The 230,686-nt window shown below is 63.3% G+C and carries 195 protein-coding genes, 1 tRNA gene and 1 pseudogene (2 of these 197 cut by a window edge); 67 read left to right on the plus strand and 130 right to left on the minus strand.

The window, feature by feature from the left end:
• Nucleotides 1–996, minus strand: partial view of a LacI family DNA-binding transcriptional regulator gene (locus C2L66_RS27695; RefSeq protein WP_225033071.1) — the 5' portion only. Its footprint begins 12 nt before the window's first position; the window shows 996 of its 1,008 coding nt (coding positions 1–996); it begins with the start codon at nucleotides 994–996; the stop codon falls past the left edge of the window.
• A 140-nt stretch (nucleotides 997–1,136) separates the two neighbouring features.
• Between C2L66_RS27695 and C2L66_RS27700 the strand changes: the two genes are divergently transcribed.
• Nucleotides 1,137–1,964 carry an SDR family oxidoreductase gene (locus C2L66_RS27700; protein WP_060605126.1) on the plus strand — a complete coding sequence of 276 codons (828 nt, stop codon included), beginning with the start codon at nucleotides 1,137–1,139 and terminating at the stop codon, nucleotides 1,962–1,964.
• A gap of 50 nt (nucleotides 1,965–2,014) precedes the next feature.
• On the opposite strand, the gene C2L66_RS27705 is transcribed toward C2L66_RS27700, so the two are convergent.
• Together C2L66_RS27705 and C2L66_RS41480 are read right to left on the minus strand one after the other, a co-directional pair.
• On the minus strand, nucleotides 2,015–2,932 hold the full coding sequence (locus tag C2L66_RS27705) for a LysR family transcriptional regulator (RefSeq protein WP_054933551.1): 918 nt from the start codon (nucleotides 2,930–2,932) through the stop codon (nucleotides 2,015–2,017).
• Between the two features lie 576 nt (nucleotides 2,933–3,508).
• Nucleotides 3,509–4,012 (minus strand): hypothetical protein, encoded by a 504-nt coding sequence (locus tag C2L66_RS41480; protein WP_176056876.1) that lies wholly within the window; start codon nucleotides 4,010–4,012, stop codon nucleotides 3,509–3,511.
• On the opposite strand from C2L66_RS41480, the gene C2L66_RS27715 reads away from it, so the two are divergent.
• Nucleotides 4,005–4,523 carry a phasin family protein gene (locus C2L66_RS27715; protein WP_054933529.1) on the plus strand — a complete coding sequence of 173 codons (519 nt, stop codon included), beginning with the start codon at nucleotides 4,005–4,007 and terminating at the stop codon, nucleotides 4,521–4,523. The genes C2L66_RS41480 and C2L66_RS27715 overlap by 8 nt on opposite strands.
• A gap of 114 nt (nucleotides 4,524–4,637) precedes the next feature.
• Here the strand turns inward: C2L66_RS27715 and C2L66_RS27720 are convergent, their stop codons facing one another.
• On the minus strand, nucleotides 4,638–4,826 hold the full coding sequence (locus C2L66_RS27720) for a hypothetical protein (RefSeq protein ID WP_060605123.1): 189 nt from the start codon (nucleotides 4,824–4,826) through the stop codon (nucleotides 4,638–4,640).
• A gap of 41 nt (nucleotides 4,827–4,867) precedes the next feature.
• A complete protein-coding gene (locus tag C2L66_RS27725; RefSeq protein WP_060605120.1) occupies nucleotides 4,868–5,104 on the minus strand; it encodes a hypothetical protein in 237 nt (78 codons plus the stop codon).
• 187 nt (nucleotides 5,105–5,291) lie between these two features.
• Here C2L66_RS27725 and C2L66_RS27730 point away from each other — a divergent pair, with 187 nt between their 5' ends.
• Nucleotides 5,292–6,359 (plus strand): hypothetical protein, encoded by a 1,068-nt coding sequence (locus C2L66_RS27730; protein ID WP_060605117.1) that lies wholly within the window; start codon nucleotides 5,292–5,294, stop codon nucleotides 6,357–6,359.
• Between the two features lie 72 nt (nucleotides 6,360–6,431).
• Here the strand turns inward: C2L66_RS27730 and C2L66_RS27735 are convergent, their stop codons facing one another.
• The gene (locus tag C2L66_RS27735) at nucleotides 6,432–6,770 is read right to left on the minus strand and encodes a DUF4148 domain-containing protein (RefSeq protein WP_063787016.1); all 339 of its coding nucleotides are present in this window, start codon (nucleotides 6,768–6,770) and stop codon (nucleotides 6,432–6,434) included.
• A gap of 94 nt (nucleotides 6,771–6,864) precedes the next feature.
• Nucleotides 6,865–7,428 (minus strand): TetR family transcriptional regulator C-terminal domain-containing protein, encoded by a 564-nt coding sequence (locus C2L66_RS27740; RefSeq protein ID WP_060605114.1) that lies wholly within the window; start codon nucleotides 7,426–7,428, stop codon nucleotides 6,865–6,867.
• Nucleotides 7,429–7,598: 170 nt separating this feature from the next.
• On the opposite strand from C2L66_RS27740, the gene C2L66_RS27750 reads away from it, so the two are divergent.
• Both C2L66_RS27750 and C2L66_RS27755 read left to right on the plus strand, forming a co-directional pair.
• On the plus strand, nucleotides 7,599–7,982 hold the full coding sequence (locus tag C2L66_RS27750) for a VOC family protein (RefSeq protein ID WP_060605113.1): 384 nt from the start codon (nucleotides 7,599–7,601) through the stop codon (nucleotides 7,980–7,982).
• 102 nt (nucleotides 7,983–8,084) lie between these two features.
• Complete coding sequence (locus tag C2L66_RS27755; protein WP_054933523.1) at nucleotides 8,085–8,840, plus strand: acetoacetate decarboxylase; 756 nt, start codon at nucleotides 8,085–8,087, stop codon at nucleotides 8,838–8,840.
• Between the two features lie 28 nt (nucleotides 8,841–8,868).
• Here C2L66_RS27755 and C2L66_RS27760 read toward each other — a convergent pair whose 3' ends face one another.
• Complete coding sequence (locus C2L66_RS27760) at nucleotides 8,869–9,756, minus strand: ketopantoate reductase family protein (protein ID WP_060605110.1); 888 nt, start codon at nucleotides 9,754–9,756, stop codon at nucleotides 8,869–8,871.
• A gap of 93 nt (nucleotides 9,757–9,849) precedes the next feature.
• Entirely contained in the window at nucleotides 9,850–10,740 is an 891-nt protein-coding gene (locus C2L66_RS27765; RefSeq protein WP_060607090.1) for an alpha/beta fold hydrolase, read from the minus strand.
• 243 nt (nucleotides 10,741–10,983) lie between these two features.
• Between C2L66_RS27765 and C2L66_RS27770 the strand changes: the two genes are divergently transcribed.
• Complete coding sequence (locus tag C2L66_RS27770; RefSeq protein WP_060605107.1) at nucleotides 10,984–12,318, plus strand: MFS transporter; 1,335 nt, start codon at nucleotides 10,984–10,986, stop codon at nucleotides 12,316–12,318.
• 17 nt (nucleotides 12,319–12,335) lie between these two features.
• Here C2L66_RS27770 and C2L66_RS27775 read toward each other — a convergent pair whose 3' ends face one another.
• From C2L66_RS27775 to C2L66_RS27810, 7 genes are all read right to left on the minus strand, one after another.
• On the minus strand, nucleotides 12,336–13,409 hold the full coding sequence (locus C2L66_RS27775; RefSeq protein WP_060605104.1) for a glycosyltransferase family 4 protein: 1,074 nt from the start codon (nucleotides 13,407–13,409) through the stop codon (nucleotides 12,336–12,338).
• A gap of 72 nt (nucleotides 13,410–13,481) precedes the next feature.
• Nucleotides 13,482–14,399, minus strand: a complete 918-nt coding sequence (locus tag C2L66_RS27780) for a glycosyltransferase family 9 protein (RefSeq protein WP_060605101.1) — start codon at nucleotides 14,397–14,399, stop codon at nucleotides 13,482–13,484.
• A 1-nt stretch (nucleotide 14,400) separates the two neighbouring features.
• On the minus strand, nucleotides 14,401–15,303 hold the full coding sequence (locus C2L66_RS27785) for a glycosyltransferase family 9 protein (protein WP_060605098.1): 903 nt from the start codon (nucleotides 15,301–15,303) through the stop codon (nucleotides 14,401–14,403).
• 240 nt (nucleotides 15,304–15,543) lie between these two features.
• Nucleotides 15,544–16,398, minus strand: coding sequence for a hypothetical protein (locus C2L66_RS27795; RefSeq protein WP_060605094.1), 855 nt, complete (start codon nucleotides 16,396–16,398; stop codon nucleotides 15,544–15,546).
• A gap of 108 nt (nucleotides 16,399–16,506) precedes the next feature.
• A complete protein-coding gene (locus tag C2L66_RS27800) occupies nucleotides 16,507–18,786 on the minus strand; it encodes an LPS-assembly protein LptD (RefSeq protein ID WP_060605091.1) in 2,280 nt (759 codons plus the stop codon).
• A gap of 116 nt (nucleotides 18,787–18,902) precedes the next feature.
• Nucleotides 18,903–19,307: a hypothetical protein gene (locus C2L66_RS27805; protein WP_060605088.1), complete on the minus strand. Its 405-nt coding sequence runs from the start codon at nucleotides 19,305–19,307 to the stop codon at nucleotides 18,903–18,905.
• Complete coding sequence (locus tag C2L66_RS27810) at nucleotides 19,300–19,503, minus strand: hypothetical protein (protein ID WP_054933513.1); 204 nt, start codon at nucleotides 19,501–19,503, stop codon at nucleotides 19,300–19,302. Before C2L66_RS27810 ends, C2L66_RS27805 begins: the two co-directional genes overlap by 8 nt.
• 311 nt (nucleotides 19,504–19,814) lie before the next feature.
• Here C2L66_RS27810 and bamA point away from each other — a divergent pair, with 311 nt between their 5' ends.
• Nucleotides 19,815–22,079 (plus strand): outer membrane protein assembly factor BamA, encoded by a 2,265-nt coding sequence (gene bamA, locus C2L66_RS27815; protein WP_060605085.1) that lies wholly within the window; start codon nucleotides 19,815–19,817, stop codon nucleotides 22,077–22,079.
• 184 nt (nucleotides 22,080–22,263) lie between these two features.
• Here bamA and C2L66_RS27820 read toward each other — a convergent pair whose 3' ends face one another.
• The 5 genes from C2L66_RS27820 to C2L66_RS27835 form a co-directional block, all read right to left on the minus strand.
• Nucleotides 22,264–22,542 carry a PAAR domain-containing protein gene (locus C2L66_RS27820; protein ID WP_082670420.1) on the minus strand — a complete coding sequence of 93 codons (279 nt, stop codon included), beginning with the start codon at nucleotides 22,540–22,542 and terminating at the stop codon, nucleotides 22,264–22,266.
• A 365-nt stretch (nucleotides 22,543–22,907) separates the two neighbouring features.
• Nucleotides 22,908–23,456, minus strand: coding sequence for a hypothetical protein (locus C2L66_RS40835; protein WP_148654610.1), 549 nt, complete (start codon nucleotides 23,454–23,456; stop codon nucleotides 22,908–22,910).
• Nucleotides 23,450–26,263: a glycoside hydrolase family 19 protein gene (locus tag C2L66_RS27825; protein WP_148654609.1), complete on the minus strand. Its 2,814-nt coding sequence runs from the start codon at nucleotides 26,261–26,263 to the stop codon at nucleotides 23,450–23,452. The genes C2L66_RS40835 and C2L66_RS27825 overlap by 7 nt, the downstream gene beginning before the upstream one ends.
• A gap of 22 nt (nucleotides 26,264–26,285) precedes the next feature.
• Complete coding sequence (locus C2L66_RS27830) at nucleotides 26,286–28,601, minus strand: type VI secretion system Vgr family protein (protein WP_060605082.1); 2,316 nt, start codon at nucleotides 28,599–28,601, stop codon at nucleotides 26,286–26,288.
• 179 nt (nucleotides 28,602–28,780) lie between these two features.
• Nucleotides 28,781–29,602 carry a response regulator gene (locus tag C2L66_RS27835; protein ID WP_060605079.1) on the minus strand — a complete coding sequence of 274 codons (822 nt, stop codon included), beginning with the start codon at nucleotides 29,600–29,602 and terminating at the stop codon, nucleotides 28,781–28,783.
• A 257-nt stretch (nucleotides 29,603–29,859) separates the two neighbouring features.
• Here C2L66_RS27835 and C2L66_RS27840 point away from each other — a divergent pair, with 257 nt between their 5' ends.
• Nucleotides 29,860–31,377, plus strand: coding sequence for an ATP-binding protein (locus C2L66_RS27840; protein ID WP_060607087.1), 1,518 nt, complete (start codon nucleotides 29,860–29,862; stop codon nucleotides 31,375–31,377).
• Nucleotides 31,370–32,119, plus strand: coding sequence for a response regulator (locus C2L66_RS27845; protein WP_060605077.1), 750 nt, complete (start codon nucleotides 31,370–31,372; stop codon nucleotides 32,117–32,119). The genes C2L66_RS27840 and C2L66_RS27845 overlap by 8 nt, the downstream gene beginning before the upstream one ends.
• Before the next feature lie 4 nt (nucleotides 32,120–32,123).
• Here the strand turns inward: C2L66_RS27845 and C2L66_RS27850 are convergent, their stop codons facing one another.
• From C2L66_RS27850 to C2L66_RS27860, 3 genes are all read right to left on the minus strand, one after another.
• Nucleotides 32,124–32,390 carry an H-NS family nucleoid-associated regulatory protein gene (locus C2L66_RS27850; protein ID WP_035997854.1) on the minus strand — a complete coding sequence of 89 codons (267 nt, stop codon included), beginning with the start codon at nucleotides 32,388–32,390 and terminating at the stop codon, nucleotides 32,124–32,126.
• An 81-nt stretch (nucleotides 32,391–32,471) separates the two neighbouring features.
• Complete coding sequence (locus C2L66_RS27855; RefSeq protein WP_007732479.1) at nucleotides 32,472–32,702, minus strand: hypothetical protein; 231 nt, start codon at nucleotides 32,700–32,702, stop codon at nucleotides 32,472–32,474.
• 258 nt (nucleotides 32,703–32,960) lie between these two features.
• Nucleotides 32,961–33,758, minus strand: coding sequence for a hypothetical protein (locus tag C2L66_RS27860; RefSeq protein ID WP_054933548.1), 798 nt, complete (start codon nucleotides 33,756–33,758; stop codon nucleotides 32,961–32,963).
• A gap of 99 nt (nucleotides 33,759–33,857) precedes the next feature.
• On the opposite strand from C2L66_RS27860, the gene C2L66_RS27865 reads away from it, so the two are divergent.
• Nucleotides 33,858–34,199: a helix-turn-helix domain-containing protein gene (locus C2L66_RS27865; protein WP_054933508.1), complete on the plus strand. Its 342-nt coding sequence runs from the start codon at nucleotides 33,858–33,860 to the stop codon at nucleotides 34,197–34,199.
• A 106-nt stretch (nucleotides 34,200–34,305) separates the two neighbouring features.
• Here the strand turns inward: C2L66_RS27865 and C2L66_RS27870 are convergent, their stop codons facing one another.
• From C2L66_RS27870 to rpoD, 5 genes are all read right to left on the minus strand, one after another.
• The gene (locus C2L66_RS27870; protein WP_060605074.1) at nucleotides 34,306–36,096 is read right to left on the minus strand and encodes an acyl-CoA dehydrogenase; all 1,791 of its coding nucleotides are present in this window, start codon (nucleotides 36,094–36,096) and stop codon (nucleotides 34,306–34,308) included.
• Nucleotides 36,097–36,278: 182 nt separating this feature from the next.
• Nucleotides 36,279–37,292: an AraC family transcriptional regulator gene (locus C2L66_RS27875; protein ID WP_060605071.1), complete on the minus strand. Its 1,014-nt coding sequence runs from the start codon at nucleotides 37,290–37,292 to the stop codon at nucleotides 36,279–36,281.
• A gap of 25 nt (nucleotides 37,293–37,317) precedes the next feature.
• Nucleotides 37,318–39,090, minus strand: coding sequence for an SWIM zinc finger family protein (locus tag C2L66_RS27880; protein ID WP_060605070.1), 1,773 nt, complete (start codon nucleotides 39,088–39,090; stop codon nucleotides 37,318–37,320).
• 186 nt (nucleotides 39,091–39,276) lie between these two features.
• Nucleotides 39,277–39,364: transfer RNA gene (locus C2L66_RS27885), tRNA-Ile, on the minus strand.
• 182 nt (nucleotides 39,365–39,546) lie between these two features.
• On the minus strand, nucleotides 39,547–41,592 hold the full coding sequence (gene rpoD / locus C2L66_RS27890) for an RNA polymerase sigma factor RpoD (RefSeq protein ID WP_060607084.1): 2,046 nt from the start codon (nucleotides 41,590–41,592) through the stop codon (nucleotides 39,547–39,549).
• 61 nt (nucleotides 41,593–41,653) lie between these two features.
• Here rpoD and C2L66_RS41855 point away from each other — a divergent pair, with 61 nt between their 5' ends.
• Entirely contained in the window at nucleotides 41,654–42,001 is a 348-nt protein-coding gene (locus C2L66_RS41855) for a hypothetical protein (protein ID WP_035997870.1), read from the plus strand.
• Between the two features lie 31 nt (nucleotides 42,002–42,032).
• Here the strand turns inward: C2L66_RS41855 and dnaG are convergent, their stop codons facing one another.
• From dnaG to C2L66_RS27910, 4 genes are all read right to left on the minus strand, one after another.
• Entirely contained in the window at nucleotides 42,033–43,919 is a 1,887-nt protein-coding gene (gene dnaG / locus C2L66_RS27895) for a DNA primase (protein ID WP_060605067.1), read from the minus strand.
• 104 nt (nucleotides 43,920–44,023) lie between these two features.
• Nucleotides 44,024–44,470 carry a GatB/YqeY domain-containing protein gene (locus C2L66_RS27900; protein ID WP_035997874.1) on the minus strand — a complete coding sequence of 149 codons (447 nt, stop codon included), beginning with the start codon at nucleotides 44,468–44,470 and terminating at the stop codon, nucleotides 44,024–44,026.
• 291 nt (nucleotides 44,471–44,761) lie between these two features.
• Nucleotides 44,762–44,974, minus strand: coding sequence for a 30S ribosomal protein S21 (rpsU, locus tag C2L66_RS27905; RefSeq protein ID WP_035997875.1), 213 nt, complete (start codon nucleotides 44,972–44,974; stop codon nucleotides 44,762–44,764).
• Between the two features lie 110 nt (nucleotides 44,975–45,084).
• Nucleotides 45,085–46,302: a BaiN/RdsA family NAD(P)/FAD-dependent oxidoreductase gene (locus C2L66_RS27910; protein ID WP_060605064.1), complete on the minus strand. Its 1,218-nt coding sequence runs from the start codon at nucleotides 46,300–46,302 to the stop codon at nucleotides 45,085–45,087.
• A gap of 123 nt (nucleotides 46,303–46,425) precedes the next feature.
• Here C2L66_RS27910 and tsaD point away from each other — a divergent pair, with 123 nt between their 5' ends.
• Nucleotides 46,426–47,451: a tRNA (adenosine(37)-N6)-threonylcarbamoyltransferase complex transferase subunit TsaD gene (gene tsaD / locus C2L66_RS27915; protein WP_054933502.1), complete on the plus strand. Its 1,026-nt coding sequence runs from the start codon at nucleotides 46,426–46,428 to the stop codon at nucleotides 47,449–47,451.
• A gap of 978 nt (nucleotides 47,452–48,429) precedes the next feature.
• Here the strand turns inward: tsaD and folE2 are convergent.
• The 4 genes from folE2 to C2L66_RS27935 form a co-directional block, all read right to left on the minus strand.
• The gene (folE2, locus tag C2L66_RS27920; protein ID WP_054933501.1) at nucleotides 48,430–49,227 is read right to left on the minus strand and encodes a GTP cyclohydrolase FolE2; all 798 of its coding nucleotides are present in this window, start codon (nucleotides 49,225–49,227) and stop codon (nucleotides 48,430–48,432) included.
• 145 nt (nucleotides 49,228–49,372) lie between these two features.
• Nucleotides 49,373–51,271: a 1-deoxy-D-xylulose-5-phosphate synthase gene (dxs, locus tag C2L66_RS27925; protein WP_035997888.1), complete on the minus strand. Its 1,899-nt coding sequence runs from the start codon at nucleotides 51,269–51,271 to the stop codon at nucleotides 49,373–49,375.
• A gap of 96 nt (nucleotides 51,272–51,367) precedes the next feature.
• Nucleotides 51,368–52,249 carry a polyprenyl synthetase family protein gene (locus tag C2L66_RS27930; RefSeq protein WP_060605061.1) on the minus strand — a complete coding sequence of 294 codons (882 nt, stop codon included), beginning with the start codon at nucleotides 52,247–52,249 and terminating at the stop codon, nucleotides 51,368–51,370.
• Nucleotides 52,246–52,563 (minus strand): exodeoxyribonuclease VII small subunit, encoded by a 318-nt coding sequence (locus C2L66_RS27935; protein ID WP_054933499.1) that lies wholly within the window; start codon nucleotides 52,561–52,563, stop codon nucleotides 52,246–52,248. Before C2L66_RS27935 ends, C2L66_RS27930 begins: the two co-directional genes overlap by 4 nt.
• 286 nt (nucleotides 52,564–52,849) lie before the next feature.
• Between C2L66_RS27935 and C2L66_RS27940 the strand changes: the two genes are divergently transcribed.
• Both C2L66_RS27940 and C2L66_RS27945 read left to right on the plus strand, forming a co-directional pair.
• Nucleotides 52,850–53,956: an aromatic ring-hydroxylating oxygenase subunit alpha gene (locus tag C2L66_RS27940; RefSeq protein WP_054933498.1), complete on the plus strand. Its 1,107-nt coding sequence runs from the start codon at nucleotides 52,850–52,852 to the stop codon at nucleotides 53,954–53,956.
• A gap of 120 nt (nucleotides 53,957–54,076) precedes the next feature.
• Complete coding sequence (locus C2L66_RS27945; RefSeq protein ID WP_060605059.1) at nucleotides 54,077–54,949, plus strand: sulfurtransferase; 873 nt, start codon at nucleotides 54,077–54,079, stop codon at nucleotides 54,947–54,949.
• Between the two features lie 64 nt (nucleotides 54,950–55,013).
• Here the strand turns inward: C2L66_RS27945 and C2L66_RS27950 are convergent, their stop codons facing one another.
• The 3 genes from C2L66_RS27950 to polA form a co-directional block, all read right to left on the minus strand.
• Nucleotides 55,014–55,886, minus strand: coding sequence for a dienelactone hydrolase family protein (locus C2L66_RS27950; RefSeq protein WP_054933496.1), 873 nt, complete (start codon nucleotides 55,884–55,886; stop codon nucleotides 55,014–55,016).
• 121 nt (nucleotides 55,887–56,007) lie between these two features.
• A complete protein-coding gene (locus C2L66_RS27955) occupies nucleotides 56,008–57,354 on the minus strand; it encodes an NAD(P)/FAD-dependent oxidoreductase (protein ID WP_054933495.1) in 1,347 nt (448 codons plus the stop codon).
• Between the two features lie 240 nt (nucleotides 57,355–57,594).
• On the minus strand, nucleotides 57,595–60,336 hold the full coding sequence (gene polA, locus C2L66_RS27960) for a DNA polymerase I (RefSeq protein WP_060605056.1): 2,742 nt from the start codon (nucleotides 60,334–60,336) through the stop codon (nucleotides 57,595–57,597).
• A gap of 1 nt (nucleotide 60,337) precedes the next feature.
• Between polA and C2L66_RS27965 the strand changes: the two genes are divergently transcribed.
• Nucleotides 60,338–61,081 (plus strand): LOG family protein, encoded by a 744-nt coding sequence (locus C2L66_RS27965; RefSeq protein ID WP_007733054.1) that lies wholly within the window; start codon nucleotides 60,338–60,340, stop codon nucleotides 61,079–61,081.
• An 81-nt stretch (nucleotides 61,082–61,162) separates the two neighbouring features.
• Here C2L66_RS27965 and C2L66_RS27970 read toward each other — a convergent pair whose 3' ends face one another.
• Nucleotides 61,163–62,080 carry a transcriptional regulator GcvA gene (locus C2L66_RS27970; protein WP_054933493.1) on the minus strand — a complete coding sequence of 306 codons (918 nt, stop codon included), beginning with the start codon at nucleotides 62,078–62,080 and terminating at the stop codon, nucleotides 61,163–61,165.
• Between the two features lie 98 nt (nucleotides 62,081–62,178).
• Between C2L66_RS27970 and C2L66_RS27975 the strand changes: the two genes are divergently transcribed.
• Nucleotides 62,179–62,787, plus strand: coding sequence for a chromate transporter (locus tag C2L66_RS27975; protein WP_060605053.1), 609 nt, complete (start codon nucleotides 62,179–62,181; stop codon nucleotides 62,785–62,787).
• Nucleotides 62,784–63,314, plus strand: a complete 531-nt coding sequence (locus tag C2L66_RS27980) for a chromate transporter (RefSeq protein WP_060605050.1) — start codon at nucleotides 62,784–62,786, stop codon at nucleotides 63,312–63,314. Before C2L66_RS27975 ends, C2L66_RS27980 begins: the two co-directional genes overlap by 4 nt.
• A gap of 806 nt (nucleotides 63,315–64,120) precedes the next feature.
• Here the strand turns inward: C2L66_RS27980 and C2L66_RS27985 are convergent.
• Nucleotides 64,121–65,647 carry an AMP nucleosidase gene (locus C2L66_RS27985; RefSeq protein WP_054933485.1) on the minus strand — a complete coding sequence of 509 codons (1,527 nt, stop codon included), beginning with the start codon at nucleotides 65,645–65,647 and terminating at the stop codon, nucleotides 64,121–64,123.
• A gap of 220 nt (nucleotides 65,648–65,867) precedes the next feature.
• On the opposite strand from C2L66_RS27985, the gene C2L66_RS27990 reads away from it, so the two are divergent.
• The 6 genes from C2L66_RS27990 to C2L66_RS28015 all read left to right on the plus strand — a co-directional run bounded on the left by C2L66_RS27990 (nucleotide 65,868) and on the right by C2L66_RS28015 (nucleotide 71,142).
• Nucleotides 65,868–66,275 carry a hypothetical protein gene (locus C2L66_RS27990; protein ID WP_035999458.1) on the plus strand — a complete coding sequence of 136 codons (408 nt, stop codon included), beginning with the start codon at nucleotides 65,868–65,870 and terminating at the stop codon, nucleotides 66,273–66,275.
• Between the two features lie 169 nt (nucleotides 66,276–66,444).
• Nucleotides 66,445–67,416 carry a homoserine kinase gene (locus tag C2L66_RS27995; RefSeq protein ID WP_060605047.1) on the plus strand — a complete coding sequence of 324 codons (972 nt, stop codon included), beginning with the start codon at nucleotides 66,445–66,447 and terminating at the stop codon, nucleotides 67,414–67,416.
• Between the two features lie 20 nt (nucleotides 67,417–67,436).
• A complete protein-coding gene (locus tag C2L66_RS28000; RefSeq protein WP_035999453.1) occupies nucleotides 67,437–68,252 on the plus strand; it encodes a BPSS1780 family membrane protein in 816 nt (271 codons plus the stop codon).
• Between the two features lie 157 nt (nucleotides 68,253–68,409).
• Entirely contained in the window at nucleotides 68,410–68,865 is a 456-nt protein-coding gene (locus tag C2L66_RS28005) for a MarR family winged helix-turn-helix transcriptional regulator (RefSeq protein WP_054933483.1), read from the plus strand.
• Nucleotides 68,866–69,019: 154 nt separating this feature from the next.
• Entirely contained in the window at nucleotides 69,020–69,439 is a 420-nt protein-coding gene (locus C2L66_RS28010; protein WP_007582650.1) for an organic hydroperoxide resistance protein, read from the plus strand.
• Nucleotides 69,440–69,627: 188 nt separating this feature from the next.
• Nucleotides 69,628–71,142 carry a cryptochrome/photolyase family protein gene (locus tag C2L66_RS28015; protein WP_060607081.1) on the plus strand — a complete coding sequence of 505 codons (1,515 nt, stop codon included), beginning with the start codon at nucleotides 69,628–69,630 and terminating at the stop codon, nucleotides 71,140–71,142.
• A gap of 51 nt (nucleotides 71,143–71,193) precedes the next feature.
• Here the strand turns inward: C2L66_RS28015 and C2L66_RS28020 are convergent, their stop codons facing one another.
• On the minus strand, nucleotides 71,194–71,370 hold the full coding sequence (locus C2L66_RS28020) for a DUF3563 family protein (protein ID WP_082433988.1): 177 nt from the start codon (nucleotides 71,368–71,370) through the stop codon (nucleotides 71,194–71,196).
• A gap of 107 nt (nucleotides 71,371–71,477) precedes the next feature.
• Entirely contained in the window at nucleotides 71,478–72,671 is a 1,194-nt protein-coding gene (locus C2L66_RS28025; protein WP_054933481.1) for an extracellular catalytic domain type 1 short-chain-length polyhydroxyalkanoate depolymerase, read from the minus strand.
• A 336-nt stretch (nucleotides 72,672–73,007) separates the two neighbouring features.
• Between C2L66_RS28025 and C2L66_RS28030 the strand changes: the two genes are divergently transcribed.
• From C2L66_RS28030 to C2L66_RS28045, 4 genes are all read left to right on the plus strand, one after another.
• The gene (locus C2L66_RS28030; RefSeq protein WP_060605044.1) at nucleotides 73,008–73,748 is read left to right on the plus strand and encodes a phosphatase PAP2 family protein; all 741 of its coding nucleotides are present in this window, start codon (nucleotides 73,008–73,010) and stop codon (nucleotides 73,746–73,748) included.
• Nucleotides 73,749–73,864: 116 nt separating this feature from the next.
• Complete coding sequence (modA, locus tag C2L66_RS28035; RefSeq protein WP_060605041.1) at nucleotides 73,865–74,644, plus strand: molybdate ABC transporter substrate-binding protein; 780 nt, start codon at nucleotides 73,865–73,867, stop codon at nucleotides 74,642–74,644.
• A gap of 36 nt (nucleotides 74,645–74,680) precedes the next feature.
• On the plus strand, nucleotides 74,681–75,355 hold the full coding sequence (gene modB / locus C2L66_RS28040) for a molybdate ABC transporter permease subunit (protein WP_060605038.1): 675 nt from the start codon (nucleotides 74,681–74,683) through the stop codon (nucleotides 75,353–75,355).
• A gap of 1 nt (nucleotide 75,356) precedes the next feature.
• Complete coding sequence (locus C2L66_RS28045; RefSeq protein WP_060605035.1) at nucleotides 75,357–76,058, plus strand: ATP-binding cassette domain-containing protein; 702 nt, start codon at nucleotides 75,357–75,359, stop codon at nucleotides 76,056–76,058.
• A gap of 31 nt (nucleotides 76,059–76,089) precedes the next feature.
• Here the strand turns inward: C2L66_RS28045 and C2L66_RS28050 are convergent, their stop codons facing one another.
• Together C2L66_RS28050 and C2L66_RS28055 are read right to left on the minus strand one after the other, a co-directional pair.
• The gene (locus C2L66_RS28050; RefSeq protein WP_060605033.1) at nucleotides 76,090–76,926 is read right to left on the minus strand and encodes a TOBE domain-containing protein; all 837 of its coding nucleotides are present in this window, start codon (nucleotides 76,924–76,926) and stop codon (nucleotides 76,090–76,092) included.
• A gap of 103 nt (nucleotides 76,927–77,029) precedes the next feature.
• On the minus strand, nucleotides 77,030–77,413 hold the full coding sequence (locus C2L66_RS28055; protein WP_060605030.1) for a tautomerase family protein: 384 nt from the start codon (nucleotides 77,411–77,413) through the stop codon (nucleotides 77,030–77,032).
• Between the two features lie 98 nt (nucleotides 77,414–77,511).
• Between C2L66_RS28055 and C2L66_RS28060 the strand changes: the two genes are divergently transcribed.
• Nucleotides 77,512–78,363, plus strand: coding sequence for a LysR family transcriptional regulator (locus C2L66_RS28060; protein ID WP_060605028.1), 852 nt, complete (start codon nucleotides 77,512–77,514; stop codon nucleotides 78,361–78,363).
• Nucleotides 78,364–78,377: 14 nt separating this feature from the next.
• Here the strand turns inward: C2L66_RS28060 and C2L66_RS28065 are convergent, their stop codons facing one another.
• The gene (locus tag C2L66_RS28065) at nucleotides 78,378–78,776 is read right to left on the minus strand and encodes a hypothetical protein (RefSeq protein ID WP_060607078.1); all 399 of its coding nucleotides are present in this window, start codon (nucleotides 78,774–78,776) and stop codon (nucleotides 78,378–78,380) included.
• A gap of 103 nt (nucleotides 78,777–78,879) precedes the next feature.
• On the opposite strand from C2L66_RS28065, the gene C2L66_RS28070 reads away from it, so the two are divergent.
• Both C2L66_RS28070 and C2L66_RS28075 read left to right on the plus strand, forming a co-directional pair.
• On the plus strand, nucleotides 78,880–79,317 hold the full coding sequence (locus C2L66_RS28070) for an MbcA/ParS/Xre antitoxin family protein (RefSeq protein WP_007582627.1): 438 nt from the start codon (nucleotides 78,880–78,882) through the stop codon (nucleotides 79,315–79,317).
• Nucleotides 79,314–80,015, plus strand: coding sequence for an RES family NAD+ phosphorylase (locus C2L66_RS28075; RefSeq protein WP_060605026.1), 702 nt, complete (start codon nucleotides 79,314–79,316; stop codon nucleotides 80,013–80,015). The genes C2L66_RS28070 and C2L66_RS28075 overlap by 4 nt, the downstream gene beginning before the upstream one ends.
• Before the next feature lie 33 nt (nucleotides 80,016–80,048).
• Here C2L66_RS28075 and C2L66_RS28080 read toward each other — a convergent pair whose 3' ends face one another.
• Both C2L66_RS28080 and C2L66_RS42180 read right to left on the minus strand, forming a co-directional pair.
• Nucleotides 80,049–80,786 carry a metallophosphoesterase gene (locus C2L66_RS28080; RefSeq protein WP_054933472.1) on the minus strand — a complete coding sequence of 246 codons (738 nt, stop codon included), beginning with the start codon at nucleotides 80,784–80,786 and terminating at the stop codon, nucleotides 80,049–80,051.
• A 170-nt stretch (nucleotides 80,787–80,956) separates the two neighbouring features.
• Nucleotides 80,957–81,085 carry a hypothetical protein gene (locus C2L66_RS42180; RefSeq protein ID WP_257722140.1) on the minus strand — a complete coding sequence of 43 codons (129 nt, stop codon included), beginning with the start codon at nucleotides 81,083–81,085 and terminating at the stop codon, nucleotides 80,957–80,959.
• A gap of 311 nt (nucleotides 81,086–81,396) precedes the next feature.
• On the opposite strand from C2L66_RS42180, the gene C2L66_RS28085 reads away from it, so the two are divergent.
• From C2L66_RS28085 to treY, 8 genes are all read left to right on the plus strand, one after another.
• Nucleotides 81,397–82,047, plus strand: a complete 651-nt coding sequence (locus C2L66_RS28085; protein ID WP_060605016.1) for a DUF1345 domain-containing protein — start codon at nucleotides 81,397–81,399, stop codon at nucleotides 82,045–82,047.
• Between the two features lie 483 nt (nucleotides 82,048–82,530).
• A complete protein-coding gene (locus tag C2L66_RS28090) occupies nucleotides 82,531–85,974 on the plus strand; it encodes a maltotransferase domain-containing protein (protein ID WP_082670468.1) in 3,444 nt (1,147 codons plus the stop codon).
• Nucleotides 85,971–89,429 carry a maltose alpha-D-glucosyltransferase gene (gene treS, locus C2L66_RS28095; RefSeq protein ID WP_060605013.1) on the plus strand — a complete coding sequence of 1,153 codons (3,459 nt, stop codon included), beginning with the start codon at nucleotides 85,971–85,973 and terminating at the stop codon, nucleotides 89,427–89,429. Before C2L66_RS28090 ends, treS begins: the two co-directional genes overlap by 4 nt.
• The gene (glgB, locus tag C2L66_RS28100; protein ID WP_060605010.1) at nucleotides 89,422–91,647 is read left to right on the plus strand and encodes a 1,4-alpha-glucan branching protein GlgB; all 2,226 of its coding nucleotides are present in this window, start codon (nucleotides 89,422–89,424) and stop codon (nucleotides 91,645–91,647) included. Before treS ends, glgB begins: the two co-directional genes overlap by 8 nt.
• A gap of 822 nt (nucleotides 91,648–92,469) precedes the next feature.
• Nucleotides 92,470–94,683, plus strand: coding sequence for a glycogen debranching protein GlgX (gene glgX / locus C2L66_RS28105; RefSeq protein ID WP_060607076.1), 2,214 nt, complete (start codon nucleotides 92,470–92,472; stop codon nucleotides 94,681–94,683).
• Between the two features lie 90 nt (nucleotides 94,684–94,773).
• Nucleotides 94,774–96,675: a malto-oligosyltrehalose trehalohydrolase gene (gene treZ / locus C2L66_RS28110; protein ID WP_060607074.1), complete on the plus strand. Its 1,902-nt coding sequence runs from the start codon at nucleotides 94,774–94,776 to the stop codon at nucleotides 96,673–96,675.
• Nucleotides 96,676–96,687: 12 nt separating this feature from the next.
• Nucleotides 96,688–98,868 carry a 4-alpha-glucanotransferase gene (gene malQ / locus C2L66_RS28115; protein WP_060605007.1) on the plus strand — a complete coding sequence of 727 codons (2,181 nt, stop codon included), beginning with the start codon at nucleotides 96,688–96,690 and terminating at the stop codon, nucleotides 98,866–98,868.
• The gene (gene treY / locus C2L66_RS28120) at nucleotides 98,865–101,702 is read left to right on the plus strand and encodes a malto-oligosyltrehalose synthase (protein WP_060605005.1); all 2,838 of its coding nucleotides are present in this window, start codon (nucleotides 98,865–98,867) and stop codon (nucleotides 101,700–101,702) included. The genes malQ and treY overlap by 4 nt, the downstream gene beginning before the upstream one ends.
• Nucleotides 101,703–101,705: 3 nt before the next feature.
• Here treY and C2L66_RS28125 read toward each other — a convergent pair whose 3' ends face one another.
• The gene (locus C2L66_RS28125; protein WP_054933487.1) at nucleotides 101,706–103,049 is read right to left on the minus strand and encodes a hemolysin family protein; all 1,344 of its coding nucleotides are present in this window, start codon (nucleotides 103,047–103,049) and stop codon (nucleotides 101,706–101,708) included.
• 124 nt (nucleotides 103,050–103,173) lie between these two features.
• Nucleotides 103,174–103,974, minus strand: coding sequence for a sensor histidine kinase (locus tag C2L66_RS28130; protein WP_060605002.1), 801 nt, complete (start codon nucleotides 103,972–103,974; stop codon nucleotides 103,174–103,176).
• A gap of 124 nt (nucleotides 103,975–104,098) precedes the next feature.
• Here C2L66_RS28130 and C2L66_RS28135 point away from each other — a divergent pair, with 124 nt between their 5' ends.
• A complete protein-coding gene (locus C2L66_RS28135; RefSeq protein ID WP_054933466.1) occupies nucleotides 104,099–104,440 on the plus strand; it encodes an FKBP-type peptidyl-prolyl cis-trans isomerase in 342 nt (113 codons plus the stop codon).
• A gap of 31 nt (nucleotides 104,441–104,471) precedes the next feature.
• A complete protein-coding gene (locus C2L66_RS28140; protein ID WP_054933465.1) occupies nucleotides 104,472–105,242 on the plus strand; it encodes an AraC family transcriptional regulator in 771 nt (256 codons plus the stop codon).
• 69 nt (nucleotides 105,243–105,311) lie between these two features.
• On the opposite strand, the gene C2L66_RS28145 is transcribed toward C2L66_RS28140, so the two are convergent.
• The 17 genes from C2L66_RS28145 to leuC form a co-directional block, all read right to left on the minus strand.
• On the minus strand, nucleotides 105,312–106,502 hold the full coding sequence (locus C2L66_RS28145; protein WP_035999358.1) for an O-succinylhomoserine sulfhydrylase: 1,191 nt from the start codon (nucleotides 106,500–106,502) through the stop codon (nucleotides 105,312–105,314).
• 305 nt (nucleotides 106,503–106,807) lie between these two features.
• Nucleotides 106,808–108,358, minus strand: a complete 1,551-nt coding sequence (gene purF, locus C2L66_RS28150; RefSeq protein WP_054933464.1) for an amidophosphoribosyltransferase — start codon at nucleotides 108,356–108,358, stop codon at nucleotides 106,808–106,810.
• Between the two features lie 135 nt (nucleotides 108,359–108,493).
• Nucleotides 108,494–108,988 (minus strand): CvpA family protein, encoded by a 495-nt coding sequence (locus C2L66_RS28155; RefSeq protein ID WP_007579610.1) that lies wholly within the window; start codon nucleotides 108,986–108,988, stop codon nucleotides 108,494–108,496.
• Between the two features lie 7 nt (nucleotides 108,989–108,995).
• Nucleotides 108,996–109,922 (minus strand): SPOR domain-containing protein, encoded by a 927-nt coding sequence (locus C2L66_RS28160; protein ID WP_054933463.1) that lies wholly within the window; start codon nucleotides 109,920–109,922, stop codon nucleotides 108,996–108,998.
• A 27-nt stretch (nucleotides 109,923–109,949) separates the two neighbouring features.
• Nucleotides 109,950–111,260 (minus strand): bifunctional tetrahydrofolate synthase/dihydrofolate synthase, encoded by a 1,311-nt coding sequence (folC, locus tag C2L66_RS28165; RefSeq protein ID WP_060604997.1) that lies wholly within the window; start codon nucleotides 111,258–111,260, stop codon nucleotides 109,950–109,952.
• Between the two features lie 121 nt (nucleotides 111,261–111,381).
• Complete coding sequence (accD, locus tag C2L66_RS28170) at nucleotides 111,382–112,254, minus strand: acetyl-CoA carboxylase, carboxyltransferase subunit beta (protein WP_035999347.1); 873 nt, start codon at nucleotides 112,252–112,254, stop codon at nucleotides 111,382–111,384.
• Nucleotides 112,255–112,336: 82 nt separating this feature from the next.
• Nucleotides 112,337–113,152 carry a tryptophan synthase subunit alpha gene (gene trpA / locus C2L66_RS28175; protein WP_035999344.1) on the minus strand — a complete coding sequence of 272 codons (816 nt, stop codon included), beginning with the start codon at nucleotides 113,150–113,152 and terminating at the stop codon, nucleotides 112,337–112,339.
• A gap of 37 nt (nucleotides 113,153–113,189) precedes the next feature.
• The gene (locus C2L66_RS28180) at nucleotides 113,190–114,104 is read right to left on the minus strand and encodes a DNA-methyltransferase (protein ID WP_060604994.1); all 915 of its coding nucleotides are present in this window, start codon (nucleotides 114,102–114,104) and stop codon (nucleotides 113,190–113,192) included.
• Nucleotides 114,105–114,115: 11 nt separating this feature from the next.
• Complete coding sequence (trpB, locus tag C2L66_RS28185; RefSeq protein WP_060607071.1) at nucleotides 114,116–115,309, minus strand: tryptophan synthase subunit beta; 1,194 nt, start codon at nucleotides 115,307–115,309, stop codon at nucleotides 114,116–114,118.
• Nucleotides 115,310–115,369: 60 nt separating this feature from the next.
• Nucleotides 115,370–116,077 carry a phosphoribosylanthranilate isomerase gene (locus C2L66_RS28190; protein WP_054933460.1) on the minus strand — a complete coding sequence of 236 codons (708 nt, stop codon included), beginning with the start codon at nucleotides 116,075–116,077 and terminating at the stop codon, nucleotides 115,370–115,372.
• Nucleotides 116,074–116,877, minus strand: coding sequence for a tRNA pseudouridine(38-40) synthase TruA (gene truA / locus C2L66_RS28195; protein WP_054933459.1), 804 nt, complete (start codon nucleotides 116,875–116,877; stop codon nucleotides 116,074–116,076). The genes C2L66_RS28190 and truA overlap by 4 nt, the downstream gene beginning before the upstream one ends.
• The gene (locus C2L66_RS28200; protein WP_060604992.1) at nucleotides 116,877–119,189 is read right to left on the minus strand and encodes a FimV/HubP family polar landmark protein; all 2,313 of its coding nucleotides are present in this window, start codon (nucleotides 119,187–119,189) and stop codon (nucleotides 116,877–116,879) included. Before C2L66_RS28200 ends, truA begins: the two co-directional genes overlap by 1 nt.
• A 144-nt stretch (nucleotides 119,190–119,333) precedes the next feature.
• Entirely contained in the window at nucleotides 119,334–120,455 is a 1,122-nt protein-coding gene (asd, locus tag C2L66_RS28205) for an aspartate-semialdehyde dehydrogenase (RefSeq protein ID WP_054933457.1), read from the minus strand.
• 300 nt (nucleotides 120,456–120,755) lie between these two features.
• The gene (gene leuB / locus C2L66_RS28210; protein ID WP_060604989.1) at nucleotides 120,756–121,823 is read right to left on the minus strand and encodes a 3-isopropylmalate dehydrogenase; all 1,068 of its coding nucleotides are present in this window, start codon (nucleotides 121,821–121,823) and stop codon (nucleotides 120,756–120,758) included.
• A 56-nt stretch (nucleotides 121,824–121,879) separates the two neighbouring features.
• Nucleotides 121,880–122,533 (minus strand): 3-isopropylmalate dehydratase small subunit, encoded by a 654-nt coding sequence (gene leuD / locus C2L66_RS28215; protein ID WP_060604986.1) that lies wholly within the window; start codon nucleotides 122,531–122,533, stop codon nucleotides 121,880–121,882.
• A 76-nt stretch (nucleotides 122,534–122,609) separates the two neighbouring features.
• A complete protein-coding gene (locus C2L66_RS28220; RefSeq protein WP_054933454.1) occupies nucleotides 122,610–122,762 on the minus strand; it encodes an entericidin A/B family lipoprotein in 153 nt (50 codons plus the stop codon).
• 7 nt (nucleotides 122,763–122,769) lie between these two features.
• Nucleotides 122,770–124,179, minus strand: coding sequence for a 3-isopropylmalate dehydratase large subunit (leuC, locus tag C2L66_RS28225; RefSeq protein ID WP_054933453.1), 1,410 nt, complete (start codon nucleotides 124,177–124,179; stop codon nucleotides 122,770–122,772).
• Nucleotides 124,180–124,531: 352 nt separating this feature from the next.
• Between leuC and C2L66_RS28230 the strand changes: the two genes are divergently transcribed.
• Nucleotides 124,532–125,119 carry a hypothetical protein gene (locus C2L66_RS28230; RefSeq protein WP_060604984.1) on the plus strand — a complete coding sequence of 196 codons (588 nt, stop codon included), beginning with the start codon at nucleotides 124,532–124,534 and terminating at the stop codon, nucleotides 125,117–125,119.
• Between the two features lie 293 nt (nucleotides 125,120–125,412).
• Here the strand turns inward: C2L66_RS28230 and gltA are convergent, their stop codons facing one another.
• From gltA to C2L66_RS28265, 7 genes are all read right to left on the minus strand, one after another.
• On the minus strand, nucleotides 125,413–126,714 hold the full coding sequence (gene gltA / locus C2L66_RS28235) for a citrate synthase (protein WP_054933451.1): 1,302 nt from the start codon (nucleotides 126,712–126,714) through the stop codon (nucleotides 125,413–125,415).
• A 92-nt stretch (nucleotides 126,715–126,806) separates the two neighbouring features.
• Nucleotides 126,807–127,076: an FAD assembly factor SdhE gene (locus tag C2L66_RS28240; protein WP_060604981.1), complete on the minus strand. Its 270-nt coding sequence runs from the start codon at nucleotides 127,074–127,076 to the stop codon at nucleotides 126,807–126,809.
• A gap of 1 nt (nucleotide 127,077) precedes the next feature.
• Complete coding sequence (locus C2L66_RS28245) at nucleotides 127,078–127,782, minus strand: succinate dehydrogenase iron-sulfur subunit (RefSeq protein ID WP_054935253.1); 705 nt, start codon at nucleotides 127,780–127,782, stop codon at nucleotides 127,078–127,080.
• A 31-nt stretch (nucleotides 127,783–127,813) separates the two neighbouring features.
• The gene (sdhA, locus tag C2L66_RS28250; protein ID WP_060604978.1) at nucleotides 127,814–129,589 is read right to left on the minus strand and encodes a succinate dehydrogenase flavoprotein subunit; all 1,776 of its coding nucleotides are present in this window, start codon (nucleotides 129,587–129,589) and stop codon (nucleotides 127,814–127,816) included.
• A gap of 3 nt (nucleotides 129,590–129,592) precedes the next feature.
• Nucleotides 129,593–129,961: a succinate dehydrogenase, hydrophobic membrane anchor protein gene (gene sdhD / locus C2L66_RS28255; RefSeq protein ID WP_054935251.1), complete on the minus strand. Its 369-nt coding sequence runs from the start codon at nucleotides 129,959–129,961 to the stop codon at nucleotides 129,593–129,595.
• Between the two features lie 4 nt (nucleotides 129,962–129,965).
• Nucleotides 129,966–130,382, minus strand: coding sequence for a succinate dehydrogenase, cytochrome b556 subunit (gene sdhC, locus C2L66_RS28260; protein ID WP_060604976.1), 417 nt, complete (start codon nucleotides 130,380–130,382; stop codon nucleotides 129,966–129,968).
• Between the two features lie 151 nt (nucleotides 130,383–130,533).
• A complete protein-coding gene (locus C2L66_RS28265) occupies nucleotides 130,534–131,328 on the minus strand; it encodes a GntR family transcriptional regulator (protein ID WP_054933450.1) in 795 nt (264 codons plus the stop codon).
• Nucleotides 131,329–131,863: 535 nt separating this feature from the next.
• Between C2L66_RS28265 and C2L66_RS28270 the strand changes: the two genes are divergently transcribed.
• The 7 genes from C2L66_RS28270 (at nucleotide 131,864) to acnA (ending at nucleotide 141,009) form a co-directional block, all read left to right on the plus strand.
• The gene (locus C2L66_RS28270; RefSeq protein ID WP_054933449.1) at nucleotides 131,864–132,847 is read left to right on the plus strand and encodes a malate dehydrogenase; all 984 of its coding nucleotides are present in this window, start codon (nucleotides 131,864–131,866) and stop codon (nucleotides 132,845–132,847) included.
• A gap of 214 nt (nucleotides 132,848–133,061) precedes the next feature.
• Nucleotides 133,062–134,069: an HpcH/HpaI aldolase/citrate lyase family protein gene (locus tag C2L66_RS28275; protein ID WP_054933448.1), complete on the plus strand. Its 1,008-nt coding sequence runs from the start codon at nucleotides 133,062–133,064 to the stop codon at nucleotides 134,067–134,069.
• Nucleotides 134,066–134,977, plus strand: coding sequence for a methylisocitrate lyase (prpB, locus tag C2L66_RS28280; RefSeq protein WP_060604973.1), 912 nt, complete (start codon nucleotides 134,066–134,068; stop codon nucleotides 134,975–134,977). Before C2L66_RS28275 ends, prpB begins: the two co-directional genes overlap by 4 nt.
• A 24-nt stretch (nucleotides 134,978–135,001) precedes the next feature.
• Complete coding sequence (gene prpC / locus C2L66_RS28285) at nucleotides 135,002–136,177, plus strand: bifunctional 2-methylcitrate synthase/citrate synthase (protein ID WP_060604969.1); 1,176 nt, start codon at nucleotides 135,002–135,004, stop codon at nucleotides 136,175–136,177.
• Nucleotides 136,178–136,279: 102 nt separating this feature from the next.
• Nucleotides 136,280–136,765 carry a hypothetical protein gene (locus C2L66_RS28290; RefSeq protein ID WP_054933442.1) on the plus strand — a complete coding sequence of 162 codons (486 nt, stop codon included), beginning with the start codon at nucleotides 136,280–136,282 and terminating at the stop codon, nucleotides 136,763–136,765.
• A 24-nt stretch (nucleotides 136,766–136,789) separates the two neighbouring features.
• Complete coding sequence (locus tag C2L66_RS28295) at nucleotides 136,790–138,241, plus strand: bifunctional 2-methylcitrate dehydratase/aconitate hydratase (protein WP_054933441.1); 1,452 nt, start codon at nucleotides 136,790–136,792, stop codon at nucleotides 138,239–138,241.
• Nucleotides 138,242–138,291: 50 nt separating this feature from the next.
• On the plus strand, nucleotides 138,292–141,009 hold the full coding sequence (gene acnA, locus C2L66_RS28300) for an aconitate hydratase AcnA (protein ID WP_054933440.1): 2,718 nt from the start codon (nucleotides 138,292–138,294) through the stop codon (nucleotides 141,007–141,009).
• 176 nt (nucleotides 141,010–141,185) lie between these two features.
• Here the strand turns inward: acnA and C2L66_RS28305 are convergent, their stop codons facing one another.
• The 10 genes and pseudogenes from C2L66_RS28305 to C2L66_RS28350 all read right to left on the minus strand — a co-directional run bounded on the left by C2L66_RS28305 (nucleotide 141,186) and on the right by C2L66_RS28350 (nucleotide 152,269).
• Nucleotides 141,186–142,118, minus strand: a complete 933-nt coding sequence (locus tag C2L66_RS28305) for an amidohydrolase family protein (protein WP_060604967.1) — start codon at nucleotides 142,116–142,118, stop codon at nucleotides 141,186–141,188.
• A gap of 2 nt (nucleotides 142,119–142,120) precedes the next feature.
• The gene (locus tag C2L66_RS28310; protein ID WP_060604964.1) at nucleotides 142,121–143,443 is read right to left on the minus strand and encodes an MFS transporter; all 1,323 of its coding nucleotides are present in this window, start codon (nucleotides 143,441–143,443) and stop codon (nucleotides 142,121–142,123) included.
• Between the two features lie 12 nt (nucleotides 143,444–143,455).
• Nucleotides 143,456–144,689 (minus strand): annotated as a pseudogene (locus tag C2L66_RS28315) (MFS transporter).
• A 2-nt stretch (nucleotides 144,690–144,691) separates the two neighbouring features.
• Nucleotides 144,692–145,972 carry an MFS transporter gene (locus tag C2L66_RS28320; RefSeq protein ID WP_054933436.1) on the minus strand — a complete coding sequence of 427 codons (1,281 nt, stop codon included), beginning with the start codon at nucleotides 145,970–145,972 and terminating at the stop codon, nucleotides 144,692–144,694.
• Nucleotides 145,969–147,015, minus strand: a complete 1,047-nt coding sequence (locus C2L66_RS28325) for an amidohydrolase family protein (RefSeq protein WP_060604961.1) — start codon at nucleotides 147,013–147,015, stop codon at nucleotides 145,969–145,971. Before C2L66_RS28325 ends, C2L66_RS28320 begins: the two co-directional genes overlap by 4 nt.
• 9 nt (nucleotides 147,016–147,024) lie before the next feature.
• Nucleotides 147,025–148,176 carry a porin gene (locus tag C2L66_RS28330; RefSeq protein WP_060604958.1) on the minus strand — a complete coding sequence of 384 codons (1,152 nt, stop codon included), beginning with the start codon at nucleotides 148,174–148,176 and terminating at the stop codon, nucleotides 147,025–147,027.
• A gap of 44 nt (nucleotides 148,177–148,220) precedes the next feature.
• Nucleotides 148,221–149,600, minus strand: coding sequence for an MFS transporter (locus C2L66_RS28335; RefSeq protein ID WP_060604954.1), 1,380 nt, complete (start codon nucleotides 149,598–149,600; stop codon nucleotides 148,221–148,223).
• A gap of 71 nt (nucleotides 149,601–149,671) precedes the next feature.
• Complete coding sequence (locus tag C2L66_RS28340; protein ID WP_060604951.1) at nucleotides 149,672–150,601, minus strand: SMP-30/gluconolactonase/LRE family protein; 930 nt, start codon at nucleotides 150,599–150,601, stop codon at nucleotides 149,672–149,674.
• A 22-nt stretch (nucleotides 150,602–150,623) separates the two neighbouring features.
• On the minus strand, nucleotides 150,624–151,571 hold the full coding sequence (locus C2L66_RS28345; RefSeq protein ID WP_054933446.1) for an NAD(P)-dependent oxidoreductase: 948 nt from the start codon (nucleotides 151,569–151,571) through the stop codon (nucleotides 150,624–150,626).
• A complete protein-coding gene (locus tag C2L66_RS28350; protein ID WP_054933431.1) occupies nucleotides 151,571–152,269 on the minus strand; it encodes an RraA family protein in 699 nt (232 codons plus the stop codon). The genes C2L66_RS28345 and C2L66_RS28350 overlap by 1 nt, the downstream gene beginning before the upstream one ends.
• 165 nt (nucleotides 152,270–152,434) lie before the next feature.
• Here C2L66_RS28350 and C2L66_RS28355 point away from each other — a divergent pair, with 165 nt between their 5' ends.
• A complete protein-coding gene (locus C2L66_RS28355; RefSeq protein ID WP_060607068.1) occupies nucleotides 152,435–153,160 on the plus strand; it encodes an IclR family transcriptional regulator in 726 nt (241 codons plus the stop codon).
• Nucleotides 153,161–153,326: 166 nt separating this feature from the next.
• Here C2L66_RS28355 and C2L66_RS28360 read toward each other — a convergent pair whose 3' ends face one another.
• From C2L66_RS28360 to C2L66_RS28370, 3 genes are read right to left on the minus strand one after another with little or no spacing between them, the layout of a single operon-like run.
• Nucleotides 153,327–153,902: a lytic transglycosylase domain-containing protein gene (locus tag C2L66_RS28360; protein WP_225032790.1), complete on the minus strand. Its 576-nt coding sequence runs from the start codon at nucleotides 153,900–153,902 to the stop codon at nucleotides 153,327–153,329.
• On the minus strand, nucleotides 153,902–154,699 hold the full coding sequence (locus tag C2L66_RS28365) for a TadE family protein (RefSeq protein ID WP_060604948.1): 798 nt from the start codon (nucleotides 154,697–154,699) through the stop codon (nucleotides 153,902–153,904). The genes C2L66_RS28360 and C2L66_RS28365 overlap by 1 nt, the downstream gene beginning before the upstream one ends.
• Nucleotides 154,681–155,031, minus strand: a complete 351-nt coding sequence (locus C2L66_RS28370) for a DUF192 domain-containing protein (protein ID WP_060604945.1) — start codon at nucleotides 155,029–155,031, stop codon at nucleotides 154,681–154,683. The genes C2L66_RS28365 and C2L66_RS28370 overlap by 19 nt, the downstream gene beginning before the upstream one ends.
• Nucleotides 155,032–155,046: 15 nt before the next feature.
• Here C2L66_RS28370 and C2L66_RS28375 point away from each other — a divergent pair, with 15 nt between their 5' ends.
• Both C2L66_RS28375 and C2L66_RS28380 read left to right on the plus strand, forming a co-directional pair.
• A complete protein-coding gene (locus C2L66_RS28375; RefSeq protein ID WP_233444987.1) occupies nucleotides 155,047–155,427 on the plus strand; it encodes a response regulator transcription factor in 381 nt (126 codons plus the stop codon).
• A gap of 9 nt (nucleotides 155,428–155,436) precedes the next feature.
• Nucleotides 155,437–157,614, plus strand: a complete 2,178-nt coding sequence (locus C2L66_RS28380; protein WP_082670416.1) for a response regulator — start codon at nucleotides 155,437–155,439, stop codon at nucleotides 157,612–157,614.
• A 168-nt stretch (nucleotides 157,615–157,782) separates the two neighbouring features.
• Here C2L66_RS28380 and C2L66_RS28385 read toward each other — a convergent pair whose 3' ends face one another.
• On the minus strand, nucleotides 157,783–158,160 hold the full coding sequence (locus tag C2L66_RS28385) for an Hpt domain-containing protein (RefSeq protein ID WP_060604944.1): 378 nt from the start codon (nucleotides 158,158–158,160) through the stop codon (nucleotides 157,783–157,785).
• Nucleotides 158,157–158,798: a response regulator transcription factor gene (locus tag C2L66_RS28390; RefSeq protein WP_054933414.1), complete on the minus strand. Its 642-nt coding sequence runs from the start codon at nucleotides 158,796–158,798 to the stop codon at nucleotides 158,157–158,159. Before C2L66_RS28390 ends, C2L66_RS28385 begins: the two co-directional genes overlap by 4 nt.
• 361 nt (nucleotides 158,799–159,159) lie before the next feature.
• Between C2L66_RS28390 and C2L66_RS28395 the strand changes: the two genes are divergently transcribed.
• From C2L66_RS28395 to C2L66_RS28415, 5 genes are read left to right on the plus strand one after another with little or no spacing between them, the layout of a single operon-like run.
• Complete coding sequence (locus tag C2L66_RS28395) at nucleotides 159,160–159,891, plus strand: TetR/AcrR family transcriptional regulator (RefSeq protein WP_060604941.1); 732 nt, start codon at nucleotides 159,160–159,162, stop codon at nucleotides 159,889–159,891.
• Nucleotides 159,888–160,862, plus strand: coding sequence for an HlyD family secretion protein (locus tag C2L66_RS28400; RefSeq protein WP_060604938.1), 975 nt, complete (start codon nucleotides 159,888–159,890; stop codon nucleotides 160,860–160,862). The genes C2L66_RS28395 and C2L66_RS28400 overlap by 4 nt, the downstream gene beginning before the upstream one ends.
• Nucleotides 160,859–161,824: an ABC transporter ATP-binding protein gene (locus C2L66_RS28405; RefSeq protein ID WP_060604935.1), complete on the plus strand. Its 966-nt coding sequence runs from the start codon at nucleotides 160,859–160,861 to the stop codon at nucleotides 161,822–161,824. The genes C2L66_RS28400 and C2L66_RS28405 overlap by 4 nt, the downstream gene beginning before the upstream one ends.
• Nucleotides 161,821–162,957: an ABC transporter permease gene (locus tag C2L66_RS28410; RefSeq protein WP_060604932.1), complete on the plus strand. Its 1,137-nt coding sequence runs from the start codon at nucleotides 161,821–161,823 to the stop codon at nucleotides 162,955–162,957. The genes C2L66_RS28405 and C2L66_RS28410 overlap by 4 nt, the downstream gene beginning before the upstream one ends.
• Nucleotides 162,958–162,968: 11 nt before the next feature.
• Nucleotides 162,969–164,423 (plus strand): efflux transporter outer membrane subunit, encoded by a 1,455-nt coding sequence (locus C2L66_RS28415; protein ID WP_060604930.1) that lies wholly within the window; start codon nucleotides 162,969–162,971, stop codon nucleotides 164,421–164,423.
• 57 nt (nucleotides 164,424–164,480) lie between these two features.
• Here C2L66_RS28415 and C2L66_RS28420 read toward each other — a convergent pair whose 3' ends face one another.
• The 6 genes from C2L66_RS28420 to C2L66_RS28445 form a co-directional block, all read right to left on the minus strand.
• Complete coding sequence (locus tag C2L66_RS28420; RefSeq protein WP_060604927.1) at nucleotides 164,481–164,732, minus strand: GlsB/YeaQ/YmgE family stress response membrane protein; 252 nt, start codon at nucleotides 164,730–164,732, stop codon at nucleotides 164,481–164,483.
• Between the two features lie 106 nt (nucleotides 164,733–164,838).
• A complete protein-coding gene (locus C2L66_RS28425; RefSeq protein ID WP_409372616.1) occupies nucleotides 164,839–165,321 on the minus strand; it encodes a GNAT family N-acetyltransferase in 483 nt (160 codons plus the stop codon).
• A 221-nt stretch (nucleotides 165,322–165,542) separates the two neighbouring features.
• A complete protein-coding gene (locus C2L66_RS28430) occupies nucleotides 165,543–166,382 on the minus strand; it encodes an ABC transporter permease (RefSeq protein ID WP_060604920.1) in 840 nt (279 codons plus the stop codon).
• An 11-nt stretch (nucleotides 166,383–166,393) separates the two neighbouring features.
• The gene (locus C2L66_RS28435) at nucleotides 166,394–167,665 is read right to left on the minus strand and encodes an ABC transporter permease (protein WP_054933413.1); all 1,272 of its coding nucleotides are present in this window, start codon (nucleotides 167,663–167,665) and stop codon (nucleotides 166,394–166,396) included.
• 80 nt (nucleotides 167,666–167,745) lie between these two features.
• Complete coding sequence (locus C2L66_RS28440; protein ID WP_035999232.1) at nucleotides 167,746–168,798, minus strand: ABC transporter substrate-binding protein; 1,053 nt, start codon at nucleotides 168,796–168,798, stop codon at nucleotides 167,746–167,748.
• A 58-nt stretch (nucleotides 168,799–168,856) separates the two neighbouring features.
• Entirely contained in the window at nucleotides 168,857–169,957 is a 1,101-nt protein-coding gene (locus C2L66_RS28445; RefSeq protein ID WP_054933405.1) for an ABC transporter ATP-binding protein, read from the minus strand.
• Nucleotides 169,958–170,109: 152 nt separating this feature from the next.
• Between C2L66_RS28445 and pdxR the strand changes: the two genes are divergently transcribed.
• Nucleotides 170,110–171,678 carry a MocR-like pyridoxine biosynthesis transcription factor PdxR gene (pdxR, locus tag C2L66_RS28450; protein ID WP_060604917.1) on the plus strand — a complete coding sequence of 523 codons (1,569 nt, stop codon included), beginning with the start codon at nucleotides 170,110–170,112 and terminating at the stop codon, nucleotides 171,676–171,678.
• 33 nt (nucleotides 171,679–171,711) lie between these two features.
• Here the strand turns inward: pdxR and C2L66_RS28455 are convergent, their stop codons facing one another.
• The 4 genes from C2L66_RS28455 to C2L66_RS28470 form a co-directional block, all read right to left on the minus strand.
• Nucleotides 171,712–172,380, minus strand: a complete 669-nt coding sequence (locus C2L66_RS28455) for a septal ring lytic transglycosylase RlpA family protein (protein ID WP_060607066.1) — start codon at nucleotides 172,378–172,380, stop codon at nucleotides 171,712–171,714.
• Nucleotides 172,381–172,490: 110 nt separating this feature from the next.
• Nucleotides 172,491–173,258, minus strand: a complete 768-nt coding sequence (locus tag C2L66_RS28460) for a peptidoglycan DD-metalloendopeptidase family protein (RefSeq protein WP_060604914.1) — start codon at nucleotides 173,256–173,258, stop codon at nucleotides 172,491–172,493.
• A 193-nt stretch (nucleotides 173,259–173,451) separates the two neighbouring features.
• Nucleotides 173,452–177,234 (minus strand): DUF748 domain-containing protein, encoded by a 3,783-nt coding sequence (locus C2L66_RS28465; protein WP_060604912.1) that lies wholly within the window; start codon nucleotides 177,232–177,234, stop codon nucleotides 173,452–173,454.
• A 204-nt stretch (nucleotides 177,235–177,438) separates the two neighbouring features.
• Complete coding sequence (locus tag C2L66_RS28470) at nucleotides 177,439–178,854, minus strand: DUF1254 domain-containing protein (protein WP_060604909.1); 1,416 nt, start codon at nucleotides 178,852–178,854, stop codon at nucleotides 177,439–177,441.
• Nucleotides 178,855–180,037: 1,183 nt separating this feature from the next.
• Between C2L66_RS28470 and C2L66_RS28475 the strand changes: the two genes are divergently transcribed.
• Both C2L66_RS28475 and C2L66_RS28480 read left to right on the plus strand, forming a co-directional pair.
• On the plus strand, nucleotides 180,038–182,575 hold the full coding sequence (locus C2L66_RS28475) for a heavy metal translocating P-type ATPase (RefSeq protein ID WP_060604906.1): 2,538 nt from the start codon (nucleotides 180,038–180,040) through the stop codon (nucleotides 182,573–182,575).
• A 141-nt stretch (nucleotides 182,576–182,716) separates the two neighbouring features.
• Nucleotides 182,717–184,687: a methyl-accepting chemotaxis protein gene (locus C2L66_RS28480; protein WP_054933399.1), complete on the plus strand. Its 1,971-nt coding sequence runs from the start codon at nucleotides 182,717–182,719 to the stop codon at nucleotides 184,685–184,687.
• A gap of 854 nt (nucleotides 184,688–185,541) precedes the next feature.
• Here C2L66_RS28480 and C2L66_RS28485 read toward each other — a convergent pair.
• Nucleotides 185,542–186,219, minus strand: coding sequence for a glutathione S-transferase family protein (locus C2L66_RS28485; RefSeq protein ID WP_054933397.1), 678 nt, complete (start codon nucleotides 186,217–186,219; stop codon nucleotides 185,542–185,544).
• Between the two features lie 224 nt (nucleotides 186,220–186,443).
• Between C2L66_RS28485 and C2L66_RS28490 the strand changes: the two genes are divergently transcribed.
• Nucleotides 186,444–187,826, plus strand: a complete 1,383-nt coding sequence (locus C2L66_RS28490; RefSeq protein WP_060604903.1) for a polyhydroxyalkanoate depolymerase — start codon at nucleotides 186,444–186,446, stop codon at nucleotides 187,824–187,826.
• Between the two features lie 27 nt (nucleotides 187,827–187,853).
• On the opposite strand, the gene C2L66_RS28495 is transcribed toward C2L66_RS28490, so the two are convergent.
• The 6 genes from C2L66_RS28495 to C2L66_RS28515 all read right to left on the minus strand — a co-directional run bounded on the left by C2L66_RS28495 (nucleotide 187,854) and on the right by C2L66_RS28515 (nucleotide 192,986).
• The gene (locus C2L66_RS28495; protein WP_060604900.1) at nucleotides 187,854–188,468 is read right to left on the minus strand and encodes a flavin reductase family protein; all 615 of its coding nucleotides are present in this window, start codon (nucleotides 188,466–188,468) and stop codon (nucleotides 187,854–187,856) included.
• A gap of 41 nt (nucleotides 188,469–188,509) precedes the next feature.
• Nucleotides 188,510–189,439, minus strand: a complete 930-nt coding sequence (locus tag C2L66_RS28500) for a 3-hydroxyacyl-CoA dehydrogenase family protein (RefSeq protein WP_176056939.1) — start codon at nucleotides 189,437–189,439, stop codon at nucleotides 188,510–188,512.
• A 171-nt stretch (nucleotides 189,440–189,610) separates the two neighbouring features.
• A complete protein-coding gene (locus C2L66_RS28505) occupies nucleotides 189,611–189,901 on the minus strand; it encodes a hypothetical protein (RefSeq protein ID WP_060604897.1) in 291 nt (96 codons plus the stop codon).
• A gap of 441 nt (nucleotides 189,902–190,342) precedes the next feature.
• Complete coding sequence (locus C2L66_RS41355; RefSeq protein ID WP_007587493.1) at nucleotides 190,343–190,501, minus strand: hypothetical protein; 159 nt, start codon at nucleotides 190,499–190,501, stop codon at nucleotides 190,343–190,345.
• A gap of 358 nt (nucleotides 190,502–190,859) precedes the next feature.
• Nucleotides 190,860–192,125, minus strand: coding sequence for a hypothetical protein (locus C2L66_RS28510; RefSeq protein ID WP_060604895.1), 1,266 nt, complete (start codon nucleotides 192,123–192,125; stop codon nucleotides 190,860–190,862).
• 174 nt (nucleotides 192,126–192,299) lie between these two features.
• The gene (locus C2L66_RS28515) at nucleotides 192,300–192,986 is read right to left on the minus strand and encodes an MgtC/SapB family protein (protein ID WP_035999190.1); all 687 of its coding nucleotides are present in this window, start codon (nucleotides 192,984–192,986) and stop codon (nucleotides 192,300–192,302) included.
• 169 nt (nucleotides 192,987–193,155) lie between these two features.
• Between C2L66_RS28515 and C2L66_RS28520 the strand changes: the two genes are divergently transcribed.
• On the plus strand, nucleotides 193,156–194,256 hold the full coding sequence (locus C2L66_RS28520) for an AGE family epimerase/isomerase (protein WP_060604893.1): 1,101 nt from the start codon (nucleotides 193,156–193,158) through the stop codon (nucleotides 194,254–194,256).
• 1,000 nt (nucleotides 194,257–195,256) lie between these two features.
• Here C2L66_RS28520 and C2L66_RS28525 read toward each other — a convergent pair.
• Nucleotides 195,257–196,864, minus strand: a complete 1,608-nt coding sequence (locus tag C2L66_RS28525) for a methyl-accepting chemotaxis protein (protein ID WP_060604889.1) — start codon at nucleotides 196,862–196,864, stop codon at nucleotides 195,257–195,259.
• Nucleotides 196,865–197,105: 241 nt separating this feature from the next.
• Here C2L66_RS28525 and C2L66_RS28530 point away from each other — a divergent pair, with 241 nt between their 5' ends.
• The gene (locus C2L66_RS28530) at nucleotides 197,106–197,564 is read left to right on the plus strand and encodes a PaaI family thioesterase (protein ID WP_054933393.1); all 459 of its coding nucleotides are present in this window, start codon (nucleotides 197,106–197,108) and stop codon (nucleotides 197,562–197,564) included.
• A gap of 973 nt (nucleotides 197,565–198,537) precedes the next feature.
• Here the strand turns inward: C2L66_RS28530 and C2L66_RS28535 are convergent.
• The 9 genes from C2L66_RS28535 to C2L66_RS28575 form a co-directional block, all read right to left on the minus strand.
• Nucleotides 198,538–199,386: an ureidoglycolate lyase gene (locus C2L66_RS28535; RefSeq protein WP_054933389.1), complete on the minus strand. Its 849-nt coding sequence runs from the start codon at nucleotides 199,384–199,386 to the stop codon at nucleotides 198,538–198,540.
• A 74-nt stretch (nucleotides 199,387–199,460) separates the two neighbouring features.
• Complete coding sequence (locus tag C2L66_RS28540) at nucleotides 199,461–200,204, minus strand: SDR family oxidoreductase (RefSeq protein ID WP_054933388.1); 744 nt, start codon at nucleotides 200,202–200,204, stop codon at nucleotides 199,461–199,463.
• A gap of 88 nt (nucleotides 200,205–200,292) precedes the next feature.
• Complete coding sequence (locus tag C2L66_RS28545; RefSeq protein WP_060604886.1) at nucleotides 200,293–201,123, minus strand: amidohydrolase family protein; 831 nt, start codon at nucleotides 201,121–201,123, stop codon at nucleotides 200,293–200,295.
• Between the two features lie 16 nt (nucleotides 201,124–201,139).
• A complete protein-coding gene (locus C2L66_RS28550; RefSeq protein WP_060607059.1) occupies nucleotides 201,140–202,180 on the minus strand; it encodes an aldo/keto reductase in 1,041 nt (346 codons plus the stop codon).
• Nucleotides 202,181–202,221: 41 nt separating this feature from the next.
• Nucleotides 202,222–203,541: a UxaA family hydrolase gene (locus C2L66_RS28555; protein ID WP_176056940.1), complete on the minus strand. Its 1,320-nt coding sequence runs from the start codon at nucleotides 203,539–203,541 to the stop codon at nucleotides 202,222–202,224.
• A 16-nt stretch (nucleotides 203,542–203,557) separates the two neighbouring features.
• Nucleotides 203,558–203,866, minus strand: coding sequence for a UxaA family hydrolase (locus C2L66_RS28560; protein WP_054933386.1), 309 nt, complete (start codon nucleotides 203,864–203,866; stop codon nucleotides 203,558–203,560).
• A gap of 1 nt (nucleotide 203,867) precedes the next feature.
• A complete protein-coding gene (locus C2L66_RS28565; protein WP_060604883.1) occupies nucleotides 203,868–204,902 on the minus strand; it encodes an ABC transporter permease in 1,035 nt (344 codons plus the stop codon).
• Nucleotides 204,892–206,418, minus strand: a complete 1,527-nt coding sequence (locus C2L66_RS28570) for a sugar ABC transporter ATP-binding protein (protein ID WP_060604880.1) — start codon at nucleotides 206,416–206,418, stop codon at nucleotides 204,892–204,894. Before C2L66_RS28570 ends, C2L66_RS28565 begins: the two co-directional genes overlap by 11 nt.
• A gap of 20 nt (nucleotides 206,419–206,438) precedes the next feature.
• Nucleotides 206,439–207,485, minus strand: coding sequence for a sugar ABC transporter substrate-binding protein (locus tag C2L66_RS28575; protein WP_060604877.1), 1,047 nt, complete (start codon nucleotides 207,483–207,485; stop codon nucleotides 206,439–206,441).
• Nucleotides 207,486–207,754: 269 nt separating this feature from the next.
• Here C2L66_RS28575 and C2L66_RS28580 point away from each other — a divergent pair, with 269 nt between their 5' ends.
• From C2L66_RS28580 to C2L66_RS28590, 3 genes are all read left to right on the plus strand, one after another.
• A complete protein-coding gene (locus tag C2L66_RS28580) occupies nucleotides 207,755–208,546 on the plus strand; it encodes an IclR family transcriptional regulator (RefSeq protein ID WP_054933382.1) in 792 nt (263 codons plus the stop codon).
• Nucleotides 208,547–209,421: 875 nt separating this feature from the next.
• On the plus strand, nucleotides 209,422–210,693 hold the full coding sequence (locus C2L66_RS28585; RefSeq protein ID WP_409372571.1) for an IS256 family transposase: 1,272 nt from the start codon (nucleotides 209,422–209,424) through the stop codon (nucleotides 210,691–210,693).
• 221 nt (nucleotides 210,694–210,914) lie between these two features.
• The gene (locus tag C2L66_RS28590; RefSeq protein ID WP_054933375.1) at nucleotides 210,915–211,457 is read left to right on the plus strand and encodes a hypothetical protein; all 543 of its coding nucleotides are present in this window, start codon (nucleotides 210,915–210,917) and stop codon (nucleotides 211,455–211,457) included.
• Nucleotides 211,458–211,465: 8 nt separating this feature from the next.
• Here the strand turns inward: C2L66_RS28590 and C2L66_RS28595 are convergent, their stop codons facing one another.
• Nucleotides 211,466–213,910, minus strand: a complete 2,445-nt coding sequence (locus C2L66_RS28595; protein ID WP_060604874.1) for a bifunctional acetate--CoA ligase family protein/GNAT family N-acetyltransferase — start codon at nucleotides 213,908–213,910, stop codon at nucleotides 211,466–211,468.
• A 322-nt stretch (nucleotides 213,911–214,232) separates the two neighbouring features.
• Here C2L66_RS28595 and C2L66_RS28600 point away from each other — a divergent pair, with 322 nt between their 5' ends.
• Both C2L66_RS28600 and C2L66_RS28605 read left to right on the plus strand, forming a co-directional pair.
• Nucleotides 214,233–215,102, plus strand: coding sequence for a LysR family transcriptional regulator (locus tag C2L66_RS28600; protein WP_060604872.1), 870 nt, complete (start codon nucleotides 214,233–214,235; stop codon nucleotides 215,100–215,102).
• Nucleotides 215,103–215,343: 241 nt separating this feature from the next.
• Complete coding sequence (locus C2L66_RS28605) at nucleotides 215,344–216,351, plus strand: fimbrial protein (protein WP_060604869.1); 1,008 nt, start codon at nucleotides 215,344–215,346, stop codon at nucleotides 216,349–216,351.
• A 71-nt stretch (nucleotides 216,352–216,422) separates the two neighbouring features.
• Here C2L66_RS28605 and C2L66_RS28610 read toward each other — a convergent pair whose 3' ends face one another.
• The 12 genes from C2L66_RS28610 to C2L66_RS28655 all read right to left on the minus strand — a co-directional run.
• Nucleotides 216,423–218,024, minus strand: a complete 1,602-nt coding sequence (locus tag C2L66_RS28610; protein ID WP_054933371.1) for a peptide chain release factor 3 — start codon at nucleotides 218,022–218,024, stop codon at nucleotides 216,423–216,425.
• A 303-nt stretch (nucleotides 218,025–218,327) separates the two neighbouring features.
• Entirely contained in the window at nucleotides 218,328–219,389 is a 1,062-nt protein-coding gene (locus C2L66_RS28615) for a fimbrial protein (RefSeq protein ID WP_158512175.1), read from the minus strand.
• A 95-nt stretch (nucleotides 219,390–219,484) separates the two neighbouring features.
• Nucleotides 219,485–222,118, minus strand: coding sequence for a fimbria/pilus outer membrane usher protein (locus tag C2L66_RS28620; RefSeq protein ID WP_060604865.1), 2,634 nt, complete (start codon nucleotides 222,116–222,118; stop codon nucleotides 219,485–219,487).
• Nucleotides 222,119–222,350: 232 nt separating this feature from the next.
• Nucleotides 222,351–223,091 carry a fimbria/pilus periplasmic chaperone gene (locus C2L66_RS28625; RefSeq protein WP_060604862.1) on the minus strand — a complete coding sequence of 247 codons (741 nt, stop codon included), beginning with the start codon at nucleotides 223,089–223,091 and terminating at the stop codon, nucleotides 222,351–222,353.
• Nucleotides 223,092–223,173: 82 nt separating this feature from the next.
• Nucleotides 223,174–223,743, minus strand: coding sequence for a fimbrial protein (locus C2L66_RS28630; protein WP_060604859.1), 570 nt, complete (start codon nucleotides 223,741–223,743; stop codon nucleotides 223,174–223,176).
• A 30-nt stretch (nucleotides 223,744–223,773) separates the two neighbouring features.
• Nucleotides 223,774–223,983 carry a hypothetical protein gene (locus tag C2L66_RS40840; protein WP_146174445.1) on the minus strand — a complete coding sequence of 70 codons (210 nt, stop codon included), beginning with the start codon at nucleotides 223,981–223,983 and terminating at the stop codon, nucleotides 223,774–223,776.
• A gap of 205 nt (nucleotides 223,984–224,188) precedes the next feature.
• Nucleotides 224,189–225,286 carry a fimbrial protein gene (locus tag C2L66_RS40845; protein ID WP_060604857.1) on the minus strand — a complete coding sequence of 366 codons (1,098 nt, stop codon included), beginning with the start codon at nucleotides 225,284–225,286 and terminating at the stop codon, nucleotides 224,189–224,191.
• A complete protein-coding gene (locus tag C2L66_RS40850; protein WP_158512174.1) occupies nucleotides 225,279–225,425 on the minus strand; it encodes a hypothetical protein in 147 nt (48 codons plus the stop codon). Before C2L66_RS40850 ends, C2L66_RS40845 begins: the two co-directional genes overlap by 8 nt.
• A gap of 38 nt (nucleotides 225,426–225,463) precedes the next feature.
• The gene (locus tag C2L66_RS28640) at nucleotides 225,464–228,046 is read right to left on the minus strand and encodes a fimbria/pilus outer membrane usher protein (protein WP_409372618.1); all 2,583 of its coding nucleotides are present in this window, start codon (nucleotides 228,044–228,046) and stop codon (nucleotides 225,464–225,466) included.
• A 253-nt stretch (nucleotides 228,047–228,299) separates the two neighbouring features.
• Nucleotides 228,300–229,049, minus strand: coding sequence for a fimbria/pilus periplasmic chaperone (locus C2L66_RS28645; protein WP_060604851.1), 750 nt, complete (start codon nucleotides 229,047–229,049; stop codon nucleotides 228,300–228,302).
• A 69-nt stretch (nucleotides 229,050–229,118) separates the two neighbouring features.
• Nucleotides 229,119–229,679, minus strand: coding sequence for a fimbrial protein (locus C2L66_RS28650; protein WP_054933363.1), 561 nt, complete (start codon nucleotides 229,677–229,679; stop codon nucleotides 229,119–229,121).
• A gap of 561 nt (nucleotides 229,680–230,240) precedes the next feature.
• On the minus strand, nucleotides 230,241–230,686 hold the 3' end of the coding sequence (locus C2L66_RS28655; protein ID WP_060604849.1) for an MFS transporter. 967 nt of this gene lie beyond the right edge of the window; the window shows 446 of its 1,413 coding nt (coding positions 968–1,413); its start codon lies off the right edge, out of view; its stop codon occupies nucleotides 230,241–230,243.

The raw sequence follows: 230,686 nt of genomic DNA on the forward strand, positions 1-230,686 counted from the left end.
CGGCAGGTTCTCGCGCAGCAGCACCGTCACGGGTATCTGCTGCGCCAACGTCACGCCGGGATCGCGATGATAGTGACGCAGAATTACTTCGATCGAATGCAGCGCTTCGCCTATGGGGTTCTGGTCGAGCACCGCATCGAGCACGCCTTCGATCAGCAAACGCCGCGACGTGTCGTTCAGTTCATGGCCGATCAGCACGGTCTTGTGCACGCGGTCGAGCTTGCGCAACACGTTGCCAATGCCTTCGTCGCCAACCGAGATGTTGTAGATGCCGCGCAGATCCGGATAGCGGCGAAACGCGTCGCGCGTGAGACTTTCGGTGAGCGACGTTTGCTCGCGGCTCTCCACCGTCTCGACGATATCGCAACTCGGAAACCGGCGCCGCAGCACGGAACGAAACCCGCTTTCGCGTTCTTCATGGCCGAGAAAGTCATGCATGCCCGTCATCACGAGCACCTTGCCGCCCGCATCGCCGAGAAAGCGGCCCATCAGTTCGCCGGCGACGCGCCCCGCGCAGCGATTGTCGATGCCGACGTAAGCGAGCCTGCCCGTGCCGGGCAGATCGCTCGCGAGCGTCACAACGGGCATTCTGTGGCTCACGTGCCGCAGCGCCGCCGTGATATCCGGGTGCTCATACGCGACGATCACAAGCGCATCGGCCTTGCGCGTCGCGCGCTCGATCGTCTCGACGACAGCCTGCGGCTCGAGGCTGTCGAAGTACGTGACGGCGCAGATCACACGCTGCGCCTCGAAGGTCTTTTGCGCGAGGTCGAAGCCCTGCTTCAGATGCACGTAATACTGCGCGACAGGCTGCTGCAACAGGATCGCGATGCGCAGCCAGCGCACCGACACAGCTTCGAGCGCGCGATCGATCTTCAGCTTGCGCGCCCATTCGAGCACACGCGTTTCCTTGTCGCGCGAGACGCCGCCGCGCCCGTTCAATACCCGATCGACTGTCGCCTCACTGACACCCGCTGCGCGGGCAATGTCAGTCATGCTCGTCTTGCGGCGGCGCGTATCGGACATGGCTGGCTTGGTTGTAGTCGGCAGATGCGCCATGATCGCATCGACGCCGCGCGGGCAGCAAGCCGAGATATCCACTATCCATCGCAGTACATCGTTGAAGGAGAGAGTGCATGGCGCAATTCGATTCGAAGGTCGCGATCGTCACGGGCGGATCGCAAGGCCTGGGCGCGGCGATTGCCGCTTTGTTCGTCGAACGCGGCGCGCGCGGCGTCGTCATTTGCGGACGCGCGAAAGAAAAAGGCGAAGCCAAAGCGCGCGAGTTGAGCCGCATGGGCGAGACCCATGGTGCAAAGGTCGTGTTCGTGCAGGCGGATCTGGCGAATGTCGATGACTGCCGCAAAGTCGTCGCCGCCGCCGATCAGCACTTCGGCCGCGTCGATGTGCTCGTCAACGCAGCGGCGCTCACCGATCGCGGCACGATACTCGATACCGATCCCGCGCTGTTCGACCGGATGTTCGCGACCAATGTGCGCGCGCCGTTCTTTCTGATGCAGGACACGATACGCGTAATGCTGCGCGAGCGGATCGAAGGCGCGATCGTCAACATCGGCTCGATGTCGGCGATGGCCGGGCAGCCCTTCATCTCCGCGTATTGCGCATCGAAAGCCGCGCTCGCGGCGCTCACGCAAAACACCGCGTATGCGCTGTTGCGCAATCGCATCCGCGTGAACGGGTTGAATCTGGGCTGGATGGCGTCGGACGGCGAAGACCGCATTCAACGCGAGTTTCATGGCGCCGCCGACGACTGGTTAGCACGGGCCGCCGCCGCGCAACCATTCGGCCGTCTGATCGACCCAGCCGAAGCGGCGCGCGCCGTCGCATTTCTGGCCAGCAGCGAATCGGGCTTGATGACGGGCTCGATCGTCAACTTCGATCAGTCGATCTGGGGCGCGTATGAAGATGCGCCGCATCCCGCCGAGCCCATGAAGAACGTTTGAAACGGACCGCCCGCTGTGCTCACGGTGAACGCAGCAGGCAAACGTCCAGGTCAGTCCTGCTTGCTGCGCAGATCGGGATTCTGGTGCGCGATTTCCGATACCCAATCGACAAATGCACGCAGCCGCGAACTGAGATTGCGGCGATGCGGGTAGACCACGGATAGCGGCGTCGACGGGCTCTCGTAGTCGGTGAGAATTTCCGTCAACGCGCCCTGCCGGATCAACTCGGACACCATGAAGCGCGACGGCTGGATGATGCCGTGGCCCAATGCGCCCGCGTTGATATAGACGGAGCCGTCGTTCACGGCGAGCACGCTCTTCATCTGGACTTTCACGACCTCGCCGCCCACGCTGTACTCGAACGGAAAGGTTCTGCCCGAGCGCGCCGATACGTAGTTCACAGCCTGATGCTCGCTGAGTTCCTCGAGCGTCTTCGGCGTGCCGTGCCGTTCCAGATAAGCAGGCGACGCACACGTGACGATGCGCGCGCTGCCGATGCGCTTGGCAACCAGGCTCGATTCTTCGAGCATGCCCATGCGGATCACGCAATCCACGCCGTCCTGGATCAGATCGATATTGCGATCCGCGAGACCGAGGCGCACGTCGATTTCCGGAAAGCGTTGATAGAAGTCGTCGAGCGAAGGCAGCAACAGCGCGCGCGCAAGCGTGCCCGACGTATCGACGCGTATCGTGCCCGCCGGACTTTCCCGCTTGTTCGACAGCGACGATTCGGCATCCGCGACTTCGGCGAGGATGCGCACGCACCGCTCATAAAACAGTGCGCCATCTTCCGTCACGCTCACCTGCCGCGTCGAACGGTTCAACAGGCGCACCCCGACATGCTCTTCGAGCGCCTGAATTGTTCTGCTCACCTTTGCGCGCGGCAAATCGAGCATTTCCGATACCTTCGAAAAGCTGTTCGCGTCCACCACGCGAGTGAAGATCTCCATTGCCTCAAAGCGGTCCATTTCCTGTGCCCTGTCATTGTTTGGCGGCAACACCTGCTGCTGCGGCAGACATTGCCCAATCGAACGGAACGGCGTCAGCACGTTCCGACTGCCGGCTGCGTCTCGCGCGCAGCCTGACGGGTAGAAAAATAGCACGGAGAAAATCGGCACGTGCGAGTAAGGGCGCGAACGGCGGGGCTTTTAGGGGACGCTACGCAGTGTTTCGCGGCTCGCTCCAGTAAAAATCCGGACGCCGGAACGCGGCTCGACAAACGCTGGTGATTAACCAGTTCGATCAATCAGCAAGGCGCCACGTATGATTAATATTATTTATTTCAAACGACCCGAGCGTCATTCATCTTTAAAGCCAGTTTTTATCTATGATTCGCATTCGCGAATTGGACGCGTGGAAAACGTTTTAAAGCATGATCGTGCGTATCAATGCACCCCAAACATCCCGCGCCCGTTGTCCCAAAAGGGTTAGCGGGCAACGGCCAACGTCACGCGGGAAGGTCAGCAGTATTTCCCTGGCCACCTGAATTACACACGCAATACTTGCCGCATATCCGCCGGAACGGTGTACTTTGCCACGTACGGTTAATTCCGATTGAAATTTAAAAAGCAGAGCATTACGATGAGAACCCCGTCGATGCCATAAGCATTGCTCGGACCAAAAAACCTCCAAAACATATTTGCTGGCTGCAAAGGCATTTGCAGATCATTAATGTCAGCAAGCGCAGGCGCTGCGCCTTTCAGGAGATACCCGTGCTGAGCCCACACGAATTTTCGACGCTCATGCTGATCAAGAACGCGACCTCCCAGTCCGATTTTGATCAGGCCGATCTGCTCGCGCTGGCCGACCGCGAGTTCATCACCATTGACCTGCCCGAAGCCAGCGTGACGCCTCGTCTCACGGACCGTGGACACGCGTTGCTCGCGCGCCTGGGTGGCGCGCCCCTGTGAGGCTGCCGGGTCACACTCGGAGAAGCGCCAGGCAACCAGCGGCAACTCCCCTTTGACCAGCGGGCGTCGATCTACGATCACATCGGCGCCAGCCGGATTTTTTGTGCATACAACCTTGCGAGGCCATTCGATGCTCACGACCATCGACGAATTGACTGCTGCACAGAAAGCCGGAGTTCAGACGTTCTTCAACATGACGAACGAGGCGGTCAGCGGCTTTGAGAAACTCGTTCAACTGAACTTGCGCTTCTTGCGCGACAACACGCAGCGCGCGATGAATGCACTCGCCAATGGCGAGGCGCCGGCCATGGCTGCCCTCAGCCGCGGCGACGTGTCGGCGATCGAACGTGCGGCGCTCTATAACCGCCAGGTGTTCGAGATTTTCGCTGGCACGCAGGCCGCGATCGTCCGGCATGCGACGGCGCAATACGAAAAGCAGATCAGCACGGTGCAAGCCGAACTCGGCGACGCTGCGCAGCGCGCGCCGGCAGGCGCCGAGGTCGCGGTGACGGCGATGAATTCGGCCATCACGGCAGCAAACACATTCTATGAAAGTGTCTGGAAAACGGTTCAGCAGGCGGTCCATACGGCCGAGAGCAATGTGAACGTGATGACACGCAGCGCGACGAGTGGCTCGCACGCCGCCTGAACGGGCGACGCGCGACATGCAGTTGTAGGAAACCGGACGCGATCCCCGCGTCAGGCGCATTTTCAGCCCGCTTTCGAGCGGGCTTTTTTTTGTCGTGTGCAGCGCAGGTCTACCTTATTTGAAGCTCGCTTCGCCGTCGCCGGGCGCGGGGCGGCCGTCGGCTTCTTCATCCGGTGATGGCTCGGGCGCGAGCGGGTCCATGTCGGGCGGAATGCCGGGCGCCGGGCGCGGCTGGTCGCCCGGTTCGTCCAGCGGCTGATTGGCGGGATCCGCGAACGGATCAATAGTCGGGTCGGTTTGCATGGCTTGCTCCCTGCTTGGTCCCTTGCTGCTGGTAGGTGGCGCTAGTTGCGTTGCGCGCCCTTCGGCGGTGCGCCCTTCGGCGGTGCGCCCTTCGACTCGCGCGGTACGACGGGCGGTTCGAAATCCGCGTCGGTCGGCGCACCGTGTGCGGCCTTGTCCTTTCGTGTGCTTCCGGCACCTCCCTTCTCATTTGCGTCCCTGTTGCGCGCAGGCATTGGCGCTTCCGGTCCACCCGGTTCGTCCATCGTGTTCGGCTGCTCTGTGGTCGTCGTTTGCATATCGCGCTCCCTGTGATGCGCTGTTCGCCGCGTCATCGCTCTCTGAACAGCAACTAAGCAGCAACGCGTATTCCCATGCAGCGCCGTTGCGTGACTTCGAACGAGGCATGCCACGTGCTCATCGCCACGGACGTCTTTACCTGGGCGCCTCATCCGGCCACGTCACCCTGCATATTTTTCTACTCCGATGAAAAGACTTCATGGCCTCGTCACCTGTTGCGCGCTCACCTTGTTCGCGGGATGCACCAGCATCGGCCCCACGCGTCTGAAAGCGGATCAGGTCGACTATGCGCGCGCGCTCGGCGACGCAAAAAAGCGGGAGATACTCGCGGCCGTCGTCGGGTTGCGTTATGCCGACGCGCCCTCGTTTCTGACCGTCAGCCAGATCATCGCGGCCTACAACGTCGACGCATCCGCGTCATCGACGCTCAACGCAGGCTCGGGCAGCGTGCCGAACTATGCGTCGGCCACGGGGACGTTGTCGTATTCGAACCATCCAACGTTCACCTTCACGCCGACCACGGGCGAAGCGTATGCGCAGGCGTATATCCGTCCACTCGCGCCGTCGCTGGTGCTGCCGCTCGCGGAGGGCGGCATCCCGATCGATCTGCTGTTGCGCATTTCCGCTCAGTCGATAGGCGGATTGCAGAATGGGACCGCCTTAGGCGGCGAAGACAGCGCGGGCTCGCCGCAGTTCTTCCAGCTGATACAGGCGCTGCGGCAGCTGCAGCTGGCGGGCGAACTGAATGTCGAATCGCGCAACGTGAACAATGAGCAGCATGTCTATCTCGTGCTCGGCACGGCCACGACGACGGGCGAGGCCAATGCCGTGCCCGACCTGATGCTGGTGCGCAAGCTTCTGCATCTGAAGGGCAACGCCGGTAACTTTGAGATCGTGTATGGACAGTCGTCGCGCGGCGGCGATCAGATTGCGATCCTGACGCGCTCGGTGCTCGGCATTCTCACCGACCTCGGCGCTCAGGTTCGGGTGCCTCACGACACGATCGATGACGGCTCGACCAAGCCGACCGTCGCGCTCGTCGGCGGCGAAACACGGCCCACGGTCGTCGTGCAAAACGGCGACAAGCCGCCCGCCGATGCTTACGTCGCAGTCCGCTACGGTGCGACAACCTATTGGGTCGAGCGCAACGACTTCGACTCGAAGTACGCCTTCACGGTCGTGCAGAATCTGATGGCGCTTGCTGAAGCCGACACGGCCAGCAAGGCGCCCGTCGTGACGATACCTGCCAACTGACATGCGTTGTAAAACAGGCGGGATGCATAATCATGCGACCCGCCTGACCTCACGTCCTCACACACCCCTGGACTACTGACCGAAGTACACACCCTTCGTGCCGTCGCTGGAACGCGAGCCCATTGGCTGTGATGTGCGGCCGGATGCCGCCGTACCGTTCACCACGCCGCCGTAGCTTTCGCCCTGCCCTTGTTGCTCTGACAAACGGCGCTCGGCGGCTTGCGCGTTAGCGGGATAGTGCGTGCGGTCGCCGTCGCCCGGACGATACCCTTGGCTCTCGACGTTCATCAGGTCCTGCCTCACTTCACCGCGCGTTGCGGGCTGGTTCGGCTGGACAGTCGTTTGTGCAAAAGCCGTAGCGGAAACACCCATGACGGCGGCAAGAATGGCAGCGTGCTTAAGCAGTTTCATGACTTCCTCCATGAAGTAGGTAGTACACCTTCAATGGTGCAAGCGCTGTACCCGCCAACTCTGTGTGAAGTAACCCTCATGCAAGCCGTGTCGATTATTTCTCGAACCGTTTTCGCGTACCCGTCATTGATGCGGCTTTTGGTGCGGTGTGGTTGCGTGCACCACAAATCAGCGCCACACCTTCCGCAGCCGTCGCCCGCAACGAGGCGCGTGAATCGCCCGCGCGCGAACGCAATGCAAGACTATGCAAGATCGCCCATGCGACGCGTGCGAGCACGGCAGCATCCGCGTCGGCTGAAAGCTCGCCGTCTGTCTGGGCGCGCCGGATGCGCTTTTCGAATGCGCGATCGAATAATTTCAGGCCTTGCGCCAATCTGGTGCGCACGCCTTCGTCGACTTTCGATTCGACCACGGCCGTGCCGATCAGAAAACATCCGCGCGGCTCGCCGCCAGCGGGCAGACAAAGCGCATGCTTGTCGCCGAACGCGGCATACAGGCTGGGGCGATTCATACCCGTCGCATCGCTCAGCGTATCGAGCGACGTGCCCGAATAGCCGCCTAGCCAGAATGCATCGGTGGCGTTGCTGAGCGCATCGTCCGCATCGTACGCACGCGGCCGTCCGCGTGCACGCTTCTCACTTTTTGTACTGTCTCGCATACAAATATTGGCACCCCTGATTTTTGTCCACCATGGTACAAAAACCCGCTGTCGATGCGTATTACCATCGCCACATGCAGCGTCCGCATGTGGCCAAAGCATTGGCCGAAGAAACGGCGTTGTATCGTAAAGAACAGGCGCTTCAATAACGAACCACGCGAGGTTTAACGATGCAGGTCAAACGGATCGTCTCGAATGTCCACGCGCAGGACGCGGCGCGCGCGCAGCGCTTCTATCACGAGATTCTCGGCCTCGATCTGCTGATGGATCACGGCTGGATCCGCACCTACGGATCGAACCAGCCGATGACAGTGCAGATCAGCTTCGCGCAGCAAGGCGGCTCGGACACGCCCGTGCCCGACCTGTCGATCGAAGTCGACGACGTGGACGCCGCCTGTAAAGCGATGCAGACAGCCGGCTTTGCGATCGAATACGGCCCCGTCGACGAACCGTGGGGCGTGCGGCGCTTTTATGTGCGCGACCCGTTCGGCAAGCTCGTCAACATTCTCGCGCACCGCGAGGACGCGGGCGCTTACACGGCCCCACCAGATTGACGGGCATTAACGGAAAATTGCCATCGAACGGACACACCGCTGCGCACGCAATCGCTTTACTATTGACGCGCGCAGTGTGCGCTGCCTACCGGGAGAACATCCATGGACCTGGAGTCGATCCGCAAGAACGCGTTTGCAATGCCCGTACACAATCCCGCCTTTCCGCGTCCGCCGTTTCGTTTTGTGAATCGCGAGTACTTCATTATTTCGTACGAATCCGATCCTGATGCGATCGCTGCCGCCGTGCCCGCGCCGCTCAAGCCGGAGAACACGCTGGTGCATTACGAATTTATTCGCATGCCCGATTCGTCCGGATTCGGCGACTACACCGAAAGCGGCCAGGTCATTTCGGTGCGCGACGCGGACGGCCGGCTTGGCAACTACACGCATTCCATGTATCTGGACGACGAAGGCCCGATTGCGGCAGGCCGCGAAATCTGGGGCTTTCCGAAGAAACTCGCGCGTCCGCATATCAGCGTGGACGGCAACGACACGCTGCTCGGCACGCTCGATTACGGCACGCAACGCATCGCGACAGGCACCATGGGTTACAAGCACTGGACGCTCGACATGGAAACCGAGCGCGCGAAACTCGCCGACACGCCGAACTATCTGTTGAAGGTGATCCCGCATGTCGACGGGACGGCGCGCGTGTGCGAGCTGGTGCGCTTCTTTCTGCGCGACGTGACGGTGCTCGGCGCGTGGGCGGGACCGGCCGCGCTCGAATTGCGGCCCCATGCGCTCGCGCCCGTCGCGGATCTGCCCGTACGGCGCGTGGTCGGCGCGCGCCAGGTCGTCGCCAATCTCACGCTCGATATCGGCGAAGTCGCGTTCGACTATCTGGCGAACGCCGGATAGCGAATAGCAAGGCGGCACGCACCGTTCGCTACTTGCCTTCGATCAGCTTGACGAGCGTATGCAGCAGGCGGTTCGACGGCGTGGCAACGCCGAGCGCGTCGCCACGCCGCACGATCAGTCCGTTCAGGTGATCGATCTCGCTGCGCTTGCCGCGCGACAAATCCTGCGCCGTCGATGAATACTGCCCAGGCATTGTCTCGGCAATCATCCGTACGGCCTTGTCGATGTCGCCGGGAATCGTGACGCCATCGGCCTTCGCGACAGCGAGACACTCGCCGACGATGTCGCGCATCACGGTTGCCACGCCCTCGCCTTTCACGAGCCGGCCATAAGGCAGCTGCGTGATCGCCGACAACGCGTTGTAAGCGCAGTTGAGGATCAGCTTTGCCCACAGAGCGCCGCGCACGTTGTCGGAGATTTCGGTGGGCACGCCTGCCGCGATCAGCGCCTGCGCAACCTCGGCGCTCGCGCTGGACGGCTCGATCACCAGTTCGCCGCGTCCATGATGCCGCACGTGCCCCGGCCCGGCCATTTCCGTCGCGACATAGACGACGGCGGCCGCCACTGGCTGCGCAATCACCTTGCGCACTTCGTCGGCGTTTTCGACGCCGTTCTGCAGCGACAGCACGAGCGTATCGGCGGCGAGAAACGGCTTGATTTCCAGCGCCGCGCTGTGCGTGTCCGTCGATTTCACGCAGAACAGCACGAGCTTCGCGCCCTGCACCGCACTTGCCTGGGTGCTTGCGGCGAGGGGAATGTGCTCGTCGAACGATTGTGCCTGCAGACGCAGGCCGCTCGTTTCGATCGCCTCGACGTGTTGCGGGCGTCCGATCAATACCACTTCATGTCCCGCGCGCGCCAGCATGCCGCCGTAGTAGCAGCCCACCGCGCCCGCGCCCATCACGGCGACTTTCATATCAACGCTCTTGTGTACGGAATCGAAGCTTCAAAACTTACCACACGCTGCGTGCCGGAGGGCCGAACACGGTCATGACGACATGCGCTTTCATCAGGCGCGCGTTCGCACGGCGAGCAATGCGTCGGCGAATGCGGCGGGCGCCTCTTGCGGCAGATTGTGGCCTGCGCCGTCGATCACGCGGTACTCGTACGGCCCCGTGAAATGCGCCGCATGATGCGCGGTCCCGCCGATTCCCATCACGCCGTCGGTGCTGCCGTCGAGCGCGATCGTCGGCACGGGGATGGACGGCTGCGCGGCGAGCAGCCGTTCCATCGCGTCGTAGCGCGGATCGCCCGCCACCAATGCAAAGCGATGCCGGTACGAATGAATCACGACGTCGACGAAATCCGGATGATCGAACGATGCTGCCGTGCGCGCGTAGCACGCGTCGTCGAAACGCCAGGTGGGCGACCAGAGCGTCCATAGCAGACGGCACAGCGCGCGGCGGTTTTCAGTGAGGCCAGCACGGCCGCGCTCGCCGTGAAAATAGTATTGATACCAGTGACGCAGTTCGTTTTCCGGCAGCGCAGGCCTGCCTGACGCCGCGATGTCCTGGATGTTGTAGCCGTTGACCGTCACGAGCCCCTGCACGCGCTCTGGATAAAGCGCCGCGACGATACACGCGGCGCGCCCGCCCCAGTCGTAGCCGCCGAGCAACGCGCGTTCGATCTGCAATGCGTCGAGCAGCGCGAGCAGATCGGCGCCGAGCGCCGCCTGCTGGCCGGAGCGCGGCGTGGTGGAGGCAAGGAAGCGCGTCGGCCCGTAGCCGCGCAGGTACGGCACGATCACGCGCGCGCCTTGCGCGGCAAGCAGTGGCGCGACTTCATCGTAGGCGTGAACGTCGTACGGAAAACCGTGCAGCAGCACGACGGGCCAGCCTTCGGGCTGACCGGATTCCTCATAGGCGATGTCCAGCAGTTCGGTGCTCACGTGCTTCGGCATGATCGGCGGCTCCTTTTCAGGCGACCTACAGACGACGTTCGGGGCGCAGCGAGCGTTCATGGTAGCGCCGTCGCACGAATCGCGCTGCGCGCTTGCCGCGCGCAAAAGAAGGTCGCTTTACAGCAAACCAATGTCGTATTCTTGCCATGCCAGCCGTCCAGCCGCCCGCTACATTCGATCAGACGAAGCCCCGCAAACCGTCGCAATCCGGGTGCCGCGCGAGACGAACCACACCGAGCAAGAATGAAACAGGCACACGATCCGGCGACCCAGCCGTGCGGCGCATTCCCTCTGCACAACACGCCACCCGTCGCCGATTTCGTCGACAGCGGCCCCGCCCTCGGTACGCCTGTCACGCCCGTGCCCGCGCCGCCTTCCGTCGGCAGCCTGCGCGCCACTGCCATCCTGCTGCTCGGCTACGCGATCCTCATCACGGGCAACGGCCTGCTCGGCACGCTGATCTCGCTGCGGCTCATCCAGCAGCAGGCGCCGTCGATCGTCGTCGGCGTCGTGCAGTCCGCGTATTACGTCGGCTTCATGCTGGGCGCCGTGTATGGCGGCTCATTGATCGGGCGCGTCGGCCATCACCGCGCGTTCGTCACCTTCGCGGCGGCGTCCGCCTGTTGCGCGCTCGGCTACGCAGTGTGGGACGCGGACGCGGTCTGGGTGGCGCTGCGCTTCATCACGGGCTTTTGTCTCGTCGGCATTTTCACCGTGGTCGAAAGCTGGTTGCATCAGGTCGCGAGCAACGCGCAGCGCGGGCGCGTGTTCTCCGCCTATCTGATCACGAACTATCTCGGCGTCGGCATTGGCCAGTTTCTGATTGGCCTCGCGGACCCGGCGGGCTTCGAACTGTTCAGCGCGGTCGCCGCGCTGTTCACCGCGTCGCTGATTCCCGTTGCGCTGGCGGGCACGGCACCCGGCCTGATCGCCGCGCACGACACTCATGCGGGTGCTTCCTGCGGCGCGCGGCTCGCGCGCGGCCTGTCGGGCTTGCAGACCATCTACCGATGGGCGCCGCTCGGCGTCGTCGCATGCCTCGCGGCGGGCCTGCTCAACAGCGCGTTCTACACGATGCAGCCGGTGTTCATGTGGCGCGTCGGCTATTCGGTGCCGGACGTGTCGCATTTCATGGGCTTCGCGCTGCTCGCCGCGCTCGTGCCGCAGTGGCCCGTCGCGCGGCTCGCCGATCTGTTCGACCGGCGCAAGGTGCTGCTGTGCCTCGCGGCGCTCGCCGGGTCGCTGAGCGTCGTGCTGTTCATGCTGCGCGACGGCGTGCTGATCGAAGCATTCGGTTATCTGTATGTCGCCGTGGCGTTCTCGATGTATGGCGTCGTCACGTCGTATGTGAACGACTGCGTTCCCGCCGACGAGCGGATCGCCGTCAGCGCGGGCCTGCTGCTGATCTTCTCGCTCGGCGCGAGCGGCGGGCCAACGCTCGCGTCGGCGATGATGGCGGTCGCCGGGCCCGCCGGTCTCTATCTCTTCACGGCTCTCGTGATGGGCCTGCTCGCGCTGCTGACGCTGCGCGACCTGTGCACGAAGACGCCGGCGCGGCGCGTCGCCGACGCGCATTAGGCTTTCCTTCCTGCCGTCTACACGTGGTCCGATCCCACCTGATCCGCCAGCGCAAGCAGATCCGACACATGCCGCGCGATGCACGGGTCGTACAGCACCGCATCGCCTGAGAACGTCGACCGCGCGTGCCGTGCTTCCCGCGCGCTGCGCACCGCGTCCGTCAGCACACGGCGCAAGCTGTCGACGTCGTTCGGCGCGAACACGAGCTTGGCCTGCGGCGCGATCACATCGTGGCAACCGATATTCGACGACAGGATCACGGGCGTGCCGCACATCGCCGATTCGACGCCGACGAGACCGAACGGCTCGTAGCTCGACGCGAGAATCGTATAGTCGGCTGCACGGTAGCCGTCTTCGATCGCGTTCACGTAGCCGATATAGCGCAGCCGCTGCGACGTGCGTTCGGGCGGACGCCCTGCCACCGCGACCACGACGGGCAGATCGAGATCGCGCAATGCGGCTTCGATCAACGGCAGTCCCTTGCGCTCGTGACTGCTCGACGGAAACAGCAGCACGATTTCGCCGTCGGCAAAACCGAGACGCTTGCGCAATGCGCGCCGCTCGTCGTCGGTGACGGGCGAGAAGCGGCCGTTGTCGACGGGCGGATACAGCACGCGGATCTTCGCGTCGTCGACGCCGTACAGCAACCGCAATTCGTCGCGCATCTGCGGCGAATGCGCGACGACAAAGCGTGCGCGCCGATATTGACGGCGCTCCAGCGCAATCTGGCGGCGATCGAAGAACGACGGCGCGCGCCTCGTCGCGCTGAGAAAGCCCAGATGCGTGCCGCCGCAAATCGCGATCTCCGATGCTTCGACGCGATTGCAGCCGATCAGCACGTCCACTTTTGCGTCACGCCGCATCGCGCTCAGGCGCCGCGAAAACCATTCGTCCCGCCACTTCCCGGGCAGGAACGACACGTTGATCCGATGCGGTTCGACGAGGCGGCTTTCCGGCAACTTCGGATCGAACGCGCGGCCGAACACGGCCAGCTTGATCCCGGCCGCGACGAGTCCCCGTGTCACCTCGATCGCATAGCGTTCGAGGCCCCCGCTGTACTTCAGTGCATTGCACGACAATCCGATTTTCATGCTTTTTGTTCGATCACCAAACGGCACTGGCAAGTCATCGCGCTTCCGATGTCAGGACACATCGCGCGTTCTTTAGCCCTGCTCCGCCAATTGCCTGAACACAGCGACAACGCGTCGACACGTCAGCGCCTCGCGCCAGAACTTTTCCTTCAGCCGCGCCGTCGGCAGCCATTGCCACGGCAACACGACGCGCACGGTGCCCCACGCCGGACGCCAGCGCTCCGCCACGGCCCGGCGGCGGAACAGGCTGATGGTCGGAACGGACAGATTCGATGCCAGATGGCCGATACCCGAATCGTTGCCGATGAACCAGCCCGACTCATACAGCCAGCACGCGAGCGCATGCAGATCGTCGAATGCGGGCGCGGCGATGCCGAGCCTTTCCAGGTCGCTCCAGCGTGCCCGCTCGTTGGGTGCGATCACGAAGCACACTTCGTAACCGAGCGCCTGCAGGCGCCTCGCCAGCGTAATGAAACGCGCGCGCGTCCAGCGCTTGTCGTCGGTGCTGGCCTCGGGATGAATCACGACACGATGCCGATACCGCCGGTGCTTCAGCGTCGCGGGCGCCGTGATGCCGTTCTCAGTCGTGCCCGTGACGATACCGAAGCGTGTACGGCAAAAATGCGCGAAGCGCTCCGCCATGCAGCCGGGCGCATCGGCGTACTCGATATCGTGCAGATCGATCACATGGGGATGCGCGCCCGCAAGATGCGCAAACGGCTGATGCCGATGCATTTGCAGAACGGCATCGAATGTTTCGAGGCGTGTTGCGCAGTCCGCCTCGCGTGGCAGCGGATGAATCTCGACATGCGGAAACCAGTGCCGCAGCGCGAAAATCGGCGTGCCGAACACGCAGACGTCGATACCGCTTGCGCGCAGGTTCTGCACGATCACCATCGAAACCAGCGAATCGCCGATTGCATTCGACATCACAAACGCGACTCGCCTGATCGACGCGAGGCGCACGCTGTCCGGCATTGTCACGTCCACGTCAGGCGGCCTCGTGTTGCAATTGCTGGAATGCGCGCAGCACCTGATTCACCGACAGCGCGTACTTCCAGCCGCGTTCCTTGAGCCGTCCCGTCGGCAGCCACGCGCCGCCAACCAGCACCTTGCCCGCGCCCCAGCCCGGACGCCACGTGCGCGCGATGCCGCGGCGCATGAAGAGCGACAGCGTCGGCACCCGAAGGCACGACGCAAGATGACCAATGCCCGAATCGTTGCCGATGAACCAGCCGCTTTCCACGAGCCACGCGGCGACGTTATCGAGCGTGCCGAGGCGCGGCAAGCCAATACCGTGCTGTTGCACGTGTTCCCAGTCGGCACGCTCTTCGTCGGTCACGATGAAATGCGGCTCGAAGCCCTTTGCTTTCAGCGCCAGCGCAAGGCGCACGAAACGCGGCGCGAGCCAGCGCTTGTCGGGCGTGCTGGCCGTCGGATGAATTGCCACGCGCAATGGGTGCTTGCGATGAACCAGCCCTGCCGGAACCGCGAGGCCATTGCCAGGCTCCGCGTGCTGCAGACGCAGCGACTCGCGGCAGAACTGCGCGAGGCGGGCCGCCATCGGTTCCGTCGAAGGCGCGCGGCACAAATGCTCCAGCACCAGCACGTCCGGATGGCGCTGCTCGAGGCGCGGCACCGGGCGGTTGGCGTGAAGCTGGATGATGGTATGGAATGGGCGCAGCCGCGCGTCGACCTCGTCGTCGCGCAGGGCAGGCTGGATATCGATGCCGGGAAACCAGTCGCGCAACGCCTGCATGTGCTGACTGAACACGGTGACTGTCTTGCCGCTCAATTGCAGATTGCGCGCGACGGTCATCAGCAGCAGCGAATCACCCAACGCCGGCGACGTCGTCACCGCTACGTTCAAAGCCGAATCGTTGGCGTGCTGCATGGTTGTTGCTCTCGGTGAATGACGTGGACCTGGCGTCGCGCGTCGACGTATGCGATCGCAGCGCATTATAGGTTTGGGCCTGTCACGCAGGATTTGTGTAATCTTTCCGACTATTACGCCGCAAGCGCCGCATGCCGCAACAGCCCGTGCGGCGCGCCGCCGAATCGCGCCGGCCACGCCCATGTCTTACGCGGCAAAGAATCTGAAAGCATGATCGACGTGTGAGAGCGGCAGTCATGTTCAGCCCGTCCGCTTTGCGTCACCGTTGTAGTAGCCCAGGTCCGTTTCCGACAGAAGACGCTTCATGTGCGGCCCGTGCGTGTGCAGCCCGGCGGCTTGCAGCCATTCCTTCTTGCCGCGCAAGCGGTCGAATGCGTCGTGACGGGGCGCGTCGGCCGCACTCGGCCAGTGATGACAGACGAGACTCAACGACTCGCAAACATCCCTGAAATCCGGGTGCACGGGCTCGCGTTCGTCCATGCCGAGCACGGCGCGTCGCCCGAAGCGTCGAATCACGCCTTCGTACAGCCGCTTTTCGAGGACGTCCTGGTCGCCGGGTTGCAATGAACGGATGACGTCGAGCATCGCGGGCGTGCTCTTCGCGATGAAGAACTGGGTGGACAGGGATTTGCGGTCGCGTATGCCGTAACGCGAGCCGCACCGTCGCAACCACCGCGCGAGGCGCGCGCGCAGCCTTCTACCGATGTCATCCGAACGGCGCCATTCCGGCACGCGGTCGGTGCTCCACGACGATGCCGCGACCAGCGCGTGCGGCGATTTTTCGAGCCGCTCCAGATAACGCACGATCACGTTCTGGTCAAAGATCCACGTGTCGGCTTCGAGGTGGATGACGTAATCCGCATTCAGCTTCGTGACGGCTGTTTCGATCGACGCAACGAGCAGATCGTGCGCGCCGCGCGTCAGCGGCTTCGGCTCGCGCATGACCAGAATGTCTTCGATGTAGCGCGTATAGCTCGAATCCGCGCACGCATGCACGATGGGCCACTTGCGCGGCCAGTTCAGCTTGATGATCTCCATCGAAATGCGCGCGCAATCGGTGCGATTGAACGAGGTCAGGCAAACGGCGACTTGCATGTTCGAATAGCGTCTTCAAGAAGCGTCACATACTGCATCAGATTCGCACGGGAATTCGCACCCGCTCCTCGCGCGTGTCTTACATAATATTTCCGCCGCCGCGCACGGTCATTGATATTCGCTAAAGCGCGAAACAGGTGCCGCTTCGGCAGGCGCCGACGAATAGCCGGGCACGTCCGCCTTGAACTGATCGAGCAGACCGCGGTCGGTGCGCGACAAGCCCTTCAACTGAAGTTGCATCAGCACCCGCGTACCCGTGCTCGGCGAAGTGCTGCCCGTCGCGTTCGTGTACTTTTCCAGCGCGAGCGCGAGCGACCAGCATTGCGCGTCGTATTGCAGCCCCAGCAGGCCCGCGATCAGACGGTGTGTGCTCATGTCGTAATTGACGCGCGCGACGCTCGCCAGGTTCTTTGCGAGCGGCCATTGCCCCGACACGATGAACTGGTTCACGGGTTGAAAGTCCAGCGTCGTGTTGGCGCGCGTGTACCGGTAGGCGATATTGAGCACATGTGCCGTCGCCGGCGACCACGCAAGGCCGATCGATCCTTGCGTCAGATAGTTGTTCGCCTGGCTGTACTGCAACGCGTTCTCTACATTGATACCCGCGCCGACCTTGATTGAACTGCCGGCGATCAAGCTGGTCCGCGCGACATTCGCCGTGTCTTCCGTGTCGTAGAGCGTCACGCGTGGTTGCCTGAAATCGTAACGCTGCGCGATCACGAAGCGCGCGCGTTCGTCGCCCGTTGCCGCGTCGATCAGGCGCGACGTCAGCGCGGCCGTCAGGCGGCTTTCGTCGGACACGCGGTCGTTGCCGGCAAATGCGTTGTCGCTGAAAAGTTCGCCCAGACCGAAGTCCGCTTCCGTGGTGTCGAAGAGTGGCGCATAAGTCTGGTTGCGATAAGGCGTATACACGTAAAAGAGCCGGGGCTCCAGCGTCTGGATGTACGAGCTTCCCCAGATGCGCACCGCGCGCTCGAACGTCATGCCCGAGTCCAGACTCAAGGTCGGGATGTTCACGTTCACGTTGCGTGGCTGTCCTGCGGGCGCGTCGGACGCGATCGAAGTCAGATTGTACGAAGCGAAGTGCCATTTGATCTTTGGCGTGAAGAACCAGCCTGGCCGGACGATCGGATAGCTGACGAAAGGATTGAACACGAAGCGCGTGCCTTGCGTTGCATCGTCCGATGAAAGCGTGAAGCGCGTTGCGTCCGCCTCGAATCCATAATCGAAGCCACCGGCGTCGTATCGGTTGTAGCGCACGTTGAGCTGCGGCTCGCGGTTATAGGTCGTATCGCTGGAAAAGGACTGCCAGTGCTGCTCGCGCGCGAGCACGGTCCAGGGTCCGCTGTTGTATGTGAGACCCGCTTCCTGCTGATACAGCGTAGTCGAAGTGGTCGGAAACGCGCTGCCCGAGCCGAGATCGGTCGACACGTTGGCATCCGAGACACGGTTGTAATTGACGTACGCACCGAAGCCGGAGCCGATATTCCACACGTGATCCAGATCGATCGAATAGCGGCGCTCGTGAGTCGTGATGTCGTTGGGCAAGTAGGCAATCGACAGCGAACCGGACGACGCGCTCGTCAGATACCGGTAGTCCGCGCTCAGCATTGCGCCGCGCTTCGACATGTAGCGCGGCGCAATGGTCAGGTCGTAGTTCGGCGCGATGTTGAAGTAGTAAGGAACGGTGATGTCCACGCCGTTCTTCGAACTCATCGACCATGTCGGCGACAGCAGGCCGCTGCGGCGCGCGCCGTCTAGCGGGAACGATAGCCACGGACTCGCGAGCAATGGAATGTTCTGAAAGAACAGCACGCCATTGCGCGCGACGCCTTCATCGGCGCCACGGTCCATCGTGAATTGAGACGCGCGGATATACCACGCCGGATTCGTCTCGCACGCACAGGTGCTGTACGTGCCGTCTTCGATCTTCGAACGCTCGTTGTCGAGCAGGTCGGCACGCTTGCCGCTGCCCCATCCGCCGTTCAGGTAGAAGTGGTATCTGGGTTGTGCAATGAAACCTGCGCTCGCGTTCACGCGCAACTGGCTGAACGGTCCGTCGAACACGTCGCCCTTCGAAACAATGCGCACGCTGCCATATGCATCGGCGACGTCGTAGTCGGGATCGTAGTGCAGCGCATCGCCTTGCACGACGAAACCATAGCGGCGCAGCTCGGCTGCGCCCTTGAGCGACAGGTCGCTATCGACGGTGCCGGTGACGGACTCGCCCAATGCGATCGTTGCCGGATTTGCATCGGGCGGGTTGGGTGTTTCGGTGAGCTGCGGTGCGATGCGCAAGCTCCATGCATCGGAGAGACGTTCGGCATCGGCCGCGTCGCCGGCGAGTTGCGCGTTAACCTGCAGCGGCGCCAGCAGGCTGAGCACCAATGCGGCAATGGGCCTGATAGCGAGGCCCTGGACTTCTCGACGGAATATCAAAGCGGAATCGTGGCGTCTGATTGACGGGCGGACGCCGGCCCGAATGAAGATGCGTCCAGAGCGTCTTACTGCAACGTCACGGCGTCGCTGTTGACCTGAGCGACGGCAGCGCCTGCCGACGCAGCGACACCGCTCAGCGCCTCGATCAACGGCGCAATCTGCTCGCACGGCAAGGAAAACGAAATGCCCATGTTGCCCGCGAGCCTGAAGCGAATGACGGCTGTCTGCGTGCCGTTCAGGCGCCCGATCTCCCAGCCGTAACTCTGAAACGCAAAAGCCATGTGCCCGTTCTGGTTGATGATCCGGTCCGAATGCTCGATCGCATTCGGCAAGGCGACCAGCAACTGGTCGAGCACGGAACGGTGGATTGCCGTGGTCGCATGATTGCCGTGAATCAGCAGGTGTAGACCGTCTTCCGTCATCTGCAGATCGCCAATCGAATCGACAACATGCGTCTCGCGCTCAGCCATGGAGCACCTCGCTCGCGCCTGTTTGCATGCCTGATTGCATGCCTGATTGCACGTCGGCTGTGCGCTCGCGATGTGTGCGCGTGGCTTCGACCCACGGTTCATAAGACGAGGCCCGCGCCATCCAGGCGGAGAAAAGCGGCGTGGAGCTGACGCGTAACACAGCAACCAGTACGACGGGATCGATATGTTCGAGCATGGCGAAGAACCAGAGGTGGGTGGAGTCGGCACGATAACGCCACCTTCGCTCTCATCGCGTTACCACGATCCTACCGATTCTTAGCTGCATCTTTCCGCCTTTGCACGACGTCGCCAGTGCAACAGGCGTCGCTGTTCATCGCCGCCCTATTCCTTACCCGAGGCAACAAATATTCAGAAAGTTTGGCGTAACCCTGCGCAAGAAGCCCATTCCTATACTCGCGGCTTTCCATAGTGAGTCGCGTCCCGCTCTCAACAAGACCTTCGATGAAACAAAGAGCATCAACTATCTGTCTCGCCAGTGCGATCACGATGTGCGCCACGACACTGACGCCATCGATCGCGCTTGCCGGCGACTCCGTGGTCGTCACTGACATCCGGCTCGACGGCTTGAAGCGCATTGAAGCGGGAACGCTGCTCGCCAACCTGCCCATCAAACGCGGCGAGGTTTTCACGGAGGACAAGGCCTCGCAGGCCGTGCGCGCAATCTATGACACGGGCCTCTTCAGCGACGTCAACGTGTCGCTCGAAGGCGATGTCGTGGTGGTTCACGTCGTCGAGCGCCCTGCCATTGCGGAGATCGATTTCGCCGGCATTCACGAGTTCGAGAAGGACAATCTGACGAAGGCGCTGCGTGCCGTGGGCCTGTCGCGCGGCCGCCCTTTCGACAAGGCGCTCATCGACAAGGCGGAACAGGAACTGAAACGCCAATACCTCACGCGCGGCTACTATGCCGCGGAAGTGGAAACCACGACGACGCCCGTCGATAGCGGACGCGTGTCGGTTCTGTTCTCCGTCATCGAAGGTCCGAATGCGAAGATCAGGCAGATCAATTTCATCGGTAACCAGGTGTTTTCGGAAAGCACGCTGCGCGACGAAATGGAACTGTCGACGCCGAACTGGTTTTCCTGGTACACGAAGAACGATCTCTATTCGAAAGAGAAGCTCGGCGCCGATCTGGATCGACTGCGCTCGTATTACCTGAATCGCGGCTATCTGGAGTTCAGGATCGACTCGACTCAGGTTTCGCTGACGCCCGACAAGAAGGAGATGTATCTGACGCTCAACCTGCACGAAGGCGAGCCCTATACGATCACAGGCATCCGGCTCGCGGGCAATCTGCTCGATCGCGAAGCGGAATTGAAGCCGCTCATCGGCATCGAGCCCGGTGAAACGTTCTCCGAAGAGAAGCTCAAGGCAACGACGAAAGCCCTCGTGGACCGGCTCGGCGAATACGGCTACGCGTTTGCTGCTGTCAATGCGGTGCCGCAGATCGATCAGGACAAGCACACTGTCGATCTCACGCTGCAAATCGATCCGGGACGACGCGTGTACGTGCGCCAGGTGAATGTGGAAGGCAACACCCGTACGCGCGACGAAGTGATACGGCGAGAAATGCGCCAACTCGAAAGCGCGTGGTTCGATTCGAACCGGCTTGCGCTTTCGAAGGAACGTGTGAATCGCCTCGGCTATTTCACCGACGTCGACGTGACGACCGTGCCCGTTCCCGGTTCGAACGATCAGGTCGATGTCGACGTCAAGGTGTCGGAAAAGCCGACGGGCGCGATCACGCTCGGCGCAGGCTTTTCTTCGTCGGACAAGGTGGTTCTGTCGGCGGGCGTCACGCAGGACAATGTGTTCGGCTCGGGCACGAGTCTTGGCGTCAATGTGAATACGGCGAAGACGTATCGCACGTTGTCGGTCACGCAGACCGATCCGTATTTCACCGTCGACGGCATCAAGCGCATTTCAGATGTCTACTATCGCACCAGCTATCCGCTGTACTACAGCAACGACGAGAGCTTTCGTATCGTCTCGCTTGGTGCAGACCTGAAGTTCGGCATTCCGTTCTCGGAAGTCGATACCGTCTACATCGGCCTCGGCATCGAGCAGGACCGCTTCAACACCGACTCGTCGACGCCGCAAGCCTATCTCGACTATGTGAAAGAATTCGGCCGCGTGGTCAACAACGTGCCGCTGACGGCAGCCTGGTCGCGCGATGCGCGCGATAGTGCGCTCGTGCCGAGCCGCGGCTATATGCTGCAGATCAACGGCGAGGTCGGCACGCCCGCGGGCGAAACCGAGTACTACAAGACGGACGTGCAGAGCCAGTATTACTACTCGTTCGCGCGCGGCTTCATTCTGGGCATGAATTTCCAGGCGGGCTATGGCAATGGCTTCGCGGGCAAGGCGTATCCGATCTTCAAGAACTACTACGCGGGCGGTATCGGCTCGGTGCGTGGGTATGAATCGAGTTCGCTTGGGCCGCGTGATTCGTCGACGGGCGATTCGATCGGCGGCTCGAAGATGGTGGTCGCGAACATTGAGATGACATTCCCGCTTCCGGGCAGCGGATGGGATCGCACGTTGCGCGTCTTTACCTTCGTCGACGCGGGTAACGTGTGGGGCAACGAAGGCAACAGCACGGGCGCGAACGGCTTGAGATACAGCTATGGCGCGGGCCTCGAGTGGATTTCGCCGATTGGCCCGCTGAAGCTCTCGGTCGGATTTCCTATCGTCAGGCATGCCGACGATAAGTACCAGGTGTTTCAGTTTCAGATCGGGACTTCGTTCTGAATGCGCTGGGAAAAAAGCATGCTTTGCTTCACTGCGGTCTTTTTATGGTCCGGTCACTTGCTCTCTCTCGCGATGTGACGCACCCCCACGCGTGGGCGTATGGTTACGCTGCAACCAGACCTTCTGGAATCTTGCGAGGCACATGCCAAACGGACATAGCGGCGAGAGGCAACCTGCGTGCCGGTCAACACCCGCTATCGTGTTGCGAGGCGATCAGCGTGGGCGAAGGATCACACTTGCACACACACCAGTCGCCACTTAGCGCTACCTGCTTACCATTCGGACCTGTATCGTTCTGACTGTCGGTGCACATGATCCGACCTGTCGAGTTGCACTTTGGACACCACACGGAATCGCCTTCATAGGCTACGGCGCGACCATGAATAGTTTCTCGGCGTTCAGGCGCAATTACGCGACCTCCTGCTGTTGTGGTGTCGCCGTTGCATACGTCATAACGTCTCATAAAGCTCCCGATTTTTTAATGCCAGAGGTCCGCAAACGCGAGGAAGTACTACTGCCAGAACTTGGGGTTGAGCAGCACTGCCTTCTTACAATCCTTTTAGTCCGCAACCCTGGTTTAAGGCATTCCGGACTTCGTACTGCTTTCCTCGATATGACCAGTACGTCGCTTCGATCAACGTGTGAAGCGGAAATAGCAAACAAGACACCACCGGTGCGCGTTTATCACGCTCGCGGCTATCTTGAACTGGTCACTATCAGGTTCTGCCAGCACATACGCAGCGATTTTGGAGAAAGAGTGCATCGCTCTACCTTTTAAAATACTCCGGTCTGGTTGGAAAAGTAGCGAATCATTGATATGAGCCGGCGTTACTGACCAAGTTGAATTGCGCGAAGCCTCTTTCTTATCGAAGCGGCATCTTTAAACGCGTACATCACCGGAGTGCCATCTCTCTTAACGCCGTCCCAGCCCTCAGGAAAGGCCTTCATAGCCGTGCTATCACGGACGATATTTGCCCCCTTCGATGAGCGAACATATTTGTATATAAATACTTGGTAGTAGTCTCCTACATAATCCGCTGCTTCCGAATTTACACTCCATCTGACCAGCGTTACGATCTCCCGGTTTTGCCAATAAAAAACCGTCACGACCTTTGGGCTGGATCCGTTTACTTCATAGCTGTCAATTGACAATATTTCTCCATCACGACAATGCCAAGTAGCTTTCACATTGAAAAGCGGCCCACTCGATGGATTGTGCAAGTCCTGCAGAGGCTCTTCAAAAAATGATACGGAACAACCTGCACGAACTGCGTCTGCGGCAATCTTATCTGGTGATTTGTTAGCAGCGTGCGCCCACCCAGCCAAACTCGATATGCCCAATAGCAAAGCCAAAGAGGCAAGTTTCTTTATCACCATCCGTTTTCTCCCGTAAGAGTTGATTCCCAATCGTGCTTGCAGGGTTGCTGGCCTTTGTTCAAATGTTCGAAAGCGCGCTTTGTCGCGTCTTTACGGAGAGCAAAGTCTTTCATTGCTGGATTTATCACCTTGGTCACACCTCGGACGTTGTTTGCGTCGGCTGATGTACTGATAGCGTGGCTATTCCAGAACCACGCAGACGAATCGGCCGCGACAAATGAATCATTTTCAACTTTACTTGGGTCATCCGCGACGTCAATCCCACTGGCCATTTTGTATTGCTTGTATGTGCCCAGCCACGTCATGTGGAGAAGCCCTCGCCCACGGTAGTCGCGCCCTGGATATTCCTCGTCGCCGAACAACACTTCGCCCAGCTCTGCATCGTTACGAATCAAGTTTCGCTTTGAATAGTCTTCGATTTGCGGAAGGGACCATGTCGAATGCAGTCTGTGAAGACCGGCCTTCAATGCAGTTGGGTAGGTCGCCCATAAACGATCGCCATTCGTGTAATACAAGCTTTCCCGAAAAGCAGTGAACCCACCGCACTCAACTGCACATTGACCGAGAAAGTGCGAAGCACGGTTACATGTATTGATGCCGTACTTCACGAAAGCGTCTGTTACTGTCACGGAGTAGTGCTCCGCATCGTCGCCGCTTATATTCAGAAATATGGACTTAAGTGTGCTCGCCGTGAGCGTAAGATCGCTACCGCAGTGCGGACATGTCAGTCGTTCGCTAGTCGAGAAATTGCCAACAAGCGCTATTGGATGTATATGATTCACGACCGGACTAGCTGGGAAGCCTTCGACCGCACCCTTAACGTCATCCCACCATTGCAACTTCTTGATCCGCTGCAACTCGCACTGCCAGTTCTCACGCGCATTTCGCATCAAGGGCGTCAGTGCCTCCCACCGGCTCATCCCGCCACCCCATTCGCTCTCATAGCGCAGGATCACATGTGCCAGTTCGCTGGCAAGCCAGGACGTGTTCATGGCCCGCTGGAGTTTTCTCGCTGTGACCACTTCCTGGCCGTCCTTGCCGCTCTTCTTTTCACCGTATTGCAAAGGGATTCGGCTCACGGTCCGCTCAAGCCGCTGAAGCAACACACTCCCGTTTATCGCCGCCGTGGATGGCTCGAATTCCGTCTGCTCCCTCCAGTCGGCTGAGCCAGTCACAGAAAGGTTACGGCGAAACGCATCGGTCAGCGCGACGCCAGTCGCGTCGACGATCTCGAAACCAGGCCAAGCCCACGGGCTTTCCCAAGTCGTGCCCGGATGCGCTTTTTCGCAGACCCAGCCCCGCTGATCCGTGCCGTCTGCGGCAACAAGGCTGATTCGCCACCAACGTATGTTCTCGTCATCAACGGCAACGTTACCGTCGCCCAGACCATCAAGCTGCGCGCGCGGGAACGCAAACGTCTGTGCGTTCGCCGGATCGGCAACAGCCCGACCCTGCAACGGAAAACGCATCCAGGCCGACAGGCCGTTCGGCCCACGGTTCAGATCATCCCGTCGGATCCACACGGGTCCGCCATCCAGAGCGGCGATACTGCCGATGGTCAGGTATCTCGGCTGCACCTGCACCCACGGTCCGGATTTCGGGCTGCGAGCGGTCTCCTTCGCGTCGTATAGCGGGTGACGTGTGCCCAACTTGTGGTCCGGCTCAGCCGGGTGTATGACCAGCTTTGCGCCCGCCTGAACGACCAGAACGGTGCGATCGCTTGCAGGCAGTTGCGCCGCCCGCGCGCGACACTTCCCGATGAACTCTTTCAGTTCGTCGCCGGCAAACACTTCAAGATGCAACAACTGACGTGCGGGGACGGGAGGTAGTGGTGTCGAGCGCTCATAGTCATGGTATTCGCCGACCTGTCCCATCAGCGTGCCAGCCTTGACGGGAATCGGCTGCGGCGGAACGACCACGCTTCCCACTCCCCGCGGCTCTCTTACGGGCTGCTGGTCGTGTAGATACAGCCAACCCCAATCGCCCTCGGACGTTACGGATGCCGTTCCCGACTCGTCGCCGTCAGGTTGCACCCACGGCACGTCTTTATCCTCCCAACCGAAATAGCCGCCGCTCTTTGCACTGACCAAATGCCCGGCTGAAATGGAACGAATGTGCCCCCATTCGCCGCGTCTCTCGCCGATGATTACCTCGCTTCCTTCCGGCAAGAACGCAACGTGATGGCCCGCGATGAACTGGTTTCTCTTCTTTCCGGGTTTCGGCTCCGACCAGACGAATGCGCCCGCTGCCTCACCACCGTTCTCCTGTCTATTCTTGTTGCCGATGCGGTAGGCGTCCACGCCGGGCCACCAGCCAGGACGCACCATGCTTCCATCAGCAAGGTAGGTGGACCAGTCGGCCACGTGCATATAGAGGCTAAAGAACGTCAGCGTTTCGTCGGCAGGTTGCCCGTTGGCGGTATTGCCTGGCGCAGGTGGCATCGTCATATGATGGCGCACCAGCACGAACCCGGTTGAGTACATCGCCCAGCGACGGTCCTGTGTGAAGTGAAGTTGCGGGTACGCGTCATCGAGCCTGAACGCAACAACCTCGCCATTGGCGATGACCCGCACGCCGCCAGTCTGGTCAGCGCGGCTGGATGAGCCTTTGCCAAAATGCACACCGCCGTGCGGGAACCCGTTTACGCCGAGCGGAAAGAAGCCATCTTCCATACCCGCGAGTGCGTGATAGAAGATATCCGGGTCGGTTATTTCCTTGTGATCCCTTCCAGGAAACGGATAGCGCCACGTCTGGGGCGAGGACACTGCCGGCGCTGCGGCCCGTTGATTATTCTGTTGTGCACTCATGTCGTGAAGTCGTTTAACACTGTTAGCCTGAAAACTTCGAGCCGTGACGCGCGAGGTCAGCAATATCGTTTGCATACGGCAACGCCGTTTTCTGCATCGTCCCGTCCGGGCTCTTTTTCTGCCACGTGATGGCTTTTTCGATGTAGTCGCCGTTGGTGGCATTGGTGATGTTTTCCGGCGTCATGCGGAAATACGAGTTACCGCATTTGAGCAGGATCTCTCTTTTCGCCTCGATGATCACAGACCCGTCAACACTGCGAATAGCAGTATCGTGCAGCGATGCAAGGTCGATAGCGTCGCTTTGTGCCTGAATCCGAACCGGGCCTTTCGCCGCATAAATCGTTATGCCGAGCTTCTGCACGAACAGCGAAATCTTCTCGCCCGCAGCAACTGTGAATCGCTTCAGCACGCTCCAGTCAGCACTGTTCCCGGCGGTCGTCTGGACGCTATCGTTTGCCACGAACTGCATCGATTTGCCGGACACCATGCCCACCGTGCCAGGTGCGCCCGCCAGAATGCCCGGCTGCTTCAGTTGGTCCAGTTCATCATTGGCCGCTTTCTGTGCATCCGTGTCAGCAGGGTCGGCCTTCGACGCGCTAGCCAAGTCCGCGAGTGAACGCGCGAGCACCAAAGCCCGCTCCAGTTCCGCGACGGTCTCCTGCATGTCCAACTGCTGGCCGCTCGCGCCGGGCCTGTCGTAGGCACTCAGATACAGGCCACTGCCGCCACGTAGCGCGTTATATCCCGATGTGCGCAGTTCGACGCCTTCGCCACGCTTTTGCTTCTTCGAGTCGACCAGGAAGCCGAGATTCAGCTGCGTCTTGCCCGAATGATCAGTCGAGAGCTTGATGCCTTCCTGACCTTCCCAGTCCTCCATACGCAGCTTGTTATTGCTCTGCGTGCGAATGACATTGCGCGAGAGCCAGCGGTTGTCGCTGGTGATGTGATCGACGGCCTGGCTGTTGTGCATCGCGTGCGCGATGTATGGGCGGTTCGGATTGCCGTCGTGGAAGGCGATGGCGACCTCGGTGCCGTCGAGCAACGGGAAGTGAAACCCCGTTTGCAACGCACCCGCAAACGGCTTTGCAAGACGTAGCGGCACACTCTCGCCGCCCGGATTCCACTCATCGAAATCCAGATCGAAGCGCACGACGTAGTATCCGGCTGCCGTCAAATACGCATACTTGTACTGGTCGGGCGACGTCACGCGGGCACTGAGTGTGCCCGCAATCCTCGGCCACGCCGCCTCCTCCAGCGCCAGCCGGAAACGCCGGTCAGACGGAATCGCCTTGTACGTGTTCGAGTAGGCATCGTCCCGCGCGCCACGATGGACCACTTCGACAACGACCTGGCCGTTTGGCGCGTCGGGCAGCGCTTTATCAATGTGGAGGATGCGCGCGGGCATCAATGCAAGAATATTGCTCTCGCCTTCATACACGACCTGCGACGCAACTGCCGCCTCGTGCCTAAGTTGTGCTTCCCACTTCGCGGCCTGGGCGTCAGAGTGATGCGTGCCCCACACATAGGGCTGGCCGTAGGTGGTCTTGTCTTCGGCTGCTACGTTGGCGTCGTCCCTGTACCGCTCCCATGCGCTGTCGTGGTTATAGTCGGCGACCAGGAACGATTGCGCTACGGTCTGCGTCCGCGTAACGAGCGAACTGACCGCCTCGTTACCCGACTCCAGACCAGCCTGCTCGCGATACGGCACATCTAGCGACGGCTGATAGACGTAATGGTCGATGTCGTCGCAGACGTTCAGAACATCGCCATGCTCACCCGCTGCGATATAGCTGTAGAGCCCTTCCTGCTTCATCAGAAGCTGGACCCACGCAAGGTCATCCATCTGGTACTGCATGCGGAACGCGTGCTGCGGATACGTGCGGCGCAGCCGGAATCTGTACTGGTAGCCCCGCAAGCCATGTCGTTTCAGCACCTGCTCGATGATTTCCGGCGCTGTGAGGTGCTGGTAGATACGACTGGCATGTGCGCGCGCCAGCTTCGAATAATGTGCTTCCAGCACAAGCTCATAGCTGGTGAAATCGCGCGTTGTCTTCAGTTCGGTAAGGCTGGTAATCCAGCCCGCAAATCGACGCCCGCCGCGGTCTACGGGGACAATCGAAAACGTCGCATCCTTGCCGAGACAGTCGGCACGCGCGAGTCGATGCGGGTGCGTGAGCTGAATTGTGACGCGGTAGGGTTCGCCGAGTCTTTCGGTCGCGACAAATGAGACTACGGATAGACCGCTTGCGCTCACACTGCCGGGTACTTCAAGAAAGTACGACTGTCCGCCGCTCAGTTCGTTGATACACAGATTATCGCCTTCAAAACCTTCAGACATATTTTGATATCCGAATTATCCCGATGCCTGGGCGACATCATGGGCCGAGGACGATTCGAACGCGCAACTGCATGCCGCACCATGAGATATGTCTGAAAGTGGCGCGCGCGAGGAACTCTATGCGTACTGAGTGATGAAATCAGAAAATTGGATCCTTCAAATACCGCACACCACATGCGCTACTGAATTCTCCGCGCTGCATCATCAAAACGCATGCGCTCCTCCGCCACGATGGGCGCCGCAAGGTCGAGCACGGGCACCCGCGCACCGCCTCGATCCCCCGCCGCGCCGTGGCGCGGCAGCGCGTCGTCGGGGGCGAACATATAGCCTTCGCCGCGCATGGTCTTGATGTATTGTCGGCCCGTCGGCGACAGCTTCAACGCGGCGCGTAGCCTGAATACGACGACGTCGAGCCCGCGCTCCGTCACGCTGCAATGCCGCCGCAGCATGTTGAGAATACGCACGCGCGACAGCACCTTCATCGGGTTCGACGCAAGCACCGCGAGCAGCGCGAATTCCGTGCTGCGCAACGGCACTTCCGCGCCGCCACGCGTCAGCACGCGGTCGGCGACGTCGACTTCGAAATCGTCGAATGCGATCGGCGCACGCTCGATATGCATCGGCACGTGCGACGGCGGCCCAGAACGCAACGCGTTGCGCACCCTTGCGATCATCTCGCGTGGATCGTGTGGATCGACGACATAGTCGTTCGCTCCGAGCTCGAATGCGAGCACCTTGTCGACGACGTCGTCGGACCGGCTAACGATGATCACCGGCAGGTCGTAGCCGAGCGAACGGATACGCCGCAACGCCGTCAGGCCGTCCACTTCCGGCAAGCCGTGACGCATCACGATCAGCGACGGCACTTCGACTTCCAGGCGCCGTTCCAGCGAGTCGGTGTTGTACAGGACGGACATCTCGATCTTGTGCTGCTGCACATGTGCCCGAAGCGTGTCGCGGCTGGCCTGATCAGGCTCGACGACGAGCAGATGGATGGTCATGAACTTTCCGTCCTTCTCCCATTTGAATGGAGGTCCATGATAGTGAGCAACTGTGCAGGCAAGACGGAGAAAATTAAGGAGATTGTGTGGAGATTGCCGAACGGTCATCCGGCGCCGCGCACGTCGCGTCAAAATAGCGCCGTGGCGGCATATCGATAGCAACTGGCATGCATGCGGCGCTCGAGCGCCCGCCAAAGCACGCCGACAGGGAAACACAGGGTGGCAAGCATGAAAAGTGGCGGCCGTGGGGTCTCGCCATGAGAATCGGCATTACGTCGAAGCTCTTCGTCGCGATTTCGGCGGCGTGCATACTCGTGGCCGTCACGATGGGCGTTGCCGTGCGCTGGAGTTTCGAACAGGGCTTTCTCGGCTATCTGCAGCGCCAGTCACAATCGCATTCCTCGCGCCTGCAGCAGGAAATCGAAGCCGCCTGGGCGACGCATCGAAGCTGGGATTTCCTCAAAGATCCGGTGGCGGCGGCCGCCGCCATTCCCGAGGCGATCGACGCGGGCGTGCCGCCTCCCGGTCCGTCCGGCCCTCCCGACATGAACGCGCCGCACGACGACCCGCCGCCTGACGGCGCGCCGGGCGGCAACGGCGCCGAGCCGGGGCCCCCGCCCGGCGACGCGGGCGCGCCTCCCGAGAGGCGCGACATGCAAAGCCCGGGGCCGCAGGGCAACCGCCACCCGCCGTTCCGCGTCTACGACACGGACATGCACAGCGTGCTGCAAAAGGGACCGCCGCCGCCACCCGATGCGCCGCGCCTGCCGCTGACCGTCGACGGCAAGGTGATCGGCTGGCTGGTCGTCGCCGGGCCCGAAGTGATGTTTCGTTCCGCGGACCGTCAATTTCAGGCTCAGCAGGTTCGCACGACATGGATCATCGCCGGATTCGCCGCCTTGCTGGCCGCGTGCGTCGCCGTCGTGCTCGCGCGTTTGCTGCTCGCGCCCGTGCGCCGCCTCGTGCTGGCGACGCACCGGCTCGCGAGCGGCGACTATTCGATTCGCGTGCCCGACGCGGGCAGCGACGAACTTCACGATCTGGCCGCCGACTTCAACCGGCTCGCAATCTCGCTCGGCAATGCCGAACGTTCGCGCCGCAATCTGATCGCGGATATTTCGCACGAGTTGCGCACACCGCTTGCCGTGCTGCGCGGCGAACTCGAAGCGATCGAAGATGGCGTGCGCAAGCCCGACCGCGCGACGCTCGCGTCACTGCAGGCGGAAGTCGCGCTGCTGAGCCAGTTGATCGACGACCTGTACGAGCTGTCGCTCGCGGACATCGGCGAACTGTCTTTCGAGAAGGTGCGGCTCGACATCGCGCCCATCGTCGAAGCCGCCGCCGAGTCGTTCAGAGACCGGCTCGCCGACAAGAAAATCGCACTGGAAACCGATATCGACGCCGCGAGCATCATCATGCTCGGCGACCCGTACAGGCTGACGCAGTTGATGAAGAACCTGCTGGAAAACGCGTTGCGCTATACCGATTCCGGCGGCAAGGTCCGCGTGGCCGTCGCGAGGCACCAGCACGAGATTCGAATCGACGTGCAGGATACGCACCCCGCCGTGCCCGAGCCTTTGCTGCCGCATCTGTTCGACCGGCTGTTTCGCGTCGATGCGTCACGCAGCCGTCAAAGCGGCGGCGCGGGCCTGGGGCTCGCGCTGTGCAAACATATCGTCGGCCAGCATGGCGGCACCATCGACGCATTGCGCTCGCCGCTGGGAGGACTGTGGATCGCGGTCCGGTTCGCTACGTTAGAAGCCAAAGATGACTGACTCTTCTCTTGCCCGCTCGCCTGCTTCAGTGCTGATCGTCGAAGACGAGCCGAAGCTGTCGGCGCTGCTCACGGACTATCTGCGCGCGGAGAACTTCGACACCAAGGTGATCGAAGATGGCCGCGACGTGATCGCTTCCGTACGCGCGCATCCGCCTTCGCTGATTCTGCTCGATCTGATGCTGCCGGGACGCGGCGGGCTCGAAATCTGCCGCGAATTGCGCACGTTTTCGGATGTGCCCGTGATCATCCTGACCGCGCGCGTCGATGAGATCGACCGCTTGCTGGGCCTCGAACTGGGTGCCGACGATTACGTCTGCAAGCCGTTCAGTCCGCGCGAAGTCGTAGCGCGCGTGAAGGCGATCCTGCGCCGCATCGAGTCGCTATCGGGTGCGGCGCGCACCGGCGCGGAGCCGGTTTCAGGCGGACTGGCGATCGATCTCGACAGGCATGTCGCGTCGCTCGATGGAAAAGACCTCAATCTCACGCCGATCGAAATCAGGCTGCTCGCGCTGCTGCACTCCACGCCCGGCCGCATCTATTCGCGCGACCACCTGCTGCGGCAACTGTATGACGATCATCGGGTCGTGGCCGACCGGACGGTCGACTCGCATGTGAAGAACCTGCGCCGCAAGCTTCAGAATGTGCGGCCGGATCACGACATGATCCGCTCGATTTATGGCGTCGGGTATCGCCTGGACGTCGTGCCGCCCGAAAGCCGCGACGATGGCGATCCGGGCTGAAGGATCAGTTTGCCTGGCCTTCGCAGCGGAAGAAATCGATGTTCTGCCCAGACGCGACGGCGCGGCGCAGCCACTCAGGCAAATCGCCCCGGCCGTCCCAGACGTGGCCTGACGCATCCTGATAGCGGATGGCGCGAGCATTGCGTTCGTCTTCGGCGAACGAGCGTTCAAGCGCGTCGAACGTGATGCCGAATTCGTTCATTCGATTCTGAATCCACGCGATCAGACGCTCCCGCGCCTGGCCGTCGAGTTTTGCGATTGAAGTAGACATTGCTCGTGCGATTCGAAGTGCGATTCGTAGTGTGGAAAGATCAGCAATCCATTCGTACGGGCGAAATCATGATTGACTGACTCAATTGCGCCGCCGCGCGTCGATGCGAACCACCGAGTCGAATAGCGCCTGGGCTCGCGCCAGTTCGTCGAGCGCGCGGTCCAGTTGCGCAACGGCAGCGGCATGCCCGGCCGTCGACGCAGCATCTTCCGGGTCGGCGCGCACGGCGCGAAAAGCCAGATCGACATTGCGTGTCGCTTCGACAAAACGCTGTGCGGCCTGAGCCTGCCTTGATTGCATCATTGCCGACATAAGCATTCCTCCATCTGGATTCGGTTCGGATATTCAGCTTGCGATGCGTGGGGCTCGCCCATTTGCGGTTCACGCCGGCGGCTTTGGGTGCGAGCCGGCGCTACAAAATGGATTGACTGCGGCATGCTGCCGATTTTCTCTCCGCTCGGTGCGAAGCGCCAGGTCTGATTTGCAACAGCGTGCGTTTTAATACACAAGCACCCGACATTCAGGTTTCCCAGGTTTTATACGCCAGACACCTGTTTCAATCCCCGTCTGTCATAACGCGAAACTGGCCTGCGCTTGCGCCGCGTTGAAGGCCGCCATGGCCTCGACGGGCGGCATGTCGAACAGATCGCGCGTGAAGCCGCGCACGCGCTCCTGCGGCGGCCGGGTGCGCAAACGCCCGACCAGTTCGATGAAGGCCGCAAAGTCGCCGTCGCGCGTGGCCTTGTTGACCTCCGCGAAGTCGCGCGCCTTGAGCACGACGGGCTGCGCGAGCCGCACGAAATACGGCGCTTCCAGCTCCACGGCAAGTGCGACGGGATAGCGCTTGCCGCTCAGTTCGCCCGAGCGCGACGTGCAGTCGACGACGGCCGTGCCTTGCGCGGGACCCAGCACCTTGCCCGTGCTGACGCTGCGCAGGTGCTCCGGGTAGATGTGCAGCCGCGTGCCCATGCTCAGTTCAGTGGGCGACGAACACACCAGCGCGTAGTGCTGCTCCCTGCGCCGCCCCGAGGGCAACACGGTGCGGCTGACGACGAACGCATGCGGCGGCAGCTGCCGCACCTGACCCGTGCTGTCGATCCACGCATTCCACAGCAGCATGTCTTCGCGCTTGCGCCCGCCTTGCCGCGGCTTGCTCGACGCCGGCGAAAAGAGCGCGAGCAGCGAGCCGGTGCGATGTGCCGCGATTTGCGCGCTATTGCCGAGCGACTGACCGACGCCCCACAGAAAACGCCCGCCGCCCAGCCTCCGCTCCCATTCTTTCTGGAGAACGATGTTGGGGAGTTCCTCGCTGGACTCGGTGCCTGTCTTGGTCCAGCAGAACGTGGGCGGTAGGTGCTTCAGTGTCATCAACTTCCTCGGGACTGCCGTTCGGCTCGCCGACTTGCGAGCCATTGGCGAAATGGTCAGCCATTCAACAAGCGTTAATGTATAGATATAATGCATGGAATGGAAGCCCTGAAGAGCGATTTTCCCGTGCAGGACCTGTTGCGCCGGTTGATGGCAGACGTGCGCTCGTCCAGCGAAATCGCGCGGCTTTCCGGGGTTAGCCAGCCTACGGTGTCGCGGCTCCGGCTGTCGAAGGGGCGCCGCGTACGCAAGAGCGCGTCATTCAATAAACTATGCAGTTTCTATGGTGTGGAAGCGCGCCATGTGGGCGGGCGGGCGACGGGCTACAACGAGTTGCTGCGCAACGCGATCGTCGACGCGTGGGACGGCTCGGAAGAGCACGGCCGCGCGTTGCTCGTCGTGATCAAGGGCTTGAAGGGATTGAGCGCGAAGGTGGAGTGAGCGGCGCGCGCTCGCGGGGGTATGCGGAGGGTTTGGGACAGGTTTGAAGCAGACGGGCTTCGTGTTCAGTCGAAGCCCGTCGTTGGATTACGGATGGTTTGCGCGTTCAGAACTGATCTTCGGACAACGCGAGCACGCCCTCGCCGCCCTTCGTGCTGGTGATCGACGCTTCTAACGCCACCGCCTGCGGCAGCACATGTTCCGCGAAGAACTGCGCGGTCGCGATCTTCGCACTATAAAACGACGCGTCCTGCGCGTGCTTCTCGTGCGCCGCCAGCATCGCGCGCGCCATCTGCCAGCCGCCCAGCACGATGCCCGCAAGCTTCAGATACGGCACGCTGCCCGCGAATACCGCATTCGGATCGCGCTTCGCATTCGCGACGACATACGCCACGGCCGATTGCAGCGCATCGTGTCCGAGTGACAGATGTGTCTGCATCGAATCGAACGCTGCGCCCTTGTGCTGCTTGAGCGCTTCGACCGTCTGCGCAATCTGCGCCAGCAGTGCTTTTGCGACCGCGCCGCCGTCACGCACCGTCTTGCGGCCGACGAGATCGTTCGCCTGGATGGCCGTCGTGCCTTCGTAGATCGGCAGGATGCGCGCGTCGCGATAGTACTGCGCCGCCCCCGTTTCCTCGATGAAGCCCATGCCGCCATGCACCTGCACGCCGAGGCTCGTCACATCCACCGACAGCTCCGTGCTCCAGCCCTTCACGATCGGCACCAGGTATTCGTAGATCGCCTGATGCTCCGCACGCTTTGCCTCGTCGGGATGGCGGTGCGCGAGATCGCTGTGCGAGGCCGCGACGTAGGCCAGCGCGCGCGAGCCTTCCGTGAGTGCGCGCATCGTCGACAGCATGCGGCGCACGTCGGGATGATGAATGATCGACACGGCCTGCTTCGCGGAGCCGTCAACCGGCCGGCTCTGCACGCGCTCTTTCGCGTACGCGACCGCCTTCTGGTACGCACGATCCGATATCGCCACGCCCTGCATGCCGACCGCAAACCGCGCCGCGTTCATCATGATGAACATGTATTCGAGGCCGCGATTCTCTTCACCGATCAGGTGACCGATTGCGCCACCGTGATCGCCGAACTGAAGCACGGCCGTCGGGCTCGCCTTGATCCCGAGCTTGTGCTCGATCGACACGCAATGCACGTCGTTGCGCTCGCCCAGCGAGCCGTCCTCGTTGACGAGAAACTTCGGCACGACGAACAGCGAAATGCCCTTCACGCCCTCGGGCGCATCCGGCGTACGCGCGAGCACGAGGTGGACGATGTTGTCCGCCATGTCGTGCTCGCCCCACGTGATGAAAATCTTCGTGCCGAACAGCTTGAACGAACCGTCGCCCTGCGGCTCGGCGCGCGTGCGCACCAGCGCGAGATCGGAGCCCGCCTGCGGCTCGGTGAGGTTCATCGTGCCCGTCCATTCGCCGGAAATCAGCTTCGGCACGTAGGTCTTTTTCTGCGCGTCGCTGCCCGCCGTGAGCAGCGCCTCGATCGCGCCATCCGTCAGCAGCGGGCACAGCGCGAACGACAGGTTCGACGCGTTCAGCATCTCGATACAGGCCGTCGCGATCAGCTTCGGCAGGCCCTGGCCTTCGTATTCGACGGGATGCTGCACGCCCTGCCAGCCGCCTGCGGCGAACTGGCGGAATGCATCGGCGAAACCGGGCGTCGCCGTGACGTGGCCGTCTTTCCAGCTGCTCGGGTTCCTGTCGCCTTCGACGTTCAGCGGCGCCAGCACTTCGCCGCACAGCTTCGCGGATTCTTCGAGCACGGCTTGCGCCGTCTCCAGACCCGCTTCCTCGAAGCCGGGCAGTTTCGCGATATCGTCGATGCCGCTCAATGCGTCGAGCACGAAAAGCATGTCTTTCACGGGGGCGATGTAACTCATGGTCGATCTTCCAATCAGGCGTTCAATGGATCACTGCCACGGCGCCCGATAGAAGCGAAGGCCAAGCGGTGACGATACCTGTCGATCGTAACGGCATCTCCGGCGACCCGACTGTCCAAACCGGCCCACGTACTGACAAATCTGGCCACATCGAATGGGGGTGTAGCCCACCCACCCGCGGGTTAACCCACGTGAAAGGGCCGCCGGTACGTGCCCGGCGTGCTGCCCGTCCAGTGGCGGAACGCACGATGGAAGGCGCTCGGATCGTCGAAGCCGATATCGCCCGCGATCACGGCGATCGTGTCCTGCGTGTCCGTGAGGCGCTGGATCGCGATATCGCGCCGCAGCTCGTCCTTGAGCAACTGAAACGTCGTCTCCTCGGACGACAGACGCCGGCATAGCGTGCGCACCGAGCAATGCAGGCTTTTGGCGGCCTGGTCGATAGTCGGCAGGTCCGGCAGTTCTCCTGCGAGAAACTGCCGCACGCGATGGCTGACTCGCTGCTCGCTGAACGTTTCGAAGATCCATTCGCCGGGTGAGCGGGCGAGGAATTTGCGCAGATTGCGTTTGCTCTGGCGGATCGGCATGTCGAGAAACGCCGCGCTGAAGCGCATCAGCGTCGCGTCGCAGCCGAAACGCACGGGACCGGAGAAAAAGTAGCGGTGATCGAACGCGTGCGGCGGTTGCGGACACGCGAAATCGACCTGTAGCAGCGGGATCTTCTGACCAATCAGCCATGACGACACACCGTGCGCGAGCTTGAGCATCAGTTCCTGGCCGAGCGGGCCGATGCTGCCATACGCAGGGTTTGGACGCAGTTCGACCTGCGCCATCAGGTCGTCGCGGCGCGATGCGATGTGAAAGTCGTCGAGCACGATATGAAAGAACTGGCCGAAGCGATGCAGCGCGGTCTCGAGGTTGGGCGCGTCGAGCAGGCTGAGGCAAAGAAACTTCAACGTGCCGCTGCGAAACGGACGACTGAAGATGCCGGGCATTTCGTCGTCGAGTTCGATCGCGAGTGTGCGGTAGAGCGTGGAGAACTGTTCTTCCGTCACCCGCGCGCCGGCCGCGCCGCGCAGTTCGGGCGTGATGCCGGCTTGCTCGATATAGCGCTGCATGACGTCGGGCTGCGCGTCGGCGGCGGCGAGAAAGCCGTTGACGAGGGAGATAGGAACGGTGGCGCTGGGCGCTTGCATTCGTGATCCGGTCTGCGTGGCCTCGTCAGGACAGCGTGTTCAGCAAAACGATGAAGTTGCGCTTCGCACGATAGGTCTGACGCATCTCAGCCAGTTCAGCGGCAAACTGCGCGTGCTCGCCGAGTTTGGCCCGCAACGCGCCGATGGCCTGCACGATTTCGAATGCTTCTCCATATTTTGCCGACACCGTACCTCTTTCAACAGTGCCATGTAGCAGATTCTGATAAACAACCAGAGCATCGCGCGGATGCGTCACGGCGCGCACGGCCGCCATCGGTTGAAAGATCTGGGTTGCGACGGGACCGCCTGTAAACGCATTCCATGCAGCCTCGTTGTCGCGCTCCTCAAGATGCATCTTGACCAGTTCGGTACGCGTCGTCGTGTCCCATACACTGCGCTTCGCTTTTCCCGACTCTTCTTTCTGGACGCAATCCCACATGTGTTCGAGCGCCCGTCGGCGCGTTTCGTCATGCGTGCCGGTTGTGCTCGCAACGTCCATCAGATCATGGAATGCGCGGGCGCTGATATGTGACACGAAACACCGCCACGCGTAAGCATCTGCCTTGTCGAACTCACCGCGACTCAGATACGCGTCGACGCAGAAGCTCAGCAGCGATCGATCGGGATTCTTTTTCGATGCTTCGATGCCTCGCTCTGCCCATGCGATGCCTTCATCCAGGCGGCCATGTTCCCGGCAGAGTCGGGCGATCGTCAAGAATCGATACGGGGTCGACAGGTCCTTTGATTCGATACGAATCAGCGCGTCGATGTCGCCGTCGAACACTGCCAGGGCGGACATTGCGTGACTGACCTTCGAGCGGCGTCGGTCGGAGCCGTAGGCGTTGTCGCTGGAATCAGGCGCCGCAAGCGCGCTCCATTGCTCGTTGAGCAAGTCGCGATAGATCGGCAACCCCACATCGCCTAGCACATCGGCATAAGCCGGAAGCGCATCGCGAAACGTGCCCCACTTGCCCTCCGTCTGAAGGCGGAAAAGCCGCTCCGCGAGCTTGTCCGGATCGGGGCGGGTCCGTTCGCACGCTTCGAGGTGGATGCTCGCGAGTTCCTGGATGGCGGGCATCACATGGCCGTTCGAATCGTCCATTCGCTCCAGGCTGTTTTCAGACTCGACGATCGCGAGTTCGGCGAGTTCGACGACGTCAGCCGCATGGGGTCCGTTGAGCCGCGCCCTCAGTACGTCGCACAACGAATACAGACCATCTGCATACTCGGCGACCTCCCGCCAGTCGTGCACCACGCGCCTGACGCGCGTCGCCTGCCGCACGGCGGATCTCATGCCCGGCAAATCGCTCGCATGGCTTGCACGCGCGGCCAGCAGCAGCTTGTCGCGAAGCGCCACGTCACGCTCGACCGCTTCCATTAACCAGGTTCTAAGCGCTTCCGCATCCAGCGACGACACATATTCTTGAACCTGTTCCGCGTAGGTCTTTCGCTTCTTGCGCGGCTTTTTCGGTTGTGGCTCTTCTTCGGGCGGGAACACCTCCGCGCCGGAATTTTCCAGCCACGACAGCGCGACGGCGACCGCGTGCTTGCAAAATGCCGCCGCCCGGCTGACGGGACAATCACAGTGGCACGTCAGTGCGCCGTATCGAGTGGTCAGCTCGACGTTGTACGGTTCGGTGCCGCGCACGATAGCGCGCACGCTGCCGTCGCTCGCCTCGAGGCGCGATACCTTGCCGCCATGGAAATAGGCTTTGCCGCGTGCGAAGGTTTTCTCGTCGCTGCGCGACAGCACCTCGGCCAAAGTGAGGACGTCTGCGAGGTTCGCGGATTGAGACATTGGAAAGCTCTTGAGCAAGGGCGAATTCAGGTAGGCGGACCCGTGATGCAAACCGTCAAGGGGATGACGGGAACCATGCCAGTCATGTTGCAATTCTGGTGGCAGCAGCATGAAGACGCAAGCTCGCGCCCGGCTTCCTGTCACGCAGGCGCATGCCGCGACGAGCTTGAAAGGCTTAAGGAGATTTGGTGGGCCGGGTGGGAGTCGAACCCACGGTGTCCTTTCGGAGGCGGATTATGAGTCCGCTGCCTGCAACCAGCACGGCGTCCGGCCCAACGATGCTTCGCAATGGAAGCTGGAGAAGACCAACAAAAAGACCCGGTCTGAAGGCCGGGCCTGTCCGTCGATTGGCCGACATACTACACGAAAACAGGGCTTCCGGGATCGCTTCGCTGAACAAAACGATCGGGAAGCCCTGACTGTCTACTGCGTATAAAGGCCAGCAAGCCGGCTCGATCAATTGCCTTCGAGGAACGACTTCAGCTTGTCCGACCGGCTCGGGTGACGCAGCTTGCGCAGCGCCTTCGCCTCGATCTGACGGATACGCTCTCGCGTCACGTCGAACTGCTTGCCGACTTCTTCCAGCGTGTGGTCCGTGCTCATTTCGATACCGAAACGCATGCGCAACACTTTCGCCTCGCGCGGCGTCAGCGAATCGAGCACGTCCTTCACGACATCGCGCATGCTGGCGTGCAATGCGGCGTCGGCCGGCGCAACCGTGTTGTTGTCCTCGATGAAGTCGCCCAGATGCGAATCGTCGTCGTCGCCGATCGGCGTTTCCATCGAGATCGGCTCCTTCGCGATCTTCATGATCTTGCGGATCTTGTCTTCCGGCATCTCCATCTTCTCGGCCAGCGTTGCCGGATCCGGCTCGAGGCCGGTTTCCTGCAGAATCTGACGCGAGATACGGTTCATCTTGTTGATCGTCTCGATCATGTGAACCGGAATACGAATGGTGCGCGCCTGGTCCGCGATCGAACGCGTGATGGCCTGACGGATCCACCACGTCGCGTACGTCGAGAACTTGTAGCCGCGGCGATATTCGAACTTGTCCACGGCCTTCATCAGGCCGATGTTGCCTTCCTGAATCAGATCCAGGAACTGCAGGCCCCGGTTCGTGTACTTCTTCGCAATCGAAATCACGAGACGCAGATTCGCCTCGGTCATTTCGCGCTTCGCCTGACGCGCCTTCAGTTCGCCCGCCGCCATCTGGCGGTTGGTTTCCTTCAGGTCCTTCAGCGGCAGCACGACGCGCGCCTGCAAGTCGAGCAGACGCTGCTGCTGCTCGCGGATAGCCGGCACGTTACGCGACAGGATCGCGCTATACGCGTGATTCTCGGTGACGATCTTGTCGGCCCATTCGAGGTCCGTTTCATTGCCCGGAAAACGCGCGATGAACTCCGCACGCGGCATGCCGCACTTGTCGACGACCGTGTGCAGGATCTGACGCTCGACCTGACGCACTTCGTCCACCTGCGCGCGCAGCGTGTCGCACAGACGCTCGACGGTACGCGCGGTGAAGCGGATCATCATCAGCTCTTCCTGAATGGTTTCCTGCGCCTTCAGGTAGGACTTCGACTTGTAGCCTTCCTTTTCGAACGCGCGGCGCATCTTGTCGAACCATTCGCTGATCAGCGCGAACTTTTCGAGCGACATGCGTTTCAGTTCTTCGAGCTGGGCGGCGTTGGCCGTCGCCTGCGCGGCGCCGTCGTCGTCTTCCTCTTCTTCCTCGTCCGCCTCTTCCTGTTCTTCTTCCTCGTTCTCGATCGCTTCGGCTTCCTGTTCGGAGAAGCCGTCGGTATCTTCGGCGTTCGCGTCGATCAGGCCGTCGACGAGTTCGTCGATGCGGATCTCTTCATTCGCGACGCGCTCGGCCATGGCCAGAATGTCGGCGATCGTGGTCGGGCAGGCGGAGATGGCCATCACCATGTGCTTCAGGCCGTCTTCGATGCGCTTGGCGATTTCGATTTCGCCTTCGCGCGTAAGCAGCTCGACCGTGCCCATCTCGCGCATGTACATACGCACCGGGTCGGTCGTGCGGCCGAACTCGGAATCGACGGTAGAGAGCGCGACTTCCGCTTCCTCTTCCACTTCGTCGTCCGACGAAGCGTTGGGCGCGTTGTCGTTCAGCAGCAGGGTTTCGGCATCGGGCGCCTGTTCGTAGACCGCGACACCCATGTCGTTGAACGTGCTGATGATGCCTTCGATCGCCTCGGTTTCCGTGAAGTTGTCCGGGAGGTGGTCGTTGATCTCGCCGTAGGTCAGGAAGCCCCGCTCCTTGCCGAGCTTGATCAGCGCGCGCAGCTTCGAGCGGCGCTCTTCGAGCTCCTCGACGGTGCCGGGCTGCGAAGACGCGAACGCGTCCTTGAGCAGCGCCTTCTCCTTTGCGCGACGGTCGCGTGCCTTGACCTTTTCGACCTTGCCCGTAGCGGGAGTTGCGGCTGCTTCTTCGCTCGGGGATGCGTCGTCATCGACGGATACTTCGTTCAGCTTTTTCGTCATGGAGTTCGCCATACCGGCTGTAGTCTCGACTGCCGGCTGCTGGACGACAGCCGGTTGAACCGTGGATACCAAAGACTCGCGGGGAGCCGCATCGTCCTGCGCGACATCCGCTTCCCTTTCGCTGCTGACTCCCTGCCGCTTCGCCACCGATGTCACCGACTTCGATGTCACCGATGCCGCTCGCGCGGCCGATGCGGTCGAGGCTCTTTTCCGGGCAACCGGCGTAGCAGCGGTTTCGGCAGACTTTTTCGGTGTGGAAGGAGCCGACCTGGCTGCACTGACCCTGGTGGTCGTTTTCGGCTCGTCCGAGCCGCTGCCTGTCGCCTTTTTTCCGCCTGTAGTCTTTACCATTGCAATCGCCTTATATCGCCTTTGCCTGGAGAAAAACAAAACCGCTGAAATCTTTTAATTATAGCATTCGGCCTTTCAGCGCTTCCCTTTCACTGCCCGCGCTGACGCTTCATGTCAGCGCACGTCCTGCTTAATTCCTGATACTCCAGCAACTCCTCCGGGGTGTGCCTCGACTGACGCGACAATTCATCCAGCCGCTCGCTATAAGCGTCGTAACGCATTTTCAGAATGGCCGCTTTCAATTCTTCCCCGGCGAGGCGCTCGTGTTCACGGCGCTCCTCGGCCACCGTCGCGTCTTCGGGATTCTTCAACAGCAGATCCCGAACGTTTTCATCATAGTCCAGAATTTCCCGGAAGATTTCCTCGAAGGTGGGGGCGTTAGCCCCGTTTCGCAACAGGTCCGACAGCAACTGGAACTCGGCCGTGTCGCCCAACCCGCGGGCATGCGTCGTCACCTCCTCGAACAGTTCGCCGTGCCGCGTGACTGTGAGCAGCGCCTGCTCTTCCTCCTCACCGAGCACCGCGACGATACGCGGGTGCATCACCAGATTGCGCAGCGCCCGCTGCTCGATCCCCGTCACGCTGCGCCGGTCCTTGCGGGCAGGCGCGCTGCGTGCTACTGCGGCGATCCGCGCGTCGACCTCGCATAACGCGGCCACTTCCTCGAACGGCACGTCGAGACGGTCGGCGAACATATGCATGATCTGCGCGCGCAACGCGTTGGCGGGCAGCATCTGCAATAGCGGCTTGGCGTCGAACAGCGCCCGCGCGCGCCCTTCCGGCTGGTCCAGCTCCTTGCCCGCCAGCACTTCATTCAACAGGAACTGCGACAGCGGCATCGCGCGGCGCACCTGCTCCGCGAAGGCTTCCGTGCCGAATTCGCGGACGTAGCTGTCGGGATCGTGCTCGGCCGGCAGAAACAGGAAGCGGATGGTGCGGTTGTCGGCGGCATGCGGCAGGCAGGCGTCGAGCGCGCGGCGGGCCGCGCGCCGTCCGGCCGAGTCGCCGTCGAAGCTGAACACCACGGTATCCGTCTGCCGCATCAGTTTCTGCACATGAATCGGCGTGCAGGCGGTGCCGAGCGTCGCAACCGCGTTCTCGAAACCCCACTGGGCCAGCGCAACCACGTCCATATACCCTTCGACGACCAGCACGTACCCCTGCTCGCGGATCGCAAGCCGCGCCTCGAACAGGCCGTACAGTTCGCTGCCTTTGTTAAATAAAGGCGTTTCGGGCGAATTCAAATACTTGGGCTCGCCGCCGTCCAGCACGCGTCCGCCAAAACCGATTACCTGGCCTTTCACGTTGCGGATCGGGAACATCACGCGTTCGCGGAAACGGTCGTAGCGGCGGTTCTGACCCTGCGCGTCGGACTTCTCGCTGACGATCACGAGACCCGCCTCGACGAGCGCGTCGTCCCGATAGTTGGGGAATGCCGTTTCGAGGTTCTGCCAGCCATCGGGCGCGTAGCCGAGGCCGAAGCGCTTGGCGATCTCGCCCGTCAGTCCGCGCTTTTTCAGGTACTGGATGGCGTTAGGCGCGCCGCGCAGTTGCGCCTTGTAGAAGTCGCTGGCCGTCGACATGAGGTCGGACAGCGCTGTCGTCACGGCCTTAGAGACGGCGGGCGCATAGCCTTCACCGCCTGGACCGCCGGCTCCCGCGCCGCCGCCACGCATCGGCGAAGGCTCTTGCGGCACGGTGAGCCCGACGGATTGGGCCAGTTCGTTGACGGCTTCCGGGAAGGAAAGCGCCGCATGCTCCATCAAAAACCCGATGGCCGTGCCGTGCGCGCCACAGCCGAAACAATGATAGAACTGCTTAGTCGGACTAACGGTGAACGAAGGGCTCTTCTCGTTATGGAACGGGCAGAGTCCCATGAAGTTCGCGCCGCCTTTTTTCAGCTGCACATACCGGCCCACCACGTCGACGATATCGACGCGGTTCAGCAGGTCTTGCAGAAAGGAATGCGGGATCACAATGCAGACGCGGCCTTAAAAAGAATGAGGCAAGGGTGCGCAACGCACCCGGCCATGCGCGCCGCGCCGGAACGGGGCGCACATGGCGGAAAACGACACCGGGCTTACTTCGACAGCGCGGCCTTGACCTGCGCGGACACGGCCGTCATGTCGGCCTTGCCGGCGAGCTTCGGCTTGAGCACGCCCATCACCTTGCCCATGTCCTGCGGGCCGGTGGCGCCGACCTGCGCGACGGCCGCCTGCACTTCGGCTGCCACTTCCGCGTCCGACAGCTGCGCGGGCATGTAGGCGCTCAACACGTCCAGCTCGGCCTTTTCCTTGTCGACGAGATCGGTGCGGCCGGCCGTTTCGAACTGGGCGATCGAGTCCTTGCGCTGCTTGATCATCTTGTCGACGACGGCTGTCACGGCGGCGTCATCCAGTTCCACGCGATCGTCGACCTCACGCTGCTTGATGGCAGCAAGCAGCAGACGGATCGTGCCGAGACGCTCGGTTTCGCGCGCGCGCATCGCTGCTTTCATGTCGTCGTTGATTCGGACTTTGAGACTCATCGTTCACCTGAATGCGTGGAGGGTTTGAAATACGGGTGAAGACGCGGCGTAGAGCGCAAAAACCCGCTTGGGATCGTTCCTCAAGCGGGTTAGTGCCAAATACGCGGTGAACCGTGCACCTGGATACGGCCTTGCGGAGCGTGGACCGAAGTGGCCTTTCGCGCCTTGCGGCGTGAGCGGCCTCTTTCGCGGCCAGTTACCGCAAGCGCCGGCATGCTCCCGCGCCGTCACCTCATGTGAGCCGCCGCTTTCGCTCAAGAGACCGGGCGAGCACCGCGACTTCACTTTGAATCAGTAAAACTTCTTGGGCAGTTGCTGGCTGCGCAGGCGCTTGAAATGGCGCTTCACTGCAGCTGCTTTCTTTCGCTTGCGCTCGGATGTCGGCTTCTCGTAAAACTCGCGCGCACGAAGTTCGGTCAACAGCCCGTTCTTTTCTATCGTGCGCTTGAAGCGGCGCATCGCGACTTCAAAAGGCTCGTTTTCTTTTAAGCGGATCGTCGTCATTTTTCAATAACGGAGCTTGGCCAAGATTGGAAAGTATAGCAGTTGTTTCCCACAATCACATAAGGGTGTCAAGCCCTTATGTGACGGGCGTTTGCGCCCGTTTTCACGGGCTACCGGGCAGCCGCGAATTCCGCCGCTGCCTGCCCGGCCGCCACACCCGACGCCCACGCCCACTGGAAGTTGTAGCCGCCTAGCCAGCCCGTCACATCGACGGCCTCGCCGATGAAATACAGCCCCGGCACGCGCGCGCTCATCATCGTCGCCGACGACAGCTCGCGCGTATCGACGCCGCCGCGCGTCACCTCGGCCTTCTTGTAGCCTTCCGTGCCGTTCGGCGTGAGCGTCCAGCGCGACAGCGCCTCGCCGACCCGGCGCAGCGACTTGTCGGGCAGATCGGCGAGCCGCGCGTCGGCGGGTACGCCGTGGGTCTGCAGCCAGACATGCGCGAGGCGCGCGGGCACCCATTCGGCGAGCAGAGTGCCGATCTGGCGCTTCGTCGCGGTTTTGGCCTCCAGCAACGCGGCGATGGCATCCTGCTCGGGCAGCAGATTGACGTGCACCGGCTCGCCAGGCTGCCAGTAGCTGGAGATCTGCAGCACGCCCGGGCCCGACAACCCGCGATGCGTCAGCAGCAGATCTTCGACGAACTCGCCGCCCGTTTTCTTCGCGCCCGTCGCCAGATGCACTTCCAGCGACACGCCCGACAGCTCCGAAAACGGCTGCCAGTCGGCGGGAGCGAACGTCAGCGGGACGAGCGCCGGGCGCGTGTCGATCAGCTTGTGTCCGAACTGCTTCGCGATCCGGTAGCCGAAATCGGTTGCGCCGATTTTCGGAATCGACAGACCGCCCGTCGCGATCACCAGCGCGCGGGCGCGAATCGGGCCGGAGCGCGTGTCGAGCGTGAAGCCGTCGGAATCGGCGTGGCGCACCTGCTCGACGGCGAGCGGCCGGCGCCACGCGATATTGCCCGCGTCGCATTCGCTCTTGAGCACGTCGATGACGGCGTCGCTCGACTGGTCGCAGAAGAGTTGCCCTTTGTGCTTCTCGTGCCACGTTACCCGGTACTGCTTGAGCAGCGCCATGAAATCGCGCGGCGTGTAGCGCGCCAGCGCCGAACGGCAGAAATGCGGATTCGCCGACAGATAATTGTTCGGACCGGCGTACAGATTCGTGAAGTTGCAGCGGCCGCCGCCCGAGATGCGGATTTTCTCGGCGAGCCGCGCCGCGTGGTCGATCAGCACCACGCGCCGGCCGAGCTGCCCCGCCACCGATGCGCACATCATGCCCGCCGCGCCCGCGCCGATTACGGCGATATCGAAGGATTCCATGGGGCTGCATTGTAACCGCCACGCCGGGCGCGCCCGGCGGCGCGGTGCCTGCGCTGCTATACTTTCAGGTTCCTTTTTTGATGTTTCGGGCGGTACTTCAGGCGCCCGATCGACGGTCGAATCATGCTCGTTCTCGGCATAGAAAGCTCCTGCGACGAAACTGGTCTCGCGCTCTACGACACGGAGCGCGGGCTGCTCGCGCATGCGCTCCATTCGCAGATCGCGATGCATCGCGAATATGGCGGCGTGGTGCCGGAACTGGCTTCGCGCGACCATATCCGGCGGGCGCTGCCGCTGCTCGAAGAGGTGCTTGAGCGCTCGGGTGCCGCGCGCGGCGACATCGACGCGATCGCCTACACGCAGGGCCCGGGGCTCGCGGGCGCGCTGCTGGTCGGCGCGAGTATCGCCAATTCGCTGGCGATGGCGTGGAACAAGCCGACTATCGGCATTCATCATCTGGAAGGCCATTTGCTGTCGCCGTTGCTCGTCGACGAGCCGCCGCCGTTTCCGTTCGTCGCGTTGCTGGTGTCGGGCGGACATACGCAACTGATGCGGGTGACGGACGTGGGCGTCTATGAGACTCTGGGCGAGACCCTCGACGATGCAGCCGGTGAAGCCTTCGACAAGACCGCGAAGCTGTTGGGGCTCGGGTATCCTGGCGGGCCGGAGGTGTCGCGGCTGGCGGAGTTCGGCACGCCCGGGGCTGTCGTGCTGCCGCGTCCGATGCTGCATTCCGGCGATCTGGATTTCAGTTTCAGCGGGCTGAAGACGGCTGTGCTGACGCATGTGAAGAAGCTTGGCAGCAACGTGTGCGAGCAGGCCAAGGCTGATCTGGCGCGTGGTTTTGTCGACGCGGCCGTCGATGTGCTGGCTGCCAAATCGCTCGCGGCGCTGAAGAAGACCAGGCTAAAACGGCTTGTCGTGGCGGGGGGTGTCGGTGCGAACCGGCAGTTGCGTGAGGCGCTCTCGGCAGCCGCGAAGATGCGCGGGTTTCATGTGCATTATCCGGATCTTTCGCTGTGCACTGATAACGGCGCGATGATTGCGCTTGCCGGCGCGCTGCGGTTGGAGCGCTGGCCCGCGCAGGCTGGGAATGACTATGCTTTTACCGTGAAGCCACGGTGGGATCTGGATTCTCTGGCGAGGTGAGGTTTTTTTGTCTGCCAGGGGCATTCGGTGGGACCCTCGCGGGGGGCGTTGCCGTTCGGTGTTGTTGGCTTTTGCGCTGGCATCCGTGCTTTGTTATCGCGCTTCACGCGTTGCCGTTCGGTGTTTTTGGGCTCTGCGCTGGCATCCGCGATTCGTTAGCTTGCTTCACGCGTTGCCGCTCGGTGTTTTTGGCCTTTGCGCTGGCATCCGCAATTCGTTAGCGTGCTTCAAGCGTCGCCCCTGTGCGGGGCGGCACCTACTTTTCTTTGCCGCCGCAAAGAAAAGTAGGCAAAAGAAAGCGGCTCACACCGCCAGCCCGTGTTCTTATCCACGGGCCCCCAACGTCCCCACGCCTCACACGGCAGCGCCCTTGTTCGTGCGCGTTGCCAGCGCGCTAAATGAGCGCCTCACCCACTTCAAATACTCGTGCACAGGCTAACGGCAGCGAATGGTATCAGCCGCCCAGGTGGCAAACTGTGTGCAGGTTGTCGCGTCGTAAAGCTCGGCGCTCCTACATTTAGGTATGCGCGTGCTGTCGGTCCGAAGTGAGGCGTGTGAAGCACCGAGGGCCTACACACAGTTTGCCACCTGGGCGACCGTGGACTGCCTGGCGCGGCGTGCTGAAATGCGGGTGCGTGAGGCGGGTGAGGCGCTCATTCAGAGCGTTGGCAACGAGTGTGGGTCACGTGGTTGCCGTGTGAAGCGTAAGAACCTGTGGGGGCCCTCAGGCAAGAATTAGCGCTGGCGGTGTGAGCCGCTTTCTTTTGCCTACTTTTCTTTGCGGCGGCAAAGAAAAGTAGGTGCCGCCCCGCACAGGGGCAACGCGTGAAGCGCGCTAACAATTCGCGGATGCCAGCGAAAAGGCAAATCACGGATGCCAGCGAAAGCAAAAGCAAATCGCGGATGCCAGCGCAGAGCCCAAAAACACCGAACGGCAACGCGTGAAGCGCGATAACAAAGCACGGATGCCAGCGAACCTCATGCCCTCTTCTCAATCACCGCATAAGCCGAATGATTATGAATAGACTCGAAGTTCTCCGCTTCGAGCACATAGGCAACAATCCGCTTATCAGCATTCAACCGCTGCGCGACATCGCGCACCAGGTCTTCGACGAACTTCGGATTCTCATAAGCGCGCTCGGTGACGAACTTCTCATCCGGCCGCTTGAGCAGGCCCCACAACTCACACGAAGCCTCTTCTTCCGCAATACGGATCAAATCCTCGACGGGAACGTCATCGACCAGCTCAGCGTCAATCGTCACATGCGAGCGCTGATTATGCGCACCATACTGCGAAATCTTCTTCGAACACGGGCACAGGCTGGTAACCGGCACCAGAACCTTAAGAAACAACCGCGTGGCGCCATCGCGCGAATCGCCCGTCAACGTCACTTCGTAGTCCAGCAGACTTTGCACGCCCGACACCGGCGCCGTCTTGTTCACGAAGTACGGAAACGACACCTCGATACGGCCCGCAGGCGCCTCCAGCTTCTCCAGCATCGAAGCGAGCATCGCGCGAAACGCAGCAGAATCCAGCGGCGTCTTGTTCTCTTCAAGCAACGCGACGAACCGCGACATATGCGTGCCCTTCACCTCGGCAGGCAAATGAACATCGAGATTCCACGTGCCAATGGTCGGCTGCACGCTGCCGTCCGGCGTACGAACCGTCAACGGATGACGCACCGCCTTCACACCCACCCGCTGAATCGGAATCTGGCGGGTGTCGACCGTGCTCTGCACGTCAGGCATCACGAAAGCGGGGTTCATCTGGTTCATGTTCTTGTCCTCAACTTGCAGCGCGAATCGACGCGCAAAATGACAACCGCCGGCTTGCGCCGGCGGAGCCCGGCGGTATGTAACCCGCCGATTCATATTCGAGTAGATGCAACGAGCCGCTTTCCTGTTCCCGCGGCCCGCTATGTTAAGCGACGCGTTTGACCGACTTGCCGCTCGCGTGCTCCACAAATCGCTCGCGGATGGACTTCGCGATGCCTGCAGCATCCAGCCCACACGACGCCAGCAGCTTCGCCGGATCCCCGTGATCGATGAAGCGATCGGGAAGGCCCAATTGTAGTACGGGTCGGATAACCCCACTCTCCATCATGGCTTCCACGCATGCCGAGCCCGCGCCGCCCATCACGCAGCCTTCTTCGACCGTGACGATGGCGTCGTGCGTTTCAGCCAGCTCGCGCACGAGATCGGCGTCGATCGGCTTCACGAAGCGCATGTTGGCGACCGTCGCGTCCAGTTGCTCCGCTGCCGCAAGCGACGGCGCGACCATCGTGCCGAACGCGAGAATCGCAATGCGCTTGCCGGCCGGCTGCGTCGATTGACGACGGACTTCACCCTTGCCGAGCGGCAGCGCAGCCATCTGCTTGACCGTTGCGACACCCGTGCCCGCGCCGCGCGGATAGCGCACGGCCGTCGGGTTCGGCTGCTGCAGCGCCGTGTATAGCATCTGGCGGCACTCGTTTTCATCCGACGCCGCCATCACCGTCATGTTCGGGATGCAGCGCAGGAACGCGAGATCGTACGCGCCCGCGTGCGTCGCGCCGTCCGCGCCGACGAGGCCCGCACGATCGATTGCAAACACAACAGGCAGGTTCTGCAGCGCGACGTCGTGAATCAGCTGGTCATACCCGCGTTGCAGGAACGTCGAGTAGATCGCGACGACCGGCTTGAGCCCTTCCGTTGCGAGGCCGCCCGCGAACGTAACGGCATGCTGCTCGGCAATGCCGACGTCGTAGTAGCGATCCGGGAAACGCTTTTCGAATTCGACCATGCCCGAGCCTTCGCGCATCGCAGGCGTGATGCCGACCACGCGCGAATCCAGTTCGGCCGCGTCGCACAGCCATTCGCCGAACACCTGAGTGTAGGTCTTCTTGGCGGGCGTCGTCGACGGCTTGATGCCTTCGGCCGGGTTGAACTTGCCGGGGCCGTGGTACAGCACGGGATCAGCCTCGGCGAGCTTGTAGCCCTGGCCCTTCTTCGTCACGACGTGCAGGAATTGCGGACCGCGCAGCTCGCGGATGTTCTGCAGCGTCGGGATCAGCGAGTCCAGATCGTGACCGTCGATCGGTCCGATGTAGTTGAAGCCGAACTCTTCGAACAGCGTGGCCGGGACGATCATGCCCTTCGCGTGCTCTTCGAGCTTGCGCGCCAGGTCCAGCACGGGCGGCGCGTGGCGCAGCACCCGTTCGACGCCGGCGCGCGCGGCCGCATAGAAGCGGCCCGACATCAAACGCGCGAGATGGCGATTCAGCGCGCCGACGGGCGGCGAAATCGACATGTCGTTGTCGTTGAGGATGACGAGCAGCGGCACGTCGTCTTCGACACCCGCATTGTTCATCGCCTCGAAGGCCATGCCCGCCGTCATCGCGCCGTCGCCGATCACGGCGATCGCGAAGCGGTCTTCGCCGCGCAGCTTGCTGCCGATCGCCATGCCGAGCGCCGCCGAGATCGACGTGCTCGAATGCGCGGTGCCGAACGTGTCGTACGGCGACTCGTCGCGCTTCGGAAAGCCCGAGATGCCGCCCAACTGGCGTAGCGAGTGCATCTGGTCGCGGCGGCCCGTCAGAATCTTGTGGGGATAGGTCTGATGACCCACGTCCCAGACGATGCGGTCGCGCGGCGTGTCGAACACGTAGTGCAGCGCGATCGTCAGTTCGACCGTGCCGAGGTTGGACGACAGGTGGCCGCCCGTCTGCGACACGCTGTCGAGCACGAAGGCTCGCAACTCGTCGGCAAGCGGTTGCAACTGGCGGCGATCGAGGCGGCGCAGGTCCGCGGGGTCGTCAATGGTTTTCAGCAAGTCGTACATCGTCGTTCCATTGTAGGAAAACTTACGCGCCCGCACTTCATTCGCGCACACCCGAAAAGTCTTGTGCGGGCGGCGGGCTTTCGCGTTACAGCTACATCAGCGGACCCGGTTCACCACGAGGTCAGCCAGCTCGGCGAGCCGCTGCGCGCGGGCGCCAAAAGGTGCAAGCGCCTGGTGCGCGTCGCTGCGCAGTTGCGCAGCCAGCGCGCGCGAAGCGTCGAGCCCGATGATCGACACGTAGGTCGGCTTGCCGTCCTTCGCGTCCTTTCCAGCCGTCTTGCCGAGCGTCGCGGAATCGGTCGTGACGTCGAGAATGTCGTCGACGACCTGAAACGCGAGGCCCACAGCAGCCGAATAGGCATCCAGCGACTTCAGCATCGCCGCGTCGTGCGCTTCGCCTGCCAGCGCGCCCATGCGCACGGCTGCGCGCAGCAGCGCGCCCGTCTTCAGGCGGTGCATCGTTTCGAGTTGCGAGCGCGTCAGCGTGTGGCCGACGCTCGCCAGATCGATCGCCTGGCCGCCCGCCATGCCGATCGAACCGCTCGCGAGCGCCAGTTCGCGCACCAGCGCGGCCTGCTGCGCCGGCGCGAGCACATCCGATGTCAGCGCAACGAAAGCTTGCGACTGCAGCGCATCGCCGACCAGCAGTGCCGTCGCTTCGTCATATTTGACATGTACCGTGGGCTTGCCGCGGCGCAGTTCGTCGTCATCCATGCAGGGCATGTCATCGTGCACGAGCGAATAGACGTGGATCATCTCCAGCGCCGCCGACGCCGCGTCGAGGCACTCGGCCTTCGCGCCCGTCAGCTCGCCCGCCGCGTGGCACAGCAGCGGGCGCACCCGCTTGCCGCCGCCCAGCACGGCGTAGCGCATTGCTTCATGCAGCCGGGCGGGCTCGATCGAGTCCGCCGGCAAGTATTGTTCGAGTGCGCCCTCTACCCGGTCCAGCACCGAGCGCATCCATTGTTCGAAGGTCATAGATCGTCTCCGCTGTCGGCAGCGGTTGTACCTGCTGTGTTCACGGGAAGCGGCTTGAGCGTTTCGCCATCGAGGACGCGCACCTGCTGCTCCACCTTTTCGAGTTGTTGCTGACAGAACGCCACGAGCACGGCGCCGCGCCGGTAAGCCGCCAGCGACTCTTCCAGATTGAGGCTGCCGCCCTCCATGCGCCCGACGAGCCCCTCCAGTTCCGCCAGCGCCGCCTCGTAGCTCTCGGGCAGCGGTGAATTGTCGGAACCTTCGGTCCCGGTGGGGGACAAACCAGCCGTATCGGTGGAAGCCGTCTTCGCCATGAATCGTCGCAAAATTAAAACAAGTCGGACATTCTACGGCAAAAGCGAGATTTTCGACCTGCGAGCCCACCAATGGGTGTCGGCACGGCCATTGCGCAACACTTTGGACGATAGAAATAAATCCAACGTTTGCGCGGCGAAATCGCGAGCTTCCCCGACATTTTTAACCCAAATCAGGTACTTAAGCGCCCCAAGGAGGGGGAAACAGGTATAATCGCGGGCTCCCTAAATCGAATCTTCGATGGTTGGGTTGTTCACTGCTTTCACGTCTTCATCGGGAGTGGGAATGTCCAATCTGAGCAATGCATTGCAGCTCAAGGCTATCCACAGCCAGCTGCCAGTCACGGCTTACTTTGACCAGGCGCTCCACGAGCGCGAACTCGAAACCCTTTTCAAGAAAGGTCCTCGCTACGTCGGGCACGAACTCATGGTTCCCGAAGCGGGTAACTATTTCGCCTTGCCCAGCGAACGCGAGGGGCGCGTGCTCGTCCGCAACCAGCAGTCGCAGATCGAACTGCTGTCGAACGTGTGCCGCCACCGTCAGGCGATCATGCTGAACGGCCGCGGGCAGACGGAGAACATCGTCTGTCCCCTGCACCGCTGGACCTACGACCTGAACGGTCAGTTGCTCGGCGCGCCGCATTTCGCCGACAACCCCTGCCTGAATCTCGGCGCCACTCCGCTGCAAAGCTGGAACGGCCTGCTGTTCGAAACGCAGGGCCGCGACGTCGCGAAAGACCTCGCGCGCCTCGGCACGGCAAAGCACTTCGACTTCACGGACTACATGTTCGATCACGTCGAAGTGCACGAGTGCAACTACAACTGGAAGACCTTCATCGAGGTCTATCTCGAGGACTATCACGTCGTGCCGTTCCATCCGGGCCTCGGCAGCTTCGTCAACTGCGACGATCTGAAGTGGGAGTTCGGCGACTGGTACAGCGTGCAGACGGTCGGCGTGCACAACGAGCTCGCGCGTCCGGGCAGCCCGACGTATCGCAAGTGGCACGACGAAGTGCTGCGCTACCGCGACGGCAAGATGCCCGAGTTCGGTGCGATCTGGATGGTGTACTACCCGGGCATCATGGTCGAGTGGTATCCGCATGTGCTCGTCGTGTCGTGGCTGATCCCGCGCGGTCCGCAGAAAACGACCAACGTCGTCGAGTTCTATTACCCTGAGGAAATCGCGCTGTTCGAGCGCGACTTCGTCGAAGCGGAGCGCGCCGCGTACATGGAAACGGCGCGCGAAGACGACGAAATCGCCGAACGCATGGACGCCGGCCGCCGCGCGCTGCTGGAGCGAGGCGAATCGCAGGTCGGTCCGTATCAGAGCCCGATGGAAGACGGCATGCAGCACTTCCACGAGTTCCTGCGCCGCGAACTCGGCACGGTCTGAGCGCGCGCCGCGAGCGGCATCCACGGCTTCATACAAGGAATGACGGGCTTCGGCCCGTCATTTTTGTTTAGACTAGAGATATCGTTCGGCGCTGCCGAAATCAGTCTCTCAGGAGCCGTCATGCCACACACTCACTACACCACGCTGATCTCCGCAAGCAATCTCGCCGAACGTCTGGCCGCCGCGCCGGGCAGCGTGTTCATCGTCGATTGCCGTTTCGACCTCGCCGATACCGACTCTGGCGAAAAAGCCTACGCGGCGGGTCATCTGCCGCAAGCGCACTACCTGCATCTCGACCGCGATCTGTCCGGGCCGAAGACGGGCAGCAACGGACGTCATCCGTTGCCGGACCGTCAGAAGCTGGTCGACCGGCTCGCCGCGCTCGGCCTCAAACAAGGCCAGCAAGTGGTCGCGTACGACGCGCAAGGCGGCATGTACGCCGCGCGTCTGTGGTGGCTGCTGCGCTGGCTGGGTCACGATTCCGCCGCGCTGCTCGACGGCGGGCTGCAGGCGTGGGAAGCCGCCGGCCACCCGCTGACACAGGACGCGCCGCCGCAGACGAGCGGCGACTTCAAGGCGGGCGCACCGCTGGCCGTGACCGTGGATGCGCAAGCCGTGGAACGCAACATCGGCACGAAGGAACGCGTGGTGATCGACGCGCGCGCGGCTGACCGTTATCGCGGCGAGAACGAAACGCTGGATCGCGTGGGCGGCCACATTCCGGGCGCGCGCAACCGCTTCTTCAAGGACAACCTGACGGCAGACGGGCGCTTCAAGTCCGCACACACGCTGCGCGACGACTTCAACGCGGTGATTCCCGCGGGCGTGTCCGCCGAGCATGTGGTGCTGCAATGCGGCTCGGGCGTCACCGCTTGCCACAACGCGCTGGCGATGGAAATCGCCGGGCTGCATGGCGCGGCGCTGTACCCCGGATCGTGGAGCGAATGGAGTTCGGATACGTCGCGGCCTGTGGCGACGGGACCGAATCCGTAACCTCTTTGTTGACAGCGGCGCCGGCGACCGCGGACGATCGCCGGCACCGCACACGCAGGAAAACTCAACCCACTCCGTGCGCCTTGAACCATGCAAGCGTGCGGCGCCAACCGTCTTCGGCGTCGGCTTGCTTGTAGCTCGGCCGATAATCCGCAAAGAACGCATGCCCCGCGTCGTCATAGACGACAAACTCCGAGCCGCGCCCCGCCTGCGGCCCCTGCGCGATCGCCTGCTTCATCTTGTCGAGCGACTCCTGCGGGATGCTCTGGTCCTGCCGGCCGTACAACCCCAGCACGGGCACCTGCAGATCGGACACGCGGTCGATCGGGTTGGCTGGCGTCATCGGCGTCTGGTTGCCGGCCACACGCCCATACCACGCAACCGCCGCCTTCAGCCGCGGATTGTGCTCCGCATACAACCACGCAATGCGCCCGCCCCAGCAGAAGCCGTTGATCCCCACCTTGTTCACATCGCCGCCATGCTCGCCTGCCCATTTGAAGGTCGCGTCGAGATCGGCGAGCACCTGCGAGTCGGGCACCTTGCTGACGAGTTGCTCGTTGAGCTGCTGCATCGACGGGTATTGGGTCGGATCGCCCTGGCGCTTATAAAGATCAGGCGCGATGGCCAGATAGCCCTGCTTCGCGAAGCGCCGGCAGACGTCGGCGATATGCTCGTGCACGCCGAAAATCTCATGAACCACGATGATCACGGGCAAATGCGTCTTGCCCTTGGGCTGTGCGCGATAGGCGGGCACCATCGTATCGCCCGATTTGATGCTGACTTCGCCCGCCTCCAGACCCTCACTGTCCGTATGGATAGTCTGCGCGGACACGGGCAGCACGCATGCCGCGAAGCCCGTGCCGAGCGCCGCCTTGATGAAGGTGCGCCGGTCGAAGGGAACATGCGGAACGAGACTGTCGACTTCTGGCTTCAACATGCTGTGCTCCTCGTTTGGAATGGGTGGACGGCAAGGAGCCAACAGGATACGCGCAAAGCACATCCTGTTGCAGAAGCATCGATATCGATCAGTAGCGGTTCAATGAAGCGTCAAGGAAGACTCAGTGCAGCTTGACGCGCGGCAGCGTCGTGCGCCGCAGCCAGTGCGCGAAGGTATCCAGCACCATGCGCGCATAGCCGTGCAGCGCGGCGATATGCAGCCGGTACAACGACATATACATGAAGCGCGCGAACAGCCCTTCGATCAGCATGTTGCCGCCGATCACGCCGCCCATCAGATTGCCCACGGCGCTGAAGTGCCCGAGCGACACCAGCGAGCCGAAGTCGCGATACGTGAACTCCGGCAGCGGCCGGCCTTCGAGCCGGTTGCCGAGCGCCCGCAGCAGGAAGCTTGCCTGCTGGTGCGCGGCCTGCGCGCGCGGCGGCACGTTGCGTTCGTTGCCCGGCCACGCACACGCGGCACAATCGCCTAACGCGAACACGTTGTCGTCGATCATGGTCTGCAGCGTGGGACGCACTTCGAGCTGACCGAGCCTGTTCACGGGCAGGCCGTCGAGCTGGCTCAGCACGGGCGGCGCCTTGATGCCCGCCGCCCACACGGTCAGATCGGCGCGCACTGTCTTGCCGCTCGCGGTGCGCACGACGCCCGGCGCGACTTCCGCGACCGTCTCGCCGACCATCAGCTTCACGCCGAGCTTTTGCAGCAGCTCGGACGTGGCCGTCGATACGCGTTCCTGAAGCGCCGGCAGAATGCGCGGCCCGGCCTCGATCAGCACAATGCCGACATCGTGGCGTGGATCGAGCTTGTGCAGCCCATAGGCCGACAGCACCTGCGCCGTATTGCGCAGTTCCGCCGACAATTCGACACCCGTCGCGCCGCCGCCGACAATCGCGACCTGGATGCGCGGTTCCGTCGACGTCGTGCCGGGATTCGTTTCAACAGGTTCGTGCGCCTGATGCTCGGCCCGCATGCAGGCGGCGATCAGACGCTTGCGGAACCGCTCGGCCTGCTGAACGGTATCGAGTGCGAGTGAATATTCGGGCGCGCCCTGCACGCCGAAGAAGTGCGTCGTACTGCCGATCGCGATGACGAGCGTGTCGTATTCCAGAACCCGTTCGGGGAGCAGTTCGGCGCCGTCGTCGTCGAGCACGCGGCCAAGCCGGATGGACTTCGCCGTGCGGTCGAGGCCCACCAGTTCACCCTGTTGAAATTCGAAGCCGTGCCAGCGCGCCTGCGCGGCGTACTCCAGCTCTTGCGTGAACGGGTCCATGCTGCCCGCCGCCACCTCGTGCAGCAGTGGCTTCCAGATATGGGTCGGATAACGATCGACCAGCGTAACCTGCGCGCGCGGCTCACCGCCGCTCTTTCTGCGCGCATAGCGATCGCCGAGCCGCGTCGCCAGCTCCAGGCCTCCCGCGCCTCCACCTACGACGACAAAACGATGCATCAGAACTCTCCGTATTGACCGATAAAGCTGTGCGTCGATGCGGCGCGCGTGCGTCCGCTGTGTAATCGCGTAGTGTCGATTGTCGGCGAGCAACGGGACAAGTCACAAGCCTGTCAAAACATAACTGTGACATGCGAGCGACGTTATCCCATTGACCTGAAGAAGCAACAATGCTGTGTCAGTGTGGCATGAAAAGCATGACTGACATGTCAGCGCGCGATTCCAGGCCTCGATATGCGCTCAGTGCGCCTCCTCCCAGTTCGCGCCCGCGCCCACTTCGGCGACCAGCGGCACCTTCAGTTGCGCGACGCCGCACATCAGTTCCGGCAAGCGCTTACGTACGTCGGATAGTTCGTCGTCCGGCACTTCGAGGATCAGTTCGTCGTGCACCTGCATGATCATGCGCGTGCGGATGCCCGATGTCTCGATCCAGTTCTGCACCGCGATCATCGACATCTTGATCAGGTCGGCGGCCGTGCCCTGCATCGGCGCATTGATCGCGGCGCGCTCCGCCGCCTGACGGCGCGGGCCGTTGCCGCCGTTGATCTCGGGCAGCCACAGACGGCGGCCGAACACGGTTTCGACGTAGCCCTTCATCTTCGCGCTCGTCCGCGTGTTCTCCATGTAGGCGGCGACCCCCGGATAACGCGCGAAATAGCGGTCGATATAAAGCTTCGCTGCATCGCGTGTGATGCCGAGATTCGACGCGAGGCCGAAGGAGCTCATGCCGTAGATCAGGCCGAAGTTGATGACCTTCGCGATACGCCGCTGATCGTTCGACACTTCGAGCGGCGTCACGCTGAATACTTCGGCGGCCGTGGCCCGGTGAATGTCCTCGCCCTGTTTGAACGCGCGCAGCAGCGCTTCGTCGCCTGAGATATGCGCCATGATGCGCAGTTCGATCTGCGAGTAGTCCGCCGACACCAGCTTGTGTCCCGGCGGCGCAATGAAGGCTTCGCGGATGCGGCGGCCTTCACCCGTGCGCACGGGAATGTTCTGCAGATTGGGATCGTTCGATGCAAGGCGGCCCGTTACGGCAACCGCCTGCGCATAGTTCGTGTGCACGCGGCCCGTGGTGGCGTTGACCATGCGCGGCAGCTTGTCGGTGTACGTCGACTTGAGCTTCGACAGCCCGCGATGTTCGAGCAAGACCTTCGGCAGCGGATAGTCTTCCGCGAGCTTTTGCAGTACTTCTTCGTCGGTGGACGGCGCGCCGCTCGGCGTCTTCTTGATGACGGGCAATTCGAGCTTCTCGAAGAAGATCTGGCCGATCTGCTTCGGCGAGCCGAGATTGAATTCGCCGCCAGCGAATTCGTACGCCTGTTTTTCGAGTTCGACCAGACGCGTGGCGATCTCGTTGCTTTGCACGCGCAGCTTTTCCGCATCGATCAACACGCCGTTGCGCTCCATCTTGCGCAGCACGCGAGACGTCGGCACTTCGATGTCGCGGTACACATGATCGAGTTGCGCTTCCGCGGCGACCTGCGGATACAGCGTCTGATGCAGACGCAACGTGATGTCGGCATCTTCGGCCGCGTATTCGGCGGCCTTGTCGAGCGCGACCTCGTCGAAGCCGATCTGCGATGCACCCTTGCCCGCGACGTCTTCATACTTGATCGTCTTCAGTCCGAGGTGACGCAGCGCGAGGTTGTCCATGTCATGCGGACGATGCGATTCGAGCACGTACGACTGCAGCAGCGTGTCATGCTCGATGCCGTCCATGACGATGCCGTAGTTCGCGAGCACCTGCTCGTCGTACTTCAGATGCTGGCCAACCTTCTTCTTGTCCTTACTTTCGAGCCAGGGCTTGAGCTTTGCGAGCACTTCGTCGCGCGGCAACTGGACGGGCGCGTCGGGCCCGCGATGCGCGAGCGGAATGTACGCCGCCTTGCCTGCTTCGACCGCGATCGAGATGCCGACGATCTGCGCCGTCATCGGATCGAGCGACGTGGTTTCGGTATCGAACGAAGTAATGTCAGCCGCGTCGATCTTGGCGAGCCACGCGTCGAACTGCTCCCACGTCTGCACGGTGTCGTACTCATGCTCGCCGTCGACGGTCGGCGCGGGCGGCACATCCGTCTCGGGCCCTTCGACGGCATCGGCAATTTCCACTTCGCGCAGCCACGTCTTGAAGCCGCTGCGCGTGAACACGTCGCGCAGTTCTTCGCGCGACTCGGGGCGCGTAGCGAGTGTTTCTTCGAACGAGGTAATCTGTTTCGTCAGATCGCAATCCGTCTCGACGGTGACGAGCTTTCGTGCCATCGGCAGGAAATCGAGCGCGCGTCGCAGATTGTCTCCTACCGCACCTTTGATTTCATCCGCGTGTGCGACGATGCCATCAAGGGTTTCAAATTGCGTGAGCCATTTGATCGCGGTTTTCGGGCCGCATTTCTCGACGCCCGGTACGTTGTCGACGGTATCGCCGATCAGCGACAGGTAGTCGACGATGCGCTCGGGCGGTACGCCGAACTTGCCCACGACGCCTTCGCGGTCGAGCTTCTCGTTCGTCATCGTATTGATGAGGGTGACATGATCCGTCACGAGCTGCGCCAGATCCTTGTCCCCAGTGGATACGATCACGTTCATGCCGCGCGCCTCGGCGCGCTTCGCAAGCGTGCCGATCACGTCGTCGGCCTCGACACCTTCGATCATCAGGAGCGGCCAGCCGAGCGAGCGCACGGCGACGTGAATCGGTTCGATCTGCTTCGACAGATCTTCCGGCATCGACGGACGGTTGGCCTTGTATTGCGGATACCAGTCGTCGCGAAACGTCTTGCCTTTGGCATCGAACACGCACGCGCTATACTCTGCCGTAACCTCCTTGCGCATACGGCGCAGCATGTTGATCATCCCGTAGAGCGCACCTGTCGGTGCGCCGTCGGGACCGCGCAAATCAGGCATCGCATGGTAGGCCCGGTATAGATAACTCGAACCGTCAACCAATAGCAGGGTCTTACCTTCCAGGTTCTGTTCTTCAGGCATTATGACTAAGAGAAAAGTGATTCCGAGTCTGCGATCGCTCGCAGATCAAGAGCGCGCAACAGCCAAGAAGGCCCGCGCATCGTGGCAGATGTTCACGATTATGGCAGAGTTTATCGAGGCGACCGAGTACCTCTCGGAGATCCGCCCGGCCGTGAGCATCTATGGTTCGGCGCGTCTGAAACCGAACTCGCCGTACTACAAACTGGCCACGCAGATCGCGCGCAAACTGTCCGATGCGGGCTTCGCCGTCATCTCCGGGGGCGGCCCGGGCATCATGGAAGCGGCCAACAAGGGCGCGCATGCGGGCAAGGCGCCGTCCGTCGGCCTGAACATCGAGTTGCCGCATGAGCAGTCGGGCAACCAGTGGCAGGACATCTCGCTGCGCTTCCGTCACTTCTTCACGCGCAAGGTCACGTTCGTGAAGAACTCGGATGCCGTCATCGTGATGCCGGGCGGCTTCGGCACGCTCGACGAACTGGCCGAAGTGCTCACGCTGATTCAAACCAAGAAGTCGCGGCACGTGCCCATCATTCTGGTCGGCGCGGAGTTCTGGAAGGGACTGCTGGGCTGGTTCGAATCGCAACTGGTGCCGATGGGCCTCATCAATCCTGGCGACATGAACCTGATGCAGGTGATCGACGATCCCGACCAGGTGCTCGAAGCGGTGCTCGCGTTCTACGAAGAGCGTGAAGAACAGCCCGAACAGCAGCCGAAGTCGGACGAAGACCGGATGTTCTATCTGTGATCTTCTGAAGCAATCGCCTCGCGGATACGTGCTGGTTAGAAGCCGCGTCCGCGATACGCGCCATCGCGTCGCGACGCGCGGCTACTTGCCGCGCGTTTTTTCTTGTGCGTCGTCTTGCTTCGTTTCCTTCGCCTGCGCTTCGAGCCACCGGCAGAACTGCTCGACGAGCGGCGCGTTCGCCACCTCGCGCCGCGCGACCCACCAGTAGCCGCGCGCATCGATGCGCGGCGCTTCCAGCGGCGTCACCAGCCGGCCTGACGCGAGTTCGTCGTCGAGCAGCGGCAGCGGTCCGAGCGCGACGCCCAGTCCATCGACAGCCGCCTGCAAGGCCAGATAGAAATGGTCGAATGACTGTTTCTTGCGGCACTTCGCCTTGACGCCCGCCGCCTGCAGCCAGTGATGCCACGCGTCCGGCCGCGTATCCGAATGCAGCAGCACGTGACGTGCGAGGTCGTCGGCGGTATGGATGGGCAGGCGTTTCAGCAGCGCGGGACTGCACACGGGAATTTCACTTTCGTCGAGAAACTGGCCGCTCGCGCAATTCGGCCAGTGCGCGGGCCCGCGCCGCACGGCGACGTCGAAACTGTCGAGCGTCTCAACGGGTTGGTTCGATGTCGCGAGCCGCAACTCGACGTTCGGCGCCATCCGCTGAAACTGCGACAGACGCGGCAACAGCCACTTCATTGCGAAGGTGGGCAGCGCGTTCACGCGCAGCACATGCACGACGCCCGTGTCGCGCAACTGGTCGGTCGCGGCGGCAATGCTGTCGAACGCATCCTGCACCTTCGACAGATAGCGCCGGCCGTCTTCCGTCAGCCGCACGCGCTTGCCGTTACGATGAAAGACCTGCACGCCGACCCACGCCTCGAGCGCGGCCACCTGGCGGCTGATTGCACCGTGCGTCACATGGAGTTCGTCGGCGGCTGCCGTGAAGCTGTTGCGCCGGGCAGCGGCCTCGAAGGCGCGCAGCGCCGGAAAAGGGGGAAGCTTGCGGTTCATCCTTGTGATTCTAGATCACAAGAGCTTGCCCTAGAAATCGTTTTGAGCGATCGGCAAACGGCGTTAACCTTCACGGCTTGTACTGGATAGTGAACGTCATGGATCAGCACCCCGACGCGCCGGAGCACGCGCCCGCTCCGACCACGCGCGAAATCTTCATGGGCTTTCTGGGCCTCGGCCTGACGTCGTTCGGCGGCGCGCTGCCGCTCGCGCGGCGGACCATCGTCGACCAGCACCGCTGGCTGACGGCCGCCGAATTCACCGATCTGCTGGGCCTGTGCCAGTTCCTGCCGGGTGGCAACGTGATCAATCTGTCGGTGGCGCTCGGCATGCGCTTTCGGGGCTTGCGCGGCGCGCTGGCGGGCATTCTCGGTCTGATCGCCGGGCCGTCGCTGGTGGTGATCGCGCTGGGCGTGCTTTACGAGCACACGCAGAACGATCCGCGCATCAAGCATCTGTTCGCCGGGCTGGCGGCTGCCGCCGCGGGATTGCTGGTCGCGATGGCCGTCAAGATCCTGATGCCGCTGCGGCACGACTTGCGCGCCGCGGCGATCGCCGCGCTCGGCTTCGTCGCGATTGCGCTGCTGCGCTTCCCGCTGCTGCCGACGATGCTCGTGCTGACGCCGCTCAGCATTTTCCTCGCGTCGCGCGTGGCGAAAGCCGAAGCGGCTGCCGGGTCCTCACAGCCGAACGAGGTGTCGAAATGATGGAAACGCTGATCGCCCTTGCCGTCATCTTCAGCCAGCTATCGCTGCTCGCTTTCGGCGGCGGCAACACGATCCTGCCGGAGATGCAGCGGCAGGTCGTCGAAGTGCATCACTGGATGCCCGCCAGCGAGTTCAGCGCGCTGTTCGCGCTTGCGCAGGCCGCGCCTGGTCCCAACATGATGGTCGTGACGCTGGTCGGCTGGCATGTGGCGGGCTGGGCGGGAATGTTGGTGACATCGCTGGCGAAGTTCGGACCGTCGTCCATCGTGACGATTCTCGCGATGCACGCGTGGAATCGCTTCAAGGACCGGCCGTGGCGGCGCGTCGCGCAGAAAGGGCTGGTGCCCGTGACGGCGGGGCTGGTCGCGGCGAGTGCGCTGCTGATCGCGAAGTCGTCGGATACGTCGTGGCTTGCATGGGGTATCACGGGCGCGTGCGCGGTGCTTGCGTTTAAGACGCGCATTCACCCGTTGTGGTTGCTCGGAGGCGGGGCGGTTGTGGGGCTTGTCGGGTTGGCGTACGTGTGAGGTGAATGTGGGCTGCACCTGCTTTGGGTTGCTTTGGGTTGCTTTGGGTTGCTTTGGGTTGTCTGCGACGCGGGGTGGTTTGCTTTGGCTTTTCGCTCGCATCCGCGATTCGTTAGCTCGCTTCAAGCGTCGCCCCTGTGCGGGGCGGCACCTACTTTTCTTTGCCGCCGCAAAGAAAAGTAGGCAAAAGAAAGCGGCTCACACCGCCAGCGCTTGACCTTTGTCCACGGGCCCCCAACGTCCCCACACTTCACACGGCAATCACGTCATTCGTGTTCGTTGCCAGCGCTCTGAATGAGCGCCTCACCCACTTCAAGCACCCCGCGTTTCGGCATGCCGCGCCAGCCAGTCCACCGCCGCCCAGGTGGCAAACTGTGTGTCGGCCCTCGGTGCTCCACACGCTTCACTCCAGACCGATTGCGCACGCGCCCCACCCGGTAAGAGCGCCAGGCTATACGACGCGACAACCTACACACAGTTTGCCACCTGGGCGGCACATACCGTTCGCCGCCGTTTGCCCGAGTACGGGTAATCGAAGCGGGTGAGGCGCCTGTTCGAAGCGTTGGCAACGGACACCAACCAGGGCCACTGGTGTGTGAAGTGTGGGGACGTTGGGGGCCCGTGGGTAAACGTCAAGAATTGGCGGTGTGAGCCGCTTTCTTTTGCCTACTTTTCTTTGCGGCGGCAAAGAAAAGTAGGTGCCGCCCCGCACAGGGGCGACGCCTGAAGCTAGATAACGTAACGCGGATGCCAGCAGTAAAACAAGCAAACCAAACCAAACCAAAGCGTCGCAGACAAAAAAAACACTACTGAAACGCCACTTCCGCAAAACTCCGCAACTTCCGGCTATGCAGCTTATGCAGCCCATTAGTGCGCAGAATCTCCATCGCCTTCACCCCGATCTGCAAATGCTGATCAACCTGCGCGCGATAGAACTGATCAGCCATACCAGGCAGCTTCAGCTCCCCATGCAAGGGCTTATCCGAAACACACAGCAACGTGCCGTAAGGCACCCGAAACCGAAACCCATTCGCGGCGATAGTCGCACTTTCCATATCGAGCGCAATAGCCCGGCTTTGCGAAAGCCGCAACACCGGCTCCCGATGATCCCGCAATTCCCAGTTCCGGTTATCGACGCTCGCCACCGTGCCCGTACGCATCACGCGCTTGAGTTCGGCGCCGTCCAGCTGCGTGACCTGCGCCACCGCTCGTTCGAGCGCGACCTGCACTTCGGCCAACGCCGGAATCGGCACCCACAGCGGCAGATCGTCGTCGAGCACGTGATCCTCCCGCACATAACCGTGCGCAAGCACATAGTCGCCAAGCCGCTGCGTATTGCGTAGCCCCGCGCAGTGCCCGAGCATGATCCACGCATGCGGACGCAGCACCGCGATGTGATCGGTAATCGTCTTCGCGTTCGACGGCCCGACACCGATATTGATCATCGTGATGCCACTGCCGTCCGCGCGCTTCAGGTGATAAGCAGGCATCTGCGGCAGGCGCGGCGGCGCATGGCCCTCGTCTTCCTGCTCGCCGAGATTCGCGTTGTACGTGACCACGTCGCCCGGTTCGACAAACGACGTGTACTCGCTGCGGTACGCCCGCAGATCGGCGTCGTCGGTCTTCGCCATCATCGTGCGGCCGAGCTTCACGAACTCGTCGATATAGAACTGATAGTTCGTGTACAGCACGTAGTTCTGGCAATGCGTCGGTGAAGTCGCCGTGTAGTGCTTGAGCCGGTGCAGCGAAAAATCGACCCGCGCCGCCGTGAAGAGGGCGAGCGGATGCGGCTCGCCCGGCAGCGGCTCGTACGTGCCGTTGACGATGCGGTCGTCGAGCAACGCGAGGTCGGGCGAATCGAACACGTCGCGCATCGCGAGCAGTCGTTCACGGTCCAGATCGCCCTCGAGGTGAATGCCTTCGGCGAACGCGAAGTGGATGGGAATAGGCTGGTCGGACACGCCCACTTCGACCGAAACATGATGGTTCTTCACCAGCAGCCGCAATTGCTCGCGATAGTAATTGCCGAACAGATCGGGCCGCGTCACCGTCGTTTCGAACACGCCGGGACCCGCGACAAAGCCATACGAGCGGCGCGAGTCGACATGCGTGTTGGTCTCCGTGCGCACGCGCACGAACGGGTAGCACGCGCGCACGCGCCGGTCGAACGGTTCGTTGCGGCGATAGCGCGCGAACGCATCGCGCAGGAACGACGTGTTCGCTTCATAGATGGCGGAGAGGCGCGTGACGGCGTCGGCTGCATCGCCGAAGGCCTCGGTCGGGAACGCGTTTGCGGGCATATGCACCGCGCGTTGATTGGTCTCGTAGTTCATCTTCGTTCGCCTCGATTGATGCAATGACATTACCACGGAACCCACCGCTTTTCGATGTGCCCGCGCCCGCGCATCGCGGGTTAGCGTGTTGCCGCGCACGCAGGGCGGCCCTTTCTGCAGCTCGCGCGGGAAGCGCGCAAAATAAGGCTATCGCCCGTTGTTCATGCCCGTGGGCAGCAGTGGATTTGCTAGAATTGGGCCACCTAATCGGAGAAACACCATGAAGCCGCTCTTCCCCGTCGCCGTTGCGCTGATGCTCGCCGTCAGCGGCGTCGCGATGGCTGCCCAGCCTGCCCCGTCCGCGCAAGAGGCGCAGGCAGCCGCAGACGCCCAAGCCGCCGCCAACGAACGGGCCGGCCTGCCGGATCTGAGAGCGATCAACCGCCCCGCGGCCGAAGTCAGCTCGAAAGTCGAGATCAACCAGCCGCGCACGCCGAGCTTCCACGAACGCAGCGGCAACGGTACCGAAATCACCGAGTACCGCGACAAGGGCAAGCCCGTCGAAATCGACGTGCGCTCGAACTTCGGCACGCGCTACCAGATGAGCGCGCCGACCGACACGTCGCCGCGCGTGTACGAATCCGGCAAGCCGCCCGCGCGCCTGCCGTCCGTGAACCTGCATTACTGATTGCCCCGAGAGCCGGCGCGCTGCCTTTTGGCGTGCGCGCCGGCTTGCTTCAAGCCGATCCGCCGGCCCAAATCAGCCCGGCGCGAATCGCAACAACGCTTTCAGCCCGCTTTCCCCAACCTCGCACTGGCTCAACGCCAGCCGACCAACCTGATCCGACGCCCCACGCATGGCCGTATTCACCGCTGTCACCGAAGCCCAACTCGCAGACTGGATGCGCCACTACGATCTCGGCGATGTCGTCGAGTTTCGCGGCATTACATCCGGTATCGAGAACAGCAATTTCTTTCTGACGACCACCCGCGGCGAGTACGTCCTCACCATCTTCGAAAAGCTCACGACGCAGCAACTGCCGTTCTATCTCGATCTGATGCGCCATCTGGCGTCGCACCGCGTGCCCGTGCCGGACCCGATGCCGCGCGACGACGGCGCGCTGTTTGGCATGCTCAACGGCAAGCCCGCAACCATCGTCACGAAGCTCGACGGCGCGCCGGAACTCACGCCCGGCGTCGCACACTGCGTCGAAGTGGGGCAGATGCTCGCGCGTCTGCACCTGGCGGGCCGCGACTTCGCGCATCATCAGCCGAATCTGCGCAGCCTGCCGTGGTGGCAGGAGACCGTGCCTGGCGTCGTACCGTTCTTGACGGACGCACAGCGGGCGCTCATCACGGAAGAACTCGCGCATCAACAGACCTTCTTCGCGTCGGCGGACTATGCGTCGCTGCCCGAAGGCCCGTGCCATTGCGATCTGTTCCGCGACAATGTGCTGTTCGCGCATGCGGCGCCCGGCACGCATCATGACGTGGAGCTCGGCGGCTTCTTCGACTTTTATTTCGCCGGCTGCGACAAGTGGCTCTTCGACGTCGCCGTGACCGTCAACGACTGGTGCGTCGACCTCGCGACCGGCAAGCTCGACGACGCACGCGTCGACGCGCTGCTGCGCTCGTATCAGACCGTGCGCCCGTTCACTCCGGCCGAAAACCGGCACTGGGGCGACATGTTGCGCGCGGGCGCGTACCGTTTCTGGGTCTCGCGCCTGTATGATTTCCATATGCCGCGCGCCGCCGAACTGCTCAAGCCGCACGATCCGGGTCATTTCGAGCGCATCCTGCGCGAGCGCCTCGCGGGCGCCGCACTCTAGACCCTGGGCATCCATACCTCATGCAACTCATCGAAGTTCCGGCGAAAACCGGCTATGTGTGGTTCCGGCAAGGCATCTGGCTGTTTCGCAGGAACCCGCTCGCATTTCTGACGCTGTTCTTCGCGTACCTGCTCGCGATGACGGCGATCTCGCTGATTCCCATCATCGGCGGCGTGCTGCCGCTCATGCTGATTCCAGGCGTCGCCGTCGGCTTCATGGCGGCGTGTCGCGACACCATCGCGGGCAAGCCTGTGCTGCCCACTATTCTTGTCGACGGGTTCCGCTCGTATGGCGGCCAGGTGTCGAAGCGCCTGCTGCTGCTCGGCGTGCTGTACATCATCGCGATGGCGATCGTGCTGATGGGTTCCGCGCTCGCGGACGGCGGCATGTTGCTGCATCTGATGATCAGCGGCGAATCAATGCAGCCGGAAGCCGTCGCCAATAGCGACATACCGCTCGCCGTGCTGACGGCGCTTGCGTTCTACGTGCCCGTCGCGATGCTGTTCTGGTTCGCGCCCGTGCTCGCCGCGTGGCACGATGTGCCGACCATCAAGGCGATGTTCTTCAGCATCGTCAGTTGCTGGCGCAATCGCGGCGCGTTCATCGTGTATGGCGCGCTGTGGTTCGCGGTCGCGACCACCGTGTCGTTCGGACTGTCCGCGCTGCTGCAGGCGCTAGGCGCGGGCGAACTCGCGCTGGTGATCCTGATGCCCGCGTCGATCATCGTCACAACGATGCTCTACTGCTCGTTCTACGCGACGTATCGCGGCTGCTTCGGCGTGCAATCGCCCGGCCAGCCGTTGCCGCCCGCCCCCTCCTCTTCGTCGTCTTCCTGAACGACTCCCCGTTACGGGTCCGCTTTCCGGGTCCGCGCTGCGCATGCGGCGTGGATTTTCCGCGCCCGCGTGTGAAGCAGCGGCGCCTCGCGCCGCGTTTTTGCGGCACAATGCTTTGCACGCAATCCATTTGCACGCTTCGCTTCAGGGGACGTCCATGACCCAGCGCACCGCCTTTCCCGTTACGCTCGACGAGCAACTCTGCTTCGCGCTCTATTCGACCTCCCTCGCGATGACGAAAGCCTACAAGCCGATTCTCGACCGGCTCGGCCTCACGTATCCGCAGTATCTGACCATGCTGATCCTCTGGGAAAGCGACGACGTTACCGTGAAAGACATCGCCGCGCGCCTGAACCTCGATTCGGCGACAGTCACGCCGCTGCTGAAGCGGCTCGAATCGCAAGGGTTTATCGAGCGCGTGCGCGGCACTGAAGATGAACGGCTCGTCTTCATCCGGCTGACCAGGTCTGGCGTCGCGCTCAAGCGCAGCGCTCGCGAAGTGCCGGGAGAAATCTTCTGCGCGACCCAGCAAACGCCCGAATTCCTGATGCGACTGCGCAGTGATCTGCAGCAGTTGCGCGGCACGCTGAACGACTATCTCGAACGCTACTGACTCGCGTGCGCGCGTGCCTATCGCATCGATAGGCAATTTAGTTTGCACACTAATGATTTGCGCGATATATTTTGTCCATGCCAGTTCGATAGCGATGACGCGAAACACTGGCAAGCACTGAACCAATCATTGGACCCGATCAAGGAGCGTCAACATGAACGTACTGTACAAGGCAACGGCAACGAGCAATGGCGGTCGCGATGGCCGCGCAGTTTCGTCGGATAACGCGCTCGACGTGAAGCTGGCGGCACCGCGCGAACTCGGCGGCAACGGCGCGCAAGGCACGAACCCGGAACAACTGTTCGCTGCCGGCTACTCGGCGTGTTTCCTGAGCGCGATGAAATTCGTCGCCGGCCAGCGCAAGCAGGCCGTGCCGGCTGAAACGACTGTGACGGCCGACGTCGGCGTCGGTCCGAACGACAAGGGCGGTTTCGCGCTGGATATCGAACTGCGCGTCTCGCTGCCGGGCCTCGACGCAGCGGCGGCGCAAGAGTTGGTGAACGCGGCGCATCAGGTTTGCCCGTATTCGAACGCGACGCGCGGTAATGTCGATGTGCGCGTGAACGTGGTTTGAGTCGATCTGGATTGATCGTCGCTTCGCAAGCAGCGCCCGCCTTTCGTGCGAAAGGCGGGCGCTGCTTCATTTTTGCGTCGATTTTCGATCCCACGGACATTGGGTTTGCAGCGGGCGGACACTATCATCGGCGGTGGCTTTTTCGGCCCGACGTCCGCATCCGCCGACGCGCAACAACTCAATCGATCATGACCCGCGCCTATCAGCTCGACGCACACTTTCAGAACGGACTCGTATGGTTTCGCCGCGACTTGCGCACGGGGGACAACGCGGCGCTGTATTACGCGCTCAAGCATTGCGAGCGGGTCTGGTGTGTGTTCGTATTCGATACGACCATTCTTCAGCCATTGATCGATTGGGCGCATCAACACGATGACCACAAGGGCAAGGTGCAGGACCGGCGGATCGAATTCATTCTTGCTTCACTGGAAGAGCTGGAGAAGTCGCTGAAGCAAGGCGGCGGCGGACTGATCGTGGTGCATGGCGATCCGCATCAAGAGATTCCCAGGCTCGCCGCGCAACTCGAAACCGAAGCCGTTTTCACCAATCACGACTACGAGCCCGTCGCGATCGAGCGCGATGAAAACGTCGCAGAAAAGCTGCGCGATGACGGACGTCAGTTGCTGACGTTCAAGGACCAGGTGATTTTCGAGCGCGACGAACTGCTCAACGGACAAGGCAAGCCCTTCGCAGTGTTCACGCCGTACAAGAACGCGTGGCTCAAGAAGTTGACGCCGTTCGATCTGAAGCCCTATCCCGTCGAACGGTACGCACAGAGTCTCGCGCGGCCGCCGCGCAAGCTCGATCACGCATGGCCGACGCTCGCCCAAATGGGCTTCGCGCCCGGCAAGCTGGCGGAAACGGAGCTGCTGTCGGGCATGAGCGGCGCGCAAACGCTGCTTGAAGATTTTCGGACCCGCATCGACAGCTACGCCGACCGGCGCGACTTTCCCGCCGCGCGCGGGACGAGCCATCTGTCGGTGCACCTGCGCTTCGGTACGGTTTCGATCCGCACGCTCGCGCGGCTCGCGCACGGGATGTCGCTGCAACCCGACGGCCAGGGCGCTGCCACATGGCTATCGGAACTGATCTGGCGGGACTTCTACTTCATGATCCTCGCGCATCATCCGCATATCGCGAAGCGCGCGTCGTTCAAGCCGGAATTCGACACGCTGCGCTGGGAAACGGGCAGGCACGCCGACACGCTATTCGCGGCCTGGTGCGAAGGGCGCACAGGCTATCCGCTCGTCGACGCCGCGATGCTGCAACTGAACCAGACGGGCTTCATGCACAACCGGCTACGGATGGTGACGGCGAGTTTTCTGGCAAAGGATCTGGGTATCGACTGGCGACGTGGCGAGCGCTACTTCGAGGAGAAGCTCAACGACTTCGACTTCTCCGCGAACAATGGCGGCTGGCAATGGGCGGCGTCGACGGGCTGCGACGCGCAGCCGTGGTTCCGGATTTTCAACCCGGTGACGCAATCGGAGAAGTTCGATCCGCAAGGGCTCTTTATCAAGCGCTTCTTGCCTGAACTGGAGAACGTGCCCGCGAGGTGGATTCACGCGCCCTGGCAGGCGAATCCCGACGATCTGAAGGACTGGGGCGTGGTGCTGGGGAAAGACTATCCGCAGCCTGTCGTCGATCATGCAAAAGCGCGCGAGCAAACACTGGCGCGCTATGGCGTGCTGCGCTCGCGTTGAGCGCTTTTCATGGCACGGCCGGCTCGCATGCCGGCCCGTGCTTGCCGCTGCTTAGTGCTGGCTCATCCACGACGGATGACGCAGTTGCGCTTCGCGGTCGATCTTGCGCATGCGGAACTCGAGGTCGTACAGATCCGTGGCTTCGGCCAGATACGCGTCGTTTTGCTCTTTGACACGCACGTCGTAGGACTTGGTCAGGAACAGGAAAAGGCGGCTGATCAGATACATGGTGAACCTCGAATTTGGCGTTAGGTGGCTGACACCTAGGGATAACCCCTATTATAGGGAAAACCCTAGGATTGCACCAGCACCAAAATTCGAAGTGTGGCAATTTGTCAACTCGCGCGCTGCCGGGGGCTGTCGGCGGTACTTCTGGCGGACCGCGTCGACTCGGTACGACGCTGATGCCGGAAAAAGTCCCACAACAGACTGGACGCATCCGGACCTTTCGATGAATGGAACGGCACGGCATCGTCACCGCCGCTCCACGCGTGGCCGAGGCCCTGCACGCGGCACAGGCGCACGACGCGCCGCCCGCCACGCGTGTAATCGCGCGTCGTGACGGTCGCCTTGCGGTCCTCCTTGATGTCGCCGACCTTGCGCACGCCCCGCGCATCGACGATGCCGTTCAGCCGCAAAAACTGCTCGGTCAGTTGCTCGGCGTTGACAGGCGCGACGACGCGGTCGGCTTCACCCTGCAGGATGATCGCGGGCATGCCCGGATACGTCGTCACGTCCGCGACGGCGTCGACGAGCGCAACGGGGTCCTGCCGCGTGCCGCGCCGCATCACGTCCATCGCGGCGATGCCGGAATGCGCATCGCCGAATGCGGGCCCCGAATGCAGCCCAACGGCGGCGAAATGCTCGGGAAAGTGCAGCGCCAGCAACGACGTCAGCCCCGCGCCCGCCGATATTCCGGCGACATACACGCGCTCGCGGTCGAGCCCATGCGCTTCCACCAGCGCCTCCACGAGCGACACCACGGCACGCGCCTCCGCCCGGCCCGCGCGGTCGGTATCGTCGTACCAATGCCAGCAGCGATGCGCATGGGCATGCTTCGACTGCTCCGGGTACACGACGGCGAAGCCGTAGCGGTCGGCGAGCAGGTTCATGCGCGTGCCTTCGGCGAATTCGTCGATGGACTGCGTGCAGCCGTGCAGCATCACGAGGAGCGGCGCGTGCTTGAGAGGCTTGCCGGCGGGCAGATACAGCCCGTACTGCAAATGGTTGACCAGGCTGCCGGGCGCGGCGGGCGCGGAGTGGAACGAGCGCGTCCACGAACCGCTCGCCCAGGCAGCGGCGCGTGGCCGTACGCGGGATTCGCGCGCGCCGCGCTGCGGCACGTCGCGCGTGGCGGTCTGCCGGACTTTCGACGACGGTTTCGCGACGCCAGGCGTGGCCGGTCGCGTGGCGGTCCGGGTTGACGACCGTTTTGGCTTGCGCTTGGTAGTCGCGCGTGCGTGCTCCGTCTGGATCGCAAACAGACGTTTCAGGCCGCCTAGCCAGATTTTGGTCAAGCTTTTCGGCATAGGATTTTCTCGCTAATAGGGACTCATGCTCCCTGCCTTGCGGCAGACTTGTGCAATGCACAATAACATCAATCTCCATGCGATGCTGACACTGGCCGAGGCCGATTTGGGAAAATGCGCGTCGCGCCGACCTTCGACCAAGACAATTTCGGAATTGTCCTAACATCTGGCAGTTTTCGCGCTTTTCCTTCCATCTGTCGCGTAACGGGTGCCTCTATACTTATAGAATGCGCGCGAGCGGGGAATGTCCTTCTCGATCGGGCACCATCGCCGGCTGCCTGGAAGCCTTTGGCCGTTGGCAGGTTCGCGCCCCGTACATGTCGTTAAGGATTGTCCATGCTTCACCTGTCACCACAATTCTGGCTTCTGGTTACCAATTTCGGCGGCGCCGGTCTGACCTTGCCGCTCGCCTTCGCCATCGCGCTGTGGCTCACCGTCGGTTATTCGTGGCGGCTCGCGGCCGCGTGGCTGTTTCTGCTCGGCGTCGCCATCGCGCTGGTTACGGCGACGAAGATCGCGTTCCTCGGCTGGGGGGTCGGCGTGCAAGTATGGGACTTCACCGGCCTGAGCGGGCACGCGATGTTCGCCACCGCCGTGTTCCCCGTTGCCGTCTTGCTCGTTCTGCTGCCAGCGCCGCCCGCCGTGCGCGTCGTGGGCGTGGCGCTCGCGCTGTTCGGCGGCGCGCTGGTCGGGTTTTCGCGCGTCGTCGTCGAGGCCCATTCGCCTTCGGAGGCGATCACGGGCTGCATCGTCGGCGCGCTGACGGCGCTCGTGTTCGTCCGCATCGCGTGGAACGCCACGCCGCCGGGGCGCCTGCCCGTCGTGCCCGTGGTGTTGAGCCTGACGATCATCACACTCGCTCTGCACGCCGTGCATCTGCCGACCCAGCGCTGGGTCACGCATATCGCGCTGAAAATTTCCGGCCATGACCGGCCGTTCGTCCGCGCCCGCTGGAAAGCGTTGCGCGACGCTTACGCGCCCGCTGCGCCAACCGCTCCCGCGGCGCCCGTCGCACCCCTCGCGCCGTTGCAAAAAACACGCAACGTCGCTATGCCTTTGCCTGATTCCGACGCATAAATCGCACGAAACCGGCTATCTTGCGCGCCACATGTTCAATATGCCGACCGCTATAACCCCACATATATTACGATGGCGTTTTCAACCCGCCCCGGTCGAACCGGCGCCATCTGCCCATGTCCTTGCCGCGCATGATCCGCTTTCTGAAACCTGCCCTGCTCGCCGCGAGCGCGATTTCGTTTGCCTTCGCCGCGCAGGCCCGCGCTGACGAACTCGTCGTGTCCGCGGCCGCGAGCCTGACGAATGCCTTCAAGGCCGTCGGCGACGCGTATGAGAAGGCGCATCCCGGCACGAAGCTGCTGTTCAATTTCGGCGCCTCCGACGTGCTGATGCAGCAGATCGTGAAGGGCGCGCCCGCCGACGTGTTCGCGTCCGCCGACCAGAAAGCGATGGACAAGGCCGCCGGGCAAAAAGCGATCGTGTCGTCGACGCGCAAGGATTTCGCCGCGAACTCGCTCGTGCTGATCGTGCCGACGGACAGCAAGCTCGCGCCGTCGAACCTGAACGAGCTGACGACGGCGAGCGTGAAACGCGTTTCATACGGCGATCCGGCATCCGTGCCTGTCGGCCGCTACACGGAAGGCGCGCTGAGGGCGGCGGGCGTGTGGGACGCCGTCAGCGCGAAGGGCGTGCTGGCGTCGAACGTGCGGCAAAGCCTCGATTACGTGTCGCGCGGCGAAGTCGACGCCGGCTTCGTGTTCGGCACAGACGCCGCCGTCATGCCCGACAAGGTGAAGGTCGCGCTGACCGTGCCGACCACGACGCCGATTACCTATCCGATCGCGCAGGTCGAAGGCAGCAAGCACGCCGCCGACGCGCAGTCGTTCATCACCTTCGTGCTGTCGCCGGCAGGTCAGGCCGTGCTCGCGAAGTACGGCTTCAAGCCGGCGCACTAAGCCGCGCCGCCAGAGACCAGGCACGACGCTGACATCATGGAACAGGCCTGGATTCCACTGCTGCTGTCGCTGAAAGTCGCGGGCTGGGCGACGGCGCTGAACATCGTATTCGGCGTCGCGGCCGGCTTCGGCCTGGCGCGCTGGCACTCGGGCGCGCGCGATCTGATCGATTCGCTGCTGACGCTGCCGCTCGTCATGCCGCCGACGGTGCTCGGCTACTACCTGCTCGTGCTGCTCGGCCGGCGCGGCGTGTTCGGCGCGTGGCTCGACCGCTTCGATATCCAGCTGGTGTTCACATGGCAAGGCGCGGTGATCGCGTCGATGGTGGTCGCGTTTCCGCTCGTGCTGAAGTCGGCGCGAGCCGCGTTCGAATCCGTCGATCCGCAACTGGAACGCGCCGCGCGCACGCTCGGCATCAGCGAAACGGCGATCTTCTTCCGCGTGACGCTGCCGCTCGCGTCGCGCGGCATTCTCGCGGGCGCCCTGCTCGCGTTCGCGCGCGCGCTCGGCGAGTTCGGCGCGACGCTGATGATCGCGGGCAATCTGCCGGGCCGCACGCAGACGCTGTCGGTTGCCGTCTACGCCGCCGTACAGGCGGGCGACGACAGCACGGCCAATTTCCTCGTGCTCGTGACCTCGGTCACCTGCGTCCTGATTCTCGTGCTTGCGGGCAGGCTCGTGCCGCAACACTCGCTGATGACGTCCCGCTGATATGCCGCTCACCGTCGATATCCGCAAAACGCTGCGCACGGCCGAACGCCAGTTCAAGCTCGATGTGTCGTTCACGGCGAGCGCGCAGCGCATGGTGCTGTTCGGCCCGTCGGGCGCGGGCAAGAGCCTGACGCTGCAGGCGATCGCCGGCCTGCTGCGTCCCGACGAAGGCCAGATCGTGCTGCACGGCGACCCGCTCTTCGACAGCACGCGCGGCATCGACCAGAAGCCGCAGGCGCGCCGTCTCGCGTATCTCTTTCAGGACTACGCGCTGTTCCCGCATCTGAACGTGCGGCAGAACATCGGTTTCGGGATGCACACAGGCTGGCTGAATCCGGGACGGCGTTTTTCGCATCCGCAGATCGACTACTGGCTCGACGCGCTCGATCTGAAAACGGTGGCCGGCCATCATCCCGCACAGCTTTCGGGCGGGCAAAGACAGCGCGTGGCGCTGGCACGTGCGCTCGTTGCGAAGCCGCGCCTGCTGTTGCTCGACGAACCGTTTTCCGCGCTCGATCACGCGCTGCGCGCGCGCATGCGGCGCGAACTCTCCGATCTGCAAACGCGGCTCGACATTCCAATGCTACTGATCACGCACGATCCCGACGATGTCGCCGCATTCGGCGATCAGGTCGTGCAGGTTTATGACGGCAGCGTGCGCGAGAATGCGCCTTTCGCGGGCTATCCCCGCACGGTGTCCTAGCAGACGGCGCTGCGCGGTTAAGCCTCGGCGGTTAAGCCTCGGCTGTCACGCCCAGAATCACGCTCGACGCCTTGAACGCGGCCACGAGCGCCTGCCCTTCGGCGATTGCCAGCTCCTCGACGCTCTCATTCGTGACGACGGCCGTCACGACCGCGCCGCCTTCGAGCGTCAGCGACACCTCGGCATTCACCGCGCCGCGCCGCACCGCCGACACCGTGCCGCGCAGGCGGTTGCGGGTCGACAGCCGGTCCGACGTGCCGTCGTCGGCAACCAGCAGCACCGACGACGCCTTGACCAGCGCCACCGCTTCGCCGTCTACAGCAAGCCCCAGCGTCTCCGTGCTTTCGTGCGTGACGACGGCGACGACGGACTGGCCGCCGGGCAATGCCAATGCAACTTCGTCGTTGACCGTGCCGCGCTGGATCGCACTGACCTTGCCGTACCACTGGTTGCGCGCGCTCGTCTTCATGCCGATGCGGCCGATCAGCCGCCAGTCGTCGGAGAATCCGGCGATCGCCGCGCCCGCGCGTTCGAGAAACAGCCGGTGCTCGCGTTCGACCGCGCGAAACGTATCGATCAGACTCAGCGCGCGCGGCGTGAGCGTCGTGCCGCCGCCGCCCTTGCCGCCCGTCGAGCGGATCACGAGCGTTTCGCCCGCGAGGTTGTTCATCGCGTCGACGGCGTCCCACGCGGCCTTGTAGCTCATGCCGACCGCCTTGGCCGCGCCCGTGATCGAGCCCGTTTCGCCGATCGCCGCCAGCAGTGCAATGCGCTGCGTGCCGCCGAGCGCCTGCTCGCCCGAGCGGAACCAGACGGAGCCGCCAAATTGCAAGGCATCGTGGGAAGCGTTGTTGTTATCGGATGTCATGGCTCGCGTGCGTGTCGGCTGAAGGACGGAAGGACGGGTGAAGGTGCGATCCATTATAGCGACGCCCCTTTCGCCAGCCGCACGCAAGCCGTGGCGCAAACGCTCAGAGCGCGTACTGCGCGATCCCGTTGCCGAACGACCAGTTTTCCTTCAGCACTTCGACGAGATTGATGAACACGTCCTCGCGCCGCACGCCCGGATGCTCGGCGAGGTTGTCGGCGATGCGTTTGAAGAGCGCCTTTTTCTGCTCCTGCGTCCGGCTGTTGGTCACGGTGAGCTGGATCAGCACGAGATCGTCGCTGCGCGCGATGCCTAGATAGTTGCGGTCATAGACGATGTTGCTGTCGTCGTGCTCGGTGATGACCATGAAGATGTCGTCTTCGGGGACGTTGAACTCGGCAATCAGCGCGCGCTGGATGCCTTGCGTGAGCGCCTCGCGGTAAGCAGCAGGCTTGCCGGCACGAAGTGCGATTCGGGTGAAAGGCATGTCGAACTCCTATGAATGAACAGAACGTGCACTCAGGTTAGTTCGGCATTATCATAATGAACAGATATAGCTGGATATTTCATCTATTTTAAATTGAAATGAAAGTACTCGATCTCGATGCTGTGCGCGCCTTCGTGCTGGTCGCGGATCTGCGCAGCTTCACCCGCGCCGCCGATGCCCTCGACACCACGCAGTCCGCCGTCAGCCTCAAGCTGAAACGGCTCGAAGCGCATCTGGGCAAGCCTTTGCTGGAACGCACGCCGCGCGTCGTGCGGCTGTCGGAGCACGGCCAGGCATTTCTCGACGGCGCGCGCGACCTGCTGGGCGCGCACGATCGCGCACTCGGCGCGCTATCCGCCGACAGACGGCGGCTCTCGCTGGGCTTGAGCGAGCATGTGGCGGGCACCGACCTCGCGGCGCTGCTCGCGCGCGTCAATGCGCATGATCCAGTGCTGGTGCTGGAGTTGCATATGGGGTTGTCGTCCGCGCTGTTGCAGCAGTTCGACGAACGGCGGCTCGATGCCGTGATCGTGCGTTCGGAGCCCGACGACGCACCGCGTGAAGACGGCCAGTTGCTCTTCACCGAGCCGCTGTCCTGGCTCGCGACGCCCGAATGGCAGCCGCGCGCGGGCGAGCCGCTGCCGCTGGCGCTGCTGGCCGCACCCTGCAACGTGCGCTCGGTCGCGCTGCGCACGCTGGACGGCGCGGGGATCGCGTGGCGCGAGGCGTTTGTCGGCGGCGGCGTGCAGGCTGTCGGCGCCGCGGCGGCGGCCGGGCTCGCCGTGTCGCCGCTGGCAAGGCGTGTCGCGCCAGGCGGATTGGTCGATTCAGGCACGCGGCTCGGCTTGCCGGCCCTGCCGGAATCGCGTGTGACGCTCCATTCGCGCGTGCGCGACGCGCGTTCAGTCGAGTCGTTGCGGCTCGTGACGAACGGGTTGATCGCGCAGTGAGGCGCTGGCGGGCGCTAGTGGAGGATCGGCGGAAGTTCGCGCGGCGGTTGAGCGCTGGCTTGCGGCGCACTGCTCTGCGCGGCCTGGCGAGGCTTGGCCGCAGCCACGACTGGCTTTGCAGGCGCAGGCTTTTGCGATGAATCGCGCGGCGCAGGCGCGTGAGCCGTTTTGACGGCGGCGCTAGTCGCTTTTGTTTTCCCGGACGGGACGGCAGCCTTTCCCGCCACTTTCGCATGTGGCGCGGACTTGCCCCGATGCGCGCCCTTCGATGCACCCGCACCGGCAACGTGCTTCGAGTGCCTCGCGTGCTGCGCGGCCTCAGGCGGATTCCACACTTCCTTGTACTCGGCGCGCGCCGCCACCGACACGCACAGCAAACCAACCGACACCCACACCTTCGAACGCAGCGACACCGCAGTCTCCGTGCAAAAACTGGAGGGCGGATTATACAGCCGCGCTTGCATTAATCCGCATATAGACTAATATGCATAAAAAGTTCAACTCAGGACTCCGATCATGTCTTCCGCTGCCCATTATTCGAGCGCCGAACGCCCGTTGCGACGACCGCCCGCCGAACCCTCCATGGCGGACATGTCCGCCGCCGGTCTGCGCGCGTTCTTCAACATCGCGCGCGACTGGGAATTGAGCGCCGAAGAGCAGATCATCCTGCTCGGCTCGCCGGGCCGCTCCACCTTCTTCAAATGGAAGAACGCGCCGCAAACGGCCCGCCTCGGCCGCGACACGCTGGAGCGGCTGTCGCTTCTGCTCGGCATCTACAAGGCATTGCAAATCCTGCTGCCGCAACCTGCCGCCGCCGACACGTGGATCAAGCGCCCCAACAGTGCGCCGCCGTTCGGCGGCCGCCGCGCGCTGGACCGCATGCTGGCGGGCAACATCAGCGACCTCGTGGCCGTGCGCCAGTATCTCGACGCAATGCGAGGCGGCTGGGCGTGACTGAACTGCAATGGCAAGACCAATGGCGTGTGGCCTCGCTCGCCTGGACACCTGCGTTCCGCGTGATCCCCACGCGCTTTCCCGCCGTCAACCTGTTCGACCGCGTCGCGTCGCCTGAAGACTTCGATGCGCTTTACGCGCTCGAAGCCATGACCAATGACCGCGTACGCACCGAAGTCGGCGATCTCGATCTCGTGCCGCGCGAGGAGCGGCGCTTCGGTCCCGGCTACGGGCCGATCATGGCCGCGCTCACGCATCTGAATCCGCAAGGCAGCCGCTTCTCCGACGGCACCTACGGCGTGTTCTACTGCGCGCGCTCGCGCGAAACCGCGATCGCCGAAACGCGTTATCACTCGGGCCTCTTCCTCGCCGCCACGCAGGAGCCGCCGATGCGTCAGCAAATGCGCCTCTACACGGTGATGGCGCAGGGCGACGTGGTGGACTTGCGTGATGCCGGATCGGTCGATGTTTCAGTGCTGTCGCCGAACGACTACACGCCCGGCCAGGCGCTCGGCCGCGCGGCGCGCGCAGCGGGCGCGCCGGGCATCGTCTATCCGTCGGTGCGGGATGCGGGCGGGGAATGCCTCGCCGCGTTCAAAACGACGCTGCTGCGCGACTGCCATCACGCGGCGTATCTGGAATACAACTGGAACGGCAGCGCCGTCGATATCGTCTTCGAACTGAATCAGGTGGGCTAAACGCTACGGCGCCGGACGCGTCAGAACGCAAGCTCAAGGCAATGCCAGCGCCGAAGCGCCGACCGAACGAGCCCGTTCGACCGTCACCGACCAGCGCTTCGTCGTGCGCGCCTCGACGATGGTCAGCTTGCCGCCCGGACCGAATGCGCCCGTATCGATGAACATCTGCGCGCCGATCTGCTGCACTTCGCGCACGGGCGTATGGCCGCAATAGGTGAGCGACAGCCCAAGCTGGCGCATCGGATCGCCCGCGCCCATCGCCAGGCTGCGGCCCCACAGCAGTTGCTGGCGAACTTCTTCGGAAAGGTTGTCGGCGTCGAGTTCGGCGTCCGAGCCGAGAAATTCCGCATGCAGCACGTTGAAGCGCTCGCTGCCCGAGCCGATCACGCGCACCAGCGGCAGCGTGCGCAGACGCTGCGCATAGACGCGCAGCCTTTCGATGGGTACCTGCACGCTCCACAGCCCGCCGATTCCATACCACCACTGCTTCTTCAGCTTGCCTTCAGCGACCGCGCAGAGCGCGTCCTCGTGATTGCCGAGCACGGCATGGAACCAGGGCTTGTCGAGCAGCGCCAGCGCCTCTTCCGACTGCGAGCCGCGATCGACGAGATCGCCGACGGAGAACAGCCGGTCGCGCGACGGATCGAAATCGACCTCGCGCAACAGGAAGCGCAGCGCGTCGACGCAACCGTGCAGATCGCCGACGACGAAATCGCGTCCGGTCCGGTTGACGGGATGATGTTGGACGACGGTGACAAGTGTGGAATCCATAACACCATGATAGTGCGAGCGTGCAAGCGTCGTATGCGCGGCATCTCGCGTTCGCACGCCTTTCGTGAGCCGGATTCGTGCGTAGTGCATGACCGTTTGCGAGCTATACGCATTCCCGCCGCCAACATGCAGGCTCCCGTCGCCACGCTCATGGTTCGATCACGGTTCGTTCACTGCGGCACGGCGCGCAGCCTGCCGACCTGCTCCGCGCTCAGCGTCGAGCGGGGATTGCCGAACTGTTTCGTCACATAGTTCGCGACGGCGGCCATCTGCGCGTCGCTCGGTTCGCGCCGGACCATGCGCGCATGCCGGGCGTCCGCCCGAAAACCGGTCTTGCACCGCTGTCTCGCGGTCTCTGATGGCCGGGTGCGGCAGCGATGTTGCCGCCCTTGCATGCTCGCCGTTCGCTGCGCGCGAGAACGAAACAACGGATGAAAGCCGCATGCAAGCCCAGTGAGCAAAACTGCGGAAACCTATAACGTCCCCACAACTTTTTCGACAAATCATCCACCATCATGCCCCCGGTAGAATCGCCGCAACCTTCACCACCACTTTCGAACATGCATCGAGACATACGGATGTCACGCTCCGCTGCCCGGAGCACCCGCCCATGAGCGTCTATCCACAGGTATTGCGCAACCGCCCGCGCATGATGACGGGCCTCGTGCTCGGCGTGCTGGTCGGCGTGCTGCTCGCGGGCGTGCACATACGCCCGATGATCCGCGTGCTGGTCTCGTGGGACGTCGCCGTGTGGGCCTATCTCGCGCTGATGTGGCTGGAGATGGCACGCGCCGATCACGATCGCGTGCGCGACATTGCGCAGCGCGAAGACGAGAACGCGGGGGTCGTGCTCGCCGTCGTCTGTCTCGCGACGGTCGCGAGCGTGGCCGCCATCGTGCTGGAGCTGGCGTCGTCGAAAGGCAGCACGGGCGTGTCGCATTACATCGTGACGGGCATCACGCTGATCGGCGCGTGGTTCCTGATACCCACCATCTTCACGCTGCACTACGCGCGCCTGCACTTCGCAACCGACACCCAGGAAACCGCGCTGAAGTTTCCCGACCGCAAGCTCGATCCGAACTATTGGGACTTCCTGTACTTCTCCTTTACGATCGCCGTCGCATCGCAGACGTCGGACGTCGTGCTGCGCTCGCGCGAGGTGCGCCGCGCGGCGCTCGCGCAGTCGGTGCTGTCGTTCTATTTCAACGTAGCCGTGCTCGGGCTGTGCATCAACATGGCGGCCGGTTTGCTCGGATCGTAGCGGGCCGCGCGCAGAAACCATCGCGCGCGCAGTCCTTCGGCAGCCCCGCGCCCGCGGCTATGGCAACATGCCATGTAACAGCCGCCGGACGACGCGCCCGAATTACACGTCTTCCTTCGGTTGCGCGGCATCATTCGTATGAACGACGCCGCGCCCGCATCTTTTTCGCCGTGCCGTACCAGGCTGCACCAGCCGTCCTTGCACGCATCTCGCCGCTTCAGTCCTGACCCTGCTGTATCGCTTTCTGGCATACCGCTTGCTCTACCACCGCCTGTTGATTGAACCCGGACAGACGACTTGCGGCGCCGTCGCAGACTCTTTGAACTGACGCGCCGCCTGTCGATCAATGAATGCACTACATTGAGCAGTACGCGCCGTCGCAGGACGCATCGCGCGGCATCCGGCTCTGAAGCCTAATAGGCGGTCGTGATCGCACCCATGTGCATCCACGCCGCACAGCAGGACGAAATCTGGAAACGACCGATGGAAGCTCCTCACGCCTATGCGCCGCGGATTTACTTTGTGCATTCTCCCCTGGTCGGACAGCTGGATGCGTGGCCCGCGCAGTTCGAGCATGCCGCGGCGCTCGGTTTCGATCATGTGCTGATCGGCGGACTGTTCCAGCCGGGACAGGCCGGCCACGCGCAGATCGTCAGCGATCATGCGCGGCTGCATCCCGCGTTCGCCGGCACCGGGAGCGCGCATGAAGTGCTGCAGCGTCTGGCCGAAACCGCGAGCCAGCACGGCCTGACGCTGCTGGTCGATCTCGTGATCGATCGCGCTGCCGCCGACGGCAATCTGTTTCGTGAACACCGCGACTGGTTTCATCCGTTCGAACCGGAAGAAGCGCGGCTCGATCCGCGCCATGCACGCCACGAAGACAACGTCGCGTATGCGAACTTCAACGACGAGCACGCGGCTGCGCCGCTGCTCGACTGGTGGGCGCAGACGCTCGACGCGCTCGCGGATGCGGGCATCGGCGGATTCCGTTTCGATTCGCCGCACCGCGTGCCCGCCTTCGCATGGCGGCGCCTGCTCGAGGCCGTGCGCGCATCGCGCCATCCGTCCACGCGCTTTCTCGCCGCGACGCCCGGCCTCGAGCGCGCGGACGTCGCCGCGCTCGAAGGCGTGGGCTTCGACGCCGTGTTTTCGTCGTCGCGCTGGTGGGACTTCCGCGCGCCGTGGATGCTCGACGAGCACGCGCTGCTGATGCGCATCGGCTCGCCCGTCGCCTTTCCGGAAGCGCCTTACGGCACGCGGCTCGCGGCCGACCTCGAACATGTGCACGATGCCGCGATCGTCGAGCGCGCGTATCGCCGCGCATTGTTGACAGCCGTTTCGACGGGCACCGGCTGGATGATGCCGATGGGCTTCGAATATGGCATTGCCGAGCCGATCTCGCATACGCTCGGCGACGCCGCCCACTACGCGAGCCTGCGCGGCGCGGCGCGCTTCGATCTCTCCGAGCGCGTGCGTCACGCGAACGCGATCGCGCGCGACACCTGGCCGTTGCAAACCAATGGCGAGCTGCGTTCGCTGTCCGGCCCCGACACGCACGCCGCGATCCTGTTGCGCGGCGATCAGCGCGATTTGCGCGACGCGGGCGAAGCCGTGATGGTGGCGATCAACCCGGAGTTGGGCACGCCCGTGCGCGTCGATCCCGCGCGCTTTCTCGACGGCGTGCCGGGCGACTTCACGCGCTTCGTGCCACTCGGCACCGAATCGCGCGGCGCGCCGCAGCCGCTCGCCCCATTCACGCTCGCGCCGGGCGCGTGCCGTCTGTTCCGCGCGGTCGCCGAAAAGCCCGTCGTGCTTGCACCGCCCATCGACAAGAAAAACACGAAGACCTCGGGACACAAGAGCGTGCTCGATGCGATCGCGGGCTCGCGCGTCGCGATCGAAAGCGTGTCGCCCGCCGTCGATCACGGACGCTTCCCCGCCAAGCGCATCGTCGGCGAACGCGTGCACATCACGGCCGCCGTGTTCGCCGAAGGCCACGACAAGATCGCGGCCGCCGTGATCTGGCGCGCCGCCGACGAAACCGCCTGGCACGAAGCACCGATGACGCCCGCGCAGCCCGCCGGCAACGACATCTGGGAAGCGCGCGTTGCGCTGGAGCGTGTCGGGCGTCACGAATACACGGTGATTGCGTGGCGCGACGATTTCGCGTCGCTCGTCGATCACATGCAGAAGAAGCTGAAGGCCGATCAGTCCGTCGATCTCGAACTCGAAGAGGCGAAGCATCTGTTCGCGCTCGCGCTGGCGGAAACGGAGACGGTCGAAGGCTCGCAGCGGCAGCAGCTCGAAGCGATCGTCAAGGAGTTCATGAAGGCCGACACGGGCGAGCGCCTCGCGATCGTGCTCGCGCCGACCACGGCCGACGCGTTCGCCGCCGCACGTCACCGGCCTGGGCTGTCGCGCGATCCTGTCGTCTATCGCATCGATGCCGAACGCGCGGGTGCGCGCTTTGGCAGCTGGTACGAGATCTTTCCGCGCTCGATGAGCGACGACGAGCATCGTCACGGCAACTTCGACGACGTGATCGGCAAACTGCCGCGCATCCGCGACATGGGCTTCGACGTGCTGTACTTTCCGCCTATTCACCCCATCGGCGTCGCCAACCGCAAGGGCCGCAACAACACGCTGACGCCTGGCCCGGACGACGTGGGCAGCCCGTATGCAATCGGCGGCGAAGCGGGGGGCCACGATGCCGTGCATCCGCAGCTCGGCACGCTCGACGATTTCAGGCGCATGCTCGCCGCCGCGCACGATCACGGCCTGGAAATCGCGCTCGACTTCGCGATCCAATGCTCGCCCGATCACCCGTGGCTCAAGCAGCATCCCACATGGTTCGCGTGGCGTCCCGACGGCACGCTGCGTTACGCGGAGAACCCGCCGAAGAAGTATCAGGACATCGTGAATCCGGACTTCTACGCGCGCGATGCAAAGCCCGATTTGTGGATTTCGCTACGCGACGTGATCCTGTTCTGGATCGATGCAGGCGTGCGCATCTTCCGCGTCGACAATCCGCACACGAAACCTTTCCCGTTCTGGGAATGGATGATCAACGACGTCCGCGCGCGGCATCCCGACGTGATCTTCCTCGCCGAAGCGTTCACGCGTCCGCGCGTGATGGCGCGGCTCGCGAAGCTCGGCTTCTCGCAGTCGTACACGTACTTCACATGGCGCGAATCGAAGCGCGATTTCACCGAATATCTGACGCAACTGACGCAAACCGATCTGCGCGAATTCTTCCGGCCTAACTTCTTCGTCAACACGCCGGACATCAACCCGCGTCATCTGCAGGCGCAGGGGCGTCCGGGCTTTCTGATTCGCGCCGCGCTCGCGACGATGCTGTCGGGACTGTGGGGCGTGTATAGCGGCTTCGAACTGTGCGAAGCCGCCGCGCTGCCGAACAGCGAAGAGTATCTGGACTCGGAGAAGTATCAGATCCGCGCATGGGACTGGAACCGGCCCGGCAACATCGTGCGCGAAATCACGGAGCTGAACCGCATTCGCCGCACGAACCCGGCGCTGCACTCGCATCTGAATCTGACGTTCCTGCCCGCGCACAACGAGAGCATCCTGTTCTTCGAAAAGGCCACGCCGGCGCGCGACAACGTGATCGTCGTCGCGATCAATCTCGATCCGTACAACGAACAGGGCGCGGATATCGAGTTGTCGTGGGGCACGTTCAACGCCTGGGGCCTGCACGATCACGGCGCCATCGACGTGATCGACCAGATGACGGGCGAGCAGTTTCAATGGCATGGCAGATGGCAACACGTGCGGCTCGATCCCGGCGCACGGCCGTTCGCGATCTGGCGCATCGCGCCCGCGGCCGGCCTGCCGCGCGACGCTGTTCCCGATGAGAGCGACACGCATCGGGCCGCTCACGACACGACATTCAATGAAGGTGCGATATGAAACGTGACGATCCCGCCGAAAGCACGTCGCAGCATTTCACCGACCCGACGGCCGAGGCCGCTCCAGCGAAGCCGCGCCCATCGCGCCGCGCCAAGGTGTCGACGCTCGCCGACGATCCGCTCTGGTACAAGGACGCGATCATCTACCAGGTGCACATCAAGTCGTTCTTCGATGCGAACAACGACGGCGTCGGCGATTTCCCGGGCCTGATCGCGAAGCTGGACTATATCGCGGAACTCGGCGTGAGCGCGATCTGGCTGCTGCCGTTCTATCCGTCGCCGCGCCGCGACGACGGCTACGACATCGCCGATTACAAGAACGTGCATCCCGACTACGGCACGATTGGCGACGTCAAGCGCTTCATCCAGGAAGCGCACGCGCGCGGCCTGCATGTGATCACCGAGCTGGTCATCAACCACACGTCGGACCAGCACCCGTGGTTCCAGCGCGCGCGCCGCGCGAAGCCCGGCTCGAACCATCGCAACTACTACGTGTGGTCCGACACGGACAAGAAGTACGAGCAGACGCGCATCATTTTCATTGACAGCGAACCGTCGAACTGGACCCATGACCCCGTTGCGGGCCAGTACTACTGGCACCGCTTCTACTCGCACCAGCCCGACCTGAACTTCGACAATCCCTCGGTGATGCGCGAAGTGCTGCAGGTGATGCGCTTCTGGCTCGATCTGGGGATCGACGGGTTGCGGCTGGATGCCGTGCCGTATCTCGTCGAACGCGAAGGCACGAACAACGAGAATCTGCCCGAAACACACGCGATCCTGAAGAAGATTCGCGCGACCATCGACGCCGAATATCCGAACCGGATGCTGCTCGCCGAAGCGAACCAGTGGCCGGAAGACGTGCAGGAATACTTCGGCAACGAAGACGAATGCCACATGGCATTCCACTTCCCGCTGATGCCGCGCATCTACATGTCGATTGCGAGCGAGGACCGCTTTCCGATCACCGACATCATGAAGCAGACGCCGGATCTCCCCGAGACCAACCAATGGGCGATCTTCCTGCGCAATCACGATGAACTCACGCTCGAAATGGTCACGGACTCCGAGCGCGATTATTTGTGGAATACCTATGCGAGCGACCGGCGCGCACGCCTGAATCTCGGCATCCGGCGGCGCCTCGCGCCACTGATGGAGCGCGACCGCCGCCGCATCGAGCTGATCAATTCGCTGCTGCTGTCGATGCCGGGCACGCCCGTCATCTATTACGGCGACGAACTCGGCATGGGCGACAACATTCACCTCGGCGACCGCGACGGCGTGCGCACGCCGATGCAATGGTCGTCCGACCGGAACGGCGGGTTCTCGCGCGCCGATCCCGAGCAACTGGTGCTGCCGCCCGTCATGGGCTCGCTGTATGGCTTCGACGCCGTCAACGTCGAAGCGCAGAGCCGCGATCCGCATTCGCTGCTCAACTGGACGCGGCGCATGCTCGCGACGCGCCGCTCGAAGCACACGTTCGGGCGCGGCACGATCCGCTTCCTGAAGCCGAGCAACCGCAAGATTCTCGCGTATCTGCGCGAACTGCCGGGCGAGCCGCCCATTCTGTGCGTCGCGAATCTGTCGCGTGCGCCGCAGGCGGTCGAACTCGATCTGTCCGAATTCAACGGCGCGGTGCCCATCGAAATGACGGCGGACTCGGTGTTTCCGCGCATCGGGCAACTGACGTATCTGCTGACCTTCCCGCCGTACGGCTTCCTGTGGTTCCTGCTTTGCGAAGGCGGCGGCCGTCCGACATGGAGCCAGGCGCCGTCCGAGCCGCTGCCCGATTTCGTCACCATCGTGATCCGCGAAGGCCAGGCGGGTCCGACACCCGAGAACGTGCGGCTGCTCGAATCGGAAGTGCTGCCGTCGTGGCTGGGACGCCGCAGATGGTTTGCGTCGAAGGATCAGAAGATGCATGCCGTGCGCCTCGCCGCGCTCACGACGATCCCCGAAGCGGGCTTCGCGTTCACGGAGATCGAAGCGGATGTCGGCGACCACACCGAGCGTTACGTGCTGCCGCTCGCCATCACATGGGGCGCGGACACGACCACGCCGCTCTTCATGCAACTGGCGCTGGCGCGCGTGCGCCGCGGGCGCAACGTCGGCCATCTGACGGACGCGTTCTCGTTGCCGCAGTTCGCATACGGCACGCTGCGCAAGCTGCGCGAGCGCGCCGGCGTGCCGACCGTGCAAAAGAGCACGATCCATTTCATTCCGACCGACCGTTTCGACGAACTCGATCTTGGCGACCAGCCCGAAATCCGCTGGCTCGCCGCCGAGCAGAGCAACAGTTCGCTCGTGATCGCCGACAAGGTGGTGCTGAAGCTCGTGCGGCGTCTGCTGAAGGGCGTGCACCCCGAAGCGGAAATGAGCCGCTATCTGACGCAGCTCGGCTACGCGAACACCGCGCCGCTGTATGGCGAAGTGGTGCGCGTCGATCCCGAGAACGTGCCGCATACGCTGTGTATCCTGCAAGGCTTCGTCGACAACCAGGGCGACGCGTGGAACTGGGCGCTCGACACGCTGCGCCGTTCGGTCGACGAACTGGCGCTCGCCGTCGACGGCGCCAGCAACGAGAACCAGGCGAACCAGGACCGCGTGAACGAGGAAGAAGCGACGGGAGGCTACGCGTCGTACATGGGGATCATCGGCAAGCGGCTCGGCGAGCTGCACGTCGCGCTCGCGTCGCCATCGGACAACCCGGCATTCGATCCCGAACCCGCTGACAGCAAACAGGTGCAGGCGTGGATCGACGGTACGCAGAAACTGCTTGCCACCGCGCTCGACCTGCTCGAGAAGAACGTCGATCAGTTGGGCGAAGATGCCGCACTGCTCGGCCGCAGCATTCTCGACCGCAAGGACAAGCTGGTCGAAGCGGTGTCGAAGCTCGTGACGCCCGACGCGCATGCGCTGCGCACGCGCATTCACGGCGACTTCCATCTGGGCCAGGTGCTCGTGGCGCAGGGCGACGCCTTCCTGATCGACTTCGAAGGCGAGCCGGCGCGCGAACTGGAGGAGCGGCGCGCGAAGTCGAGCCCGTTGCGCGACGTTGCGGGGCTGCTGCGTTCGCTGTCGTACGCGAGCGCCGCCGCGCAATCGACAATGGAAGCCGCGCCGCAGATGACGGCCGACCGCAAGCGCGCGCTGTTCGAGCGCTTCCGCGCCGCCGCTGCCGAGGCGTTCCTCACCGAGTACCGCGCGGCAACGCAAGCCGCGCCGCAACGGCTCGTCGCGCCGGAGCACGAACAGGCCTTGCTCGATCTGTTCCTGATCGAGAAGGCCGCTTATGAAATCCGCTACGAGGCGGCCAACCGTCCCGCATGGCTCGGCTTGCCGGTGCGCGGCCTTGCCGCGCTGACGAGCCGCCTGCTGGGCGACACGGGCGCCGCGCCGCATTCGCCGGCGGCTGCGTCGGCGCCTCCCGCAGCATCAGAGGGCGATTATGAGTGAGCACTACAACGTTCAACTTGAGGCGGCCGGTCTGCATCGCGTGGACCTGGATGCGCTCGTCGATGCGCGCCATCACGATCCGTTCTCGCAACTCGGCATGCACCAGACGAGCGCCGGCCCCGTCGTGCGCGTGATGCTGCCGAACGCGGCGCGCGTGTCGGTGATCGCGCGCGACGACGGCAGGCTGCTCGGCGAACTGGAGCAACTGCATCCGGGCGGCCTGTTCGCGGGTCCCGTCAGCGAAGCCGTGGCGTATCGCTTGCGGATCGACTGGCATGGGACGGTTCAGGAAATCGAGGACACGTATTCGTTCGGCCCCGTACTCGGCGACGAGCCCTTGCAACGCGTCGCGTGGGGCGATCCGTACGCGGTGCTCGAATGCCTCGGCTCGCGGCCGTTCACGCTGGATGGCGTGCCGGGCGTGCGCTTTGCCGTATGGGCGCCGAATGCGCGGCGGGTGTCGGTGGTGGGCGACTTCAACTCATGGGACGGCCGCCGTCATCCGATGCGGCTGCGCCATCAGGCCGGCGTGTGGGAACTGTTCGTGCCGCGCATCGGCGCGGGCACGCGCTACAAGTACGAGATGTTGGCGCGCGACGGCCATCCGTTGCCGCTCAAGGCCGACCCTTGCGCGATGCAGACCGAGAAGCCGCCCGCGACGGCGTCCGTCGTTGCGCACGTCGACGCCGTCGAGCGTTTTCCGTGGACCGACGGCGACTGGATGCAGACGCGCGCGTCGAAGCAGACCGCGCAATCGGCGATCTCGATCTACGAGGTGCATGCGGAATCGTGGCTGCGCGTCGCGGAGGAAGGGCATCGCGGCTTGAACTGGTCCGAGCTCGCGGACCGGCTGATTCCTTATGCGAAGGAAATGGGCTTCACGCATATCGAGTTCATGCCGATTGCCGAGCATCCGTTTGGTGGATCGTGGGGTTATCAGCCGTTGTCGCAGTTCGCGCCGTCGGCGCGCTTCGGCACGCCGGAGCAGTTCGCGGGCTTTATCAACCGCGCGCACGAGGCGGGGCTGGGCGTGATACTCGACTGGGTGCCCGCGCACTTTCCGAACGACGCACACGGACTGATCGAGTTCGACGGCACGCCGCTTTACGAGCACGCCGACCCGCGCGAGGGCTATCACCAGGACTGGAACACGATGATCTACAACCTCGGCCGCAACGAGGTGAGCGCGTTCCTGATCGCATCGGCGCTGGCGTGGCTCAAGCGCTATCACGTCGATGGCTTGCGGGTGGATGCCGTCGCGTCGATGCTGTATCGCGACTATTCGCGTGCGGCGGGCGAGTGGGTGCCGAATATTTATGGCGGGCGTGAGAATCTCGAATCGATTGCGTTTTTGAAGCGGCTGAATCACGAAGTGCAGCACATGCCGGACGTGCATGGGGCGATCACGATCGCCGAGGAATCGACGGCGTGGCCGGGTGTGACGGCGCGCATCGAGGATGGCGGGCTCGGCTTCCAGTTCAAGTGGAACATGGGGTGGATGCACGATACGCTGCACTACATGCACGAAGACCCGATCAACCGTCGATGGCATCACCACAACATGACGTTTGCGATGGTGTATGCGTACTCCGAGAAATTCGTGCTGCCGCTTTCGCACGACGAGGTCGTGCATGGCAAGGGATCGCTGCTGGGCAAGATGCCTGGCGACCGCTGGCAGAAGTTTGCGAATCTGCGCGCGTACTTTGCGTTTATGTGGGCCCATCCGGGCAAGAAGCTGATGTTCATGGGCGGCGAGTTTGGGCAGATGGCCGAGTTCGATCACGATGGGTCGCCGCATTGGCATCTTCTCGATGATGAATTGCACCATGGGGTGCAGCGGCTCGTGCGGGATTTGAACCGGCTTTATCGCGAGGAACCGGCGTTGCATCGGCTCGATACCGAGCCGGGGGGGTTCGAGTGGATCATTGGCGACGATAGCGTGAATTCGGTTTTTGCCTGGCGGCGCACGGATGGCGCGGGGCGCGAGCTGATTACGGTTTGCAACTTTACGCCGGTGCCCCGGCATGCGTATCGGATTGGGATGCCCCGCGCGGGGCGGTGGGCTGAGATCGTTAATTCCGATGCTGGGGTTTATGGTGGGTCTAATGTGGGTAACGGTGGAGTCATCTATACAGATGACGTTGCCGCGCATGGGCGGCCGCAGTCGGCCTCTTTGGTGCTGCCGCCGCTGGCGACTGTTGTGCTTCGGGCTGATTGAGGTTTGGGGCTGGGTTTGGGTTTGCGTTTTCTCTGCGAGGCCGTGGGGTTAGGGTTCCGGTGTTTGCAGTTGCAGGGTTCGGGTTTTGGAGTTTTGTGCTGGCATCCGCGATACGTTAGCTCGCTTCACGCGTCGCCCCTGTGCGGGGCGGCACCTACTTTTCTTTGCCGCCGCAAAGAAAAGTAGGCAAAAGAAAGCGGCTAACACCGTCAGCCCATGTTCTTGTCCACGGGCCCCCAACGTCCCCACGCTTCACGCCGCCGTGCCCTGGTCAGTGCCCGTTGCCAGCGCTCCGAATACATGCCTCACCCGCTTCACGCACCCGTACAAAGGCCAGCGGCAGCGAACGGTATGTGCCGCCCAGGTGGCAAACTGTGTGCAGGTTGTCGCGTCGTACACGTTAGGGCTCTTACAGGGTGGTGCGCATGCGCAATCGGTCCGGAGTGAGGCGTGCGAAGTACAAGAAGCCGACACACAGTTTGCCACCTGGGCGGCGGTCGACTATGTGGCACGGCATGTTGAAGCGCGGGTGTGTGAAGCGGGTGAGGCGTGTATTCGGAGCGCTGGCAACGGGCACGAATGACGTGATTGCCGTTTGAAGTGTAAGAACCTGTGGGGGCCCTCAGGCGGGAAGAAAGGCTGGCGGTGTGAGCCGCTTTCTTTTGCCTACTTTTCTTTGCGGCGGCAAAGAAAAGTAGGTGCCGCCCCGCACAGGGGCGACGCGTGAAGCGAGCTAACGTAACGCGGATGCCAGCGCAAAGCGAAAGCAAAAGCAAAAGCAAAAGCAAAACCGACACCAACAACAACGGGAACCCACTTGCCATGCCGCACGTACTACCAGACAGACTACTACCTGGCGCCCCGTACCCTTTAGGCTCAAGCTGGGACGGCTTAGGCGTGAACTTCGCCGTATTCTCCGCGAACGCGCAACGCATCGAGCTATGCCTCTTCGAGCCAACCGGCAGAAAAGAACTGAAGCGTTACGCGCTGCCAGAATGCACCGACGAGGTATGGCACGGCTACCTGCCGCACGCCCACCCAGGCACGGTATACGCATTCCGGGCCCACGGCCCCTATCAACCGCAGCATGGTCACCGTTTCAACCCGCACAAACTATTGCTAGACCCCTACGCAAGAAAACTCATCGGCCAGTTCCGATGGTCAGACGCTCTGTTCAGCTACCGCGTCCACTCGAACAGAATGGACCTCTCGATCGACCGAAGAGACTCGGCGCCAGCCATGCCCAAATGCGTGGTCGTCGACGAAGCCTTCGACTGGTCCCACGACACACGCCCCAACGTCCCGTGGAATGAAACCGTCATCTACGAAGCCCACGTGCGCGGCGCATCGATGCTACGCAAAGACCTCCGCACGCCCGAACGTGGATCGTTCGCCGCACTCGCATCGCCAGAGTTCATCGAGCATCTGCTAAAACTCGGCGTCACCGCCGTCGAACTGCTCCCCGTCCACGCATTCCTCAACGACCGCTTTCTCGTCGAGCGCGGACTGCGTAACTACTGGGGCTACAACACGGCCGCGTTCTTCGCGCCGGAACCGTCCTACCTGACCGCGCATCGGCTCGACGAGATGCGCATCGCCGTCCGTCAACTGCACGCGGCAGGAATCGAGGTAATACTCGATGTCGTCTACAACCACACGTGCGAAGGCAATGAGATGGGCCCCACCGTGTCGTGGCGCGGACTCGACAACGCCAGCTATTACCGCCTCATTCCAGGCGACGAACGCCATCACATCAACGACACCGGCTGCGGCAACACGCTCAACGTGCCCCATCCGCGCGTCCTGCAAATGGTGATGGATTCGCTGCGCTACTGGTCGACCGCGTTCAATATCGACGGCTTTCGTTTCGATCTCGGCGTCACGCTCGGACGCGAGCATTCGGGTTTCGATCCCGGCTCGGGTTTCTTCGACGCGCTACGGCAAGATCCCATCCTGTCGCAACGCAAGCTGATTTCCGAACCGTGGGACATCGGCCCGGGCGGCTATCAGCTCGGCAATCATCCGCCCGGCATCAGCGAATGGAACGACCGTTTCCGCGATTCCGTGCGCCGCTTCTGGCGCGGCGACGCCGGCATGCGGCCCGATCTCGCCGCGCGGCTGACGGGATCGGCGGATCTGTTCAACCGGCGCTTTCGCAAGCCGACGGCGTCGGTCAACTTCGTCACGTCGCACGACGGCTTCACGCTGTTCGATCTCGTGGCGTACTCGCAGAAACACAACGAGATCAACGGCGAAAACAACAACGACGGCCATAACGAAAATTACAGCTCGAACTGGGGCGTCGAAGGTCCGACCGACGAACCCGCCATCGTCGAAGCGCGCGAGCGCGTCTCGCGTTCGCTGATCGCAACGCTGTTCGTTGCGCTCGGCACGCCGATGATGCTCGCTGGCGACGAAATGGGCCGCACCCAGCGCGGCAACAACAACGCGTATTGCCAGGATAACGAAATTTCCTGGATAGATTGGGAACGTGCCGCGCTCCCACACGGGCGCAAAATGACTATGTTCTTCGCGCGCATCATCGCGTTGCGAAAACAGCATCCGCTGCTGCGCGAAAACCGCTTCCTGTTCGGCGACCGTGAAGTGCTGCCGGGTCTCTACGACGTCGGCTGGTTCGACGAGCACGGCGAAGCGCTGACCATCGAAGCGTGGCAGGACCCCGAAGGCCGCGCCTTCACGCTGCGGCGCGCGGGCGCAGGCCTGAATGGAGAAACGGAAGTATTGTTGTTGATGTTGAACGCATCGGCGGCGGCGCTGCGCTTCATGCCTCCGCCGCCGCACCTGGAATGGCATGTGCTGCTGGATACGGCGAACCCTGAAGCGCCGCCCGCGCCGCTCGCCGCGCCCGACCTGGAAGTGCCCGCGCACAGCATGGTGGTGCTCGCGGCGCAGCCCACGGGCGACGCGGACTGGCAGGCAAGCTGGCGCGCGGGCGCGCAGTACGGGCCGCGTCTGTTGACCGCATTGCCGCCGGACCCGGGCACGTCGATGCCCGACACCGAGCAGTCCGGCTAACCGCGCGAGCGCCCGATTATCAACAGAAAGCCCATGCCGGAAGGTCTGCAATGAGCGTGCGTATCAACATGCCGACGAATGGTGACAATCATGCATGAACGTCCAATCGACCCTCACGCGCATCATCACGCGCACTGCCTGCCGTTCGGCGCGCAGCTGCTCGGCGCGGCGAGCGCGAACCCGCGCACGCGCTTTCGCCTGTGGGCGCCGTCGTGCGCGAAGGTGCAGGTAGTCGTCGAAACAGGCAATGCATCCGGCACGCACGACATGAGCGCGACGGGCAATGGCTGGTTCGAAACGGAAATAGCTTGCGGCGCGGGCACGCTGTACCGCTACAAGCTCGACGGCGCGCTGCTGGTTCCCGACCCCGCGTCGCGCTTTCAGCCGCAGGACGTGCACGGCCCGAGCGAAGTGATCGATCCGCGCGCCTACACATGGGAGCACGCGGGCTGGTGTGGCCGGCCGTGGGAAGAAACGGTGCTGTACGAACTGCATGTCGGCGCGCTGGGCGGCTACGGCGGCGTGATGAAGCGCCTGCCCGCCATCGCGGAGCTGGGCGTCACCGCAATCGAACTGATGCCGCTCAACGATTTTCCCGGCACACGCAACTGGGGCTATGACGGCGTGCTGCCCTATGCCCCCGATTCCTCGTACGGACGTCCCGACGACCTGAAAGCGCTGATCGACGCCGCGCACGCGCACGGCCTCGCGGTGTTCCTCGACGTGGTGTACAACCACTTCGGCCCGGACGGCAACTATCTGCATCAGTATGCGAAGCCGTTCTTCCGCGAAGGCACGCACACGCCGTGGGGTCCCGCAATCGACTTCGAGCGCGGCGAAGTGTGCGAATTCTTCTGCGACAACGCGCTCTACTGGCTCAACGAATATCGCTTCGACGGCTTGCGCCTCGATGCCGTGCACGCAATCGACAACGACGACTGGCTGCGCCGTTTCGCCGATCACGTGCGCGCGCATGTGCAACACGGTCGTCACGTGCATCTCGTGCTGGAAAACGAGCGCAATACGGCGAACCTGCTCGACAGCCATTTCACCGCGCAATGGAACGACGACGCGCATAACACGCTGCACGTGCTGCTGACGGGCGAACACGAAGGCTACTACGCCGCGTACGCCGATCAGCCGATCCAGCGGCTCGCGCGGATACTCGGCAGCGGCTTCGGCTATCAGGGCGACCCTTCGCCCATCCACGACGGCCAACCGCGCGGCCAGCCGAGCGGCCATTTGCCGCCCACATCGTTCGTGGCGTTCTTGCAGAACCACGATCAGATCGGCAATCGCGCGATGGGCGAGCGTCTGCGCACGCTGTGCGCCGATGACGCGCTGCGCGCCGCCACGGGCCTGTTGCTGCTGTCGCCGCAGATTCCGCTGCTGTTCATGGACGAGGAATATGGCTCGAAGCAGCCGTTCCTGTTCTTCACCGACTACACCGGCGATCTGGCGAATGCCGTGCGCGAAGGACGCCGCAAGGAATTCGCGCGTTTCTCCGCGTTCGCCGACGAGAAGCGCCGCGCGCTGATTCCCGACCCGAACGATCCCCAGACGCTCGCCATGTCGTCGCCGCCCGCCGGGCGGCAAGGCGACACGCCCGACGCGAAGGACGCGCTCGACTGGATGCATTTCTACAAATCCGCTCTCGCCGTGCGCGCGAAGCTGATCGCGCCGCGCCTGCGCCATGCGAAGGCGCTCGGTGCGACGGTCCTCAAGGCAGCCGGCGGTAGCGACGCGAACGCGCTAACCGCGCGCTGGAAACTCGACGACGGCGAGACGCTGTCGATCGTGCTGAATCTCGGCAATGAAGCCCTGCCGCTTGGCGAGCGCCCTGCGGGCAAGGTGATATTCGAAACGCCGCCGCGCGTGCGCGATCGCATCGACGCGGGCGAGTTGCCACCGAACGCATTCGTCGCATGGCTGACCGGCGACGTCAGCGAATATGCCGTCGGCCACGACGCGCGCAAGCACGCAACGACCTAAGGAGCGACACGCGTGGCTACAAACCGACGCCCAGGCATTTCCATCGACGCCCTCGCCGCACGCGCAGGCTTCGAAGTCGAATGGGAAGACGCGCATCACAACAGGAAGCGCGTGCCCGACAGCACGCTCGCCGCGTTGCTCGAACGCATGGGCCTGCCGTGCGGCAACGCCACGCAGATTCGCCAGAGCGCGGGCGCGCTCGAAGCCGAGTTGTCGGGCCGCAAGCTGCCGCCGCTGATGACGGTCGAATGCGGACGCGGCATCGCCTTGCCCGCCGCCGCGATCAAGTCGGGCAGCCACTACCGGATCGAACTGGAAAGCGGCTCGCTGATCGATGGACGCTTCACGGCGCCGAGGGGCGAAGCGGCGCTGCTGTCGCCTATCGACGAACCCGGCTATCACACGCTCGTGCTCAACGAGCACCGCATGACGCTCGCCGTCGCGCCTGCGCAGTGCTACACGGTCACCGACGCGTGGCGCGCGATGCACGGCGGCGACACCAACGCGCCGCCGCTGTGGGGCATCGCGGCGCAACTCTACGGCTTGCGGCGGGTCGGCGACGGCGGCATCGGGGATTACACGGCGCTGGCCACGCTCGCGATCGAAAGCGCGAAACGCGGCGCGCATGCGCTCGCCGTCAGCCCGACACACGCGATGTTCAGCGCGTTGCCGGGCTCGTTCAGTCCGTATTCGCCGTCGTCGCGGCTGTGGTTGAACGTCACCCATATCGATCCTGCCGCCGTGTTCGGCGCACAGGCCGCGCAAGCCGCGCTCGATGCAGCCGGCGGCGCCGACGTCTGGCCGCAACTCGAGACACTGCCGCTGATCGACTGGAAGACGGCGACGCCGCTCAAGCTCAAGGTGCTGCGCGTGTTGTTCGAGCGTTTCTGCGCAAACGACCGCGCGCAGGACTCGCCACGCGCGCTGGAATTTCACGGCTTTTGCGAGCGCGGCGGACGCGCGCTCGAAGATCATGCACGCTTCGAAGCGCTGCATGCGTTCCAGTTGCTGAACAGCGGCGAAGGCTACTGGCGCAAGTGGCCGGACGCGTTGCAGGACCCGCGCAGTCCCGAGGTCGAGGCCTTTGCGAACCAGCACCGGCACGAAGTCGAGTTTCATCTGTTCCTGCAATGGCTCGCGTCGAAAGGACTGTCGCACGCGCAGCATGCGGCGCGCGATGCCGGCATGGCGATCGGCCTGATCGCGGATCTCGCCGTCGGCTGCGACAGCGCGGGCTCGCACGCCTGGTCGTATCGCGACGACATGCTGCACGGCGTGTCCGTCGGCGCGCCGCCCGATCTGTTCAACCAGGCGGGCCAGGCGTGGGGCCTCACCACCTTCTCGCCGCGCGCAATGCGCAATCAGGGCTTCTCGGCGTTCATCGACATGCTGCGCTCGGCGTTCGCCTGTGCGGGCGGCATCCGCATCGATCACATCCTCGGGTTGCGGCGGCTGTGGCTCGTCCCCGAAGGCGAAAGCGCGAAGAACGGCGCGTACCTGCGCTATCCGCTCGAAGACATGCTGCGGCTGATCGCGCTCGAATCGTGGCGGCATCGCGCGATCGTGATCGGCGAGGATCTCGGCACCGTGCCGCCGGGTTTTCGCGAGCGGCTCAGCGAGCATGGCCTGGCCGGTATCCGCGTGCTGTGGTTCGAACGCACCAAAGACGGCAAGGGCTTCACGCCGCCTGGCGAATGGGATAACGGCGCGGTCGGGACGACGACCACGCACGACCTGCCGACCGTCTCCGGCTGGTGGCGCGGCGAGGACATCGTGTGGCGCAATCGCATCGGTCAGACGGCCGCGCGCGCCGATGGACGCGATCCTGTCGCGCTCGCCCAGGCCGAACGCGACGACGACCGCGCGGCGCTATGGCGCGCGTTCCAGCAAGCCGGGGTCGCCGCGCCCGACGTCGAGCCGCCGCCGCCCGGCGAGGCACCCGTCGATGAAGCGCTCGCGTTCGTTGCCGCCACGCCGTCGCCGCTCGTCACGTTTCCGCTGGAAGACCTGCTCGGTCTCGTCGATCAGCCGAATCTGCCCGGTTCGATCGACGAGCATCCGAACTGGCGCCGCCGCGTGATCCAGCCCGTCGACGCACTGTTCGCCAACGACGCCTTTTGCGACCGCCTGCTCGCCATCCAGCAGGCGCGCACCGACTCAACCTCTGCTTCTTCGTTGTCCGACACGCCATGACTGTTCCGCGCGCCACGCTCCGACTCCAGTTCCATCGCGACTTCACGTTCGACGATGCGCTCGCGCACGTCGATTATTTCGCCGCGCTCGGCGTGAGCCATCTGTATGCTTCGCCGATCACGACGGCCACGCCCGGCTCGACACACGGCTACGACACGGTGGACTACGGCCAGGTCAGCGCCGAGTGCGGCGGCGAAAACGGCCTGCGGCGTCTGACCGACAAGCTGCATGAACTCGGCATGGGCCTGATCGTCGACGTCGTGCCGAATCACATGGGCATGAGCAAGCACAACGCGTGGTGGCAGGACATTCTCGAATGGGGCCGCCATAGCGCCTTTGCGCGCTTTTTCGATGTCGACTGGCACTCGCCCGACCCGGCGCTGCGCGGCAAGGTGCTGATGCCCGTGCTCGGCGCGGCTTACGGCGAGGAACTGATCGCGGGCCGCATCGCGCTGCGCTTCGACGCCGACAACGGGCGTTTCAACATCGTCTACGGCGAGCACGCGTGTCCCGTCTGCCCGACCGATTACGCGGCGATCCTGCAATCGGCGGATCGCGCGGATCTGAGCGCGCTCGCGGAGCGCTTCACGTCGATCACCACGCAACCCGCCGATCATCCGCGCGCGGCTGAAGGCCGCGAAGCGCTGCGCGAATTCGTGCGGCAAAACGGCGCGTCGGCGATCGAGTTCGTGCTCGAAGCGTATTCGCCCAACGAGCCCGTCACGCGCGACCGTCTGCACCGTCTGATCGAGCGGCAGCATTTCCGGCTCGCGTGGTGGCGTACGGCGTCGGATGAAGTGAACTGGCGGCGCTTCTTCGATATCAGCACGCTCGCGGCCGTGCGCGTCGAGCGTCCCGAAGTGTTCGATGCCGTGCACGCGCTGATCTTCCGGCTCTATGCGGAGGGCGTAATCGACGGCTTGCGCATCGACCATGTCGACGGGCTCGCGGAACCGCGCGAGTACACGCAGCGGCTGCGGCAGCGGCTGTCGGAACTGCGCGAGGGCACGACGCCGTATATCGTCGTCGAGAAGATACTCGGACGCGGCGAAGCGCTGCGCGACGATTGGCCCGTCGACGGCACGACGGGCTACGACTTCATGAACGACGCTGGCGCGCTGCTGCACGATCCAGACGGCGCGGCGCCGCTCGCCGAGGCGTGGGCCGATCTGAGCGGCCGTCCCGCGAACTTTGCAGACGAAGCGCTGCCCGCGCGGCGCAAGATCCTCGCGGAGAATCTGCCCGCGGAACTGGACCGCGTGTCGCGCGCGCTGCATCGGCTCGCGCGCGACAGCATCACCACCCGCGACTTCACGTACACGGCGATCCGCCGCGTGACCAACGAGCTCGCCGCCCACTTCCCCGTCTATCGCATCTACCCGCAAAACGGCCTGCGGAGCGCCGCCGACAACGCTTACTTCGACATCGCGCTCGATGCCGCCAAACAGACGCTGTCGCGTGCCGATCATGGCGTGCTGGCGCGCGTCGATGCGTGGCTCGGCAGCGGCGCCGACGAAAACGCCAATGCACGCAACGCCGCGTATCCGGCACCGCAGCAAAATGGCAACGCGGGCGCGTTCAATCACACCGCGTCGGCGCGCCGCACCGTGCAGACGCTGTTCTCGCAGCTGACCGCGCCCGTCGCCGCGAAGGCGATCGAAGATACCGCGTGCTATCGCTACGGTCGTTTGCTATCGCGGTGCGAAGTGGGTGCTGACCCGGGCGAGTTCGCGCTGACGGTCGAGCAGTTTCACGCGGGCAATCAGGAACGCGCACGGCGCTTTCCACACGCATTGCTCGCGACGGCAACCCACGACCACAAGCGCGGCGAGGACACACGCGCGCGCCTCGCCGTGCTCAGCGAAATCGCCGACGAATGGACTGCGACGCTGCGCGCATGGACGACGTTGAACGCGCCGCACAGGCGCGCGCTGGATGGCAACGCCGACGACTGGGCGCCTGGCCCCAGCGCCGAGGCGATGGTGTATCAGACGCTGGTCGGCTGCTGGCCGCCCAACCTTTCGCCCGACGACGAAGCGGGCGTCAAGGCGCTCGCCGAACGCGTCGCGCAATGGCAGTTGAAAGCGCTGCGCGAAGCGAAGTTGCGCACTACGTGGCTTGCGCCTGACGAAGTTTTTGAGAACGGCTGCCGCGAGTTTCTGTTCGATATTCTCGCGCCGCAGCGTCGCGACGGGTTCCTGCGCGAACTGAGCGGATTCGTCGCGCGCATCGGCCGGGCAGGTGTGGTGAATAGTCTGCAGCAGACCTTGCTGCGGCTCGCTTCGCCCGGCGTGCCCGATCTTTATCAGGGTACCGAACTATGGGATTTCAGTCTCGTCGATCCCGACAACCGGCGGCCGGTGGATTTCACGCAGCGCCGGGCATTGCTCGCCGAGGCACCGCCTTCCCATTACCTCGCTGGCTGGCGCGATGGCCGCGTGAAACTCGCGATCATTCAGCGGATGCTCGCGTTGCGCATGCAGATGCCCGAATTGCTGAGTAGCGGCAGCTATACGCCGCTCACGGTGCAAGGCAAGTACGCCGCGCATGCGATTGCGTTCGCGCGGCGTCAAGGCAACTGCTGGGCGGTCGTGATTGCGACGAGGCTGTCGATGGCGCTGCTCGATAACGGCAGCGACCTGCCTGTCGCCGATCCGATTGCATGGGACGACACGGCGGTGCAGATGCCCGAAGAACTGTTCGGGCGCGCGTTGTTCGACTGGGTGAGTCCCGCTGCGCCGAAGGTCGAAGATACCGGGCTGCTGTATCTGCGCGATGCACTGACGACGATGCCGGTGGCGGTGCTGGTCGAGGATGGGGTGCCGCGGGTGTGACGCTCAACCACCCTCATCATCGAACGTTTTCGGATACACCCGCACGAGCACGATACGCGGCCCCTTCATCCTCTTCACGACCACATCGAAGCGGTCGAATTCGACGCGCTGCCCTTCTTCCGGCAAATCGCCAAGCGCGTTGATTACCAGACCGCCGACGGACTCCGCGCTGCCCTCGTCGATATCGATACCGAGCGCGCGCTCCAGCGACACCACGGGCAAGCTACCCTTGCCCATCAGCGTGCCGTCGTCCATGCGCGTCCAATCTGCATCGCCCTGACGGAACTCGTCGTGAATCTGGCCGACCAGCGCGCCGAGCAGGTTGTCGAGCGTCAGGAAGCCGATCGGCTTCGCGTTCTTCCGGCCGACCAGCGCAAGATGCGGCGCGCCCTTGCGAAAGCGCCGGAACAGTTCCAGCGCGGGCATCTCGGGCTTCACGTACTGCACGGGACGCACGTAGTGCGACAGGTCGTCGAGCGTGCTGCCCGCGTGCCGCGCCAGCAGCAGATCCTTCAGATGGATCGTGCCCGCGACGCGCTCGCCCGTCGCATCCTCGAGCAACGGATAACGGCTGAAACGATGGCGCGCGATGATCTGCATGTTGTCGCGCCACGGCAGATCGCGGCGCAGGCTCACCAGTTCGTGCGCGGGCCGCATCAGGTCGGACACGGTCATGCGCGAGAAATCGAGCGAATGCGCGATCGTGTTCCACTCGTCCTGCGAATAGGCGTCCTTCGAGCCGTCGAGTTCGTTCGTGACGCTCGCGCGGCGGCCTCGCAGAATCAGCTTCAGTTCTTCTGTGGAGTAATGCGTGTCGCCGCCGTGGTCGGCCGTCAGACCGGCGAGGCGCAGCACCGCGTTCGCGCTCGAGTTCAGCACCCAGATGGCGGGGTACATCGCCCAGTAGAAGCCATACAGCGGCATCGCCGTCCACAGCGAGATATGCTCGGACTGGCGGATGGCCAGCGACTTCGGCGCGAGTTCGCCCACCACGATATGCAGGAACGAAATGCACGAGAAGGCGAAGAATAGCGAGATGCCGTGGATCAACTGCTCGTTCTGAATGCCGAGCAGATGGAACACGGGATTCAGCAGTTCAGCGAAGGCGGGCTCGCCGATCCAGCCAAGCCCGAGCGACGCGAGCGTGATGCCCAGCTGGCATGCGGACAGGTACGCATCCAGCCGGCCATGCACCTTCGCGAGCAGCTTGCCGCGCAAGCCATGCTTCTCCGCGAGCGTTTGCACGCGTGTCTGCCGCAGCTTGACGAGACCGAATTCCGCGGCAACAAAAAAGCCGTTGAGGGCAACGAGCAACAACGCGCCAATGAGGGCGACGAACTGGATCAAAGCGAAGAACTCCGGCAACAAAAGCCGTCAGTATAGAGCGCGAAAGGCATGTGAAAGCGCTGAGCGCGCGTGAACTGGCCATCCGGCCAGGTCGCGCGCGACTGCACGCGCGTGGGAGCGAGCGTCATGCGCCGGCGAGCGGCACACGCAGTTTGAGCGTCGTCGGCTGGCCGTCTGCCCATTCGCCCTGTTCGAACGCGCCCTCGTGGGCTTCCGCCATGCGCTTGCACAGCCCGAGCACCCACGATATGCGGCCGGCTTCGCGCGGCTGCGTCGCTTGCGCACGCGCGAAGTTTTCGAGCACGTGAGGCAGCGCAGCGTCCGTCAGCGCAGCAGGCGTGGCTTGCCAGCCGACCGTGGCGCGGAACGTCGATGCATCGACGTCGGCATCGAGCGTGACGGTCGCGCCGCTCGCGCTCGCCTCCACCGCGAACGCGACGAGCAGCCATAGTGCAGCGGCCAGGCGCTCGCGGTCGCCGTTCATCTGCTGCGCGGCGAGCGGCGAGTGGAGTTGGAGTGCGACGCCACGCCGCACGGCGAGCGCCTCGCGCACATCGCCTATCGTTTCATCGAGCAACGGGCGCAGCGCGAATGGCGCGCGGTTCAAAGCAAGCGCTCTCGTTTCGGCGCGCGTCGTGTCGACGATCGATTCGAGCAGCTTTACCTGTTGCTCGACGCCGTTGCGAATGCCTTCGAGCGCGCGTTGCGCGGTGGCGTCGTTCGCGTCGATCTTGCGGTCGAGCACATAGGCCCAGCTGTGAATGGCATTCAGCGGGCTGCGCAGGTCGTGCGAGACCAGCGACAGCACATGATCGCGCATGAAGAGCGCTGTTTCGGCGCAGCGTCGCGCGGTTCGTTCGGCGACGGCAGACGTCCCCTCGCTGCTGCCGGAAGAAGACGGAGTAGACGTGGTCACGATCGACATCCTCGTTGGCGGTTCACCGTTGGTTGCAGTCTGGACATTATAGGCATGGCCGTTCGGCCAAGCTTCGCGACGGTTGGACAACGCGCCTACAATAGCGGTTTCGAACGATTACAAGGAGCATTGCATGACTACAGTCACCACGGCCTCGGGCCTCAAGTACGAAGACCTGACGGAAGGCTCGGGCGCAGAAGCGAAGGCCGGCCAGACCGTCAGCGTGCACTATACCGGCTGGCTGACCGACGGTCAGAAGTTCGATTCGAGCAAGGACCGCAACGACCCGTTCGCGTTCGTACTGGGCGGCGGCATGGTCATCAAGGGCTGGGACGAAGGCGTGCAAGGCATGAAGGTCGGCGGCGTGCGCAAGCTCACCATTCCGCCGCAACTCGGCTACGGCGTGCGCGGCGCAGGCGGCGTGATTCCGCCGAACGCGACGCTCGTGTTCGAAGTCGAATTGCTCGGCGTCTGAGCGTTTCCGTAGTTTTTCCGGTTGCATTTTGATGAGCCACGCCGTTATCGATGCACCCAGCGTTTCCCTGCGCCGCTACGGCACCGTGGAAGCGTCGGACGTGCACGACTTCCATCAGATCGTGCTCGGTCTGGACGGGGCGATGGTGATGGCGGTGGACGGCGTCGCGCAGGAAATCGACCGGACGTCCGCGTGGCTCATTCCGGCGGGCTCGCGGCACGACTACGCGGGCGTCGGCGAAAACCGGCAACTCGTGCTTGATCTGCCCGCGTCGTCGGTCGCCGTGCCGCAACGTCTGTTCGACCGGGCGCGCGCCGTCACCGTCGATTCGTCGCTCACGCAACTGGTCTCGCATATCGCGGGCCGCGCTACTGCGCGTGTCGATGGCGATGCCGCATGGCGGCGCTTCAACTGGGAAGCGGCCTCCCGCTTATGTGCGGCGATCATCGAAGACACAGGCATGGCGGATGCTGCGCCTGCCGCGGGTCTGGACTTCGCGCGCATCGATACCTGGCTGCGTGCGCGTCTGTCCGAGCCGCTGCGCATCGCTGACCTCGCCGCGCACTGCGGCTTCGGCATGCGGCGCTTTCATCAATTGTTCATCGACGCATTCGGCGAAACGCCGCATCGCTATTTGCAGCGGCTGCGGCTGGATACGTCGGTTACGCTGCTCGCCGATCCGCGCCGCTCGTTGACCGACGTCGCGCTCGAAGTCGGCTTCGGCGATCAGAGCGCCTACACACATGCATTCACGCGCCGCTTCGGAATGGCGCCGGGTCAGTGGCGCGCACTGCTGCATTGAGCGTGGCTGCATGACGAAACGGGCGCTTCGCAGCGCCCGTTTCGTTTCACCCTTCACTTCGTCGCTTCATCAGCCTGCAAGGCCGCGTGCCAGATCGTCGCGAATATCTGCGGCATTCTCCAGACCAACGGCAAGCCGGATCAGACCTTCCGTGATGCCCGCCGCCGCGCGCGCTTCCGGCGTGATGCGGCCGTGCGTCGTGGTGGCAGGATGCGTGATGGTCGTGCGCGTGTCGCCGAGGTTGCCCGTAATCGAGCAGATCTTCGTGCTGTCGATCACACGCCACGCGTTCGCGCGCATCGCTTCCGGCGTGTCGCCCTTCAGCTCGAACGAAACGATCGCGCCGCCCGCCTTCTGCTGGCGCTTCGCGATCTCGTACTGCGGATGCGATTCGAGACCCGGATAGAACACGCGCTTCACGGCGGGATGCTGGTCGAGCCAGCGCGCGATTTCGAGCGCATTCGCCGACTGGCGCTCGACGCGCAACGACAGCGTCTCCATGCCCTTCAGCAGCACCCACGCGTTGAACGCGGACAGCGTGGGACCCGCGCTGCGCACGAACGGGAACACCTTTTCCATGATGAACTGCTTCGAGCCGACCAGCGCGCCGCCGAGCACACGCCCTTGCCCGTCGAGAAACTTGGTGGCGGAATGCATCACCACATCCGCACCAAGCTTCAGCGGCTGTTGCAGCGCCGGGCTGCAAAAACAGTTGTCGACGACGAACAGCGCATTCGCGGACTTCGCGATCTTGCTGATCGCTTCGATATCGGCGATCTCCGTCAGCGGGTTCGACGGCGTCTCGAGGAAGAACATCTTCGTCTCGGGGCGCACCGCGTTTTTCCACGCGTCGAGGTCGGTCGGATCGACGAAGGTCGTCGTGATGCCGAACTTGCTGAAGATCTGCGAGAACATACCAAGCGTCGAACCGAACAGGCTCTGCGAGCTGACGAGATGGTCGCCCGCCTGCAACGCCGACATCACCACCGACATGATCGCGCTCATTCCCGACGCCGTCGCCATGCACGCCTCGCCGCCTTCGAGCGCCGCGAGACGTTCCTGGAACATCGTCACGGTTGGATTCGTGAAGCGCGAGTACGTGTAATAGTCTTCGGAATTCTTGAAGCGCTCGGCGGCGTCGGCGGCACTCGCAAACACAAAGCTCGACGTCAGGAAGATCGCTTCCGAGTGTTCGCCGAAGTCGCTGCGCAACGTGCCCGAGCGGACCGCGAGAGTGTCGAAGTTGAGGGAATCGTCCATGTTCGTTCTGTTCCGTTTTTCGAAGTCACGTGCGCTTGCCGTCGAGGTTTGCGCGCGTGAGAGCAACAAAAAAGCCCGCTTTGCGTCGGCATAAGCGGGCTTCGTGTGCGGGGAAAGCTATAAGCGCGATGGCTGTGCAGCTGCTCACCGTTCGCTTTAGCTGTTTTGGGTTTCCCCGCGTCCGCAAGCTGAGATCAAATCGACGCAAGACCCGATGGTAACACTGCCCCCGGATTTTCGCGCCGGGTTTCAGCGGCTGTTGCAGCGCGCGAGACCGGTTGCCCGGTGCTCGCGCTTACGCCGCGTTACTCGACCGACAGTTGCAGGTGCAATTGCGAACGCGCAGCGCCGCCGTCGATCGCGTCGCTAGCGGCGTCGCGGTCCGATTGCGCGGACGGCGCGAGACGCGCGGATTCGATGCGGTCGAGGTATTCCGTCGTCACATCACCCGTGATGTAGTTGCCGTCGAAGCACGACGATTCGAACTCCTTCAGCGCCGGGTTGATGTCGCGGATCGCGTTCTTCAGCGCGTCGACGTCCTGATAGACGAGGAAATCGGCGCCGATCAGGCGCGCCACTTCTTCATCCGAACGACCGTGCGCGACGAGTTCGCTGCGCGTCGGCATGTCGATGCCGTACACGTTCGGGAACTTCACGGGCGGCGCAGCCGACGCGAAGATCACGTTGTTCGCGCCCGCATCGCGCGCCATCTGCACGATCTCGTGCGACGTCGTGCCGCGCACGATCGAGTCGTCGACGATCAGCACGTTCTTGCCCTTGAACTCGATGCCCATCGCGTTCAGCTTCTGGCGCACCGACTTCTTGCGCACTGCCTGGCCCGGCATGATGAAGGTCCGGCCCACGTAACGGTTCTTGAAGAAGCCTTCACGGTATTCGACGCCGAGTTTCGCCGCGACCTGCATCGCCGCCGGACGCGACGAATCGGGAATCGGCATCACGACGTCGATCTTCACGTCCTTGGGCAGCACGCGCATGATCTTCTCGGCCAGATAGTCGCCCATGCGCAGACGCGCGTTGTAGACGGGCACGCCGTCGAGCACCGAATCCGGACGCGCGAGATACACGAGTTCGAAGATGCACGGGTTCAGGCTCGCGTTCGGCGCGCATTGCTGCGCGTGGAAATTGCCTTCGAAGTCGATGAAGATCGCCTCGCCCGGCGCCACGTCGCGCACGAACTCGAAGCCGATGCCTTCCAGCGCCACCGATTCCGACGCCAGCATCCACTCCGTGCCCGACGCCGTTTCCAGCTTGCCGATACACAGCGGACGGATGCCGAACGGGTCGCGGAAGCCAAGCAGACCGTAGCCGGAAATCAGCGACACGATTGCATACGAGCCGCGCACACGCCGGTGTACGCCCGTCACGGCCTTGAACAGCGCGGCGGGATCGAGTTGCAGGCCCGAGCTCGACAATTGCAACTCGTGCGCGAACACGTTCAACATGACTTCCGTGTCGGAATTCGTGTTGATGTGGCGACGATCGATGCGGAACATCTCGTCTTTCAGTTGCTGCCAGTTGGTCAGATTGCCGTTGTGCGCGAGGATCAGGCCGAACGGCGCGTTCACGTAGAACGGCTGGGCTTCTTCTTCGCTCGACGCAGAACCCGCCGTCGGGTAACGCACCTGGCCAATGCCGCTATTGCCCGGCAGGCTGCGCATGTTGCGCGTGCGGAACACGTCGCGCACCATGCCATTGGCCTTGTGCATGTGGAAATTGTTGCCGTTCGCCGTAGCGATACCGGCAGCGTCCTGACCGCGGTGCTGCAGCAGCAGCAGGCTGTCATAGATGAGCTGGTTGACGGGAGACTGGGAAACTACGCCTACGATGCCGCACATGGCATGTCCTTCAAAGGGTACGAAATTCGATCAGTGCGGCCTGCCTGGGAGACAGCCGCGCGCGCCGTGGTTCTGCCTGCTTCACCATCGGCCCGCCTTGTCATCCGCCTTCGCCCCTTGCGTGCAACGCGATCGTTACACGTGGACGTAGGCGGCGAGCGTTTCGGGAAGCAGAGGCTTCAACTCTCGCACGCCCTGCTCGGCGTAGGGCCGCAGCAGCGCGTTGCGCCAGAATTCCTGTTTGGGCAGTTCGGTCAAGCCACCGAGGGCGACCAGAACCAGCACCAATATGACCCCGCGTACGAGGCCGAACACTAGTCCAAGCGAGCGATCCACACCGCCCAGGCCGGACACCTGCACCAGCCGGCTCAGCAAAGCGTTGGCCACGCTTGCCACCAGCATCACGCCAATGACGATCAACGCGAACGCGATCAGCCACTGCGTCAGCGCGCCGCCCGGCCAGTTCGCCGGCACGTAGGGCACCAGCAGCCCTACGAAACGCGCCGCCACCAGAAAGGCGACGATCCAGCCGATCAGCCCGAATACCTCGGACAAAAAGCCGCGCCACGTTCCTCGCATGGCCGACAGGGCGATCACCGCCATTACAGCGTAGTCGAACGCGGTGAACATCGCCGGATTACTGCGCAGCGCCGTTGTTCGCGCCCGACGTCAAACCGGCCTCGCGCACCTTCGCGATTGCCGCCGACGCCGCCGCACGGTCCGCGAACGGACCGGCGCGCAACAGGGTTCGACTGGAGCCGTCAGCCTGCTTGCGACGCTCCGTATATACGGGCACACCCGCCGCTTTCAACCTGGTTGCCCACGCGTGTGCGCTGGCGTCGTCCTGAAACGCGCCGAGCTGGACCGCGAAGCGGCTGCCGGGAGGCGCCGCGGGCGTACCTGTTTCGGTGCCCGACGCGGCTGCTTGCGCCGTTTCCGTGACTGCGGGTTTCTGTTCCGGCTTTGCCGCGGGCTTTGCTTCAGCCTGCGGTTTCGCCGCGGGCTTCGCCGCCGGCGCGTTGTTCGCGACGACAGCGGGCGCTTGCGGCTTCGCAGGCGTCATCGCGATTGGCGCGTTCTTGCTGTTGCTGCCGTCGCGCTGCGACGCCACGGCGCCCGTCGCGGCCGATCCCGACGCAGCAGGCGCGAGACCCGAGGCCGCCAGCGCGGCATCCGGCGCGGCGGGATTGTCCGGTGCGACGGCCGCTTGCGTGTCGTTGTCGACCGACGCGCGCGGCTTCGGCGCGGGACGGCTTGGAATGTCGATGGAAATGTCGTCGGTGACGGGCTTCGGGTGCGAATCCAGCACCATCGGCAGAATGACGACGGCGGCGATCACCAGCGCGATCGCGCCGACGAGGCGGCGTCGTGCGCGTTGCTTCTCGGGAAGCGTGGGATCGAGCAGCATCGCGTCGGCGTCGCCGGAACGGTCCGTGCGGCGGCTGCGCCGTTCGACGCGTTCCGCGCGTTCAGTGCGCTCGGCACGACTACCGCGGCTGGAACTGGAATTTGCGCCGCGCCGTGCCGGTGCGTCGTCTTTCTTGCCGAACGAGAAAATACCCATGAATGGCTTGGTTCGAGGCCCGCGCGTTCAGTGTTGCTGCGATTTACGGTAGGCCATGACGCCTGCAACCGTGAAGAAGCTGCCGAAAACCACGATTCTATCATTGTCGGAGGCGCGTTTTAGCGCATCCTGGAAAGCTTCTGCTGGTGTGGCAAAACGCGTCACGCTGCAATCCGGGCCGTCGCTGACACCCGCATCGCGCAGCAACGCTTCCAGATCTTCCGCGCTGGCGGCACGCGGCGTCGGCAGATCGGTCACGTTCCAGTGATCGATCTCGCCCTTCAGATGCTCCAGCACGCCCGCGATGTCCTTGTCGCGCATCGAGCCAAACACGGCGTACGTGTACGGAAAAAAGCCCATATTGCCGAGATTTTGACCCAACACGGCAGCTGCATGCGGATTGTGGCCGACGTCCAGCACGACCGACGGCTTGCCCGGCAGCACCTGGAAGCGCCCCGGCAGTTCGACGTTGGCAAGACCCAGACGGATATCTTGCGCCGACACGGGCAAACGGTCGCGCAACGCTTCCAGCCCCGCGAGCGCGGCAGTCGTATTGAGCAGCTGATTCGCACCGCGCAGCGCCGGATAGGCCAGCGCGGACCGCCGCATCGTCGGGCCGATGTAGCTCCATTGCTGGCGCTCGTTTCCCGGTTGCGCTTCGTAGCGGAAATCGCGCCCGAACAGCCACAACTCCGCGCCGATTTTCTCCGCGTGATCGATCAGCGTTTGCGGCGCAACGGGATCGGCGCAGATCGCCGGCTTGCCCGCGCGGAAGATCCCCGCTTTCTCGAACGCGATTTTCTCGCGCGTATCGCCGAGGAAGTCGGTGTGATCGATGTCGATGCTCGTGATGATTGCGCAATCGGTATCGAGAATGTTGACGGCGTCGAGCCGCCCGCCGAGCCCCACTTCGAAAATCACTGCGTCCAGCCCGCGCTCGGCGAACAGATGCATGATCGCCAGCGTCGTGAACTCGAAATACGTCAGCGAGACGGGCTCGGAGAGTGACTGGCGCGCCCTCTCGACAGCCTCGAAGTGCGGCAGCAGTTCGGCATCCGTCGCCATCTGGCCGTTGATACGCGCGCGCTCGTTGAATGCGAGCAGATGCGGCGACGTATGACAACCGACCGTGTACCCCGCGCGCAGCAGGATCGTTTCGAGAATCGCGCAGGTAGAACCCTTGCCGTTCGTGCCGCCGACGGTGATCACCGGACACGCGAACTTCAGGTCCAACGCGTCACGCACCTTGCTGATGCGCGCGAGGCCCATGTCGATTCCGACAGGATGAGCCGATTCCAGGTGCGTGAGCCACGCGTCGAGTGTGGGGAAAGTGATCATCTGAAAAACTGGCAGTGCGGACCGGAATTATCCTAGAAATGCCAACGCGCCGCTTGAAGACTTCTCGCGGCGCGTTGGTTGTTCCTGTCAGCCGTGCGTTGCGTCACGGCCAGGGACGGCGTCAGGCGACCGCGTCGGCCGGCTGGCGCGTCAGCAGCGCCATCAGTTGCGCGATTTCCTCGCGCAGCTTGCGACGGTCGACGATCATGTCGATCGCGCCCTTTTGCAACAGGAATTCGGCCCGCTGGAAGCCTTCCGGCAGTTTTTCGCGCACGGTCTGCTCGATCACGCGCGGGCCGGCAAAGCCGATCAGCGCCTTCGGCTCGGCGATCACGACGTCCCCGAGGAACGCGAAGCTCGCCGACACGCCGCCCATGGTCGGATCGGTCAGCACGGAGATGAACGGCAGCTTGGCCTCGGCGAGCTTGGTCAGCATCGCGGTGGTCTTGGCCATCTGCATCAGCGACAGCAGGCTTTCCTGCATCCGCGCGCCGCCCGAGGCGGTAAAGCAGATGAACGGCACGTGCTGCTCGATCGCGTTCTGCGCGCCGCGCGCAAAGCGCTCGCCGACCACGGAACCCATCGAGCCGCCCATGAACGCAAACTCGAAGCACGCGACCACGACGGGCAGCGTGTGGATCGCGCCGCCCATTACGACCATCGCGTCGGTTTCGTCGGTTTCGTCCATCGCCTCTTTCAGGCGGTCGGGGTACTTGCGGCTGTCCTTGAACTTGAGCGCGTCGACCGGCAGGATTTCCTGGCCGATTTCATAGCGGCCTTCCGGATCGAGCAAGCCGTCGAGCCGTTCGCGCGCGCCGATCCGCATATGGTGGTCGCACTTCGGGCAGACGTGCAGATTCGCTTCGACGTCGTTGCGGTACAGCACCGCTTCGCACGACGGGCATTTGATCCACAGCCCTTCCGGAATGCCCTTGCGGCTCTTCGGGTCGGTTTGCTTGATTTTCGGCGGCAACAGTTTGTCGAGCCAGCTCATGATGATTCCTTCCAGGATTCGCGATACGAAAGACGGCGCAGCAGGAACCGCGCCGCCATGCTAACCGCGACAAAAATGATGTTTATCGGGCAGTCGCGCCGATGCTGTCGAGCGCCTGGCGAATTTCAGCAATGAAAGTCGTCAGCTTGCTCGCAGCGGACTCGGGTGCTGCTTCTTCGAGCAACTGCACGATACGGCTGCCGATCACGACGGCATCGGAGACTTCGGCCACGGCGCGCGCGGATTGCGCATCCCGAATGCCGAAACCGACGCCCACCGGAAGCGGTACGCGCGACTTGATGGCCGGGATTTTACCCGCGATGCTCAAAACGTCCAGATTTGCAGAGCCCGTGACGCCCTTGAGCGACACATAGTAGACGTAGCCGGACGCGATTTTACCAACCTCCGCGATGCGCTCGTCCGTCGACGTGGGCGCGAGCAGGAAAATCGGATCGATCCCGGCGGCCTTCATCTTTTCGGCGAAGATAGCCGATTCTTCGGGCGGATAGTCGACAACCAGCACGCCGTCGACACCCGCTTCCTTCGCGGCAACGGCGAACGCGTCGGCCCCCATGCGCTCGATGGGATTCGCGTAGCCCATCAGCACGACGGGTGTCTTTGCGTCGGTTTCGCGGAAGCGCTTGACGTCGGCGAGCACGTGTTTCAGCGACACGCCCTTTGCCAGCGCGCGCTCCGACGACTGCTGGATCACAGGGCCGTCGGCCATCGGGTCCGAAAATGGCACGCCAAGCTCGATGACGTCGGCACCGCCCTTCGCGAGCGCGTGCATGAATTCGACGGTGCGCGCCGGATCGGGATCGCCCGCGGTGATGAACGGAATCAGACCTTTCTTGCCCTGCGCGGCCAGTGCCGCGAACGTGGATTGAATACGGGACATGGAATTTTCTCGAAGTCGATGACTGCGCGGTCTGGCGTCAGGCCGTCGTCGTAGTCGTGGTGACGGCTGCTTTCCGGCGCGAAACGGGTTCCGGCGGATTTGCCGCCAAACTAACGCGTTCTCGCGCTATCGCGCAGTAACTTTCATTGATCTCATAGCCGACGAATTCGCGCTTCTGACGGGCGCAAGCGACGGCCGTCGTGCCGCTTCCCATAAAGGGATCGAGCACGCGGCCACCCGGCGGACAGCTGGCCAACACCATCCGCTCGACAATTTCGAGCGGTTTCTGGGTGGGATGGTCGACGCGTTCGGCGTGTTGCCGGTGCAGACGCGAGACCGACCAGACGTCCTTCGGGTTGTAGCCCATCTCGAGCCACTTGCTTCCTTCGAACAACTTACGCGAACGCGCCTTCTTCGTGGCGGCATCGTATGGGATACGGACGGGATCGAGGTCGAAATAATAATCTTTCGACACCGCGAAATAACCGATGTTGTCGTGCACCGACGTAAAGCGGCGCGTCGTGCCGCCCATGCTCGGCACGCGCCGGTCCCAGATGATCTCGTTGACCATCGTCAGGCGGCTCTTCAGAAACACGAAGATTTCCGGCGCGTACTGCCATGTGCAGAAGATATACAGCGAACCCGACGGCTTCAGCTTCGGAATGGCGAGTTCGAGCCAGGCACGCGTCCAGGCGAGAAAATCCTCGCCCGAGCGCATGTCGGAATCATTGCCATAGTCCTTGCCGAGGCCGTACGGCGGATCGGCCACGATCAGATCGATCGAGCCGTCCGGCAGGTTCGTCGCATCGGTCAGAAAATCGCGGTTCAGGAGCTCGATGCCCGCAGGCACCGGCAACAGCGGCGCAGCGGCCGCGTGCAATGGCCCGGCAACGCCTGCTTCGGCGTCGTCGTCCAGCGCGGGCGGCTGCGGCTCCTCGAACTCGTCGCGCATCGCCTGGGCGCTCAGAACTGGATGCCCGATCGCTCGGCGACCGTGTGCATGTCCTTGTCGCCCCGGCCCGACAGGTTCACCAGAAGGATTTTGTCCTTCGGCAGAGTCGGCGCGAGCTTCGCCGCGTACGCGAGCGCGTGGCTGGACTCCAGCGCGGGAATGATGCCCTCGATCCGGCAGCAGTCGTGGAACGCCTTGAGCGCCTCTTCGTCAGTGATGCCGACGTATTCCGCGCGGCCGCTGTCCTTGAGCCACGCGTGCTCGGGACCGACGCCCGGATAATCAAGACCCGCCGACACCGAATGCGTCTCGATGATCTGGCCGTTTTCGTCCTGCAGCAGATAAGTGCGATTGCCGTGCAGCACGCCAGGGCTGCCGCCGATCAGCGACGCCGCGTGACGACCCGTGTCGATGCCGTCGCCGGCCGCTTCCACGCCAATCAGTTTCACCGATTTGTCGTCGATATACGGATAAAAGATACCCATCGCGTTCGATCCACCGCCAACGCACGCGATCACGGCGTCCGGCTGACGCCCTGTCAATTCGGGCATCTGCACCTTGCATTCGTCACCGATCACGCGCTGGAAGTCGCGCACCATCATCGGATACGGATGCGGCCCAGCCACGGTGCCGATGATGTAGAACGTGCTCTCGACGTTCGTGACCCAGTCGCGCATCGCTTCGTTCAGCGCGTCTTTCAGCGTACGCGAGCCGGATTCGACGGGCACGACGGTCGCACCCAGCAGTTTCATCCGGTAGACGTTCGCGGCCTGGCGGCGCACGTCTTCCGCGCCCATGTAGACGATGCACTCCATGCCGAAGCGCGCCGCGATGGTCGCGGTGGCCACGCCATGCTGGCCGGCGCCCGTTTCCGCGATCACGCGGGGCTTGCCCATGCGTTTGGCGAGCAGCGCCTGGCCGATCACGTTGTTCACCTTGTGCGCGCCCGTGTGGTTCAGGTCTTCGCGCTTCAGATAAACCTGCGCGCCGCCGAGCAGTTCGCTCCAGCGTTGCGCGTGATAGACAGGGGAAGGACGACCCACGAAGTACTTCAGTTCGCGCTCGTATTCGGCAATGAAGTCGGGGTCTACCGAGTATTTTTCGTACGCAACACGCAGTTCGTCGAGCGCGTGCATCAGCGTCTCGGCAACGAACACGCCGCCATATTGGCCGAAATGGCCACGTTCATCGGGTAAGTTGTACATATCCGTCACTCTTCTCAGCTTGCCGCATGTCCCCGCGTCAGGCGCGGCGCGGCCTTGCAATCACCGGGCGTCCGCCTCGCGCACTGCGCGCACGAACGCCGCCATCCGGGCGTGATCCTTCACGCCCTTTGCGCCCGGCACCTCGATGCCGCTCGAGACATCGACCGCGTACGGGCGCACGCGATGAATCGCATCACTGACGTTTTGCGTGTTCAACCCACCACTCAAAACGGCCCGACGCGCGAGCTCTTGTGGAATAAGTGACCAATCGAAGACCTTCCCGCCGCCGCCATAGCCTTCGACATGGGTGTCGAACAGAAGACCGCTGGCGGCTGAATAGTTGAGTGCCGATTTTACCAAATCGGCCGGTTGAGTATCGGCTGCAATCCGCAACGCGCGCAACCAAGGCAAACCCGCAACGCCCGCCAGCTTTTCGCACTGCTCGGGCGTTTCGTCGCCGTGGAACTGCAGCATCGTCAGCGGCACGTTGCAGGTGACCTCGCCGAACCACTCCGGCGTCGGATTCACGAACAGCCCGACAATCGACACGAACGGCGGCACGACCCGCGTCATCTCGACTGCCTGCGCGATGCTCAAGGCGCGCGGGCTGGGCGGGTAGAACACGAGGCCGATCGCATCGGCGCCGAGGTCCACGGCATGGGCGACATCGGCGGCATTGGCGAGCCCGCACAGCTTGATGCGCGTGCGGTGCGGCACGGTGTCGGGGGACTGCGAAAGGCTTGCGGCCTGGGTGTCGGCGGAAGTCATGAGTCGGTCCAAACGGTGCTCCAAGGAACGCTGCCCGCCTGCGGCGCAGGCACGGCGAACGCCTCAGGATAGCCCACTTGCGCGAGATACAGCCCGTCGGGCATGAAAGTGGGCGCCGCGCGTTTCCGGTCGCGGCCTTGCAATACCTCCGCGAGCCACGCGGCCGGATAGCGCCCGCGGCCCACGGCCACGAGACAGCCCATCAGGTTGCGCACCATGTGGTGCAGGAACGCGTTGGCGCGAAAGCGGAAGTGGATGAAATCGCCCTGTGACCGGATATCGATCTGATACAAATGCTTGACGGGCGTCTTCGCCTGGCATTCCGATGAGCGGAACGCCGAAAAATCGTTCTCGCCGATCAGGCAGGCGGCCGCGTCGCACATCGCGTCGACGTCGAGCGGCGTATGAATCCAGCCGGCGCGGCCCGTGAGCATCGGCGAACGCACGGGATGCACGTACAGCGCGTAGTAATAAGTGCGCTCGAAGGCCGAAAAGCGCGCGTGGAATGCGTCGGGCATCGGCTTGGCCCATTGCACAGCGATCGTCGGCGGCAAGAAGGCGTTCGTGCCGCGCACCCACGAAAAGTCTGTACGGTCGAGTTCCGTATCGAAATGCACGACCTGCCCGAGACCGTGGACACCCGTGTCCGTGCGGCCCGCCACGACCGTCTGCAGTGGCGTCTGCGCGAATTCGCGCAGCGCCCGTTCGAGCGCATCCTGCACGGTTTTGCCGTGCGGCTGCGACTGCCAGCCGCAAAACGCCGCACCGTCGTACTGGATGCCAAGCGCGATCCGCGTCATCACGAAAGCGGCGCGAGCGTCGACAGCAATGCGCGGGCGTCGGCGCGAGTGTCGGCATCGTTCGATTCGATGACTTCGTTGATCAGCGTGCGCGCGCCGACCACGTCGCCAAGGTCGATGTATTCCACGGCCAGGTCGAGCTTGTTGCGGGCGATACGCGCGACTTCGTCCGGCGTGAAAGCGGGCACGACTTGCGACGGCGACGGCGGCAGTTCCAGGTCGAAGTCGAGCTTCAACGCGCCGAAGCGCGCCGCGCCTAGCCCGGCGACGGCGGCCGCACCGGCCGTGCCGGCGATGATCTCGGCGGCGGCAGCAGGCACCTGCGGCGCGTGCGCCGGCACCGCCTGTTGCGCCGTGATTTCGGGCGCGACGACGGGCTGTGTCACAGCGGGTGCGAAGGGAGCGGATGGCTCGACGCGCGGCGGCAACGCGAAGTCGTCGATGCTGTCGAGCGCGCGCATCGCGTCGCGCGGGAATGCGTCCGGCACAGCCGGTTCCAGCGGCGGCGGTGCGCCGAGCGGGAGCGAAGCCGGCGCGCGTTGTTCAGCGTCGATCTCGGCATCGGCTGGATGCAGTTCATTGAGCTCGGGCAGCGGCTCGATCAGCTGTTCATGCTGCGCGGCCGGTTCGACGCTCAACTGGATGGGCGGCGCAACGGACGCCGTGGGCTGCTCGAACGAGGGTTCGTGCTGTCCGGTTCCAGGCGACTCACCACCGTCGAGCACGAACGGCCCGGGTTTCGCGCCAGACTCATCGAGCGGTGATTCGATCGGCTCGGCGAAATGCGGCTCGACGGGGTCGTGTATCGGCTGCTCGTCGAGCGGCAGTTCGGTGGATGGCGTCGTGTCGACGGCAAGCTCGCCCGTCGTCAGTTCCTGTGCGCGCTCAGCCTGTTCGCGTTCGGCTGCCTCGGCGGCACGCGCTTCTTCGCGGGCCGGATCGAGCGATTCGCGCGGCAGCGCATCGGCGCCGAGCGCCGCGGCTGCGTCGAGGGCGGCTTCCGTGGAGGCGCCATCGAACGATTCGAGTTCGTGCTTCCGTCCGGCGTCGTGGCCGTATGCGGGCGAAAGCGCAGCAGCGGCGGTAACGGTAGCCGGACCGGCTTCGTGCGATCCGGTTTCAGACGGTTCGTCCGGCGACGAAGGCGGCTCATCGCTACGCGCGACTGCAGCAGGCTCGGCGGCAGCGGGCGCAACGGGCGTTTCATCTTCGCGTGCAGCGTCGTCGCTCGCCACTTCCTGCGCGCGCGCCGCCTTACGACGCCGGCGCATCGTCAAACCGGCCAGCAGCGCCACAAGTGCCGCGCCGACGATAGCAGCCACGCCCAGAGATTCTTGCGACATACCCGCCAGCTGGTTCGCGGGCTGCGTTGCCGCGGGCGCAGCATGAGCGGGTGCGCCAGCGCCGGGCGTCACGCCCGATGGCTGCGTCGCGCCCGGCGACGTCGGCGCGCTTTCATTTGCGCCCGACTGCTTGCCGATACCGTGCTTCTGCAACTCCATCAGCACACGGTTCTTCAGCGCAAGGAGCTGCTGCAGGCTCGACGGGCGCGGCTGCGACGCGGGTTGCGCGTTGCTGGTAGAGGGCGCGCCGGGCGCCGCGGCGGCCGACTCGCTGCCCTGGATGGAACCTGTGTATGAATGCGTGCCGCTCGCAGCCGATGATGCGGCGGCGCCGCTCGTGGGCAGCGCGCCGGCAGCGGGTGCGGACGTCGCCTCGGCCGTGGCCGCGGCCGGAGCACTGGCGCCTTGCGTTGGCGTCGAGGCGGCCGCCTCGACGGGCCACGACGCGCCGGCAGCCGCTGCACTCGCGCCGGCAGCCGTGGCAGCGGGCGCGGATGCCGAAGTCGTCGTGGCGGCGTTGTTGGTGGTCGCAGCCTGCGCCGACGCGCCGGACGGAGCCGAGGCCGACACCGCAGCCGATGCCGCGACGATAGGCGCCCCCGTCGCATCGACGGCAGGCAGGTTCAGGACAGCGCCCAGCCGTAACCGGCTTGGATCGTGCCCCATGAACGCGTTCGGATTCGCGTCGAAGATCGCTTTCGCCGCGCGCGCCAGCACAGTGCGGTCATGCGACTGCGTCATCGCGACGGCTGCATCGTTGAGCGATTGCCCCGGCTGAACGGTGAATTGCGTGCCGCTGGAAGCCGAACCAGCCGGCGCGCTCGCCGTCGCAGCACCTGACGCCGCGGTTTGCGCGTACGCCATGCCCGGTATCGAAACTGCACCGGCAAAAACGATCGCGACCGACGCCGCAATCCGATGTGAGCCGCTGCGTGTGGCGGCGAGAATAAGAGGGAATCGGGCCGTCATCGGGACCTTTCGTGCGCGGTCGTGCGGCGCATGCTTAGAAATGTTGGCGACAAGATTCTGAAATACACAATAAAAAAGCGCCGCGAAAATCGCGACGCTTTTTGGAGTTTTCTACGCGTCGTTCAGCTAACGCGCTAGTTTACTTTACTTGTCGAGCAGAATGCGAAGCATACGACGCAGCGGCTCAGCAGCGCCCCACAACAGCTGGTCGCCGACCGTGAACGCCGACAGGTATTCGCCGCCCATCGCGAGCTTGCGCAGACGGCCGACAGGCACCGTCAGCGTGCCCGTCACCACGGCGGGCGACAGATCGCGCATCGACGCTTCGCGCTCGTTCGGCACGACCTTCACCCAGTCGTTCGCCGAGGCGAGAATGTCATTCACTTCGTCGAGCGGCACGTCCTTGTTCAGCTTGATGGTCAACGCCTGCGAATGGCAACGCATGGCGCCGATACGAACACACAGACCGTCGACGGGGATCGAGCCCGGCTCGCCCATCGCGGGCTTGCCCAGAATCTTGTTGGTTTCCGCGCCGCCCTTCCACTCTTCCTTCGACATGCCGTTGCCGAGATCCTTGTCGATCCACGGAATCAGCGAGCCGGCGAGCGGCACGCCGAAGTGGTCGGTGGGCATGCTGTCGCTGTTCATGGCCGCCAGCACGCGGCGGTCGATATCGAGAATGGCCGACGACGGATTGGCGAGTTCATCCTTCACTGCGCCGTGCAGCGCGCCCATCTGGCTCAGCAGTTCACGCATGTTTTGCGCGCCCGCGCCCGAAGCGGCCTGATACGTCATGGCCGTCATCCAGTCGACGAGGTTTTCGCGGAACAGGCCGCCGAGCGCCATCAGCATCAGGCTGACCGTGCAGTTGCCGCCGATGAAGTTCTTCTGGCCCTTGACCAGCGCGTTCTTGATCACGTCGAGGTTGACGGGATCGAGAATGATGACGGCGTCATCCTTCATGCGCAGCGACGAAGCCGCATCGATCCAGTAGCCGTTCCAGCCCGCCGCGCGCAGCTTCGGGAAGACTTCGTTCGTGTAGTCGCCGCCCTGGCAGGAAATGATGGCGTCGCACTTCTTCAGGTCGTCGATGCTTGTCGCATCTTTGAGCTTGGTCTCGTTCTTGGCAAACGACGGCGCGTTGCCGCCCGCATTGCTGGTGCTGAAAAACACCGGTTCGATCAGATCGAAATCGCCTTCCTGCTGCATGCGTTGCATCAGGACGCTACCGACCATGCCGCGCCAACCTACGAGACCTACGTTCATGACTTCATACCCTTCGAATGGACACTTCCCCGCATCTTTGCCCGCAGTGACCGCGCGGGGAAGATGGGCGGGCACGACGGACGATCAGCGCTTCGTGATCGTTTTCGGGGTAATCGTTTTGATGGTAATGGCGAGCGCAACCACGCGGGCCGTTTTGCCGCGCAGTGTCGAAATCGAGGAGATTTGAGGAATCGTCGCCATCACATGAGTCTACACGAAAACCCGTTTTTTGCGGCGCGGGCGCCGCGATTTGCGTGAATCCGCGCAAAAGTGGCAGATTCACGCGCGTTGGCTGAAGAATTACAGCGCCGCCACCACCGCGTCGCCCATCGCTTCCGTGCCGACCTGCTTGCAGCCTGGCGTCAGAATATCGCCCGTCCGATAGCCTTGCTCCAGCACCTTTTTCACGGCGCTTTCGATGCGATCGGCCTGCTCGGCCCGGTTCAGCGAATAACGCAGCATCATCGCGGCCGACAGAATCGTGGCGAGCGGATTCGCAACGCCCTTGCCCGCGATATCGGGCGCCGAACCGTGCGACGGCTCGTACAGACCCTTGTTGTTCTTGTCGAGCGAAGCAGACGGCAGCATGCCGATCGAACCCGTCAGCATCGCCGCTTCGTCCGACAGGATGTCGCCGAACATGTTGCCCGTGACGATCACGTCGAACGATTTCGGCGCCTTCACGAGTTGCATGGCCGCGTTGTCGACGTACATGTGCGACAGTTCGACGTCCGCGTATTCCTTCGAGACATCGATCATCACGTCCTTCCACAATTGCGAGGTTTCGAGCACGTTCGCCTTGTCGACCGACGTCAGCTTCCTGTCGCGCTTCTGGGCCGCCTGAAACGCGACGTGCGCGATGCGGCGCACTTCGGGCTCCGAATAGCGCATCGTGTCAAAACCTTCTTTCGCGCCCTCGAACGGACCGTCCGGCGCTGCCCGCACGCCGCGCGGTGAGCCGAAGTAGATGTCGCCGTTCAGTTCGCGCACGATCAGGATATCGAGGCCCGACACGATTTCCGGCTTCAGCGACGAAGCGCCCGTCAATTGCGGATAGCAGATCGCCGGACGGAAGTTCGCGAACAGTTGCAGATGCTTGCGCAGACCCAGGATTGCCTGTTCCGGACGCAGCGAGCGCTCGAGCGAATCGTATTTCCAGTCGCCAACCGCGCCGAACAGGATCGCGTCCGCTTCCTTCGCGAGCTTGAGCGTAGCTTCCGGCAGCGGATGACCGGCCGCCTCGTAGCCTGCGCCGCCAACGGGCGCTTCTTCCAGCTCGAACTTTTCGCCGAGCACGTTCAGAACCTTGACGGCTTCCTTGACGATTTCCTTGCCAATGCCGTCGCCCGGCAACACTGCGATCTTCATGCGTATTCCTTGTTGGTGTCTGTGTGGCCTGGATCAGGCGCGCGTTCGCACAATCTTCAGCGCACGAGGCGGTTGTTGAGCCACGGCTGCTTTGCGATGCGCTCTGCCTCGAACTGGCGAATCTTGTCCGCGTGACGCAGCGTGAGGCCGATGTCGTCGAAACCGTTCAGCAGGCAGTATTTGCGGAACGCTGCGACTTCGAACGGATATTCGGCGCTGCCGTCGGCCGTGCGGACGACCTGCTTTTCCAGATCGACGGTCAGCTGGAAGCCGTTGAACGCGAATGTTTCGTTAAACAGATGGTCGACCTGCTGGTCGGTCAGCACGATGGGCAGCAGACCATTCTTGAAGCAGTTGTTGTAGAAGATGTCGGCGAAGCTCGGCGCGATGATCGCGCGGAACCCGTACTGTTGCAGCGCCCACGGTGCGTGCTCGCGCGAGCTGCCGCAGCCGAAATTCTGACGCGCGAGGAGTACCGACGCGCCCTGATAGCGCGGCTGGTTCAGCACGAAATCCGGATTCAACGGACGCTTCGAGTTGTCCTGGCCCGGCTCGCCGTGATCGAGATAACGCCATTCGTCGAACGCGTTGGGACCGAAGCCCGTGCGCTTGATCGACTTCAGGAACTGCTTCGGAATGATCGCGTCGGTGTCGACGTTTTCGCGATCGAGCGGCGCCACGACGCCGCTATGTACGATGAATTTTTCCATGTCGCTTTAGCCTGTTCGAAGCCGGAAGGCAGTGCACATGCGCATCACCCGCGCCCTCCGGCGAATCAAAAACCGCTTACTTTGCCGCCTTGTCGCTGATCGACCCGCCCAGATGCTGCAGGTCTTCGCCAAAGCCGTGCACCGTGTTGCAACCCGCGAGGCCGAGCAGCAGCCCTGCTAGCGACGCGAGTGCGAATCGGCGCAGAAGTGCGATGCGATCGATGTTCATGTGGCGTTCATCCCAGCTTGCGAATGTCGACGAAATGCCCTTCGATGGCGGCTGCCGCCGCCATGGCCGGGCTGACGAGGTGCGTGCGTCCGCCCGCGCCCTGACGGCCTTCGAAATTGCGATTCGACGTGGACGCGCAGCGCTCGCCCGGCTCCAGCCGGTCGGCGTTCATGGCGAGGCACATCGAGCAGCCCGGCTCGCGCCATTCGAAACCCGCTTCCGTGAAGACCTTGTCGAGACCTTCGCGTTCCGCCTGCGCCTTCACGAGGCCCGAGCCCGGCACGACCATCGCGAGACGAATGTTCGGCGCGACGCGGCGGCCGAGTTTCTTCACGACCCAAGCTGCCGCGCGCAAATCCTCGATGCGCGCATTCGTGCACGAACCGATGAAAATCTTGTCCGGCTTGATTGATTCGATGGGGAGATTCGGTTCGAGCGCCATGTACTGCAGCGCCCGTTCCATCGCGTCGCGCTTGACCGGATCTTTTTCCTTTTCCGGGTCCGGCACGCGTGCGTCGACGGAAGTGACCATCTCCGGCGACGTGCCCCACGTGACCTGCGGCACGATCTCGGCGGCGTTCAGTTCGACTACGCGATCGAAGTGCGCGTCGGGATCGGACTTGAACTGCTTCCAGTATTCGACGGCCTGATTCCATTCGACGCCTTGCGGCGAGAACGGACGGCCCTTCAGGTATTCGATGGTCGTGTCGTCGACGGCGACCATGCCGGCGCGCGCGCCCGCTTCGATCGCCATGTTGCAGACGGTCATGCGGCCTTCCATCGACAGTGCGCGAATGGTCGAGCCGCCGAATTCGATGGCGTAGCCCGTGCCGCCCGCCGTGCCGATCTTGCCGATGATGGCGAGCACGATGTCCTTCGCCGTGCAGCCGCGCGGCAACTGGCCTTCGACCTTGACCAGCATGTTCTTGCTCTTCTTCTGCAGGAGCGTTTGCGTGGCCAGCACGTGCTCGACTTCCGACGTGCCGATGCCGTGCGCCAGCGCGCCGAACGCGCCGTGCGTGGACGTGTGCGAGTCGCCGCAGACGATCGTCATGCCCGGCAGCGTCGCGCCCTGCTCCGGCCCGATGATGTGAACGATGCCCTGACGCATGTCGTTCATCTTGAACTGCGTGATGCCGAATGCGTCGCAGTTCGAGTCGAGCGTATCGACTTGCAGTTTCGACACGGGGTCAGCGATGCCGTGGCTGCGATCTGTGGTCGGAACGTTGTGATCCGACACCGCCAGATTCGCGCTGATGCGCCACACCGGGCGTTCCGCGAGCTTCAGCCCTTCGAATGCCTGCGGGCTGGTCACTTCATGCAGCAGTTGACGGTCGATATAGAGAATCGTCGTGCCGTCTTCTTCCGTGTGGACCACATGGGTGTTCCACAATTTGTCGTAGAGAGTCTGTGCCATGGTATGCGGGGATAGTAATGACATCGGGCAGTTCGTGTCCGGTCAATTATGCCACGCAGTTGACTTTCTAGGACCATCACATATCGAGAAAACCGATAAAAAACATGGAGTTGGGTGGTAGTGCCGATACCTGTATCGGCACTACCCGAGGGGGCGTCCGTGCCTGCTTCGAAATGATCGGATGGAAAGGCCGGGCGGGACTTTGTTGCGCGGACAGCTCGGCAATTGGCGCCGCAACGGGTAAACGTACGCGACGATGCAGCGACAGGGCACGCAGCACTCGGCCGAACGGCGTATAGCGGCGACGCCAGCGTTCGCCATAGCATGGTTAGTTACCCTAATCATGCCACCGATGTCGCAACTCGAATATTTGACCGTCGATTCACCGCCTGAACCTGGACATCGATTCTCAGGCGTGAGCTATCGTGGAACCCAGTGGAATCTCAATCATCTCGATGCCTTCACATTCAAGATCGATCTGGGATTAGGAGCAGACATGACCGTACTCGTACTTTTCTCCTGCCACTGCTTTTCCCATAGCTTCCGATGGGACGCGCGCGCAACACATCTGATACCTGCGGATGAAATCTACGATGATGGCAAAGAGCGCCGTGTACTCGACCCGCTGCGCTACGAACTCTCACGCAAGCATCTAAGAGACATCGTCGTTCAATTGCCGTCGCGGCGCATTACGATTGCCAACGAGAAACAACCCAACTTCGTTACGCTCGAACAGTTGAACGAAGACGGTTCGACATCGCTCTATGCCGTATTCTTCGAAGCCGAGCGGGACCGCAGCCGCAAGCGGCGCATGGTGTTGCGCATCCAGTCGGCCTATGTGCTGGACAACGGGCTGACGAGGCGTCAGGAAAAGGCCGGTAAAGTCGGCTTTGCGACGCTACTGCGTGCGACGTACCTTGGCAAAAGGATTCGCGGATGAGGTCCGCAGAAAAACAAACGGCCACCTGAGGTGGCCGTTGCATGCGGGATTCTCTATCTGTCGTTCGACAAAACTCCCACTCCTGGTGGGACCCGGCTTGCCGGGCGGCGCTACGTTTTTCGCACCCGCTGGTACGTAGTTTTGAGTCGTTATTATTGCCTTTTGCCCATCGCCGGTCAAGCGCACCTGACCTGGCCAAACGGCCTATCAAGCAAAACACCCCAACGGCGAACCGTTGGGGTGTTTCGTTCGATGCGTTTAACGCAAGCCCGATGCGCTGACGCGCCCGTGGCTTAGCGCTGAGCGATCGGCTTGGCTTCGCGAGGCGCTTCGCCGATGAACAGCTGACGCGGACGGCCAATCTTTTGTTCGGGATCGGCGATCATTTCGTTCCACTGCGCGATCCAGCCGACCGTACGTGCCATCGCAAAGATACACGTGAACATCGACGTCGGGATGCCCAGCGCGCGCTGCACAATGCCCGAATAGAAGTCGACGTTCGGGTACAGCTTGCGCGACACGAAGTATTCGTCTTCGAGCGCGATCTTTTCCAGCGCCATGGCGAGCTTGAACAGCGGGTCGTCGTGCAGGCCCAGTTCGTTCAGCACTTCGTGGCAGGTTTCGCGCATCAGCTTCGCGCGCGGATCGTAGTTCTTGTACACACGGTGACCGAAGCCCATCAGCTTCACGCCCGAGTTCTTGTCCTTCACCTGCTTGATGAACTCAGGAATGTTGTCGACCGAGCCGATCTCTTCCAGCATGTTCAGCGCCGCTTCGTTCGCGCCGCCGTGCGCCGGGCCCCACAGACACGCGATACCGGCCGCGATACACGCGAACGGATTTGCCCCCGACGAACCCGCCAGACGAACCGTCGACGTGGATGCGTTCTGCTCGTGGTCGGCGTGCAGGATCAGGATACGGTCGAGTGCGCGAACCAGCACTTCGTTGACCTGGTACTCTTCGCACGGGTTCGAGAACATCATGCGCATGAAGTTTGCGCTGTACGACAGATTGTTCTGCGGATACACGAACGGCTGGCCGATCGAATACTTGTACGCCATGGCGACCAGCGTCGGCAGCTTCGCGATCATGCGGATTGCCGAGACTTCGCGATGACGCGGGTTATTGATGTCGAGCGAATCGTGGTAGAACGCCGACAGCGCGCCGACTGCAGCGACAAGAATCGCCATCGGATGGGCGTCGCGGCGGAAGCCGCGGAAGAAGAACTGCATCTGCTCGTGAACCATCGTGTGGTTCGTGACCGTCTTCACGAACTCGTCCTTCTGCGCCTGGTTCGGCAGTTCGCCTTTCAGCAGCAGGTAGCACGTTTCGAGGAAGTCGGCGTTTTGCGCGAGATTGTCGATCGGGAAGCCGCGGTACAGCAGCTCGCCCTTGTCACCGTCGATGTAGGTGATAGCCGAGTTGCACGACGCCGTCGACATGAAGCCCGGATCGTACGTGAACTTGCCGGTCTGACCATACAGCTTACGGATGTCGATCACATCCGGGCCCATCGTGCCCTTGTAAATCGGCATTTCGACGCTCGGCGAGTTGTCGCTGAACGATAGCGTGGCTTTAACATCTGACGGGGTCATAGCACATCCTCAATCGAAGTATGGAAACAGGGTTTCGATAATTGCACGCCTGGATCAAACTCACCTGCGTAGTGGCAAGGCTTACGCCTTGATTACACGTTCCGCAGCATCTCCAGCACCCGCGCGACATCGGCGTCGGCGAGGTCGCCCTCCGGTTCCTTGCGGGCGAGCAGCAAGTCCATCAGGTCGTTATCGCTCAGTTCGAGCAGGCGCGTGAGCGCGCCCACATCCGCATCACTGAGATCATGCTCATATCGGCTAAAAAAACGCTCGAAGATCAGATCGTTTTCCAGCAGGCCACGTCGCGCGCGCCACTTCAGGCGCGCACGGCGCAGCGGGTCGGACTGATGCGATGTCTCCATCTCAGACCGTCCGGCGCACCATCAATTCCTTGATCTTGCCGATCGCCTTCGTCGGATTGAGCCCCTTCGGGCACACGTCGACGCAGTTCATGATCGTATGGCAACGGAACAGACGGTACGGATCTTCCAGGTTGTCCAGCCGCTCGCCCGTCGCCTCGTCGCGGCTGTCCGCGATGAAACGATACGCCTGCAGCAGCCCCGCCGGGCCGACGAACTTGTCCGGATTCCACCAGAAGCTCGGGCACGACGTCGAGCAGCTCGCGCACAGAATGCACTCGTACAGCCCGTCGAGTTCGTCGCGCTCCTCCGGCGACTGCAGACGCTCCTTCTCCGGCGGCGGCGTGTCGTTGATCAGGTACGGCTTGATCGAGTGATACTGGTTGAAGAACTGCGTCATGTCCACGATCAGGTCGCGGATCACGGGCAGCCCCGGCAGCGGACGCAGCACGATCTTCTGCGGCAGGTCGTTCAGGTTCGTCAGGCAGGCCAGACCGTTCTTGCCGTTGATGTTCATCGCGTCCGAGCCGCACACGCCCTCGCGGCACGAGCGGCGGAACGACAGCGTTTCGTCCAGTGCCTTCAGCTTCACCAGCGCGTCGAGCAGCATGCGCTCGTGCGAGTCGATCTCGATCTCGTACGTCTGCATGCGCGGCGCGGCGTCCTTGTCCGGGTCGTAGCGGTAGATTTCGAATGTACGCTTGGCCATTGTGTGGGGTCCTTTGACTTGTGCGTGTGGCTTAGAAAGTACGCGCTTTGGGCGGCACCGATTCGACCGTCAGCGGGTTCATGTGCACCGGCTTGTAGTCGAGGCGGTCGCCTTCGCTGTACCACAGCGTATGGCGCAGCCAGTTCTCGTCGTCGCGATGTTCGAAGTCGTTCTGCGCATGCGCGCCGCGGCTTTCCTTGCGCGCTTCGGCCGACACCATCGTCGCGCGTGCCACTTCGATCAGGTTCTCCACTTCGAGCGCCTCGACGCGCGCCGTGTTGAACACCTTCGACTTGTCCTTCAGGTGGATGTCGCCAACGCGCGCCGCCACTTCGCGGATGCGCTCGACGCCTTCGGCCAGCAGCGCCGACGTGCGGAACACGCCCGCGTGCTTTTGCATCGTCGAGCGGATATCGTTCGCCACGTTCTGCGCGTATTCGCCGGAGGTCGATTTGTCCAGCTTCGCCAGACGCGACAGCGCGAAATCAGCGGCATCGGCCGGCAGCGGCTTGTGATCCTTGATTTCCTTCACGTGCTTGACGATGTGGTTGCCCGCCGCGCGGCCGAACACCACCAGGTCGAGCAGCGAGTTCGTGCCCAGGCGGTTCGCGCCGTGCACCGACACGCACGAGCATTCGCCGACAGCGTAGAAACCGTTGATCGGATCTTCGTGGCCCTTCGCGGTGCCCACCACCTGACCGTGGATGTTCGTCGGAATGCCGCCCATCTGGTAGTGGATGGTCGGCACAACGGGGATCGGCTCCTTGATGCAGTCGACGTTCGCGAACTTCAGCGCGATTTCGCGGATCGACGGCAGACGCTTCATGATCGTCTCGGCGCCGATGTGCGACAGGTCGAGCAGCACGTGGTCCTTGTTCGGACCGACGCCGCGGCCTTCCTTGATTTCCTGGTCCATCGAGCGCGAGACGAAGTCGCGCGGCGCCAGATCCTTCAGCGTCGGCGCGTAGCGCTCCATGAAGCGCTCGCCGTTCGAGTTACGCAGGATGCCGCCTTCGCCGCGCACGCCTTCCGTGATCAGCACGCCCGCGCCCGCCACGCCCGTCGGGTGGAATTGCCAGAATTCCATGTCTTCGAGCGGGATGCCCGCGCGTGCGGCCATGCCCAGGCCGTCGCCCGTGTTGATGAACGCATTGGTCGATGCCGCGAAGATCCGGCCCGCGCCGCCCGTGGCGAACAGCGTGGTCTTGCCTTCGAGGATGTAGACGTCGCCCGTTTCCATTTCCAGCGCGGTCACGCCCAGCACGTCGCCGTCGGCGTCGCGGATCAGGTCCAGCGCCATCCATTCGACGAAGAACGTCGTCTTCGCCGCGACGTTCTGCTGGTAAAGCGTGTGCAGCAGTGCGTGGCCGGTCCGGTCAGCCGCCGCGCACGCGCGCTGCACGGGCTTCTCGCCGTAGTTCGCCGTGTGGCCGCCGAACGGGCGCTGGTAGATCGTGCCGTCCGCGTTACGGTCGAACGGCATGCCGAAGTGTTCGAGTTCGTACACGGCGTTCGGCGCTTCACGGCACATGAACTCGATCGCGTCCTGGTCGCCGAGCCAGTCGGAGCCCTTGATCGTGTCGTAGAAGTGGTAGTGCCAGTTGTCTTCGCTCATGTTGCCGAGCGAGGCGCCGATGCCGCCCTGTGCGGCCACCGTGTGCGAGCGCGTCGGGAACACCTTCGAGAGCACGCACACCGACAGACCCGCGCGCGCCAGTTGCAGCGACGCGCGCATCCCCGAGCCGCCTGCGCCGACGATCACCACATCGAACTTGCGGCGCGGCAGGGAATTCTTGATTGCAGCCATTCTTTACACTCTCCAGAGAATCTGCGCAGCGTAGCCCGCACACGCGAGCAGCCAGACGATCGTCAACGCCTGCAGCACGAGCCGCGTGCCGACGGGCTTGATGTAGTCCATCCAGATGTCCCGGATGCCGACCCATGCGTGATAGAACAGCGCCAGCAGCGTGACGAAGGTGGCGAGCTTCATCCACTGCGTGGCGAAGATCCCGGCCCAGCCGTCGTAAGAGAATGCGTGCGCACCGAAGAACCAGGCGAGCAGGATGACCGTGTACACGGCCATGATCACGGCCGTGATGCGCTGCGCGAGCCAGTCGCGCAGACCATAATGCGCGCCCACGACGAGGCGCTTCGAACCAACTCGGTTATTGGCGGACATGTTTTTAGAAGGCTCCGAACAGTTTGAGCGCGAAGGCGATGGTCAGGATCGACGACACCGCCAGCACGACGACCGACGTGCTCTTGCCGCGCTCTTTCGATACCGCGTCGTGGTTCACGTCCATCGCCAGATGGCGCACGCCCGCGCAGAAGTGAAACAGGAACGCCCAGGCCAGCACCAGCGTGATCAGCTTGACGACGATGTTGGACAGGAAGCCCTTGAACACCTCGAAGCTCAGTTCAGAGGTCAGGCTCTGGTCGAAGAGGTACAGCAGGAACGGCAGGCAGATGAACAGCAGGCCGCCGCTTACACGGTGAAGGATCGACACCCGTCCCGCCAGAGGAAGACGGTATGCCGTCAATATCTGCCCGATACCGATGTTCCGGTATTCCGGCCTCGGTTTTTTTACGGCTTCTGCCATGCTAGACCCCTACTTGTAGTCACACTAATCCGCAATTTTAGCGCCTTTTCATTTCGCGCTGCAGCGTAACACTGCTCTAGAGAGCGTGCCGCGAAGCGCGCATGAAGGCCGTCGCAAGCCTTGCCGCAAGCCCACGGCAACGCTTCCTGTCTCAACTCAAATCGTTCTGATAGTAATACCCGGTTGTGACATACCATCCGCGCCGCACCTCGACGGGACGGTCACCATAGGTATAGGACACGCGCTCCACCGACAGCAACGGAAATCCCGTCGGTACGTGCAGAAGATCGGCAACGGACGGGTCCGCTGCGACGGCGCGAATCTTCTCGGACGCGCGAATCATGCGCGTGCCGAACTCCGTTTCGAACATGGCGTAGAGCGGCCCCTTGTATTCCGACAGGCGCTCCAGCGTCAGCCCCCGGAACACGCCGCCCGGCAGCCAGATTTCGTCGAGCACCGTGTCTTCGCCGTCGAATGTCAAAAGGCGCTTGATCAGCACGACGGGATCCGCCGGTTTCAATTCCAGCTGCCGCGCGATATCCGCCGAAGCACGCAAACGCCGGCATTCGAGTAGCCGGCTGATATGCGGGTGCTCGGCGCCGTCGTCGGCGAGAAGACGGAGAAAACGGAATTGCGCGCGCTCTTCGTTGTGCGTGGCAACAAAAGTGCCCTTGCCCTGGCGGCGCACCAGCAGATTGTCGGCGGCCAGCTCGTCGATCGCCTTGCGCACGGTGCCCTGACTGACCTTGTAACGCGCGGCCAGTTCGACTTCACTGGGAATGATCTCGCCAGGTTTCCATTCGCCTGACTCGAGACTCTGCGTGATGAGCGCCTTGATCTGCTGATAGAGAGGACTGAACGTCGGCGAAGGCGCGGAGACAGGCGCAGCATCGCCCGCGCCGGACGCGCCGGGAGGGTTCGCTGTGCTGGCCGGGTTCGAATTCATGCGCGCATTTCAACACAAAGGGCCTCATGCCGTCCAGATTTTTTGCCGTAATAGATATGTCTTATATAAGACATAAGATACGGTTGACTTTGTCCCGCCCGACTCCTACACTCCTTGTCGAGCAAGGGTTTGCGGGTTGTGCCACGCCTTTTTGACAGCGCTTCATGTCAACGGCGTGAGGCACCGGAAAGCCGCCCTGCATCACGCTGTTCCCTCACGCAGTTCAGGTTTCGCTTCGCCCTGCATTGCCCGGCAAGTGCGCCGCAATGCCCCGCCGAAACGCGCTGTTTGCAGGAGTCCGCGCCATGCAGCGGCCTGATCTGGCGGCGAACGCCACAAGCAGCGCCCCCGTCCCCGCTCGGCAGCACAGATTATCCGGCACGGCGGCTTCGCCGGCAGCGTGCCTTCGGGCCTTCTTCGGACCGCCTGCAAGGTTCGCCCAGCGAAAATGCCGTGCTAAAACCACGCTTCGCGTAACGCCCATATAGAATGGCGTTTTCCCTAGCGTTCAACGCATCGTCCTGGAGATTTCTCAATGGCTAAGCCCGCAAAGCGCGTTGCCGTCACCGGCGCCGCAGGTCAAATCGGTTACTCCCTGCTGTTCCGCATCGCCAATGGCGACATGCTCGGCAAGGATCAGCCGGTCATCCTGCAACTGCTGGACCTGCCGCAAGCGCAAGCCGCCGTTAAAGGCGTCGTGATGGAACTCGAAGACTGCGCGTTCCCGCTGCTCGCGGGCGTCGTGGTCACCGACGATCCCAAGGTTGCGTTCAAGGACGCCGACGTCGCGCTGCTGGTCGGCGCACGTCCGCGCTCGAAAGGCATGGAGCGTAAGGACCTGCTGTCGGCGAACGCCGAAATCTTCACGGTGCAAGGCAAGGCACTGAACGAAGTGGCGAGCCGCGACGTGAAGGTGCTGGTGGTCGGCAACCCGGCTAACACCAACGCCTACATCGCGATGAAGTCGGCACCGGACCTGCCCAAGAAGAACTTCACGGCCATGCTGCGTCTGGACCACAACCGTGCGCTGTCGCAACTCGCGGCCAAGTCGGGCAAGCCGGTTGCTTCGATCGAAAAGCTGGTCGTGTGGGGCAACCACTCGCCCACCATGTACCCGGATTTCCGCGTCGCGACGGCTGAAGGCCAGGACCTGACCAAGCTGATCAACGACGAAGAATGGAACCGCAACACGTTCATCCCGACGGTCGGCAAGCGCGGCGCGGCGATCATCGAAGCGCGCGGCCTGTCGTCGGCGGCTTCGGCAGCGAACGCAGCCATCGACCACGTGCGTGACTGGGTGCTCGGCACGAACGGCAAGTGGGTCACGATGGGCATTCCGTCGGACGGCTCGTACGGCATCCCGGAAGACATCGTCTACGGCGTTCCCGTGACGTGCGAAAACGGCGAGTACAAGCGTGTCGAAGGCCTGCAGATCGACGCATTCGCGCGTGAAAAGATGGACAACACGCTGAACGAGCTGCTCGAAGAGCGCGAAGGCGTTCAGCACCTGCTCGGCTAATCGCCTGATGCAGAATGACCGGGACTCCGTTGCAGCGCGACGGGTTCCGGTTTTTTGCGTTTGACAACCCTGCATGACGTTTTGCGCAGCAAGCGCACGCAGGGGTTCGCAACTGATTCGAGCGCGTTTTGATCCGACCTTCTGTATATCACGGTCGCAAGAACACCAGAACGCACCCGAATCAGCATTTCCAAACAGTACCCACACGCCGAAAATGCGCGCATTGACTCCCGCCGAAGTCCTGTTTGACGGCGAAGCGCCGCCCACTGTGCTGCCTGCTTGCGACCACTACGCCGGCAGCGAGAAGCTGATGCTCAAATCGCTCGCTTTGCAGCAGGAGCTGGGCCCTGTCTTCGACATCACGCTCGATTGTGAAGACGGCGCGCAAGTCGGTCGCGAGGCGGAACATGCGGAACTGGTCGCGTCGCTGCTCGGCAGCGAGCATGACCGTTTCGGCCGCGTCGGCGTGCGGATTCACGACTTCAATCACGCGCACTGGCGGGACGACGTGCGCCTGATCCTGCGCGCGGCGAAGCGCGCGCCGGCCTTCATTACGCTGCCGAAAATCCGCAACGTGCCCGATGCCGCCGAAATGTGCGCGTTCATCGAGGCCACCCGGCGCGAGCTCGGCATTGCGCAGCCGGTTCCCGTCCAGTTGCTGATCGAAACGCATGGCGCATTGACGCGCGTGTTCGATCTGGCCGCGCTCCCCGCTGTCGAGTCGCTCAGCTTTGGGCTGATGGACTTCGTCTCCGCGCACGACGGCGCGATTCCCGATACCGCGATGCGCTCGCCCGGCCAGTTCGATCACCCGCTCGTGCGCCGCGCGAAGCTCGAGATTGCGGCGGCCTGCCACGCGCATGGCAAGGTGCCGTCGCACAACGTCTCGACGCAAGTGCGCGACATGGAAGTCGTGGCGAACGACGCGCTGCGCGCGCGCAACGAGTTCGGTTACACGCGCATGTGGAGCATCCACCCCGCGCAGATCCCCGCCATCGTGTCGGCCTTCGCGCCGCGCGACGAAGAGATCGCGGCGGCGACGGAAATCCTGCTCGCCGCGCAGTCCGCGCAATGGGGCCCGACGCGCCATCGCGACACGCTGCACGATCGCGCGAGCTATCGCTATTACTGGTCGGTGCTGCGCCGCGCCCGCTCGACGGGCCGCAGTGTGCCCGCCGAAGCCGCGCCGCTATTCGGGCCGAACGAGGACTCCCCATTATGAGCAACGCAAACACATCCGCAGGCGCCGCGTTCCGCGCAGCCGTCGCCGCTGAAAAGCCATTGCAGGTAGTCGGCGCGATCAACGCGAATCACGCGCTGCTCGCGCAACGCGCGGGCTTCAAGGCGATCTACGTATCGGGCGGCGGCGTCGCCGCTGGCTCGCTGGGCTTGCCCGATCTCGGCATCTCGACGCTGGACGACGTTTTGACCGACGTGCGCCGCATTACGGATGTCTGCGATCTGCCGCTGCTGGTCGATGTCGACACGGGCTTCGGCCCGTCGGCGTTCAATATTGCGCGCACCGTGAAGGCGCTGACCAAGGCCGGCGCGGGGGCGATGCACATCGAAGACCAGGTTGGCGCGAAACGTTGCGGGCATCGGCCGGGCAAGGCGATCGTGACACAGGACGAGATGGTCGACCGCATCAAGGCGGCCGTCGACGCGCGCACCGATCCGAACTTCGTCATCATGGCGCGCACCGATGCGCTCGCTGTCGAAGGCCTGCAGGCGGCCATGGACCGCGCGATGGCCTGCGTCGAAGCAGGCGCCGACATGATCTTCCCCGAAGCGATGACCGAACTCGGCATGTACAAACAGTTCGCGCAGGCCGTGAAGGTGCCCGTGCTCGCGAACATCACCGAGTTCGGCGCGACGCCCCTGTTCACTGTCGATGAACTGCGCGGCGCGGATGTCTCGCTGGTGCTGTATCCGCTGTCGGCGTTCCGCGCGATGAACAAGGCGGCCGAAAACGTTTACACGGCCATTCGCCGCGACGGGACGCAAAAGAACGTCGTCGACACGATGCAGACGCGCGAAGAACTGTACGATCGCATCGGCTATCACGCGTACGAGCAGAAGCTCGACGCGCTGTTCAGCCAGGGCACGCGGAACAACGAGCAGGACAAGTAAGCGCACAACAAGGAGACCCCTGGAATGAGCGATACGACGCAAGCGGCTGCACCGGGAACGACAAGCGGCTTCAAGCCGAAGAAATCCGTGGCCCTGTCGGGCGTGACGGCGGGCAATACCGCGCTGTGCACGGTCGGCAAGACGGGCAACGACCTGCACTACCGCGGCTACGACATTCTCGATATCGCTGGCGCCAGCGAATTCGAGGAGATCGCGTATCTGCTCGTGCACGGCAAGCTGCCCAACGTCGCCGAACTCGCCGCTTACAAGAAAAAGCTCAAGGCGCTGCGCGGCCTGCCCGCGAACGTGAAGGCCGCGCTCGAATGGATTCCCGCCGCCGCGCATCCGATGGACGTGATGCGCACGGGCGTGTCCGTGCTGGGCACCGTGCTGCCGGAAAAAGACGATCACAACCTGCCGGGCGCGCGCGATATCGCCGACAAGCTGATGGCCTCGCTCGGCTCGATGCTGCTGTACTGGTATCACTACTCGCACAACGGCAAGCGGATCGAAGTCGAAACCGACGACGATTCGATCGGCGGCCACTTCCTGCATCTGCTGCATGGCGTGGAGCCGCCGAAGTCGTGGGTGGATGCGATGCATGTGTCGCTGAATCTGTATGCCGAGCACGAATTCAATGCATCGACGTTCACCGGCCGCGTGATCGCGGGCACGGGCTCGGACATGTATTCGGCCATCACGGGCGCAATCGGCGCGCTGCGCGGCCCGAAGCACGGCGGCGCCAACGAGGTCGCGTTCGAGATCCAGTCGCGCTACCAGACGCCGGATGAGGCGGAAGCCGACATCCGCCGCCGCGTCGAGAACAAGGAAGTCGTGATCGGCTTCGGCCATCCCGTGTACACGATCTCCGATCCGCGCAACAAGGTGATCAAGGACGTGGCGAAGAAGTTGTCGAAGGAAGCGTCGAACACGAAGCTGTTCGAGATCGCCGAGCGCCTGGAAAGCGTGATGTGGGACGTCAAGAAGATGTTCCCGAATCTCGACTGGTTCAGCGCCGTGTCGTACCACATGATGGGCGTGCCGACAGCCATGTTCACGCCGCTCTTCGTGATCTCGCGCACGTCCGGCTGGGCCGCGCACATCATCGAGCAGCGCGTCGACAACAAGATCATTCGACCCAGCGCAAATTACACCGGACCGGAGAATTTGAAGTTCGTGGCGCTAAATAGGAGAAAATAGCGTCCGCTGTGCGCTCTCGGGGCGCGTGCAGTACCCCGGCGGTTGTGAAATTGCAATCGTGCACTGTTTAAACTCTGAAATTAGATAGAAAGGTTCTCTCCCATGAAAAAACTGCTGATCGCTACCGTTATTGGCGCTCTGTCTTCGACACTGCTGGTGACGGCGCCCAGCGCGTTCGCACAATCGACCACCACGGCCAAGCCGAAGGCGCCGCAGCCCAAGCGCCTGATCAAGCGCAAGCCGAATCCGGCCAAGGAAGCCAAGGTCGATCCGGTTCCGGAGGGTGCGGAAAAGTGGTCGTGCAAGGAAGGTCTGTCGTTCGAACTGAAGGGCGACATGAAGCGCGACCAGATCGTCACTGTCCACTGGGGCAACAAGAACTACAACCTGCCGCGTGAAAACACGACGACGGGCGCAGATCGCTTCCACGACGCCGCAAGCGGCATGGACCTCGTCGTGATCCCGACCAAGGCGATGCTGTTCTCGGACAAGGACAGCTCGCGTCTGGCCGACGAATGCGTGACGGCCGCCATGTCCCAAGGCGCGCCGGCGCCGACGCAGTCGAACGCCATCAACAAGGCCCAGTAACACGGGCCTGACAGGGAAACCTCGATGTCCGCACCGATCTCCAACGTCCGGCCCGATCCGGATACAGTACTGGTCGATATCGTCGACTATGTGCTGGATTACAAGCTCGAGAGCGATCTTGCGCTGGAGACGGCGCGCAATTGCCTGATCGACACGCTCGGCTGCGGACTCGAAGCCCTGTCCTACCCTGCCTGCACCAAGCTGATGGGACCGATCGTGCCCGGCACGATCGTCCCGAACGGCGCCAGGGTGCCGGGCACGCCGTTCCAGCTGGACCCTGTGCAAGCCGCGTTCAACATCGGCGCCATGATCCGCTGGCTCGACTTCAACGACACCTGGCTCGCGGCCGAATGGGGCCATCCGTCCGATAACCTCGGCGGCATTCTCGCGACGGCCGACTGGCTCTCGCGCACCGCCGTCGCCAACGGCAAAAAGCCGCTCGCGATGAAAGACGTCCTGATCGCCATGATCAAGGCGCACGAAATTCAAGGCTGCATCGCGCTCGAAAACTCGTTCAACAAGGTCGGCCTCGATCATGTGCTGCTCGTGAAGCTTGCTTCCACAGCCGTGGTCGGCCAGTTGCTCGGACTGTCGCGCGATGAGCTGATCAACGCAGTCTCGCAGGCGCTTGTCGATGGACACGCGCTGCGCACTTACCGCCATGCGCCGAACACGGGCTCGCGCAAGTCCTGGGCAGCAGGCGACGCCACGTCGCGTGCGGTGCGTCTCGCGCTGATCGCGAAGACGGGCGAAATGGGCTATCCGTCAGTGCTGACCGCGAAAACGTGGGGCTTCTACGACGTGCTGTTCAAAGGACAGCCGTTCCGGTTCCAGCGTCCGTACGGCACGTACGTGATGGAGAACGTGCTCTTCAAGATTTCGTTCCCCGCGGAATTCCATGCGCAAACGGCTGCTGAAGCGGCGATGTCGCTGCATCAGCAGTTGGGCGCGAGCGGCAGGCGTATCGAAGACATCGCGAAGATCACGATCCGCACGCACGAAGCGGCCATCCGCATCATCGATAAAAAAGGCCCGCTGAACAATCCGGCCGACCGCGATCACTGTATCCAGTACATGATCGCCGTGCCGCTGATTTTCGGGCGCCTGACGGCTGCCGATTACGAGGACGCCGTCGCGCGCGACCCGCGCATCGACGCGCTGCGCGACAAGATGGAATGCGTGGAAGATCCGCAGTTCACGAAGGATTATCACGACCCGGACAAGCGCTCGATCGCAAATGGGCTGACAATCGCGTTCACCGACGGATCGACGTTCGACGAGGTAGTCGTTGAGTACCCGCTCGGTCACAAGCGTCGCCGCGCCGAAGGCATCCCGCTGCTGGTCGAGAAGTTCAGGACGAATCTCGCGCGGCGCTTTGCGGCGAAGCAACAACAAGCGATCCTCGATGTGTCGCTGGATCAGGCAAAGTTAGAAGCGATGCCTGTCAATGAATACGTCGATCTGTACGTCATGTGAGTTCAGAAACGTAGCAACGTCATTTCCTCGAAAACCCCAGGAAAATTACCATGGCCCACAATCTCCACAAAACACTCAAGGAATTCGACAGCGGTTCCGGCAAAGGCAAGTTCTATTCGCTGCCGCAGCTTGGTAAGGCGCTGAACGTCAAGATCGACCGGCTGCCCGTGTCGATCCGCCTCGTGCTGGAATCGGTGCTGCGTAACTACGACGGCAAGAAGATCTCGGAAGAACACATCGAGCAGCTCGCGAACTGGAAGCCGACGGCTTCGCGCGTCGACGAAATTCCGTTCGTCGTTGCACGTGTCGTGCTGCAGGACTTCACAGGCGTGCCTTTGCTGGCCGACATCGCAGCCATGCGCGGCGTCGCGCAGCGCGCGGGCAAGAACCCGAAGTCGATCGAGCCGCTGGTCCCCGTCGATCTCGTCGTCGATCACTCGGTGCAGATCGACCACTTCCGCGAAAAGGACGCGCTCGACCTGAACATGAAGCTGGAATTCAAGCGCAATAACGAGCGCTACCAGTTCATGAAGTGGGGCATGCAGGCGTTCGACACGTTCAAGGTCGTGCCGCCGGGCGTCGGCATCGTTCACCAGGTGAACCTGGAATACCTCGCACGTGGCGTGCACAAGAAGGCTGAAAACGGCGACACCGTCTATTACCCGGACACGCTGGTCGGCACGGACAGCCACACGACGATGATCAACGGCATCGGCGTGGTCGGCTGGGGTGTGGGCGGCATCGAAGCGGAAGCGGGCATGCTCGGCCAGCCGGTGTACTTCCTGACGCCGGACGTGGTCGGCGTGCACCTGAAGGGCAAGCTGCGCGAAGGCGTGACGGCGACCGACCTGGTGCTGACCATCACCGAACTGCTGCGTAAAGAAAAGGTGGTCGGCAAGTTCGTCGAATTCTTCGGCGAAGGCACGCGCTCGCTGTCGCTGCCGGACCGCGCGACGATCGGCAACATGGCGCCGGAATACGGCGCGACGATGGGCTTCTTCCCGGTCGACGAAAAGACGATCGACTACTTCAAGGGCACGGGCCGCACGGACGCCGAAATCTCCGCCTTCGAAAACTACTTCAAGGCGCAGGATCTGTTCGGCATCCCCGACGCCGGCGATATCGACTACACGAAGGTCGTCACGCTGGACCTGGGCACGGTTGCGCCGTCGCTGGCCGGCCCGAAGCGTCCGCAAGACCGCATCGAGATCACCCACGTCAAGTCGACCTTCACGGACCTGTTCTCGAAGCCGGTCGGCGAAAACGGCTTTGCGAAGAAGGCCGCCGACCTCGACACGCAATACACGACGAGCAACGGCGTCAACGTGAAGAACGGCGACATCCTGATCGCCGCGATCACGTCGTGCACGAACACGTCGAACCCGAGCGTGCTGCTCGCGGCGGGCCTGCTGGCAAAGAAGGCGGTCGAAGCCGGCCTGGAAGTGGCGCCGCACATCAAGACGTCGCTGGCGCCGGGATCGCGTATCGTCACCGAGTACCTGACGAAGACGGGCCTGCTGCCGTACCTCGACAAGCTCGGCTTCACGCTGGCTGCTTATGGCTGCACGACCTGTATCGGCAATGCGGGCGACCTGACGCCGGAACTGAACGAAGCGATCACGAAGAACGACATCGTCGCGGCGGCCGTGCTGTCGGGCAACCGTAACTTCGAAGCGCGTATTCATCCGAACATCCGCGCGAACTTCCTGGCTTCGCCGCCGCTGGTCGTCGCTTACGCGATCGCGGGCAACATCACGCGCGACCTGATGACGGAACCCGTCGGCAAGGGCAAGGGCGGCCGCGACATCTACCTCGGCGACATCTGGCCGACGAGCGAAGAAGTCAACGCGCTGCTCAAGTTCGCGCTGGACGCCGACGCGTTCCGCACGAACTACGCGCAGCTCACGAAGAAGGGCGACCTGTGGAGCAAGATCGAAGGCGAAGAAGGCCAGGTCTACGACTGGCCGAAGTCGACCTACATCGCGGAGCCGCCGTTCTTCGGCAGCAACTTCTCGATGGAGCCGGCTTCGAGCATCGCCGCCGTGAAGGGTGCGCGCGCACTGGGCATCTTCGGTGACTCGGTCACGACCGACCACATCTCGCCGGCAGGCTCGATCAAGGAAGATTCGCCCGCAGGCAAGTGGCTGAAGGAAAACGGCGTGCAGAAGGCCGACTTCAACAGCTACGGCTCGCGCCGCGGCAACCACGACGTGATGATGCGCGGCACGTTCGCGAACGTCCGCATCAAGAACCTGATGATCCCGGCGAAGGCCGATGGCACGCGCGTCGAAGGCGGCCTGACGATTCACCAGCCGAGCGGCGAACAGCTGTCGATCTACGACGCAGCGATGAAGTACATCGACGCCGGCACGCAGACGGTCATCTTCGCGGGCGAAGAGTACGGCACGGGCTCGTCGCGTGACTGGGCGGCGAAGGGCACGCAGCTGCTGGGCGTCAAGGCTGTGGTCGCACGCAGCTTCGAGCGTATCCACCGTTCGAACCTGGTCGGCATGGGCGTTCTGCCGCTGCAGTTCAAGGGTACGGACAGCGTCCAGTCGCTGAACATCACGGGCGAAGAAACGTACGACATCGAAGGTCTCGGCGACGACTTCAAGCCGCAGCAGGAAGTCACGCTGGTGATTCATCGCAAGGATGGGTCGGAGCAGCGCGTGCAGGTTCTGCTGCGTATCGATACGCCGATCGAAGTCGATTATTACAAGCACGGCGGTATTCTGCCGTTCGTGCTGCGCTCGCTGCTCGCGGCGTAAGTTATCGCTTTGCAGGTGCTGCGTTCTCGTTGAGGACGCAGTGACTTTTAGAAGCCCGGTTTATCCGGGCTTTTTTTTGTTCGTCGCTTTGGTTCGTCGCAGTAGCCGTGCGTTTCTGGCGACGAGCATCCGAAAAACCACTGGACCACGTCGTCTCTCCAACGCCGCAAGAACCGCTAGGCGAACTGGTACAGCTTCACCGGATTGTCGACGAATATCTGTTGCTGCCAGTCCGCACGCCCAATCCAACCCGCAATGATGTCCAACAGGTTCGCATCGTCCGGCTTTCGAGCCTTTGCCGTCGGATGAGGCCAGTCGGTACCCCATAGCATCCGCTCCGGCGCCATATCGATCAGCGCTTTCGCGACGGGTGCAACGTCTTCATAAGCAGGCGCGCCCGTCTTGCTATCGACGTACGGCCCCGACAACGTGATCCACGTATTGCCCCTTTCGACGAGACGTTGCGCGGCACGCAAGGCATCCGACGAGAGCCCGCCCGGTTGCGGAACGTGCGCGATATGGTCGATGACTAGCGGACAAGGCAGCGCCGCCAGATGAGGTTCGAGCTGCGGCAGCCGCGCGCCCTGCACGACCAGCTCGATATGCCAGCCGAGATTGGAGATACGTGCGGCAAGTGGCGCGAGCATGTCCAGCGTCGTCGCGCCCGGATAACTAAGGTTGAAGCGAATCGCGCGAATGCCGCCCCCATGCAGTGTCTGCAATTCGTCATCGCTTACTGAAGTATCGATGACGGCGACGCCCCGTGCCTGATCGCCGAATTGCCTGAGTGCTTCCAGCGTGCAGCGGTTATCCGTTCCGTACGTCGACGGCGTGACGACCACGTTCCGCTTCACGCCGAGCCGCGACTGCAGGAGCCGATACTGGCCGACCGTCGCATTCGGTGGGCGAAGCGTCGTGCCCGGCGCAACCGGGAACCGGTCGTCGTAGATATGCATGTGACAGTCGATGGCGCCTTCCGGCAGCCTGAACACCGGCTGCTGCGTGCCGCTCGACCATGTTTCTTCTGCACCTGCCAGGCTGGGCAGCGCTGCCGACGCAAGCGCCGCGCCAGCAACCTGGAGAAATTCGCGCCTCGTTCTGGACCTCATGCTCAGATGGTCCCCGTCTTCCCGGCAAGACGGCTTGCCGAACCGTTGCGCGTCAGGAGCCACAGCGTCGCGACGCTCACGAGTGTAAGAATGGCGAGCGGCATCAATGCCAGCGCGTAGCTACCCGTCGCGTCCTTCACCCATCCATAGACGTTCACCATCAGGCCGCCGCCGAGCAGGTTCGCGATCGCGTTGACAGTCGCGAGGCCTGCTGCCACGGCGCTGTTCGACAGCATGTCCGTGGCCAGTGCCCAGAACGGGCCCTTGAAGGAATACGCGCCGACGAGCACCCCGCACAGCATGCAGATCGTCGGCAGGAGCGAGCCGCTTAGCGACGTCGCGAACAGGCCCGCACCGATCAGCAGCATCGGCACGACGGTGTGCCAGCGGCGCTCGCCCAGCCGGTCCGAGCGGCGCCCCCAGTAGACCATCAGGACGGAAGCCACCGCATACGGAACCGAGTTCAGCAAGCCCGTCTGCATGACGGAAAGCCCAAACGACTTGAGCAGTTGCGGCTGCCATACCGACAGTGTGCTGCCCGCCGCCGACGCGCAGGTATCGACGAGCGCGAGACACAACACATAGCGATTGCGGAACAGTTGCGCGAGCGGCAGCGACGGCACCTTCTTCGGCGCCTTGTGTTCGCTGACGAGCGCGTTGACGAGCCACGTGCGCTCGTCGTCGTCGAGCCATCTCGCGTTCTCGGGCTTGTTGGTCAGCATGAAGAGACAGGCGATGCCGAGCAGCACGGTCGGAATGCCTTCGAGAATGAACAGCCAGTGCCACCCGCGCAGTCCCCCGAATCCGTCCATCTGCAGGAGCAGCGCCGAAATCGGCGAGCCGATGAAACTCGCGGCCGGAATCGCGACCATGAAGGTCGCCACGATGCGCGCGCGGTACGACGCCGGAATCCAGTACGACAGATACAGCAGCACGCCGGGAAAGAAGCCCGCTTCGGCGGCGCCAAGCAGAAAGCGCAGGATGTAGAACGTCGTCGCGTTATGCACGAGCGCGGTCGCCGCTGACACGATGCCCCACGTGATCATGATGCGCGCGATCCAGATGCGCGCACCGTACTTTTGCAGCGCGAGATTGCTCGGCACTTCACAAAAGAAGTACGAAATGAAGAACAGACTGCTGCCGAACCCGAAGACCTTCGCCGACATGCCAAGGTCATGATTCATCTGCAGAGACGCCATGCCCACGTTGCCCCGGTCGATAAAGGCAAGCAGGTAGCACACCATCAGAAAGGGAATGAGTCGCCAGACGACCTTTCGTATCGTCCGGCGCTCGATCGCGGACTTGTCCATGAAACCGGTTTGCATCGTCGTCTCCGTTTATTGTGCGCCTATGCGCTGATTCGTGAATCGCTGCCATGCAATGACGGCGATGACGCCGCTGGCAAGCGCCGCCGCCATTGCTGCAAAGGTATGTCGGACACCGAGCGCTTCGGACGCGGTCCCGACGAGCAGATAGCCGAACGGCATCGTGCCGTTGTAGGCCATCCCATACATGCCGACGAGCCCGCCGCGCACGTGTTCGGGACACTGCCGCTGGATGGTCGCGTTCGTCGACGTGGCCGCAAAAGTGAGGCTGAAGCCGAGCGCGTAGAAAGCCGGGATCGTTGCTGCCGCTTCCGACGTCGCGGCGAGCGACGCAAGCGCGCCGACGGCTGTCCACGGCGCCCACGCGATGAATCGTCGCGAGGCCATCGGACCAATCGCCGAGGAAAGCAGGATCGCCGCGCTCAACGAACCCGCCCCGGCGCAAGCGAAGAACACGCCCGTAAAGCGCGCCGCGTCATGAAACCCCTGATCAGCGAGCAGCGGCACGAGCGTCTGATAGCTGCCGGCGAACAAACCGATGCACGCGAGGATCGGCAGATAGCGCGCGGAGAACATATCGGACATCACATAGCCCACCGCGTCGCGCAGGCTGCTCTCCGCCCGCGCGGGCCGCGCCGCAGAGGCCGTTCTGATCGAACGCACGCACGTCGCCATGAAGCAGAGCGCGAACGCGTAGATCACAAACGATGTTCTGGGTCCGAGCGTCGGATAGACAAAGCCTGCAATCGTCGGCCCCACCATGCGGCCGACGTTGTAGACCATCGTGTTCATCGCGACGGCATTCGACGTATGAGCGGGATCTTCCAGGCTCGTGAGCAGCAGAACCTGGCGCGCGGGTGTTTCGATCGCACTCGACACGCCGATGGCGAGCGCATGCGCGAGGATCAGTTTCACACCGAGCACACCCAGCAGCGACAGCGTGAAGAGACTGCCCCGTGAGTATCAGCGAGGTCGTGAGCACGCACAGGGTCGCGCGCTTCGCATTGGCCGAACTGATCCGCGAGCCTGCAACCGGTGCGACGATCAGTTGCGGTCCGTACAGCAGGAAGTTCAGCAGCGCGAGAATCGCCGCCGACCCCGACAGGTGATACACGAGCAGGTTCAGCGTGACGTTCTGCGTCCAGCTTCCCAGCACGGACGCGACCTGTCCGCTCAGATACCGACGCAACGATGCTTCCGCAAGGGCCGGAAACAGCCTGCTGACGAAGCCGGTTTGTGCAGTCATCGTCACGACAGCGCCTTGCCGCGCGTTTCCGGCGCGAAAAACACGACCACGGCAGCGGCGATGAATGCGACGATCGTCGTCGCGAGGCCCAGCACGAAACCGCCCGAGGTCGACGCGAGTGCGCCGATGATCAACGGTGCGATAAAGCCGCCGAGCCGGCCACCGTTATATGCGAGGCCCATCAGAAATCCGCGCGATGCCGTATCGCCGATGATCTCCGCGAGAAACGGGCCTGCGCCGGCGAAGATACCGTTCACGCTGAAGCCAGTCAGAAAAATCGCGACCATCAGCAGCAGCGCATCCGATGACAGGATGTACACGCCGACCGCGGCCGCCCCGACCAGCAGATAGGCAAGGAACATTGGCCGCCGGCCGAGCCGGTCGACGAATGCCGAGAACAGCAGGAACCCGCTGATCGCACCGAATTGCAGCGCGAGCACAAACTTCAGGCTATGTACGAAGTCGAGATGCTTCACCGTGACAAGGAACGTTGGCGTCCACGTAAAGACGCCCCAGTACAGATACTGCAGGAAAAAGATGAAGCCAAACGCCGTCACCAGTCCGCGCACATTGAGCTTGTCACCGCTTGCTGCCGCCACGCGCTGAACTGACGACTTCGCCTGCCTGCGCTCCAACCAGATCGGCGATTCAGGCGTTTTTCTCGCGACCCAGAACAGAATGAAAAACGGTGACGCACCGATCAGAAACAGTAGACGCCAGCTGTTTCCACCGAGTCCGTCGTTCACGCCGCTGACGATTCCCGAGATCGTGATGGCGAGAATCGCGCCGATGGGCAAACCCATCTGCATCAGTGCCCCGCCCTTGCCGCGCCGGCTCGCGTGCCATGTCTCGGCAATGAGCGCTGCACCCGCCGTCCACGTGCCGCCCATGCCCAAAGCGCCGAAAAACCGCAATGTAGCGAACCAGTGTTCGTTCGGCGCAAACGCGATCAGGCCGGAGAACAGCGAATAGATGCCGACGCACAGCAACGCGGTACGCACGCGCCCCAAGCGGTCCGACACATAACCGAACAGAATGCCGCCGATGATCTGTCCGGCCGCCGTGATGCTCGTAAAAAGGCCGAGCTGCGCCTTGCTCAAGCCGAACTGAAGGGCCAACGTCGGTAGAAGAAGCGAAAGCAGGAACGAGTCATAGCTCTCGAACGTCCAGCCGAGTCCCGCGAGTGACAACGAGCGCCACTCGGTACCCGTGATGTTCTTTAATCCCTTGGCTTGCGATCCCTCGGGGAATTCGGTGGCCGCAACCGTTGCGCTCGTCTTCATGTGTTGTCTCCTGCAATCGCCAGGCGATAGGTCGTCGCCGCAGTCCGGCTGAAGAGCGCGGTCTTGTCATCGGCGGACATCGCGGACGCGAGCCGTTTGAAGGCGTTCCACAGCACGCCGTAACTGAACATCCCTTTGTCGACGGGAAAATTGCTTTCGAACATGCAGCGGTCCACACCGAACAGTTCGACGCAAACATCGAAATACGGGCGCCACGCGGCGGCCAGTTGCTCGGACGAAGGCGGCAGCGCGCGCGTGGCGAAGTCGAAGCCGAACACGTTCATCCCTGCGCCGCCGAGCTTGATGCGGGTGTTGGGCAGGCTCGCAAGCCGTGCAAGTTTTTGCTTCCATTCGGCAAGCACAGCCGCGCGCTGTCCGGCGTGCGGACCCACGCCGAGCGGACCGCCAAAATGGTCGATGACGACAGTCACTTCTTGTGCAGCACGCGCGAGTTCATACAGATCGTCGAGCTGCGTGTGGTAGACCCACGCATCGAGCGACAGACCGAAGCGGCCGAGTGTCCTGACACCCTGCCGGAACGCCGGATTCGTCATCTGGTCACGCGGCGGCGTCACCGGGCTCGAACTCACCTCGGGACTCGCATGCCACGCGAGCGGATTGCGTATGCCTCGCAGACGTCCGCCCGATACCTGCAGCATCGCTTCAAGCACGCCATCGAGTTCTGCGCCCAGCGTCAGATCCGCGCCACCGACAATCGCCTCGCAGCACCGCGCCTGCCCATACGCGCCGCTTGCGAACATCGCAGCGACGCCCGTGGCGAACTCGACCTCGCCAAGCGGCTTCATGGCTTCCGGACCGTCCTGTCGCAACATCGAGCGGCATTGCACGTAGACCGTCGAGACGACCCGATGCCCACTCGCCAGATCCCTGCCGAACTCATCCGCGAGATACCGTCCGGTCTGACGGTCCCACAGATGATGATGCGCATCGACGATGGCAAGCGCCGGTTCGAGCACCGGCTCGTCGCGCAGCGCGAGCCACTCGGGTCGGACAGGCAAATGAGGCGCGTGCACGATCTGCATGGCTTCTCCTCAGAATTTCTGGCGCATGCCGATGACCACGCCCGTCTGGTTGTGTCCGGCCGCGACCGTTCCATAACCGTTCACGCCGAGCGCGGAGCCGTCCTTGTTGCGCGCGAAGCCCGCCGTCGCGTAGACATCGGTGCGCTTGGACAGCAGGTAGTCGGCGCAAAGCACAGCGAGCCATGGATCGGCACCCGTCGAGTGCACGTCCTGGTAGTAGCCGGTAGCCGTCAGGACAAACGCCGGCGTGACGAAGTACTGCGCGCCCGCCCAGTAAAGATTCGCAGCGCTCGCTTCGGAGCCGTTCGCAACGACGATCGGGTTCGCAGGCAGGAACGCATTCGACGCACGCAGATAGCGGTAGCCCGCGAAGCCTTTCAGCCGTCCAATCTGATACGAAGCGGCTGCTGTCGCGCGACGCTCAGTCGCCGTGTTGCTTGCGAGCGTGTTGCTGTTGCGCTGCTCATAGGAGACGCTTGCCGCGAGCGGACCTTGCGCGAACGTCAGCGCGCCGCTGAAAAAGCGCCCGGTGATTTCGGCGCCCGGCACTTCGGCGCCGTAACCTGTGTCGTAGCGCGTGCTGTACATCGCCTGTGCCGTCAACGGGCCGAATACGCCCGTGTATTTTGCTGAGTTGTCGATTCGCGCGGCCATCGCGTAGTCGAGCGACAACACCGAGTAGCGCGACGATGCACCCATCGGATCGAACGCCACCGCCTGTTCGTAGAGCAGCGCGTTCTGCCGGCCGAAGGTCAACTGCTGGCCTTTATACGAAAGGCCGACCCATGCCTGACGGCCGAACAGCCGCGCCGTCGTCGTCGCGTTCGCGCCCAGACCTTTGGTCGATTGCGCGGTCGTGCCGTCATTGATGTTGAAGCCATTCTCCAACTGGAAGATTGCCTTCATGCCGCCGCCAAGGTCTTCGGCGCCCTTCAGTCCCCAGCGCGAGCCGGACAGGTTGCCCGACACTTCGCGCGTCTGTGCGCCGCCAGCACTTGTATTGTTGATGTGCTCGATGCCAACGTCTGCGATGCCGTACAGCGTGACGCTGCTTTGCGCATGCGCGGTGCCGCAGGTCAGGCTCACCCCTGCGGCTGCGAGTGCGCCGAGCATCAGGCGGGCGTTCGTGTTGACGTTGTGGCTGGCTTTGTTGAACAGCATGGAGTCTCCTGAAAGTGTTTATGGATTGGTTTTGAGAGCGTGGATCACACCTTGTTTGCCAAAGGCGCCTCGCCTGCGTCGGCGCCTGGATCACCGAGCCAGGCGATGGTCAAGGCACCGAGCAGCAGCACACCTGAGACGGCGAGCAACGGCACGGTGAAGCCGCCTGAGACCTGCTTGAGCGCGCCGATCATCGACGGACCGACAAAGCCGCCGAGATTGCCCACCGAGACGATCAGCGCGAGGCCACCGGCAGCGGCTCGGCCCGTAAGGAAGCCCGACGGAATAGCCCAGTACGTCGCCTGAAACGCGAGGATGCCGCTCACCGTGAAGCAGAGTGCAATCAGCTTGAGCACGGGCGTGTCGACGAACGTACTTGCGCACAGCGCGACGGCCGCCACGACCAGCGCGCCGGCCACATACGGAATGCGGTTCTCCGCGCGATTGGCGACGCGCGCCCACCAGACCATCCCGACCGCGCCGATCGCATACGGAATCGCCGTGAGCCAGCCGACGACCGCGTGCTCGACGCCGAACTGCTTGATGATTTGCGGCATCCACAGACCGACGCCAAGCGAGCCGACGATGCCGCAGAAATTGACGAACGCAAGCACGAACACGCGCCAGTTGGTCATCGCATCGCGCAGCGTGCTGCCGTGACGCGCGCCGATGTCGCCCTGTTCAAGCGCGAGACGCTTCGCAAGCGACGACTTCTCTGCGTCGCTCAGCCACTTCGCCTTTTCGGGACGGTCGGCCAGCACGAACAGACAGGCAATGCCAAGGACCACAGCCGGCACGCCCTCGATCAGCAGCAACCACTGCCAGCTACGCAGCCCGTGCAGACCGCCCAGTTCGAGCAAGGCACCCGAGACGGGGGAACCGATCATGTTCGCCACGGGAATGCCGACGAGAAATGCAGCCGTCACCTTCGCGCGCCACTTGCCCGGAAACCAGTGCGTGAAATACAGATAGATGCCGGGCGTGAAGCCCGCTTCGGCGAGACCGAGCAGGAACCGTGCGGCGGCGAAACTCTTCGGGCCGACGACGAACGCCGTCGCCATCGAAAAGAGACCCCACGTGATCATGATGCGCGCGATCCACACGCGCGCCCCAACCTTCTGCATGATCAGGTTGCTTGGAATCTCGAAGAGAAAATAGCCGACGAAGAACAGCCCCGCACCGAAGCCGAACTGCTCGGCTGTCAGACCGAGATCCTTGTTCATCGTAAGCGCGGCGAACCCGACGTTCGTCCGATCGAGGTAGCTGATGACGTAGCAGATGAAAATGAACGGCAAAATTCGCCGGAACGCCTTGGCGAGCGTGCGCTCGCTGGCTGCGTAGTCTTCGTGCGCAATGCCCTGGACGGGTGCTGCGTCAGCGCGCCGCGCGGCGCCCTCGGCGCTCAAGGTGTGCGAAATCGTCATGCTTGCCTCCTCCAACGCGCTGCTGTCGGCGCGATGTATCGATAGTTGGCGGGCGCAGCGCCCGCCGCGCCTCAGACGGCCTGCTTCGCCCTGTTGGGCAATGGACCGGCAATCGTCATATCGGCTTTAAGAACCGTCCCAGAAACAGATTCGGTCATGAAGAGCGTCTTCATCTCTGGGCCGCCGAAGCAGAGGTTCGTGAGCGAAGCGCCTGCGGGGCTCGTCAGGATCTCGACGGGTTCGGCACGATGGTTCAGCACCCACGCACGACCGAGCCCCGGGTTCGCGACGAAGAGCCGACCTTCGGTATCGATGGTCAGACCGTCCGGACCGCTCGGACCGTAGGAGGTGAAGAACTGCCCGACCTTGCTGACGGAACCATCGGCCTGAAGCGGCACGCGCCACACGCAGTTCCCGCGCGTCATGCCGACGAACAGGACCTTCTCGTCGGGCGACAGCACGAGTCCGTTGGGGCTCGGGCAATTGCCGAGCAGCATGTCGAGCTTGCCGTCCACCGACAGCCGGTACACGCGGCCGGTCGGATCGTGCAGACCGGTTTGGCCCTGATCGGTGAAATACAGGTTGCCGTTCGAATCGAACGTGAGATCGTTCACGCCTCTGAAGCGCTCGGAATTGCGCCGCTCGAGAAGCGGGCGCACTTCGCCACTAGCGATGTCGAGCAGCATCAGACCATTTCGATAGTCGGTGATGAGCAGACGCGCTTCGTCGTAACGCTTCATGCCGTTCGGCTCGCCGTCGTATTGCACGACGAGTTCCCACTCGCCCGAAGGCGAAATCCTGAAAACGCGGCCGTGCGGGATGTCGGTCACGAACAGATAGCCTTCCGGATCCCACACCGGGCCTTCGAGGAAGGAATCCGTAGCGAGGCCGCCGCGATTCGCGCGTGCCCAATCGGTCTGCACATCGGGTTTGCGGAATTTGTCCGGCATACGCGTGAAGACTTCGGCTGTGCGTACTTCGGGCGAGATGAGATAGAACATGGTGGACCTTCTCGTGCGAACGTCAGGCTGCGTTGCGGGCGCGTTCGTCGATGACGGCAAGAACATTGGCGGCAGCGCCCTTGCCCATGTTCACGTATGCGGCATCGCTCACGCCGCCGATGTGCGGCGACAGGATCGCGTTTGCGATCTGCTGGAACGGATGCGGATTCGTCATCGGTTCGACGTCGAAGCTGTCGAGACCGGCCGAGCGCAACTGGCCGCTTGCGAGTGCGTCGGCGAGCGCGGCTTCGTCGATCAGACCGCCACGCGCCGTGTTGACGAGAATCGCACCGCGCTTGAAACGCGCGAACGTGTCGCGGTTGAGCATCTGCCGGTTCTCGGCCGTCAGTGGACAATGCAACGAGATGACGTCCGATGCGGCGTACAGGTCGTCGAGTGCGACGAGCTTTACGCCAGCTGGCACTTCTTTCGCGTACGGATCAAACGCAAGCACGTTCATGCCGAACGCAGCGCCGATCGCCGCCACGCGTCGGCCGATCGCGCCCAATCCGACCAGGCCGAGCGTGCTTCCATCCAGTTCAACGGACTTGTGCGTGGATTTATCCCAGTGACCCGCGCGCATGCGCGCATCCAGTTGCGGCACCGATTTGGCACACGCGAGAATCAACGCCCAGGCGTGCTCGGCCACGGCCGCGGCGTTGGCGCCGACGGCTGCGCGCACCGCGATACCGCGCGCGGCCGCGGCTGCCTGATCGATCACGTCGATGCCGCTGCCGTGCTTCGAAATAACCTGCAGGTTTTCGGCGGCATCCATGATGCGGGCGTTGACCTTGCCGTATCGAACGATGATCGCGACCGGCTTGTGCGCGGCGCACAGCGCGACGATGTCGTCTTCCGTAGGCTGCTTGCCCGCGAACACGACCTCGAACTGGGTGAGCATGTCGAGCGCTTGCGGCGCGAGATCCGCGGCTGTCACGAGGACGACGGGTTTATGCGAAGCCGTTTGCATCACAGTGCCTCGCCTTCCGCCAGCATGCCGACCGCGCGCAGTTCCTTCTCGATCCATCCCGGCCGCACGTCACCCTTGTGGATCGCCGCAATACGCGCCGTCTCCATGTCGAGCTTTTTCTGCGCGAGTTCGATGATGCGCGCGACATCGTTGCGCGGAATGACGACCACGCCGTCCGTGTCGCCGACGATCAGATCGCCGGGGTTGATGGCCGTGTCGCCGGCCGAAATCGGCGCGTTCACGAGGCCCGCGACGCTTTTGGTTGGGCCGCAGGGATTGAGACCCGCCGCGAAGATCGGATAGTCGCCGTTGGCAAGCTCGTGCGCGTCGCGCACGGCGCCGTCGATGATGATCCCGGCGATGCCGCTTGCCTTCGCCTGGGTCGCCATGATCTCGCCGATCAGCGCGCAGGAAAGATCGCCCTTCCCGTCGACGACGATCACGTCGCCCGGCTTCGCGATCGAAAGCGCGGCGTGGATGGCGAGGTTGTCGCCGGGACGAACTTCGACCGTAACGGCGGGACCTGCGACTTTCATTTTCGGAGACAGCGGCTTGACCCGGCCATGTAGCGTGCCGCGACGGCCCGCAACGTCGGCGAGGATGGCAGCCTGATATCGGGCGGCTGCCTCAACCAGTTCCGGCGACACGCGTTCAACGTTGCGATTGATGGCGGAAGTACCTGCGGACGCAGTGCTCATGGATTTCACCTCAGTTCGAGAGTTTTACTGTGTACAACCATAGTGTACGGTGTGAAATCACTATAGCCATCGGGAACACGTGCGGCCACTAGCGTTTACCCTTTTACGGTGTAAACCACCGTTTTACTGTGTACAATGATGCCGAACGAACGACGGGAGGCGGGGATGGGAAATGAGGGAGTTGTGGCAGTCGAAAAAGCGCTATCGCTGCTGGATTGCTTCAAGCCGGGGGCTGAGTCGCAGTCGCTCGCGATGCTGTCGCAAGCGTCCGGTATGCACAAGACGACGGTTTATCGACTGATGAACTCGCTGGAGCGAATGGGTTATGTCGTGCGCGCGCAATCCGGCAACTACTCGCTCGGGCATCGCGTGCTTTACCTGGGCAAGCTGTACGAGCAGTCGTTCCATCTATCCACAGTCGTGGAACCGGCGCTGCATGCGCTGGCGGCGCTGACGAAAGAAAGCGCATCGTACTACGTTCACGACAAAGGTCAGCGGCTTTGCCTGTTTCGCGTCGAGCCGTCCGAAGGTCTGCGCGAAACGCGGCTCGCGGGAACGACACTGCCGCTCGACGACACGGCTATCAGCCAGGTGATCCGTTTCTGGGGCCTTGGCGAGCCGATATACGACAAACCGCCTGCGCTGCCGGTCTTCACGGCGGGCGCGCGCGACGTGCACACGGCCGCATTCGCCGTTCCGGTTTTTGGCGCGGGCGACAAGTTCATGGCGGCACTCACGCTTTCGGGCCCTGCCTCCCGGCTGAGCGCCGCACACGCGTCGGGCGAACTGGACCGACCGCAACTGGACGCGGCCGCTGATTTATCGCGGAAGCTGGGGGCGAGTGCTGGATTCTGCGAGAACGTCTACCGCGCGCGCTCGCCGCTTCCGTAACGCCAGTGTTCAGTTCAACGTGTCATTCGTGGTTGGCTTTAGATGCGCTGGCAGAATGTCGCGCTGGCGCCGAGCCGACGCGACAGGTCGCATCGGGCTGGCTCCGCTATGCGCACAATGACAAATCAACTGCGGCATACGGATACCCCGTTTCCATCGCTGCCCTTCATCGCCGATAAACCACCGCCCGCTCCATCACCCGCCGCACATACTTCTGCGTTTCCGCATACGGCGGAACCGTACCGCCGAACTTACGCACCGCCCCTTCCCCCGCGTTATACGCTGCGAGCGCCAGCGGCACATCACCGAACGTCGCAAGCAGCGTATCGAGCAAGCGCGTACCTGCGACTACATTCTGGTAAGGATCAAACAAATCGCCCGCGCCTTGCTGCGCGCCGGTTTGCGGCATCAACTGCATCAACCCTCTTGCGCCCTTCGACGACACCGCAAATGGATCACCTCCCGACTCGACATCGATGACAGCCATCAGCAGCGCTCTATCGACACCACTATGCTTCGCAACATCATCAACCAGCGCCGTCCACGCGAGAACTTTCGAACGCGCGTGCCGAGCCTCCAATGGCACACCGAACTCGACGATCACCGGCTGATCCGAAACGGCAGCGACACCCGCATCCGCATCGACGCCCTTCAACCCGCCGATCATCATCTCCGCACGCCCGGCACCGTGCGCATCGCTGGCAATGCACACCACTGCCACGAGACAGATGAGGCCGCGCATCAATGTCCCGCCGTCGCATGCACTTCGTTGGCCGCATCCATGCGAAACGGCGACTGCATCCGCACAAGCGCCTCGGATTCCAGCGCGACGGGCCAACGCTGGCTCTGCCAACCATCGACAAGCGTCGTCCTGCACAAACGATCAGCCCGCTTAGGCGAGCCATACGCATCGACATTCGCCTGCGCAGGCTCACGCGAAAACACACCGTTCGCCGCAATATCGCCGATCACATTCGTCGCGTAGTACAGCACCTTGTTCGCAACGGGCACGATCAGATCAAAGCAATAGTGCACGCGCAGCTTCAGCACATTAGCGTCCTGCACATTCACATCCGATTCCGCACCGTGTTCGATGTCGCGATACATCAGCATGTCATTGGGAATTTCATCATGCGCGGCGCCTTCAGCGGGATAAACACGCGGACGCGCGAAGTCGCGCATCATCGCCGGCGTCGGACTGACGATCTCAATCGATGCCGCCTCGCCCACGGCACGCCGCGCGGCAAGCAGCGCCGACTGCACGCCCGCTGCATCGGCACTCCGCGCGTACAAGGGCGCAAGTCCACGCGCAAGTCCCGCTTGCATCGCATCCATCGATCCGTGATTAACGGACCCTTCGCGCGCGGCTTCGAGCACGGCGACATCGAGGGTCGATTTCGCCTGATACAGCAGCACGAACTGCACGGTCACGAAGCCGAAGAACAGCAACAGCGGCGCGACGACGAGAAACTCCGTCATCCCTTGCCCCGTCATCCGGCGTTTGCTCATACGCCGTCGCTTCACGTCGAAGCCCTCCATTCAAGCTTGTCGCCGACTTCGATACGCAACGCCTGCGCCGCATCCGCGCACAACTCCAGCGCCGCTCGCGCACGCCAACAAAACAGCACACGCCCACGGCCAACATTTCTATGAATCGACAGCACGCCTCCACGCCTGTCGATAAACAGCACGTCGATCGGAAAGCGCATACCGAACGTATGCACGGCATTGCACGGTTCGAGCCACAGCGCGCGATCATCATCGAGCCGGGAGCGCCCGAGCAATCCGCGCATCCGCTCGATCGACCTATCGGCGACTTCGACGACGATACGAGTCGGCTCACCGCGATGAACCAGCCGCGCATGACTCACAGCAAGCCCTCCTGCATGAACTTCATCGCAATCGGAAAACCGGATCACGTGATGTCGCTGCACACGCAGCAAGCGGGCGCGAACGGCTACGTGAGCAAGGGCCGTGAACTGACGGAAATGTTGACGGCGGCACGCACGGTGCTGCTCGGTTTCGACTGCTTTCCCGCGCAAGCGCCGCATACGGGCAAGGCGGGCGGCCTCGATGTGCTGTCGCCGCGTGAGATGGAAGTGCTGCAGTATCTCGCACGCGGCATCAGCAACAAGGAAATCGCGAGCCGCCTGTTCCTCAGCGACAAGACAGTCAGCACGTACAAGACGCGGCTGTGCGAAAAGCTGGGGCTGTCTTCGCTGGCCGCGTTGATCGAGTTTGCGACGCTGAACAAGCTGATCGATTGACGCGCCGGCATGAACCTGCGTCCGTCTGGCATCGCATCGTCGCTCGCCCGCGCGTTTGGCTGGCGCGCGCCAATCGGGGCACTTGTGCTGTTCGGCTCGCTTGCCGCGTGGCACGAACCGCTTGCGGGCGGCACGGCGGCGGTGTTGCTTCTGCTGGCGCGCAGCGTGCGCGCCGCCATACGGGGCGAAGAGGACCGGCGCGTACTGAAGCTCGATATCGAAGCTCTGGACGCGTCGCTGCGCGCGGCGCACCGTGACAACGCGGCGCACGCGGCGCAATCCGCCCGCTCGCTGGACGAAGCCACTCAGGCCGCGCGCGCGGCGGCACTCGAAGAACACCTCGCTACGTTGCGACTGGCGCGGCACCGGATCGTGCCGTGCGTACAGGCACTGTGCGAGCGTCTCGATCCCGATGCAGGCCTGGCGAACGTCGGAGCCGGTGCGCTTCGGTGCGCCGCCGAAACGCTCGCGCTCGTCGCGCAGGACTTGCTCGACGACATGCCTCCCGCCGATCGCGATATCGTCTTCGATGAAGACCCCGTCGATCTGCGCGAACTGATCGACGGGGTCGCGCTGCTCGTCGCGCCGGTCGCGGCACGCAAGCCATCGCGGCTGCAAGCGTGTATCGACCGATCGGTTGCTGCGTGCGTGCTCGCCGACCGCGCGCGGCTCGGCCAGCTCGTGCACAACCTGCTTGCCTACGCAATCGAAACGGCAGGCGCGGGCGTCGTCACGCTCGCCGCGCGCGCGGAGTCGCTGAACGCAGGCGCCCAGCGGATCGTGATCGGCATCAGCGGCGCGGCATCGGCGGCGAACGACACGCACGCGCGCGCGCATCAGGCGATGGAAGAACCTGCTGACGTGCGCGAGCATCCGGACCTCGTGCTAGCCCGCGTGATCGCGCGAAAAATGGGCGGCGACATCACGATCCTCGAAGGCAAGAGCGTTGGCGTCTGCGTCGCGCTGCATGCGCCGTTCACGATCGAGCGTCACGACTGGCCCGTGCCGGAGCACGAACGTCGCTTTGCCGTCGTCGACGTCGCTGCGTATGAAGATCGCGTGGCGATTTGCGAACTGCTGAAAAAGCTGGGCATCACGACGCTGCCGTCCGATGTGCCGCCGCCCGTGCGCATCGACTTTCGCTTTGCCGAAATCGGGCAGCCGCCGTCGCTGCATGGCGAGAAGCGCACCATCGCCGTCACGCGCGACGCTTTGCCTGGCGGCATGCGCGAACGCGGCGGCGTGACCGGGTTGTCGGTCAATCCATTGTCGTGGACGGCGCTCAGGCGCATCTGCGGCAACCGCGGCGACGCGCCTGCCGTGCGTCCCGAGCCTGTCCAGGCGCCCACCCGTCCGGCATCGGGACAACCCACGATCCTCGTCACCGACGACAACGAGGTCAATCGCAAAGTGCTCGCCCGGCAGCTCGACGTGCTCGGATATCGCTGCCTCGTCGCCAGCTCCGGCGACGAAGCACTCGAGGTGCTGAGCCGCGAAACCGTCGATCTGCTCGTCACCGACCTGCAGATGCCCGGCATGAGCGGCATAGAACTCGCCCGTCACGTTCGCGCGTCGTCTGGCGGTTCGGAATATGCCGTGCCGATGATCCTGCTGTCGGCGAACGCCGACGCGAAAATGACCGACATGGAGCGCGCATTGTTCGGCGCGACGCTCGTCAAGACGGCTGGATTGAGCGCGCTCGACTCCGCCCTCAGACGTCTGCTTCCCGCCAGGTCAGAGCATCGCGCGGCGCGTCTCGAGCGGTACGACTTCACCGTGCTCGATTCGCTCGCCGCGCAAGGCGTGGACGTCGGCGGCCTGTTGCGCGACTGGCAGCAGTCGATGGAAAACGACCTCATGCATCTGGAGGAGCGCCGCGCAGCGGGCGACGAGCAAGGCGTCCGCGGCATGCTGCATAAGCTCGCAGGCGCGCTCGGGGTGGTCGGAAATCGCGGCCTGATGAGCGCGCTGCAGCGGGCGAGCGACGCGCGGGAACCTGTCGACAGTGTGTTGTTCGACGGACTCGTCGCAAGGATGAGAACGCTGATGACGGAGCTCGATGATCACGGTTCGCGGCGAAGATTCGGACCGCGACACGGCACGCCCATAACGACAAAAAGCCCGCAGAACGCGGGCCCAAATACCGCGAGACACGATGGAGACGATCTGAGAACCGTGCGCGGTTAGCGCGGCTGGTCGATGTAGCCCCGGGGAAGGCTGCTCAGACACGCTATTGACCAGTATAGAGTGCGGATTCGTCGTGGCAGAAGAAAATGCCTGCTTCGGCGCTAGTAAGTATTAATTGCCGCAAAGCCGCCGATAGATACAGCGGCACACCGTGCGCCCGTCCGGCTGTCAGCCGAGCAGCGCGTCGAGCTTCTCGTTCAAGGCAGTGATGGCTTGCGTCACGCCCGAGAGCAACGCGACGGCCGTCAGCGCGTCATGCTCCAGCGCGGCACGCTCCAATCGCAGCGCCAGCGCGGTTTCCCGCCTGCATTGCAACATTCGCAACGAACCCGCCAGACGATGCGCGGCGTGACCCAATTCGTTCCATGATTCGCTGCGACGAGCCGCCGACATGTAGAGAAGCGTTGCGCGGTTCGTTTCAATGAGCGCGCTCGTCACGTCGCGCGCAACAGTGCGATCGCCGAGGGCGAGCGCATCGATTCGTTGTTGCAGCACACGCATGTCCGCCGCGCCGCCGAACACGCGGCGCCAGCATGCCGCCGTCATTGCCGGGCGGCGGCGATACCGCAGCGCCGCGCGAAATCGACCAGATCGACGAGCGTTGCGACGCCCACCTTGGTCATCAACCGTGTCTTGTGACTGCTGACCGTCTTGTTGCTGATGAAAAGCGCGTCGCCGATCGTCTTGTTGGACATGCCTTTGGCGAGCATTTGCAGGATCACCAGTTCCTTGTCGGAAAGCAATTCGAGTTTGCGCTCCTCGACGACGCCCTGCGCCGCCGCGCCAATGCTCGCGGACGGCGCGACGGGAAATACGCTGTAGCCCGACATGACGGCCTCGACACTGCGCATGATCTCCTTCACGTCCTGCGCCTTGCTGACGAAGCCTTGCGCACCCGCGCGCATGGCGCGGGACACGAAAGTCGACGCATCGTGGCTCGACAGGATCAGTACACGCATGGACGGATGTGCAGTTTTCAGACGTGAAAGTACATCGAGGCCATTTATGCGCGGAATATCCAGATCGAGAATGGTAAGGTCGGGCGCGAATTGGCGCGCCATTTCCATTGCGGACTGGCCGTTGTCTGCTTCAAATACTTCCTGCGTACCGAGCAATTGCAGCAGATGCGTCTTGATAACCAGCCGAAACGCTGGGTGATCGTCCACTATTAATATAGAAGCCAACTGCCGTTCTCCAGTTTCTCTTTTGATTCACGTGCTGTCGCGCTGCTCATATGGCGTGCTTATTACCACACGCGTTTCTGCGGCGATTATTCTAAGTCATTATCGACGCCTTTATTCTGTGGAATATTCTGCATTCCATATCTTTCTCGCCGCTTTTTTTCGAGTTTATTTGTTATTCAATTTCCGATAGTGCCGGCGGCATAAAAGGGGATATCCAGCGGGCGAAAACCCGCTTCTGCTGGCTAAGTGTGCGACGAGGTCTCCGTGCGCCTGACTTGCAACCTTCGGCGCGGGGCAAGTTACCCCCAATCGAGGTAAACCCGGTTGAATTTAACTAACTCGTCAATTAAGCTGGCAACCCATGAACACCAAACGTCAACCGGCCAAACCGCGCGGTCGCCGGCCCGTGGTGGAGAACTTCGACGTGCGCGAGCATCTGCTCGATACCGCCACGCGCCTTTTCTCCGAACGCGGCATCTCGGCCACCACCGTCGCGCAGATCGCCGCCGCCGCGGAAGTCACGTCCGCGCTCGTCCACTACTACTTCACGAATCGCGAGATGCTGCTCGACGCGATCGTCGAGGAGCGGCTCGCGCCGTCCGTCGGTTTTGTCTGGAGCGCCGCCGGAGAGGATTCGAGCGACGATCCGTTCGTGATGGTGGCCGAGTTCGTCAAGCGGCTGTTCGACGTGACGGGACGCATGCCGTGGCTGCCGCCGCTCTGGCTGCGCGAGGTCGTCAACGAAGGCGGGATGCTGCGCGAGCGCATGGTCACGCGCATTCCGTTCGACAACATCAAGCGGTTCGGCGCCCGTATCAAGGAAGCGCAACACGCAGGCGCAGTGAATCCGGAGCTCGATGCGCTGTTGATGTTCAACTCGCTCTTCGCGCTGGTAATGCTGCCGCAAGCGGCCGCCAGGATGTGGCAGAGCATTCGCGGCTTTCCGGCTATCGAACGTGAGACGTTGCAGCGGCACGTCACGGCCCTGCTGCTCGGCGGCATGAATCCGCCAGCGGAACGCGCCGCGCGCAGGCCGGCTGCGAAAAAAACGGCCAATGCGACGCGCCGCCCATCCACGAGGTCCAGTTCATGAAGCATTCACCTTCATCGGCGCGCGCCGTACGGATTGTTGCCGCGCTCCTTGCATGCGGCGTGCTCGGCGCGTGCTCGCATCGCGCCGACAATACGTGGCAAGGCTACGTCGAAGGCGAATTCGTGTATCTCGGCTCGTCGCAATCGGGCAAGCTGACGCAACTCGACGTCGTGCGCGGCGATCAGCTCACGGCGAATGCACCCGTTTTCGCGCTCGAATCCGTCGACGAAACGGCCGCGCTGCAACAGGCGCAACAACAGCTCGCCGCCGCCCGCGCGCAGCTGGCGGACATCCAGACAGGCAAGCGCCCGCCGGAAATCGACGTGACGAGGGCGCAGCTCGCGCAGGCCGTGGCGAACGCGCGCAAGGCCGCGCTGCAATTGACGCGCGACGAAGCGCAGTATCGCGCGGGCGGCATTCCGAAGGGACAACTCGACGACACGCGCGCCGCCGCCGATGCCGCCAATGCGCAGGTACGCGAGTTGACGCACGAAGTCCAGGTCGCGCGTCTGCCCGGCCGTTCGCAGCAACTGCTCGCGCAGACCGCGCAGGTCGAAGCAGCGCAGGCAGCCGTGGCGCAGGCGCAATGGAAGCTCGACCAGAAGCGCGTGAACGCGCCCGCCAGGGGCCGCGTCTACGACACGCTGTACCGCGTCGGCGAATGGGTGCAGGCGGGTAGCCCCGTCGTGCAGATGCTGCCGCCGCAAAACGTGAAGGTGCGCTTCTTCGTGCCCGAGACCGTGGTCGGCGCGCTCGCCCCCGGCCGCGCGCTGACGGTCCATTGCGACGGCTGCGCGTCGGCTATCGAGGCGAAGATCACCTACGTGTCGAACTCGGCGGAATACACGCCACCCGTCATTTATAGCAACGAGAGCCGCGCGAAGCTCGTCTTCATGGTCGAAGCGCATCCTTCCGTCGGCGACGCGCCGCGCCTGCATCCCGGCCAGCCTGTTTCGGTGACCTTGCGATGAGCACGCAGAACGGCGGGCACAATCCGGCGCAAGGTTCGCTTGCCATCGACGTGCACAACCTCAACAAGCATTTCGGCGACAAGCACGTCGTCAACGACGTCACGCTGCAGGTCGCGCATGGCGAGATTTTCGGCTTTCTCGGCCCGAACGGCAGCGGTAAGACGACGTCGATCCGCCTGATGTGCGGCCTGCTCACGCCCGATTCCGGCAGCGGCACGTGCCTCGGCTACGACATCGTGCGTGACAGCGCGCAGATCAAGCGCAACGTCGGCTACATGACGCAGCGCTTCTCGTACTGGGAAGACATGACGATCCGCGAGAATCTCGATTTCGTCGCGCGCATCTATCAGATGCGCGACCGCAAGGAAAAGGTGGATCGCGCGCTCGAAACGCTCGGCTTGCAGACGCGCGCCGACCAGTTGACGGGCGCGCTGTCGGGCGGCTGGAAGCAGCGGCTCGCGCTTGCCGCGTGCATGCTGCACGAGCCGAAGCTGCTGCTGCTCGACGAGCCGACTGCGGGCGTCGATCCCACGGCGCGCCGCGACTTCTGGGAAGAGCTGCACCGGCTCGCCGCGCAAGGCATTTCGGTGCTGGTCAGCACGCACTACATGGACGAAGCGGAGCGCTGCCACAAGCTCGCGTACATCGCGTACGGCAAGCTGCTGGCGCAAGGCACCGCGCAACAGGTGATCGAGTCGCAGGCGCTCGCCACATGGTCCATTCACGGCGAGCATCTGACGCAACTGTCCGAACAGTTGCGCAAGACGCCGGGCGTCGATCAGACCGTCGTATTCGGCTCCGCGCTGCACGCGAGCGGCCACGATCACCACGCGCTCGAAAAGGCGATCAGACAGGTCACGTCCGGCCTGCCCGTGCGAATCGAGCCGATCGAAACCGGCCTCGAGGACGTCTTCATCTACATGATGAGCCGCTCGGCCGACAACTACGGAAAGCCATCGTGAGTCGTCTATTCTCCGTGACGCGCTGGTGGGGCATCGTCCTCAAGGAGTTCATCCAGTTGCGGCGCGATCGCATCACGTTCGGCATGATCGTCGGTCTGCCGATTCTTCAGCTTGCGCTGTTCGGCTTCGCGATCAATACTGACCCGAAGCATCTGCGCACGGCCGTCGTCATCAGCGAGCAGAGCCAGTTCTCGCGCAGCTTCGTCGCGGCGATGAAGAACTCGGACTATTTTCATATCGTCGACACGCTGCCCGACGACAACGCGGCCCGCGAGGCGCTGGCGCGCGGCGACGTGACCTTCGTCGTGTCGATTCCCGTCGATTTTTCGCGGCGGCTCTTGCGCGGCGAACGGCCCGCGCTGCTGGTCGAAGCCGACGCCACCGATCCGACCGCGACGCAGGCACCGCTCGCCGCGCTGCCCGGCCTCGTGCAAGCGGTGGCGGACAAGGACATCACCGGGCCGCTCAAGCATCTGAACGGCGCGCCCGCCGCGTTCGAGGTGCAGATCCACAAGCTGTACAACCCCGAAGGCATCACCCAATACAACGTCGTGCCGGGCCTGATGGGCACGATCCTCACGCTGACGATGGTCATGATGACGGGCCTCGCGATGACCCGCGAACGCGAGCGCGGCACGATGGAAAACCTGCTCGCCACCCCCGTGCTGCCAATCGAGGTGATCGCGGGCAAGCTGGTGCCGTATATCGCGATCGGGCTCGTGCAGTCGTCGATCATTCTGGCGGCGGCGCGCTATGTATTCAATGTGCCGTTCGTCGGCAGTCTGATCGCGCTGTATGTCGCTGCGCTGCTCTTCATCGCGGCGAACCTGACGGTCGGCATTACGTTGTCGTCGATTGCGCAGAACCAGTTGCAGGCAATGCAGCTCACCATCTTCTACTTTCTGCCGAGCCTGCTGCTGTCGGGCTTCATGTTTCCGTTCGCGGGCATGCCCGTGTGGGCGCAATGGATCGGCAATCTGCTGCCGCTCACGTACTTCAACCGGCTCGTGCGCGGCATTCTGCTCAAAGGCAATGGCTGGGTCGAACTGTGGCCGTCGGTGTGGCCCGTCGCGATCTTCACCGCCGTCGTGTTAGCCATTGCCGTGCGCTTCTATCGGCGCACGCTGGATTAGGAGGCTCGACGATGAACCACTCCCTGCTGTTGTCCGCGCTCGCGCTGTGCGGCTGCGCCGTCGGCCCTGACTTTCACTCGCCCGCCGCACCCGATGCGCCGTCCTACACGCGGGAAGCGCTGCCCGCCGCGACGCAGGCCGCAGGCGTCACGCAAACGCTCGTCGCCGCAAGCGCCGCGCTGCCCGCATGGTGGACGCAGTTTCGCTCCGACGCGCTGAACCGTCTCGTCGACACGGCGCTGCAACACAGCCCGACACTCGACGAAGCACGCGCGAAACTCGTCGAGGCGCGCGAGAACTACATCGCGCAAGCCGGCGCGACCGAGTTTCCCGCCATCGATGCCAAGCTGTCCGGCACGCGGCAAAAGGTGAACCCCGCCGCGTTCGGCATTCCGAACGTGCCGAACCCGGGGCCGTTCACGCTGTTCAATGCGTCGGTGAGCGTGTCGTATGCGCTCGATGTTTTCGGCGGCAACCGGCGCGCGCTCGAAGCCTTGCTCGCGCAAACCGATTACCAGACCTACGAGCTCGATGCCGCGCGCCTGTCGCTGGCGGGCAATGTGGTGTCGACGGCGATCCGGCGCGCGTCGCTGCAACAGCAGCTCGCGCTGACACAGCAACTCGCGGACGCACAGGCGCATCAACTGACGATCGTCGAAGGACGCTACGCGGCGGGCGGCGTCGCGCAACTCGATGTGCGCACGCAGCGCACGCTCCTCGCGCAGACGCGCGCGCAAATTCCGCCGCTGACGACGCAACTCGCGCAAGCCGACCATCAGCTTGCAATTCTGCTCGGCATCGCGCCGTCGCAAGCCGACTTCAACGACATCACGCTCGATGCACTGCATCTGCCCGACACCGTGCCCGTCACGCTGCCGTCGACACTCGCGCGCGAGCGGCCCGACATTCGCGCATCGGAGGCGCTGTTGCATCGGGCGAGCGCGAACGTCGGCGTCGCGACGGCGAACCTGTATCCGCAGTTCAGCGTGTCGGCGGGAATCGGCTCGGAGCGCACGCGCATCGAAGATGTCGTCAACAGCCTGAACGTCTGGAACCTCGGTCTGAATCTGACGCAGCCGATCTTTCACGGCGGCGAACTGCGCGCGAAGAAGCGCGCTGCGCAGGCTGCCTATGATGCGGCGTTCGCGTCGTATCGGCAGACGGTATTGCAGGCGCTTCAGCAAGTCGCCGATACGCTGCACGCATTGAATGATGACGCGCGCGAATTGCAGGCTCGCGATGACGCGGCGTCGGAAGCGCAAGCAAGCGTGACGATCGCGCAAGCGCAGTATGCGGCGGGCGGCGTCAGTCAGTTCAGCCTGATCGATACGCAGCGCGAGGCGTTGCAGACCGCGCTCGACAGGACGCGCGCGCAGGCCGATCGTCTCGTGGATACGGCGGCGCTATTTCAGGCGCTGGGTGGGATGGCACCGGGGACGTCGGCCGATCAGACAGCGAAGCGGTAGTCGCGGAAACGAACAACCCGGCCGTAGCCGGGTTGTTCGTCGCGCGTCGAAGCCGGGTCAAGCGCGCCTGAAAAGCCGGATGACGAACAGCAGGATCACAGCGCCGACGAACGCCGTGATTGTCGAGCCGATCCATCCGCTGCCAGGCGAGACATGCAGCACGCCCGACAGCCAGCCGCCGATAAACGCGCCCGCAATGCCGACGACGATATCGAGCAGCACCCCGTAGCCGCTGCCCGACACCAGCACGCTAGCAAGCCAGCCCGCGATACAGCCGATGATCAGCCAGGCGATGATTCCGTGTTCCATAGTTTTCTCAGGTCTTCACTGTGAATTAAGAGGGCTGTAGTTTTAACGCAGTGGGCGACTTGAGTTGTCAAGGTTTGTCAAAGGTGGGAGCGGGCGAGTACGGAAACTATGCAGCGGCATCCTCACCATCCAGATACAGCACCATGTTCTCTTCGTCGAAGAAGCGGCCATTCACGCACATCGCGCGGCGTTCGGTGCCATAGCCCGTAAAGCCGCTCGTCACATAGAGCTGCCGCGCGCGATGGTTTTCGGTATTGACGCGAAGATGAACCTGCCGCAGCTGCATATTGCGCGCATGCGTCAACGCAGCCCCGAGCAACTCGCGCGCGACGCCCACATTCCGATACAGAGGATGAACGAACACGCCCCACAGCATGCCCTTGTGCCGCAACTGCGCGTATGGTTCCTGTTTGAGACCGGCGATTCCAATCAGCATGTGCTGATCAAACACGCCAAACACGATCTGTTCAGGCGTCGGCCGTATTTGTGCGGCAACGATGTCGAGCGGGCGTGCGCGCTCCTCGTCGAGAGTCGGCCAGATTGCAGACGGGGAATCGTCGATGGCCTTGAGCCGCAGTTTCGCAAACACAGCGGCGTCGTTTTCGTTCAAAGGCCGAAGTGTTAGAGCCTCGCAAAGCATTGCTTCATGTTTCCAGAAAGTTTCCAGAAAGCGAGCTATACAGGAACTTTCAGGTTAACTAATGAAGCCGTGACAATTTATGACAGATGCGCGCAATAAAACGTCATCGCGCGAACGGTCACAGGGCAGATAAACGTGTGACCGCAACGAGATAGCGCAAACAAACCCGCCTACGCCGCCACCGCCCGCGCCGCATTCCTTCCACGCAGCCATTCGAGCGCGAGCAGCAGGCAAGTCGAGAACACGATAAGAATCGTCGCCAGCGCGGCAATGGTCGGGCTGATGTTCTCGCGAATGCCCGTGAACATCTGCCGGGGCAAAGTGGTCTGATCGGCGCCCGCGAGAAACAGCGTGACGACCACTTCGTCGAACGACGTCGCGAATGCGAACAGCGCACCCGAGATCACGCCCGGCGCGATCACCGGCAACGTGATGCTGAAAAACGTCTTCACAGGGTTCGCGCCGAGCGACAGGCTGGCTCGCACGAGGTTGTAATTGAAGCCCTGCAACGTAGCCGCCACCGTCGTCACGACGAACGGCACGCCCAGCGACGCATGCGCCATGATCAGGCCGATATACGTGTTGGCCAGTCCGAGCGGCGCAAAAAACAGATACATGCCGACACCGACCACGACGACGGGCACGATCATCGGCGAGATCAGGATCGCCATTAGCAGCGCTTTGCCCTTGAAGTTCGCCTTCGTCAGACCGTTCGCCGCGAGCGTGCCGAGCACCGTCGCCAGCACGGTCGCCGACGGTGCGACGATAAAGCTGTTCTTCGCAGCCATCCGCCATTCGTCGGAGGCAATCAGGTTCTGATACCAGCGCAACGACCAGCCGGGAATCGGATAGACGAGAAACGTGCTCGACGAAAACGACAGCGGCACGATCGCGAGCACGGGCAGGATCAGATACAGCAGCGTCAGCACGGCAAGTCCGCGCAGCGTGAAGTACCACACGCGCTCGATCATCGACGTGTGCGGCGCGAACATGGGTTTGGCAAATTTCATCGCGTCACTCCTCAACCGAGGCTCACGTTCGAACGCGTGAAGCGTCCGTAGATCACATACAGCACGAGCGTCGCCGCGAGCAGCAGCCCGCCGAGCGCGCACGCCATGCCCCAGTTGATCGTCACGTTGGTGAAGTACGCGACGTAGTAGCTGACCATCTGGTCGTTCGGTCCGCCGAGCAGCGCCGGCGTGATGTAGTAACCGATCGCAAGAATGAATACGAGCAGCGCGCCCGCGCCGATGCCCGGATAAGTCTGCGGCACATACACGCGCCAGAACGCCGCGAACGGATGCGAGCCGAGCGAAACGGCCGCGCGCTGGTAGGTCGGCGGAATCGACTTCATCACGCTGTAAAGCGGCAGGATCATGAACGGCAGCAGAATGTGCGTCATCGAGATATACACGCCGACGCGATTGAACAGCAAAGCCAGCGGATCGTGTATCAGCCCCGAGCCGATCAGCGCCTTGTTGACGAGACCTTCGCTCTGCAAAATCACGATCCACGCGGCGACGCGTACGAGGACCGACGTCCAGAACGGAATCAGCACGAGGATCATCACGAGATTCGCGCGCCGTTCGTTCAACGTCGAAATCCAGTATGCGAGCGGATAGCCGAGCAGCAGCGCAAAGACCGTTACCGCGAAACCGATCACGAACGTGCGGCTGAACACGGCGAGATAGATCTGCTGTTCGGGATCGGTCGGAATGATGTGGCCGAATGCGTCCTGCTTGTGATCGAGCGAGGCGAGCAGATAAAACGGCGAAACCGTGCTGCCGTTCTTCGCGATCGCCTGCCAGTACTTCGCATCGCCCCAACGTTCGTCGATTTCGAGAATCTTTGCCTTCACCTGGGCGGGCGGCAGCGCGTGACCCGCATCGTCGTTGAGCGGCATTGCGCGCGCCGTCTTCGCGACGAGCGAGCGATAGCCGGGAATCTCCGTATTCAGGCGCCGTGCAAGCGCGCCCATGGCTTCGCCGTCGGCGACGGCGGTGAGATCCGTGGCGAGCGCGGCGTACGCGGCGTCTGTCGGCGCCGACTTGCGATCCCAGTCGCGCAGGGCCGTGACCGTATGCGGCAGCGCCGTCGCGATCTCCGGGTTCTGCACCGCGCGCGTCAACAGCGCGCCGATCGGCACGACGAAAATCATCAGCAGAAACAGCGCGAGCGGCGCAATCAGCAGCAGCGCCATCGCGCGCTTCTTCGCTTCGGCGGCCTTCAGCTCGCGCTTGAGTTTGTTGGTCGACTCGGGGGCCGGGTCGGCGGCGATCGTGATCGTCGTCACGGGTTTCTCCTGCGTCAATGCAGCCTTGCTACAGCGATGCGGCTTCCCGGTGCGGAAACCGCATCGCATTCACCTCACACTTACTTCGACGCCCACGACGAGAAGCGTTGCTCCAGCTCGTCGCCGTGATCGGTCCAGAACGTCAGGTTCTGCAGCACTGCGTTCTTGCCGTTGGCGGGGGAGTTCGGCAGGTTGGCGAGCGTCTTCGCATCGAGCGACTTGATCGCCGATTCATTCACCGGGCCGTACGCGATGTGCTTCGCGTATTCCTGCTGCGGCTTCGACGAGATCGTGTACGCGATGTACTTCTCGGCCAGCGCCTTGTTCGGCGTGCCCTTCGGCATTGCCCAGTAGTCGAGGTCGTAGATGCTGCCGTTCCACACGACCTTCAGGTTCTTGCCTTCCTTCTGCGCGGCATCGATACGGCCGTTATACGCCGTCGACATCACCACGTCGCCCGCGACGAGGAATTGCGGCGGCTGTGCGCCCGCTTCCCACCACTGGATATTCGGCTTCAGCTCGTCGAGTTTCTTGAACGCGCGGTCCTGGCCTTCCTTCGTGCCGAGCACCTTGTAGACGTCCTTCGGCGCGACGCCGTCGGCCATCAGCGCGAATTCCAGGTTGTAGCGCGCGCCCTTGCGCATGCCGCGCTTGCCCGGGAATTTCTTCGTGTCCCAGAAGTCGGCCCAGCTGGCGGGCGCCGTCTTGAGCTTGTCGGCGTTGTATGCCATCGCCGTCGACCACACGAAAATACCGACGCCGCACGTTTGCGGCGCTTCGGGAATCAGATCCGACTTCTTGCCGAGCTTCGACCAGTCGAGCTTTTCGTACAGGCCTTCGTCGCAGCCTCGGCCGAGGTCGCCCGATTCGACTTCGACGACATCCCAGTTCACATGCTTTGCTTCGACCATCGCCTTCACTTTGGCCTGCTCGCCGTTGTATTCGACAGCCGTCACTTTCGAGCCGCTTTGCGCCTCGAACGGCTGGTTGAATGCGGCCTTCTGCGCGTCGCCATTCGCGCCGCCGAAGTTCACGACCGTCAGTTCCGCCGCGTTCGCCTGAGCAACGGCGCTGAGCGCGAGGACGACAGCGCCGACAGCCACGGCACAGCGCGATTGCACGATCTTCTTCATGATGGTTCCTCTTTGGTGTGATGAACTGCTTACGACGTGGACGTTGTTGTGTTTCTGCTCACGCGAACACGCGCAGATGCTCCGGCGCGAATTCGAGTGCGACGGGCGCGCCCGGCGCGAAGCCTTCGAGTGCTTCCGTGCCGAGCGGCACCTTCACGAAGCACTCGTCCTGTTGCGGCAAACCACAGCGCATGCGCACGTGATCGCCGAAATAGATGAGCCCGCGCGCTTCGCCCGCCACCGCATTCGCGCCGGGCCGCGCGCCGCCTGCCGCGCCCGCCGCGAGCTTCATCCGCTCCGGCCGGATGCACGCGACGCCTTGCGCGCCCGCTTGCGCACCACCGATATTCCGCCCGACCAGGCGCGTGCCGTCGATCAGGTGAAACTCGCAGTAATCGCCGTCGACATTCGCGATCGTGCCGCGCAGCCGGTTGCTGTCGCCGATGAAGTTCGCGACGAACTCGTTGCACGGCGCCTCGTAGAGGCTGTCGACGGTATCGAGCTGCTGCACGATGCCCTTGTCGAATACCGCGACGCGGTCTGACATGGTCAGCGCTTCGCCCTGATCGTGCGTCACGTAGACGAAGGTGACGCCGAGCTTTTCGTGCAGCGATTTGAGTTCGTATTGCATGTGCTCGCGCAACTGCTTGTCGAGCGCGCCAAGCGGCTCGTCCATCAGCACGAGCTTGGGTTCGAACACGAGCGCGCGCGCCAGCGCGATGCGCTGCTGCTGGCCGCCCGACAGTTGCGCCGGGTAGCGCTTCGCAAAGCCTTCCATGCGCACCATCTTCAGCGCGTTGTTGACCTTGTGCGCGCGTTCGTCGGCGGGGAGCTTGCGCACCGTCAGCGGATACGCGACGTTCTGCTCGACCGTGAGATGCGGAAACAGCGCGTAGTTCTGAAACACCATGCCGATGTTGCGCTTGTGCGGCGGCACGTTGTTGAGCAGTTGTCCATCGAGCCAGATCTCGCCGCCCGTCGGAAATTCGAAGCCTGCGAGCATCATCAGGCAAGTCGTCTTGCCGGAGCCGGAAGGCCCGAGCAGCGTGAGGAATTCGCCTTGATAGATGTCGAGATCGAGTTGCTTGACGACCAGCATTTCGCCGTCATACGTCTTGCGCACACCCCGAAAGCTGACGATTACGTCTTCGGTTTTCATCGCGTGGGTCTCCATGCTTTGAATGCATCTCTAGGGGTTTCTACGCACATTTGGTTCCACCCGTTTCGAAGATTTGCATCGATTGCGTGATCCACTATAGCCCGTTACGGTTCTACAATAGGGAACCATTTCATAATTCCGGATAGAACCACTTGGATACGGTGATCCTGTCGGACTGGCTCGCCGCGCGGCTCGACCGGACGGCTGGCGAACCCGTCTATCGACAAGTACTCGGGCTGATGCAGCAGGCCATTCTGACGGGCCAGTTGCTGCCCGGCGCCAAGCTGCCCAGTTCGCGCACGCTCGCGTCGGACCTCGGCATTGCGCGCAACACGGTGCTGCACGTCTACGACCAGCTCACGGCGGAAGGCTATGTGCTATCGACCACGGGCAGCGGCACCTATGTCGCCGACACGCGGCCGGACACGGCCGCCGTCAACGCACGCAAGGCGCCACCCGCCGCGAGTGGCCCTATCGGCGCGATCGGCGGCGCAGGGCCAGGCGCGAATGTCGCGCCGCCCGCCGTGCCCGCGCGCGGCAGCCTGTCGACGCGCGGCGCGCGTCTGATTTGCCAGGCGGGCGTATCGGCGCGGCAGTGGGGCGCGTTCATGCCCGGCGTGCCGGATGTCGCCGAGTTTCCGGCGCGCACATGGAGCCGCCTGCAGGCCAAGCTCTGGAAGGAAGCGAATCCCGATCTGCTGACGTACGCGCCGGGCGGCGGCTATCGACCGCTGCGGCGTGCGCTCTCGGACTATCTGCGCGTCGCGCGTTCGGTGAAGTGCACGCCGGATCAGATCATCATCACAACGGGCATTCATCAGTCGATCGACCTCGCCGTGCGGCTGCTGACGGACGTCGGCGACCGCGCTTGGGTCGAGGAGCCCTGCTATTGGGGCGCGCGCAGCGTGCTGCAGTCGTCGGGGCTGACGCTCGCGCCCGTGCCCGTCGATGAAGAAGGCCTGAATCCGCGCGAATCCGACCTGCAGGCGCCGCCGCGCATCGCGCTCGTCACGCCGTCGCATCAGTATCCGCTCGGCATGGTGATGAGCCTCGCGCGCCGCCGCACGCTGCTCGAATACGCGCGCCAACATGGCGTGTGGATCATCGAGGACGACTACGACAGCGAGTTCCGCTACGGCAGCCGGCCGCTCGCATCGCTGCAAGGGCTCGACGACGCGGGCCAGGTGATCTATGTGGGCAGTCTCGGAAAGATGCTGTTTCCGGGTTTGCGGATCGGCTACATGATCGCGCCGGAGCATCTCGTCGATACGTTTCGCACGGGCGTGGCCGAGTTGTATCGCGAAGGACAACTGATGCAGCAGGCCGTGCTGACCGAGTTCATCATGGACGGCTATCTGACCTCGCACGTGCGGCGCATGCGCGCGTTGTACGGCGAGCGCCGCCAGATTCTGATCGACGCGATCACCGCGCGTTTCGGCGATGCGCTGCCCGTGATGGGCGACGAAGCGGGCCTGCACCTGGTGCTCGGCCTGCCCGATCATGCAAACGACCGCGAAGTGACGGCCGCTTCGTACGACGCGGGCGTGATCGTGCGGCCGCTCGCCGCGTACTACAACAGCGAGACGCCGGCGCGGCGCGGCCTGCTGCTCGGCTACGCATGCGTGCCGAACGAGCGCATCGGGCCGGCGTTCGATACGCTTGCGAACGTGATCGAAAGGACTGCGTTGAAGACGACGGCCGCGCCTACGCGGGCGGCTTAGCGCCACACTTCGCGCGGCGCGTCGAAGGCGTTGCTAGCCGTTCGTCGTCAGATGCATCGGGCGATGCGCGATGCGCTCCGCTTCGGGCTTCTCCACCCGCTCGATCGACACCTTCGCCACGCCCGCGCGATGCATGCCGAGCGCCGACGCGGCGAGATACGACAGATCGATCACGCGACCGCGCGCGTAGGGTCCACGGTCGTTGATGCGCACTACCACCGACTTCGAACTCGCCAGCGACGTCACGCGCACATACGATCCAAGCGGCAGCGTCCGGTGCGCGGCCGTCATCGCGTACATGTCGTAGTGCTCGCCGTTTGCCGTGCGACGACCGTGAAAGCCCCGGCCGTACCACGACGCGAGCCCCAGTTGCGTGAAGCGCGACGTGTGCCCTTTCACGCTCGCCGCATGCACCAGATGCGCAGCATGCGCGGCGCGGTTGGGACCGCGGTCGGCACTGCGGTTTGCACTGCGGTTGGCCAGATTTGCGCGGCCTTTTGGATCGACATGCACGTCGTGCTCCGGATCGTGAAGCGGCTCCGTTCGTGCGCCATGCTGCGCGTTTTTCGCCTTGGGACGCGACTTCGGATCGAGCGGCTTATGCTTCCCGGCAGCCGCCGATGCCGACGCGGGCAGCGCGCTCGCCAGCAGAAAGAGCGAAACGGACGCGCCGAGGCGTCGTAGCAGCGGGTTCTTTTTCAAGTGATGGCTCGTCTTCGACATGGCATCGGGCGATACGCTTCGGCAGCCGTCACGCGGAACCCGAACCGGTCCGCGGGACGGCGCACGACGCGCGCCGCCGCGCGACCGGGTCAGCCCGAAAGTTTCGGCAGGTAGTTTTGCGGATCGACTGCCTTCGTGCCGTCGCGCAGTTCGAAGATCAGATACGGATGGGGATCGTTGGGCGCGCCCATTTCGGCGATCGGCTGGCCTTGCCTGACCGTGTCGCCTTCCTTGACGAGCAGCTTCGCGTTGTTACCGTAAGCGCTGATGAAACGTTTGTCGTGCTTGACGATGACGAGCAGCCCGTACGCCTTGATCTCGGAGCCCGCGTAGATCACGCGGCCGGTGCTCGCTGCCCGGATCGTCTCGCCGGCTGTGCCGTTGATGTGGATCGCCTTCGACTGGCCGTCTCCGGCGTTCGACGTCACTTGCCCCGAGGCGGGCCAGATGAAGCGCGCCTGCTGCGAGGATGCGGCAGACGGCGCGACGTTACCGGCGGCGGCCGGGGATTGCGGCACGCCCGTTTGCACGGGCCCGGACACGGCAGCAGCATCGGGCGCCACACGGAGCACCTGGCCGACGCTCACCGGGTAGGCGTCCGGGAGGCGGTTCCAGCGGGCAAGCTGGGCGGGATCACGCCCGAACGCAGCCGCGACGCTCGCCAGCGTATCGCCTGGATTCACGCGATAGAAGCCCGCCGCGACAGGCGCGGGCGGCTCGATCGAGGGCGGGCGCGCATCAGGCGAACTGGTGAAGAGGTCGCCCCACGGCATGCTTGCACAACCGGCGAGCGCCAACGCGACGCTCGCGATCAATAGCCGTTGCGTCAGTTCGCGGCACAGTTTGAAGAGGTTCATCGGAATACGATCGAAAGGATGGCATCGGATGTGCAAACGGGCTGCATATCGCAGCCCGCTCGCACAAGAGTTGGCATCCTAAACGAACGTCGCCGCAATACGTTGACCCCGCGTGCGATCGCTCAGTCATCCTTGACGATTGTTAACGCGCCCGCCCGCAAAAGCGGCAAACTCGTGAAGAACCGTCAGCGCATTATTTCAGGCCGAAATCCACCCGCGTCGTCGCGCCCTTGTCGTCGATACCCGAAGCATCGAGCTTCGGCGCCACGATGAAAACGCGGCTGTTGTCGATCTTGCCTTCGAAGTACTGCTGCACCGCCTGCGCGCGGCGCTGCGCGAGATCGCGCAAGCTGGCGTCCGTGACGGGCGCATGCTCGGCGAGCGCGGCCTTCATCTCGTCGTCGGGCAGTGTCTTCGTCAGGCCGACGATGTTGCGCGGCTTCTTGAAGTCCGAATCCTTGTAGGCCTTAGTCAGATACTTGTCGTATTCCTTGTCGTCGACCTTGATCGTCATCGGGTCGACGCTTTCGCCGTTGCCCACCATGTCCTTGAGCTTCTGCTGACGCACGAGCCGGTCGACATAGGCGGTGCGCAGCGCCGGCTGATCGACGGCGGGATCGACGCGGCCGATGATGTCGAGGCGGATCGACGGCTTGTCGGTCAGCGCCTTCACGATCATGTCGAGCTTCTTCTGCGACGTGTCGGACAGCGTCGCGGAACCCGCATCGAACTCGACGTAGCCGAGTTCCTCGCCGCTGCCGCCGAACGCATGCGCGAGCAGCGAGAACGGTGCCGTGACCGCCTTCTGCAGCAGATTCAGCACGGCGCGCCAGATCAGCCCGCCCACGCTGAATTCCGGATTCGCCAGCGAGCCCGACACGGGAATGTCCACGTCGATTTCGCCGCGCGAGTTCTTCAGCAGCGAAATGGCGAGCTTCACGGGCAGCTTCGTCGCGGTGTCGTTGTCGACGTGATCGCCGAACGTCAGCTGGTCGATGAAGATGTGGTTGTTCGCCGTCAACTGGTCGTTCGCCAGCTGATAGTGCAGATCGACATTCAGTTTGCCCTTCGTGATCGGATAGCCCGCGTACTTCGCCGAGTACGGCGTCAGGTTGGTCAGCTCGATGCCGTGCGCCGTGGCCGTCAGATCGAGCGCGGGCTTGGCGATCAGCGGATTCACCGAGCCACGGATCGTGATCGGGCCGTTGGCGGCGAGCTTGGCGGACACGTCGACGGGCGCCGACTGCCTGGACTCCGTGCCGAATGCGCCGACCGTGCCCTGGATCGCGATCAGGTTGGCCGTGTAGTTCGGCTTGATGAAGTTGTCGGTGTAGGTGACGCGGCCGTTCTGCAGCACGAGCTGGCCGAAATGCAGACGCACCGGGCTTTGCGGCGGCGTGGCCGCCGTCACCGACGTGTTCGCGCCGGACGCGGCGGAAGCCGGCACGGCCGCCTGCGCTTCGGAAGCGGCGGACATGCCGAGCGGGATCGGCTCCTTGCCCTTGGCGCTCTGGTCGCGCGTGAGCGACTGCGGCGCGCCCGTTTCGTGCGCGACCACGTCCTTCAGGTTCAGCTTGCCTTGTGCGTCGAGCAGCACGCGCCCATAGAAGTTCGCGAACGTGACCTTGGCGGCATCGACGTCCGTGCCGTGCTCGTCGTAATTCGCCTTGATGCCCGTCAGCGCCAGCGAGCGCCAGCCGGCAAACGGGTCCGAGGTCGCCTTGTCGAGCATGCGGACGTCGACGAGCGCCGCGTCGCCGCGATACGTCGCGCGCAGGCCCTTCGCCTTGTCGCCCTGCGCGAGCGTTACATCGCCGCTCGCGTTCAGCAGCGCGCTCGCAATGGTCGCGTTCAGCTGGCTGCCGAAGTACGGCTCGAACGCCGCCGCGTCCAGCCGGTTAGCGTCGATCTTCATCGCGAGCTTGAGCGGCGTCGCCGTCACGTCGCCCTTCACGCCGAGCGTGCCCTTGCCGTTGACGGTGGCCTGCAGTTCGACGGGCAGCGCGCGGCTCAGGTCGTCGCTGATCTTCTGCACTTTAAGTTGCAGGGGCTTCACGGCGAGTTTGACGGGGCGCGCGGTCGTGTTGTCGGCGAAGGTCGCCGCGCCGTCCTTCAGGTTCAGTTCGCCGATGCTGTAATGCCACGCCGGCCCTTCTTGCGTCGCCTTCTTCGCCGCATGGATCACGGTGCGCTCGCTCGCCTGCTGCTGCGGCGGGCCAGCGAGCGCGGCCAGATCGATCGTGCCGTCCTTCAGGCGCTGCGCGTCGACGGACAGGCCCGTCACGTCGACCGTGCCGAGTTCCGCCTTGCGCGCGGCGAGGTCGACGCGCTTGATGCCCGCCTTGCCGTCCGCGATCGATATGACCGGCTGCTTCGCGTTCCCGGTCGCCAGCTTTAGCGATTGCAGATCGACCTGGCTTTCGCCGATCTGCAGGTCGACGGGCTCCTTCGTCCAGTTGGCCGTCAGGCTGGACTGCACGCTCAGCGTGCCGTCTAGCACCTTGGCCGCCGTCACGGTGTCGAGATAAGGCTGCAATACGGGCAGCTGCGCCGACTTCAGGTCGATCTTCGCGTCGGCCGTCTTCGCGGCGAGCGACAGGTTGCCCGACACGGCAATCGCGCTTTGCGGCTGGTTCTTGACGTTGGTCTTGAGCGTGTAGCGCGCGGGGGTCTTGCCGAGCGTCGAGAAATCCGCCAGCCCGACCGCGAGATTGTTCAGCCCTGCCGATACGGGCCGCGACGCCGCGGCGTCCTGGACTTCGACGGTGCCGTTCGACAGCTCGAATTGCTTGATCTGCAGATCGAGCGGCGGCGCGGCCTTGGCTGCTTCAGCCGCGGCGCCGGACGCGGGCGCGGGCGCGCTGGCCACGGTAGCGGGCGCGCTGGCCGCCGCAGCGGGTGCGCTGGGCGCGGGAGCGAACGTACGCTGCACGCTCAGCACGCCGCTCTTGTCGCGCGCCAGATGCACGGTCGGCGCGTCGAGGCGAATGTCGTCGAAACGATAGACGTTCTTCAGCGGCTCCAGCGTCTGGGCGGCCACATGCAGTGAGCGCGCGGCGAAGAACGGCGCCTTGTGCTCGTCGAGCACGTCGATGTCGGCGAGATCCGTGGTGCCCGTGATGCGCAGCGTGGGTGCGTCGCCCGTCATCACGAAGCTTACTTTCAGGTCGCTCGACAGCTTGCCCGCCTGCACCGTGACGGGCAGCTTCGCGGGCGAGTACGACAGCAGCTTCGGCACGTCGAGCCCGTCGAAGCGCAGCGACACTTCCGATTCGCGCGACGCCGCGAACGGCTTGGTGCGCCCGTCGATGGCGAGCGGACTGCCGTCGATACGCGCGCGCAGCAGCGGCTCGACGAAGATGTCGGTTTTCGACGGCAGCGTGGCGATGAACGGAATGCCGAGGCGCCATTCATCGACGATATGCGTGACGCCGAGCAGCCGGTCGTCGAACGTGATCTTGCCGTTTTCGATGCGGATATTGGAGATCGAGAACTGCGCCGGCTTGCTGTCGGGTTTGGACGGCTGCTTCGAGAACTTCTCGATCAGGTCGCTGAAGTTGAAGCGCTGCGCATCGTAGCGAACGATTGTGAAGCGCGGCGAATCCAGATGTACTTCATCGACAATGGGCGCGAGCCGGAAAATCGAACTCCAGGAAGTCCTTACGACCAGCCGTTCGATATCGACGAAATCGCCCTTGCCGCCCCGGTCGCCGATATGCACGCGGTCAGCTTCGAAATTGAGTGTGTAGGGGTTGAGCGCGATGCGGCCGATGCTGGCCGGCCGGTCCAGTTGCTCGCTCAACTGCTGTTCGGCGATATGCCGGATCAGCGGCGGCGCGGCGAAAAAGCCGAGCAGTCCGAACAGGACCAGCACGACGAATATGACGAGAACGATGCGTCTTGCTCGCCGGCCTTGTGCGACTTCGCGGACGGTCTGAAAGGATGAGGCGAGTGATGCTTTGGTCGGGCTTGCCATGCTTGGTCGCGGGTAGGGCGGCGCAGAACGTGCCGCGATGACGAATATCCAGCTTGGCCGAAGTATACGTCGTGTACTTCGGCCAAACCATCAAATGTCATGAGAATGACGACCGTTGCAGGCAAATAAACGTTAGAAAGTGTAAGTGGCCCGAGGTGAGTGCGCGGTCGTGTCCAGCCGTCATGCGGCGGACACGTGCTGCGCTTATTGACGCACGACGGCGGGCGGCTGCCAGGTGCCGTCGCTGGCTTCGGGCTTTGGCGCGTAGAGGCGCAGCACGAGCTGGAAATCGCCGCGCGGCGCGGGCAGCCAGTTGGACGCCTTGCGCGGTTTCGCCGACGACACCGTCACGTCGATCGAGCCGTCGCGGTTGCGCCGCACGCCCGCCTTGTCGCCGACGGATGCGCGTGCCGGCGAGCTGTCGCCGAGCGCGCCGTCCTTCGTGTACGCGGTGATCGACCAGAAGCCGCGCACGGGCGGCACCTGATTCGGCTCGAAGTGCACCACGTAGCGGTTGGCGCCGTTCAACGCGTGGCCGTCGCTGTCGAGCGCGACGTTACCGCGCACTTCGTCGTCCTTCGTGCCGATGCCCGGCTGCGCGTACGACGCATACGCGCGCAGCGCGTAGTCGGGACCGTAGTTGCCGACGCCGTCGCCGAACCAGCTCCAGCCGTTGGCCGTCAGCATGTTGGTGGGCGGCGTCGCGACGCGCGCGCGGCCGTCTGCGAGACCACCGGCGATCGCGTCGCTGGCCGACCGGGGCAGTTCGACGGCTTCGTCGGGCTTCACGCCGAGGTCGGCGAGAAACTTCAGCGCGTGCGGGTCGGCGGGAGACGGCGGGTTGTCGGGCAGCAGCCGCGCGACGCGGTCGAAATAGCCTTTCGCGTCGAGCGCGGCGACCTGCTCGGCGGGCGTGCCGGAGACGCTTGCGTCGGGGGGCATGGTGCGCGGCGCGACGGACGCCGCCGAGGCATCGCCCGTATAGACGGACAGCGGCACCACGCGAATGCCGCGCTGCAACTTGCGCACGGCCGTCAGGTCGCGCGCGCCGTTCGACTGGATGCGCACGTCGAGCCAGACATTGCGCGTCGGCGCGTCGATACGCTTCACGCCCTTGGGCAGATCGCCCTTCCAGTCGGGCTTTGCGAAGGCCACGGTCTGCGCCTTGATGCCCGACACGCGTGAAGCGCCCTGCTGTTCTGCCGACCACAGCACGTTGGTCCACATATCGAGCGCACGCGCATCCATATAGCGGCCCGCCGACGTTGGCAGCGACACGATTACGGGTTCGTCGCCGACGTCGAGCCACGCGGTCGAATCGAGGGTATCGATGCCGGGCGTGGGCGGATTATGCGCGCCGACGGGCGGCAGCGCGGACGCGTGACGCAGCGTATTGACGGGTGCCTGACCGGGACCCGTGCCGACGGCGGCGTCGCGCGCCGCGCCCATCAGCACGAGCGGATAGGCAAACACATAGGAGTCGGCGACCTCGTCCTTGATCCAGCCCGTGGGTTTGGGCGTCACGATGGGAGTGGACGCGCAACCGGTGAGAAAAGCGATGCCCGCGAGCGCCGTGCAGGCGAGTTGAAACGAAAACGTTTCTCGGCGATTTTTTATCATTCGATGAACCGCGGTCCTGGATGTCACATGCCTGAGCCAGGACGAGCCCGGTCCGCCGCCGAGCCCCCGCCCGCGCTGGACTTGCCGAATTGTCCTGACATTCCTTTTCTGACAACGCGTTTTAACTTATCCGCGTCGCGGGGGCAAGTTAATGTGAGTGTTCGTCGCGGTTTTGAGGTGCTGTCTTCGGGTTGGGTGTTGTTTGTTGGTTTTTTTGTGTTTTTGTTTGATTGTTTTGTGGTGGGGGGCGTGAGGGCGCGGGCTACGCCGGTCGGGGTTTTTTGCTTTTGCGCTGGCATTCGTGATTTGCCTTTTTGCTGGCATGCGTGAATTGCCTTTTCGCGGGCATCCGCGATTTGCCTTTTCGCGGGCATCCGCGATTCGTTAGCTCGCTTCACGCGTCGCCCCTGTGCGGGGCGGCACCTACTTTTCTTTGCCGCCGCAAAGAAAAGTAGGCAAAAGAAAGCGGCTCACACCGCCAATTCTTGACGTTTACCCACGGGCCCCCAACGTCCCCACCCTTCACACACCAGCGCCTTGGTTGGTGCCCGTTGCCAACGCTTCGAACAAACGCCTCACCCGCTTCAATTACCCCTACCCGGGCCAGCGGCAGCGAATGGTATGGGCCGCCCAGGTGGCAAACTGTGTGTAGGTTGTCGCGTCGTATAGCTTGGCGCTCTTACCGGGTGGGACGCGTGCGCTATCGGTCTGGAGTGTAGCGTGTGGAGCACCGAGGGCCGACACACAGTTTGCCACCTGGGCGGCGGCGGACTGTCTGGCAAGGCGTGCTGCGACGCGGACGCATGAAGCGGGTGAGGCGTCCGGAGAGAGCGTTGGCAACGCAGGTGAACAGGTGCGCTGCCGTGTGAAGCGTGGGGACGTTGGGGGCCCGTGGGCAAACGTCAAAGGCTTGCGGTGTGAGCCGCTTTCTTTTGCCTACTTTTCTTTGCGGCGGCAAAGAAAAGTAGGTGCCGCCCCGCACAGGGGCGACGCTTGAAGCGAGCTAACAATTCGCGGATGCCATCGAAAGCAAAAGCAATTCGCGGATGCCAGCGAAAACGCAAAGACAAAAGGAAAAAAGAAAAAAGCAAAAGCAAAAAATCCCCTTGACCTTCCCATCATGGGAACCCCGATACTGCCTCCAACGATACGCAATAGCGCAAAAAACGGGAGCCTCCCAGCCATGACCGAACTCGCACCACCCCGCACCGGCGACACATCCCGCCCGTCGGCATCGTCGGAACTCGACATTCAGGGCATGACATGCGCGTCCTGCGCGCTGCGCGTCGAGAAAGCGCTCGCAAAAGTACCGGGCGTCGCGCGCGCAAGCGTGAATCTTGCCACCGAAAAAGCAACCGTCGATGCCGACGCATCCGTCACCACCGATACCCTCGTCAACGCCGTCCGCAAGGCAGGCTACGACGCACAGCCGCTGAACGGCGCGCCGCCACCCGACAGCAACGCCCAGTCGACAGCCGAACTCGCCATCGGCGGCATGACCTGCGCGGCCTGCTCCGGACGCGTCGAAAAAGCGCTCGCGCGGATTCCCGGAGTGACCTCCGCGTCCGTCAATCTCGCCACCGAAAAAGCAACCGTCACCACCAACGGCGCAGTCGGCGTCGATCAGTTGATCGCGGCCGTCACGAAGGCCGGCTATCACGCGACGCCCCTCTCCACCGACGACGCAACCCCCGCCGCCACCGAAGACAAGGACGCCGCCGCCCGCGCCGCCGTGCGCCGCGAACTCGGCGCGGTCGTGATCTGCGCGCTGCTGACGCTGCCGCTCATCCTGCCGATGCTCGCGGAACCGCTCGGCCTGCACGCGATGCTGTCCGCCACGCCGCAACTCGCGCTCGCCACCATCGTCCAGTTCGTGTTCGGCGCGCGCTTCTACCGCGCCGCATGGAAAGCCGTGCGCGCGGGCGCGGGCAATATGGATCTGCTGGTCGCGCTCGGTACGTCGGCGGCTTATGGCGTGAGCGTCTACCAGATGGCGCTGCATCCCGGCGACACCATGCATCTGTACTTCGAAGCGTCGGCTGTCGTGATTACGCTGGTGCGCTTCGGCAAGTGGCTCGAAGCGCGCGCCAGGCGCCAGACCACCGACGCGATCCGTGCGCTCAATGCGCTGCGTCCCGACCGCGCGCGCATCGTGGTCGGCAAGGAAGAGCACGAGGTGCCGCTCGCGCAAGTGCGCACCGGCATGCTCGTCGCGGTGCGGCCGGGCGAGCGCGTGCCCGTCGACGGCACGGTGCTGCAAGGCCGCACGCATATCGACGAATCGCTGATCACGGGCGAAAGCCTGCCCGTGCCGAAGCAGCAGGACGACCGCGTGACGGCGGGGTCGATCAACGGCGAAGGCGCGATCATCGTGAAGACGACGGCCATCGGCGCCGAGACCACGCTCGCCCGCATCATCCGGCTAGTCGAAACGGCGCAGGCGGAGAAAGCCCCGATCCAGCGGCTGGTCGACCGCGTCAGCGAAATTTTCGTTCCCGTCATTCTGGCTGTCGCGCTCGTCACGCTGGCCGGCTGGCTGATCGCCGGACACAGCGCCGAAACGGCGATTCTCAACGCGGTCGCCGTGCTGGTGATCGCCTGCCCGTGCGCGCTCGGCCTCGCGACGCCGACCGCGATCATGGCGGGCACAGGTGTGGCCGCGCGTCACGGCGTGCTGATCAAGGACGCGCAGGCGCTCGAAATCGCGCATCAGGTCCGCGTCGTGGCGTTCGACAAGACGGGCACCCTGACAGTCGGCCAGCCATCCGTAACGGCGTTCCAGGCGGCGGATGGCGTGGACCGCCAACACGCGCTGGCGCTCGCGGCGGCCGTGCAGCGGCATAGCGAGCATCCGCTCGCGAAAGCCGTCCTGAAAGCCTTCGAAGCGGAGGGCAACGGCGCCACGCCGCCCGCCGCCGGCGACGCGCGCGCGGTCGCGGGGCGCGGCGTGGAAGCGGATATCGACGGCGAGACGTTCGCCATCGGCAGCAGCCGCTGGCTGGGCGAACTGGGCGTCGTGCCGTCGCCCGCCCTCGCCCGCCGCGCGCAGCAACTCGAAGCGCAAGGCAACACGGTGTCGTGGCTGATCGGGCGCGGCAAGACGGGCGCGCAAATGAGCGTGGAAGCGGGCACGCCAGCGGGTCGACAGGCCCAGGCGCTCGCGCTGATCGCCTTCGGCGACACACTCAAGCCGGGCGCGCGCGCCGCGATCGAACGGCTGTCGCGCATGGGCGTGACGAGCGCGCTGGTGACGGGCGACAACGAAGGCAGCGCGAACAGCGTCGCCGCCGCGCTGGGCATCGACGAAGTGCACGCGCAGGTCCTGCCGTCCGACAAGGCGCGCGTCGTGCACGACCTGAAGATCCGCACGTCAAGCGTGGTCGCGATGGCGGGCGACGGCATCAACGACGCCCCCGCCCTCGCCGCCGCCGACATCGGCATCGCGATGGCGACGGGCACCGACGTCGCGATGCACGCGGCCGGCATCACGCTGATGCGGGGCGACCCGGCGCTGGTCGCCGATGCAATCGACATCTCGCGCCGCACGTGGCGCAAGATCCAGCAGAACCTGTTCTGGGCGTTCGTGTACAACCTGATCGGCATTCCGCTCGCCGCGTTCGGGCTGCTGAACCCGATGATCGCGGGTGCGGCAATGGCGTTCTCGAGCGTGAGTGTCGTGACGAACGCGTTGCTACTACGAACCTGGCGTTCTTCGCATTGATCTGAGTCAACACTCTAGCTTTCAAAATTAAAGGAAAACGTTTGGCGTGCCGTTAACAGGTTTCAGGCTGCCGTTTCGGTGTCGCGTGCCTTGGCGCGCGACACAACGGAGCAGCTTCAATCCCGTTACCTGCAGACCCTCATGGACATCCTTTCATTGCGCCGCGCCAGCGTGGGCGCCAGGCTCGCCATGCTCTCGTGCGCGCTGGTGGCCGTCATTTTTGCCGCCTTCACGTTCGCCTTGACCCGCACGGCGGGCACGCTGATCAGCGATCAGGTGCTGTCGCGCATCACCGAGAAAGACCGGTCGATTGCCGCGATGATCTCGCTGTTCGACAAGGCGCTCACAGCCGAAGTGGGCCGTTCGATGACGCTGTTCGCGAGTTTCCTGCCGCCCGGCTACGCGCTCGACGAGACGCAGAAGATCGACATTGCCGGCACGCCGACGCCCGTCTTCAAGGCGGGCGACAAAGTGCTGAACAACGACTTCTCGATTCCCGACCAGTTTCTTGCGCAAAGCGGCGCCATCGCGACGATCTTCGCGCGCACGGGCGACGACTTCGTGCGCGTGACGACCTCGCTGAAAAAGCAGGACGGCTCGCGCGCGATCGGCACGCTGCTCGACCGCAAGGGCCCCGCCTACGGCCCCGTCGCGGGCAACAAGACCTTCACGGGACTCGCGACGCTGTTCGGCAAGCGCTATATCACGCAGTACCGGCCGATCACCGATGCCAGCGGCAAGGTAATCGGCGCGCTGTTCGTCGGTGTCGACGTGGATGCGCAGATCAAGTCGGTCGAAGACGGCATCCGTCAGCTGAAGATCGGCGACACGGGCTATTACTTCGTGTTGAATGCGTCGAACGGCGCGGAGCGCGGCAAGCTGCTGGTGCATCCGGCCGCTGCCGGTCAGGCAGGCGACGAGAGCGCCGCGCCGTACAAGCGCATGCTCGACGAAAAGGAAGGGCAGATCGAATACTCGAGCGCGGAAGCGGCGCTGGGCGAGACGGGTGCGCGAGACAAGTTCGTGTCGTTCGTCACCGTGCCGGAATGGGGCTGGCTGGTAGGCGGCGTCGCGAAGCGCGACGAAGTGATGGCCGACGTGATCGCCACGCGCAACCGCTTCATCCTGATTGGTTTCGTGCTGGTCGGGTTGTTCGCCGTCGTGTTCCTGATCGCCGTGCGCCGGCTGGTGTCGCGCCCGCTCGACGAAGCGGCGAAGGCTTCGGAGCGCTTTGCATCGGGCGATCTGAGCGTGCGCGTTTCGGCGAGCCACGAACGGCGAGCCGATGAAATCGGCCGCCTGATGCAGGCCATCGACGGCATCGGCGAGGGGCTTGCGCGGATCGTCACACAGGTGCGCAGCGCGTCGGCGGATATGACGGAAGGCACCGCGAAGATCGCTGCGGGCAGCGGCGAGATCGCGTCGCGGATCGGCACGCAGGCCGCGAGCCTCGAAGAGACGGCGGCGAGCATGCAGCAGATCACGTCGACGGTACAGCAGAACGCCGGTCACGCGGCACAGGCGAACACGCTGGTATCGGGCGCATCGGAAGCAGCTCTCGACGGCGGCCGCGCGGTCGAGCGGGTCGTCTCGACGATGGGCGAGATCAGCCAGTCGTCGAAGAAGATCGCCGATATCACGACGGTCATCGAGGGCATCGCGTTCCAGACCAATATCCTCGCGTTGAACGCTGCCGTCGAAGCGGCGCGCGCGGGCGAGCACGGCAAGGGGTTCGCGGTGGTTGCATCGGAGGTGCGTGCGCTTGCGCAGCGCAGCGCGGCGGCGGCCAAGGAGATCGAAGGCGTGATTGCCGAATCGACGGCGACGGTGTCGAGTGGCTTCCGCATTGCCGAGGAAGCGAGCACGACGATGCGCTCGATCGTCGAGCGGGTTGGGCAGGTGCAGACGATTATTGGCGAAATCAGCGTTGCTTCGAAGGAGCAGTCGAGCGGGATCGAGCAGGTGAATACGGCCGTCACGCAGATTGGGGAAGTGACGCAGCAGAATGCCGCGCTCGTTAGTGATGCCGAGCAGGCAGCTGCTGATCTGAGCGCGCAGGCTGACAAGCTGGCAGAGGTTGTTTCTGTGTTTAAGTTGGGCGGGCAGGATTAGGTTTTTTTTGGTCTGCGACGCTGGGTGGGGTGGTTGATTTTGCGCTTGCATCCGCGGATTGCTTTTGCTTTTGCTTTCGCTTTCGCTTTCGCCTTCGCTTTCGCTTTCGCGGGCATCCGCGAATTGTTAGCGCGCTTCTCGCGTCGCCCCTGTGCGGGGCGGCACCTACTTTTCTTTGCCGCCGCAAAGAAAAGTAGGCAAAAGAAAGCGGCTCACACCGCCAGCCTTTGACGTTTGCCCACGGGCCCCCAACGTCCCCACACTTCACACCCCAGTGCCCTAGTCGGTGCGCGTTGCCAGCGCGCCGAATAAGCGCCTCACCCGCTTCGAATACCCGTACCCGGGCAAGCGCCAGCGAATGGTATGTGCCGCCCAGGTGGCAAACTGTGTGTAGGTTTTCCCGACGTACACGTTAGCGCTCTTACAGGGTGGAGCGCGTGCTCAATCGGTCTGGAGTGAAGCATGTGGAGCACCGAGGGCCGACACACAGTTTGCCACCTGGGCGGCCGTGGACTGTCTGGTGAGGCATGCTGAAACGCGGGTGCGTGAAGCGGGTGAGGCGCTCAGCAAGAGCGCTGGCAACGACCATCAATTAGCAAGTTGCCGTGTGAAGCGTGGGGACGTTGGGGGCCCGTGGATAAGAACATGGGCTGGCGGTGTGAGCCGCTTTCTTTTGCCTACTTTTCTTTGCGGCGGCAAAGAAAAGTAGGTGCCGCCCCGCACAGGGGCGACGCGTGAAGCACGCTAACAATTCGCGGATGCCCGCGAAAGCAAAAGCAAAAGCAAAAGCAAAAGCAAATCACGGCCGCCAGCGTAAAGCAAAAAACCAAACCCAAAAACCAAACCAAAAAAACCTAAAACTCAACATCAAGCTCGTCGATCTCATCGACTTCCAGTTGCGCTTCAGCAATCCACATCTGCATCTCAGGCATCGCCAAAATCCTCTGCCCATACGCAACGATATCCGGATCGAGCTGCACATCATAGGTAACAAATCGCGTAACAACAGGCGCATACATCGCATCCGCAGCGCTGCGCTCGCCAAACAGATACGGCCCGCCATACTCCCCCAAACACTCGCGCCAGATCGTCACGATCCGATCAATATCGGACTGCGCCCGCGCCCACACCTTAAACCCCGGAAAGTGCGCTTTCAGATTCATCGGCAACGCCGAGCGCAACGACCCGAACCCCGAATGCATCTCACCGCATATCGCCCGGCAATGCGCGCGCGCCTTACGATCCCTGGGCAACAGCCCAGCCTCGGGCCGCACTTCGTTCAGATATTCGGCGATAGCCAACGTGTCCCATACCTTGATCCCGTCATGCACGAGACACGGCACGAGAATTGAAGGCGACAGCAGCAGCAACTCAGCCCGCGCAGCGGGATCATCAACAGGCATCACGATCTCGTCGAACGGCAAGCCGCTGAACTTCGCCAGCAACCAGCCGCGCAGAGACCACGAGGAATAGTTGCGGCTGCTGATCGTCAGCGTGCTGGTAGCCGTCGTGTCAGCCGTCGGATTTGGCATGTCTCGCTCCACAGAAGATCATCGCGGCGCTTTCGCAGCATCGCGATGCACGATGCCGGGCATATTCGCACCAATTCGCGGCATAACCGGCACCTTACGGAATGGCGCGCAAGGGCTATGCCAATGCATCGCGGCAGCAGGGCTATTCCGCCGCCGCCGCGTTCGGCTCTATTGGCATATGACTTGCCTGTCATTGGCCCAGGTTCTCATCTCTTGCGAAAGCCATGAATCCGCTCGCTTATCCGGCGTACCAGGCGTTCGCCAACTTCATGCTGCCCTTGCGCCACGGCGCATCGCTCGTGCAGGGCGCCCTCGACGCGTGGCCCGAGTATGCCGCCACGCCACCCGGCCGGACGCTGCGCGCATCGGCCGAATTGCTGACGCTCGCGGGCCTCACCCACGTGCGGCCGCCTTTCGGTATCGGCAGCGTCGAGGTCGAAGGGCAAGCCGTCGATGTGATCGAAGAAGTCGCGCAGTCGACACCCTTCTGTTCACTGCTGCATTTCCGCAAGCACGCGTCGTTCGACGTGCCGCAGCCGCGCGTGCTGGTGATCGCGCCGATGTCGGGCCACTTCGCTACGCTGCTGCGCGGCACGGTCCGCACGATGCTCGCCGAGCACGATGTCTACATCACCGACTGGCACAACCCGCGCGATGTGCCGCTTTCGGCGGGTCGCTTCGGCTTCGACGAGTTCGTGCAGCACGTGATCGACTTCACGGACACGATCGGCCAGGGCACGCATCTGCTCGCCGTCTGTCAGCCAACCGTCGCCGCGCTCGCCGCCGTCGCGCTGATGGCCGCCGACGACCATCCCGCACAGCCCGCCAGCATGACGCTGATGGCCGGCCCGATCGACACGCGCGTCAACCCCACGCGCGTGAACGAGCTCGCGAAGAGCAAGCCGATCGAATGGTTCGAACGGAATCTGATCAGCGCAGTGCCGTTCGGATTTCAGGGCGCGTTCCGGCGTGTCTATCCGGGTTTCGTGCAACTGAACGCGTTCATGTCGATGAATCTCGAACGGCACCTGGAGTCGTTCGAAACGATGTATCACGAGCGCTCGAAGGGCGACCCGGAAAAGGCGGAAGCGATCCGCGCCTTCTACGAAGAATACTTCGCGACGATGGACCTGACGGCGGACTTCTACCTCGAAACCGTCGATACCGTGTTTCAGCGGCACGCATTGCCGCTGCACGAACTGGAAGTGCGAGGGCGGCGCGTGGAGCCGTCGAAGATTCGCCGCACCGCGCTCTTCACCGTGGAAGGCGAGCGCGACGACATCTGCGCCGTCGGCCAGACGCTCGCGGCGCAGGATCTGTGCGACAGGTTACGGCCGTATCTGAAGACGCATCATGTGCAGACGGGCGTTGGGCACTATGGCGTGTTCAACGGGCAGCGCTGGGAACGGCAGATTTATCCGCGCATCCGCGCCGTGATTCACGACAACGAGCCGCGTGCCGTGCCCGTCGTCACGCGCGGCGCGCAGGCGTCGCTGACGCTCGCGCCGGCGGCGGCTTCGAGCGCGACGGTGCCGGCAGGCACGACGCCCGCCGCCACGGAAGCGGCCGACGTCGATCTGGCTTCCGATGAGCCCGCCACCGAATGAGCTTGGTGGCGCGCCTCAGTCAAGGCATCACGACGTCGGACGAAACATCTGGAACATCTCGCCGATCTGCGCATAGTCGGCACGATAGCCCGCGCGCATGATCGGCTGCGCGGCGTGCGTGTCGAACAGGCCATCCTTCAGATACGCGTTCTGGATGTGCACGCCGACCACCTGTCCGAGCGCGAGCCAGTTGCCCATCGGCTTGCCGCTCAGATCGTGCAGCTGCACGATTTGCAGCAATTTGCATTCGAGCGCAGCCGGCGATTCGCCGACATGCGGCACCGACACGTTGCGCCCCGCCACGGGCGTGAGCCCGGACAACTGGAATTCGTCGACGTTCGCCGCAACGGGCGCGGATGTGCGGTTCATCTGCTCGGCGAGCGGACGCGTCGCCAGATTCCAGACGAACTCGCGCGTCTCTTCGATATTGCGGATGCTGTCCTTGCGGCCTTCGCTGGCAAAGCCGATGATCGACGGGAATGTCGAAAATGCGCCGAAGAAGCTGTACGGCGCGAGATTCAATTGACCGCTCGCCGCACGCGTCGAGACCCAGCCGATCAGCCTCGGCGCGACGATCGCCTTGAACGGGTCGTGAGGCAGGCCGTGGCCGCTGGCAGGATCGTAGAAATAGACGTCGGACATGTATCGCTCTCGTTGTGATTGACCGTGCGCGTTCGCGCCGTTCAGTTCTGACCGTTTCCCTGGATCACGCGCTTGCGGCCCGCCTTGACCTTCGCGGTCTGCGCATCGTCCCAGTCGTAAAAGCCCGCGCCGCTGCGCACGCCGACGCGCCCCGCCTGCACGTGCTCGCGCAGCAGATCGAGCACGTCTTCGTCTTTGGCAAGCGCCGGCATCAGGTGCGTGCTGATATCGACGAAGGTATCGAGGCCGCCCATGTCCGCACCTTCGAACGGCCCGACGATGCCCCAGCGCTTGCCGAGCGAGGCCTTCATCACGCGGTCGACGACATCCGGCGTCGCCGCGCCCGAGCGCACGATGTTCAGCGCTTCGCGCAGCACCGCGAATTGCAGCCGGTTGCCCACGAAGCCCGGAATCGCTTTCGACAGCACGACGGGTTCCATGCCGATCGCGTGCATCAACGTGACTGTCGTGTCGATTGCGTGCTGCGCGGTGTCGCGGCCCGGCACGACTTCGACGAGCGGAATCATGTGCGGCGGATTCCAGAAGTGCGCGATCAAAAAGCGTTCCGGCGCGCGCAGCGGCGCGGTCAACTGCTCGGGCGGAAAGCCGCTCGTGTTGCTGGCGAGGATCGCGTCGTCGCGCAGCACTCCGTTCAACTGCGCGTAGAGGCGATGCTTCAGGTCGAGCACTTCGGGAATCGCCTCGATCACGATATGCGCGTCCGCCATGGCGTCGAGCGTGGCGCTCGTTTCAATGCGCGACAGCGCGTCGTCTTTTGCCTGTCCGTCGATGCGCCCTGCGTCGATCAGTTCGTCGAGCACGGCGCCCGCTTTGAGCGCGACGCTTTCGAGCCGCGCCGCATCGACGTCGTGGACGATCGTCCTGTGTCCGTGCAGCGCGCTTTGCGTCGCAATGCCGACGCCCATCAATCCCGTTCCCACTACGCCTACGACTGGCTTGCTCAACCCCATTCCCCGTCTGATGTGTTGTCCATTCAAGCTCACAAGCATAGCGCAGCGGGCATTTTTCCGACGCCGGATACGACAGGGCCGGCGCGCTCTTGCGAGCGGCCGGCCCTGCGGTTGCGTCCTTCACTGTCCTTCGCACAGCGTTGGCGGCGTGAAGCGTGACGTCAAACCGTATTAATAACGCGGCGGCGGCGGACGATGGTCGCGGTCATGGTACGGGCCGCGATCGTGCGGATGGTGACGCATCCATTCGTCATGCGCCCAATAGCGGTGGCCGTCATAGTAACGGTCGCCGTGCCAGCCAATGTTGACGTGCACGCCCACCGGCATCATGTGCGGCTGCTCATAAACAGGCGGCGTGTGGACGGGCGCGTATTGCGCAAAGGCGCTGCCTGCGCCAAGCAGTGCGCCGCCAGCGATCAGCGCGGCGACGATCGAACGCGAAGTCTTCTTGATGGCATTCATGGCTATTCTCCCTTTCGAGTTTCGTTGCGAGCGACGGCTGGATCGACCGGGACGGTCTCGAGATTCGCCGTTCGCTTGAGACCCACTTTAGCCGCGCAGACCATTGACAGACGTGAGGACTTGTAAGCGCACATTTCATACGACACAGGCGGCAGGTGCGGGCTCGTAAGAGGATTTGCCGTGTTTTCGGAAGGATGTGCGGGGTTTGGCTATGCGCGATGGATCAGCGCCCGCGGAACCGCTGTTACATTCATTTCGGCGTGGAAATAATAGGCCGGTGATTACGACGGTCCGCGCAACGATGGGAGCGTCGTTGTTCGAGGCTTATGGTTTTTCAGGGGCGGAAAAACAAAAGCCCGGCAAGGCCGGGCTTTTCAGATTCGCCGCGTCTGGATGGCGGCGAGATGCGCAGTGCAACGTCTTTTTAAGGGCGCCTACCGATTAGTCGGTAAGACGGACGCCGAACAAGGTTGCTTGCGACTTGCGAACACGCTCCGCTTCGCGGTGACGTGCTTCGTACGAATAATCCGAATCCAGAGGCAAGTGAGGCGACGCGAAGAGGTCGCTAACCTTTTGGAACAGCGCGAAAAGATAGTTCATGGCGACTCCCGGTTGGTTGGTGGTGCAGGGTTTTCCCTTAGATAGAAGTATAGGGTTTTCCCTAGAATAAAGCTAGTGCAATGCAGCAATTTTTTGATGTGGTTGTTTGCCGCATGGCGTCTCAGGCGATATTGCATCGCACCACGCCCGCAGCATAAGGCTTCCAGACTCGTCCCTTTTTCTTGCAGAACCGATGCGTGGATACAACGGCGGGCGACCATGTCGGCGGCGCCGTTTGCGGCAGACGGTTAGTTGCGCTTCGCGCGACCTCCCGTCGGAGCGGTAGCGCTCGGACGGCGGCTCAAGGCAGGAATCGGAGAAAGCGCGCCACGCACAGGGCGCGCCCGGCGTGCGAAGACTAGTGAGTGTGCGCTGACTTGCGCTTCTGGGCGTGCTGCGCATGCGCCACATGCGTTTCGGCGGGTCTGGCTGCCGCCGGAGCGACGGGTGCGGGAGCCGCTGGCGCCGTCGGAGCCTGGGAGGCGACAGGAAGGCTCGTGGTCGACGAATCCGTGTCGAGCAGCGTCGCTAGCGTCGCCTGCTGGTTCAGCAGCATCTGTTCGATGCGCTGTTCGTGCGCGGTCGACTGATGCGAGAGGCGAAACAGCAGCAACGTCTGCGCGATGCCAATCGCGATCGTCATCAGCAAGGCGCAGACGACGATCGTCAGCATCCATTTCATGCGCCGCGTGTGGTCGTCGGCGGCACGGCGCTGGTCAGCGATCACGCCATAGAGCGCATCGACGGTATCGGCGAACGCGGTGGCGCGGGCATGGTCCAGTTCGGGCGTGGCGCGCGGCGCATGCGTCTGCGATGGCGGAACGTACGACGCGGCTCGCGCGGGCTGTTCGTTCGAGACCGCCGCGCTCGCATCATGCGCGGATACGTTGGACGGGGCCTCCGGTGCTGTTTTGCTATCTGAGTGCGTGACGCGCTGCGCCAAACCGCCCGCCGCGGGCGATCGCTCGCTTTGGGTATCGACGGCGGCGTCGGGAAGCGCGGCATGTGCCGCGGGCGAAATCTGACGCAGCGCCGTGACGCTGCGCACCACGCTCGCCGCCGCCAGCGACGCAGCCTGTGGCGGCGCATCGGAAGCCGCGTCGGCAGCCGGTTTCGCCGCCGCCGGCGCAACTTCGCTTTCGACCGAAGCAGCCAGCGCTCGTCCGTCAGCGAGACTTTCGGCGGCAGCCGGCTCCGGCGCGCCCGCTTCCGTGTCGATCAGCATCTGGCCGTCATGCAGCCCGGCACCCGCTGCCAGATCCTTCGGCTGCGCCGCGCCACGCATCGCGCGCGCGGCAGTTTTCCCTTCCGCACCCGCCGCAAAGCCTACGCCATCCGGCGCGCCGACCGCCGCCAACACGACATCGGGTAATTCGAAGCCCTGCAGCGTGCCTTGCCGCACGTCGATGCTCATTGCCTGCTGCTCGGCGCGCGCGGTGTCGTCGGGGAAGAGGTCGAGCGTGCTGCCGTCGCGCGCGGCATCGCTCAGTTGCGCGAGACGCTGCGCCGAGCGCGCGGCGCGCGCAAGCTTCTTTTCGGTTTCGGGGGAGACAGTGGACGTGCGCCGATTCTGCGAACGGGCGCGCGACGGGCGGGAAATCGTGGATTCTGCGGAATCTGCCATGTAGGAAAAGCGGGAACGCAGCGTTCGTCGCCATTCATGGCGCCCGTCAGCGCTGCTGTCGGTATTTTTCTAGAGCCTGCATTGTCTCATGCAAAGAGGGTCACAGAAGTGGATCGCAGCCTTTTTGGGACGGCATTTCGCGCGCCGCGCCGGAAGATCATGGGCAGATCACGCTCACGCCGGCTCGCCATTGTCGCGAAACTCCTTGACGCCCTGGATGGCGCGCAACTGACCGCAGATCGCCGCATACTCCGTCGATGAGACGCGGTGCAGCGTGATCGTCACTTCGTCCAATTGCGCGTCGTCGTCGCTCTGCTGCATGATGAACTGCTTGACGCGCGGGCTCGCCGGACCGAGAGCCTCGTGCAGCGTATGAAACGTCATCGAGCCGCGCTCGACCAGCAGCGACAGCTGGCGGCGCTGCTTGACCGTGATGAAGCGCTTTTCGATCGGTTTGATCCCGGCCAGGATGATCAGAATGATGATCGTCGCGGCGATCGACGCCGTGTACAATCCGCCGCCGACGGCCAGCCCGATCGCGGCGACGGACCACAGGCTCGCGGCTGTCGTCAGGCCGCGGATGATCTCGCCGCGCAGCAGGATCGACCCGGCGCCGAGAAAGCCGATACCGGACACGACCTGCGCGGCGATCCGCGACGGGTCGAGCACGACGTGCTGGTTGCCGAGCACATCCGCGAAGCCGAACGCCGACACGATCATGATGAGCGTCGAGCCGACGCACACCAGCATATGCGTGCGCAGCCCGGCCGCCCACGAAAGCCGCTCGCGCTCGAAGCCGATCACGCTGCCGAGTGCCGCCGCGAGCACGAGCCGGGAAATGAGTTCGAAATTGCCGATCATGTTGTTCTCCTTGTGATGTCGCCGGTTGCCTGTGTCTTTGTCTTTGCCCTCGCCCTTGCCGTTGTCTTACGGCGCGTGCGCCCTGATGCCCGGTGCGCGCCGATTGGCTTATGCTGCAGCATCGGCGGGTACGGCTTCGCCTTCCATTCCTATTTCGATCTTCCGCACCATGAATGCAACAACATCGACGCCTGAGCTCGCGGCCGCGCTACGCGAGCATTTCGCGCGCGTCATCCTGCCGATCTGGCGAGGCCCGGGTTTCAACGCCGCGCTCGGACTGCCCTACGAAGCCGTCGCCGCCGACGGCCGCACGCCGCTGCCCGTCACCCGTTACCGCGCAATGGCGTGTGCGCGGCAGTTGTTCGTTTTCGCGCTGGCAGGCGAGATGCAGCATGCGCAGCGTCTGTTCGAATCGCTGACCCGTATCTTTCAGGACAGCACGCATGGCGGATGGTTCTATAGCGTGGACGCACAAGGCGTGCCGCTCGACACCACCAAGGACTTGTACACCCACGCGTTCGTGGTGTTCGCATGTGCCGAATACGGCGCGCGTTCGGGCAACCGCGATGCGCTGGACATTGTGCATCGCGCGTCGTCGCTGATCGAGGACCGCTTTGCTGCCCGTGACGGCCTGTTGCACGCCGCGCTCGATGCCGGCTTCTCGGGTACGGACGACATGCCGCTGCAAAACCCGCTGATGCATCTGACGGAGGCATGGCTCGCGGCGCGCGCCGCTACACAGGACGCCGCGTTCGATACGGCGCTCGCGAAGCTCGGTGACGCCATTGCGCGTGCTTTCGTGCATCAGCCGACGGGGTGTATTGCCGAATTGCCCGTCGGTAGTGCGGATAACCGGCTTGAGCCGGGGCATCAGTTCGAATGGTTCTGGCTCGTGCGGCAGGCGGGCGATGTGCTGGCCGGGTCGGGTTTGCGCGAGGCGCTCGCGCGTGCGTTTTTGTTCGCGCACGAAAGGGGTGTCGATGCGGCGACGGGCGGCGTGCACGCGGCGCTCGATGAAGCGGGCGGGGTCAAGGATTCAACGCAGCGGATCTGGGCGCAGACGGAGTATCTGCGTGCACTTGCCGTGCATCATGATGATGATGTGCGGGCAGTGTTGCCGCAGCAGATTGGGCGGTTCCAGCCGCGGTTTTTGAATGCGCAGGGCTGGGTGGAATGCAGGACGCAAACGGGTGAGGTTTCGCGGGCGGAGATGCCTTCGACGACGCCGTATCATCTTGCTACTGCTTATGCGGCGTTGCCTGGGGTTTGATTTTTTTTGTTTCGGGTTCGCGGGGTGGGGGGCGGTTTGCTCGGGGTTTGCGCTGGCATCCGCCGTTCGTTAGCGTGCTTCATTCGTCGCCGTTTGGTTTTGGTCTTTGCGTTGGCATCCGCGAATTGTTAGCGTGCTTCACGCGTCGCCGTTTGGTTTTGGTCTTTGCGTTGGCATCCGCGAATTGTTAGCGTGCTTCACGCGTCGCCGTTTGGTTTTGGTCTTTGCGTTGGCATCCGCGAATTGTTAGCGTGCTTCACACGTCGCCCCTGTGCGGGGCGGCACCTACTTTTCTTTGCCGCCGCAAAGAAAAGTAGGCAAAAGAAAGCGGCTCACACCGCCAGCACTAATACTTGCCTGAGGGCCCCCAAAGGTTCTTACGCTTCACACGGCAATCACGTGCCGCACGTTCGTTGCCAGCGCGTCGAGCAATCGCCTCACCCACTTCATGCGCCCGTACAAGGGCCAGCGGCAGCCAATGGCATGCGCCGCCAAGGTGGCAAACTGTGTGTAGGGTGTCGCGCCGCAAAGCTTGGCGCTCTTACCAGAAACACCAATCCTGCTACACAGTCCGGAGTGATGCGCGTATGGCGCGAAAGGCGACACACAGTTTGCCACCTGGGCGGCCGTGGACTGTCTGGCGCGGCGTGCTGCGACGGGGGAGCGTGAAGCGGGTGAGGCGTACAGCGAGAGCGTTGGCAACGCACGCAAACCGGTGCGTTGCCGTGTGAAGTGTGGGGACGTTGGGGGCCCGTGGGCAGACGTCAAGAACTGGCGGTTTGAGCCGCTTTCTTTTGCCTACTTTTCTTTGCGGCGGCAAAGAAAAGTAGGTGCCGCCCCGCACAGGGGCGACGCATGCGGGCCACAAACAAATCGCGGATGCCAGCGCAAAACCCAGGCGAACCAGAACCGCCCCCGCCGCGAAGACGCAAACACGTTCCCAAGAGCAAGAGCAAAAAGCAAAAAGCAAAAGCAAAAAGCAAAAACAGAAAACCCGCGTTCAAACAAAAGCTTCCCCGCCGAGCCCCGGCGCCCCCTGCCGCCTCCGATCCGCGACCAACACCACATCAGAAATCTCAAACGCAGCCACCGCATCCTTCATCTGCCGCGTTTGCTGATGCAGCGAAGAAGCCGCCGCCGCAGCCTCCTCCACGAGTGCCGCGTTTTGCTGCGTCATCTCATCCATCTGCACGACGGCCTGATTGACCTGCTCAATACCCGTGCTCTGCTCCAGCGATGAAGCGCTGATCTCGGCCATCATCTGCGTGACCCGCGAAATCGACTCCGATACATTGCGCATCGCTTCGCCCGCGCGCTCGACCAGCACCGACCCACCCTGAATCTCCGCGACCGACTCGCTGATCAGTTGCTTGATCTCCTTCGCCGACTGCGCGCTGCGCTGCGCGAGACCGCGCACTTCACCCGCGACAACTGCAAAACCGCGTCCCTGCTCGCCCGCGCGCGCGGCCTCGACGGCCGCATTCAACGCAAGAATGTTGGTCTGGAACGCGATCCCGTCGATCACTGTGATGATCTCCGCAATACGGTCCGAGCTTTGCGCAATGCCGTGCATCTTCGCGACAACCTGATTGACCACGTCACTGCCGTGCGAGGTCGCATCGAGCGCCGTCTCCGCCAGCGCATTCGCTTCGCGTGCGTGGTCGGCGTTCTGGCGCACGGTCGCCGTCAACTCTTCCATGCTCGACGCCGTCTCTTCGAGCGATGCAGCCTGATTCTCTGTGCGCGCCGACAGATCGGCATTGCCCGTGGCGATTTCGTCGGCGCCGATATAGATCGAATCGGCGGCTTCACGCACGGTCTTCACGGTACGCGCGACGCTCGCCTGCATCACCGACAGGCCCAGGAACAAGCGCCCGATCTCATTCGTGCCGCGCGCTTCGATCGGCTGGTTCAGGCGGCCTTGCGCGATTCGCTCGAAGTGCCGTCCCGCTTCTTCCAGCGGACCCACGACGCCGCGCCGCAACGCCACATATACGCCCGCCGTGCCCGCCAGCAGTAGCGCCAGAATGACGAGGCCAACCGAGCGGAACAGCGTCTGACGTGCGTCGATCGAATCCATCGACGCGCGGCCCGTCGCGTCGCCGAATTGCGTGAAGTTGTGCAGCTCGGTCAGATACGCGTCCTGCATGCCTTGGGTCGGCTGGTCGAGGAACGCCTGAATATTGCCCGCGTCGAGGTATTGCGCGAGCTCGCCGAGCGCAGTGTGAATCTTCTGGTACTTCTCGTTGAGTGCGGCGGCGCGCGCGTTGTTTTCGTCGTTGAGTTTCGGGGCGGTCATGAAGACCGCGAACGACCGGTCCGCGGCAGCGAGCTGCTCGCGCGCGTGCTGGACGATATCGGTCGGTTCCGCGCCGCCGCGCACCATCCGCGTGCCGGCGCGCGACAGGTTGATGCGTGCGTCCATCAGACGCTGCGTCGTCTCATTGACGGCATTCACCTGATGCAGCGCGACGTTCGCGAGATCGTTGACGTCGTCGTGCGTGCGGGTCATCGACCAGAACCCGAGCCCTTCCGTCACCAGCTGGAAAATACAGAAAGCGGCCAGAACACTTAACAAGCCTGAAGCGACTTTGATCTTGCTGAACATCGAAACACCTGAATTGCTGAGAAGGACGGGAGTGCATCCGGGTTTACGGCAATGTCAGGCGAAGCCTTGAGTGCTCGTCGGCAAAATTCCTGGCGCGTGAGTATTTCGGAAGCTTACGCGGTGCGATTACGTCGATTTACACAATAATTGCAGCGCCATTCTGCGAATTCCCTTGACGCGCTGCATTTACGCTTCCTAGAGTGGGGACATCGCCATGCGGGTTATGCCCGAAGGAACGACGATGACAGACCTACTCGACCGGGCGCGCGGCGCGCTGCACGCCCAGCCATTCAGCGTGCTGCTCGGCACCGAACTGATGTATGTCGGTGCGAACGAGCTGACGCTGTGCCTGCCGATCCGCGACGAATTGCGGCAGCAGCATGGTTTCGTGCACGGCGGTGTGATCAGTTATCTCGTCGATAACGCGCTCACTTTTGCTGGTGCGCTGGCGCTTGGGCCTCGCGTTGTGACGGGCGAGTACAAGATCAACTATCTGCGGCCCGCGATGGCGGGCGTGCTGATGGCACGCGCGGAAGTGGTGTATGTGGGGCGGCAGCAGGCTACCTGTCAGTGCGATGTGTTCGTCACCGATGGCGATAAGGAAAGGCTCGTCGCTGTCGCGCAGGGGACGATCAATCGTATCGGGGATGGGACGGAGGCTGGGGCTCCGTATGAAGGGGATCGGCATATGCGGGAGTGATGTTTTTTTTGTCTTCGACGCTCGGGTGTTTGGCGTTTTTCTCTTATCTGCGATGCTGTTTGGGTTGCCTCTGCGATGGTCGATGCGGATGCGTGCGTAATGTCTCGAACGTGATTTGTTAGCGGGCTTCAGGCTTCACCGGTCGGGGTTTTTGGCCTTTGCTTTCGCTGGCATCCGCGATTTGCTTTTGCTTTCGCTGGCATCCGCGATGCGTTATCTAGCTTCACGCGTCGCCCCTGTGCGGGGCGGCACCTACTTTTCTTTGCCGCCGCAAAGAAAAGTAGGCAAAAGAAAGCGGCTCACACCGCCAGCCTTTGACGTTTGCCCACGGGCCCCCAACGGCCCCACGCTTCACACCCCAGTGGCCCTGGTCGGTGCCCGTTGCCAGCGCGCCGAATCGGCGCCTCACCCACTTCAAACACCCGTACGTGGGCAAGCGCCAGCGAATGGCATATGCCGCCCAGGTGGCAAACTGTGTGTAGGTTGTCGCGTCGTATAGCTTGGCGCTCTTACCGGGTGGGACGCGTGCGCTATTGGTCTGGAGTGAAGCATGTGGAGCACCGAGGGCCTACACACAGTTTGCCACCTGGGCGGCGGCGAACTGTCTGGCGCGGCATGCTGAAACGCGGGCGTGAAGCGGGTGAGGCGCTCAGCAAGAGCGCTGGCAACGAGCAAGAATGATGTGATTGCCGTGTGAAGTGTAAGACCCTTTGGGGGCCCTCAGGCAAGAACATGGGCTGGCGGTGTGAGCCGCTTTCTTTTGCCTACTTTTCTTTGCGGCGGCAAAGAAAAGTAGGTGCCGCCCCGCACAGGGGCGACGCGTGAAGCTAGATAACGCATCGCGGATGCCCGCGCAAAGGACCAGCGCAAAGGCCCAATACACCGACCGGCGACGCCTGAAGGGCGATAACAAAACGCGGATGCCAGCAAAAGCAAAAGCAAAAGCCAAAAACCCCGACCAGCAACTCCTCAATCACTCCGCCGCATAAGTCTTCTGCTGCTGCTCGCCGAGCCCCTCAATCCCGAGCTTCACAGTCTGCCCCGGCTTCAAATAAACAGCCTCGGGCTTCACGCCCATCCCAACCCCTGGCGGCGTGCCCGTAGAAATCACATCCCCCGGCTGCAAGCTCATACACTGCGACAGATAAGAAACAAGCTTCGCAACACCAAACACCATGGTCCTGGTGCTGCCATTCTGATAACGATGCCCATCCACCTCGAGCCAAAGCTTCAGATTCTGCGGATCCGCAACCTCATCGCGCGTAACAACCCAAGGCCCGATCGGCCCAAACGTATCGAACCCCTTGCCCTTGTCCCACTGCCCAGCGCGCTCGATCTGCCACTCGCGCTCGGACACGTCGTTGATCACGCAATAACCCGCCACATAGTCGAGCGCGTTCGCCTCGTCGACATACTTCGCCTCCTTGCCGATCACCACGCCCAGTTCCACTTCCCAATCGGTCTTCTTCGAGCCGCGCGGAATTTCAATCCCGTCGTTCGGCCCAACGATCGCGCTAGTCCACTTGTTGAAGACAACAGGCTCGCTCGGCACAGGCAGATTCGACTCGGCAGCATGGTCCGCATAGTTCAGCCCGATACACACGAACTTGCCGATCTTGCCGACACACGGCCCAATGCGCGGATTGCCTTCGACAACCGGCAGCGACGCCGGATCGATCGCCCGCAATCCGTCAAGCGCAGCATCCGTCAACGTGCTGCCGTCAATATCGCCCACCACTTTCGACAGATCGCGAATCTTGCCTTGCGCATCCAGCAAGCCCGGCTTTTCCTGGCCCTTCGGTCCATAACGAAGCAGTTTCATCGCTGCAGTTTCCTCTGTTCAGTGATTCCGTGGTTCATAAACGTGGTCAGCGCCTCATGCACGCGCTGCGTGGCTCAGTTCGACCAGCCGCCGTCGATCACATGCGCCTGGCCCGTCGTGAACCCCGATTCGTCCGACGCCAGATACAACGCCAGCGCCGCAATCTCCTCCGGCTTCCCGACACGGCCCATCGGCTGGCGCGCGACGAACGCGGCGTGCACCGCTTCGACCGTCGCGCCCTGCGCCTTCGCCTGCTCGGCGATCCGCTGTTCGAGCGAAGGCGAGTGTACCGTGCCCGGACAGATCGCGTTGCAGCGTACACCGCGCGTAACGAAATCGGCAGCGACAGCCTTCGTCAAACCGATCACAGCCGCTTTCGATGCGCCATACACAAACCGGTTCGGCACGCCCTTCACACTCGACGCCGCCGACGACATGTTGATGATCGACCCGCCGCCCTTCTCCAGCATCGCGGGCAAAAACGCGCGGATCATCCGGTACATCGCCTTCGCGTTGAGATCGAAGGCGAAGTCCCAGTCTTCCTCGCTCGCTTCGAGAATCGAGCCCGCATGCACGTAGCCGGCGCAATTGAACAGCACGTCGATAGGACCGAGCTCCTGCGCCAGCGCCTTGATCGCCGCGCCGTCGAGCACATCGAGCTGGCGCGCTTCGACGGGCTTGTCCTTGAGCGCGTCGATGCGGATGTCGGTGGCGATGACGCGCGCGCCTTCACGCGCGAAAAGCTCGGCCGTCGCAAGGCCGATGCCCTGTCCAGCTGCCGTGATCAAAGCCGTCTTGCCGGCCAGTCTTTGTACCATTTAAGGCTCCCGTTGGATTGGCGTTTGAGTCATACCGGGTATTGCAACGGCTGCTCACCGGCGCGAATGTGGAATTCCCGTTGAACCGTCACAGCCGGTAGAACGCCGCTGCATTGCCGCCGAACACCGCATCGCGTTCGGCATCGGAGCGCGACGCGAGCAGCTCTGTCGCAATGGAATGCCACAGCAGATAGTCACCGTTCAGATTCAGCACCGGCCAGTCGCTGCCCCACATCAGGCGCTTCGGCCCGAACGCGGCAAGCAGATGATCGACGTATGGACGCAACGTCGCTTCCGTCCAGCCTTGCGCGGCTTCCGTCGCGAGGCCCGACAGCTTGCAATGCACATGCGGCAGTTGCGCCAGCCGGGTGATGCCCTCGGCCCACGCGTGCCAGCCCGCGCTGCCGTCGCGGATCGGCGGCTTCGCGCCGTGATCGATCACCACGCGCAATTGCGCAAAGCGCTCGATGAACGTCACCAATGCATCGACGTGACGCGTGAAGATCAGCGCATCGAATGCGAGGTCGTGGGCGATCAACGCATCGACGGCGGGCTTCAGTGCGGGATTGGCGATCCAGTTGTCGTCGGGCAGGTCTTGCAGCATCGGCCGCACGCCTTTGAACTTCGGATCGCGCGCGAGTTCGGCGATCAATGCGGGCGCGTTGGCATCGAGCATCGGCACCCAGCCGACAACGCCCGCAATCGACGTGTCATTGCGCGCGAGATCGAGCAGATAGCGCGTCTCGTCGACCGTCGGCGCGGCCTGCACGACGACCGTGCGCGACACGCCCGCGCGTTCACGCAGCGGCGCGAGATCGCCGGGACCGAATGTACGGTAGAGCGGCGCGAGATCGGGCGTGAGCCAGCCGTAGTCGCCGCGCTCGGGGTTCCAGTAATGCTGGTGTGCGTCGATTTGCATGATGTTGATCGAACCGCTAGTCCTTCGGCACGGGCGCGCGTGGATCGAGCAAGCCTTCGTCGCGCAGTGCCTGCCAGAGTTCGGCGGGAATCGGCTTGTCGAACGAAGCCACATTCTCGCGCAGTTCGCCCGCATTGCGCGCGCCCGTCAGCACGGTTGCGACGGCAGGATGCGCATACGGGAACTGCAACGCGGCGGCAGCCAGCGGCACGCCATGCGCCTTGCACACCGCTTCCAGACGCGCGACGCGCTCGATCACCTGCTTCGGCGCCTCGCCATAGTTGAACTTCAGATCGCCTTCGACGCCACGCGCGAGTATCCCCGAATTGAACGCGCCGCCCAGCAGAATGCTGACGTTGCGCTGTTCGCATTCGGGCAGCAGGTCGTCGAGCGTCGCCTGTTCGAGCAGCGTGTAGCGGCCCGCGAGCAACGCGCAATCAATGTCGAATTCGCGCACCGCGTCGAGTATCGCCGCGCTTTCGTTGACGCCGAGACCGACGGCTTTCACAGCGCCTTGCGAACGCAGATCGTCGAGCGCGCGAAAGCCGCCGCCTTGCGTGAGCTGCTGCCAGTAATGCGCGTTGCGCTCGCCATGTGTGACGACGCCGATATCGTGCACGAGCAGAATGTCGATATCGACGATGCCCATGCGCTGCTGGCTGTCTTCGAACGAACGCAGAATGCCGTCGTGCGTGTAGTCGTAGATCGCTTCGAACGGCAGCGGGTTTTGCCAGCCTTCGCTGCCGTCATACGGATGCTTGCGCGGCACGAAGTGACGGCCCACCTTGGTGGACAGCACGAACTCGCTGCGCGGATAGCGCCGCAGCGCGTCGCCCAGGCGATGCTCCGCTTTGGTGTGCCCATAGTGCGGCGCCGTGTCGAAGAAACGCACGCCCGCGTCCCATGCGGCCTGAACCGCGCCGAACGCTTCTTCATCGGACAGGTCGCGATACAGTCCGCCGAGCGGCGCCGTACCCAGCCCGAGACCCGTGACTTCGAGTGCGCGCCCGCCAATGCGGCGCCGCTTGCGCACGTTTGAACTCGCCGCATCCGTCATCGTCTCGCTCTCCATGTTTTCAATTTGGCTCACCGCAGCGCTCACTGCGCGGCCACGCTGACCACCCGATGCGGCAGCGCCGCATTCGACGGCAGGCACGCCGGCCCGACGGGCTCGAACGTCTTGTACGTAAGGATAAACTCCTGATGCCCGAGCGACTCCGATTTCGACGCCGCGCCCTGCGCCACGGCGAGCGTGACGTCGAACACTTCGCGGCCCACTTCGTCGAGCGTCGCGCGGCCTTCAAGGATACGCCCTGCGTCGACATCCATGTCGCCGGACAGGTTGCGGTAAGTATGCGGATTCGCGCAGACCTTGATGACGGGCGAAATCGCCGAGCCGACCACGGAGCCGCGCCCCGTCGTAAACAAGATCACATGCGCGCCGCACGCGATCAGTTCCGCGATCTCGGCGTTGTCGCTGATGTTCGGAAAGCCGAAGCGCGGCTCGCCGTCCGGCACGACGTCGAGCAGATAGAGGCCGCCCGTGGGCGGCACATCGCCGGGCTTCACGATGCCGACGATCGGCGACGCGCCGCTCTTCGCATACGCGCCGAGCGACTTCTCTTCCTGCGTCGTCAGTCCGCCGTCCGCGTTGCCGACAGCGAAGCTGCCGTGGCCGAGTATCGAGTAATAGCGCGCGGCCTTCGCGACGCATGCAACGATTTCATCGCCGAGATCGTCGCGCGCCGCGCGGCTTTTCATATGAAACTCGCAGCCGACCAGTTCGCCCGTCTCCTCGAAGATGCAGGTCGCGTCGTGCTCGATGAAGTGATCGAATGCGCGGCCCACGGCGGGGTTCGCCGTGATGCCGCTCGTGCCGTCCGAGCCGCCGCAGATCGTGCCGATCACGAGTTCAGACAGCGCCATGGGCACTTTCTTCTGCTTCGCGAGTTCGCCGCGCGCTTCGCGCACCCAGTCGACGCCATATTGAATCGTGCTGCGCGTGCCGCCTTTTTCCTGGATCGTCAGCACGTGCACCGGGCGGCCGCTCGCGCGCACCACATCGACGAGGTAGTGCTTATTCATGCTCTCGCAACCCAGCGACACGAACAGCACCGCGCCGACATTCGGATGCGTCGTCAGCCGCTCCATCATCTTTTCGGCGTAGCTGTTCGGATAGCAGCCGGGAAAGCCGATCAGATGGACGGGCGCTTCCTGCCCGGCGGAAGGATCGTCGAACGCATCGAACGAAGGGCGGAACTGCGCAACGATCTCGCGCGCCACGTGATGCGCGCATTCGACCAGATAGGCGACGGCGACCACGTTGCGGATGCCCTTGCGTCCATCGCTGCGCAGATACCCTTGCAGTACGGGCGGCACGGCTGATTGCGCGGTATTTGCTACTGAAATGTCGGTCATGTTCTATGGGCCCGCGTCAGTGATGGACGAATGCGTGGCCTGCGTCGTGCGTATAAGTGGGCAGGTAATCGCTTTCGAGGTTGTGCGTATGCAGATGCTCGCCGCGCGCGACATCCGTCGTCACGTGGCCGATCACCGCGCCGTAACGCAGCACCTTCTCTTCGCTGCGCAGCGCACGGCGCGCGACCTTGTGGCCGAGCTCGATCGTTTTCGCGAGCGTCACATGCTCACCTTCGATCTCGATCTGCGTGCCGGCTTCGAGCCGTGCGCCAGCGATCAGGCAGTTGTCTTCGGGACTCAGCAGAATCAGGCGTTGATCGGTCATATCAGTTTTGTCCTTCGCCGCTGGCAAGGCGCGCCACCATCAGCGAGCCGAGAATGATCGCGCCGTAGATCGCCTGAATCCAGAACGACGGCACCTGCGCGAGCGTCAACAGGTTCTGCACGACACCGAGCAGCAGCACGCCGGACAGCGCGCCGATCATCGTGCCCTTGCCGCCATCGAGCGAAATGCCGCCGATCACGGCCGCTGCGAACACGGTGAAGATCATGCCGTTACCCTGGTTCGCGTTGATCGCGCCGACATAGCCCGTGACGACGAGGCCGCCAATCGAAGCGAGCACGCTGCCGAGCACGAATACGCCCCACGTGATGCGCTCGACACGAATGCCCGCGGCGCGCGCCGCTTCCGGATTGCCGCCGATCGCATACAGCGCGCGGCCCAGCCGGTGATAACGCAGCATGAACGCGGCGATGCCGAACGCCGCAGCCGCCAGCCACACCGACAAGGGCAAGCCGAGCACGATCGTGGTCGCGAGTTCGAAGAACGACGGCGGCATGTCGAACAGCGTGCCGCCCTTCGTCGCGCCGACCAGCATGCCGCGCAGCACGATCAGCATCGCGAGCGTGACGATGAAGGCGTTCAGGCGCAGCCGCACGACCAGAAAGCCGTTGATGAAGCCGATCAGCGCGCCGACCACGAGGATCGCGAGCAGGCCCGCCGCGGCCGGCCATTCGAACCCGAAGCCCGCCGACGCCGCGGGCATCACGAGCATCGCGCCGACAGCGGGCGCGATGCCGACCGTCGATTCCAGCGAAAGATCGAACTTGCCCGTCAGCACGATCAGCGATTCGGCGAGCACGACGAGCGCCAATGCCGCCGACGCGCCCAGCACGCTGATCAGATTCGCCTTCGTCAGAAAGCTCGGGCTGACGAAAGCGCCGATCACGATCAGCAACGCGAGCGCGGGCACCAGTGCGAGATCGCGCAGACGCGCGATCTCGATGCGAGGACGCGCGGCGCTCGCGCCCATTCCTTGAGCCGATTGAGCCGACGCAAACGCAGGCACACTATTCTTCATGGAGACTGACTCCTTCAACGGATGCGATCAGGTCGTGGTCTGCCCAACCTGCCGGAAACTCGGCCGCGATGCGGCCACGGAACATGACGAGCACGCGGTCGCAGACACGCAGATCGTCGAGTTCGCCCGATGCGACGATCACCGACTTGCCCGCTTCGCGCACGCGATCGACAACGGACAGCAGCGCTTCTTTCGATTTCACGTCGACGCCCGCCGTCGGATCGATCAGCACGAGCACGTCGGGATCGGTTGCCAATGCGCGGGCCATCACGACCTTCTGCTGATTGCCGCCTGACAGCCCCGACACCGCTTGCTCCGGCCCCTGCGTGGCGATGCCGAGCGCGTCGATCATCTTCTTGCCGAATGCGTTCTTCTTCGCGGGCGGCGCGATGCCGAACTTGCCGAGCATGCGCGCAATGGTCATCGACGCGTTTTCCGCTACCGATTGCGTGAGCACCAGCCCTTCGTGATGACGGTCCTTCGGCACGCAGCCGATGCCGCGCTTCAATGCTGCGGGCACGTCGCCGGGCGGCAACGCTTCGCCGTCGACGCGAACGCCGCCGCGCTGCGGCTTGCGCAACCCGGCTATTGCTTCGGCGACGCTCGTGCGTCCGCTGCTCGTCGCGCCCGTGAGTCCCACGACTTCGCCGCGCTTCACGGCAAACGTGACGTCTTCGTAGTCCGCGCCCGTGAGCGCTTCGACCTGCAACGCGATGACTGTATCGGCGGGCAATGGCGAGCGCGAAGCCGCGTCGGTGACATTGAGGCCGCCGCGCTCGCCCGTCATCGCTTCGATCAACTGCTCGCGCGGCAACGCCGACACAGGCGCGCTGACGATATGCCGCGCATCGCGCAGCACGGTGACGGCCTGGCAAATCTCGTACACCTCCTGCAAGTGATGCGAGATGAACAGGAACGTCACGCCTTCGCGCTGCAACTCCTCGATGCGCCGGAAGAGCCGCTTGATTTCATCGCCGTCGAGCTGAGCCGTTGGTTCATCGAGAATGATGAAGCGGGCGCCGTACGACAGCGCCCGCGCGATCTCGACGAGCTGCCGCGCTTCGACGGTGAGATCGCCCGCCCGTGCGTCTTCGCGCACATCGATCTTCCAGTGATCGAGCAGCGCGCGCGCATCGCGGCGCATCGCGCGCCAGTCGATCACGCCGTTGCGCGTCTGCTGCCGGTTGATGAACAGATTCTCCGCGACGGACAGCTCGCGGATGATCGTCGAATGCTGATAGACGCACGCGACGCGCTCGCGCCACGCGTCGCGGTCGGCGATGGGCGGCGCAAGCTCGCCGCCGAATCGAACTTCGCCCGTGTCGGATTTGCGCAGGCCGGTGAGAATCGACACCAGCGTCGATTTCCCCGCGCCGTTGCGCCCGACGAGCGCATGCGACTCGCCGGGCAGCACGCGCATGCTGACGTCCCTCAGCGCCGCGTGGCTGCCGAAGCGCTTGCCTACCCCAAGCGCCTCGACGACCGCGCGCGTGGATGCGTTCGCGTCGTGGGTCATTTGCTCGCTCACTTAAGTGCTCACTTGAGCGTGTTGCCCCAGAAGTTCTTGTCGTCGACATTCGCCTTCGTCACGAGCGGCGCGGGCAGCTGGTCTTCGAGCACTCCCGGCTGCAGCTGCACGATGTTGCTGCCGTGATCGGTCGGACCCGGCTTGAACGTCTGCCCGGCGAGCGCGGCCTTCATGTAGTACAGACCGTACTTCGCGTAGAGATCGGCGGGCTGCGAAATGGTCGCGTCGATTTCGCCCTTGCGGATCGCGTCGAACTCTTGCGGAATACCGTCGTTGCTGACGATCACGACGTGCTTCGCATCGCCTGCGGGAAACAGCATCTGCTTGCGGCGCAACGTCTGCAAAGTCGGCGACAGATAGACGCCGCCCGCCTGCATGTAGATCGCCTTCACATCGGGATTCGCGGTCAACAGGCTATCCAGCGAACTCGCCGCGACATCGCCCTTCCAGCCCGCCGGAATCTCCAGCAGCGACAGCGCCGGGTAGCTCTTCAGGCACGCGCGGAAGGCTTCCGAACGGTCGCGTCCGTTGACGGACGCCAGATCGCCCATGATCTGCACGACCTTGCCGGACTTCACATGCTCGCCGATGTACTTGCACGCATTCGTGCCGTACGCACGGTTGTCGGCGCGCACGACCATCGCGACCTTGCCTTGCGTCGGCGCGACGTCGACGGCGACCACGGCGACGTTCTTCGCCGATGCCGAATCGAGTGCGCGGCTGATCGCCGCCGAATCGATCGGCCCGACGACGATGCCCTTGGCGCCGAGATTCACCATGTTGTTCATGTCGGTGATCTGCTGCGCGGGGTCGTTGTTCGAATTGACGGGCGCGAGGATGTCGATGCCCATTTCCTTCGCGTACTTCGGCAAATAGTTGTTGTACGACTGCCAGAACGGCGACGTGAGAAGCGGCAGGCCGAGACCGACCTTGGCCGTGTCGGCCTGCGCGGCCGCGCTGAACGTGATGCCTGCGATGCACGTCGCGGCCACGGCGGCCGTCAACGCGTTCTGAACGAAACGGCGAGCCGCGCGCGGCTCCCTGGCGAAACCCATGCTTGTCTCCTGTGTCGATGGGAGCGGCTTTCAAGCCTGCTTCCGTCTGCGTTGTGGGAAGAGGAACCGGCGAACCGGGTACATCCACCTTTCACTTTCTTATGGGCATTGGTGCATTCATTCACCAATGAACGTATTATTCATATACGAATATTGACAAGTCAACGTGCCGTGCGTGGGTGTTTTCCCTGGAGCTGTGCGCCCTGTGTGCCCGTCCTCTGACAGCCGATAATCAAATGCGAACGTCAAACACGAACCGACTGCCGACGATGGATGTAGAAGACAAGGACGACGCAGACCGATATCGCGCGCCTGCGCTGGACAAGGGTCTGGACATACTCGAACTGCTTGCCGAGCAGAAGAGCGGCTTGACGCGTGCCGAGATCACGAAGCTGCTGGGGCGGAATGCGAGCGAGATGTACCGGATGCTGGAGCGGCTGGTGGCGCGTCAATACGTGGTGCGATCGGCGGGGGGCGACCGGTATTCGCTGAGTCTGAAGTTGTATGCGCTTGCGCATCGGCATCCGCCGATGAACCGGTTGATTTCCGAGGCTTTACCGTTGATGCAGCGCTTTGCTGCCGATGCTGAGCAGTCGTGTCATCTTGCTGTCTACGACCGTGGCAATCTGCTGGTGATTGCGCAGGTGGATGGACCTGGCACGTGGGGTATTTCGGTGCGGCTCGGGTCGCGGGTGGGGCTGATCGATACGAGTTCGGGGCGCACGATGCTGGCTTTTCAGACGCCTGAGCAGCGGGCGCATATGCTCGCCGAGCACACCAAGGTCAAAGGCGAGGTGACGATCGATCATGGCGCGCTCGAAGGCGCGTGCGAGGCTATTCGCGCGGCTGGGTTTTCGCAGAAGGACAGTCAGCAGATTTTTGGTGTCACCGATTTGACTTTTCCTGTGCTGACGGCGTCAGGGCAGGCGATTGCTGCGATGACTTGTCCTTTTCTTAAGCGGATTGATGAGTATGTGGCGCCTTCGCTGGATCAGGTTACGCAGATGTTGCGGGAGATTGTGCAGGGGTTGTCGATGTTTGCGGGGCCTGAGGTGAGGTAGCGGTTTTTTGTTGTTGTGGTTTTTTGGCGCAGCCTGATTGGGGTTTGCGCTGGCATCGGCGTTTTGCTTTTGCTTTTGCTTTTGCTTTTGCTTTTGCTTTTGCTTTTGCTTTTGCTTTTGCTTTTGCTTTTGCTTTCGCGGGCATCCGCGAATTGTTAGCGTGCTTCACGCGTCGCCCCTGTGCGGGGCGGCACCTACTTTTCTTTGCCGCCGCAAAGAAAAGTAGGCAAAAGAAAGCGGCTCACACCGCCAGCCCATGTTCTTATCCACGGGCCCCCAACGTCCCCATCCTTCACACGGCAATCACGTCATTCGTGTTCGTTGCCAGCGCTCTTGCTAAGCGCCTCACCCGCTTCACGCTCCCGCGTTTCAGCATGCCTCACCAGACAGTCCACGGCCGCCCAGGTGGCAAACTGTGTGTAGGTTTTCCCGACGTACACGTTAGCGCTCTTACAGGGTGGAGCGCGTGCTCAATCGGTCTGGAGTGAAGCATGTGGAGCACCGAGGCCCTACACACAGTTTGCCACCTGGGCGGCACGTACCATTCGCTGCCGCTGGCTCATGTATGGGTGTTTGAAGTGGGTGAGGCGCTCATTCAGCGCGTTGGCAACGCACACGGACAAGGGCGTTGCCGTGTGAAGGGTGGGGACGTTGGGGGCCCGTGGGAAAACGTCAAGAATTGGCGGTGTGAGCCGCTTTCTTTTGCCTACTTTTCTTTGCGGCGGCAAAGAAAAGTAGGTGCCGCCCCGCACAGGGGCGACGCGTGAAGCTAGATAACGCATCGCGGATGCCAGCGAAAGCAAAAGCAATTCGCGGATGGGACCTATCCGTCATTTTGTGGGCGAGGCATATCATGAGAGGTAAAAGTCATGGATATGCCAATGAAGAAGAAACGCACGGTGGCGTCTCAGGCAGCGGCCCGAGGGCCGCTGCCTGAACTGCCCAAAGCGCTGCTGGACGAGCTGGTCAAGGGGCCGATGACGCCGACCGAGGTGCAGGATCTGATGCTGGCGTTTAACAAGGCGATTATCGAACGCGCGATGGGTGCGGAGATGAATCTGCATCTGGGGTATCCACCGGGCGAATCGAAACCCGCTGGCCAGGCCAACGAGCGCAACGGCGCCAGCCGCAAGACGGTCATCACCGATCGTGGCGTCGTCCGGGTCGAGTTGCCGCGCGACCGCGACGGCAGCTTCGAGCCGATCCTGATCCCCAAACACGAGCGCCGCTTCACCGGCTTTGACGAGCGCATCATCGCGATGTACGCGCGTGGCATGAGCGTGCGCGAGATCCAGGCCTTTCTGGCCGAGAGCTACGGCACCGAGGTGTCGCCCGATTTCATCAGTTCGGTCACCGACGAGGTGATGGCCGAAACGCTGGCCTGGCAGAACCGTCCGCTCGAGACGATGTATCCGGTGGTCTTCTTCGACGCGTTGCGGGTCAAGATCCGCGATGACGGTGTGGTCAGCAACAAGGCGGTGTATCTGGCTCTGGGCATTCAGGCGGACGGCCAGCGCGATGTGCTGGGCCTGTGGATTGAGCAGACCGAGGGCGCGAAGTTCTGGCTCAAGGTGTTCAACGAACTCAAGAACCGCGGCTGCCAGGACATCCTGATTGCGGTCGTTGACGGCCTGAAGGGGCTGACCGACGCGATCGGCGCAGCTTACCCGAAGACGGCGGTGCAGACCTGCATCGTGCATCTGATCCGCAACAGCCTGGAATACGCTGGCTGGAAGGACCGCAAGGCTGTCGCCCAGGCGCTGCGTCCGATCTACGCAGCTGCCAGCGAAGAGGCAGCGAAGCAGGCTCTGCAGGCCTTTGCTGATGGGCCATGGGGCGCGAAATACCCGACTATCGTGCAGTCCTGGCAGCGCGCCTGGGAGCACGTCACGCCGTTCTTCGTGTTTCCACCCGAGATCCGGCGGGTCGTGTACACCACGAACGCCATTGAGAGTCTGAACATGCAGTTGCGCAAGATCATCAAGACCCGCGGTCACTTCCCCAATGACGAGGCTGCAATCAAGCTACTCTGGCTGGCATTGCGCAACGTCCTGGCCAAAAACGTGCGCTCAGCCTTCGACTGGAAGTCAGCCATGAACCAGTTTGCTATTCTGTTTGGCGATCGATTTACGCAGGCGCGCGGCTAACGATTCCTTTAACCGCCTCGCCCACAAAAATGCGGACAGGCTCCGCGGATGCCAGCAAAACCAAAAGCAACCCAAGCCGCCCGCGCCACGAAGGCAAAACGCAACCGGAAGACCAAAATCCCAAACGCGATCCTCCCACCCCCAATGCGATAGAATGTCGCCCCTTCCCAAACCGCAAAAAATCCCTTTGCGCCCACGCGCAAACCCAAACCGAAACCTTTATGGCCAAACTTCTGTCCGACCTCGAATTCCAGCGTTTTTCCGAACTCCAGCAGAAGCAGGCAAGCTTCACCATCACCAGCGAAGAAGCCGACGAACTCCGTGAAATCGTCTCCCGCGCGCAGCAAAAACGCGACGACCGCGCCGCGGCAATGAAGCAGATCGAAACCTTCATCGCGCAATTCGACATCACGCCCGACGAACTCTTCTCGGCCGATCAGATCGGCGATGCCGCCCGCAACTTCGGCCTGATTCCCGCAGCAAAGAAAGAACGCATGCTGCCGCCGACAGTCACGTTCAACGGCAAGCCATATCAATGGACCCGCGCGCTGCCCGACGAAGTCCGCGTGCCGCTGTTCGAAGCCTTCGCGGCAGGACAATCGGTGAAACCGTTCATCGCCACACCGAAGGATGCAGTGCGCTGCGCAGCGACGATCGCGCGCCTCGAACGCGAAACGGGCGCGACTTACGCCCCCGAGTGGCTCGAAGAACTCTCCGTGTCGCGCGAACAGGTGGACGCGGCAGCGATGAAGCTCGCAGCTTAAATACTCGCTCAGCGACGCGTGTTCGCAGAGGCAGAGGCAGAGCCCGCAGCCGAGCCAGAACACGCAGGCGACGCGCCGAACCCCACGGCGCCTGTCTCGTCCGGCTGATCGAGCGCCATCCTGAAGCCGACCACGCCCGGGTCTTCCGTACGCGTCGTCGTGAAGCCGACTGCCGTCGCCAGCCCGATCATCGCCGAGTTCTCGCGCAACGCCTCGCCGATAATCCAGTGCGTGCCGCGCGAGCGCGCATACGCGATGATGCGCTCCATCAACAGACGCCCCAGCCCCTTGCCCTTCTGATCCGAACGCACGGCCATCGCGAACTCGGCCGTTTCGTTGTCCGGGTCGGCGACGGCGCGCACGACGCCCAGCGTGTGCGTCGAACCGTCGTCGTTCTGTGTCGTCGCGATCAACGCCATTTCGCGGTCGTAGTCGATCTGCGTCATCCGCGCGAGCTGCGAATGATCGAAGCTGCCGACCGCGCCGAAAAAGCGCAGGCGCAGATCGTCGGGCGTCATCGATTCGACGAACTCCCGATGCGCCGCTTCGTCTTCCGGGCGAATGGGCCGCACCGTAATACGCTGGCCGCGCCAGTCGAGCGTCTCTTCATAGCGCCGCGGATACGGCATGATCGCGAAACGCGTCCGGTTCGCCGACAGCCACAGGCGCGGCGCGACGATCGCCGCGCCGTTTCTCATCACGCGCAGCACGAGCTTCAGCGAAACGATCTCGCGTATCTCCGACACCGCCTGCGAGATCGACGTCAGCGTAGTCAGAACCGGCTCGGGCGCGACTTCGCGCGAATACGCCGAGTTCGACAGGATGTCGCCCGACAGCACAGGGTTCAGCGGCGGCAGGCCGAACACGCACATCGGCCGCGCTTCGTCGTGCTCGGACGGCGCGGTGAAACAGAACACCGGGCCGAAGTTGGCGTCGTCGCGCAGCTCCACCGTGATATCGACGACGGCGTTCTCACGCGCCTCGTCGGGCACGGTGCGCAGCCCGAAGTGCGCGAGCAGCCCCGCGGCGGCGTCGCCTTCGAGCTGCGTCACGCCCGACGAGAGCGCGGCGCATGCCTGCGCCTGTGCGGCGTCGATCGCTTCGGGCACGCGCGCGGGCTGACCTTCGGGCGTCTGCATCAACAGCTCGCGCACGAGGCGATACTCGACGAGACGCTCGAACGCGCGCGCCAGCCGCTGCGGCGTGGTGTGAACAGGAATGCCGTGTTCGTGCAACGCGTCGCGCGTCTCGCGCTTCACGCCGCCGAAAAAGCACGCCAGCAGCCCGCGATACGCGTAGCGCTGATTCGCGATCAACGCCTGCGCCACTTCCTCGACGGGCGCGCCGTGCGTCGACGCGTGCACGACGAACGCCGTCCCCGTCGAACGCTGATCGGCGAGCACCTTCAGCGCCGTGCCGAAATGCTCGGCGCGCGCGTCGCTGCCGAGCAGCAGCGGATTGCCGGGCACGGCGCGCGGCAACGCTTGGGCAAGCGCATCGACGGCGCCTGGCGGGCATGGCGCGAGCGTATCGCCGGCGGCCTTGAACGCGTCGGTGGCGAGCGTCGCGACGCCGCGGTCGCTCGTGATCAGCGTTGCCGTCGCGCCCGCCGCCACGCGACCCACGCCCAGCGTTTCGATTTCATCGAGCAGATCGTCGAGCGCATCGACGCGCACCATGCCGGCGCGGCGGAATGCGGCCGTGTAGAGCGCATCGTCGGGATCGCTGCGGCCCGAGCGCAATGCCAGCACCGGCTTGTTGCGCGCCGCCGCCCGCGCCGCCGACATGAACTTGCGCGCCGCCTTCACGGAGTCCACTTCGAGCAGGATCGCGCGGGTGCCGGGGTCGCTCGCGAGATAGTCGAGTACGTCGCCAGCATCGACGTCGGCTTCGTCGCCGAGCGCCACCGCATGCGAAAAGCCCAGGCCGCGCGCATGCGCCCAGCCGAGCACCGCGTTCGTCAACGCATTCGACTGCGACACCCACGCGACGCCGCCCGAGCGCACCGTCACGGAAGGCGCGCCGAGATGCGCCTTGAGCGCGGGCGTGACGACGCCGAGGCTGCCCGGCCCGACGACGCGCAACAGATGCGGCCGCGCGGCGGCGAGCGTGTGGCGCACGTCGGCGCGGTCGTCGTCGCAGCGCGCCTCGCCGACGATGATCGCCGCGCGCGTGCCGTGCCCGCCGAGCGTGTGGACGATGGCGGGCCACGTCGTCGGCGGCGTGCAGATGATCGCAACCGTGGGCGCTTCGGGCAGATCGCCCGCGTTGCCGACGCAGGCGTGGCCGTCGAGCATGTCGTACTTCGGATTGACGGCCCAGACGGGGCCGTCGAAGCCGCCTTCTATCAGCCGCTTCCAGACCATCGCGCCCGTGCTGCCCTCGCGATTCGAGGCGCCGATCACGGCGACGGATTTCGGGCGAAACAACGCGTCGAGATTGCGTACGGTCACGGGTGCTCCGCGAATGAGTGGGTGCGCGGCCAAAGCACGCACGATTCCATCAGGATAGGCGATGAGCGTCGCGCTGTGGGACGGGTTGGTCGAAGGCGGCTGGGTTCATTCGACGTTTGCGCGTGCCACAGACTTGACCGGGGACGTGCGGACCGAACCGCCGGGCAGGCGCGCCATCCGTCCGCCCGCTGCCGCCCCGCGCACCATGTAGAATCGCCTCCGCGGCTCGCGGCGCGGCTTTCCGTCGTGCCACTGTTGCGCATCGGTCAAGAAAGCGCATGCGGGTGTAACAGAGAAGAACGATGAGACTGAAGGAAGGTTTATGCGGCGTCTGCCCTCGCTGATCGCGTTGCGCTTTTTCGAAGAGACGGCGCGGCACATGAGTTTCAACCGCGCTGCCGTTGCGCTGTGCGTCACGCAGGGCGCCGTCAGCCGGCAGATCAAGATTCTCGAAGAATCGCTTGGGGCGAAGCTCTTCGAGCGCGATCACAAAGGCATCCGTCTGACGAAGGCCGGACAGCAGTTGCTGCCGTGCGTGTCCGAAGCGTTCGACACGCTCGAGCGCGGCACGCGCCAGGTCACGACGGCCAAAGGGCGCCGGCGCCTCGTGCTGTCGGTGCCGCCCACGTTCGCCACCCAATGGTTTTCGCCGCGCCTCGGCTCGCTCGCCATCGAGTTGCCGGACGTCGAACTGTCCGTGCGCACCGGGCCCACCGACGACTGCCACTGCAACATCCGCTTCGGCCGCGACGCGCTGCCCGACGCGCATTCCGAGCTATTGATGATCGAGCGGCATACGCTGGTCGGCGCGCCGCGCCTTGGCGGCGAGCCGCTGGACAAACTGCTGGAAACGCTGCCCGCGCTGCACGTACTGCACAACGACGCACGCCTGAACCTGTGGCCCGACTGGCTCGAAAAAGCGGGCCTGCCCGCGCATTACGCCGACAACGGCATCGAGTTCTCGACGCTCGAACAGGCGATCCACGCGGCGCGCAAAGGCGTGGGCCTCGCTATCGTCGATCGCAACATGATCGTCGAGGAACTGGGCGAAGGCAGCCTCGCGCCGATGTCGGATATCGAGGTGAGCGGGCCTTATGGGTACTGGCTGGATATCGCCGAGCGGCACGCGACGCTCGAACATGTGCAGGCGTTTGCGAGCTGGATGCGGGAGCAGGTGCTGGGCATGGCATGACGGTGCGAACAGATCATGTATCGTCGGCACTCGCCTTGCCGCCGATCAATGCGCTGATACCGGTCACCCGATAGATTGCGCGGTTTCACAGGCGGCGTAATCGTGCGATGGCCTCATTGCGTTTCGTCGACGCTTGCCCGTCGGCGAAACCAAACGGAATCCCTGAACCGGCACCTGGGCCGGCATATGGGCCATCGCCGCCGCGCTCAACCTTGAACGCTGCCGGCGCCACGGGCCATGTATGAATCACATTCCTTCGAAACGTCGCCGCGAGCGCGTACTTGCCTTCAGAAATGCACTGCTTGCACTGATCCTGACGACGCCGGGCATACCGGCGGCAAACGCCGCGTGCACCTTCGCGGACGGTGTATCGACGCAAACTTACACGTTCGACATTCCCACGATCAACGTGCCACGCGATGCCGCCGTCGGCTCTGTCGTGTATACGTCGCCGCGTCAGCAGGCTCAACCCGCAACGGGAAGCTACGCAACCTGCGTCTTCCAGGTCAGCTATAGCTACGGCGTGACGGGTGCGCCACTCGTCGCGAACATGTCCAACACCTATGCGACAAGCGTCCCTGGAATCGGTATCCGCTTCTTTGATTCGAAAGGACCCGGCGGCGGGCAGCAGTATTGGGGGCCAAACAACACGGGGAGCTATACCGGCAGCGGCAGTGAGACGCACAGCGCCAACGGGGGCGACTACTACGGCATCGAGCTTGTCGTGACGGGCGCCATCGGGCCCGGCACGATCACCCCGACGGCCAGTGGCGTGTATTCGCTCGGCGGACTGACAATCTCGGTCTTGCAGACCACGAGCGGCCAGATCGTCGCGCAAACTTGCCAGGTCATTACCGACCCAAACATCGACCTGCCGGACATTGCGGCGAGTGCGCTGTCGTCGACCGGGTCTACGGCAGGCCGCACGCGCTTCGACATCACGCTGGCCAACTGTCCGCCGCAACTCCATGCGATCCAGTACCGGCTTGATGCGCCGGGCGGCGTGATCAATGCGGCTGCAGGTACTTTTTCAGTGAGTGAAACGTCGACTGTGAAGGGCGTCGACCTGATGGTCACGGATGATTCCGATAACCCGTTCGCTCTTGGGACAGCACACACGCTCAGTCAATACAATCCATCGACAGGCGGCACTTACCCGATCGGCTTCAATCTCAAGTATTACCGCACAGGCGCCGTCTCGGCCGGGATGTTGCAAGGGCAGCTTACCTATACGGTCTCGTATCAGTGATGCCGTGGGTGTTGCGTATGCGCAAACCGGCGCGCATTTGAAAGGACGGGCCGGGCGGCCCGTCCTTCGCTTTACATCGCCTTCCGGAACGGCGCGCCCGAATGTTCGCGCAGTTCGTTGAACACGATCTTCGGCCACGCCTTTTGCGCGACTTCGATCTCGGAGATGTGCGACGCGAGATAGGTCGGCGCATCGGCGGCATCGTAGGCGATACGTTGCGCGTATGAATCGCAGAAGCGGCGCAATTCGGCTGCGTCGTCGCATGTCACCCAGCGCGACATCCGGTAGCGCGCCGGCGCCATCCGCACATCGACCTTGTATTCTGTCGACAGTCGGTGCGACACCACTTCGAACTGCAGCTGCCCAACCGCGCCGAGAATGGTCAGCCCGCCCATGACCGGCTTGAACACCTGAATCGCGCCTTCTTCGCCGAGTTGCTTCAGCGCTTCGCCAAGTTGCTTGGAGCGCATCGGATCGACCACTTCGACCGTCTGGAAAATTTCCGGCGCGAAGAACGGCAGGCCGACGAACTGCAGCATTTCGCCTTCCGTCAGCGTATCGCCGAGACTCAGCGTGCCGTGATTCGGAATACCGATGATGTCGCCCGCGTACGCTTCGCTGACCGTCTCGCGGCGCTGCGACAGGAACGTCACGACGTTGTTCGCACGGAACGTCTTGTTGTTGCGCGTGACCTTCAGCGCCATGCCGCGCTCGAAACGTCCCGAACACACGCGGATAAACGCGACGCGGTCGCGGTGCGCCAGATCCATGTTCGCCTGCACCTTGAAGACGACGCCCGTGAACTTCGGCTCGTCCGGCTGCACCGGGCGCTGCACCGTCAGACGCGCGGACGGCGGCGGCGCGAGATCGACCAGCGCATCGAGAATTTCCTTCACGCCGAAGTTGTTGATCGCCGAGCCGAACAGCACGGGCGACTGCTGGCCCGCGAGGAACTCGTCGCGATCGAACGAGGGCGTTGCGCCCGTAATCAGATCGATCTCTTCTTTCGCGCGTACCCAGGCGTGGCCGAAGCGGCGCTCGCCTTCCGCGTCGTCCGGCGCGCGCAGCGTTTCGACCGCGCCGCCGAGCGTGTCCTGCCCCGCGCGGAACACGCGCACCTGATCGTTCTGGATGTCGTAGACGCCCTGGAAGTCCTTGCCCATGCCGATCGGCCAGGTGAACGGCACCGCCGATACACCAAGATGCTGTTCGATTTCGTCGAGCAGATCGAGCGGCTCGCGCACTTCGCGGTCGAGCTTGTTGATGAACGTGACGATCGGCGTCTTGCGGCTGCGGCACACTTCGAGCAGCTTGAGCGTCTGCGCTTCAACGCCGTTCGCGCCGTCGATCACCATCACGGCGGCATCGACGGCCGTCAGCACGCGGTAGGTGTCTTCCGAGAAGTCCTCGTGGCCCGGCGTGTCGAGCAGATTGATCACGCAGTCGCCGTACTCGAACTGCATCACCGAACTGGCGACGGAAATGCCGCGCTGCTTTTCGATTTCCATCCAGTCGGACGTCGCGTAGCGGTTGCTCTTGCGGCCCTTCACGGTGCCCGCGATCTGGATCGCGCCCGAGAACAGCAGCAGCTTTTCCGTAAGCGTGGTTTTACCCGCGTCCGGGTGGGAAATGACCGCGAACGTGCGGCGGCGTTTGAGTTCGGAGACTGACATTGGCAATTAGGGTCATGGCGCACGCCCTTGTGGCGGGCGGCGATACGGCAATCGGGCCCGGCAATGGGCCGGCTGCCGCCCGCTGGAATCGAGGCGAAGCGGCGATGATACACGTACCGGGATAACCCATTATTTTAGCTGGTGTCGCGGGTCGGGGTCGCTTCCGGTGGTGAAACCCCACTGGAGCGGGTGAAGGCGCGCGCAACTGTTCGCCACGCATAAAAAAGCCCGAGGCGTCTCGGCAGATGCTTCGGGCCTTGTTGTCAGACGATGCTCCAATGCACCGGCCCGCAAGCGCGACCGTTACTGATACGACATGGTAAACGTGGCCTTCGCGTTAGCCGTTCCTGGATTCACGACGCCCGTCCGGATGTAGCTCGCCTTGAGCGGCACCGAAAACGCGCCGCCCGAAGTCGGTGACGACGACACCATAATCTGGTTCGTATTTCCAGCAGCCGACGAATCCGGTCCGTAAAGAATCGGGACATTCGCGTATGAAAGCTGATAGCCGATGCCCTTCGCGGTCGAGTCCGCCGTCAACGAAAGGGTATTGCTCCCGTTCGACGGCGTTGTGGCATCCGTCACGGTTACGGCGACGCGTACACCCGGGTCGCAGTTCAGCGAGAGACTGAATGGCGTGGTGCCTGTCGTCGCGCCAACGGACGGAAGATCTTTCGTATTTGCCTGCGGCATCGTTACCAGAACGGCCGACTGCGTCACCGAACAGGCGATGCTGCTGAAGCTTCCGCTGGCCGCCCCTGTAAACGCGTTGCCCCACGCGTCTGTACCGCTCTGATTGTTCTTGTAATTCGCGATCGACAGCGCGGGAATCGTAGTGAGCGCGCCCGGCACAACGGCGCCCGTCTTGATGAACTGCGCCGAGATCGTCACGTTAAAGTCGTAACCGGGCGTCGTGTTCCCGGGCAACTGATGACATATCACCTGTAGACTCGCGTTGGACACCATCGCCGGCAAACTGTTGCACGTAGTCGCAGGTCCGTTCGATATCGTGAAACGGACACCGATGCCCGACACATTAGTCGGATAGACGTCGTTGTAGCCCGGCACGAGCGTGGTCGGCGCTGCCTTGAAATACAGGTAGATGTCGCGGTCGCAACATGGGTCGCCTTGACAGTGGAAGCTCAAGGTGTTCGAGTAGGCAGGCGTCGCGCTGCCGACGGGCGCGTCGCGCCCGAACGAAACGGCGCCGACGGCAGGCGGATCGCTGGTCTGTCCAGTGACGTTGCACGAGATCGGAGTAGCATGCGCGCCCGGCGCCGCGGTGAATGCCAGGACCAACACCGCCAGCGTCAGCAGACCACGCATCCGATGTCCGAACATGGCGAATACTGCACATTGTTTCATCTTGTTCTCCATTTTTTGATGTTGGTTCGCTGCCTGCTTCTTTTATAGAACGCTCGCATGCAAAGCGGAAACCGCAGCGCGCCGACTTATCTGTTTCAGTTGACAGCTTTGTCAACCACTGCGTCGCGTTCCGCCGACGCAGTCAGCGCATCGTTCACGCAATGGCTTTCAATCGACAGATAAGCCAGACCCGCCGTGTCGCCTTTCACGGGAAGCGAGTACTGGACGCGGCACACGTCCCGCACGTTCTCGCCCAGCTTCACCACGAGCACGCCCTTGTCGTCGAGCCCACGCGCGAAAATGCGGCTGTCCTGCGCAACCACCCCGACACTGCGCCCGTCTGCGTCCGTCACTTCCGCCCCGAACGGCAGCGCCTCGCCACCCATGCGAGGCGCGCGAACCAACGCTGCGCGGCCAGTGTTGGTCTTGAACTTCAGCATCGCGATGGAGCCCAGTCGCGGCGCGACGCGCTCCGACGTTGACACAAACTCCACATCGCTCGACGAACCTTTCGGGTCGATATCCACCGTGTTCATTCCGTACGCCGTGAGGAAGGGCACGACCGCGTAGCCGCGCGAGTCCACCTTCACACCCGACGCGCTCGACACCATCGCGCCTTCCGCACCCTTCGCCTCGACAATCCCGAACGTATCGCCGACCGTCTGTGAGAACGTCACACCGCCCGGATGCGCGACGATCGAGCCGCTCACGCCCGCCGAGACCTGCGTCGCGCTGGAGCCCGCGCTCGCCGAGGCCGTCACCTGCGAATAAGGCGCGCGCCACGTGCCGCTGACGCCGCCGTTCACATTCGCACCCGACGACGAACCCTGCCCCGCCGTCGCATACGCGTTGTACGAATACTGGTTGCGCTCGCCCGCCGAGCCGCCCAGGCTCGTTTGCGCCGTCGCCGCGCCGTTGCCCATGTTCAGATTGGTCGAGAGCATCGGGGCATGCTGCGTGTGGCCAAGCGGAATCGTCGTGCTGAGCATGATCTCGTTGGACAGCGTGCCGTCAGCGCTGCGCGTGCGGCCCGCAGTAACACTATAGGTGCCGTACTTGAAGCCGTTCGAGTAACCCGCCTGGTAGAACACGTCGCGCCCGGGACGGTTCCAGTAATGCTGCGACGAAACCGTCGCGAATACCGAGCCGCGGTCTTTCAGGTTCTGGTTGACCGTCAGTTGCAGACGGCCGCGCGCCTGGTCGGCCGCGTTGGCATCGCCGCCATGCAGCGCGGCGTCGCGTGTACGCGCGGCTTCGGCAAGACCCATATAGCCAGCGTCCGAGTAACGATATGCGCCCAGCGCGATGTTGGTATCGGTTGCGTCGACGAACTTGCTATAGCCGACGTGCAGACTTTGCCCTTGCTGCGTCCCCGCGCCGGGCACTTGCGTGCGCGCTGTCGTGACGTCGCCCGCGACGGCGCCGAATTTAGTGTTGAACGCCGCGCCCAGATTCGCCGCGACATAACCGTTCGATACGATGCCGCCGCCGTACAGCGTGACGAGATTCGTCAGCCCGCGCTGCACCGTGAACTGCGTGAAGCCAGGCTTCGTTTGCAGCGAATCGTCGCGCAGTACGCCTGCCGTTACCGCAAAACGCGTCGTGCCCGCGCGCAGCGACTGCGCGACTGCTGCATACGGCACCGTGAAACTGCGGCTACGTCCATCGGCTTCCGTCACGGTCACGTCGAGATTGCCGCCGTAGCCGGTTGCGTACAGATCCCTGATTTCGAACGGACCGGGCGACACGCTCGTTTCGTAAATCACCTGGCCATTCTGGCGCACCGTCACGCGCGCGTTCGATTCCGCCGTGCCGCGCACCACAGGCGCGTAACCGCGCAGCGATTCGGGCAGCATGCGGTCGTCGGTCGCGATCTGCGCGCCGCGGAACGCGACGCTGTCGAACACGTCGCCTGTCGTTTGCGCGTCGCCGAGCGTCGCCTGCGAGCGCAGTTTGGTGACGTCGTGCTGCACGTAAGTGGCGATGTTGTCGAACTGCGCCGACTGACCCGTCGCCGACGTCATCGACGATTGATGCCGGAAGTGCCAGCCGCCGATATTCACGCCGCTGTTCAGGCCGAGATAGGCTTGCGTCGAATGCACGCCGCCGCTGTCCGAACGATACATGTTCGCGTTGTAGCTGAGGAAGCCTGCATTCACGCCCTTGTCCCACAGCTCCGGCGCGACGTAGCCGCGCGCCAGATTGTGCATGTATTTTTGCGGAATCGTGATGGCGAGCTTTTGTTCGCCGAAGTCGAAGTCGACGGTTGCATCAGGAATGATCGCGCTTACATCAATGCATTCGTCAGCGGCAGGCGCGGATGCCTTCGCATCGTCGCTTGCCAGCTTCGAGAAATCGACGCCGTAGCGCTCAAGCATCTTGCGCGTCAGACATGCGCGCGCGTTCTCGCCTTCATGCGTCGCGACGAAGCGCACGGCGTCGCGCGCGACGGGGTTGTCGTTGACCACGATGTCGACCGTGTAGGCACCCGGCGACACGACGTTGCCGCGCCCAAGGCGCGCGACGTCGACCCGTTGCGAGTCGATCTGCAGAAACGTCGTATCGAACTCGACCGCGCCGCCTGCTTCCGCCGCACACGCGATGCCCGCATTCATCAAGCCTGCCATCGCAAATACGGACAGCACGACGGCCGTGACGGGATTCAGGATGAACGAACCGGCTGCTGCACTTGCCGGGCGTTGCGATTGGCGTTGGCGTGAGGGTTTCATGATCCGATAACTTCGATTCAGAAGAACTCTGGCCTGTCGATCAGGCATGAATCGATGTTATGGATTTACGAGATAGGAGTACCTCAGACGACTCCTAATTTTGAGATGCCCAAGATCCGCGCGCACAAAGGATCAGCGCGTATCTGATCGCCTCGCGCGAACGTCTTTTTGAGATTTCAAGCAGATCAAGGCCGCCAGCGAAACCGGCGCCTCGGGGTGATGGCGAAACGTGTTAAGGCGCAATGTCCGCGTCGCCTTCGATTGCGCCGCCGAAGTCGTTGATCGCGACGTAGTGCACCTTGCCGGACTTCACGCCGTTCATCTGCGGCACGGAAATGATCTCCTTGCCGCGCGGCGCGACCATGCCGCCGCGTTCGTTTTTGTATGTAGCGCCGCTCGACGACACGCTGATCTCGCTGAACGAAACGTGATACGCCGTCGGGTTCGACACCGCGAGCGCCTGGCCCTTACCTTCCGGAGCCGGTACGACCTTCCAGTCGAGCTGGCGCGGCGCCTCGTCCGGCGTTCCCTGCAGCTTCGGCGGCCGCACGAACACCTTGATGCGCGTGCGATAGGCGAATTGCAGCGTATTGGCGTCAGGCCTGGCGTCGGCTTTGGGCGGCACGTCCAGCACGTTGAGCCAGTACACGGACTCGCGGTCCTGCGGCAGTGCTTCCCCGCTGTACATGACGCGCAGTGTCTGCGACTTGCCCGCATCCATGCGGAAGATGGGCGGCGTGATGACGAACGGCGCCTTGCTGTCGCCCGGCTTCGCGTCGACGTTGCCGTCGTCCATCCAGACCTGCACCAGCGAAGGCGCGCGGCTGTCGTTGTTCAGCTTGACAGTCACTTCGCGCTGATCCAGCGGATACACGACCCGCGTGCCGCCAATCGTCACGCTCGCCTGAGCCGCGCCCGCGAACAACGCACATGCCACGCCCGCACCAGCCAGCAACCGACCTATCGTTTTCATCGCTTCACCTTTTACTGCGCGTTATCGAAACAATCTTTCTGAAGAGGGTGTTTGCTGCAACAAACACCCTCTTCGGTCCCGCTTACTGGTACTGCATTGTGTACTGGACCGACGTGCTGACGCTACCCGGCTGCGCCTTGCCCGTGGCGTAGTACTGCGCGAAGTAATTCAGCATCGCCGCGCCGCCGGTGATGACCGCGCCGTTGGTCGCCGCGTCGTTGTTCGCGTTGGTCAGGATGTTGATCGGCTGCATCGTCGCGTTCAGCAGGCGCACTTCGACGTTCTGCGCCGGGGAAGCGGATGCCTTGTTCAGCAGATAACCGCTGCTTTGATCGACGTTCGAGCCGTTTTCGAAGCGCGCGACAGCCTTCGTCGCCGTGCCCGAGCAGCCACTCAGCGAAAACCTGATATCGCCGAGGTTCGACGTGCCGGCCGTGGCGCCAGCCGCGGCCAGCGAACCGGCCTGGACGGTCGGCAGGGTGACCGACACATCCGCGGGCGAACCCGCCGCGACACCGTTGATCGAGCAGGTCGTGTCCGACACTGCGCCGTTGATGGTGATCGTGCCGTCGGCGGCGTGTGCTCTCATCGATTGAAGACTGACGATGCCCATTGCGACGATGACGACTGCGGGGATGAGGCGCTTTTGCATTTGAATGCTCCTAAATTTCTGATGGACGAATCAAGGCTGATCTGGAAAATCCGGCGGCACTTTCGCGTTGACGAGATCGCACCGCTTACGCTGATCGATGCTGTCCGGCCTGCTACTTTGTTCGGCCGCGTCGTCGTTCAGCACAGAAACAATCTTAAAATTGGCTCGCCAACGAAGATTTAAGACGATTCTCAAATTTTTGAGATTGTCGCGCGGCCAACGAATACCCTGAAACGCCATTCGGAACACCGGCTCCACGGTCTAGCGCAGTTTTTTTGCGATACAAGAAACATTTTCGAGATTGGGTCTAAGTCCCAGAAACGTCGTCCGCACATCTCAAAAGTCGCAGTGCAAAAGAAAAAAGCCCGAAGCGCTCGCGAAGAACGCTTCGGGCTTCCCCGGGCCTGCGCTCCGACAACCGAGCGCCGCTACGACTAGCCGATCGTCACTGATACGACATCGTGAAGGTCGCCAGCGCCTTGACGCTGCCCGGCGTTACCGCGTCCGTCCGCACATAGCGGGCGCTCATCGGCACCTGAAGCGTTCCGTCCGGCGAATCGCCGATCAGCCACTGGTTCTGGTTCCCCGGCGCAGCCGAATCCGCGCCGAAGAACACGGAAGCGCCGACGCTGTTCAGTATCTGAATCCTGATGCCCCGCGCGGTCGAGTCGTTCGTCAAATTCAGCAAATTGGTCCGGTTATCCGGGCTGACGCTGTCGGTCAACGTGATCAACACCTTCGCGCCCCTCGCGCACTCGAGCGACAACTGGAACGGTTGCGCAGGCGTGACTGAGCCAATGCCGACCGAAAATGCCCGCGCGTTGGCGGTTTGAAGCGAAACGTACACATTGGGCTCTTTCACCGAGCACGTCGCATGAACGAACTGGCCGGTCGCCGCCCCCGTGAACAAAGGATCCTTAACCCATGAGGTGGTTTGATCGCTTTCTGTAAACAGGATCGTCACGGGTGGGATGGATGAAAGCGCCGTCGTGCCAGGCGGCAACGTCCCCGTAACAACCAGCGTCGGTGAGACGGTGATATTCGCGTTCTGGTAAGGACCGTCCAGAGGTCCACTGAAGTAACAGCCCACCCGCGCCTGACCATTGGTCATCACGACGCGTGTCGCGTTGCATCGCGCCGAATCGAAGGTATAGCGGATGCCGATTCCGGCGGTACCCGTCTGGTAAACGTCGGAGAATCCTGGCGCGAGCTGCGTCGTCGCGAAATTGGCGTAGTTAGTCGCCTCAGTTCCAGGGTTCACGCGGTTCACAAAGCGGCAGCTCATCTGGAACGTGATGGGTGGAACGCTAGCTATCGTCTGACCGACCTCTGCCCTGAAAGGCACCGAAATGGTCCCCACCCAAAGCGGCAGGTTGACATTTCCGAGTCCGCATGAAATGTTCGCCTGCGCGGGAGCCGATGTCGCACACATCAGCACGAACAGCGCAAGGCGCAGCACCCGGCGCAGCGGCGCAACATCGCGCTGGATAATCCGGCCGACAACATGCGGCGATGTCGGCTGTAAAATTCTCGCGTCAAACATGGCATGGGCCTCCCTGTTCGGTGATCGGCGTGGCATAAGCCGCCGAAGCAGCCAGCAGCACGGCCATCAGCACGGCCATCTGGAGCGATCGCCTGAAACACCGTGCGCCGCTACGTTTAACCATCGTCGCCAGTTTCATCTCGTCCTTCTCCTGATATGCAAAGCCTCTGGTCGAGGCTATTTCGCCGGCGCAGTCACCAGCGGTTTTGCCGCCGCACGCGCAACGGGCAGACAATGCGCGTCTATCAATGCAAAGCCGATTTCCGCCTTGCCGCTTTCCTTGCGCGGCGGCAGCGTGTAATCGATGCTGCATTGCTGGCTGGTCTTGATGCCCCACTTCACCGTCAGCTTTCCTTGCTCGTACAGATCGCGCGCGAAGATGCGGCTGTCCTGCCCGACGACGCCCACGCTCTTGCCTGTCTCGTCGCTGACCTCCGCGCCGAACGGCAGCGCCTTGCCACCCACGCGCGGTGCGCGAATCAGCGCGGCGCGGCCGGTGTCGGTCCGGTACTTGAACAGCACGACGGATCCAAGACGCGGCGCCGCGCTCTCCGAGGTCGACTCGAATTCGACATCCATCGACGCGCCCTTCGGATCGATATCCACCGTGTTCATCGCATACGGTGTGAGGTAAGGCACGATCGCGTAGCCGTCGCCGTCGATCTTCGCGCCCGTCGCCCCCGGCAAACGCGCGCCTTGCGCGCCCTGCGCCTCGACGATGCCGAAGGTCTCGCCGACCGTCTGCGAGAACGTGACGCCGCCGCGATGCGCGACGATCGAGCCGCTCGCGCCCGCCGACACCTGCGACGTATGCGAGCCGCCGCTCGCCGACGCCGTCAACTGCGCGTAGGGTCCGCGGTACGTGCCGCTCGCACCGCCGTTGCCGCTGACGCCCGTCGCCGATGCGTTGTTCATCGTGCCGTAGACGTTGTACGAGTATTGATTGCCGTCGCCTGCGGAGCCGCTCATGCTTGCCTGCAGGCTCGACGTGTCGCCGTTGCGGTTGTAGGTCGAGGAAAGCATCGGCGCGTGCCGCGACTTGCCGAGCGGAATCGTCGTGGTCAGCATGATCTGGTTCGACGGCTCGCCATACGCGTTCTGGGTGCGCCCCAACGTCACGCTATAAGTGCCGAACCGGTAACTGTTCGAGTACCCGGCCTGATAGAAGGTGTCGCGTCCACCGCGATTCCAGTAGTCCTGCGCCGTGACGTTGACGAATAGCGAGCCGTATTGCGCCAGCCTCTGGCTGATCGACAGCTGGAACTGGCCGCGCGTGCGGTCGGCAGGATTGCCCACCGATCCACGCTCGACGTAATCGCGCAGCCGCGCGGCGTCGGTGAGATTGAGATAGCCGGAGCTCGAATAGCGATAGGCGCCGAGCGCAAAGTTGGTGTCCGTCGCATCGACGAACTTGCTGTAGCTGATATGCAGGCTGTTGCCTTGCATCGTTGCCTGGCCCGGCACCTGTGTGCGTGCCAATGTGACGTCGCCCGCGACCGCGCCCACGGGCGTATTCAGCGCGACGCCGAAGTTCGCGGCCAGATAGCCGTCTGCCGCAATGGCGCCGCCATAGAGCGTGACGAGATTCGTCAGGCCCCGCTGCAACGTCAGTTGCGCGAAAACAGGCTTGCTCTGCAGCGATGCATCGCGAAGCTGGCCGGCCGTCAAGGCGAAACGCGTCATGCCCGGCCGCAGCAATTGCGCGACCGATGCATACGGCACGGTGAAAAACTTCTGGCGGCCGTCGGCTTCCGTCACGCTCACTTCGAGGTTGCCGCCGTAGCCCGTCGGGTAGATGTCCCGGATCTCGAACGGTCCGGGCGGCACCACGGTTTCGTAGATTGTCTGGCCGTTCTGGCTGATATTGACGCGCGCATTCGATTCAGCCGTGCCGCGCACGACAGGCGCGTAGCCGCGCAGCGATTCCGGCAGCATGCGGTCGTCGGTGGCGATCTGCGCGCCGCGAAACGCGACGCTGTTGAACACGTCCCCGGTGGTAAAGGCTTCGCCCACCACGACCTGCGAGCGCAGCTTCGTTACGTCATGCTGAAGATAGGTCGCAATATCGTCGAACTGCGTGGTCTGTCCCGTCATCGCCGTGACGGACGACTGATGTCGGAAATGCCAGCCGCCCACATTTACGCCGACATTCAGTCCGACATAGCCCTGCGTCGTGTTCGTGCCGTTGTTGCCCGACTGATAGACGTTCGCGTTGTAGCTGAGGAAACCGGCATTGACGCCGCTCTCCCACAACTCGGGCGGCACGTAGCCGCGCGCCTGGCTGCGCATGTACTTCTGCGGCACGGTGAGCGCGAGCTTTTGCTCGGAAAAGTCGAAATCGACGGTGGCTTGCGGCACAACGACGCTCACGTCGATACACTCGTTCGCGGCCGGCGGCGTCGCGTTCCCTTCCGTTGCGGCGACGCGCGAGAAATCGACGCCCCACTTTTCCAGCATCAATCGTGTCACGCAGGCGCGCGCGCTCTGACCTTCGCCCGTCGGCACGAAGCGTACGTTCTCACGCGCCGTGCGCGCGTCGTTGAGCCAGACGTCGACGTAATAGCTGCCAGGCGCAATCGCGTTGCCGCGCGAAAAGCGCGAAACATCGACCTTCGAGCCCGATTGAAGAAACGTCGGGTCGAAATCGACGGGATTCACCGGGTCGGCGGCCGTCGCGTGGTCGGCATACAGCCCGGCGATCATCGCGAACACGGGCGAAATCAGCGCAGCAACAGGGCGCAAGGTCCGTGGACCGGGCATCGGAACATCAGGGTGGCGAAAGCAGGTCATGTCGGGAAATCATCGCGTGCACGAAGCTCGTGGCATGCATGGCGGTCTGACGAAGCGAGGTCCTGCATGACGCGATCGCCTCCCGTAAATTTCGGCCTCAACAGAAATGCCCAGCACACGCGCGCAACGACCCGCCGTGCGCGCAGGCACACGTCTTCACGTTCGGCAGAGTAGAAATGGAACGCGGCCGACAACGGCCGCACATGGCGCTACATCGAGCGGCTCATGGACGGATGACTGCGTCGCCCTCGATCACACCGCCAAAGTCATTGATGGCGATGTAGTGAATCTGACCCGACTGAACCCCTTCCATCTTCGGAATGACAAAGGTCTCCTCACCGTGCGGCACGACCATGCCACCCGCGTCGTACTCATAGCGACGGCCGTTCGCCGTCACCGTAATCTTGCTGAACGACACGTGGTAGGCCGTCGGATTCGACAGGAGCAGTGCTTGTCCCTTGCCTTCCTCGGCCGGCAAGACTTTCCATTCGATCTGACGCGGCGCATCCTCCGGCGTACCCGGCAATGTCGGCGGACGCGCGAAGAGCTTGATTCGCGTGCGGTACGCGAGTTGCAGCGTGTTGACGTCCGGCTTTGGCACGGCCTTCGGCGGAATATCGAGCACGTTGAGCCAAAACACCGATTCCCGGTCCTGCGGCAGCACATCGCCGCTGTAGATGATGCGCAAGGTCTGCGACCGGCCCGCGTTCATGCGGAAAATAGGCGGCGTAATCACGAACGGCGTTCTGCTTTCGTCGACCTCCGCGTTGGCGTCGCCGCTGTCGAGCCAGACCTGGACCAGCGACGGATTGCGGCTGTCGTTGGTCAGCTTGACTGTCACTTCGCGCTGATCGAGCGGATAGACAACGCGCGTGCCGGCAATCGTCACGCTGGCATGCGCGGCGCCCGCAGCCATCACAGCCGCCAGCAGAACCGTCTGCCATAGCCAGCTCAGTCTTCGTTTCATTGACATGTCGCGCGTGCTCCGTGCAATGCAAAAGAATCGGGGCATGCACGCAAGCGCACGCCCCACTCCAGCTGGTTACTGATACTGCATCGTGTATTGAACCGACGTGCTCACGTTACCCGGCTGCGCTTTGCCCGTTGCGTAGTACTGCGCGAAATAGTTCAGCGTGGCCGCGCCGCCCGTGATCGTCGCGCCGTTCGTGGCGAGCGTGTTGTTGGCGCCCGTCAGGACGTTGATCGGTTGCGCATTCGCGTTCAGCAGGCGCACCTGCACGTTTTGCGCAGGGGTGGCCGATGCCTGGTTGGTCAGATAACCGCTGCTCTGATCGACGGTCGGGCCGTTCTCGAAGCGCGCGATCGCCTTCGTGGCCGCGCCCGAACAACCGCTCAGCGTGAGACGGACATCGCCGAGACTCGACGTGCCCGCCGTTGCGCCAGCGGCTGGCAGCGAGCCGGCCTGCACGGTCGGCAAAATCACCGCGACATCGGCGGCCGTACCGCTCGCCGTGCCATTGATCGAGCAGGTGGTGTCGGTGACAGAACCTGTGAACGTGATCGTGCCGTCGGCCGCCTGAGCTGCCGTGGACAGCAATGCCATCAGACCGATAACGGCCGTGGACACAATGCGTTTTTGCATGCTTATGCTCCTGAAGTAGTTACCAATAAAAAATGACGCAAACGTTTGCGTTGCAAGTCAGACGAACACCGAAGACGACTGAAACGCCTTGAATAACGAACATCAACGACCCGTGTTCCCTGGAATGACTTCAAGAGAGGAAGCCCGCATCAAGCGTCGCGAGAAATATTTGATTAACGCTCGCGGACTGCAGTGATCCCGGCGTTCAAATCTTGCCGACGTGTCGCCTTGATATGCGGCTCAAATCAGAAAACTGATTGAACAGTAAGCGTCGGTGTCGTTGAGCGTCGATAAAATTAACATCGACATATAGCGGTACTGAATGACCAAGATCAATGGTTCTATCTTTTAAGGAGCCGGTTTTGAACGGAATTGGGAAAGTCTTTTTATTGCAGATGAGAGACGTAAATAAAAATGTTTAAAACGCTCGGAAATGACATTTCAGGCTTCGTGCAAGCCGATACATGCGCTATGCAGTGCAGGCTCAAATAGAAAAGCCCGAAGCACCCTCATGGGCGCTTCGGGCTTTAACCGAAGAATGCGTTATCGGTGCGCGCTTCGTCAGGCGCCGCTCGCCTGATTCAGCGTCAGATGCTTCGTCTCAGGCGCCCACGCGATCGAAACGATCATCCCAACCAGCAGCACGGCGGACAACGCGAGCATCGTCGAATGAAAACCGAGTTGCGCGATGCCGAGCGGCAGCAGGAACGTGCCGACGGCGGAGCCCAGGCGGCTGCACGCAATCGCCAGACCGACGCCGCAGGCACGCACTTCCGTCGGAAAGCACTCGGGCGGAAACACGCCGACCAGATTCGAGAACGCCGACATCGTCAGCGTGAACACGGCGAACGCGACGATCATCCACAGCGCCGCCGATTCCGGCAGCACACTCAGCGCAAGCAACGACAGGCACGTCACCGCGAACGAGCCGATCAGGAACGCGCGGCGCGACAGCACGATCGTCAGCCAGATGCCGAGCAGTGCGCCGAGCACGAGAAAGCCGTTGA

Source organism: Paraburkholderia caribensis (genome assembly GCF_002902945.1).
Taxonomy (GTDB): domain Bacteria; phylum Pseudomonadota; class Gammaproteobacteria; order Burkholderiales; family Burkholderiaceae; genus Paraburkholderia; species Paraburkholderia caribensis.

Coding starts and splice junctions, on each gene's coding strand:
- C2L66_RS27700 (WP_060605126.1), top strand. CDS start 1,137: ATGGCGCAATTCGATTCGAAGGTCGCGATCGTCACGGGCGGATCGCAA.
- C2L66_RS27705 (WP_054933551.1), bottom strand. CDS start 2,932: ATGGACCGCTTTGAGGCAATGGAGATCTTCACTCGCGTGGTGGACGCG.
- C2L66_RS27715 (WP_054933529.1), top strand. CDS start 4,005: ATGCTCACGACCATCGACGAATTGACTGCTGCACAGAAAGCCGGAGTT.
- C2L66_RS27720 (WP_060605123.1), bottom strand. CDS start 4,826: ATGCAAACCGACCCGACTATTGATCCGTTCGCGGATCCCGCCAATCAG.
- C2L66_RS27725 (WP_060605120.1), bottom strand. CDS start 5,104: ATGCAAACGACGACCACAGAGCAGCCGAACACGATGGACGAACCGGGT.
- C2L66_RS27730 (WP_060605117.1), top strand. CDS start 5,292: ATGAAAAGACTTCATGGCCTCGTCACCTGTTGCGCGCTCACCTTGTTC.
- C2L66_RS27735 (WP_063787016.1), bottom strand. CDS start 6,770: ATGAAACTGCTTAAGCACGCTGCCATTCTTGCCGCCGTCATGGGTGTT.
- C2L66_RS27740 (WP_060605114.1), bottom strand. CDS start 7,428: ATGCGAGACAGTACAAAAAGTGAGAAGCGTGCACGCGGACGGCCGCGT.
- C2L66_RS27750 (WP_060605113.1), top strand. CDS start 7,599: ATGCAGGTCAAACGGATCGTCTCGAATGTCCACGCGCAGGACGCGGCG.
- C2L66_RS27755 (WP_054933523.1), top strand. CDS start 8,085: ATGGACCTGGAGTCGATCCGCAAGAACGCGTTTGCAATGCCCGTACAC.
- C2L66_RS27760 (WP_060605110.1), bottom strand. CDS start 9,756: ATGAAAGTCGCCGTGATGGGCGCGGGCGCGGTGGGCTGCTACTACGGC.
- C2L66_RS27765 (WP_060607090.1), bottom strand. CDS start 10,740: ATGCCGAAGCACGTGAGCACCGAACTGCTGGACATCGCCTATGAGGAA.
- C2L66_RS27770 (WP_060605107.1), top strand. CDS start 10,984: ATGAAACAGGCACACGATCCGGCGACCCAGCCGTGCGGCGCATTCCCT.
- C2L66_RS27775 (WP_060605104.1), bottom strand. CDS start 13,409: ATGAAAATCGGATTGTCGTGCAATGCACTGAAGTACAGCGGGGGCCTC.
- C2L66_RS27785 (WP_060605098.1), bottom strand. CDS start 15,303: ATGCAGCACGCCAACGATTCGGCTTTGAACGTAGCGGTGACGACGTCG.
- C2L66_RS27795 (WP_060605094.1), bottom strand. CDS start 16,398: ATGCAAGTCGCCGTTTGCCTGACCTCGTTCAATCGCACCGATTGCGCG.
- C2L66_RS27805 (WP_060605088.1), bottom strand. CDS start 19,307: ATGGCTGAGCGCGAGACGCATGTTGTCGATTCGATTGGCGATCTGCAG.
- C2L66_RS27810 (WP_054933513.1), bottom strand. CDS start 19,503: ATGCTCGAACATATCGATCCCGTCGTACTGGTTGCTGTGTTACGCGTC.
- bamA (WP_060605085.1), top strand. CDS start 19,815: ATGTGCGCCACGACACTGACGCCATCGATCGCGCTTGCCGGCGACTCC.
- C2L66_RS27820 (WP_082670420.1), bottom strand. CDS start 22,542: ATGAGACGTTATGACGTATGCAACGGCGACACCACAACAGCAGGAGGT.
- C2L66_RS40835 (WP_148654610.1), bottom strand. CDS start 23,456: ATGGTGATAAAGAAACTTGCCTCTTTGGCTTTGCTATTGGGCATATCG.
- C2L66_RS27825 (WP_148654609.1), bottom strand. CDS start 26,263: ATGAGTGCACAACAGAATAATCAACGGGCCGCAGCGCCGGCAGTGTCC.
- C2L66_RS27830 (WP_060605082.1), bottom strand. CDS start 28,601: ATGTCTGAAGGTTTTGAAGGCGATAATCTGTGTATCAACGAACTGAGC.
- C2L66_RS27835 (WP_060605079.1), bottom strand. CDS start 29,602: ATGACCATCCATCTGCTCGTCGTCGAGCCTGATCAGGCCAGCCGCGAC.
- C2L66_RS27840 (WP_060607087.1), top strand. CDS start 29,860: ATGAGAATCGGCATTACGTCGAAGCTCTTCGTCGCGATTTCGGCGGCG.
- C2L66_RS27845 (WP_060605077.1), top strand. CDS start 31,370: ATGACTGACTCTTCTCTTGCCCGCTCGCCTGCTTCAGTGCTGATCGTC.
- C2L66_RS27850 (WP_035997854.1), bottom strand. CDS start 32,390: ATGTCTACTTCAATCGCAAAACTCGACGGCCAGGCGCGGGAGCGTCTG.
- C2L66_RS27855 (WP_007732479.1), bottom strand. CDS start 32,702: ATGTCGGCAATGATGCAATCAAGGCAGGCTCAGGCCGCACAGCGTTTT.
- C2L66_RS27860 (WP_054933548.1), bottom strand. CDS start 33,758: ATGACACTGAAGCACCTACCGCCCACGTTCTGCTGGACCAAGACAGGC.
- C2L66_RS27865 (WP_054933508.1), top strand. CDS start 33,858: ATGGAAGCCCTGAAGAGCGATTTTCCCGTGCAGGACCTGTTGCGCCGG.
- C2L66_RS27870 (WP_060605074.1), bottom strand. CDS start 36,096: ATGAGTTACATCGCCCCCGTGAAAGACATGCTTTTCGTGCTCGACGCA.
- C2L66_RS27875 (WP_060605071.1), bottom strand. CDS start 37,292: ATGCAAGCGCCCAGCGCCACCGTTCCTATCTCCCTCGTCAACGGCTTT.
- C2L66_RS27880 (WP_060605070.1), bottom strand. CDS start 39,090: ATGTCTCAATCCGCGAACCTCGCAGACGTCCTCACTTTGGCCGAGGTG.
- rpoD (WP_060607084.1), bottom strand. CDS start 41,592: ATGACGAAAAAGCTGAACGAAGTATCCGTCGATGACGACGCATCCCCG.
- C2L66_RS27900 (WP_035997874.1), bottom strand. CDS start 44,470: ATGAGTCTCAAAGTCCGAATCAACGACGACATGAAAGCAGCGATGCGC.
- rpsU (WP_035997875.1), bottom strand. CDS start 44,974: ATGACGACGATCCGCTTAAAAGAAAACGAGCCTTTTGAAGTCGCGATG.
- C2L66_RS27910 (WP_060605064.1), bottom strand. CDS start 46,302: ATGGAATCCTTCGATATCGCCGTAATCGGCGCGGGCGCGGCGGGCATG.
- tsaD (WP_054933502.1), top strand. CDS start 46,426: ATGCTCGTTCTCGGCATAGAAAGCTCCTGCGACGAAACTGGTCTCGCG.
- folE2 (WP_054933501.1), bottom strand. CDS start 49,227: ATGAACCAGATGAACCCCGCTTTCGTGATGCCTGACGTGCAGAGCACG.
- dxs (WP_035997888.1), bottom strand. CDS start 51,271: ATGTACGACTTGCTGAAAACCATTGACGACCCCGCGGACCTGCGCCGC.
- C2L66_RS27930 (WP_060605061.1), bottom strand. CDS start 52,249: ATGACCTTCGAACAATGGATGCGCTCGGTGCTGGACCGGGTAGAGGGC.
- C2L66_RS27935 (WP_054933499.1), bottom strand. CDS start 52,563: ATGGCGAAGACGGCTTCCACCGATACGGCTGGTTTGTCCCCCACCGGG.
- C2L66_RS27940 (WP_054933498.1), top strand. CDS start 52,850: ATGTCCAATCTGAGCAATGCATTGCAGCTCAAGGCTATCCACAGCCAG.
- C2L66_RS27945 (WP_060605059.1), top strand. CDS start 54,077: ATGCCACACACTCACTACACCACGCTGATCTCCGCAAGCAATCTCGCC.
- C2L66_RS27950 (WP_054933496.1), bottom strand. CDS start 55,886: ATGTTGAAGCCAGAAGTCGACAGTCTCGTTCCGCATGTTCCCTTCGAC.
- C2L66_RS27955 (WP_054933495.1), bottom strand. CDS start 57,354: ATGCATCGTTTTGTCGTCGTAGGTGGAGGCGCGGGAGGCCTGGAGCTG.
- polA (WP_060605056.1), bottom strand. CDS start 60,336: ATGCCTGAAGAACAGAACCTGGAAGGTAAGACCCTGCTATTGGTTGAC.
- C2L66_RS27965 (WP_007733054.1), top strand. CDS start 60,338: ATGACTAAGAGAAAAGTGATTCCGAGTCTGCGATCGCTCGCAGATCAA.
- C2L66_RS27970 (WP_054933493.1), bottom strand. CDS start 62,080: ATGAACCGCAAGCTTCCCCCTTTTCCGGCGCTGCGCGCCTTCGAGGCC.
- C2L66_RS27975 (WP_060605053.1), top strand. CDS start 62,179: ATGGATCAGCACCCCGACGCGCCGGAGCACGCGCCCGCTCCGACCACG.
- C2L66_RS27980 (WP_060605050.1), top strand. CDS start 62,784: ATGATGGAAACGCTGATCGCCCTTGCCGTCATCTTCAGCCAGCTATCG.
- C2L66_RS27985 (WP_054933485.1), bottom strand. CDS start 65,647: ATGAACTACGAGACCAATCAACGCGCGGTGCATATGCCCGCAAACGCG.
- C2L66_RS27990 (WP_035999458.1), top strand. CDS start 65,868: ATGAAGCCGCTCTTCCCCGTCGCCGTTGCGCTGATGCTCGCCGTCAGC.
- C2L66_RS27995 (WP_060605047.1), top strand. CDS start 66,445: ATGGCCGTATTCACCGCTGTCACCGAAGCCCAACTCGCAGACTGGATG.
- C2L66_RS28000 (WP_035999453.1), top strand. CDS start 67,437: ATGCAACTCATCGAAGTTCCGGCGAAAACCGGCTATGTGTGGTTCCGG.
- C2L66_RS28005 (WP_054933483.1), top strand. CDS start 68,410: ATGACCCAGCGCACCGCCTTTCCCGTTACGCTCGACGAGCAACTCTGC.
- C2L66_RS28010 (WP_007582650.1), top strand. CDS start 69,020: ATGAACGTACTGTACAAGGCAACGGCAACGAGCAATGGCGGTCGCGAT.
- C2L66_RS28015 (WP_060607081.1), top strand. CDS start 69,628: ATGACCCGCGCCTATCAGCTCGACGCACACTTTCAGAACGGACTCGTA.
- C2L66_RS28020 (WP_082433988.1), bottom strand. CDS start 71,370: ATGTATCTGATCAGCCGCCTTTTCCTGTTCCTGACCAAGTCCTACGAC.
- C2L66_RS28025 (WP_054933481.1), bottom strand. CDS start 72,671: ATGCCGAAAAGCTTGACCAAAATCTGGCTAGGCGGCCTGAAACGTCTG.
- C2L66_RS28030 (WP_060605044.1), top strand. CDS start 73,008: ATGCTTCACCTGTCACCACAATTCTGGCTTCTGGTTACCAATTTCGGC.
- modA (WP_060605041.1), top strand. CDS start 73,865: ATGTCCTTGCCGCGCATGATCCGCTTTCTGAAACCTGCCCTGCTCGCC.
- modB (WP_060605038.1), top strand. CDS start 74,681: ATGGAACAGGCCTGGATTCCACTGCTGCTGTCGCTGAAAGTCGCGGGC.
- C2L66_RS28045 (WP_060605035.1), top strand. CDS start 75,357: ATGCCGCTCACCGTCGATATCCGCAAAACGCTGCGCACGGCCGAACGC.
- C2L66_RS28050 (WP_060605033.1), bottom strand. CDS start 76,926: ATGACATCCGATAACAACAACGCTTCCCACGATGCCTTGCAATTTGGC.
- C2L66_RS28055 (WP_060605030.1), bottom strand. CDS start 77,413: ATGCCTTTCACCCGAATCGCACTTCGTGCCGGCAAGCCTGCTGCTTAC.
- C2L66_RS28060 (WP_060605028.1), top strand. CDS start 77,512: ATGAAAGTACTCGATCTCGATGCTGTGCGCGCCTTCGTGCTGGTCGCG.
- C2L66_RS28070 (WP_007582627.1), top strand. CDS start 78,880: ATGTCTTCCGCTGCCCATTATTCGAGCGCCGAACGCCCGTTGCGACGA.
- C2L66_RS28080 (WP_054933472.1), bottom strand. CDS start 80,786: ATGGATTCCACACTTGTCACCGTCGTCCAACATCATCCCGTCAACCGG.
- C2L66_RS42180 (WP_257722140.1), bottom strand. CDS start 81,085: ATGGTCCGGCGCGAACCGAGCGACGCGCAGATGGCCGCCGTCGCGAAC.
- C2L66_RS28085 (WP_060605016.1), top strand. CDS start 81,397: ATGAGCGTCTATCCACAGGTATTGCGCAACCGCCCGCGCATGATGACG.
- C2L66_RS28090 (WP_082670468.1), top strand. CDS start 82,531: ATGGAAGCTCCTCACGCCTATGCGCCGCGGATTTACTTTGTGCATTCT.
- treS (WP_060605013.1), top strand. CDS start 85,971: ATGAAACGTGACGATCCCGCCGAAAGCACGTCGCAGCATTTCACCGAC.
- glgB (WP_060605010.1), top strand. CDS start 89,422: ATGAGTGAGCACTACAACGTTCAACTTGAGGCGGCCGGTCTGCATCGC.
- glgX (WP_060607076.1), top strand. CDS start 92,470: ATGCCGCACGTACTACCAGACAGACTACTACCTGGCGCCCCGTACCCT.
- treZ (WP_060607074.1), top strand. CDS start 94,774: ATGCATGAACGTCCAATCGACCCTCACGCGCATCATCACGCGCACTGC.
- treY (WP_060605005.1), top strand. CDS start 98,865: ATGACTGTTCCGCGCGCCACGCTCCGACTCCAGTTCCATCGCGACTTC.
- C2L66_RS28130 (WP_060605002.1), bottom strand. CDS start 103,974: ATGTCGATCGTGACCACGTCTACTCCGTCTTCTTCCGGCAGCAGCGAG.
- C2L66_RS28135 (WP_054933466.1), top strand. CDS start 104,099: ATGACTACAGTCACCACGGCCTCGGGCCTCAAGTACGAAGACCTGACG.
- C2L66_RS28140 (WP_054933465.1), top strand. CDS start 104,472: ATGAGCCACGCCGTTATCGATGCACCCAGCGTTTCCCTGCGCCGCTAC.
- C2L66_RS28145 (WP_035999358.1), bottom strand. CDS start 106,502: ATGGACGATTCCCTCAACTTCGACACTCTCGCGGTCCGCTCGGGCACG.
- purF (WP_054933464.1), bottom strand. CDS start 108,358: ATGTGCGGCATCGTAGGCGTAGTTTCCCAGTCTCCCGTCAACCAGCTC.
- C2L66_RS28155 (WP_007579610.1), bottom strand. CDS start 108,988: ATGTTCACCGCGTTCGACTACGCTGTAATGGCGGTGATCGCCCTGTCG.
- C2L66_RS28160 (WP_054933463.1), bottom strand. CDS start 109,922: ATGGGTATTTTCTCGTTCGGCAAGAAAGACGACGCACCGGCACGGCGC.
- folC (WP_060604997.1), bottom strand. CDS start 111,260: ATGATCACTTTCCCCACACTCGACGCGTGGCTCACGCACCTGGAATCG.
- accD (WP_035999347.1), bottom strand. CDS start 112,254: ATGAGCTGGCTCGACAAACTGTTGCCGCCGAAAATCAAGCAAACCGAC.
- trpA (WP_035999344.1), bottom strand. CDS start 113,152: ATGTCCCGTATTCAATCCACGTTCGCGGCACTGGCCGCGCAGGGCAAG.
- C2L66_RS28180 (WP_060604994.1), bottom strand. CDS start 114,104: ATGCGCGACGAGTTCGAGGAGCCGCAGCCGCCCGCGCTGGACGACGAC.
- trpB (WP_060607071.1), bottom strand. CDS start 115,309: ATGTACAACTTACCCGATGAACGTGGCCATTTCGGCCAATATGGCGGC.
- C2L66_RS28190 (WP_054933460.1), bottom strand. CDS start 116,077: ATGACTTCCGCCGACACCCAGGCCGCAAGCCTTTCGCAGTCCCCCGAC.
- truA (WP_054933459.1), bottom strand. CDS start 116,877: ATGACGCGGATCGCGCTTGGCATCCAGTACGACGGTGCGGCGTTTTGC.
- C2L66_RS28200 (WP_060604992.1), bottom strand. CDS start 119,189: ATGACGGCCCGATTCCCTCTTATTCTCGCCGCCACACGCAGCGGCTCA.
- asd (WP_054933457.1), bottom strand. CDS start 120,455: ATGAACGTAGGTCTCGTAGGTTGGCGCGGCATGGTCGGTAGCGTCCTG.
- leuB (WP_060604989.1), bottom strand. CDS start 121,823: ATGAAGATCGCAGTGTTGCCGGGCGACGGCATTGGCAAGGAAATCGTC.
- leuD (WP_060604986.1), bottom strand. CDS start 122,533: ATGGAAAAATTCATCGTACATAGCGGCGTCGTGGCGCCGCTCGATCGC.
- C2L66_RS28220 (WP_054933454.1), bottom strand. CDS start 122,762: ATGAACATCGATCGCATCGCACTTCTGCGCCGATTCGCACTCGCGTCG.
- leuC (WP_054933453.1), bottom strand. CDS start 124,179: ATGGCACAGACTCTCTACGACAAATTGTGGAACACCCATGTGGTCCAC.
- C2L66_RS28230 (WP_060604984.1), top strand. CDS start 124,532: ATGTCGCAACTCGAATATTTGACCGTCGATTCACCGCCTGAACCTGGA.
- gltA (WP_054933451.1), bottom strand. CDS start 126,714: ATGACCCCGTCAGATGTTAAAGCCACGCTATCGTTCAGCGACAACTCG.
- C2L66_RS28240 (WP_060604981.1), bottom strand. CDS start 127,076: ATGGAGACATCGCATCAGTCCGACCCGCTGCGCCGTGCGCGCCTGAAG.
- C2L66_RS28245 (WP_054935253.1), bottom strand. CDS start 127,782: ATGGCCAAGCGTACATTCGAAATCTACCGCTACGACCCGGACAAGGAC.
- sdhA (WP_060604978.1), bottom strand. CDS start 129,589: ATGGCTGCAATCAAGAATTCCCTGCCGCGCCGCAAGTTCGATGTGGTG.
- sdhD (WP_054935251.1), bottom strand. CDS start 129,961: ATGTCCGCCAATAACCGAGTTGGTTCGAAGCGCCTCGTCGTGGGCGCG.
- sdhC (WP_060604976.1), bottom strand. CDS start 130,382: ATGGCAGAAGCCGTAAAAAAACCGAGGCCGGAATACCGGAACATCGGT.
- C2L66_RS28265 (WP_054933450.1), bottom strand. CDS start 131,328: ATGAATTCGAACCCGGCCAGCACAGCGAACCCTCCCGGCGCGTCCGGC.
- C2L66_RS28270 (WP_054933449.1), top strand. CDS start 131,864: ATGGCTAAGCCCGCAAAGCGCGTTGCCGTCACCGGCGCCGCAGGTCAA.
- C2L66_RS28275 (WP_054933448.1), top strand. CDS start 133,062: ATGCGCGCATTGACTCCCGCCGAAGTCCTGTTTGACGGCGAAGCGCCG.
- prpB (WP_060604973.1), top strand. CDS start 134,066: ATGAGCAACGCAAACACATCCGCAGGCGCCGCGTTCCGCGCAGCCGTC.
- prpC (WP_060604969.1), top strand. CDS start 135,002: ATGAGCGATACGACGCAAGCGGCTGCACCGGGAACGACAAGCGGCTTC.
- C2L66_RS28290 (WP_054933442.1), top strand. CDS start 136,280: ATGAAAAAACTGCTGATCGCTACCGTTATTGGCGCTCTGTCTTCGACA.
- C2L66_RS28295 (WP_054933441.1), top strand. CDS start 136,790: ATGTCCGCACCGATCTCCAACGTCCGGCCCGATCCGGATACAGTACTG.
- acnA (WP_054933440.1), top strand. CDS start 138,292: ATGGCCCACAATCTCCACAAAACACTCAAGGAATTCGACAGCGGTTCC.
- C2L66_RS28305 (WP_060604967.1), bottom strand. CDS start 142,118: ATGAGGTCCAGAACGAGGCGCGAATTTCTCCAGGTTGCTGGCGCGGCG.
- C2L66_RS28310 (WP_060604964.1), bottom strand. CDS start 143,443: ATGCAAACCGGTTTCATGGACAAGTCCGCGATCGAGCGCCGGACGATA.
- C2L66_RS28320 (WP_054933436.1), bottom strand. CDS start 145,972: ATGAAGACGAGCGCAACGGTTGCGGCCACCGAATTCCCCGAGGGATCG.
- C2L66_RS28325 (WP_060604961.1), bottom strand. CDS start 147,015: ATGCAGATCGTGCACGCGCCTCATTTGCCTGTCCGACCCGAGTGGCTC.
- C2L66_RS28330 (WP_060604958.1), bottom strand. CDS start 148,176: ATGCTGTTCAACAAAGCCAGCCACAACGTCAACACGAACGCCCGCCTG.
- C2L66_RS28335 (WP_060604954.1), bottom strand. CDS start 149,600: ATGACGATTTCGCACACCTTGAGCGCCGAGGGCGCCGCGCGGCGCGCT.
- C2L66_RS28340 (WP_060604951.1), bottom strand. CDS start 150,601: ATGTTCTATCTCATCTCGCCCGAAGTACGCACAGCCGAAGTCTTCACG.
- C2L66_RS28345 (WP_054933446.1), bottom strand. CDS start 151,571: ATGCAAACGGCTTCGCATAAACCCGTCGTCCTCGTGACAGCCGCGGAT.
- C2L66_RS28350 (WP_054933431.1), bottom strand. CDS start 152,269: ATGAGCACTGCGTCCGCAGGTACTTCCGCCATCAATCGCAACGTTGAA.
- C2L66_RS28355 (WP_060607068.1), top strand. CDS start 152,435: ATGGGAAATGAGGGAGTTGTGGCAGTCGAAAAAGCGCTATCGCTGCTG.
- C2L66_RS28360 (WP_225032790.1), bottom strand. CDS start 153,902: ATGCGCGGCCTCATCTGTCTCGTGGCAGTGGTGTGCATTGCCAGCGAT.
- C2L66_RS28365 (WP_060604948.1), bottom strand. CDS start 154,699: ATGGAGGGCTTCGACGTGAAGCGACGGCGTATGAGCAAACGCCGGATG.
- C2L66_RS28375 (WP_233444987.1), top strand. CDS start 155,047: ATGAACTTCATCGCAATCGGAAAACCGGATCACGTGATGTCGCTGCAC.
- C2L66_RS28380 (WP_082670416.1), top strand. CDS start 155,437: ATGAACCTGCGTCCGTCTGGCATCGCATCGTCGCTCGCCCGCGCGTTT.
- C2L66_RS28385 (WP_060604944.1), bottom strand. CDS start 158,160: ATGACGGCGGCATGCTGGCGCCGCGTGTTCGGCGGCGCGGCGGACATG.
- C2L66_RS28395 (WP_060604941.1), top strand. CDS start 159,160: ATGAACACCAAACGTCAACCGGCCAAACCGCGCGGTCGCCGGCCCGTG.
- C2L66_RS28400 (WP_060604938.1), top strand. CDS start 159,888: ATGAAGCATTCACCTTCATCGGCGCGCGCCGTACGGATTGTTGCCGCG.
- C2L66_RS28405 (WP_060604935.1), top strand. CDS start 160,859: ATGAGCACGCAGAACGGCGGGCACAATCCGGCGCAAGGTTCGCTTGCC.
- C2L66_RS28415 (WP_060604930.1), top strand. CDS start 162,969: ATGAACCACTCCCTGCTGTTGTCCGCGCTCGCGCTGTGCGGCTGCGCC.
- C2L66_RS28420 (WP_060604927.1), bottom strand. CDS start 164,732: ATGGAACACGGAATCATCGCCTGGCTGATCATCGGCTGTATCGCGGGC.
- C2L66_RS28430 (WP_060604920.1), bottom strand. CDS start 166,382: ATGAAATTTGCCAAACCCATGTTCGCGCCGCACACGTCGATGATCGAG.
- C2L66_RS28440 (WP_035999232.1), bottom strand. CDS start 168,798: ATGAAGAAGATCGTGCAATCGCGCTGTGCCGTGGCTGTCGGCGCTGTC.
- C2L66_RS28445 (WP_054933405.1), bottom strand. CDS start 169,957: ATGAAAACCGAAGACGTAATCGTCAGCTTTCGGGGTGTGCGCAAGACG.
- C2L66_RS28460 (WP_060604914.1), bottom strand. CDS start 173,258: ATGAACCTCTTCAAACTGTGCCGCGAACTGACGCAACGGCTATTGATC.
- C2L66_RS28465 (WP_060604912.1), bottom strand. CDS start 177,234: ATGGCAAGCCCGACCAAAGCATCACTCGCCTCATCCTTTCAGACCGTC.
- C2L66_RS28470 (WP_060604909.1), bottom strand. CDS start 178,854: ATGATAAAAAATCGCCGAGAAACGTTTTCGTTTCAACTCGCCTGCACG.
- C2L66_RS28475 (WP_060604906.1), top strand. CDS start 180,038: ATGACCGAACTCGCACCACCCCGCACCGGCGACACATCCCGCCCGTCG.
- C2L66_RS28480 (WP_054933399.1), top strand. CDS start 182,717: ATGGACATCCTTTCATTGCGCCGCGCCAGCGTGGGCGCCAGGCTCGCC.
- C2L66_RS28485 (WP_054933397.1), bottom strand. CDS start 186,219: ATGCCAAATCCGACGGCTGACACGACGGCTACCAGCACGCTGACGATC.
- C2L66_RS28490 (WP_060604903.1), top strand. CDS start 186,444: ATGAATCCGCTCGCTTATCCGGCGTACCAGGCGTTCGCCAACTTCATG.
- C2L66_RS28495 (WP_060604900.1), bottom strand. CDS start 188,468: ATGTCCGACGTCTATTTCTACGATCCTGCCAGCGGCCACGGCCTGCCT.
- C2L66_RS28500 (WP_176056939.1), bottom strand. CDS start 189,439: ATGGGGTTGAGCAAGCCAGTCGTAGGCGTAGTGGGAACGGGATTGATG.
- C2L66_RS28505 (WP_060604897.1), bottom strand. CDS start 189,901: ATGAATGCCATCAAGAAGACTTCGCGTTCGATCGTCGCCGCGCTGATC.
- C2L66_RS41355 (WP_007587493.1), bottom strand. CDS start 190,501: ATGAACTATCTTTTCGCGCTGTTCCAAAAGGTTAGCGACCTCTTCGCG.
- C2L66_RS28510 (WP_060604895.1), bottom strand. CDS start 192,125: ATGGCAGATTCCGCAGAATCCACGATTTCCCGCCCGTCGCGCGCCCGT.
- C2L66_RS28515 (WP_035999190.1), bottom strand. CDS start 192,986: ATGATCGGCAATTTCGAACTCATTTCCCGGCTCGTGCTCGCGGCGGCA.
- C2L66_RS28520 (WP_060604893.1), top strand. CDS start 193,156: ATGAATGCAACAACATCGACGCCTGAGCTCGCGGCCGCGCTACGCGAG.
- C2L66_RS28525 (WP_060604889.1), bottom strand. CDS start 196,864: ATGTTCAGCAAGATCAAAGTCGCTTCAGGCTTGTTAAGTGTTCTGGCC.
- C2L66_RS28530 (WP_054933393.1), top strand. CDS start 197,106: ATGACAGACCTACTCGACCGGGCGCGCGGCGCGCTGCACGCCCAGCCA.
- C2L66_RS28535 (WP_054933389.1), bottom strand. CDS start 199,386: ATGAAACTGCTTCGTTATGGACCGAAGGGCCAGGAAAAGCCGGGCTTG.
- C2L66_RS28540 (WP_054933388.1), bottom strand. CDS start 200,204: ATGGTACAAAGACTGGCCGGCAAGACGGCTTTGATCACGGCAGCTGGA.
- C2L66_RS28545 (WP_060604886.1), bottom strand. CDS start 201,123: ATGCAAATCGACGCACACCAGCATTACTGGAACCCCGAGCGCGGCGAC.
- C2L66_RS28550 (WP_060607059.1), bottom strand. CDS start 202,180: ATGACGGATGCGGCGAGTTCAAACGTGCGCAAGCGGCGCCGCATTGGC.
- C2L66_RS28555 (WP_176056940.1), bottom strand. CDS start 203,541: ATGACCGACATTTCAGTAGCAAATACCGCGCAATCAGCCGTGCCGCCC.
- C2L66_RS28560 (WP_054933386.1), bottom strand. CDS start 203,866: ATGACCGATCAACGCCTGATTCTGCTGAGTCCCGAAGACAACTGCCTG.
- C2L66_RS28565 (WP_060604883.1), bottom strand. CDS start 204,902: ATGAAGAATAGTGTGCCTGCGTTTGCGTCGGCTCAATCGGCTCAAGGA.
- C2L66_RS28570 (WP_060604880.1), bottom strand. CDS start 206,418: ATGACCCACGACGCGAACGCATCCACGCGCGCGGTCGTCGAGGCGCTT.
- C2L66_RS28575 (WP_060604877.1), bottom strand. CDS start 207,485: ATGGGTTTCGCCAGGGAGCCGCGCGCGGCTCGCCGTTTCGTTCAGAAC.
- C2L66_RS28580 (WP_054933382.1), top strand. CDS start 207,755: ATGGATGTAGAAGACAAGGACGACGCAGACCGATATCGCGCGCCTGCG.
- C2L66_RS28585 (WP_409372571.1), top strand. CDS start 209,422: ATGCCAATGAAGAAGAAACGCACGGTGGCGTCTCAGGCAGCGGCCCGA.
- C2L66_RS28590 (WP_054933375.1), top strand. CDS start 210,915: ATGGCCAAACTTCTGTCCGACCTCGAATTCCAGCGTTTTTCCGAACTC.
- C2L66_RS28600 (WP_060604872.1), top strand. CDS start 214,233: ATGCGGCGTCTGCCCTCGCTGATCGCGTTGCGCTTTTTCGAAGAGACG.
- C2L66_RS28605 (WP_060604869.1), top strand. CDS start 215,344: ATGAATCACATTCCTTCGAAACGTCGCCGCGAGCGCGTACTTGCCTTC.
- C2L66_RS28610 (WP_054933371.1), bottom strand. CDS start 218,024: ATGTCAGTCTCCGAACTCAAACGCCGCCGCACGTTCGCGGTCATTTCC.
- C2L66_RS28615 (WP_158512175.1), bottom strand. CDS start 219,389: ATGAAACAATGTGCAGTATTCGCCATGTTCGGACATCGGATGCGTGGT.
- C2L66_RS28620 (WP_060604865.1), bottom strand. CDS start 222,118: ATGAAACCCTCACGCCAACGCCAATCGCAACGCCCGGCAAGTGCAGCA.
- C2L66_RS28625 (WP_060604862.1), bottom strand. CDS start 223,091: ATGAAAACGATAGGTCGGTTGCTGGCTGGTGCGGGCGTGGCATGTGCG.
- C2L66_RS28630 (WP_060604859.1), bottom strand. CDS start 223,743: ATGCAAAAGCGCCTCATCCCCGCAGTCGTCATCGTCGCAATGGGCATC.
- C2L66_RS40840 (WP_146174445.1), bottom strand. CDS start 223,983: ATGGCGTTTCAGGGTATTCGTTGGCCGCGCGACAATCTCAAAAATTTG.
- C2L66_RS40845 (WP_060604857.1), bottom strand. CDS start 225,286: ATGTTTGACGCGAGAATTTTACAGCCGACATCGCCGCATGTTGTCGGC.
- C2L66_RS40850 (WP_158512174.1), bottom strand. CDS start 225,425: ATGAAACTGGCGACGATGGTTAAACGTAGCGGCGCACGGTGTTTCAGG.
- C2L66_RS28640 (WP_409372618.1), bottom strand. CDS start 228,046: ATGCCCGGTCCACGGACCTTGCGCCCTGTTGCTGCGCTGATTTCGCCC.
- C2L66_RS28645 (WP_060604851.1), bottom strand. CDS start 229,049: ATGTCAATGAAACGAAGACTGAGCTGGCTATGGCAGACGGTTCTGCTG.
- C2L66_RS28650 (WP_054933363.1), bottom strand. CDS start 229,679: ATGCAAAAACGCATTGTGTCCACGGCCGTTATCGGTCTGATGGCATTG.